Consider the following 229,693-nt stretch of genomic DNA (forward strand, 5'->3'; position numbering starts at 1 on the left):
CTTTTGCCGCGATGACGGCAGCATTAGCCTGCTGTGCGTCAGCCTGGGCGCTATCGTATTCCTGTTGGCTGATGTACTGAGTACCCAGCAGTTTCTGATAACGGCTGACCGTCAACTGGGCAATTTTTGCTGCAGCCTGCGCTTTGGCCAGATCGCCTTTTGCGCTTTCGTAGTTAGCCTGGTAGGTCGCGGGATCAATCTGATACAGAGAATCACCCGCTTTAACATCACCCCCTTCCGTAAAATTACGTTTCAGGATGATGCCACTCACCTGTGGACGCACTTCCGCAATGCGGTAAGCACTGGTACGGCCGGGTAATTCAGTTTTGATCTGGAGAGGTTCGGTTTTGAGCGTCACGACGCCAACTTCTGGCACCTGCTGAGCTCCTTGTTGAGCCTGTTTCTCGTCACATCCTGTAAGCGCTAAGCTGCCTGAGAGCATCAGAACGATCGCCAGAGGCGTTAACCCTCTGTTTTTGTTCATATGTAAACCTCGAGTTTCCGATTTCAAATTGATCAATGGATCACGCGTCCACAAACCCATTGCTGCGTTTATATTATCGTCGTGCTATGGTACATACATTCATAAATGTATGTAAATCTGACTCCTGTAAATTCACCTGCGCATGGCACGAAAAACCAAACAACAAGCACTTGCAACACGCCAACACATCCTTGATGTCGCTTTACGCTTGTTTTCGCAACAGGGGGTTTCATCTACCTCTCTGGCACAGATAGCTCAGGCGGCTGGGGTAACCCGGGGAGCGATTTACTGGCATTTCAAAAATAAGTCAGATTTATTTGGTGAAATTTGGGAGTTGTCAGAGTCCAGTATTGGGGATCTCGAGACTGAGTATCGGGCAAAATTCCCTGACGATCCACTCTCAGTTTTAAGAGAGATTCTGGTTTATATTCTTGAGGCGACAGTTATTGAAGAGCGACGCCGTCTTATGATGGAGATCATCTTCCATAAATGTGAATTCGTTGGGGAAATGGCGATCGTGCAACAGGCGCAGCGCAGCCTCTGCCTGGCCAGTTACGACCGTATTGAACAGACGCTGACTCACTGTATCAAAGCGAAAATGCTACCCGCCAATCTGCTGACCCGTCGCGCCGCTATTCTGATGCGCAGCTATATTTCCGGACTGATGGAAAACTGGCTCTTTGCGCCGCAGTCTTTTGATCTGCAACGTGAAGCCCGTGATTATGTCGCCATTCTGCTGGAAATGTACCAGCTCTGCCCTACGCTCCGCGCCCAGCCTGACCCCCTGCTGGCCTGACTCCCAGGAATTATCCAGGAGCCCACAGTTGACGCTATTTTGCTTTCAACTGGCGTGATATTCTTCACGCCGGTCAATTGGGTCATTCATCACACAAATTACACATTACTATGTCGCATTACACACGCAAACAGCATCCTGTTTTTGCCTTTATTCTGGTTTTCTTTCTCGCCTTTCTGGCTTCGCCGGTTGCATTTGCGCGTGGTGATAACACCAGCGACATGCCAACCCGCGCCGATGTCCAGAGTCAGCTCGATGCCCTGAGCAAACAAAAAGAGCTTACTCCGCAGGATAAGCTGGTGCAGAAGGATCTGACGGAAACTCTGGAAACCATCGATAAGATCGAGCGGGTCAAGGCCGAAACCACACAATTACGTCAGAAGGTGGCGCAGGCGCCAGAAGCGATGCGCAAGGCGACAGAGAGCCTGAACGCGCTGGGCGATATCGATAATGATGACGAAACCCGCAAGACGCTGGCGACCCTGTCATTGCGCCAGCTGGAACTGCGCGTGTCGCAGCTGCTGGACGACTTACAAACTGCCCAGAGCGATCTCGCCACCTACAACAGCCAGCTGGTCTCCCTGCAAACTCAGCCGGAGCGCGTGCAGAATGCGATGTATACCGCGTCTCAGGAGCTGCAGCAGATCCGCAATCGCCTGAATGGCACCTCCGCGGGAGAGGCTGCGTTACGCCCCACCCAGCAGACGCTACTCCTGACGCAGCAGCTTTTGCTGAATGCCCAGATCGAGCAGCAGCGTAAGAGCCTGGAAGGCAACACCGTGCTGCAGGATACCCTGCAAAAACAGCGCGACTATGTCACCGCCAACATCAACCGTCTGGAGCACCAGTTGCAGCTGCTGCAGGAGGCGGTGAACAGCAAACGGCTGACCCTGACCGAGAAAACTGCCCAGGAAGCTGTCAACCCGGACGAAACCGCCCGTATCCAGGAAAATCCGCTGGTGAAGCAGGAGCTGGATATCAACCATCAGCTCAGCCAGCGTTTGATCAAAGCGACCGAAAACGGCAACTCGCTGGTTCAGCAGAATATCAAAGTGAAAAACTGGCTGGATCGCGCCCTGCAGTCGGAACGCAATATTAAAGAGCAGATTGCCGTCCTGAAAGGCAGCCTGCTGCTGTCGCGTATTCTTTATCAGCAACAGCAGACCTTGCCTTCCGCCGATGAGCTGGAAGACATGACCAACCGCATTGCGGATCTGCGTCTGGAGCAGTTTGAGGTCAACCAGCAGCGCGACGCCCTGTTCCAGAGCGATGCCTTCGTCGCCAAACTGGAAGAAGGGCACAGCAGCGACGTCAATGACGAAGTTCATGATGCCCTGCTGCAGGTGGTGGATATGCGCCGCGAGCTGCTGGATCAGATGAACAAACAGCTGGGCAATCAGCTGATGATGGCCATTAACCTGCAGATCAACCAGCAGCAGCTGGTGAGCGTCTCTAAAAGCCTGCAGGAGATCCTCACCCAGCAAATCTTCTGGGTAAACAGCAACAAACCGATGGACTGGGACTGGATCAAATCCTTCCCGGGCATGCTTAAAGATCAGATTAAGGCGATGAAAATCACCGTTAACTGGGAAAAAGCAGGCCCTGCGGTGGCCTTTGCTTTCCTGGCGGGCCTGCCGCTATTACTGATTGCCGGTTTAATTCGCTGGCGTCTCGGCTGGCTGAAAAAATACCAGGCGAAGCTGGCACAGGAGGTGGGGCAGCTGCGTAATGACAGCCAGCTTCACACCCCGAAAGCGATTCTTATCGATCTGATCCGCGCTCTGCCGGTCTGTCTGCTGATCCTCGCCGCCGGACTGATCCTGCTGACCATGCAGCTCAATATCAGCGATCTGCTGTGGGCCTTCAGCAAAAAGCTGGCCCTCTTCTGGCTGGTCTTTGGCCTGTGCTGGAAGGTGCTGGAGAAAGACGGCGTGGCGGTGAGTCACTTTAATATGCCTGCGCAGCTGACCAGCCACTGGCGCCGCCAGATTGTGCGCGTCAGCCTGGCGCTGTTGCCGCTGCACTTCTGGTCCGTGGTGGCGGAACTCTCTCCGCTGCATCTGATGGATGATGTGCTGGGGCAGTTCGTTATCCTGCTTAACCTGCTGCTGATCAGCGTGCTGATGTGGCCGATGTGCCGTGACAGCTGGCGCGACAAAGAGTCGCACACAATCCGTCTGGTGACGGTCACCGTGCTCTCTATTATTCCCGTCGCGCTGATGGTGCTGACGGCAACCGGCTACTTCTATACCACCCTGCGTCTGTCAGGGCGCTGGATTGAAACCGTCTATCTGGTGATCTTCTGGAACTTGCTCTACCAGACCGTGCTGCGCGGGCTGAGCGTTGCAGCTCGTCGTATTGCCTATCGCCGTGCCCTGGCGCGTCGACAGAATATGGTGAAAGAGGGGGCCGAAGGCGCCGAACCGCAGGAAGAGCCGACCATCGCTCTGGAGCAGGTAAACCAGCAGACGCTGCGCATCACCATGCTGGTGATGATTGCCCTGTTCGGCGTGATGTTCTGGGCGATCTGGTCTGATTTAATCACCGTCTTTGCTTATCTCGACAGCATTACGCTGTGGCACTACAACGGCACCGAAGCGGGTGCGGCGGTGGTGAAAAACGTCACCATGGGCAGCCTGCTGTTTGCGCTGGTCTCATCGGTGGTGGCCTGGGCCTTGATCCGCAACTTGCCAGGCCTGCTGGAAGTGCTGGTGCTCTCACGCCTGAACATGCGCCAGGGTGCCTCCTACGCCATTACCACCATCCTGAACTACGTGATTCTGGTGGCGGGTGCCATGACGGTCTTCGGGTCGCTCGGGGTGTCGTGGGATAAACTGCAGTGGCTGGCGGCGGCGCTGTCGGTCGGTCTTGGTTTTGGTCTGCAGGAGATCTTCGGTAACTTCGTCTCGGGTCTGATCATCCTGTTCGAACGTCCGGTACGTATCGGCGATACCGTCACCATCGGCACCTTCTCGGGTACCGTCAGCAAGATCCGTATTCGTGCCACCACCATCACCGACTTCGATCGCAAAGAGGTGATCATCCCGAACAAAGCGTTCGTGACCGAGCGACTGATCAACTGGTCGCTCTCGGACACCATCACCCGCGTGGTGATCCGCCTTGGCGTGGCCTACGGCTCCGATCTGGACGCGGTGAAAAAAGTACTGCTGAAAGCGGCGATGGATCATCCGAAAGTGATGCACGATCCGGAGCCATCAGTATTCTTCACCACCTTCGGACCAAGCACTCTGGATCATGAACTGCGTCTGTACGTACGTGAACTGCGTGACCGCAGCTACACCGTAGATGAGCTGAACCGCACCATCGAACGCCTGTGCCGCGAGAACAATATCAATATTGCGTTCAACCAGCTTGAAGTTCATCTGCGCAATGAGAAGGGCGACGAGCATACTGAAGTGAAACGTGACATTAAGGGTGACGTTCCGACTCCAGCGTAACGTTACCCCTCACCCTAACCCTCTCCCCAAAGGGGCGAGGGAATGGTTTGCTCCCTCTCCCTTTCAGGGAGAGGGCAGGGGTGAGGGTCTTTTTCCTTCAAAATCCCGCTTCACAATTTCCAGTGCTTTCAGCACCGTGTCGATCGGCAATTCATGATTCTCCAGCAACATAATCAGGTCGACGGCCAGCTTGACTTCATCGGGGGCGTTTTCCAGTGACACACACTACTCCTGTTAACGGGTCAGACGCGCGATAACGCGTTCAATATCATCCAGTGCCTTGCGGCAGCGTTCAAGCCGCCCCTCCAGCGCGGTAATTTCGCGCATCAGCATCTGCTGCTCTTCCAGCGTTTCGGCCTGGTTCAGCCGGGACTCGCGTTCATTTTTCATCTCGCATAGCCGACGTTCAAACTCCTGGTGCTCCAGGCGCTTGCGCTGCCATTTTGTGGTGCCCGCAGAGGCACCGTCCCAGAGGCGCAGCGGCCAGGCGGCTATCTCCCGGTGCAGGGCGGCGATCTGTTCCGCCAGATGAGCGGCCAGCCAGGCGACCTGCTCAGCCTGCGCGTTATCTACGGCGTGACGCAGCTCGTCCAGATGGTGCTGGGCTTCATCGAGATAATCTTTCATCAGGGTGCTGCGGGTGCGGAACAGCTGCCGGTCAAAACGCGGCTTCAAGGTGGCGTGCTGCATCAGGGGGGCGGCCTGCTCGCGCAGGGTCGTCAGTTGATTTTGCAACGTCTGTAAAAGCAAGGCTGTTTTCAATCCGCACTCCAGTGGTACAGTAGCCGTTCAGTTTGATAACGATTCGCATTATGCAGCGTACTATTCTAATCATCATTGGCTGGCTTGCGGTAGTGCTCGGCACGCTGGGCGTTGTTTTACCTCTTTTACCCACCACGCCCTTTATATTGCTGGCGGCGTGGTGCTTTGCCCGTTCTTCGCCGCGTTTTCACCACTGGCTGCTCTACCGCTCCTGGTTTGGCGGCTACCTGCGCCACTGGCAACAGCACCGTGCCATGCCGCCCGGCGCTAAGCCACGGGCCGTTGCGGTGATCCTCGTGACCTTCGCCTTTTCATTATGGATGGTAAAAATGATGTGGGTGCGGATCCTGCTGCTGGCAATCCTCACCTGCCTGCTGATTTTCATGTGGCGGATCCCCGTCGTTGATGAAAAGCAACAAAAGCAATAATCATGAGTATGGCTGTTGCAATTCTTGCGCGCAGCCAGTAAATTCGACCGTTTTCGAGCACGGGCAGAGCTGGTCAAAGGTTAAACAATTGTTACTTTGACCGACCATTCATCCGCTCCGTGAGTAACACCGTTTTCATCAGGCATCTATTTATGACCGCAACTGCGCAGCAGCTTGAATTTCTTAAAAACAGCATCAAAAGCATCCAGGATTATCCGAAGCCTGGCATTCTTTTCCGTGATGTCACCAGCTTGCTGGAAGACCCGAAAGCGTATGCTCTCAGCATTGAACTGCTGGTTGAGCGTTATAAAAACGCCGGGATCACCAAAGTTGTAGGCACCGAAGCCCGTGGCTTCCTGTTCGGCGCGCCGGTTGCGCTGGCAATGGGCGTGGGTTTTGTGCCGGTACGTAAACCGCGCAAACTGCCTCGCGAAACCATCGCCGAGAGCTACGAGCTGGAATACGGCACCGACCAGCTTGAGATCCACGTTGATGCGATCAAGCCTGGCGATAAAGTGCTGGTGGTTGACGATCTGCTGGCAACCGGCGGCACCATTGAAGCCACCGTGAAGCTGATCCGTCGTCTGGGTGGTGAAGTGACCGATGCGGCCTTCATCATCAACCTGTTCGATCTGGGCGGCGAACAGCGCCTCGAAAAACAGGGCATCACCAGCTACAGCCTCGTGCCTTTCCCGGGACATTAATCCTCCCGCCCGCAACCTCGCCCAACGGGTGAGGTTGTGTTAGCATTACCCCCCTGAATATCCACCTTCCAGCGTTGCAGAGCCTGCCCATGAGTTATCAGGTGTTAGCCCGAAAATGGCGACCCCAAACCTTTGCTGACGTTGTCGGCCAGGAACATGTGCTGACCGCCCTGGCGAACAGCTTATCGCTAGGACGTATCCATCACGCCTGGCTTTTTTCCGGCACCCGTGGCGTCGGTAAAACCTCTATTGCCCGTTTGCTGGCGAAAGGCCTTAACTGCGAAAGCGGGATCACCGCCACGCCGTGCGGCGTCTGCGATAACTGCCGTGAAATCGAGCAGGGGCGCTTTGTCGATCTGATTGAGATCGATGCCGCCTCGCGCACCAAAGTCGAAGATACCCGCGATCTGCTGGATAACGTCCAGTACGCTCCGGCGCGTGGCCGCTTCAAGGTCTATCTGATCGATGAAGTGCACATGCTCTCGCGCCACAGCTTTAACGCCCTGCTGAAAACGCTGGAAGAGCCGCCCGCACACGTTAAGTTCCTGCTGGCGACCACCGATCCGCAAAAGCTGCCGGTCACTATCTTATCCCGCTGCCTGCAGTTCCACCTGAAGGCGCTGGACGTTACGCAGATCCGCGATCGGCTCGAATACATTCTCAACGAAGAGCAGGTTGCCCATGAGCCGCGTGCGCTGCAGCTGCTGGCGCGTGCTGCCGATGGCAGCCTGCGCGATGCCCTCAGCCTCACCGATCAGGCGATTGCCAGCGGGGAAGGTAAGCTGACGACCCAGGCGGTGAGCACCATGCTCGGCACGCTGGATGACGATCAGGCCTTGTCGCTGATTGAAGCGGTGGTCGAGGCCAACGGCGAGCGGGTGATGGAGCTGGTGAACGCCTCTGCGTCACGCGGCGTCGAGTGGGAAGCCCTGCTGGTTGAAATGCTCAGCCTGCTGCACCGCATTGCGATGGTGCAACTCTCCCCGGCGGCGCTGGGCCCGGATATGGCGGCCATTGAACAGCGGATGCGCGAGCTGGCGCGTACCATTCCGCCAACGGACGTACAGCTCTACTATCAAACCCTGTTAATTGGCCGTAAGGAACTGCCGTTCGCGCCCGACAGACGTATGGGGGTCGAGATGACCCTACTGCGCGCGCTAGCGTTCCATCCGCGCATGCCGCTGCCAGAACCTGAGGTGCAGCCGCAGTCGTTCGCTCCGGTGGCGCCGACGGCAGTGCTCACGCCGCCGCAGGTGCCCACGCAGCAGAGTGCGCCACCGCCGCGACAGGACGTGCCGCTGTCGGATGCCACCAGTTCGGTGCTTGCTGCCCGTAGCCAGCTACAGCGTGCTCAGGGAGCAACCAAACCAAAAAAGAGTGAACCGGCAGCGCCTGCAAGAGCGCGGCCGGTAAATAATGCCGCGCTTGAACGTCTGGCTTCGGTCACGGATCGCGTCCAGTCGCGTTCGGCAACGGTCACCTCTGAGCCAAAGGCTCCGGTTAAGCAAGAGGCGTATCGCTGGAAAGCGACCACCGTCACCGAAGAGGTGAAGGTGGAGGTTGCCACGCCGAAGGCGCTGAAAAAGGCGCTGGAGCACGAGAAAACGCCGGAGCTCTCCGCCAAACTCGCCGAGGAGTCGCTTGAGCGCGATCCCTGGGCGGCAGAGGTCAGCAAACTCAAGCTGCCGAAACTGGTGGAGCAGGTCGCGCTCAACGCCTGGCGCGAGCAGGATGGCAACCGCATCTGTCTGCATCTGCGTCCGGGCCAGCGTCATCTGAACTCGGCGAGCGCGCAGCAGGTGCTGACTGAGGCGCTCTCCACATTACAGGGTGCGCCGGTTGAATTGACCATCATTGAAGATGATAATCCGGCGGTGCGAACGCCGCTGGAGTGGCGTCAGGCCATTTATGAAGAGAAACTCGCGCAGGCGCGTGAGTCGATTATCGCGGATAATAACATTCAGACCCTGCAGCGTTACTTTGATGCAGACCTGGATGAAGAGAGTATTCGACCCATTTGATCGTGAGTCTGACTTACGGTTGTTATCTTTAACGTGAAAGAAGAGAGAAGCCTATGTTTGGTGGTAAAGGCGGTCTGGGTGGTCTGATGAAGCAGGCCCAGCAGATGCAGGAAAAAATGCAGAAGATGCAGGAAGAGATCGCGCAGATGGAAGTCACTGGCGAATCTGGCGCAGGTCTGGTCAAAGTGACTATCAACGGCGCACATAACTGCCGTCGCGTGGAGATCGACCCAAGCCTGCTCGAAGACGACAAAGATATGCTGGAAGATCTGGTCGCCGCTGCATTTAACGATGCTGCGCGCCGTATCGACGAAACTCAGAAAGAAAAAATGGCCTCTGTATCCTCCGGAATGCAGCTGCCACCGGGCTTTAAGATGCCGTTCTGATGCAAACCAGTCCGCTGCTTACGCAGTTAATGGAAGCGCTGCGCTGCCTGCCGGGCGTCGGCCCGAAGTCGGCGCAGCGTATGGCGTTTACCCTGCTGCAACGCGATCGCAGCGGCGGAATGCGCCTGGCGCAGGCTCTGACCCGCGCCATGTCGGAAATTGGTCACTGTGCCGATTGCCGCACCTTTACCGAGCAGGACGTGTGTAACATCTGCGCCAACCCGCGTCGTCAGGAAAACGGTCAGATTTGCGTGGTGGAGAGTCCTGCGGACATTTACGCCATCGAACAGACCGGGCAATTTTCTGGCCGCTACTTTGTGCTGATGGGCCACCTTTCACCGCTGGACGGTATTGGTCCGGATGATATCGGCCTGGACCGCCTGGAACAGCGCCTGAAATCGGAAACGATCTCTGAGGTGATCCTCGCCACCAACCCAACGGTGGAAGGGGAGGCGACAGCCAACTATATCGCCGAGCTGTGTGCGGAGTCGGGCGTCGACGCCAGCCGTATCGCCCACGGTGTCCCGGTTGGCGGTGAGCTGGAGATGGTGGACGGCACCACGCTGTCGCACTCTCTGGCAGGTCGTCACAAGATTATTTTCTGACCAAACGGAGGCTGCAGCCGTGGCCTCCGCTTGAAAACTTACCCGCTTATCCCCATCTCTCCCTCAACGCTTTTAAACCCCATTAAATGGCATTGTTGAGGTCGACTTAGTATGAAAGGACAAGAAACCCGTGGTTTCCAGTCAGAAGTAAAACAACTTCTGCACCTGATGATCCATTCTCTTTATTCAAATAAAGAAATTTTCCTGCGCGAGCTTATCTCTAACGCCTCTGATGCGGCAGACAAGCTGCGTTTTCGTGCGCTCTCGAAGCCAGAGCTGTATGAAGGTGACGGCGAACTGCGCGTGCGCGTCTCCTTTGATAAAGAGAACCGCACTCTGACTATCGCGGATAACGGCATCGGGATGACCCGCGATGAAGCCATCGACCATCTTGGCACCATCGCCAAATCCGGCACCAAAGCCTTCCTGCAGTCGATGGGCTCCGACCAGGCAAAAGACAGCCAGCTGATTGGCCAGTTCGGCGTGGGCTTCTATTCCGCCTTCATCGTGGCGGATAAAGTCACCGTGCGTACCCGTGCGGCAGGCGAAAGCGCTGAAAGCGGCGTGTTCTGGGAATCACACGGCGAAGGTGAATACACCGTTGCCGACATCACCAAAGCCGATCGCGGGACCGAAATCACCCTGCACCTGCGCGAAGGGGAAGATGATTTCCTCAACGACTGGCGCGTACGCTCCATCATCAGCAAATATTCCGACCATATCGCGCTGCCGGTAGAGATCGAAAAACAGGAAGAGCAGGACGGCGAAACCGTTATCTCCTGGGAGAAGATCAACAAGGCGCAGGCGCTGTGGACGCGCAACAAGTCTGAAATCAAAGACGAAGAGTACACCGAGTTCTACAAGCACATCGCCCACGACTTTACCGATCCGCTGACCTGGAGCCACAACCGCGTGGAAGGTAAGCAGGAGTACACCAGCCTGCTGTACATCCCGGCGCAGGCCCCGTGGGATATGTGGAACCGCGATCACAAGCACGGCCTGAAGCTGTACGTGCAGCGCGTGTTCATCATGGACGAAGCCGAGCAGTTCATGCCGAACTACCTGCGCTTTGTGCGTGGCCTGATTGACTCAAACGATCTGCCGCTGAACGTCTCCCGTGAGATCCTTCAGGACAGCACCGTGACCCGCAATCTGCGCACCGCGCTGAGCAAGCGTGCGCTGCAGATGCTGGACAAGCTGGCGAAAGACGACGCCGAAAAATACCAGACCTTCTGGAAACAGTTCGGCCTGGTGCTGAAAGAGGGCCCGGCGGAAGACACCTCCAACGTCGAAGCCATTGCTAAGCTGCTGCGCTTTGCCTCCACCCATACCGACTCTTCCGAGCAGACCGTGTCGCTGGAAGAGTACATCTCCCGCATGAAAGAAGGGCAGGAGAAGATCTACTACATCACCGCCGACAGCTATGCCGCGGCGAAGAGCAGCCCGCACCTGGAGCTGCTGCGTAAGAAAGGCATCGAAGTGCTGCTGCTTTCCGATCGCATCGATGAGTGGATGATGAACTACCTGACCGAGTTCAGCGGCAAAGCGTTCCAGTCCGTTGCCAAAGCCGATGAGTCTATCGACAAGCTGGCGGATGAGGTGGACGAAACCGCGAAAGAGGCGGAGAAGGCGCTGGAGCCGTTCGTTGAGCGCGTGAAAACCCATCTGGGCGATCGCGTGAAAGAGGTGCGTTTCACCCACCGTCTGACCGATACCCCGGCCATCGTCACCACCGAAGCCGACGAGATGAGCACTCAAATGGCGAAGCTGTTCGCCGCTGCGGGCCAGAGCGTACCGGAAGTGAAGTACATCTTTGAACTGAACCCGGATCACGCCCTGGTGAAACGTGCGGCCGAGACCCAGGACGAAGCGCGCTTCGCCGAGTGGGTTGAACTGCTGCTGGATCAGTCCCTGCTGGCCGAACGCGGCACGCTGGAAGATCCAAACCAGTTCATCAAGCGCGTGAATGCGTTGCTGCTGAGCTAATACAACTACCCCTCACCCCAGCCCTCTCCCCAAAGGGGAGAGGGTGTAATAGTTCCCTCTCCCCTCTGGGGAGAGGGTCAGGGTGAGGGGAGCCGTTACCGCACCCTCTAATAAATTCCCCTCATTAACCGTTTCAGCCGCCCCGCCTTCCTTGAGCGATACCCGTTCTGATGGTATTGTTTAGCGCTTTTTGAAAAATTGAATCGACTTTTGAGGGGATTTTCGCAATGCGTATTATTCTGCTTGGCGCTCCGGGCGCGGGTAAAGGAACTCAGGCTCAGTTCATCATGGAGAAATACGGTATTCCGCAAATCTCTACGGGTGACATGCTGCGTGCCGCTGTTAAATCTGGCTCCGAGCTGGGTAAACAGGCGAAAGACATTATGGACGCCGGCAAGCTGGTGACCGACGAGCTGGTTATCGCTCTGGTTAAAGAACGCATTTCCCAGGAAGACTGCCGTAACGGTTTCCTGCTGGACGGCTTCCCGCGCACCATTCCTCAGGCTGATGCTATGAAAGAAGCGGGCATCAACGTGGACTACGTGCTGGAGTTCGACGTACCTGACGAGCTGATCGTTGACCGTATCATCGGTCGTCGCGTACACGCCGCTTCCGGCCGCGTTTACCACGTTAAGTTCAACCCACCGCAGGTGGAAGGTAAAGACGACGTGACCGGCGAAGAGCTGACCACCCGTAAAGACGATCAGGAAGAGACCGTGCGTAAGCGCCTGGTGGAATACCATCAGATGACCGCGCCGCTGATCGGCTACTACACCAAAGAAGCGCAGGCGGGTAACACCAAATACGCGAAAGTTGACGGCACCAAAGCCGTTGCTGATGTTCGTGCAGAGCTGGAAAAGATCCTCGGCTAATCGCGCGTCTCTCACCCGGGTCCTCCGGGTGAGAAAATTTCTCATTTCGTCTATCGCAGCAATGGGTTCCGTTTACGCGCTTTTCAGATACACTTATCAGCCAGTTAAATGGTTATGAGGCGTGAATGAGTCAGGCGAAAACCGGCATCCTGCTTGCCAATCTAGGTACCCCCGAAGCCCCAACACCCGCAGCGGTCAGCCGTTATCTGCGCCAGTTTCTGAGCGATACACGCGTTGTGGATACCCCGCGCGTGCTGTGGTGGCCGCTACTGCGCGGCGTGATTTTACCGATCCGTTCTCCGCGCGTGTCAAAACTCTATCAGTCCGTCTGGATGGAGGAGGGCTCGCCGCTGATGGTCTACAGCCGTCGCCAGGAGAAAGCGCTGGCCGCCCGTCTGCCGGATATGCCGGTGGCGCTGGGCATGAGCTACGGTAAACCGTCCCTGAAAAGCGCCGTCGATGACCTGCTGGCGCAGGGCGTTGACCACATCAAAGTGCTGACGCTCTATCCGCAATACTCCTGCTCCACCGTGGCCGCGGTCTGGGATGAACTGGCCCGCATTCTGGCAACACGCCGCCGTATTCCAGGCGTAACCTTTATTCGCGACTACGCGGATAACGAGCTGTACATCAAGGCCCTCGCCAGCAGCGCCCGCGCGTCCTTTGAGAAACACGGCGAGCCGGATCTGCTGCTGCTCTCCTACCACGGTATTCCGCAGCGATTCGCCGACGAAGGGGATGATTACCCGCAACGCTGTCGCGACACCACCCGGGAGCTGGTTTCCGCCCTCGGCCTGCCGCCGGAGAAGGTGATGATGACCTTCCAGTCGCGCTTTGGCCGCGAGCCGTGGCTGACCCCCTATACCGATGAAACCCTCAAAATGCTGGGCGAGAAGGGAGTGAAGCATATTCAGGTGATGTCGCCGGGCTTTGCGGCGGACTGCCTGGAAACCCTGGAAGAGATCGCGGTGCAAAACCGTGAGTTTTTCCTCGAAGCGGGCGGCACAAAGTATGAGTATATTCCGGCGCTTAACGACGACCCGGAGCATATCGATATGATGGTCTCTCTGCTGACCAACAGCCGCTGATCGCACTCTGAGCCGGGTTTGTGCTACCATTCCCGGCCCATCCGTCACTCATAGCCCAGAACATGAAATTTCCCGGTAAACGTAAATCTAAACACTACTTTCCCGTTAACGCCCGCGATCCGCTGCTGCAGCAAATTCAGCCGGAAAATGAGACCAGTGCCGCCTGGGTGGTAGGCATCGATCAGACGCTGGTGGATATTGAAGCTAAAGTGGACGATGCGTTTGTCGCGCGTTACGGCCTGAGCGCCGGGCACTCTCTGGTTATTGAAGACGATGTGGCGGAAGCGCTGTATCAGGAGCTGGTGAGGGAGAACCTCATCACCCATCAGTTTGCCGGTGGCACCATCGGCAACACCATGCACAACTACTCCGTGCTGGCGGACGACCGCTCCGTCCTGCTGGGCGTGATGTGCAGCAATATCGAAATTGGCAGCTACGCCTACCGCTATCTCTGCAATACCTCCAGCCGTACCGATCTGAATTACCTGCAGGGCGTGGACGGGGCAATTGGCCGCTGTTTCACGCTGATCGGGGAATCCGGCGAACGTACCTTTGCCATCAGCCCGGGGCACATGAACAAACTACGCGCCGAGAGCATTCCGGAAGAGGTGATTGCCGGGGCATCAGCGCTGGTGCTGACCTCCTACCTGGTGCGCTGCAAGCCGGGCGAGCCGATGCCGGAAGCGACCATGAAGGCCGTGGAGTATGCGAAGAAATACAACGTACCGGTGGTTCTGACCCTGGGCACTAAATTTGTCATCGCCGACAACCCGGAGTGGTGGCAGGCGTTCCTGAAAGAGCACGTCTCGATTCTGGCGATGAACGAAGAAGAGGCCGAAGCCCTGACCGGGGAGAGCGATCCGCTGCTGGCCTCTGACAAGGCGCTGGACTGGGTCGACCTGGTGCTCTGCACCGCCGGACCGGTAGGCTTGTATATGGCCGGTTTCACCGAAGAAGAGGCGAAGCGTAAAACCCAGCATCCGCTGCTGCCGGGGGCGATTGCCGAGTTCAACCAGTTTGAGTTCAGCCGCGCCATGCGCCATAAAGACTGCGTCACTCCCCTGCGTATTTTCTCCCATATCGCCCCGTACATGGGCGGCCCGGAGAAGATCATGAACACCAACGGCGCAGGCGACGGCGCGCTGGCCGCCCTGCTGCACGATATCACCGCTAACGCCTTCCACCGCACCAACGTGCCGAACTCCAGCAAGCACAAGTTTAACTGGCTGACCTACTCGTCGCTGGCGCAGGTGTGTAAGTACGCGAACCGCGTGAGCTATCAGGTGCTGAACCAGCACTCACCGCGCTTAACGCGCGGCCTGCCGGAGCGGGAAGATAGCCTGGAAGAGTCATACTGGGATCGGTAAAAGAAAACCCCTCACCCTAACCCTCTCCCCATAGGGGAGAGGGAACTCAAACACCCTCTCCCCTATGGGGAGAGGGCCGGGGTGAGGGGCCCAGGCCGCACAAGTTTTACCCCGTCACCGTCGCTTCAACCGGCGGTTTCTCCAGCAGCGACAGCATGGTATTGGCAATCTCGCGTTCGCCCATCACCACCTGATTCGCGCCGCGCTCCATAATGTAATCCACTTCGTCGTCGTAATGCGCCCGGGCGATAATCTCCAGGTGCGGGTATTTTTCACGGGCGGAGACCACGATCTCACCGGCCTCGTAACCGTTAGGGATAGTCAACAGCAGCCAGCGGGCGCAATCCAGATGCGCCAGGTTCATGATCTCTTCGTTAGCCGCGTTCCCCAGTACCGCGCGGATCCCGCGCTCGCGCAGCTCATCCACGCGGGTGCGGGAGGTTTCAATCACCACCAGCGGAATGCCCTGGGCCATCAGCTTCTCGCCCAGCAGGCTCCCGACGCGGCCAAAACCGACCAGCAGGGCGTGGTTGCAGATATCCACCGGGATCTGCTTCTCTTCTTCGATCGCCTCTTCCAGGGTCTGCTCTTCGAGGGTTTCGGTTTTATCGAGGTATTTTTCCAGCAGCGCGAACAGCACCGGGTTCAGCATAATGGAGAGGATTGCCCCTGCCAGCACCAGGTTTTGCCCGGCCTGCGGCAGCAGATCCAGCGCCATGCCCAGTCCGGCGAGGATAAAGGCAAACTCACCAATCTGCGCAAGGCTGGCGGCGATGGTCAGCGCAGTACGCGGCGAGTGACCAAACATGCGCACTAGGAAGAAAGCCGCCACCGACTTACCAAAGATAATGATCGCCAGGGTGCCCAGCACCGCCAGCGGCTGCTCAATCAGCACCAGCGGATTGAACAGCATCCCGACCGAGACAAAGAACAGCACCGCAAAGGCATCGCGCAGGGGCAGGGTATCGTGGGCGGCACGGTGGCTCAGTTCCGATTCGTTCAGCACCATCCCGGCAAAGAAGGCGCCCAGCGCGAAGGAGACGTCGAACAGCTCCACGGCGCCGAAGGCAATCCCCAGCGCCAGCGCCAGTACCGCGAGGGTAAACAGCTCGCGCGAGCCGGTCGCCGCGCTGCGGGAGAGGATCCACGGCACCAGGCGGCGGCCCACCAGCATCATGATGGCGATAAAGGCCACCACTTTGCCGATGGTGATACTCATATCCAGCGCCAGGGAGGCGAACCCGACGTTCTCTTTTTCGAGCATTCCGGCGACAGCAGGCAGCAACACCAGGGTTAAGACCATCACCAGATCTTCAACAATCAGCCAGCCAATGGCGATCTGCCCCCGCTGGCTGTCAATCAGCTGTCTCTCTTCAAGCGCGCGCAGCAGCACCACGGTACTGGCGGTGGAAAGACACAGACCAAACACGATACCGGTCATCAGCGGCCAGCCCAGCATCGCTGAAAGCGCCATACCCAGCAACGTCGCCACGGCTATCTGGGCGATCGCGCCAGGAATGGCGATGGACTTTACCGCCATCAAATCCTTCAGGGAGAAATGCAAACCCACACCGAACATCAGCAGGATCACCCCAAGCTCCGCCAGCTCGGGGGCAAGTTTCGTATCAGCAACAAAACCAGGGGTAAACGGACCAGCTAACACGCCCGCCACTAAATAGCCCACCAGAGGGGAAATACGCAGTTTGTTGGCAATCATGCCGAGTATAAAAGCGAGTACAAGTCCACCAACAATGGTGGTGATAAGCGGTGTGGCGTGGTGCATTCCGTCTCCTTTCGTTGCTGTATGACTCCATTTTTGGTTCGTAAACCAAAAAGCCGTGTAATAGTTTATGACAAAATTAATGATTACGTTTATGAATAATTATTGAATTTTAATGAAAACAGCAATAAGGGTTAAACGGACGTACATCCGGACGATTTATCAGAGGTGTGGTGAAGAAAGGCTGATGGCAGAAGGGAAGGGCGCGGCCAAAGCTGTAGTTTGGCCGCAGATAAATCAGGATTTATGCCGGTTATCAGGCAGGAATATAGTCAACATCCCAAGAAGTGGCAGGAAAGCGCAGATTTTGTAGACCAGGAAGATGCTGGTATGGTCTGCAATCAGCCCTAATACCGCCGCGCCAAGCCCGCCCATCCCGAAGGCAAAACCAAAAAACAGCCCGGAAACCATGCCAATACGCCCCGGAAGCAGCTCCTGAGCGTACACCAGAATGGCAGAAAAGGCGGATGCGAGGATAAAACCAATGATCACGGTTAAAACGCCCGTCCACCACAGGGTTGCGTAGGGTAAAATAAGCGTGAAGGGCGCAACACCGAGGATAGAGCCCCAAATCACATATTTACGTCCGATTTTGTCCCCCAGCGGCCCACCAATAAAGGTCCCGGCTGCGACGGCAAACAGGAACGCGAACAGATGAAACTGGGCGTTTTGTACCGATAGTCCGAATTTTTCCATCAGATAAAAGGTGTAATAGCTGCTGATACTCGCCATATAGAAGTATTTGGAGAAAATCAGCATCAGCAGGATGCTGACGGCCAGAATCACCTTGTTGCGTGGCAGGGGATTTATCACCGGCGCTTTTGGTTTGCCTTTATTGACCCGGTGCTGAGCCGCATACCAGCGGCTGATTTGCGCCAGCACCACAATCGCTAACAGCGCGGCCAGCACAAACCAGGCCACGTTGCCTTTGCCGTACGGGGCGATAATCACCGCCGCCAGCAGCGGACCGAGGGAGCTGCCGAAGTTGCCGCCCACCTGGAACAGCGACTGTGCCAGACCGTGACGGCCACCGGAGGCCATTCGCGCCACGCGGGACGACTCCGGATGGAAGACCGACGAGCCGGTGCCCACCAGGGCGGCTGCCACCAGCACCCCTTCAAAGCTGCCCGCCATCGCCAGCAGGATCAGGCCGCTCAGGGTAAAGCACATGCCAATCGGCAGCGACCATGGCATCGGATATTTATCCGTCCAGTAGCCCACCACCGGTTGCAGCAGCGACGACGCCAGCTGGAAGGTGAGGGTGATCATGCCGATCTGCACGAAGGTGAGAGAGAACTCGGACTGCAGTAACGGGTAGATCGCCAGAATAAGCGACTGGATCATATCGTTAAGCAGATGCGAAAGACTGATTGCGCCGAGAATACCGAATGAGGTGCGGGCCTTAGCCGCCGACACCGGAGGAGTAGATTCGCTGATTGCCATAAATACCACGTCGATTGTTATTGGAAGTGCAGGGAGTAATTATTATCCGACTAACATACCTGTCCCTGACATTTGAGGAAAGTCGCAATTCTGAAAACATATTTGTCTATTCTGATGACTCATTGTAATTTTTGCGTTTGTCTAAGATCAGGGAGTGAAGAAATGAAGTTAATGAAGCGAGGCGTCGCGCTGGCAATAATAGCGGCGTGCGGTCTGCTCAGCCTGCCAGCCCAGGCCTGGGAAAAAGATAAAACCTATAACATCACCATCCTGCATACTAACGATCATCACGGCCACTTCTGGCGCAGCGAATACGGCGAATATGGCCTCTCGGCGCAGAAAACGCTGGTGGACGGGATCCGTAAAGAGGTGGCGGCAAAAGGCGGCAGCGTGCTGCTGCTCTCCGGCGGCGATATTAATACCGGCGTGCCGGAATCCGATCTACAGGACGCAGAACCCGACTTTCGCGGCATGAATCTGATTGGCTACGATGCGATGGCCGTCGGCAACCATGAGTTTGATAATCCCATCGAAGTATTACGCCAGCAGGAGAAGTGGGCCAAATTCCCGTTCCTCTCCGCCAATATTTACCAGAAAAGCACCGGCGAGCGCTTATTTAAGCCCTGGGCCATTTTTAAACGCCAGGATATTAAAATTGCGGTCGTGGGGCTGACCACCGACGACACGGCGAAAATCGGCAACCCGGAATATTTTACCGACATCGAATTCCGTAAACCGGCCGACGAAGCGAAGCTGGTGATCCAGGAGCTGCAGCAGAACGAAAAACCGGACGTGATTATCGCCACCACCCACATGGGCCACTACGATAACGGCGAGCACGGCTCGAACGCGCCGGGTGATGTTGAGATGGCGCGTAGCCTGCCGGCGGGCTCGCTGGCGATGATTGTGGGCGGTCACTCCCAGGATCCGGTCTGTATGGCGTCGGAAAATAAAAAGCAGGTGGACTACGTGCCTGGCACGCCGTGCGCGCCGGACAAGCAGAACGGGATCTGGATTGTGCAGGCCCACGAGTGGGGCAAATATGTGGGCCGCGCGGACTTTGAATTCCGCAACGGCGAGATGAAGCTGGTGCACTACCAGCTGATCCCGATCAACCTGAAGAAGAAGGTCACTTACGATAACGGCCAGAGCGAGCGCGTGCTCTATACGCCGGAAATCGCGGAAAACCCACAGATGCTCTCCCTGCTGACGCCGTTCCAGAATAAAGGTAAGGCGCAGCTGGACGTGAAGATTGGCACGCTCAACGGCCGACTGGAAGGCGATCGCAGCAAGGTGCGCTTCGTGCAGACCAACATGGGGCATCTGATCCTGGCCGCGCAGATGGCGCGCACCGGTGCCGATTTTGCGGTGATGAGCGGCGGCGGGATCCGCGACTCCATCGAAGGCGGGGACATCACCTATAAAGATGTGCTGAAGGTGCAGCCGTTCGGCAACGTGCTGGTGTATGTCGATATGAGCGGCAAAGAGGTGACAGACTATCTGACGGCGGTGGCGCAGATGAAACCGGACTCCGGAGCCTATCCACAGTTTGCCAACGTGAGCTTTGTGGCGAAGGGCGGGGTGCTGAGCGACCTGAAGATCAAGGGCGAACCGGTCGATCCGGCCAAAACCTACCGGATGGCGACGTTAAGCTTTAACGCCACCGGCGGCGATGGTTATCCGCATATCGATAATAAACCGGGCTATGTGAATACCGGCTTTATCGACGCCGAGGTGCTCAAGCAGTATATCCAGCAGAATTCACCGCTGGATGTGAATGCCTATGAACCGCAGGGTGAGGTGAGCTGGCATTAACCGCCGTAAGTGCCGGGTGGCGGCTTCAGGACCGTGCGGCCTGCTGCCCTCACCCCGTCCCTCTCCCACCGGGAGAGGGCGCAAACACTAAAAACGGTAACGGTTGTTACCGTTTTGCTTTTACCTCGAAGCGCCACCGGGCAATGCCTTAATCCCGGCGCGCAATATCCGCAAACTGCGCATCCAGCATTTTCGCCAGATCGCTCGCCGAAAGTTCAATGTCCAGCCCGCGCTTGCCGCCGGAAATGTAGATTGTGTCAAACCCCTGTGAGGGCGCATCAATCAGCGTCGGCAGGCGCTTCTTTTGCCCCAGCGGGCTGATCCCACCCACCAGGTACCCCGTGGTGCGTTGCGCAATCATCGGGTCCGCCATATCCACTTTTTTCGCGCCCAGCGCTTTGGCGACTTTCTTCAGATCCAGCTGGCTGGCAACCGGCGTCACCGCCACGGCGAGGTGTTTCATGTCGCCATTCACCGCGACCAGCAATGTTTTATAAACCTGATCCGCATTCAGACCCAGTTTACGCACCACTTCATCACCAAAATTGGTTTCAGCCGGATCGTGGTCGTAGCTGTGGATCCGAAACGCAATCTTGTTTTTTTCGAGTAATTTAACGGCGGGAGTCATAGCAATCCTTCTTAGCCCGGACAATAAACGCCTTAAGAATACGCCTCAAAAGAGGCTAAAAAATAGCACCATCTTGCGCATATAGTGTTGGCAGTGATGGTCACTTTGAGCGACAATCTTCTGAACCGGAGGTCTCCTCCGGCATAATAACAATGATGAAATTCCTCTTTGACGGGCCAATAGAAATATTGGCCACTTTTTTATCTCAGCAACGACGGCAAATTTCCCTCGCCGTACAGATGCAATGCCCCAACCGCCACCACATACCGTCCGGCAGGCAGCGCGTGCAGCTTTTCGCACCACGCCTGATTGCGCTCGTGCATCAGCACGTCATACAGCGATTCGCTGAACGTGGCCGGAAGCGCCAGCCGGTCAACGGCAGGGGGCGAATCCAGCCACCAGCTCACCATGGTTTGCAGCAGCCGGGCATTGGTGTGCCAGTGGGTTAGCGTATCTTCCAGCAGCAGCAAACCGTCGTTTGGCATCTGGCGCAGCAGCGCAATCTGGCTGGCGGCACCCTCCAGTTCGATAACCGGCAACTGCTGCTCGCGTGCGGCATTCAGCAATTGATAGTCGATGCCGTAATCGCCCCGTAATCCCAGCCGCTGCGCCTGGGTGGCCTGCAACACCATCGCGATCTGCCATAGCGGCTGGCTCTCGAGCATCGAGACAGATAAGCCAAGCTCGTCGGCAACCCGCTGCAGTTCAGCCAGTTGCGTAGCGCTGAGACGCTCCTCCAGCGGAGGTGGTATCGCAAGCCCGGCGAAAGGCGACTCGTCCCCGGAGATATCCGCTTCGACGATCAGCGCGTCGGCCTGACGCAGTCGGCTAATCAGCCCCTCGGGCAACGGAGACATATCTCGCGTCCCCATATGGATGCTGCCGACCAGATGCAGATGCTGTCCGCCGGGAAGGGTGATATCGAGTCCAGGCCAGCGATAGCGGCGGGGAAAAAGGGCGCGAAACGATGCTTTCAGACGTTGAAACAGACCCATACGCGCTCCCTGAATGAAAAATTCATGCTAGCGCGTGGGGCAGGGCGGTGCAAGACGTCCTTGTCCTGCAACCGCCTCAGGCTTTAGGTTTAAAGCGCAACAGGCGGTTAGCGTTGCTCACCACGGTAATAGAGGAGAGGGCCATGGCGGCACCCGCCACTACCGGGTTCAGCAGCGTGCCGGTCAGCGGCCATAAGATCCCGGCGGCGATGGGAATACCAAAGGCGTTATAGATAAAGGCCCCCAGCAGGTTTTGCTTCATGTTGCGCAACGTCGCTTTCGAGATGGCAAGCGCGTCGGCCACTCCGGTCAGGCTGTGGCGCATCAGGGTGATGGCTGCCGTTTCGATGGCGACATCGCTCCCGCCGCCCATGGCGATGCCCACATCCGCCTGCGCCAGCGCCGGGGCGTCGTTGATGCCGTCGCCAATCATCGCCACGCGGCGTCCCTGGCCCTGCAGTTTGATAATCGCATCCGCTTTGCCATCCGGCAGCACGCCGGCGATCACCTCATCAATGCCCGCTTCCCGGGCGATAGCCTGGGCGGTGGTGGCGTTATCGCCGGTGAGCATCACCAGACGATAGCCTTCCCGGTGCAGGCGTTGCAGCGCGGCCACGCTGTCAGCGCGTAATGGATCGCGAATGGCAAACAGCGCCGCGGCCTTTCCGTCTACCGCCAGCAGCACCGGGGTTGCCCCCTGTGAAGCCCAGGTTTGCAGCTGCTCGTCCAGCGCACGAGTATCAATGCCGTTTTCCGCGAGCAGCGCCTGGTTACCCAGCAGCAGGGTGCGATTATCCACCTCACCGCTGACCCCAAGCCCGCGCAGGGTGCGGAAGTTATTCATCTGCGGTAATGCGCTGCCCGCTTTCTCCAGAATCGCCGGGGCCAGCGGATGGCTGGAGCCCTGCTCCAGTGCGCCCGCCAGACTCAGGGCCTCGGCTTCGCTCATACCCCCCAGTGTATGGACGGCAACCACCTGGGGTTTACCCTCGGTGAGGGTCCCGGTTTTATCAAACACCAGGGTGTCTAAGGTGCTGGCGCGCTGCAGGGCGTCGGCATCACGTACCAGCACGCCCGATTCTGCGGCACGCCCGACGCCGGAGATAATCGACATCGGTGTCGCCAGTCCCAGGGCACAAGGACAGGCGATGATCAGCACCGTGGTGGCGATCACCAGGGTATAGACAATCTGCGGCGCGGGGCCGAAGAAGTACCAGATAGCGGCGCTGAACAGGGCGATACCCACCACCACCGGCACGAAGATGGCAGAGATTTTATCGGCCAGCTTGCCGATCTCCGGCTTGCTGCTCTGGGCCTGGCGCACCATACGAATAATGCGCGACAGCGTGGTGTGGCTGCCGACGGCACTGGCGCGGAACAGCACGCTGCCATCCTGCACGACGGTACCGGCATGAACGCTCTCCCCGTCGCTTTTCTGCTGCGGCACCGGCTCGCCGGTGAGCATCGCTTCGTCAAACCAGGCTTCGCCCTGGGTGATCTCCCCATCCACCGGCACGCGATCTCCGGTGGTCAGGCGCAGGATCATGCCTTCCTGAACCTCTGCCAGCGGCACGCTCTGTTCGCCGTTTTCGGTCACAACCCGGGCGGTAGGCGGCGTTAAGTCGAGCAATCTTTCCAGCGCTTTCGACGAGCGCTGACGGGCCCGGGCTTCCAGCATATGGCCCAGGTTAATCAGGCCGATAATCATCGCGCTGGCTTCATAATAAAGATGGCGCGCTTCCATCGGGAACCACTGCGGCCAGACGTTGACGCTCATTGAGTAGAGCCACGCCGCGCCGGTACCCAGCGCCACCAGCGTGTCCATGGTGGCGGTGCGGTTTTTCAGGCTCTTCCATGCGCTGGTATAGAAGTGGCCGCCTGCGAAGATCATCACCCCAAGGGTGAGCACGCCTATTGCCAGCCACAGCGTGCGGTTGTCGTCGGTGACCATCATGTTATCGCCGAGCATTCCCCAGCCCATCACCGGGATACCCACCAGCAGGGCGACAATCGCCTGCCAGCGAAAACGTTTCATGGTGGCGATGGCGGTCTCCTGCTGGCGCGCCCGGCGTTCGATGTCATCTTCAATCGCCTCGGCGCCATAGCCTGCTTTTTCAACCGCCTGCACTAAATCAGCGGCGGAGGCGCTGCCCATGATCAGCGCAGTGCGCTCCGCCAGATTGACCCGTGCCTGTGCCACACCCGGAACCGCCTGCAGGGCATCCTGAACGCGGGTGACGCAGCTGGCGCAGCTCATGCCATTGATCAACAGCTGCTGGCTGTCATCGCTATCGTGAGCTGCCGGAAGCTCAGAGGGGGCCGCTGTCAGTGCTTCCGACGGAGTTGTTGACGCTGTCAGCGGATCAGCCTTTGGGTGGCTTAACGCCGCACCGTAACCGGCCTGTTTGATGGTGTCGATCAGGGCATCGGCGCTTGCGCTGCCGGTGACAACCGCGTGCTCGATGGTCACATCTGCACTCTCAACGTCCGGGCGTTGCTCCAGACTCTCTTTAACGCGTTTGACACAGTGGCCGCAGGAGAGGCCATCCAGTGTCAGGTCGATGGTTTGAGACATAGGTAAACTCCTTCTAAATCTCCAGCCAGATATTGACCGGAGAGACACTTTCATCTAACTGTTATGAAGGTTAAACCTTCCATCAAGGGGAAGGTCAAGGGGGAAACGTGAATATCAGTGATGTTGCCAAAAAAACCGGCTTAACCAGCAAAGCGATTCGGTTTTACGAAGAGAAAGGGCTGGTGACGCCGCCGCTGCGCAGTGAGAACGGTTACCGGAGCTATACCCAGAAGCACCTCGATGAACTGACGCTGCTGCGCCAGGCGCGACAGGTGGGTTTCAATCTGGAGGAGTGCGGCGACCTGGTGAACCTGTTCAACGATCCTGCGCGCCATAGCGCCGACGTTAAAAGCCGGACGCTGGAGAAGGTGGCGGAGATTGAACGTCATATTGTGGAGCTACAGGCGATGCGCGATCAATTGCTGGCCCTGGCGGAGAGCTGCCCGGGGGATGACGGCGCCGACTGTCCGATCATTGATAATCTGTCCGGCTGCTGTCATCGCAAGGCGAAGGCCTAACCGCGGGCCGGGTTGAGCATAAATACCACCGTACCGCGATACCACGGGGATTGTTGCAGCTGCGCTTCGGCCTGCCGATCCCGCTGGCCGTTCTGGACCAGCCCGAGCTTGAATGGAATGCGCAGCCGGGCAAGCGCGGGCAGATAGGCCTGATAGTTGGCCACCGTATGGCGGCCCTGATAGCTCTGGATCACCAGCTCGTCCACTGCCAGCCCGTTCAGCGTGGCGACATCCCCGGTTTTTGCCCAGTCCAGCAGCCCGGTGACCCCCAGAGAAAATTCGGCCGGCAGCTGCTGGCGCAACGCCTGCAAAAAGCGGGCGTAGTCCGCCAGCTGGTGGGTGGCCGCATCAAAATCAACCTGCAAACCCACCACCTGATTACCGGCCGCCTGCCAGCGCTGCATCAGACGGACTATTCGCGGGAAGATCTCAGGCGGTACGTCGAGGGTGGTAAAGCGCACGGTCAGCCAGATTGAGGGAAAGGTCAGGCGGCTGACGGGCAGTCCGAGGCGCTGGAACACCACCTCGTTCGGGCGGGCCAGCACCTCTCCCTGATGCAGATAGACCGTTTGCGCCTCCTTCAGCGCATCGCTGGCCTTAACCCCCGTCCAGAGCCAGAAGGCCGGGTGTTCGTGCGCGGTAACGATCTCCTGCGCCTGCGCCTGTCCGGCCAGCAGCGCGGCTACCAGTAGTATTTGAGTTTTTGTGCCCACGGGCTGCCCGGATACTGCGTTTTTAACTGCGTGAACCAGCCTTTGCGCTGGGCTTTGTCCACCTCTGCTCCGCCACATTCGTTATAGCCGGACGGGGCATAGCACATGATGGCCCGATAGAGGGCGTAGCTTTTATCTTCATGCTCCGCCTTTGGCGAGGTGATGACCTGCTGATAGTAACCCTGCCTGTCGAACTGGCCGTAAGGTTCTTTGCGGTGGATCGCCGCGCTAAGCAGGCCGTTGCCTGCGCTGTCTTTCCACAGATCGACATGGGTAGTGGTTGTGCGGAAGAACTCGCCCAGACAGTTCAGGGCATGGGCATCATTGGCGTTCTTACTGAGAACCTGCACCGTGTTGTCCAGACTTCGACAGACGTAACCGGCTTCGGCGGTATCGCCGTTCCAGTCGAAAACGCTCAGGTTAACATCGTCAAACGCTTTGCCCACGACCGGAGGCGTGATGGCGCTGGCGAGCTTCCTGTCGGTTAACCAGTCGCTGAAGCGGTTTTCGGTTAAATCACGCACCAACAGCGTGTGCAGCGCAATGGTGCGCTCCTCGTTGTTCGGCCCCTGGCTGGCCTGCTGGCGTAACCACTCAGGCGAGGCCACCGCTTTCAGCACCTGTGAGCGAAGCCGCAGGTTGGTAACGGCGCTGTCCGGAGCAAAAATCGCCTCTGCATTGCCGCTATACACCAGCGTGGCCGCCAGCCTGGCCTGCACATACTGCTGCTGTTCGACATCCTGGCTCTGCTTTAGCAACTTCAGCCAGAAATCACCTGCCGCCGGCCACTGCTTTTGCGCCATCAGCGCGTCGCCGTACAGCACCTGCTCGCTGAAGGCGAGAATGTCGTGCGCCGGGAGTTTTTCCGCTGGCTTAACGGCCTGCAAAATGGCGGCATCATTGTCTGTTGCCCGCCACAGGTTCAACTGCAGATTACGCCACAGCGCCAGCTTGCCGCTTTTTTCAAACACCGGTTTGCTGCTGTCGAGCGCCTGCTGCGTCAGGGTCGGTTTCTCGTCGCTGTTCAGGCGAAGGGCACGCAACATTTCGGTATAGCTGACCAGCGGCGCGTCGGGGAATGCCTCCTGCACGGCGCTTACATAGAACTGCATGCCAAAGACATTATCGTATTCGATCACCAGCCCGCGCAGCGCCCCGGCGTCACTGGCCTGCTGGAACCGCTGCTCATACAGCCCCGCCAGCTGCGGCCAGGCCTGCAGATACCAGTTGATACGGCGCAGCATGCCGCGCGCGGAATCGGCATAACGCCCCTCCGGCCAGCGCTGAAGATAGACCTGAGCAGCTTTCTGCGCCTGTTCGGCGGCAGAGCGATCGATACGATCGAGAGTGAAATCGCCGTACTCCCCCGTGCTGTTCTGGCTGCTTTTGTTCAGCGCCGTACGCATCAGCATATAGTGCGCGGTTTCCGCCAGCCACGGGCGATTGCTGTCGATCAATGCGCTAAATGCGCGATCCGCCCCGGCGTAATCCCCGGCATAAAAAAGGGCTGCCCCTGACAGATAGGTTTTGTACTGCACGGCTGTCGATTGTGCCGGAAGAGTCTCCAGAGATGCCGCCAGCTGCTCGTCGGTCGCGCCGGAATAGAGCCCTGAACGCGCCCGGGCCAGGGCATGGCGCTGTTCGGCCGTGAGCGTTTCATCGGCCAGCAGGACGGCAAAAAACTGGCTCACGCTGTCGGCACTGTTCGAGACGAAGCGGTTTTCCAGCTCACCGTCGTTGCGGATCTCAACGGGGTCAAGCTGCAGAGCGGCGAGCTGTTTGCTGAGCGAACTCTCTTCAACCGGTGCTTCCCCTGAGGCGGTGGCAGGTGTCGTTGCGGCATCCCACTCCGGATGATAAGCAAAATAGAAGTCGCGGGAGCGGGTGATATCCGCAGGCGTGGCCTGCACGGGCAGGGCAAAGGATTTTGCTTCGCTCAGCAGGCGCAGCAGGTTGTCGCGGGAATCATTGCCGGGTGTCAGCACCGGGTCGCCTTTCAGCAGGCAATAGTCATCGCTCCATTTACAGTCTTCGATATCAAACGAGGCGTATGCCGGTACGGCACTTGCCAGTAATGCGCTAACGCTCATTACGAGCGTTGTCTTCCTGACCATTCTGTTAATCCTGTTCTTATCGGGAGAGGGCGCGGATGCGAAGGGTGATCCCCTCGACGGCCACCACTTCAACTTTTGTACCGGCGCTTAGGTCGGCATCGGCAATCACCGGCCATGAGCTGTCGCCGACGCGCATATGGCCGCGCCCGTTCACCAGGGCGGTATCCAGCGTAAACTGCATCCCCACCAGCTGTTGTCCACGCTGGTTGAGCCGGGCATCGGCGGGTTTCTGGGCGCGCACCTGGCGTGAGAGCCAGCGCCACCAGAGCCAGGCGGCAATCAGGGTGAGTACCGCGAAAAGCACCCCCTGCCAGGCCCAGTCGAAGGGTAAGATCCACACCAGCAGGCCGGTGATAACGGCCGCCACGCCGCTCCACAGCAGATAGCCGTTGCCGCCAAGCATCTCTGCCGCCAGCAGCAGGCCCCCGAGACTCAGCCAGAAGACGTGCGGATGTGCAGCAATTAACGCGATCATAATTTGCGCTCGTTGCCGCTGTTTTTAATCAGCTCCGCGATCCCGCCGATCGAGCCCATCAGGCTGCTGGCATCCAGCGGCATCATTACCACCTTGCTGTTATCCGCCGAGCCAATGGCTTGTAGCGCTTCAGTGTACTTCTGCGCCACAAAGTAGTTCACCGCCTGGATATCCCCGGCAGCGATGGCCTCCGAAACCATTTTGGTGGCGCGGGCTTCTGCTTCCGCCGAACGTTCACGGGCTTCGGCCTGCAGGAAGGCAGACTGGCGTTCGCCTTCGGCTTTAAGGATCTGCGACTGTTTTTCCCCTTCGGCTTTGAGGATCTCCGCCTGGCGCACCCCTTCGGCCTCCAGAATGTAGGCGCGCTTGGTTCGCTCGGCCTTCATCTGGGCATTCATCGAGGTGATCAACTCTGCTGGCGGGCGCACGTCACGGATCTCAATTCGCGTGACTTTAATGCCCCACGGGTTGGTGGCTTCGTCGACGATGTGCAGCAGGCGGGTATTGATGCTGTCGCGCTGGGAGAGCATTTCGTCCAGCTCCATCGAGCCCAGCACGGTTCGGATATTGGTCATCGTGAGGTTGATGATGGCTAACTCAAGGTTGCTCACCTCGTAGGCGGCTTTCGGGGCGTCAATCACCTGAATAAAGCACACCGCGTCGATGGTCACGTTGGCGTTATCCCGGGAGATGACCTCCTGCGACGGGATATCGAGCACCTGTTCCATCATATTGATCTTGCGGCCAATGCGGTCCATAAACGGCACGACCAGGCTTAACCCCGGCTGCAGCGTATTGGTATAACGACCAAAACGCTCAACCGTCCACTGGTAGCCCTGCGGCACGATTTTGACGCCAGCGGCGACGATCACCAGCGCCACGAAGATGAGAATAGGGATGACGATGAACATGTAAAACCTCCTGTTTTGTATTCCATGTTGCGATAACAATTGTTCGTTTGTTGCCCATTAGTATATCGGCAAACAGGGGGAAATTCGCCTTGAATCAACGAGCCGGGCAGGGTCCAGACATAAAAAAGCCCCGCTAAAAATAGCAGGGCGACGGGACTTTTAGTCGACAGCGGCAGGTCAGGCGTCGGGATGGGTGTAAGCGAAGTCAGAGATGTACTGCTCGCCCGCTTCGTTGATCGCCCGTGACAGTCCGGCATAGTATTTTTCCAGGCCAATCGCTTCAATCTGCTGCAGCTGTTCACGCACCGGGGCGCAGAACAGACCGGCATTACCGGCTTCGACGCGCTTATTGTTAGGCGGCAGATCGCCGGTGATCGCTTTGAACCAGGTGCGGATCCCCTGTTTGAGGTTATTTGGCGCTTTTGACAGGTTATCGATACCGGTCAGCACCTGCAGGGTCGGGAACTGATCCTCTGCCACGGCGCTTTTCAGGCGGTCAAAGAACTGGCTGAACAGCTCATAGGAGCCCAGTTCGATGATTTTCGGCTTCGTTGTTTTACCGTTTTTATTGCCGATTTTGCTCGCGGCAGGAGTCGTGGACGGCACGATACCTGTCTTATGCAAGTCTAATCCGAAGAGCAGATTGCAGTGGGCACGACGCTCTTTCAGCGGGTAAGACATCAGCACTTCAATAAACTTCGTCGCCATCACATCCGACAGCTTATGGTTGATCAGCCACTGCGAGCGGGAAAAGTCTGCCGGGGAGACAAACCATTCCGGAACCTCGTCGTAGCGCTTCGATTTACCTTTCCCATCAAATTCAATGAAGTGCGTGCCGTTGTCGAAAGCGAATTTGCAATTTTTAAAGCTGCCAATAGTGGTATTAACGATCAACGCTTTTTTCACGAAATCAACGACTTCAGGGCCAATAACAAAGCTGGTCTCTGCCGAGGAGTGGATGACTTGCATTAATGTTTCTACATTAGGAACACCCGGCTTAAGGGAGGTGAACTCATAAAAGATATGTGTCATGCCGCATACTTCCTATAGTTAAAAGCGAGCCATTTTTATCGCGAAAAAGTTTAACATCTCCCGCAAGATGAGGCTATTAGCACCGCGTGTGGGAGTTTTGCGCCGATCACAAATGGAAGATAAAGGTTACTACAGGCGGGCTATCCGTTCAGAAGCGTGGACATGCTAAAGACTATATTTTACATCGTTAAAGACTCATTAACTTTTTTTCAAAATAAAACATTAGAAAGACTTAATGAACGCTAGCGGCAGATATAAAAAAAGCCGCCATAACGGCGGCTCCAGTATTTTCTAAACGATCAGTACAGCAGAGCGTAAAGCTTACGGCGATAGGAGGAGGCCAGGGAGTCACCCGTGCCGAGTGCCGCCAGAATGTCCTGGAACGTTTTACGCGCCTGGCCGTCAGCCGCAGCCAGATCGGTTTTGAGATGGCTGAACAGCAGTTCCAGCGCTTCTTCGTTACGACCTACCTGATGCAGCTGCAGTGCAAGCTGGCTGGCCAGCGCCGCGTCGGCAGGGTTGTTGGCCACCTGCTGTTGCAGTTGCTGAATTTCCGGCGTATCCGCGGCTTTCTTCAGCAGTTCAATCTGCGCCATCAGCCCCTGGTAGCGGGTATCCTGATCCTGAAGTGGGATAGTTTTCAGCACCACTTCGGCGTCTTCAGAACGTTTTAAGACAATCAGCGTTTCCGCCAGCAGCAGGCCGGTTTCGCTGTTCTGACCGGAAAGCTGCCACGCCTCTTTCAGCAGCGGCAGGGCGTCGTCATGCTTGCCTTCGGCCATCAGTGCCGCCGCCTGCTGCGCTTTCAGCTCATCTTCGCGCGGCAGCACTTTATCCAGCAGGGCGCGGATCGCCTCTTCCGGCTGCGGGCCCTGGAAGCCATCCACCGGCTGACCGTTCTGGAACAGATAGACCGTTGGAATGGCGCGCAGGCCAAACTGCGAGGCAATCATCTGCTCGGCGTCGCAGTCGAGCTTCGCCAGAATAAACTGACCATTGTACTGGGCGGCCAGCTTCTCAAGGACCGGGGTCAGTTCCAGACAGTGCTGACTCCGCTCAGACCAGAAGTAGAACAGCACCGGTTTGGTCATCGACTGTTCAAGGGTCTGGTGCAGGTTTGCTTCGGTAATGTTGACAATATTCTGTACGGACATGCGGCATTCTCGATTATGAGTTTCTGTTTACATGGGGGCGTGACGCGTGGCTTCAACTCAGCCCTGTAAAATTTTGTCCATCATCCGGCCCGGCAGCAGGCGCTTCAGCAGGCCGACGGCGTGGGTCACCAGCGTGACCGGATAACGCATTTTGGGGTTTTTGCTCTCAAAAGCATGGCGCACTTTGGCGACCACCGCCTCCGGCCCCAGCGTAAAACGTGCGGCAATGCCGGGATTTTCCACCGGCTTGTCGGCCTGGGTTTGATTGACGTTGTCGGTAAAGCGGGTGCGGATAGGGCCCGGTTCAATCAGGCTCACCTTAATGCCGCTATGGCGCAGCTCCATGCGCAGCGCATCCGACCAGGCTTCCAGCGCATATTTGCTGGCGGCGTAAGCCCCACGACCGGGCGTGGAGATGAGCCCCATCACCGAGGAGGTCATCACAATCCGGCCCTCGCCGTGCGGCAACATGGCGGGCAGCAGGCGCATGGTAAGCTGATGGACGCCAAAAAAATTGGCCGAAAACTGCTGTTCAAGCTGCTGGCGCGTAATAGTCTGCAGCGGGCCGTAAACGCCAAATCCGGCGTTGTTGAACAGCCCATACAGGCGATTACCGGTCAGGGCGATCACTTCATCGGCGGCGCGTTCAATGCTTTCTGCACAATCCAGATCCAACAGCACGCCGGCAAAACCCATGTTGTTCATCCGTTCAACGTCTTCGGGTTTGCGGCAGGCGGCCAGCACCCAGAATCCCTGACGCTTCAGTTCAAGGGCGCTTTCAAAGCCAATTCCGCTGGAACATCCTGTTATTAAGACCGATTTTTGCATAACTTTACCTGTCAGGATCTCCGCTGAATTACGAGTCATGTTTAACTAAAGGAGCCAGCCGGGTTGCCATCCAGTCTGCGATAAACGGCTGGGCGTCCCGATTGGGGTGAATACCGTCGTCCTGCATCCACTGCGGTTTCAGGTAGACCTCTTCCATAAAAAAGGGCAGCAGCGGAACATCGAACTCTTTGGCGAGCTTCGGATATATCGCGCTGAAGGCTTCATTATACCGACGACCATAGTTAGCAGGCAGGCGAATTTGCATCAGTAACGGCTGGGCGTTGGCGGCGCGGATATCCTGCAAAATTTTGCGCAGGGTTTGCTCCGTCTGCTGCGGCTGGAAACCGCGCAGGCCGTCATTGCCGCCAAGCTCCACCAGCACCCAGCGCGGCTGATGCTGTTTCAACAGGGCAGGCAGACGGGAAAGTCCCTGCTGGGAGGTGTCGCCGCTGATGCTGCCGTTGACGACCGTCGTTTTGCTCTGCCATTTATCGTTCAGCAGCGCAGGCCAGGCGGCACTGGCCGCCATCCGGTAGCCAGCGCTCAGACTGTCACCCAGAATTAATAGCGTGTCCGCCGCCGCGGCGCGAAATGAGAACAGAATCAAAAACAGGAAGGGCAAATGCCAGCGGAAAACATTGTTGAAGTTCATCATCTTAAGAAGTCCGTGGGTCAGGGGGAGCACGAGCTTTCCATCCTTACCGGAGTTGAACTCATTGTCAAACGCGGGCAGAGCATCGCCCTGATTGGTGAATCGGGTTCGGGCAAATCCACGCTGCTGGCGATCCTCGCTGGTCTGGATGACGGCAGCAGCGGTGAGGTCAACCTGGTCGGCCAGCCCCTGCATGCGTGGGATGAAGAGGCGCGCGCCGCCCTGCGGGCAAAGCACATTGGTTTTGTTTTTCAGTCGTTTATGCTGATCCCGACCCTTAACGCGCTGGAGAACGTTGAGCTGCCGGGGCTGCTGCGCGGCGAGAATACCGCCCACAGCCGGGAGAGCGCCAGGGCGCTGCTGGAACAGCTGGGGCTGGGTAAACGCCTCGATCACCTTCCGGCGCAGCTCTCCGGCGGCGAGCAGCAGCGCGTGGCGCTGGCCCGTGCGTTCAATGGCCGCCCGGATGTGCTGTTTGCCGACGAACCCACCGGTAACCTCGATCGCCAGACCGGGGACAAAATTGCCGATCTGCTGTTCTCGCTTAACCGCGAGCACGGCACCACGCTGATCCTCGTCACCCACGATCCGCAACTGGCTGCCCGCTGCGATCGCCGCCTGCGCCTGGTGAATGGCGAACTGCAGGAGGAAGCATGATTACCCGCTGGTTCTGGCGCGAATGGCGCTCCCCCTCGCTGCTGATCGTCTGGCTGGCGTTAAGCCTGGCGGTGGCCTGCGTGCTGGCGCTCGGCAGCGTCAGCGATCGCATGGAAAAGGGACTCAGCCAGCAGAGCCGTGAGTTTATGGCCGGGGACCGCACGCTGCGCAGCTCCCGCGAGGTGCCCCAGGCGTGGCTTGAGGAGGCGAGAAAAGAGGGGCTGAAGGTCAGCGAGCAGTTGAGCTTCCAGACCATGACCTTTGCCGCCGATACGCCACAGCTGGCAAGCGTAAAGGCCGTCGATGATATTTACCCGATGTACGGCGAGCTACAAACCAACCCGCCGGGCCTCAAGCCCGCGCCGGGAACGGTGTTGCTGGCCTCGCGCCTGATGGCGCTGCTGAATCTGAAAACCGGCGACAGCATTGACGTCGGGGATGCCACACTGAAAATCGCCGGAGAGGTGATTCAGGAGCCGGATTCCGGCTTCAACCCCTTCCAGATGGCGCCGCGCCTGCTGATGAACACCGCAGATGTCGCCAAAACCGCGGCGGTACAGCCCGGGAGCCGCGTCACCTGGCGCATTAAGTTTGGCGGCACGCCCGCCCAGTTGAGCACCTATGAAAAGTGGCTGCTGCCGCAGCTGAAGGCGGAGCACCGCTGGTCCGGAATGGAGCAGGAGGATGGCGCGCTCGGCAAGTCGCTGGAGCGTTCCCAGCAGTTCCTGCTGCTGTCGGCGCTGTTAACGCTGCTGCTGGCGGTCGCGGCGGTGGCGGTGGCCATGGGCCACTACTGCCGCAGTCGCTACGACCTGGTGGCGATCCTCAAAACCCTCGGCGCGGGCAGGGCACAGCTGCGCAAACTGATTGTCGGCCAGTGGCTGATGGTGCTTACCCTTTCTGCTGTCACCGGCGGGGCGATGGGGCTGCTGTTCGAGAAGGTGCTGATGGTGCTGCTCAGGCCGGTGCTGCCCGCCGCGCTGCCGCCTGCCAGCCTGTGGCCGTGGCTGTGGGCGATTGGGGCCATGACCGTTATCTCCCTGCTGGTGGGGCTGCGCCCTTATCGCCTGCTGCTGGCGACGCAGCCGCTGCGCGTCCTGCGTCGCGACGTGGTGGCCAGCGTCTGGCCGCTGAAATATTACATTCCGGCGATTGTGGTGCTGGTGGTGGTGCTCCTCGCCTGGCTGATGGGCGGCAGCATGCTGCTGTGGGCGGTGCTGGCCGGGGCCGTGGTGCTGGCGCTGCTCTGCGGCGTGCTGGGCTGGATGCTGCTCAGCGTGCTTAAGGGGCTGACGGTAAAATCCCTGCCGGTGCGTCTGGCGGTGAATCGCCTGCTGCGCCAGCCGTGGTCAACCCTCAGCCAGCTGTCGGCCTTCTCGCTGTCGTTTATGCTGCTGGCTTTGCTGCTGGTGCTGCGCGGCGACCTGCTGGATCGCTGGCAACAGCAGCTCCCGCCCGAAAGCCCGAACTACTTCCTGATTAACATCGCCCCGGAGCAGGTGACGCCGCTGAAGACGTTCCTCTCGGAGCACCAGATTATCCCCGAGTCCTACTATCCCATCGTGCGGGCGCGTCTGACCCGGATTAACGGTCAGTCTACCGAGGGTAATAAAGATGAATCCCTTAACCGCGAGCTGAACCTGACCTGGCAGGATAAACGCCCGGATCATAACCCGATCACCGCCGGAACCTGGCCGCCAGGCGCGGGGGAAGTGTCGATGGAAGAGGGGCTGGCAAAACGCCTGAACGTCGCCCTGGGAGATACGGTGACCTTTACCGGCGATACCCAGGACTTCAGCGCTAAAGTCACCAGCCTGCGCAAGGTTGACTGGGAGAGCCTGCGGCCAAACTTCTTCTTCATCTTCCCTTCCGGGGCGCTGGACGGGCAGCCCCAGAGCTGGCTGACCAGCTTCCGCTGGGAGAACGGCAACGGCATGCTCACCCAGCTGAACCGCGAGTTCCCGACCATCAGCCTGCTGGATATCGGCGCGATCCTGAAACAGGTCGGGCAGGTGCTGGAGCAGGTAAGTCGGGCGCTGGAGGTGATGGTGGTTCTGGTGACGATCTGCGGCGTGCTGCTTTTGCTGGCGCAGGTGCAGGTCGGGATGCGTCAGCGCCATCAGGAGCTGGTGGTTTATCGCACCCTGGGCGCAGGTAAAAAACTGCTGCGCACCACGCTCTGGAGCGAGTTCGCCCTGCTGGGACTGGTGGCTGGCCTGGTGGCGGCCATCGGGGCCGAAACCGCGCTGGCGGTGCTGCAAACCCGGGTGTTCGACTTCCCGTGGGAGCCTGACTGGCGGCTGTGGGTGATCCTGCCGCTCAGCGGCGCGGTGATGCTCTCGCTGTGCGGCGGCTGGCTGGGGGCCCGGCTACTTAAGGGCAAAGCCCTGTTCCGCCAGTTCTCCGGTTAATCCCTTTTCGTAACCATCACGCACCGGTTTTTATATCGGTGCGTGATGTCTTAGCAGCATAAAAAGATAAAACACTGAGTGTTAGTGGCACAAATCATTAAAAACCGGACAACACGGACAGATAAATCCTGGTTAATATTCACCTGCTAAATAAATGGCAGTGTGTCTATCAAGGAAAAACAGTGACAATAAATAAAAAAGCGCTGGCAGTCGCTATTGGCGCTGCAGTGGCATTGACGTCTTTTGCATCCCAGGCTGAAATCACCGTTCTGAAACAAGATCCGCAGGCGGGCAACCCGCTGAGCCGCCTGAACTTTACCGTTGGCGGCAGTATTCGTCCCCAGTTCCAGAATATGACCGGCGACGACGGCAAAAACAGCTACAAGCGTAACGGCTTTGACGGCGGCACCCGCTTCCGTTTCGCGGCAGATTACTACCTGTTTGATGACATCAGTTGGGTGAGCTACTACGAGCTGGGTGTGAACATTCCGGCCCAGTTCAACTGGGATAACCACCATGCAGACGGCGCGCGTGATACCTCCCGTCGTATGCTCTACACCGGCCTGAAAAGCGATACCTGGGGTACCCTGACCTTCGGTCAGCAGAACAGCGTTTACTACGATGTGGTTGGTGCGAAAACCGATATCTGGGACTATGACATGATCGGCCAGGCGCCGGGTAACGGCATCAACGGCGACTACGACGGCTCTTACCGTTCACGCCAGATGCTGAAGTACAAGAAAACCCTCGGCGATGCGGACATCTACGCCTCTTACCTGTTCGAAGACAGCGAATACCTGCCGGGCAACGGCCTGCGCTACAAGCGTAAAGGCGGCGGTTCACTGGGTCTGGATTATCGCCTGACCACCGACCTGACCTGGGGCGCGGCGTGGAACTACACCCGTGCGGACATGCGTAATCCGGATAACGGCGACAGCAAAACCTGGGATCAGAATATCCTTGGTACCGCGCTGAGCTGGACCCCGGACAACTGGACCTTCTCCGCAGGCGGCGGCTGGTATCAGAACTTCATGACCAGCAAAAAAGTGTCGGTAAACGACTACTTTGCGGGTGACGCGTGGGGTATTGAGTACTTTGCGGGCTATAAATTCCCGATTGGTCAGTATGCGGTGAAATCCATCCAGCCTTACTTCATGGGCGACCGCATCGAGACCATGAATGGCCGCAACTACCAGCGCATCGACAACGGCGTGGGTATCAGCTTCCAGCTGGATTACGGTTTCCGCGTGGATTACGAGCACGTGTTCACCTCCAGCACCGACGATCTGGGCGATATGAACCTGGTGCGTTTGCGTTACGACTTCTAAAACTGACCCTCACCCTAACCCTCTCCCTGAAAGGGAGAGGGAACAGTCGGGCAGAATCTGTAGGCCGGATAAGCGTTAGCGCATCCGGCTTTTTTTCAGCGGCTCAGCCAATCCGCAACGTCTGCATACGTCCCGCGATAAACAATCTTTTCCGCTTTTTTCTCCAGCTGATAACGGTACATCGGGTCGTAATAGTCATTCAGCAGCGGCGCAAGCCAGCTGAAATGCGCTTCGGTGCTGCCGGTACGCTGCTGATCGTCCAGAGCGCTATCCAGCAGGGCGGTAAATTCGGCATAACGCTGCAACCCCAGACGGCGGCGGATGGCAAACAGTCCGTGGTGCAGATAGTCGCGATACTCCAGCCAGCCCGCTTCTTCTCCCCGCGCCTCGCGAAAGGCCTGCCACATCTGCGCGAAATACTCTTCCCGAAGGCGCTCAAGACGCACTTCAAACGGATCCTCGACCACCACAATCGGCGACTGCGTCATGCGATCGCGCAGGCATTCCGGCAGGTGGTTGGAGCCGATCATCCGGCCTTCGTCTTCCAGTACCCAGCGCGTGGCGTCTTTTTTTAACAGCTCAACCGCCAGATGGTTTTCAAAACTCGCCTGGGAGAGCTGCGGGGCCAGCGTGCGGCCAAAGGAGGAGCCGCGATGGTGCGCCAGCCCTTCGAGATCCACGCCCTGAGGATGCGCCTTCACCAGCAGCGTTTTACCGCTCCCGGTGCAGCCGCCAATCAGCACGCTGGGTTTTTGCGCCTGCTCGACGGTCGCCTGCATTGCCGCCTGACGTAGCGCTTTATAGCCGCCCCGGATCAGCGGGTAATCCACGCCTGCCTCTTTCAGCCAGGCCTGCACGATATGCGAGCGCTGCCCGCCCCGGGCGCAGCAGATGTAGCCCTGCGGTTGGGCAAGGCAGGCGGCGCGCCAGGCTTCCAGGCGTTGGTCTCGCGTCTCGCCGCTCACCAGACGGTGGCCGAGCGCGAGCGCGGCTTCCGGTCCCTGGCGCTTATAGCAGGTGCCCACGGCGGCGCGTTCGTCGTCGTTCATTAAAGGCAGGTTGATTGCCGCAGGCATGGTGCCCTGAGCAAATTCCACGGGCGCACGCACGTCAATCAATGGCGTGTCGGCGGTAAGAATGGCGCGGTAGTCCGTCCCATCGTTCATAAGGATCCCTCAAAACAGCGATGGGCAGGATTTTACGCCGGGGAAGGGGAAGGTCAACTCCCCGGCGGTGAGGCTTAGCTGAGTGCGGACTGCGCCCAGGCAATACCGCTGGCGTACTCTGGCGGCAGCAGCGGCACGATAGCGTCCAGCGCGGCGCTCAGGCGCGCGGTGTCGGTATCGTTCAGGTTCAGGTGGCCGACCTTACGACCCGGGCGCACCTCTTTGTCGTACCAGTGCAGGTGCACCAGCGGCAGGTTCAGCCAGTCGTAGTTCAGATCGGTGCCGATCAGGTTGATCATCACCGACGGGCTGTTCACCACCGGCTTCGGCAGCGGCAGCCCGGTGATGGCGCGCAGATGCAGCTCAAACTGGCTGATGGACGCCCCGTTTTGCGTCCAGTGACCGCTGTTGTGCACGCGCGGTGCCAGCTCGTTGATCAGCAGACCTTCCGGCGTGACGAAACACTCCATCGCCATTACACCCACGTAGCCCAGCTCCTGCATGATGGCAGAGAGCATGCTTTCAGCCTGCGCCTGCTGGGCTGCGTCCGCCTGCGGGAAGACTACGCTGGTGCGCAGAATACCGTCCTGATGCAGGTTGTGGGTCAGGGGATAGAAAACCGTGCTGCCGTCGTGGGCGCGGGCACCGACCAGCGACACTTCGCCGCTGAAATTGATGCCCTGCTCAACGATGCACTCGCCGTAGCACTCGTCCGGCAGCTGGTCGGTTTCACCGGCGCGCAGACGCCACTGGCCGCGGCCGTCGTAGCCGCCCACGCGACGCTTGACGATCGCCAGCTCGCCCAGCGTGTCAAACACGCCCGGCCACTGGCCTTTTTCGGTCAGCAGCTGCCACGGCGCGGTGGCGAGATGCAGATCGTCAAACAGCTGTTTTTGCGTCAGGCGGTCGGCGATGATCGGAAAGACGTCGCGGTTGACGAAGGCGTTGTGACGCGCCAGCTCGCGGGTTAAGGCGGTTTCAGGCCAGCGCTCAATCTCTGCGGTGATGACGCTTTGCTGAAACGGCACGGCTTCAGGTTCATCGTCCAGCCCAACCGGCCAGACGGTGATCCCCAACGGTTCACCGGCCTGACGCAGCATACGGCCTAACTGGCCGTTACCAAGGACGCAAACCTGCTTCATGCCGCACCTCGCGGGTCGGGATTGTCCAGCACCTCGTCGGTCTGGGCTTTACGCCAGTCCGCCAGGCGCTGATGGAGTGCTTTATCGTGGGTTGCGAGGATCTGTGCGGCCAGCAGGGCGGCGTTGGCAGCGCCCGCTTTACCGATGGCCAGCGTACCAACAGGAATGCCGCGCGGCATCTGCACGATGGAGTAGAGGCTGTCGACGCCGCTCAGGGCTGCGCTCTGAACCGGGACGCCGAGCACCGGCACCAGGGTTTTTGCAGCAATCATGCCGGGCAGATGCGCGGCACCGCCGGCACCGGCAATAATTACCTGATAGCCGTTCTCTTCTGCGCCTTCGGCGAAGCTGAACAGTTTATCGGGGGTGCGGTGCGCGGAGACCACTTCAACGTGGTGAGGAACGTTCAGGATGTCAAAGATTTCGGCGGCGAACTGCATGGTAGCCCAGTCGCTTTTGGACCCCATTACGATGGCGACACGCGCCGGATTATTGCTGGAAGACATGCGTCTTAAAACTCCTGTGGTGCACAACTCTCGGCTTTTGAGGCCACAGAGAATAGCACGATCTACAGGCAAGGAAAACGGTTGCGCGGCTAAAACTTCCGCCAAAGTCTGTCGCTTTATGCAATAAAAAAACCGCCAAAAGGCGGTCTTTTTACAGTCTGCTTTACGGCTTACAGCAGATTGCCTGCGGTCAGGTTCTCTTTGTCGAAAGCATGGTTCACATCAATATGATTCTGATGCACCGCCGTGTCGATATTCGAACCCGCTTCCGGGGCGGAGAAGTGGTGCTCTGCAGCCATCGCGCCAGAGGACAATGAAGCGGCCAGCAGCAGGGCGCTGACGATACTGATAGTTTTCATTCTCTTTTCCTTTTTCATCGTATTGTCGCTGTCGCTGGGCTCTTATCTGGCGGCACGGCAATCGGGCAAATTATTTAGTCAGTTCAGCGGTCATGTGCACGCGGTTGTCGAACTGGGCGCTGGTGATTTTGTAAGCAGCACCTTCTTTTGCGGCCTGAGCGGCAATTTTCGCTTCTGCACGGTCAAGGGTAGAGGCGGTAGCGCTCACGCTCTGGGCGAAAGAACCGAAAGAGATCAGAGAAAGAGCGGCAACTGCAACGAAAGTTTTGATGGATTTCATGGTCGTGTTCCTTAAGCTGTTTTGTTTGGGATAGGGCGTTGTTGCCCTGATGTGAATAATCATAGGCCGACCAGAGTGTGATTAAAATCAAAACAATTTGCGGAGAGAGTTCAAAAAATTTGAATAATTTCTGGGCAGGGATTTCAGAACGGGAAGGCGATAAGCTCCACACCTTCAGGCGTGACTTTGACCATCGAGCCTTCGGTGTGCCAGGCCCCTAACACCACGCGCTGAGCGGGTTCGCCGTTTACGGTAAGATGATGGACGTCCGGGCGATGGGTATGGCCGTGGATCAGCCACTGCACATGGTGCTTTTCCATCACGCTGACCACCGCCTGCGGGTTCACGTCCATGATGGTCATTGATTTGCTGCTGTTAGCGGCTTTGCTGCCGGCACGCATTTTTGCGGCGATACGGCTGCGGATAAACAGCGGCAGGGCGAGAAACAGCGTCTGGATCCAGGGGGTGTGCACTTTGGCGCGAAATGCCAGATAGCCGGTATCGTCGGTACAGAGCGTGTCGCCATGCATGATCAGGACTTTACGGCCATACAGGTCGAGGACGGTCTCTTCCGCCAGCAGGGTCATGCCGCAATCACGGGCGAAGCGCTTGCCCAGCAGAAAGTCGCGGTTGCCGTGGATAAAGAAGCAGGGGACGCCGGAGTCGACCAGCGCTTTAAGCGCACTCGCTATGTCGCGGTGCAGCGGGTTCGGATCGTCATCGCCAATCCAGGCTTCAAACAGATCGCCCAGGATGTAAAGCGCGTCGGCGTGGCGGGCTTCACCCTGTAAAAAACGCAGAAAACCGGCGGTAATCGCCGGTTCTTCTGTTTGCAGATGCAGATCTGCAATAAAGAGTGTCGCCACGAATTATTCGCTGACGGTCACGCTTGTGATCACAACGTCTTCTTTTGGAACGTCCTGGTGCATGCCGCTGCGGCCGGTAGAAACGCCTTTGATCTTGTCAACTACGTCCATACCCTCAACCACTTCAGCAAACACGCAGTAGCCCCAACCCTGCAGGCTTTCGCCGGAGAAGTTCAGGAAGTCATTGTCTGCTACGTTGATGAAGAACTGCGCGGTGGCAGAGTGTGGCGCCTGAGTACGGGCCATTGCCAGGGTACCGCGGGTGTTTTTCAGACCGTTGTTCGCTTCGTTTTTGATCGCCGCTTTGGTCTCTTTCTGGTTCATGCCAGGTTCAAAACCGCCGCCCTGGATCATAAAGCCGTTAATGACACGGTGGAAAATAGTGTTGTCGTAGAAACCTTCGCGGCAGTAGTCCAGGAAGTTTTTAACTGTTTCAGGCGCTTTGTCATCAAAGGTTTTGATTACGATATCGCCATGATTAGTGTGGAAAGTAACCATTTTTGCATCCTGTTCCGTTATAGTGGTGCTTCGACCCCGCCAGGGGCCACAATAAGCGCTTGTTATAGCATAACCGCAACGCGCGATCACCTTGCATTACTTGCTGCTTCCGGTTTGAATTACCATTAGAATATGCCGTTTTCACCCACACACGTCTCACATGGAATCTTCGATGTTAAAAATCTTCAACACACTGACGCGCCAAAAAGAGGAATTCAAACCTATTCATGCCGGGGAAGTCGGCATGTACGTGTGTGGTATTACCGTTTACGATCTCTGTCATATCGGCCATGGCCGTACCTTTGTCGCCTTCGACGTGGTTTCGCGCTACCTGCGTTTCCTCGGGTACAACCTTAAGTATGTACGCAATATCACCGATATTGACGACAAAATTATTAAGCGCGCTAACGAAAACGGCGAAAACTTCGTCGCCTTAGTCGATCGCATGATCGGCGAAATGCACAAGGATTTTGACGCGCTGAATATCCTGCGCCCGGACCTCGAGCCGCGCGCAACGCACCATATTCCGGAGATCATTGAGATCACCGAACAGCTTATTGCCAAAGGCCATGCCTACGTGGCGGACAACGGCGACGTGATGTTCGACGTGCCGACCGACCCGCACTACGGCCAGCTCTCCCGTCAGGATCTGGATCAGCTCCAGGCCGGGGCGCGCGTGGACGTGGTTGACGTGAAGCGCAACCCGATGGACTTCGTGCTGTGGAAGATGTCCAAAGAGGGCGAGCCAAGCTGGCCATCCCCGTGGGGCGCGGGCCGTCCGGGCTGGCACATTGAATGTTCTGCCATGAACTGCAAACAGCTGGGTAACCACTTTGATATTCACGGCGGCGGTTCTGACCTGATGTTCCCGCACCATGAAAACGAAATCGCCCAGTCCACCTGTGCGCATGACGGCGAATACGTGAACTACTGGATGCACTCCGGCATGGTGATGATTGACCGCGAAAAGATGTCTAAATCGCTGGGCAACTTCTTCACCGTGCGTGACGTGCTGAAGTATTACGATGCCGAAACCATCCGCTACTTCCTGATGTCCGGTCACTATCGCAGCCAGCTGAACTACAGCGAAGAGAACCTCAAGCAGGCGCGCTCTGCCCTGGAGCGTCTGTACACCGCCCTGCGCGGCACCGACACCTCCGTGCCAGCGGCCGGCGGCGAGGCGTTTGAAGCCCGCTTCATCGAAGCGATGAACGACGACTTCAACACCCCGGAAGCCTACTCTGCGCTGTTCGATATGGCCCGTGAAGTGAACCGCCTGAAAGGTGAAGATGCGCACGCCGCGAACGCGCTGGCTTCCCATATGCGTAAACTCTCTGGCGTGCTGGGCCTGCTGGAGCAGGAGCCAGAAGCGTTCCTGCAGAGCGGTGCGCAGTCGGATGACGGCGAAGTCGCGGAGATTGAAGCGTTAATCAAAGCGCGTCTGGAAGCGCGTCAGGCGAAAGACTGGGCCGCTGCCGATGCCGCGCGTAACCGTCTGACCGAGATGGGTATTATCCTGGAAGATGGCCCGCAGGGTACGACCTGGCGCCGTAAGTAAGTTTGTTACGCCCGGCGGCGCTTCGCTTGCCGGGCCTACAAGCCGGTTTTCTCCCTCTCCCTGTGGGAGAGGGCCGGGGTGAGGGCATCAGCGCGCACGCTTCCACCACAACATCCCCATCACAACCACCCCCGGCAGCCATACCCACAGCAGCTCCGAGATAATCACCTGATGCCCGTACGGCGTGGTATAGCGTGAGAGGGCAAAGGGCGCGACCTTAATCACCTGCCACGGCGCGAAGAAGCGTTCATCCGACCACGGCCACAGCCAGCCGACCCCTTTCCCGCCCGTCGTCACCGAATCCAGCAGGCTGTGCGACAGCAGCGACAGGGTTAAAAACAGCCAGCAGCGCATCAGCCCCGCCCGGAACCATCGTCGCCCGGCCAGCACGCAGAGTAACGGCACCACAAAGGCAAACAGCAGCGAGTGGGTAAACCCGCGATGACCAAAAATATTTCCGTAGGCGACGCCAAACTTAAATGAGAGCACGTCGGCATCCGGCAGCATGGCGAGAACGATCCCGGCGAACAGCAGGCGAGGGGGAATAACCCGGGTGCCCAGCCCCAGACCGAGGCAGATCGGTACGGCGGCGTGGGTAATGATGGTTGGCATAGTGATTATCCATGGCAAATCATGGAAATATAGCAGAGCGCCGCTGAACTCAGGTCCCGGAGGAAATCTGAATTATGCCGATTCCCGCGCGACAAGCTGTCCGGAGAGGGTAATGCGCTGGGTTTGCAGCTCAGGCTCTTTCAGCTGGCGGATCATCAGCCCCGCCGCCTGACGCCCGGTCTCTTCGCTGGCGGAGGAGACATAGGTAAACGACGGGGAGGTGAGATTAACGTGCAGCATATCCTCAAACCCCACCAGCGCTACCTGCTGGGTAAGAAAGACATCTTTCCCCACCGTGCGGCCAACGTGATGAATACCGGAGATAGAGCCGATCATCGCATCCGGGGAGTGGCAGAGCAGGGCGGTGATGGTGTTGTTTTTCTCCAGCAGCTGGCGGGTGGCGAAGCTCACCGCCTGGGTATCGTCGCTGCATGCGGGGGCGGATTCGTCGCGGAACACCAGCCCGTTCTGCGTCATCGCGCTGCGAAAGCCCAGCAGGCGCTGCTCGCGGATCAGATCTCCCTCCCTGCCGCCGATATAGGCGATATTGCGATGGCCGCGCTCAATCAGATAGCGGGTAGCCAGATGCGCCGCCTGGCGATTATCCCGCATCACCAGATTGCAGGTTTCGTTGAGCAGCGACTGCGACACCGCCACCAGCGGCAGCGGGCACTGGCGGATCAGCGCCGGCAGCGCGGCATGACGCGTATCGGAAGCCAGATAGATCACCCCGGCGACGCCCTGCTGTTTGAAGGAGAGCAGGCAGCGCTCGAGGTGCTCGCCGTCGTTCAGCGGCTGGCCGAGAAAGACCATATAGCCCTGCTTTTCCAGCTCCTGGACGATGCTGGCCATCACTTTTATGGAAAAGCTGTCGCTGAAATCGCGCAGGATCAGGCCGATAAGATTGGAGGTGTTGGCGCGAAGATTGGCGGCGGCCACGTTATGCACGTAGCCCAGGGCGGTGATGGCGGCGTGGACTTTTTCAATCGTCGCCTCTGAGATCTTTCCTTTCTGACGCAGAACCAGCGAGACGGTAGAAACCGAAACCCCTGCCTCTCTGGCGACATCTATGATGCTGACCTTCTTCACATCTTCTCCCTGAAATGCCTGATAAGACAACGCCTCCCGTAAGAGTACAGGAGACGTGTCGGTCAGGCAGCTTATTATTTACCGATCATGGTCGACATCGTCTGGGCGATAAACTGCGCCCGGGCGCCAAAGATAACCTGAATACCGGAGTCGCCGACAAAGACCACGCCGCGCGCGCCGAGGCCGTTCAGACCGTCCTTATCCACCATGTCACTTTTCGCCACTTCCAGACGCAGACGGGTGATGCAGGAGCCCACAGAGTCGATATTCTGCGCCCCGCCCAGCAGGCCGATGATCTCGGTGGCGATTTCGGTGTCGGTTTTATCATCCGCGTTGGCCGTCACGTCGGTGCGGCCCGGCGTTTTCACGTCGAAACGACGGATCACGAAGCGGAAGGTGAAGTAGTAAATCAGCGCCATCGGAATACCGATGATAATGGCGTTCAGGAAGTTGGTCTGATAGCCGTTAAACGACGGCAGGATCCCGAACGACAGGTAGTCGATAAAGCCAGCGGAGAAGGATTTGGCGATGTGCGCATGCAGCAGGTACATGGTCATATACGCCAGGCCCGCCATAATGGCGTTAAAGACATACAGGATTGGCGCCACGAAGATAAAGGTGAACTCGACCGGCTCGGTGATCCCCGTCAGGAAGCAGGTCAGCGCCGCAGAGAACAGGATACCGGCGGCAATCTTTTTGTTTTTGGTGTGCGCTTCGTGGTACATCGCCAGACAGGCCGCAGGCAGGGCAAACAGCATCAGCGGGAATTCGCCCTGCATGAACTTACCGGCGTTCTGATAGGTGTCGCTGCTGAAGGATTTCACCCCTTCTTCCAGCATCTTGAACCAGATGGTCTGGTCGCCGTGGATCACCTGGCCCGCCTGGGTGGTGTAATCCCCGAACGAGTACCAGAAGGAGGGATACCAGATGTGGTGCAGACCCAGCGGGATCAGCGCGCGTTCCACCAGACCGAAGATAAAGGTCGAGGCTGCCTGGTTATCGCCGTTCACAATCACCGACAGCGCGTCGATACCGGCCTGGATATGCTGCCAGACGTACGGCAGCAGCAGACCCATCACAAACGCCAGGAACGCCGTGGCAATGGCGACAAAACGCTTCCCGGAGAAGAAGCCGAGGAACTCCGGCAGCTGCATGGTGTGGAAGCGGTTATAACACCACGCGGCGAGGATCCCGCACAGCAGGCCGCCAAAGACGCCCATCTGCAGCGTCGGGATGCCCACCACCATGGCGTATTTCCCGCCCTGGGAGGCCATCTCCGGCGTGATGCCGAGCACGGTGCCGATGGTGATGTTGGTGACGAACACCGCCACCGCCGCCGACAGCGCCGCGATACCGGATTCAGATGCCAGACCGACGGCCGAGCCGATGGCAAACAGCATCGGCAGGTTATCAAAAATAACGCCGCCCGCGTTCATCATCAGCGGCAGATGGAATTTATCGCCGAAAGCCAGCAGCAGGCCCGCAGCGGGAAGCAGCGAGATCGGCAGCATTAACGCGCGACCAATCATCGACAGTTTTGACAACGATTTAACAAACCCTGACATCAGACCCATGCTGATTTCCCCCGAGTACGCTCTGTGAGCGCTATTATAGTGAGTAGAACGTTTTAGTAGAACGTTCTACTTATCGTGAGGAAAGCCTGAAATTCGCGCAACTTAATTTTCACATTTCAACAGATGAAATAGTGATTATTTGAAGTTGATCGATAATTAACCGCGATAGGGGTGGGGGAATGTTGAGGAAAATTGCCGGGTGGCGGCTGGCGCCTTACCCGGCCTACCGACTCATGTAGGCCCGGCAAGCGAAGCGCCGCCGGGCGTGCCAGGTCACTCAGGGGGTGACAGTAACGCTCTGACCTTCAAAACTCACGGTCTGCCCGGCAACGATTTTGCAGCGCTTACGGGTTTCTACCACGCCATCAACCTTGACCAGACCGTCGGCAATAACGATCTTGGCCTGGGCGCCGCTTTCGCTCCAGCCTTCGAGCTTCAGCAGATCGCACAGCTCAACGTGCGGATGTTTACCTAATGAAAATGTCGCCATCTTACGCTTCCTCTACGTCGTGATACTCAACGCATGCCTGCAAAGTATTCTGAATCAGTGTTGCTACGGTCATCGGGCCTACGCCGCCCGGAACCGGAGTGATATAAGAGGCGCGTGCGGCGGCATCTTCATACACCACGTCGCCGACCACTTTGCCGCTCTCGAGACGGTTAATCCCCACGTCCACGACAATTGCCCCTTCCTTAATCCACTCACCCGGAATAAAGCCCGGCTTACCGACCGCCACGATCAGCAGGTCGGCATTTTCGACGTGCTGGCGCAGATTCTTGGTAAAGCGGTGGGTAACGGTGGTGGTGCAGCCGGCGAGCAGCAGCTCCATGCTCATGGGGCGACCGACGATATTGGAGGCGCCAATGACCACGGCGTTCAGGCCGTAGGTGTCGATGTTATAACGCTCCAGCAGGGTGACGATGCCGCGCGGCGTACACGGACGCAGGCGAGGCGCACGCTGGCACAGGCGGCCCACGTTATACGGATGGAAACCGTCGACGTCTTTGTCTGGCGCGATACGTTCCAGTACCTTCACGTTGTCGATGCCCGCAGGCAGCGGCAGCTGAACCAGAATGCCGTCGATCTCTTTGTCGGCGTTCAGGGTATCAATCAGCTCAAGCAGCTCTGCTTCTGAGGTGGTTTCCGGCAGATCGTAAGAGCGGGAGAGGAAGCCCACCTCTTCGCACGCTTTACGTTTGCTGCCGACATAAATTTGTGAAGCCGGGTTGCTGCCGACCAGCACAACGGCCAGCCCGGGAGCGCGTTTTCCAGCGGCCCGACGTGCTGCCACTTTTTCCGCAACCTCAGAGCGCACCTGCTGCGCAATCGTTTTACCGTCAATAATCTTTGCTGCCATCAGAGAGAAGATTCCGTCTGTAAGGAGTGAAAGGGGGGATGAGCATATTTTGTCAGAAGCGCGCGCTGCTGTCAGTCACACTTTGCGGATTTTCCTGTTAAGCGGTCCTGTTGCGGGGCATGGGTATGAACTACAAGAGGATTGTACTAAAATGCATTGACTCAACCTGAGTTGACCGTATAATTCCACGCGCTTCACCACTGCGAAGTTTCTTCTTCTCCGTGCGCCCTTAGCTCAGTTGGATAGAGCAACGGCCTTCTAAGCCGTAGGTCAAAGGTTCGAATCCTTTAGGGCGTGCCATTCAAACACCGTTTTCTCCCCCAGACTTTTCACTTTTATTGATTCTGCGTCATGTGCTTTTTCACATCTCTGCGTTAAACTATCTCAAATATTGGATATTTTGAGATAGTTTAATCATGGCCATTAAACGTCCTCCCGGTCTGATACCTCTGGAATTTCTGACGGGAGCCGATATTGCTGCCCATCAGCAATATGCACGCACCACTGACGACAAAGGCCGGTATCTTCCCTTTGATGCATTCAGACACCGGGTATCCCAGCGCGAGAACGTGGCGCTTGCCTGGACCCTGACGCGTCGCGCCCGCGATGCCGCGCTGCAGCGAATCGATTACCGTAACCAGGCGGGTGATCAGGCCGGATTCGTGCTCACCTCCGCCCTCTTCGCCACCTGCGAAAGGGTAGATAAACAGGCCACCGGTCTGGCGCTGGATAGCCTGATAAACCGCCTGCGTGGCGCGGGAGCGGCGTTGATCCAGCTCCAGCTCGATGAACCGATCACCAGCTCGCAGCTGGAGGGGGCTAATACCACCACGCTGGTGGCCAGAAACATGCTGGGCTCCGGTCGTGCGCCGCGTACCGAAGGCGAGCATATGATCGTCGGTAATGCGCGGCTGATGGCAGCAATCCCTGAATGGTTGAATGAGCCCCTTACACCAGAGCTTATCCGCCGTATGCATGCGACAGGGATGGAGGGGATTAACGATGCGAAGTATCAGCCCGGCGAGTTCCGCACGACAAACGATGTTGTGATTGCCGATTACGACGGCAACGTGATCCATCAGCCGCCAGCGGCAGACCAACTCCCGGCCCGCCTGCAGGGCATTTGTGACTGGGTGAACAGCAGCACGGACTATGTACACCCTCTGGTGAAAGCCTGCGTCCTGCATTTCATGATCGCCCACGAGCATCCTTTCCGGGACGGAAACGGGCGCACCAGCCGGGCGCTGTTTTACTGGTTTATGCTGAAATCGGGTTACGAGGCGTTTAAATACATCTCGGTAAGCAGCCTGCTGCATGCCGCCCCGGTGAAATATGCCCAGAGTTACCAGTACACGGAAACGGACGGCATGGATCTGACCTATTTTCTGGAGTACCAGACCGGCATCGTCCGCCGCGCGCTGGACCGGCTTCTGCAGCATGTTGATGGCCTGGTCACCCGGGCGGCAAACATTGAGCGGTTCCTGTTCGAATCGCGGGCCTTATCGCGCCTGACGTCCCGCCAGATCACGCTGCTGAATATCATGCTGGCAACATCGACAACGGCCTATACCGCCGCAGACGTCAGCGAGGCGCTGGGGATATCCGATAATACCGCTCGTAAAGATTTACGCGCCCTGGTGCGTGAAGGGCTGGCTGAGGAAACCGCGGCAAACGATCAGAAAACGGTTTACAAAATCGCGCGAAACCTCGTTTAACCTTCGGTTCCATTCTGCGATATAGTAGGGGCATTCTCGTCTCCTTCTGACAGGTAACACCGGCAATGGCTCTGATCCCCAAAAACTACGCGCGGCTGGAAAGCGGCTACCGTGAAAAAGCCCTTAAAATTTATCCATGGGTATGCGGACGCTGCTCGCGGGAGTTTGTTTACTCAAACCTGCGCGAGCTGACGGTTCACCATATCGATCATGACCATACCAACAACCCGGAAGATGGCAGTAACTGGGAGCTGTTGTGTCTGTTCTGTCACGATCACGAGCATTCGAAGTACACCGAGGCCGACATCTACGGGACAACCGTGGTGGCGGGTGAAGATGCGCAAAAAGATGTAGGTGAAGCCACCTATAACCCCTTTGCCGATCTGAAATCGATGTTGAATAAGAAGAAGTAAATCAAGCCGGGCTGAAAACGGGTAAGTATGTTGAGGGAATGATGTCCGGTATTGCGCATTACTATGTACAGCAGCAGAGCGTGAACACCCAGCAGGTGGCGACGCTATCGGCTCAGGTCTCATCTTCCGGGGCGTCCCAGACCAGCGTCCCGGCCTCCTTTCAGCAGATGTCCAGTGCGTCGCAACCGATCGTAACGCAGCCTGCGATCCCGACGCTGCATGCCGCCGATACCCGCCAGACCGCCGTTGCCGCCACGCCAGCCTCGTTTGGCCAGCTGGATCAGTACGCCCGCATCCAGGGCTGGAGCGAAAATCAACTCGCGCTGATGAACCGCCTGTCGCAGTACAAAAAGGGTCGCTCTGGTCCGTCGTGGACGGCACCGGGCGGAAGCGTTCGCGGTATTCGCAATAACAACCCGGGTAATCTCGAAGCCAGCTGGGCATTCAGCTGGCAGGGTCAGAATGGCACCGACGGGCGCTTTGCCACCTTCGCCACGCCGGAGCACGGCATCCGCGCGCTGGGCGTTAACCTGCTCTCCTACCAGCGACGTGGTCTGGATACCATCAGTAAAATTATCTCGCGCTGGGCGCCCCCGCAGGATAACAACGATACCACCGCCTATATTCAGAATGTCAGCCAGGCCCTCGGCGTCTCGCCCACGACCCGCCTGGATGTGACCTCTCCGCCGGTCCTGCTTGCGCTAAGCAAGGCGATCATTCGTCAGGAAAATGGGAACGTGCCTTTTACGGATGAGGTCATCAACAGCGGTGTCTTCTCCGCGCTGGGGATGGCGGAGCTGTCCGGCGTTGAGCCTTCGGTGCTGAAAAGCGCGCCGGTTGAACAAGAACACGCCCCGTTTGTGCTGCAGGCCCGCCAAAATTAAACCGCCAGTTAACGCGGATTATCCGTATTTGTGAAGCAACACTCTGTTATAAAAGAAACTCCCCGGAAACGTGGCTTTTCCTGCGCTTGTTCACCATGCTGATTAAACCTCACGCTGTAGAGTGAGGCGATCGCTGCTCGTTTACTCATCACAAGGGATCAGGTTATGAAAAAGACGATTGCTGTTCTGCTGGGTACCGCCGTGTTGTTCACCTCCAGCGCTTTCGCTGCTGAATTGCTGTCGCGGGAAGACTTTAAAAAAGTCGAAACGCAGTACACGAAAATTGGCACGGTTTCGACCTCTAACAAGGTGTCGGTTTCAGATGCCAAAAAGGAGTTGACGGAAAAAGCGGATAAAAAAGGTGCAGACGTACTGGTACTGACGTCGGGGCACACGGAAAACAAAATCCACGGCACCGCGGATATCTACAAGAAAAAATAATTCTGACGCCACCCCGTAGCGGGGTGGCGCAGCGCACACCCCGTATCTGGCGACCGTCCATGCTTTACTGGCTGGCAGGGGCGATTTTTTTACTCTCCTGCGCCGTGCTCTTTCCTGAAATAAAACAGGCTGAACCGGTATTTGTTGGCTATCACCTGACAGGTACGATTGACGGCTGTGAGGTCTACCGATAAAAGCCAAAGAGCGTGGGCCTCGCTGTCGCAGCGCTTTCCATTAAACTGCAATAAAGGCAATGTGGCCTATATCACCCTCAATCATGCTCAGCTTGGAATATCGGTGATTATCTGCGATCGCGCGCCGGAAAAACGCGATGCGCGCTGCGATTCTATTTTTTACAGGCAGCCCTATTATGATAATGAATAACAAAGCAATGCGCTGGAGCATTATTTTTCTGCTGGCCGTTTCCCCGCTGTTTGTTGCCGGGTATCTGCATTATCAGCGCAATAATTTTAGCTGTGAGACGCATGTGATTATTGTTGAACAGGGTGCGGTAATCGATACGGTAATGAACTTTTCGTTTAATAATGGGGTCGGGAGTTAAGACGCATCAGGAGAGTATATCGAAGAGAATGCCCAGCCGGTGGCGATCAGTAATAAGGTAGGGTTCAGTTACTGGCGCGAAGGAGACGAAACGATCATGGTCTCTGACGAAACCAACGTGCTGCCGAAGAAAAAATTAAATTACCTTTCTTATGTCCCGGATTTCTTTCAGCACCGGGAGCGGGGAATAAGACTGAATATCCTGCCTGCCAATGCGGACAGCTATTACTTTATCTACAGTAATTCCCCCGTCATATATTGCACCAAAGGATAACACCCCGCCATTAAGGGGGTAATTTCTCACCCTTTTTTTACTTTGTTGCCCATATTTACACTTGATCATATAAAGATAATGAGTATAGTTCTCATTCTCTTTAGTGTTTGTGGGCGCGTATGGACTTTCCCGCAGCAACAGTGAATGCATTTTTCACACGGAACACTGAGCGTTACGGGAGACGCTGCTCTGGCCTGACGGCCTGAATCCACAAACCTAATCGCAAAACATAAGCGACGCAGGCGTCCTCCTCACATTTTGCACGGTAAAGGATGTTCCTGATGACCAAAAAATTGTCCGCCCTGGCGCTGCTCGTGGCCGTCTCACTCAGCGGCTGCGCTGCACAACACACCGCAACAACCGCACCCGCTGCTGAAGCCCCGAAACCTGCTGCCCCTGCCCAGACCAACGTCGTAAAACGCGATCTGGCTGACGGCCTGTACGAAATGGTCCTGAGCCCGAAAGGGGACGCGCTGTACGTTGCCAGCTCGGAAGGTTTTAAAGATGTGCAGGGCGGGGTGGTGTATAAGCTCGATCCGGCGACCCTTAAAACCATTGGTCGCAGCCATACCGATCTGAAAAACTTCGCCCTCACTATCTCCCCGGACGGTAAAACCCTCTATGCCACCAACTCGCTGGACGGCGGGATCAGCGCCATCAGCACCGAAGACGGCAAAATCAAAAAGCGCCTGCTGTTTACCGAGCGCAACAAAGAGGGCTACCCGTACGGCGCGCGTCAGGTTCTGCTGCATAACGACGTCCTGTACATCGGCGGCGTAGCCGATCCGGCGGTGATTTGGGTAGTGGATGCCAAAACCCTGACGCTGAAAAAAACCATCAAAAACGCGGGGCAGTGGGTCACCGGCCTGATGTGGTCTGAACAAACCCAGCGTATCTATGTGGCAAACGGCGGCGGTGAAATTCTGATTGTTAATCCTGAGCGCAACCGCATCGAAAAACGCTGGAAGCCGCTCGGGGATAAACCGGCCCTGCTGCTGAACCTGGCGGAAGATCCGGCCACCGGTCGCCTGTTCGTCACCGACAACTCAAAAGCCAAAACCACGCTGGTGCTGGATATCCACACAGGGGCACTCATTAAACAGCTCGATGTGGGCGATTCGCTGGCGGTGAAGTTCAACGCTAAGCGCAACGAGCTTTACATCACCCAGCGCGAAAGCGGCAAGCTGCTGAGCCTGGATGCCACGACCTATGCCGTGAAGCAGAGCTGGGATCTGCCGCCGAATCCGAACAGCCTGCTGCTGTCGGCGGACGGTCAGACGTTGTACGTCACCGTGAAACAGGCGTTCAACAAAGATCACTCCACCAACGGGCCGGACAGCGTTGTCCGTATCGCCCTGAAATAGACGTTTTTTATAACAATTAAGGCCCGGCAACGGGCCATTTTGCGCGAACTTTGAACGAGTTAATCATGAACAACACCGGAAAAATGAACAAAACGCTGCTGGCCCTCGCCATCGGCGCCATCGCCCATTCCGCCGTCGCGGCGGAGAGCAAAAAAGAAGAGACCATCGTGGTGCAGTCCGCTGCCAGCGACTTCAAACCCGGCGGCGACCAGCTGGTACCGGCCTTCCTGGACGGCCAGGTGGCAAACGGCGGACGCATGGGGATGCTCGGTCAGCAAAATGCGATGGACGTACCGTTTAATATCATCAGCTACACCTCGAAGCTGGTGGAAGATCAGCAGGCCCGCACCATTGCTGACGTGGTCGCAAACGATGCGGGCGTGCAGTCCGTGCAGGGCTACGGCAACAGCGCGGAGAGCTATCGCATTCGCGGCCTGAAGTTCGACGGGGACGACATGACCTTCGGCGGACTCTCCGGCGTGCTGCCGCGCCAGGTGGTGGACGCCCAGATGGTAGATCGCATTGAGATCTTCAAAGGCGCCAACTCCCTGATGAACGGCGCAGCCAGCTCCGGCGTGGGCGGGATGATCAACCTTGAGCCGAAACATGCGGGCGCTACGCCGCAGGCGAAAGTGGGCGTCGACTACACCTCCGATTCGCAGATTGGCACCACCCTGGATGCCGGTCGTCGCTTCGGCGATAACGACCAGTTTGGCGCCCGCGTCAACGTGGTTCACCGTGAAGGCGAGGCCCCGGTAGCCAACGATCGCCGCCGCACCACGCTGCTCTCCACCGGCCTGGACTATGCGGGCGACAAGTTCCGCAGCTCCGTGGACCTGGGTTATCAGATGAAAACCTTCCACGGCTCAGAAACCGGGGTCAACATCTCCGGCGTTGATTTCGTGCCCGAGCCGCCGAAAAACGATCGTAACTACTCGCAGAAATGGGCCTACAGCAACATCGAAAACGAATTCGGCATGTGGCGCAGCGAGTACGACATCACCGACAACTGGACGGCTTACACCGGTCTGGGTGCCCAGCACGCCCATGAAGAGGGGCTTTACAGCGGTGCGAAGCTGGTGGACAAGAGCGGCAAAGCCACCGCGTCGCGTCTCGATACCAACCGCATCAGCGACAGCGTGAGCGGCATGGCGGGCATCCGCGGTAACTTCGATACCGGTTTTGTGTCGCACAAGGTGAACGTCGGCTACTCAGCGATGAGCAAAAACGAGAAAATCGCCTGGAAGATGTCGGCCGCGAAGGATAACCCGGTCACCAACATCTATCACAACACCGGCGTGGACGCGCCGCCAAGCACTAACTTAAACGGCTCCGGCGGTAACTACAGCGATCCGCTGACCAGCGGCCGCACCCGCACTCAGGGCTGGCTGCTGAGCGACACCCTCGGGGTGCTGGATGACACCCTGCTGTTCACCGTTGGGGCCCGTCATCAGAAGGTGGTGATCCGCGGCTATAACAAAATCACCGGTCACGAAAACGAGGCGGACAGCTTCGACGGCAGCCGCTGGATGCCGACCTATGGCGTGGTCTACAAACCGTGGGAAACGGTGTCCCTGTACGCCAACCACACCGAGGCGCTGCAGCCGGGTAAAACCGCGCCAAACACCGCCACCAACTACGGCCAGAGCACCGGGATCGTCCACTCTAAGCAGAACGAAGTGGGCGTGAAGGCCGATTTCGGTCGCGTTGGCGGCTCGCTGGCGCTGTTTGAGATCAAAATGCCGTCCGCCATTCTCGACAGCCAGACCAAACACTACGGTCTGGATGCCGAGCAGCGTAACCGCGGCGTGGAGCTGAACGTCTTTGGCGAGCCGGTGCTGGGCCTGCGTCTGAACGCCAGCGCCACCTGGCTGCAGGCGGAGCTGACCAAAACCAACAACGGCGTTAACCAGGGCAATGACGCCATTGGCGTCCCGAGCTTCTACGGCGTGCTGGGGGCAGAGTATGACATCAAGCCTGTCGACGGCCTGACCGCCACAGCCCGCGTAAACCACTCCGGCTCGCAGTATGCGGATCTCGCCAACAGCAAGAAGCTGGACAGCTACACCACCCTGGATCTGGGCATGCGTTACCGCTTCGCGGTCAACAATGACCAGAACCAGATGACCGTTCGCGCCGGGATCGAAAACATCACCGACGAAAACTACTGGTCAAGCGTGGACGACGGCGGCACCTACCTGTTCCAGGGGGAGCCGCGCACCTTTAAGGTCTCTGTCGGCTACGAGTTCTGAGTTCGACCCTTGTTATCGGGGCAGGGATGCCCCCCTTCTGACTGTTATAAAAATGTAATCAATTGTACTTATAGTGTTCCCACTTTATCGTTTCTTAGCCTGAAGAAAGGAAGCCATTGTGGGTAAACCTCTTAAGTCCGTATTCAAAAAAGAACATCGCGACGATGTCAGCAATTCCAGCGCTAACCCGGTCTTTTCCAGCGTGCTCTCCCGCCGCCGTTTCCTGCAGATGGGCGCCATTGCCGGTGCCGCCGCCTCTTTCCCGTTCCTGCTTAAGTCTGAAAATGCCCTGGCCGCGGTTTCCCGGCCTTCAGCCCTGAGCAAGGCGGTCGCGCTCGGCTTTACCAGCATTCCGGTGTCGACTGACGATACGGTCAGGGTGCCCGAGGGCTACGTCGCGCGTCCTTTCTACCGCTGGGGCGATGCCACCGGCATTAAGGGCGCAATGCCGGGCTTCAAATTTGACGCCAGCAACACCACCGACGAACAGGCAGCGCAGGCGGGCATGCACCATGACGGCATGGCGTGGTTTAGCCTGCCGCAGGGGGAAGAGAACCCCGGCCACGGCCTGCTGGCGATGAACCATGAGTACATCGACAACGGCATGCTCTTTACCGACGGCACCGCCAACTGGAGCCTGGATAAAGCGCGTAAAGGCCAGAACGCCATGGGCGTGTCGGTTATCGAGGTGAAAAAGAACGGCAGCGACTGGGAAGTGGTGCGTCCTTCCGGCTTTGCCCGCCGCATCACGGTCAACACACCGATGCAGCTCACCGGCCCGGCGCGTCAGCAGGACTTAATGAAAACCGCCGCCGATCCGCAGGGCGAGAGGGTGCTCGGCACCATGCAAAACTGCGCCAACGGCCACACGCCGTGGGGCACCTACCTGACCTGCGAAGAGAACTGGTCGGATATTTTCGTCAAGAAAGGCGAACGTAACGCGCTGGAGAAGCGCTACGGCATCAGCGACAGCGATGAGTCCTACCGCTGGAGCGAAGTGGACGACAGGTTCAGCGTCGATAAAACCCCTAACGAGCCGAACCGCTTTGGCTGGGTAGTGGAAATCGATCCCTACAACCCGGACTCCACGCCGCGCAAACACACCGCGCTGGGGCGCTTCAAGCATGAAGGTGCCGCCGTCACCCTGGCCGCCGACAAGCGCGTGGTCACCTACATGGGCGACGACCAGAAGTTTGAGTACATCTACAAATTTGTCTCCGACAACAGATACAATCCGGCCGATCGCGCCGCCAATATGCAGCTGCTGACCGCTGGTACGCTCTACGTTGCCCGATTCAACGACGACGGCTCCGGCGAGTGGCTGCCGCTGGTCTTCGGCCAGAACGGGCTGGACAAGAGCAAAGGCTTCGAAAGCCAGGGCGATCTGCTGATCAAAACCCGCCTGGCGGCCGATGCGGTGGGGGCCACCAAAATGGACAGGCCGGAGTGGATTGCGGTCGATCCGCACGCCAGCGGCAGCGTTTACTGCACCCTGACCAACAACAGCGATCGCGGCAAAGAGGGCAAAGCGCCGGTGGACGCGGCCAACCCGCGAGCCAGTAATGCCTTCGGCCACATCATGCACTGGCACGAAGAGGGCGAAGATCCGGCGGCGTTACGCTTCAAATGGGACATCCTGGTGCTGGCCGGGCGCACGGACACCGCGGATGAGAAGGCGAAGGGCAGCATGAAGGGGGCCGAATTTGGCAGCCCGGACGGCCTGTCGTTCGACCATCAGGGCGTGCTGTGGATCCAGACCGACGTCTCCTCCAGCACCATTAATAAGAAAGCCTACGAGGGAATGGGCAATAACCAGATGGTGGCGACCATTCCGGGCACCAACGAGTACCGCCGCTTCCTGACGGGCCCGCGCGGGTGCGAAATCACCGGCATCGCGTTCACGCCGGACAACCGCACGCTGTTTATCAACATTCAGCATCCGGGCGAGGGTGGGGACGACATTACCGACCCGGCAAACCCGCGCGCCGTCTCCAACTGGCCGGACAATAACCCGAACGGACGCCCCCGCGCCTCGACGGTGGTCATCACCAGAGCGGACGGCGGCATTATCGGGTCGTGATCCGCTCGCACCGGGCAGCGACCGCTGCCCGGCGTTTAACTTGCTCCCGTCTGTCTGAAGTGTTAAAAGGTGCCCCTTCCATAAAAAGAGACAGGGCCAGGCCGTGAGAAACGCCTCATCCGCTTCAGATAAAAGTGTTGCTGAAGCCGCGTCGGAACAGACACCGACGCTCCACCGTGGTTTACAGAACCGCCATATTCAACTTATCGCCCTCGGCGGCGCAATTGGTACCGGGCTGTTCCTCGGTATCGGCCCCGCCATTCAGATGGCCGGTCCCGCCGTGCTGCTGGGTTATGCCATTGCGGGCATTATTGCCTTTCTGATCATGCGCCAGCTCGGTGAGATGGTGGTTGAAGAGCCGGTATCCGGCTCCTTCGCCCATTTCGCCTACAAATACTGGGGCCCGTTTGCCGGGTTCCTCTCCGGCTGGAACTACTGGGTGATGTTCGTGCTGGTGGGGATGGCGGAGCTGACCGCCGCAGGGATCTACATGCAGTACTGGTTGCCGGACGTACCGACCTGGGTCTGGGCGGCGGTGTTCTTCATCATCATCAACGCCGTTAACCTGGTGAACGTGCGCCTGTACGGTGAGACGGAGTTCTGGTTTGCCCTGATCAAGGTGCTGGCGATCATCGGCATGATCGGCTTTGGCCTGTGGATGCTCTTCACCGACCACGGCGGCGAGCGGGCGACCATCGACAACCTGTGGCAGCACGGCGGCTTCCTCGCTACCGGCTGGAAAGGGCTGGTGCTCTCCCTGGCGGTGATCATGTTCTCCTTCGGCGGGCTGGAGCTTATTGGCATTACCGCCGCCGAAGCCCGGGATCCGCATAAAAGCATCCCGAAAGCGGTCAACCAGGTGGTGTACCGTATCCTGCTGTTCTATATCGGTTCGCTGGTGGTTCTGCTGGCGCTCTATCCGTGGGTGGAAGTGAAATCTGACAGCAGCCCGTTTGTGATGATTTTCCACGATCTGAACAGCAACCTGGTGGCCTCGGCGCTGAACTTCGTCATTCTGGTGGCGTCGCTGTCGGTCTATAACAGCGGCGTCTACTCCAACAGCCGGATGCTGTTTGGCCTCTCCGTGCAGGGCAACGCACCGAAGTTCCTGACCCGCGTCAGCCGTCGCGGCGTGCCGGTGAACTCGCTCCTGCTCTCCGGGGGCATTACCTCGCTGGTGGTGCTGATCAACTACCTGCTGCCGCACGAAGCCTTTGGCCTGCTGATGGCGCTGGTGGTAGCAACGTTGCTGCTGAACTGGATCATGATCTGCCTGGCACACCTGCGTTTTCGCGCCGCGATGCGCCGCAAAGGGCGCGAAACACAGTTCAAAGCGCTGCTCTACCCGGCGGGTAACTACCTCTGTATCGCTTTCCTGGCGATGATCCTGGTGCTGATGTGCACCATGGACGGCATGCGCACCTCGGCAATTCTGCTTCCGGTGTGGATTCTGTTCCTGTTTGCGGCGTTTAAGCTGTCGCGCAAGAAGTAGTCGGCTATTGCCCGGTGGCGCTGCGCTTACCGGGCATAAATGCGAGCACAATGCCGCACATTGTTCAAAAATGAAACGCGACCCGCTTTCCTGTTGGAAGGATCACATCAATGCTCACTTCACCGCCCAAAGCCGTGACATAGCGCTTAAGGGTGGAGAGGCGCGGATCGTTATCCGGTTGCTCAATCTTCGCAACGGTAGGCTGTTTAACCCCCATCGCGGCGGCAAGCTCCGTTTGCGAAATATTGAGCTCTTCGCGAAGTTGATTCAGCGCGACAATAATTCGCAGTTCCTCAACCTTTGCGCCTATCCGCTCCTGACTCTCTTCACTCTGCTGGGCCATGAGTTCTTTTAACGTTGCCATTTGGCCTCCTGATTTGCCAGATATTTGCTGAATTCAGCGTCAGCTATGGCGATCATCTGTTTGTAGAATCGCTTTTCAACTTTATAGCCTTTTGGCTATAGGGAATACAGCTTAAAGATTAGAATTACAACCGCCCGGCGGCGCTGCGCTTGCACGGGCCTACGGTTTGTGCGGTTTGATGCCCGGTGGCGCTCTAAATATTCGCACGGACGATCCCCTCGCCCCTTTGGGGAGAGGGTTAGGGTGAGGGGAAGCGCCACCCGGCATCTCCCCGCACCCAACTTCACCTTTATCGTGACCCCCCTCCCACTTCTTGATCGATCCCCAGGATCTTTATTTTGTAATCGATTACTTTTCATTTGATACGTTTTGTAATCGATTACTTTTTAAGGGTGGGGCTGATCATGGTGTCAACAACTGAAAGTAGTGGAAAGGTGATAGGGCAGCACCGGATGCTGGTGCCGCGCCTGTCGCTGATGATGTTCCTGCAGTTCTTTATCTGGGGGAGCTGGTCGGTCACCCTCGGTCTGGTGATGACCCAGCACAACATGTCATTGCTGATTGGCGATGCGTTCTCTGCCGGGCCAATCGCCTCTATTTTATCGCCATTTGTGCTCGGCATGCTGGTGGACCGCTTCTTCGCCTCGCAAAAGGTGATGGCGGTGATGCATCTGGCCGGGGCAGCGATCCTCTGGTTTGTGCCGGGTGCGCTGATTGCGGAAAACGGCGCGCTGCTGATCGGCCTGCTGTTTGGCTACACCCTCTGCTACATGCCGACCCTGGCGCTGACCAACAACATCGCCTTCCACAGCCTGGCGAACGTCGATAAAACCTTCCCGGTGGTGCGCGTGTTCGGCACCATCGGCTGGATTGTGGCGGGGATTTTTATCGGCGTGACCGGCGTCGCCGCAAGCGTCACCATCTTCCACGTCGCAGCGGCCAGCTCCGTCATGCTGGCGCTCTATAGCCTGACGCTGCCGCATACGCCAGCGCCCGCCAAAGGCATGCCGGTGAAGATGCGCGATCTCTTCTGCGCCGACGCCTTCGCCCTGCTGAAAACCCGTCACTTCTTTATCTTCTGCCTGTGCGCGATGCTGATCTCCGTCCCGCTGGGCACCTACTACGCTTACACCGCGTCCTATCTGGCGGATGCCGGGATCGCGGATGTCAGTACCGCCATGTCCTTCGGCCAGATGTCCGAAATCTTCTTTATGCTGGTGATCCCGCTGCTGTTCCGCCGCCTGGGCGTGAAATACATGCTGCTGATCGGCATGCTGGCGTGGTTTGTCCGTTACGCGATGTTTGCCCTCGGCGTGAGTGAAGAGGGGCGCATTCTGCTCTATCTCGGCATCCTGCTGCACGGCGTGTGCTATGACTTCTTCTTTGTGGTGGGCTTTATCTACACCGACCGCGTCGCGGGCGATAAGGTAAAAGGCCAGGCGCAGAGCATGATCGTGATGTTCACCTACGGCATCGGCATGCTGCTGGGCTCACAGATTTCCGGCGCGCTGTACAACCGCCTGGTGGCGGGGCAGACCGTACCTCAGGCCTGGGTCACCTTCTGGTGGATCCCGGCGGTGGCGGCTGCGGTCATCGCGCTTGTTTTCCTCGTCTCGTTCAAATATGACGACGACAAGGCGTAATTACTGGAGGTGGTATGAGGACGATTAAAGGTCCGGGCATTTTTCTGTCGCAGTTTATCGGCGGGCAACCGCCGTTTAACACCCTCGACGGGCTGGCAGGCTGGGCGGCGGAAAAGGGCTATAAAGCGCTGCAAATTCCCTGCAACCATAAAGCGATTTTTGACGTGGAGCAGGCGGCGGAAAGCCAGACCTACTGCGATGAGATAAGCGGCAGGCTGGCGGAGAAGGGGCTGGTCATCAGCGAGCTCTCCACCCATCTTGAAGGGCAGTTGATCGCCGTCAATCCGGCCTACGACGACGCCTTTGATAACTTCGCCCCGCAGGCGGTGCGCGGCAACGCGGCCGCCCGCCAGGCATGGGCTACCGATATCGTGAAAAAGGCGGCGCTGGCCTCGGCCCGCCTCGGGCTCACCGCCCACGCCACCTTCTCCGGATCGCTGGCCTGGCCGTTTATGTACCCCTGGCCGCCGCATAACGAGGCGCGTTTCGAGGAGGCGTTCAGCGAACTGGCCCGCCGCTGGCGGCCGGTTCTGGATGCCTTCGACGAGCAGGGGGTGAACGTCTGCTATGAGATCCACCCCGGGGAAGATCTGCACGACGGCGTCACCTTCGAACGTTTCCTGGCGCTGGTGGACAACCACCCGCGCTGCAACATCCTCTACGATCCGAGCCACCTGCTGCTGCAGCAGATCGATTATCTGAGCTATATCGATCACTACCACACTCGCATCAAAGCGTTTCACGTGAAGGATGCCGAGTACCGCCCCAACGGGCGCAGCGGAGTCTATGGCGGGTATCAGAGCTGGATCAACCGCGCCGGACGCTTCCGCTCGCCGGGTGACGGGCAGATCGACTTCAAGGGCATCTTCAGCAAGCTGACCCAGTACGACTACGACGGCTGGGCAGTGCTGGAGTGGGAGTGCTGCCTGAAGGATGGCGACACCGGGGCGCGGGAAGGGCGCGAGTTTATCTCCCGCCACATTATTCCGGTCTCCGATCGGGCGTTTGACGATTTCGCCGCAGGAGAACTTCATGATTAACGTCGGCATTATCGGCAGCGGCTTTATCGGCCCGGCGCACATCGAAGCCCTGCGCCGTCTGGGGTTTGTACAGGTCGTCGCCCTGTGCGACGGCTCGCTGGAACAGGCGCAAGAGAAGGCCCGGGCGCTCAATATTCCCCACGCTTACGGCAGCGTGGATGCACTGCTGGCCCACCCGGATCTTCACGTGGTGCATAACTGCACCCCGAACCATCTGCATGCGGCGATCAACTGCCAGATCCTGCGAGCCGGGAAGCATCTCTTCTCTGAAAAGCCGCTGTGCATGACCCCGGACGAGGCGCGGGAGCTGGTGGCGCTGGCGGAGCAGGCGGGCGTGGTACACGGCGTAAGCTTTGTTTATCGCCAGTTTGCGATGGTTCGCCAGGCGGCGAGCATGGTAGCGGCGGGCAGCCTCGGACGGCTGTTTGCCGCCCACGGCAGCTATCTTCAGGACTGGATGCTGCTGGAAACCGACTACAACTGGCGGGTCGACGCCGCGCTCGGAGGGGCATCGCGGGCGGTGGCCGATATCGGCTCCCACTGGTGCGACACTATCCAGTTTATAACCGGGCGGCGCATCGTCGAGGTGATGGCCGATCTCTCGGTCGTCTGGCCGACCCGCAAGGCCAACGTGGCCGGGAATCAGACTTTCAGCCAGGCGGGCGAGGCGGTGTATGAGGACAAACCGGTCACCACCGAGGATTTCGGCTCGGTGCTGTTCCGCTTTGAGGATGGCAGCAAGGGCAGCTTTAACGTCTCGCAGGTGAGCGCCGGACGTAAAAACCGCCTCAGCCTTGAGGTGAACGGCAGCGACTGTTCCCTGGCCTGGGATCAGGAGGTGCCGCAGCAGCTGTGGGTGGGCCATCGGGCGCAGGCCAATCAGACGCTGACGGACGATCCGGGCCTGATGAACCAGGATGTGGCATACAGCGCCCACTTCCCCGGCGGACACATTGAAGGCTGGCCGGACGCCTTCAAAAACATGATGGCGCAGTTCTATCGCGCGGTGCAGGCGGGCAGGATGCCGGAGAAGCCGGTTTTTGCCACCTTCCATGACGGGGCGAACGTGATGTACATCATTGATGCCATTGTGAAAAGCCATCAGCAGCAGCGCTGGGTCGCCGTCGCGCAGTAACACCTTGCCCGGTGCGCCGGGCAACGCATTTATGGTAGCCTGCTGCTAACGCAAACTGCAGGATCACTCGTCGCTATGTCAATTCAGAAAATCGCCCAACTGGCGGGCGTCTCGGTGGCGACGGTATCGCGCGTGCTGAATAACAGCGATACCGTCAAAGCCAAAAACCGCGATCGCGTCTTGCAGGCGATTAAAGAGGCTAACTATCAGCCCAATCTTCTGGCCCGTCAGCTGCGAACGTCGCGCAGCTATATGGTGCTGGTGATGGTCTCCAACATTGCCAACCCGTTCTGCGCCGAAGTGGTGAAGGGCATTGAGGAGCAGGCGGAGAAAAACGGCTACCGCATCCTGCTGTGTAATTCCGGCTCCGACATTGAACGCTCCCGCTCGGGGCTCAGCCTGCTCACCGGCAAAATGGTCGACGGCATTATCACCATGGACGCCTTCTCCCGGCTCACCGAACTGGCGGCGCTGATTGGCGATGCCCCCTGGGTGCAGTGCGCCGAATACGCCGACGCGGGCGCGGTCTCCTGCGTCGGGATTAACGACGTCGATGCTTCCCAGCATGTGGTCAGCCACCTGGCGGACGGCGGGCGTCAGCGGATCGCGCTGATCAACCATGACCTGAGCTACAAATATGCCCGTCTGCGCGAGCGGGGGTATAAAAGCGTGCTGCACCTGCGCGACCTGTCATATCAGGCGGTGGAGTATGCCAGCGATCTGAGCGCCGCCGCAGGCAAAGCGGCGATGCGCAAACTGCTGGCCGCCGAACCGCGCCCGGATGCGGTCTTTGCCGTCTCCGATACCCTGGCCGCGGGCGCGCTGCGCGCGATTGAAGAGGCGGGGCTGCGCGTGCCGCAGGATATTGCCGTAGCCGGGTTCGACGGCACGGAACTCTCCGGGATGGTTTCGCCGCCGCTCAGCACCATCGAGCAGCCGTCGCGGGATATCGGGCGCAAGGCGGTCGATCTGCTGCTGAATAAAATCGACAACCCCGACGCCCCTGCCGAGCGGGTAATGATGAACTGGCGCTTTATTTCCCGCGCCAGCACCTGATTATTTCGCCAGCGCGCCTGCCAGGGAGCGAATATCGTTCCCGGTTGGCGACTGGTGAATACGCAGGCCGAATTCATCGATCACCGCAAAAATATGATCGAAGATATCGGCCTGAATCTCCTCATATTCCGCCCAGATCACCGTGTTGGTAAAGGCATATATTTCTATCGGCAGACCGTTGGCGTCTGGCGCTAACTGGCGCACCATTAAGGTCATATCCTTGCGGATATTCGGATGGTTGCGCAGATATTCATTCAGGTAAGCGCGGAAGGTGCCAATATTGGTCATCTTACGCAGGTTCAGCACCGATTCCCCTTCACCATTTTGCTGATTCCACAGCGTAATTTCCTCATGGCGTGTGACCATATAAGGTTTAAGCAGCTTCGCCTGAATCAGCTGCCGCTGCTCTTGTTCGTCGAGAAAATGAACGCTGGTGGTGTCGATATTCAGGCTGCGCTTGATGCGCCGTCCGCCGGAGGCCGACATCCCGCTCCAGTTAATAAAGGCATCGGAGACCAGCGCCCAGGTGGGAATGGTGGTGATGGTATTATCAAAATTGCGCACCTTTACGGTGGTCAGGCCGATATCGGTTACCGTGCCGTTAGCACCGTATTTCGGCATCTCCAGCCAGTCGCCGAGCTTGAGCATATCGTTTGCCGACAGCTGGATACCGGCGACCAGCCCCAGAACCGGGTCTTTGAATACCAGCATTAACACCGCCGCCATCGCACCCAGGCCGCTAATCAGAATGGCAGGGGACTGACCAATCAGCAGGGAGATAATCAGGATGCCAACCAGAATGGCGCTCACCAGCTTAATGCCCTGGAAAATCCCTTTCAGCGGCAGCTGCGAGGCGGTGGCCATCTTTTGTGACAGATTGAAAACGACGTCCAGCAGCGAGAAAAAGGTGAGCAGGGCATACACCATCGTCCACAGTTTCGCGCAGGTGGTTAATAATTCCGCCGCGTCGCTGCCGCTTTGCAGCCACAGCTTCGCCTGGATGTTGACGATTATCCCCTGCAGGGTAAAGGCCAGACGGTAAAATAATTTATTCTGGGTAATGATCTGTAGCCATAAATGGCTGCTGGCGCGGGCGCGTTTTTCAAATGCCCGCAAAACGACTTTATGTAATATAAAATGAATAATGAGTGCAGTCAGAAAGATAAGTCCAAAAATAATCACCAGGCTGGTGGTGTGATTAATTTCAATACCTGACTCTTCGACCAGGGAAATAAACTCCTGCATAACGTCTCCTGTATTAAAGCAGCCGCCATAATGGCGACTGCGGAACCGTTTTGCAAATTCGCGAGGCTTATTTAGCGGCCTGACAGGCCTTCACCACCGGCAGGCTCAGGCGATGGCGCAGCCGCAGGGTGGCCAGCGCCAGGACGATCATCATCCCCGTTTCCACCCCCAGGAAGACGTTGATCGCCCGGGCGTAATCCCCGTGATGGCTGTGCAGGGCGTGGAGCAAAATCGCGCCAAATATTGCCGGACCAAGGCCGAGCGCCGCCTGCTGCAGGGTGCTGAGGATCGCGCTGGCGGCCCCGGCGTCGTCGGGCTGAATATCGCGCATCCCGATACGGTAGAAGCTGTTCACAATCAACGCCTGGCCGTAGCCCACCAGCCCGGTGGCCGGGGCCAGGGTCAGGGTGGTGTTGTCCATTCCCCAGACGCGGAAGGTGGCGATCAGCGCCAGCAGGCCGGTTATCTGGATTGCCAGCCCGGTCAGCAAAATCGTGCTGGTGCTGTAGCGGGCAATCAGACGCGGAGCGAACCATGCCGAGACGAAATAGGTCACGCCGAGGGCAATAAAACTGTTCCCGGACTGCCACGGGGCCATTCCCAGCCCGGTTTGCATGGTCAGCGCCATGCAGAACATAAACCCGGACCAGACGCTGAAAAAGAGCATCGCAATCAGCACCCCGAAACGGATGCTGCCGAGCTGCATTAAGCGCGGCGGGATCAGCGGGTGGGCACCCTCCCGCTCTTTTTTACGCGCGTTCAGCGCCATTAACCAGGCCAGCGGGATAATGGCGAGCAGCATTACCTGCAGCGGCCACGACCAGTGCCACTGCGGCCCCAGCGCCATCGGGAACAGCAGGCAGCAGAGGATCGCCGCCAGCAGCGCGGTGCCCTGCCAGTCAATGCGCGACGGGGTATCGCGACGGGTCTCCGGCACAAAGCGGCGGCTCAGGGCCAGCACCAGCAGACAGATCGGCACGTTGATAAAGAAGGCGTTGCGCCAGCCCAGCCCGGCGATATCCGCTGATACTAGCCAGCCGCCGCCCATCTGCCCGACGATAAAGGCAATCCCGCCGATACCGCCAAACAGGCTGATGGCTTTGGCATGGGCGGTGCCTTTCAGGGTGACGTGAAGGGTGGCAAGAATTTGCGGCACGATCAGCGCTGCCCCGGCCCCCTGCACGATGCGCGCGGCCAGCAGTTGCTCGATGTTGCCCGCCATTCCGCACAGCAGCGAGGCCAGACCAAAGCTCGCAACGCCCCACATAAACAGACGACGGCGACCGAGGTTATCCCCCAGCTTGCTGCCGAGCGCCAGGCAGACGGCGAAGGCCACGCCGTAAAGGGCCACAATCAGCTCCAGCTCGGTGGCGGTGGCATGCAGCGAATGGGTGATGGAATCCAGCGCCACGTTGGTGATTGAGGTATCAATCAGCGGCAGCATCTGGCCGGTTAACAGCAATATCAGGCCTGCACGGCCCGGTGAAACAACTGACGTATTCATGGTGACTCCATTGCGTCAAACAGCGGATGGCCGTAGCATCAACGATCTGATAAACGGGTACCAGTTCTTGCTTATACTGGTACTGGCACTACCATGCAGGGGGCAATATGGCGCTGATGTCTGAACCTGTCACCTCACTTCAGGATGACACCCGTAAACAGCTGGGCGCATTTTTACGCGCGCGGCGTGAAAGTCTCGATCCCCAGCGCCTCGGCCTGCCGCGCAGCGGCCGACGCCGTACCCCAGGCCTACGCAGGGAGGAGGTGGCCCTGCTGGCGGATGTCGGCGTCACCTGGTACACCTGGCTGGAGCAGGGCAGGGACGTGAACCCGTCCAGCGCGGTGATGGCTGCGGTGGCGAAAGCGCTGCAGTGTACCCCAACCGAATCCCGCCACCTGTTCCTGCTGGCCGGATTGCCGCCGGGCGAAGCGCCGCAGGGGGCGGTCTGCTGCGAAGGCATCAGCGAAGGCACCCGCCGTCTGCTGGATACCCTGATGCCAAAACCTGCCAGCATCCAGAAGCCGAATTTCGATATCGTGGCGTGGAACGACAGCTTCTGCCATCTGATGGGCGTCGACTTTAACGACATCCCGCCGGAAGACCGCAACTGTATCTATCTCTATCTCACGCATCCGGCGTGGCGCGCCCGGCTTGGCAGACGTGACGACGTGCTGGCGATTTTTGTCTCCTATTTTCGCGCGGCGATGGCCGAGCACCGGGGCGATCCCCAGTGGGAGGCGAAACTGGCGCGCTTCTTTGCCGTCTCGGAAGAGTTCAAAACCCTGTGGCACCAGCGCTACGACGTGCGCGGCGTAGAAAACCAGCTGAAGCTGTTCACCCATCCTGAGCTCGGGGATTTTACTCTCCAGCAGATGTACTGGTACTCCGCCCCGCGCAACGGCTCGCGGCTGCTGGTCTATCTGCCGGTGGATGAGGCGGGGGAAAGGGTGATGGCGTGGCTGGCTGCACAAAAATAATTTCTGCGAGGCGCTTTCAGGGAATGGAAGTGACTCCGGTATCGCCCGGATAAAGCGTATAAGGTGAATCACGAAAGGCCAAATTAGCCTTTAATGCAAATTGCCTTATATGCTAATATCTTCAGGGATGAAAAATTGTGTACAGACTCATCGTTCATGAGGCAGTCAGAGAAGAGATCCTCTCTTTGCCTGCCGGAGTACAGGCGAAACTGATTCGTCAGCTTGATAAATTGCGCAGTAACCCAACGGCTCTACGGGAGCCTGACAGCAAACCCTTACCCCATGGCCTGTTTGAAATCAGAACCCTTGGGCTGATCCATAGTCGTGGGATCTATGTCTATCAGCGGGAAAAAACAATTTATCTGTTGCGCGTATTTATTAAGAAGACGCAGAAAACGCCCTCTGCTGAAATCCGTCTGGCACTAAAACGACAACAGGAGATGTTGGATGAGCAAGAAGATTATTGACTGGGATGTGCTAAGAGCAGAGCTGCTAAGTGATGTAGACGTGCAGGCAGCCTTTGACGCCGAGGAACGTAAAGAGCGCCTGCGTGAGATGCTGGCACAGTGGCGGCAACATGCCGGGCTTACGCGCGCGCAGGTAGCGGAGCGGATGGGGGTCAGCGCGCCAACCGTTTCCCGAATGGAAGCCAATATTACCCGGGCGAGTCTGGATACCTTAACGCGTTATGCGCTGGTGTGTGGCGTGAAACATCCGCAGATTACGCTTTATTAAACTACGGCGGTGAATGAAATGGATTTTGCTGATTTCAGCCAGAAGTTAGGTCTTGTCTCCCGAAACGTAGAACATACCGAAGCCTTTCTTGCGCGCGGTACGGCGGACTTTCATCTGCCGGGATTTGTCTTGCCTGTGGGTTATCGCCTCTTAAAATCCCTTTCAAGCGATGAATATCGCATTGTGACCACGGACGAAGGCAAGCCCTACACGGCCTATGCTGTTAAGCTGCAGTTTCATAAAGAGATTACTTTTCCTCACGGGGCGGCGACACAGGTCATGGTCTGGCGTACCCCGCGTACCGTACACCAGCGCGTCGTTAGCGGCTTTCCGCAACTCTTTTTCCAGTGGCTGTTAAGCGAGTACGACATTGTTGTTTCAGATAGCGAGCAAACCGGTGACGGCCAGCGGTTTTGGCTGCGGATGATCGACTGGGCGTTTACCATGAATTATCAGATCAGTGTGGCAGACGGAACGGTTGGGGAAGAGTGGGCCTTAACGCCAGTCAGCTCTTACGCTGAGCTGGAGGCACGCTGGATAGCGTTCGCCTGGGGATGCGATCGCGACGTGCGTCCGCATCGCCGGTTAGTCATCACTAAAACGTAATGGGCCGCTGTGAGCGGCCCATTTGCTTTTAGCACTCAGTCACAACCGTGCTCAGCGGCAGACGTGATTTCGGCAGCGTGGCGTTGAAATCTTCCACGCTGTGATGCCCCACCGGCACCACCACCAGGCTGGTGAAGCCTTTCTCTTTCAGGCCGAACTCCTCGTCGAGGATCGCGGCATCGAAGCCTTCAATCGGCACCGCATCCAGGCCCATCGCGCCGACGCCCAGCAGGAAGTTGCCGACGTTCAGGTAAACCTGTTTTGCCATCCACTGGTGGTCATCTTTCAGCTCGACACGGTGCAGATCGGCAAAGAAGGTGCGGCCCTTGTGGTTAGCGGCTTTCGCTTCCGGGGTGGCGAAGCGGCCATCGGCCTCTTCCTGATCCACCACGCGCGTCAGCCAGGCGTCGTCCATCGCGGTTTTGGCGCAGAACACCACCACGTGAGAAGCATCCAGCATTTTGCGCTCGTTGAACACAAAGCCACCGGCTGCGGATTTCGCCACGCGGGCTTTACCTTCCTCGGTGCTGGCGACGATAAAGTGCCACGGCTGCGAGTTGGTGCTGGACGGGCTGTACTGCAGCAGGGTTTTAATCTGTTCCGCCTGGTCGGCAGTCAGTTTTTTGCTCGGGTCAAAGGCCTTTGTTGAGTGACGCTTTAAGGCAACAGAGATGATATCCATTACGACTCCTGGGGTTCAGTTCAAAAGGGAAAAGGGTACAAGAGGAAAGGGGCAAAGATAAGGGCATTCCGGGCCTTTAAACGCCCGGACGCAGCCGTTTCTGATCTTTTTTCGGCAGCTTATCCACCACCAGATGCCATGAATCATTCACCAGATCGGCCACCAGTTCCGGGGTGATATCGTCCACCCCATACACCGAGATCCAGTGCTTTTTATTCAGGTGATATCCGGGCTCGATCCCCCGGTAGATCTGCTGGTTAAGCAGCGATTTTTGCGGATCGGACTTCAGGCTGACGTGCAGACGCCCGTGCGCCACGCCCATCAGCATAAAAATTTTCCCGCCGACTTTAAACACGTCGTACTCCGGGCCAAACGGCCAGCAGTGCTCGGTAAAGGGCAGATCCAGCGCCGCCTGCTTTGCGCAGGCCGCGAGCGTCTTATTGTCCATCTGAATCCTCTTCGGCCAGCGCGCGCCACATGGCTTCAAAACCCAGCGCCTTAAATTCGGCGGCGCGAGCCGGTTCGCGGGTGGCGAAGGCCATGGTGGTCTCCGCCAGGGATAAAAACAGGGCGTCGCCAAACAGACGGAACTCTTCCGACATAAACACCGTGCGAATCGAGCGACGACACAGCTCGTGCAGCTCCGGGAACATCTCGTGCACCGCCTGTTCGGTTTCAGCGTTGATCTTCTCGCTCACCCCAAGCTGGCGGATGGCGCCGTGGGCCACCGGGTTGCGAATACCCCAGTCAACGTAGCTGTTCCAGATATTGCGGGTATGCTCTTTCGGCTGGGTGAGGGCCCTGTCCATATTCGCCAGCATGGTCTGGCACAGATCCTGTTTCAGATGCAGATAGAGGGCGTTAAGCAGATCGTCTTTGGTAGCGAAATAGCGAAACAGGGTGCCTTCAGCCACCCCCGCGCTGCGGGCGATTAACGCGGTAGAAGCCGCAATGCCCGACTGGGCAAAGGCGCTGGTTGCCGCGTCCAGCAACGCCAGTTTTTTATCTTCACTTTTCGGACGAGCCACTACATTTCCTCCAGGTAACGTGCAAAAACCCCGATTGAATCATGCCCTTTGTGGGGCTGCAACGCGGAATGTCAAAGATCTTAAAACGTCTTGACGACTTTCGCATCACTTCTATAATGAGTGCTTACTCACTCATAATCAAGTTTTGCCCGCGCAGGCCATCGGATGGGGCGCGAATTCGGGTCGGGATATGAAAAAGCGTTTTATTGTTAGCCTGGTGGTAGTGATGATTATTGCATCCGCGGCAACCTTGCCGTTCGTACTGAATGCCGGATTCGGCCAGCCGCCGCAGGGCGAGCAACTGAGTGAGTTTGCCGCCTCGCCGCAGTATCGCGACGGCCAGTTCCATAACACCCTGCCGACCCCCGGATTTACCGGCAACAAGAACATGCTGGCGGCGTGGTGGGATTTTCTGGTGACGAAGCGCGAGAACGCGCGCCCTGCAGCGCCGCTGCCGCTGGTGAAAACCGATCTGGCGCAGCTGCCGCTGGATCAGGAGACCCTGGTCTGGCTCGGCCACTCCTCGTGGTATCTGCAGCTGGCGGGTAAACGCATTCTGATCGACCCGGTGTTCAGCAACTACGCCGCGCCGTTCTCCTTCCTTAACAAAGCCTTTGCCGGGGAGTACCCGTGGCGTGCTGAAGAGATGCCTGAGATCGATCTGCTGATCATTTCGCACGATCACTACGATCATCTTGACTACGCCACCATCAAAGCGCTGATACCGAAAGTGAAGCGGGTGGTCACGCCGCTGGGAGTGGGATCGCATCTGCGCTACTGGGGCATGGATCCGTCGATCATTGAGGAGCGGGACTGGGATCAATCGGTGCGCATCAGCGATGATCTGACCGTTCACGTCCTGCCGGCGCGTCACTTCTCCGGGCGCGGGCTGAAGCGCAACCAGACCCTGTGGGGCAGCTTTATGTTCGTTACCCCGCAGAAAAAGGTGTTCTACAGCGGTGACTCCGGCTACGGCCCGCACTTTAGCGCCATCGGCGAGCAGTTCGGCAACGTCGATCTGGCGATCATGGAGAACGGCCAGTACGACCAGGACTGGAAGTACATCCACATGCACCCTGCCGAAACGGCGCAGGCGGCTGCGGATCTGAATGCCAGCGCGGTGGTACCGGGTCACTCAGGGCGCTTTGTGCTGGCAAAACACACCTGGAACGACCCGCTGATCCAGCTTACGCAGGCCAGCAAGGATAAAAACTATCGCCTGCTGACCCCTGAGCTCGGGGAGCCGGTCAGGGTGGATGATGCCTCGCAACAATTTCGTGCGTGGTGGGAATAATGTTAAATCGAAGAGCAGAGGGGGAGAGCAGCATGACTATTTCCGCTCAGGTTATCGACACTATCGTCGACTGGATTGACGACAATCTTCATCAGCCGTTGCGCATTGAGGATATTGCCCGGCATGCGGGCTACTCCAAATGGCACCTGCAGCGGCTGTTTATGCAGTACAAAGGGGAAAGCCTGGGGCGTTATATTCGTGAACGCAAGCTGCGGCTGGCGGCGCGGGATCTGCGTGAATCGGATGAAAAGGTGTACGACATCTGCCTGCGCTACGGCTTTGACTCCCAGCAGACTTTTACCCGCGTCTTCACCCGCACCTTCAACCAGCCGCCCGGGGCGTATCGCAAGGATAATCACAGCCGGGCGCATTGAACGCATCGAACCCGGATTTAGTTTGCCCGGTGGCGCTGCGCTTACCGGGCCTGGAAGTGGAAACGTAGGCCGGGTAAGGCGTAGCCGCCACCCGGCATTTTTTGCCAGGCACATTACCAGCGGTAATTCACCGTCGCCGTCATCGTACGGCCAATGCCGTAAAAGCACGCCGTATCGCTTGCGCAGGAGGCAACGTACTTCGTATCCGCCAGGTTGTTGACGTTGAACTGCACGCTGGCCCCTTTCAGGCTGCTGTTCATCTCGCCCAGATCGTAGCTCAGCATGGCGTCATACAGATCCACCGACGGCACTTTGAAGGTGTTCTTCGCATCGCCGTAGCTGGTGCCGATATAGCGCATGCCCACACCTGCGGTCAGGCTCTTCAGCGCGCCGCCGGGCAGGGTGTAGCTGGCGAACGCGGAGGCCATATGCGCCGGGATGCGCGCAGGCGTTTTGCCTTCCGTTCCCGCCACCGTTGTGCTCTCGGTTTTCGCATCCGTGTAAGTGTAAGAGCCAATCAGGTTGATGTTGTCCAGCAGCGTGGAGTGGATCTCCGCCTCAACGCCTTTCGAACGCACTTTGCCCGCGTTTTCGAACCAGCCTTCGGCGCTGTTGTAGGTCGCCACGTTATCCTGGGTTAAATCGTACAGCGCCAGGGTCATCAGGGTGGTACCGACCGGCTGATACTTCAGGCCGATTTCGGTCTGCTCGCCGGTGGTAGGTTTAAACGGCCCGACGCCCGGTGCCCGGTTGGTTTGCAGGTTCGGTTCAAACGAGGTGCTGTAGCTGATGTACGGCGACAGACCAACGTCGAAGGCGTACAGCAGGCCGGTACGCCAGGTAAATTTACTGTCGTTCTGCTGGGTGAAGCTGCTATCGGTGAAGTCGTTGGTGCGCACTTCGCTCCAGTCGTAACGCCCGGAGAGCAGCCACTCCCAGTTATGCCAGCTCATCTGATCCTGCAGATACAGCCCCATCTGATCGAGATTTTGCTGCTCGTCGCTGGCGGTCCGGAAGCTGCTTTCATCCACCTTCACGCCGTAAACCGGATTTTGCCAGTCGAGGTCGTACTGTGAACCGCTCCCACGTTCCAGCAGCTGTTTATCTTTGCTGGTCTTGTAGTCGAATCCGCCGAGCAGGGTGTGGCTGACGGCACCGGTGTTCGCCAGATACTCCAGCTGATTATCCAGGCCAAATTCATCCGTGGTACGTTCTTCATGCTGGGCGCGGCGGGTCAGTACCGAGCTGTTGGCGGCGCTGGTGGCGTAGACCAGATAACGATACTTCTGTTTGATGGTGGCGTAACGCGCGTTCTGGCGGAAGGTGAGGTTATCGGCGAACTGATGCTCCAGCTCGTAGCCGATCATCGTCTGCTCACGCCAGGATTGATCGTAATCCGGATCGCTGACGTTAAAGTCGCGCGGGATGTATTTGCCGTCGACGCTCTTTACCGTGCCGTACGCGGGCAGGAAGTTGCGGTATCCCGCATCGGGATCTTTCTGGTAGCTGGTCAACAGCGTAAAGCGGGTCTGATCGTTGGGATACCAGGTGATCGCCGGCGCAATCGCCATGCGCGTCTCTTTATAATCCTCCACCTGATTATGCTGGGTGCGGGCGATGCCGTTAACGCGATAGAGCACCCGGCCGTCATCGCTGAGCTTGCCGCCGAAATCAAACGCGCCTTCCGCGAGGTCGTTATTGCCGGTGCGGAACTGAACGTTGTGAATGGATTCAGAGGTTGGGCGCTTGCTGGTCATGCTGATCAACCCGCCCGGATTGACCTGGCCAAACAGGACCGAGGCCGGACCGCGCACCAGCTCCACACGCTCCAGCAACCAGGGGTCAACCGTTCCCGTCTGTGACGAGGCGGTGGCGCCGAAACTTAACCCGTCGAGGAATTTCGGCACATAGCTAAAGCCACGCACAAACACTTCATCGTTACGGTTTGACGATCCGCGGTATTCGGTAAACACCCCCGCCGAGTAGCGCAGCGCCTGGGATACGGAGGTCACATCCTGCATGTTCATCTGATCGCGAGTGATCACCGAGACCGACTGCGGCGTCCTCACGATCTCCGCGCTGGTCTTGGTGGCGGAAAGGGTTTTGGTGGCCACGATGCCCTTCACCGGGGCGGTAGGTTCTTCACTCGTTCCTTGCGTCACCGTAATGGTTTCTTCTCCGTTTTCTGCCTGAGCCGCCACGCTAACCGTGGCCAGACTCAGGAGCCATGCCTGCATTATCTTATTATTTTTAAACATTTTTATTTAACATCCTTGGTTGCTATCGCCATATAAACACCGATCAATTCGCCCAAATGATATTGCAAACTATTACCATTTGCATTAGCGTTGTTAACAAATTTTGGGGGGGACACGCGGTTATGAAAAGGGCATGGAGTGGTTTGTTATTAGGGATCGGGGCGCTGCCCGCCGTGGCGGCGACGTGCGAACCCTCGTCCCTGCAAGGGGAGGTTCAGGGAAAGTTTGATGCCAGCGGTGAAGTCTGTTTTAGCCTGCCAGAGTTGGGTGAAAATTATGTTTCGGCCACGCTGAACGGCGTAACCGATGCCCGCCTGCTGGACGGCCAGAACCGCCGTATCCGCACCCTGGTTGAAAATGGCCCTGCCGACGGGGAACACACCCTGCTGTTTGCCCTGCCGGTGAAGCAGAACAGCTCCCTGGTGCTGCATGGCGAAGCCGGCAAGCCCTGGCGTTTTCAGTGGCGGATGAAAGAGACTTCTGCCTTACCGCGCGTACAAATGCTAATGCCTGAAAGCCCGACGCTGCAGGCGCTGGCTAAAACGGTTGCTGCCGGGGGAAGTACCGATGCGTTCTGGCAGGCGCAAATTCGGCAGGGAACGCCGATGGTGGAGCCGGTTGACGCGCGCCACAAGCGCGTCACCTTCCTGTGGCGCGGCGCGCGCGGCAACGTCTTTATTCTCGGTTCTCCGGCGGGCGATCACGATCCGCTGTTCCGCCTCGGTAACAGTGACGTCTGGTTCCGCAGCTACGTCGTGCCCGCCGACACGGTGATGCAGTACAAGCTCGCCCCGGATGTACCGACAATTGACGGCTCTCCCCGCGAACAGCGCCGGGCGATCCTCGTCAGCGCCCAGGCCGATCCGCTAAACCCGAACAGCTTTGGTGAACAGAAAACGGATCGCTGGAACCGCTACTCCCTGCTCGATCTCAGCCCGGCGCGCTACTGCTCCGTTCAGGCCACGTCCAGGCCGCTGACGCAGGGCTCGCTGAGCCGCCAGACGCTGACCAGCACTATTCTGGGTAATTCCCGGGAAGTAATGATCTACAAACCGCGTGGGCCGCAGCCTGCACGCTGGACGTTAATCCTCTTTGACGGCCAGATCTATCAGGACGAGTACCATTTCGCCAACGTGCTGGATGGCCTGATTGCCCGTCACCATCTCCCGCCGGTCAACCTTGTGTTTGTCGACAGTCTCGATCACGCCCGACGCAGTAAAGAGCTGCCGCCGAATGCGGATTTTGCCGACTTTATGGCGCACGAACTGCTGCCGCGGTTGCGCGGGCAGGGGGTCGCCATGCAGCGGCAGAAAACCGTGCTGGCGGGGTCAAGCTATGGCGGGATCGCCTCTTCATGGGTGGCGCTGCGCTATCCGCGTCTCTTTGGCAATGTGCTGAGCCTGTCCGGCTCCTACTGGTGGGCCCCGAAAGGGGAAGCGCCAGGCTGGCTGACGCGTCAGTACCAGCAGTCACCGCAGTATCCGGTGCGCTTCTGGCTACAGGCCGGGAAGTTCGAAACCACCGGGCCGGGGGGAGGGATCTATCGCACGACCCAGGATTTTGAACAGGTTTTGCGGCAGAAAGGCTACCGCGTCAGCTTCCATCCGTGGTCCAGCGGCCACGACTACGCGGCCTGGTGTGAAGCCCTGATCCACGGCATGCGCGATTTAACCGGCTTACGCCGCCCGTGAAAACCAGCGGCGCCAGATAAAACGCAGAACAAAGAATTCAATGGCGCCGAGGACTAAAAACCACAGGCAGAAGAGGATGGTGTAAAGCTGGTTGAGATCCATCAGATGGAAGGTGCCCATCAGCTTTTGCGCCAGCACCAGCCCCAGGGAGGGTGCTGGCAGCAGCAGAACGGAGAGAAAGGCCATCAGTAAGATGCCGCCAGCCGTTAACAGCGATTCTAACGGGTGTTTCATAATAATGTTAATCGTCAGTTAAAAATAACATTGTCACGGATAGGGCTTCGTAAAGCAATATCAACCGTCAGAGAGGAGGATGATAAATAATCCTCCGCTAATCCGCTGAATTATCCCTGCCAGAAAAGAATTAATTCAATTAATCTCCGCTAATGTAAATTACTGTCACCCTCCGGCTAATAGTTTTACAAAGGTATAGGTGCTGTATCCAATTAACGTCGCAATAACAACTGCTGCGATTATATATAACGCCAGTCGACGCCCGCGATAAATTCCAAACATGCTGACCTCCGTTTAGTTTAGGTTTAGAAATAATTTGTAAAAATCGCTGTATTGAAATGAAACGTTATCTGTTTAATGCCGTCGATAGCAATAATAGTGCGTTAAATTAATTTCCGTGACAACCCATTATTGTCGATTGATTTATAAAAGCAGAAATGGAATTCAGGCTTTTGCTCACCGCAAACTGAAGGAGCTGATATATGACCAAAATGCACCACACCCAGACGCCGCCCACGCCAGGCACCACGCCGAACCTGGCCTACCAGCAGACCCATGACCAGACGCTTGCCGCGCAGCAGAGTACCGCCGCGGGTCTGAGCCGTGCTGAGGCGCAGGCGCGCCTGCAGCAGCATGGCCATAATGCCCTGCCGGAGAAAAAATCCCGACCGGCGTGGCTGCGTTTTCTGGCCCATTTTAATGACGTCTTAATTTATGTCCTGCTGGCCGCCGCGGCGTTAACCGCAATTATGGGCCACTGGGTCGATACCCTGGTTATTCTGGGTGTGGCGGTCATTAATGCGTTAATTGGTCATATTCAGGAAAGTAACGCCGAAAAATCCCTGAAGAGTATCCGTAATATGCTCGCCAGCGAGGCGCGGGTTATTCGTGACGGAAATCATGAAACAATACCCACAACTGAAATAGTCCCCGGGGATATTATTGTCCTGCGTGCCGGAGATCGTATTCCGGCGGATATGCGTTTAATTGAGGCGCATAATTTACGCGTTGAAGAAGCGATCCTGACGGGCGAATCGACGGTCGTGGATAAACACACCCAGCCGCTGAACGGCGAATTACCGCTCGGCGATCGCACCAATCTGGTGTTTTCCGGTACGACGGTGAGCGCAGGCGGCGGCGTCGGGGTGGTGATTGCCACCGGCCAGGAGACCGAACTGGGCCACATTAACCAGATGATGGCCGGGATCGAAAAACACCGCACGCCGCTGTTGGTGCAGATGGACAAGCTCGGCAAGGCCATTTTCGGGCTGATCATGGCGATGATGGCCGCGCTGTTCGTCTTCAGCCTGTTGCTGCGCGACATGCCGCTCGGCGAGCTGCTGCTGTCGTTGATCAGCCTGGCGGTGGCGGCGGTGCCGGAAGGTCTGCCGGCCATTATTTCCATTATCCTGTCGCTGGGCGTGCAGGCAATGGCCCGCAAGCGCGCCATCATCCGTAAACTGCCCACCGTTGAAACCCTGGGGGCGATGACCGTGGTGTGCTCGGACAAAACCGGCACCCTGACCATGAACGAGATGACCGTTAAGGCGATCATCACCGCCGACAGCTGCTACCGCGTGGAGGGCGACAGCTACGCCCCGGAAGGCAATATCTGTCTGGAGGGCAGCGATGAGCCGGTGCAGATCCAGCCGGGTACCGTGCTGGAGCAGTACCTGCGCACCGTCGACCTCTGTAACGACAGCCAGATGATTCAGGACGAGCGCGGCCTGTGGGGCATCACCGGTGGGCCAACCGAAGGGGCGCTGAAGGTGCTGGCCGCCAAGGCTAAGCTCGCGCCGGTCATGACCACGCTCATCAACAAGATCCCGTTCGACTCCCAGTACAAGTACATGAGCACTCACTACCAGATTGGTAGCGAGGAGCAGATTTTGATTACCGGCGCGCCGGACGTGATTTTCGCCCTCTGCACGCAGCAGCAGACCCGCAGCGGTGCCGAAGCCTTTAACCGCAGCTACTGGGAAGCCGAGATGGAGCGCTATGCGCGTCAGGGGCTGCGCATGGTGGCCGCGGCGTTCAAACCGGCAAACGGTGAGCAGACGTTAACCCACGACGACCTCAGCCACGGCCTGATCTTCCTCGGCATCGCCGGGATGATGGATCCGCCGCGTCCGGAGGCCATCGACGCCATTCACGCCTGCCAGCAGGCGGGGATCCGCGTGAAGATGATCACCGGGGATCATCCGCAGACGGCGATGAGCATTGGTCAGATGCTGGGGATCAGCAACAGCGCCCAGGCGGTGACCGGCTATCAGCTGGAGCACATGGACGATGCCGAGCTGGCAAAAGCGGCGGTGGAGTATGACATTTTCGCCCGCACCAGCCCCGAGCATAAGCTGCGTCTGGTGAAAGCCCTGCAGGAGAAAGGCGAGATCGTCGGCATGACCGGTGACGGTGTGAACGACGCGCCGGCGCTGCGCCAGGCGGACGTTGGGATCGCGATGGGCATCAAGGGCACCGAAGTGACCAAAGAGGCCGCCGACATGGTGCTGACGGACGACAACTTCGCCACCATCGCCAGCGCGGTGAAAGAGGGGCGTCGCGTCTACGACAACCTGAAGAAGACCATTCTGTTTATCATGCCGACCAACCTCGCGCAGGGTCTGCTGATTGTGATTGCCCTGCTGGCGGGGAACATTATTCCCCTGACGCCGGTGCTGATTCTGTGGATGAACATGGCGACCTCCGCCACGCTCTCCTTCGGTCTGGCTTTTGAAGCCGCCGAGCGCAACATCATGAAGCGCCCGCCGCGTCAGACCGGGCAGCACGTGATGGACGCTTATGCTGTCTGGCGCGTGGCCTTCGTTGGCACCCTGATCGCCGTTGCCGCCTTTGCCCTGGAAGCCTGGCTGGCTCCGCGCGGCCACAGCGCCGAGTTCATCCGCACGGTGCTGTTGCAGATGCTGGTCTGCGCCCAGTGGGTCTACATGATTAACTGCCGCAACACCGAAGGCTTCTCCCTGAACCGCGGCTTGCTTGCGAACAAAGGGATCTGGCTTGTAACGGGCGTACTGCTTCTGCTGCAGCTGGCGATTATCTACCTGCCGTTTATGCAGATGCTGTTCGGCACCGAAGCCCTGCCGCTGCGCTACTGGGGTGTGACCCTGGGGATGGCGGGCGCGATGTTCTTCATCGTCGAAATTGAGAAGCGACTGACCCGCAGGTTCCGCAAGGCTGCATGACAAAACCTTAAAACCTTACCCCTCACCCTAACCCTCTCCCCACAGGGGAGAGGGAATAGTCGGTGTTCTCCCTCGCCCCTATGGGGAGAGGGCCGGGGTGAGGGGACAAACACCGAGGCATTCTCTATGAAACTGACTTTCCTGCGCGCCGCCCTGGCCAGCGCGCTCCTCGTCTGCACCCTTAATTCCGCCTTCGCCGCCGCCATTCCCGTGCGCGTCGCCACCGTGGAGCAAACCGCCCACGCCGCGGAGCGTCAAATCCCGGGCCGCATCGAAGCCATTCACACCGTTGAGCTGCGGGCCCGCACGGAAGGCGTCATCACCCGGACCCACTTTCGCGACGGGCAGTATGTGAAAAAAGGCGACGTGCTGTTTGAGCTGGACGATGCCGAGCCGCGTGCCGCCGTGCGCCTGGCCCAGGCCGAGGTGAAAAGCGCCGAAGCCACGCTGCGTCAGGCGCAGCAGCAGCTCTCCCGCTTCGAGAGCCTGGGCAACAACAACGCCATCAGCCGCCATGACGTGGACAACGCCCGCATGCAGCGCGACGTGGCCAGCGCCGCGCTGGAGCAGGCGCGAGCCCGGCTCGAGGCCCGCAACCTGACCCTGACCTACACCCGCATCATCTCCCCCATCGACGGCCGCGTGGGGCACAGCCCGTTCCACGTGGGTAGTCTGGTGAATCCTGCCAGCGGCGTGCTGGCGGAAGTCGTACAGCTCGACCCGATCCGCATCGCCTTCGCGCTGGAAGAGGGGGCGTTTGCCACCAAAGCCGGGCAGCATGCGGATATCCACGCCATGAAGCAGGCCTGGCAGGCGCTGATCGACAGCAACGGCCAGCGCGTAAGCGGGGAACTGACCTCGGTGGATAACCGTATCGACCCGCGCACCGCCAGCGTGATGCTGCGTGCCGAGTTCGCCAACCCTCGCCATCAGCTGCTGCCCGGCGGTAACGTGAATGTGTTTCTGCGCCCGGCAAGCGTTCAACCGGTGCTGACCCTGCCTGCTGCGGCTGTCCAGCAAAACGGCGAGGGGTTCTTCGCCTGGGTGGTTAACGCCGACGGCAAAGCCGAAAAACGCATGCTGAACATCGCCGGGCAGATCGGCCAGCAGTTCCAGATTGCTTCCGGCGTGCAGGCCGGTGAGCGAGCTATCGCTGACGGCGCGCAGCGCGTGTCGTCGGGCGCTACCGTCCAGATACTGAATTAAGGAGCCATCATGCTGACGTTTTTCATCAAACGCCCGCGCTTCGCGATGGTCATTGCGCTGGTTGTTGCCCTGCTGGGGGCTATCGCCCTGAAGATCATTCCCGTGGAGCAGTATCCGCAGATCACACCTCCGGTGGTGAATGTGTCAGCCTCATGGCCCGGCGCCAGCTCGGCCGACGTGGCGGAGGCCATCGCCACGCCGCTGGAGACCCAGCTTAACGGCGTGGATCACATGCTGTACATGGAGTCCACCAGCTCTGACGAAGGCAGCTACAGCCTGAACATCACTTTTGCGGCGGGCACCGATCCGGATCTCGCCGCCATCGACGTGCAGAACCGCGTGGCCCAGGCCGTGGCGCAGCTGCCCACCGAGGCCCAGCAAAACGGCGTGCAGGTGCGCAAGCGCGCCACCAATCTGATGATGGGGGTAAGTCTTTACTCACCCAACAACAGCCACACGCCGCTGTTCGTCAGCAACTACGCCAGCACCCAGGTGCGCGAGGCGCTGGCCCGTTTACCGGGCGTCGGGCAGGTACAGATGTTCGGCGCGCGAGACTACAGCATGCGCATCTGGCTGCGACCGGATCGGATGAACGCCCTGAACGTCACCACCGACGACGTGGCCCAGGCGCTGCGCGAGCAGAACGTGCAGGGCGCGGCGGGGCAGGTAGGAACGCCGCCGGTGTTTAACGGCCAGCAGCAGACCCTGACCATCAACGGGCTGGGGCGCTTAAATCAGGCCGACGACTTTGCCGGGATCGTCATTCGCGCGGGCGAGATGGGCCAGCTGGTGCGCCTGAAGGATGTCGCCACCATCGAACTCGGTTCGCGCAGCTACAGCTCCGGTGCTCAGCTTAACGGTCATGACTCGGCGTATCTGGGGATCTACCCGACGCCGTCCGCTAACGCCCTGCGGGTGGCCGACGCGGTTCGTGCCGAGCTGGAGCGTCTTTCGACGCGCTTCCCGGACGATCTGACGTATGAGGTGAAGTTTGACACCACCACCTTTGTTGCGGCGACCATCAAGGAGATTGGCGTCTCGCTGGCGCTGACCCTGCTGGCGGTTGTGGTGGTGGTCTCCCTGTTCCTGCAGAGCTGGCGCGCCACGCTGATTGTCGCTCTCGCTATTCCGGTGTCGCTGGTGGGCACCTTTGCGGTGCTCTATACCCTGGGGTATTCCGCCAACACCCTGAGCCTGTTTGCCATCATTCTGGCCCTGACCATGGTGGTGGATGACGCCATCGTGGTGGTGGAGAGCGTCGAAACCCTGATGGCGGAAGGGCAGAGCCGTACGGCGGCCACCGCCCAGGCGCTGCGCCAGATTGCCGGGCCGGTGATCGCCACCACCCTGGTGCTGCTGGCGGTATTTGTGCCGGTGGCGCTGCTGCCGGGGATCGTCGGCGAGCTGTACCGCCAGTTCGCGGTGACGCTCTCGACGGCGGTTACCCTCTCAAGCCTGGTGGCGCTGACCCTGACGCCTGCCCTGTGCGCCATGCTGCTGCGCCCGCGTCCTGCGCGCCCGGCGGCAATTTATCGCGGCTTCAACCGCGGACTGGACGCCACCCGCAACGGTTACTCCCGCATCGTCAGCCTGTTTAACCTGCGCCCGTGGCTGGCGCTGCTGGCCACCAGCTGCGCGGCGGCGGTGGTGGTGTTCAGCTTTATCTCCATGCCAAAAGGCTTCCTGCCCCAGGAGGATCAGGGCTACTTCTTCGCCAGCGTCCAGCTGCCGGAAGCGGCCTCGCTGGAGCGCACCGAAGCGGTGATGAAAACCGCCCGGGAGCTGATCGCTAAAAATCCGGCCGTTGAAGACGTGATTCAGGTCTCCGGATTTAACATTCTCAACGGCACCAGCGCCTCCAACGGCGGCTTTATCTCCGTGATGCTGAAAGACTGGAGCGAGCGCCCCGCGCTGGATGAGGTGATGGGTACGTTGCAGCGCCAGCTGCTGGCCCTGCCGGAAGCCACCATCATGACCTTCGCGCCGCCGACGCTGCCGGGGCTGGGAAACGCCTCCGGCTTCGACCTGCGCATTCAGGCCCAGGCGGGGCAAAGTCCGGCGGAGCTGGAGCGCGTGACGCGCGATGTGTTAATGAAAGCCAACCAGCATCCGCAGCTGAACCGGGTGTTCACCACCTGGAGCAGCAACGTGCCGCAGCTGACCCTCACCGTCGATCGCGAGCGGGCCGCGCGTCTCGACGTGCCGGTGTCGCGCATCTTCAGCAGCCTGCAGACCGCCTTTGGCGGCACCCGCGCCGGGGATTTCAGCGTCAACAACCGTGTCTACCACGTGGTGATGCAAAATGAGATGCAGTGGCGCGAGCGGGCAGAGCAGATCGGCGAGCTGTTCGTGCGCAGCAATAACGGCGAGCGGGTGCGCCTGAGCAACCTGGTCACCATTACGCCGACCGTCGGCGCGCCGTTCCTGCAGCAGTACAACCAGTTCCCGTCCGTCTCCGTGAGCGGCTCGGCGGCAGCCGGGGTCAGCAGCAGTACGGCGATGGCGGCGATGGGGCAGCTGCTGGCGGAGCACCTGCCCGCCGGGTATGACTACGCCTGGAGCGGGATGTCATATCAGGAGCAGCAGACCGGGAATCAGGCGATCTGGATTGTGCTGGCGGCGGTAGTGATGGCGTGGCTGTTCCTCGTCGCCCAGTATGAGAGCTGGACGCTCCCGGCAAGCGTCATGCTCTCGGTGCTGTTCGCCATCGGCGGGGCGCTGGTGTGGCTGTGGGTTGCCGGGTACGCCAACGACGTCTACGTGCAGATTGGCCTGGTGTTGCTGATCGCCCTCGCCGCCAAAAACGCGATCCTGATCGTCGAGTTTGCCCGCGCGCGGCGCAATGAGGGGATGGCGATTGTTGATGCGGCGCGCGAAGGGGCCACGCGCCGTTTCCGGGCGGTGATGATGACCGCGGTGTCGTTCATTATCGGCGTACTACCGATGATGCTGGCGACCGGGGCGGGTGCCCAGAGCCGTCGCATCATCGGCACCACGGTGTTCAGCGGTATGCTGGTAGCTACCCTGGCGGGGATTGTCTTTATCCCGGCGCTGTTTGTGCTGTTCCAGCGCCTGCGCGAGTGGGGGCATCGCCTTACGGACTCGTCGCCCACAGATCGCAGTGCTTCTGCACCAGAGAGATAAGTGAGCCGCCGTCTGCGATAAAGTCCCGCATCAGGTCTGCCTCGCTCTTGCCCTGCTTTAACCGCAGGGCAATTTCCTGGATCGTGCTGCTGGCGCCCACTTTTTCCGCCGACGGCGCGACGCGCTCCAGCAGCCAGGCGAGATCCTCCGCAATGGTTTTTTGCTCCCCGGTGTGGACGTCCGTCAGGATCCCCTCCAGCCCGTAGCGGCAGGCCTGAAAACGGTTAAAGCGATAGAGCAGAAAATCCCGCTCCTGATGCTTATAAGGCCGTGTGGTCAGCAGCCAGTGGGAGGTGGCCTGGATCAGCCCGGCGATATTAATGGCATGGGCGAGGGTGAGCGGGGTATCCATCACCCGCACCTCCACGGTGCCGAAATGGGGGCTCGGACGAATGTCCCAGTGCAAGTCTTTAATGCTGTCAATCATGCTGGTGTGGCTCAGGCGACGGAACAGTCCTTCGAACTCCTGCCAGCTGTTGACCCACGGCATCAGGCCGTTATCCGGGAACCCGGAGAAGATGTTGAGCCTTGATGACGAGAACTTCGTGTCGGTGCCCTGCATATAGGGCGAGGTGGCCGCCAGGGCGATAAAGTGCGGCACAAAGCGCGACAGCCCGTGCAGCAGGTAGATGGCGTCATCCCCGGTGCGACAGCCGACGTGCACGTGCTGGCCAAACACCGTCGCCTGCAAAATCAGATAGCCGAAGCGCTCAAGCGTGGCGTTATAGCGCTCATCCTCGCACACCTCCTGACGCTGCCACTTCTGAAACGGATGCGTACCGCCGCCGCAAATCTGGATATGCTGCTCCGCCGCGGCCCGCAGAATGCTCTGCTGCATCGCGGAGAACTGCGCCGCCGCCTGGTCGATGTTCTGGCACACGCCGGTGGCGATTTCGAGCATGCTTTCGGTGATATCGTGCTTCACTTCCCCGCCTTTGATGTCGTCTTTGACGGCGGCGATAAGCGCGGAGGAGTCCTGACTCAGATCGTAGCCCGGCGGATTAACCACCTGCAGTTCCAGTTCGATGCCAAGGGTGAAGGGTTCAGAGGAATGAAAGTCGGGTAAAGGCATGGCGCACTCCGTTGTCTGTTATACGTTGAGTATAGACAACGGGTGAGGAACGCCTTCAGTCGCCGACAAACGCACTGACCGGCAAATCAAAACGCTTCGCCAGCGCCCGCATATGTTCCAGCGTTAATGTGCGTTGTCCGTTGAGGATCCGGCTGACCAGCGATTTCTTGCCAATCTCATTCTCCAGGTCGCTCTGCGTCAAATGATGCTGATCCATCAGCGTTCGTAGCAGCGCAACGCCGGAAGGCGTACTGGCAATACGGGCGTTAAACTCAGCAAACTCTGGCGATTCATTCTCGTATTTATCGATCTTAGCGGTCAGCATATCGATGAGCGGGCTGTCGGGCTGGTGCTCGATCAGGTACTCCATCAGCGACAGCGCATCCTCATAGTCTTTACGCGACGGACGTGCTCCCAGAAAAGGCAGGACGTTTGCCAGATCGTTGGCTGCTTTAATGGCCTGTGCATAATTCATTCTTTGGTTCTCCGGTAGAGGTCCGTCAGCTTGTCATACTCTGCATGCGTGCTGATATGTTTGATAAAAATTATATGCAGTTGAAAGTGAGTTGACAATATGGAAACCCAAAGGCCTTTAATTGAATGCTCCACAAAGTAAAAGTGTTCGTAGAAAGTGGTTATTTTTAGATTTACGTGACGCATTCCGGAAATCCCTCACTACACCGCCCTCTACCAGCCCGTGATCCTGTGCCACGTCCGTTGCTGGCCATCCCTCATCAGCACCTGATAAACGCTATGCATTGCCGCTGTTGCACAGGCGTGATTAGGCAGGATGCGCAGACGCGTGCCAACAGGGAAATCTTCCGTGGTCAGGGAGGCACCAGCAGGCAGGGCGATGATGCCGTGCTCCTGATTGGTGATGCTCAGACAAACGCCGTCATAAGGTTGCCCCGCCATATTGCAGACCAGCCCGTAGCCGTAGTCTGTCGCCTGTGAGGCCGTACCCCGGTCGCGGGACATCGCCATCCAGCCGGCATCAATAAACACCCAGTTTTTGTCCCGGTTGTGGCCTGTCACCGTGGTGACGACCGAAAGCGCAATGTCGTCAATTTCGCAGACTCCCACGTTTTTCATCACCAGATCAAAGGTGGTGAAGACCCCGGCTCTCACTTCCGTTATGCCTGCAAGCTCTGTCGAGAAATGCGCGGTCGGGGTGGCGCCGACGCTCAGCACGGGGCAGGGGATACCCAGCTCACGGACCCGACGCCCGGCGAGACGAATGGCATCACACTCGTTCTGCGCGGCCTGACGGATCGCCTCCTCGGTGCGACAGCTGTAGGACTCGCCCGCATGGGTCATTAGCCCGGTCAGCACCGCGCCGTTGCCATGAACGGCTCTCGCCAGGGCAACCAGTGCCTCGCTGTCCGGCGGCAATCCGCCCCGGTGCCCGTCACAGTCCACCTCAATAAATACCGAAAATACCACCTCATGCTGCCGGGCGTAGTCTGCCAGGGCAAGCGCCTGCTCCGGGGTGTCCAGCAGCAGATGCAGGTTCACGCCCCGCTTAATCAGTTTCGCCGCCCGCGCCAGCTTATGGGGCACAATCCCGACGGCATACAGGATGTTGGTGTAGCCGGCATCGGCAAACCCTTCCGCTTCGGCAAGCGTTGAAACCGTTGCCGGCGAGTCCGGATGTTTTAACAGATAGCGTGCGGCTTCGGGCGAGCGCAGGGTCTTCAGATGCGGCCGGACCTGGCTTCCCAGCCCCTCTACATGCGTATAGAGCCGGGTGATGTTGCGCACATATCGGCTCTCATCAATCAGAAGGTAAGGCGTTTCAGGGGCGTTCAGCCAGCGTGGGGTCGTCATGGTGGGGATCTCCTGGAAAATGTCTGGCCAGTTTTACATCTCATGATTTATGTTTAAATAAACAAAACCGTAATCCCTGATTAGGTCTGGACTTAATGATTAACAGCGACGATCTGCGTTTCTTCCATGCGATCGCAACCCATAAAACCCTTGCCGCCGCCGCGCGCGCCCTGAATATTTCCCCTTCTTCGGTGACCCAACGTTTGCAGGGCATTGAGTCGCGGCTGGGCGTCAAGCTGATCCAGCGTCCCTCGCGCGTGGTCAGCCTGACCGACGAGGGCTCCCTGGTGCTCGCCCGCGCCCGGCGGGTGATTGCCGAGCTCAGTGAGCTGCAGTCGATCATTGATAACCGCCTGCAGCAGGTGACGGGCAAACTGCGCGTGCTGGCGCCGCTCGGGTTTGGTAATGAGTACGTGGCACCTGTTCTGGCGCAATACGCCTTACAGCACCCGGGGCTTGAGGTGGAGCTGACGCTGTCCGACGTGCCGGAGTGGTCGTCCATGCACCGGTGGGATGTCATTGTGTATATTGGCGAGCTGCGCGACTCTTCCCTTCGCTGCATCAAACTTGCCGCTAACCGGCGTCTGGTGTGCGCCTCGCCGGAATATCTGGCCAAACAGGGGGAACCGACTTCACCGGCGGCCTTAAAACAGCACAGCTGCATTGCCCTGCGGGAGAATGATGAGGACGTCACGCTCTGGCGTTTTAGCCGCGACGGGACGGAGATGCCGGTGCGGATCCATCCCCGGCTGGCCAGTAACCAGGGCAGCGTGGTTAAACAGTGGGCGATGGCGGGGTGCGGGATCATGGTGCGCTCGGAATGGGATATTGCCCCGCAGCTCAACGCGGGTACGCTGGTGAGAATTCTGGCGGATTACTCGCTGCCCGATGCCGATATCGTGGCGCTGAGCAGTGACGACACGGCGCATCGCTCCCCCCGGGCTGAAAACTTTATCAGATTGCTGCAAGCGTCCCTGGCCTCTCGCCCCTGGGAAGGCAAAACGCCGTGAGAATGCTATTATCAGGCAGCAACCGACACCCTGAGGAACAGATATGAGCAACGACGTACCGATTAAATATTATGACATCGTGGATGAGTACACGACGGAAGCGGCAACGCCGGTGAGCGAAGCAGAACGTGATTCTCTGGCGCTCTATTTCCAGCTGCTGATCACCCGTCTGATGAATAACGAAGAGATCAGCGAAGAAGCCCAGACCGAGATGGCGGTGGAAGCAGGCATCAGCACCCAGCGCATTGATGATATTGCCAATTTCCTCAACCAGTGGGGCAATGAGTAGTTCCTGCGTTAAAGACGTGGTTTGCGCAGGCGTTGTGCTTTACACTGCGCGCGGCAAAAATTGAGTGTGTAACGATTAATTAGGCGGTAACGGCGATGGCGATGAACGGAACAATCACAACCTGGTTTGCAGATAAGGGCTTTGGTTTTATCAAAGATGAAAACGGCGATAACCGCTATTTTCATGTGATTAAGGTCGCCAATCCCGATCTGATTAAGAAAGATGCCGCGGTGACGTTTGAACCCACCACCAACAACAAGGGTTTGTCGGCGTATGCGGTGAAGGTGATCCCGGAGAGCAAGTACATCTTCCTCGACGGCGAGCGCCATAAAATCACCTCCATCAAGACTTACCTGGTCTACAGCGAAGAAGAGCCCGCTGAAACCCGGATTGATAAAGAGAACGGCGTGCTGTCGGTGAAGAGCCTGATGGGCAATATCGCGCCGAAATCAACGGCAAAAGCAGGCGAGATGCGCACGGTGAGAAAACTGGCCATCACCACCTTCCAGGGCAAAACCTATATCTTCTCGGAAGATGAGATTGACCTGGACGCGACGGTGAAAATGCTTAAGAACCTGAAGTAATTTGCATTGCTCTGCCGGGTGGCGCTGGCGCTTACCCGGCCTACAAAACGTTTACCTTGTAGGTCCGTGACCTGCTCCCTCCGATTGTCCCCGGGACGCTCCTGGAATTAAATAGCGTTCTTTCCCCCGCCTGCATTACTGTTATCAACTCTATCCTGTATTGTGGTTTAACAAATTACTAACAAACAAAAAGGGGTAATGGCGTGCCGGAAATCAATATCTGGGGGCAGACGGTAAACGATCCTGTTCCCGGCTGGCAGGGGGCCAGCATATTAGAGCGTGGGGTGCTGGAGGGGCGTTTTTGTCGCCTTGAACCGCTGGATGCCCGGGTGCATGCGGTTGATCTGTTCGAGGCGTACGACCTGGGCGACGACAGCGACTGGACCTGGCTTGCCAGCAATCAGCCTGCCAGCGTTAAGGAGACCGCTCTGTGGGTACAGGGCAAAGTGCAGGATATCGGGCTGGTGCCTTTTGCGGTGATCGACCGCCAGAGCGAGCGTGCTGTCGGGCTGGTCTGCTATATGGCCATTGAACAACAGCTGGGCTCGGTGGAGATAGGGCATGTCACCTGGTCGCGCAAGATGAAAAACAGCCCGCTCGGCACCGAGGCAGTCTGGCTGCTGCTGAAATATGGCTTTGAGCGGGGCTACCGTCGGCTGGAGTGGAAGTGCGACTCGATGAACATCGCCTCGCGCCGGGCCGCTGAGCGGCTGGGCTTTACCTGGGAAGGGCGGCTGCGCCAGAAGCTGGTGCGCAAAGGGCGTAACCGCGACAGCGATATGCTGTCCATTATCGACAGCGAGTGGCCGGAACGTGACGCGGCCCTGCGCGGCTGGCTGGCCGCAGAGAACTTTGATAGCGAAGGGCGGCAAATTAAGCGCCTTGAGGCATTTCGCGCCAGACCGGAAACGGCATGATAATGCGTGTACCGCAGGGGTGCCCCTGCGGTGTTAATTCATACTCGTACGACCTTGCTTTGCTGACTGCTTTCATTTGACTAATGTCAAACTTTTATTACTTATTTAATTGTCTTGAAGATGTTTCTCGATAGCTGTTTTTAAAAAATTGTTACAATCTGCATTAATCTTGCAATAGTCTGTTTTACATAAAATTGCGTGATGGCTCACAGAATATAAAAGAGATTAGCGGTACCGGATGCTACCTTTCCTCATTCATCCAGACTTCGCCAGGGCATGTAATGCTCTGGTGTGGCTGAGAATTTCAGCAGGCGCTTAAATCATCCTCTTGTGTCTAACATTGAAGTCTTACTTATGAAGACTAATTGTAAACATGGTTTTTATGTTGATGCTATTTATCATCAGACATAATTATCACTTTCATCTGAAGAGCATCTGCCTGTGAAGTCTTCCTGATTTAACATTTATTCTACAAAATGCTTCCCTGATTCAGAATGTTGACATGTTTAAGCCAGACTTTCATATTTCATTGCGTGAAATAACTGCATGCTTAAGTGGGAGGACGTGTGGAAAAAATCAGAAGCTATCCATCGAAGCGCAGACAGCGGGGAGAAAGTAAAAATGCCCGCTTAACGATGCTGAGCGCCCGCATCGATGATGAACTTTGTGAGTACGTGCAGGCCACCGCTTACGAAACGCGAAAAAGCAAACAGGACATCATTGCTGAAGCCTTAATGCTTCACCGACAGCACCGTCAGGTTAACCCCGGAGGCTGAATACCGCTTCAGATAACAGAAGGGTTTGAGACAATGATGTTATTCCGCGCGTGGCGTTTGCTGGTCTGGATTACGATCGTCACATTGCTGTTAACGATAGTCGCCACCACAGGATCGATTTTGACGCTGGGACTGGTTCAGATCTTCTGCCCTGGTTCGCTGGCAACGTACATAAGATCGCTGATTCACGACTTACAGTTTGTGCTGCTGGCGATGCTGCATTCGGCCCCCGTGATGATATCGGTTTAACGTGTAGCGACTCAGCATCTAAACGTTTTCTGAAAGAGTAATTAACCTGGCTAAATAACCAGTAAAAAGGCGGTTTTTTCACCATTGCGGGAGTAGTATTGCGACGGGTGCCTGATGCTTTCTGAGCTCAGGCAGGTCTGGAGATGCAGAAAGCAAAAGCCCCGGAGATGTTTCCATCAACCGGGGCTACCACTCCAAACCCAAACATTTGGATGGTAGCCTCTTCTTAGCAAGGAGGCAATGACATGCTTAACAAGTACGCCTTTGCGGCGATCCTGGTACTGGGCTTAACTGTGCTGGGCGTCACATTTCTGGTTCATGAGCAGTTGTGCGAACTGAGCTTTAAGGAAGGTGGCAGAGAACTGAAAGCTGTTCTCGCTTGCGAAGTGAAGAAGTAGCGGTATGCGGGGAGTAATCCCCGCCTATCCAGATGTCGGTTTGGTGCAGGCACCCGTTTATTTGCCCCGTCTGGTTTATCGCCAGGCGGGGCATTTTTATATCTGCAGAGTGAGAGTACTCATCTAAAGAGACATTTTTTGCAGCGATCTAAACGTATTCTGAAAGAGTAATTCAACTGGCTAAATAACCAGTGAAAGGCGGTTTTTTCACCATTGCGGGAGTAGTATTGCGACGGGTGCCTGATGCTTTCTGAGCTCAGGCAGGTGCGGAGATGCAGAAAGCAAAAGCCCCGGAGATGTTTCCATCAACCGGGGCTACCTACCCAAACCTCAACAATTTGGATGGTAGCCTCTTCTTAGCAAGGAGGCAATGACATGCTTAACAAGTACGCCTTTGCGGCGATCCTGGTACTGGGCTTAACTGTGCTGGGAGTCACATTTCTGGTTCATGAGCAGCTATGCGAACTGAGCTTTAAGGAAGGTGGCAGAGAACTGAAAGCTGTTCTCGCTTGCGAAGCGAAGAAGTAGCGGTATGCGGGGAGCATTCCCCGCCTATCCAGTTGTCGGTTTGGTACAGGCACCCGTTTATTTGCCCCGTCTGGTTTATTGCCAGGCGGGGCATTTTTACGCCCGTACTCGCTTAACCGTCTCCTGCCAGGCTTGCCAGCGGGTCTGCAATCGGACGTGGCGCGCCATGTCCGGCATAAACGTCACATGCTCCGGCAGATACTGGCGCAGCTGCGCGGTGGTCAGGTGAAACAGCGCTTTACGCGCCAGCAGTGCCGCGCCCATCGCCGAGAGTTCCGCCACGTCGCTGCGCATCACCGGGCAGCCGAGAAGGTCCGCCTGGTACTGCATCAGCCAGTCGTTTTTCGTCGGCCCGCCGTCGACCATCAGCGCGTTCAGGGTGAAGCCAGGATGGACGCGCATCGCCTCAACGACATCAGCAATCTGATAGGCAATCGACTCCAGCGCCGCGCGGATCAGGTGCGCGCGTTTCACGCCGCGGCTCAGGCCGTGGATCATCCCCCGGGCATTCTCGTCCCACCAGGGGGCGCCAAGGCCGGTCAGCGCGGGTACAAAATAGACCCCGAGCGTCGAGTCCACCGAGCGGGGGAGGGTGTTGAGCTCATGGGCCAGCTCCGCCTGCGACAGCTCGCTTAGGCCGGTGCTGTCCGCCATCCACGCCACCGCGTCGCCGGTGTGGGGAATATTGCCCTCCAGCCCGTAGACCAGCGAATCGCCGTCATGCCATGCCACGGTGGTGGCCAGGGCGCTGACGTCGCTGCGGGCGGAATCCACCGGCGCCATCACCGACGAGCCGGTGCCGTAGGTCGCTTTCACGCACCCTTCCGCGCCCAGACCGTGGGCAAACAGCGCGGCGTGGGAGTCGCCGATCATCGCCATCACCGGCAGTCCATCAGGAATGGACGGGCAGCCGCGTGTGTAACCAAACAGGCCGCTGGAGGGTTTGATGTCCGGCAGCGCCGTGCGCGGAATGCCAAACAGCGCCAGCATCTGTGGGTCCCAGTCGGCGCTGTGCAGGCTCATCAGCTGGGTACGGGCGGCGTTGGCGTAGTCGCAGCTGAAGGCGTCCCCCTGCGTCAACTGCCACAGCAGCCAGCTGTCCACGGTGCCGAGGCAGATCTCGCCCCGGGCGGCGCGCCGTGCGCCGTCGGGGGTGTTATCCAGCAGCCAGCGCATTTTAGAGGCCGAAAACAGCGGCGCGATGGGCAGACCCGTTGCCGCCTTGATCTGCGGGCCGTGGCCCTGTTCACGCAGCTGATGGCAAAAGGCCGCAGTACGGGAACACTGCCAGCTCAGCGCCGGGGCGATAGGGTTACCGGTCGCCCGATCCCAGCCCACCACGGTTTCACGCTGGTTGCTGATTGCCAGCGCGGCAACCCGTTCCACCCCGACGGTAGCAATGGCGCGGGCTACCACTTCCAGCGAGGCCTCCACCAGCAGTTCGGCGGATTGTTCCACCCAGCCTTCGTGCGGGGTCTGGATCGCCAGCGCCCGGGAGAAACTCGCCACCACATGCCCGTTCCCATCCAGTGCCACCGCTTTGGCATTGGTGGTACCCTCATCGAGCGCGATGATGATGTCCTTGTTCACCGACATAGCGGCCTCCTGCCTTAGCGATGAAGATAGGTTGAGACGCCGAGGTAGCGGGTGAACGCCTCGTGCAGGATCTCCGCGCTGGCGGAGTGGTTCATCGCCACGTGATGCTCAAAGCCGTTGCGGCAGATCCAGTTCAGCAGGTTCTCCAGATGCGGCACCTGGATCACCGCCCGGCAGCCCACCGTATCCAGCGGATCGTCCACCGACTGGCCCTGGCCCACGTAAGCTTTGATTTCTCCGGTCAGATCGTCGGTGCTCAGGCGGAAGTAGGTCAGCGGCCCGCTTTTCAGGCGGCCATGCACCGCGCCGCAGGTGTTCTCTTTCCCGACCGTAGTGCCGATGATGTCGGCAGTGCCCATGTGCGGCGATTCGAGGCTGGAGGCGGCGAAGTTACCGCAGTGGAACAGGACGCATTTGTCGCGATCGTCGCCGAAGTTGTTGTTCCAGTCGGCAATCGAGGCCGGATTCATGTTGCTGCTGGCGAGGGCGAACATGGAGAGCGCGCCCATCACGTCCACTTCACAGGCGCTCGGCATCAGCTGGCCGGACATGACGCTCATGATCGAGCAGACGTTGATGCCGAGGTTCTCCTGCAGGGAGGTCCAGCACTGGATCGCCGTGGTGTCGATGTCGTTAGCGACCACCCACTCGCTGATCACCACAAACAGCTTCGCCATGGTCACCAGCTTCTCCGGTGGAATGCGGCTGGCGTCGGCGTTGTCGATCAGGATCCGGCGTTTTTCATCCACGCGGATGTCGTCATCGCGCAGGGTTTTGATCCGGGTAAAGACTTCAGACAGGTCGAGGGTTTCCACGGCAATGCCCAGGCGTTCCAGCAGTTTTTCGCTGTAGCGCACGGTGTTAAAGCCCGCCGGACGGGCACCAATCGCCCCGACACGCACGCCGCGCATGCTGCTCACCACGCGGCAGACCTGTTCGAAACGCCTCAGATCCTGCTCAAATACCTCACCGTTGAGGGCGCAGACGTGCTGGGTGGTGAGGGTAAAGGGAATGCCGTACTGACGCAGGTTATTGCACAGGGAGATCTTGCCGCAGAAGCTGTCCCGGCGGGTCGCCAGCCCCATTTTATCGAGGTTGTCCTCTTCGGCCTGCACCAGCACCGGCACGTTCAGGCCGGAGAGGCGCAGGGTTTCGGCGATGGCCTTTTCATCGCCAAAGTTAGGCAGCAGCACCACCACGCCGTGAATGCTGTCGCGATGGGCACGAAACAGTTCGGCGCAGGCTTTGGCGTCCTGACGGGTTTCCACCCCGCCGAGCTCGGTCTGGCTGGGATCGAGCATGATGGTGTTGATACCGAGACGGCCAAACAGGGCGATGGCCTGCTCGCGTGCTTCCGCCACCAGATAGCTTGGGAAAAATCCGCGGTTGCCGATGACTACGCCCATCGTCAGTTGTTGAGGAATTCGGGACATTGCTTTTCTCTCCAGTAAGATGTTGTTGTTATTTTCAGCAAACCTGTCGCGTCAGCATTTCCCGGGCGTACTTCACCACCCCAGCGACATCGATCTCATGCCGTGCCCGCGTTGACGCTCTGTCGGCGGCAATCGCGTATTGTCCATCCGGGATCCCCAGACGTTTCAGCGGTACAGCGCAGCCCGCTTCGGCCAGCACTTCGGCCACCAGGCTGCCGACGCCGCCGTTGACGTTATGCTCCTCGACGCTTACCACCGCCTTGCAGGGGGCGAGGGTGGCCAGCAGCTGTTGGGTATCACAGGGACGAATAGATGGAACGCTGATAACAGTGGCGTCAATACCCTCTTCCGCGAGTTGTGCGGCAGCTTCCACAATTTCATGCACCGTCGATCCCATCGCCACCAGCGCCACGTCATGACCGGTGCGCAGAACGTCGATTTTGCCTGGCGCAAAACGGTAGCTGTCGTCATGCAGTTCCGGCAGGGCTTTGCCGTCGAGGCGGATATAGACCGGGCCGACGTGGTCGAGGGCGTAGTCGATGATCTGGCGGCACTCGTTTGGGCTCGACGGGGCGTAAATTTCGATATTGCCGAAGCCGCGCATAATGGCGATATCGTCGATGCTGTGGTGGGTACTGGCGAGGGGGCCGTAGCTGGCCCCGGCGTTCAGGCCGAACAGCTTCACGTTGGTATTGTTGTAGCAGATGTCGACTTTGATCTGCTCGTTAGCGCGGGAAATCAAAAACGGCGCCGCGTTGCAGGTGACGGCAATCTTGCCGCCGATTGCCAGACCGGCCGCTGCGCCAACCAGCGTCTGCTCGGCGATGCCGACGTTCACCAGACGCCCCGGAAAACGCTGAATAAACGGGGAGATTTTTGCCGTGGAGGTCGAGTCCGCCACCACCGGCACCAGGTCCACGCCGCGTTCAACGGCATCAATAAAGGCATCAACCATCACCGTGGCGAGGTGTTCGCTATTACTCATCTTTCAGTTCCTCCAGCGCCAGTTCAACTTCTTCCCCTTTCGGCACCCGGTGGTGCCATTCAGGCCGTCCCTGAATAAATGAAATTCCCGCCCCCTTGGTGGTATGGGCGATCACCACGTGCGGTTTGCCGTTGGGCTTCAGCCCCTCCAGGGTGGCGACCACGTCGGCCATGTCGTTGCCGTCGCAGGCGGTCACTTCCAGACCGAAGGCTTTCCACTTCTCATCCAGCGGATCGGTGTTGAGGATCTCTTTGGTGGAGCCCGCCAGCTGGAGGTTATTTTTGTCGTTGATAATAAAGAGGTTATCCAGCTGGTAGTGGGAGGCCACCAGCGCGGCTTCCCAGTTGCTGCCTTCCGCCAGCTCGCCGTCGCCGGTCACCACAAACACCCGGCGCTTGCTGTTGTTGCGTTTTGCCGCCAGGGCGATCCCCACCGCCACCGGCAGGCCATGACCCAGCGCGCCGGTGTTCAGCTCAATACCCGGGGTTTTATGTTTCACCGGATGGCCGGGCAGGTGAGAGTCGGCATGCTGATAGGTGGATAACCACTCGACGGGAATAAACCCGGCTTCGGCCAGCACGCAGTAGTAACCGCCCACCGCGTGGCCTTTCGACTGGATGTAGATATCGCGTTCATCGCTCTCCTGAAGTGCCGGGGAGCAGTTCAGAATGCGGAAGTAGAGGGCGGTGAGCAGTTCGACCTGCGACAGATCGGCCCCGGTATGGCCGCCCGCCGGGCTTTCGGCATTCAGCACGATGATCCGGCGACGAATCGAGCGTGCCCGGGTTTCGAGCTCCGCGATGGAGAGCGAAAACGGATTCATAACATACCTCCTGAATTTATAATCTGTTGTGAATAATTATTCCAGCCAGGTAAAAGACCGCTCTGCCAGGAATGATCTTTGCAGGTTTCATTCTCTAAAACAGCAGGTTTTTGCCCCTCATGAATATATATTCAATGCTGATTTATTATTCATAAGATGTAAGATATGCCCAGTCAGAGGGTTTGTCTACGGTTTGAGCGGGCAAATTTCGAAGAAAGGAGAAAAGGATCACATTTGCCTGGCGGATCGGGCGGGTGCTTGCTTGTTAAATATTCAGTGATGAATAAAAATAACGACAGCCGATTAAGGGGAACGTTATGTCGAAACAGGATGAACAGCGATTGCTGGTGAAGATCGCCACACTTTACTACAGCGAGAATAAAAAGCAGTCCGAGATTGCCTCCCTGCTGCACCTCTCGCAGTCCTTCGTGTCGCGGGCGCTGACGCGCTGCCAGAAAGAGGGGCTGGTAAAAATTACCGTCGTTCAGCCGACCAATATTTTTGTCTCGCTGGAAAAGGCGCTGGAAGAGCAGTACGGCATCCGCCAGGCCATCGTGGTGGACGTGGGGGAGGACCCGACTAACACCCAGATCAAACACGCCATCGGCAGTGCGGCGGCGCACTACGTTGAAACCCGCCTGCGTCCCGAAGACCTGGTGGGGATCTCCTCCTGGAGTAGCACCATCCGCTGCATGGTGGATGAGATGCACCCGCAGAATATCCGCGCGGCAGGGGTGATCCAGCTGCTGGGCGGCGTGGGTCCGAACGGCAACGTGCAGGCGACGATCCTCACCCAGCAGCTGGCGGCGCACCTTGGCTGCCCGGCCGGGCTGCTGCCGTCCCAGAGCATCGAACACTCCGTTGAAGAGCGCGCCCGGCTGGTGAGCAGCCCGGACGTGGCGGCGGTGGTGGGAAAATTCGCCGAAGTGGACGTGGCGATTGTCGGCATCGGCGAACTGGAGCCGTCACAGCTGCTGAAAAACTCCGGCAACTACTACACCGAAGAGATGCTCAAACTGCTGGCCGAACGCGGGGCGGTGGGGGATATCTGCCTGCACTACTACGACGCCAACGGCGAGCCGGTGCTGAGCGCGGAAGAAGATCCGGTGATTGGTATGGAGCTGGCGCAGATCCGCGCCTGCCCGCAGGTGATTGCCCTGGCCGGTGGGGAAGAAAAACGCAACGCCATCCGCGGGGCGCTGAAAGGGAAGTATATAGATGTGTTGATCACCGATTACCCGACGGCGCGGAGTTTGTTGAAAGCATAGAAAAATGCCCGGCGGCGCTGCGCTTGCACGGGCCTACAGGGTTTTCCAGGCCGGGTAAGGCGAAGCCGCCACCCCGCACAAATCCCGCAACCATGCCCGGATTGCAGATTTTGTAGGCCGGGTAAGGCGAAGCCGCCACCCGGTACAAATCCCGCACCCATGCCCGGATTGCAGCTTTTGTAGGCCGGGTAAGGCGAAGCCGCCACCCGGCACAAAGACCGCACCCATGCCCGGATTGCTTTTACCTCCCTTCCATCACCGCCTTTTGCGCTACCACGGCTGCTTTCTGCTGCATCCGGTTTTGCATCTGGTCGATGATCACCGCCACGATAATCACTATCCCTTTGATCACCATCTGCCAGAATTCGCTGACGCCCATCATCACCAGGCCGTCGGCCAGAAAGCCGATAACAAAGGCCCCGATCAGCGTGCCGAGAATGGTGCCGCGGCCCCCGGCAAGCGACGTGCCGCCCAGCACCACCGCGGCGATGGCGTTCATCTCAAACGCGGTGCCGTTCGCTGGGTGGCTGGCCAGCAGCTGCGCGGAGACCACAATCCCGGCGATGGCGGCGCAGAAACCGGACAGGGTATAGACCAGTACTTTCACCTGCTTGACCCGCACCCCGGAGAGTTCTGCCGCACGCTCGTTATCACCGATGGCGTACACGTGGCGGCCAAACGGCAGGCGGCGGGCGATATAAGCGATCACCAGCGCCAGGACGATCATCATCCAGATGGCCCACGGAATGCCGAGCAGCGTTCCGGCGCCAATCTCATCGAAACCGGTATTCCCCAGCTGCGGGTTGCCGGAGAGCCCCGGGAAGGTCTGGCCATCGGAGGTCAGCATCGCCGCCCCGCGCAGCACGTACATGGTGCCAAGGGTGCAGATAAAGGGCGCGACGTTGTAGCGGGTGATGATCCAGCCGTTCATCGCCCCTATCAGGGCGCCAATTAGTAGCACAACGGGCACAATCACCCACACGCTCGGGAAGATGGCGATGCCAAACATCGGCAGCACAATCCCTTTGGTGATCATCCACCCAGCGATCATCCCGCACAACCCGAGGGTTGCGCCAATGGACAGGTCGATCCCGGCGGTGATGATCACGAAGGTGATCCCCAGCGCCAGGAAGGCGTTGATGGCGATATGCTTAATCATGATCACCAGGCTGCCGGCGGAGAGAAAGCCCGGCACGGTCATGGTGAAGAAGCCGACAATCAGGAACAGCGCAATGAAGGTGCGCATTTTCAGCAGCAGCAGGAGGAGTTTTTCCCGGGAAGGCGCGGCCCCTTTTTGCGGCGTCAGCGCGACAGACTGTGTTGTTTTCATCTTAGAACCCCTGAGCACTTGCGGTTACCAGTGCCGATTCTTCGGCCCGATCGCGAACAATATCGGCGGTGAGTTTGCCGCCGGACATCACCAGAATGCGGTCAGATACCGCCATAATCTCTTTCAAATCCGAGGTGGAAAAGACCACCGCAATGCCCTGCTGCGAGAGCTGCACCATCATGCGGAACACGTCGGCTTTGGCCCCCACGTCGATGCCGCGCGTCGGCTCGTCGAGGAACAGCACTTTCGGGTTGGTCAGCAGCGAGCGGCCAATCACCACCTTCTGCTGGTTCCCGCCGCTGAGCGCCTGGATCTCCACCTCCGGGGTCGAGACCTTAATCGACAGGTTGCCGATGGTGCTGGCCACCACCTCCTGCTCGGCCTTTTGCGCGATGGCAAAGCCGCGCTGCAGCCGACGCCACAGGCTGGCGATGGTCAGGTTGCTGGCGACCGACGAGCCGGGGAAAATCCCGGTGCGCTTGCGGTCTTCCGGCACCAGGCTCATCCCCATGCGGATGCGCTCGGCGGTAGTCAGCCGCTGGGGCACCGGTTTACTGTCGAGCCACAGCTTGCCGAGATAGTTGCGTTCGGTGCCGAGCATGCACTCGAACAGCTCGGTGCGCCCGGCCCCCATCAGGCCGTAGATCCCGACGATCTCCCCGGCGTTCACCTGGAAACTCACGTCATTCACCACCGTATTCCCGGCGGCGTTCACGCAGGTAATGTGCTCCGCCTCCAGCACCGGCGCGCCAAAGGTGCGGCCCGGCTCGAGGAAGTTGCTCACCGGATCGCTGCCCAGCATCTCGCGCACGATCCAGGGCACGTCGATCTCCTGCACCTTCGCCTCGGCCTGGAACTTGCCGTCGCGCAGAATGGTGATCACATCCCCTATCGCCATCAGCTCTTCCAGCCGGTGGGAGATATAGATGATGGTGACCCCCTGGCGGGTCAGCTCGCGGATCACCCGAAACAGGATCTCCACCTCGGTTTTGCTGAGCGCCGAGGTGGGCTCGTCGAGGATCAGGATGTCGGCATCCTCTGCCAGCGCCTTGGCGATCTCAATCAGCTGCTGCTGTCCGACCTTCAGGTTGCCCACCAGCTCGCGCGGAGAGATAGGCTGATCGAGGCGTTTTAGCAGCTCTGCGGTGCGGGACTCCTGCTCTGCCTCGTTGATCGGCATGACCCCTTTTTGCAGCTCGCGGCCAAGAAAAACGTTCTCCGCCACGTTGAGGTTTTCAAACAGGTTCAGCTCCTGGTGCACCATGCCAATCCCGTGGCGGGCGGCATCCCGGGTGCTGGCGAACGTCACCTGTTTGCCGTTGAGCCACATCTCGCCGAGGCTCGGCTGCTGGACGCCGGCGAGGATCTTCATCAGCGTCGATTTCCCGGCCCCGTTCTCGCCGATAATCACGTTTACTTTGCCGCGCCAGACGCGGTAATCGACCTTATCCAGCGCCACGGTGCCGGGAAACAGCATCGAGATCCCGTGGGTGCTGAGGATAATGTCATCTGCCGGACTCTCGCTCATCACGGCGTCTCCTGTTTCAGTTCCAGCGCCGTCGCATCAACCGCTTTGCCCGCGTTCAGAGTGGCGGCGAACAGGACGGTGGCATCTTTGCCGCTCCAGCTGTCGTCGATTTTCGGCAGATGCTTCACCGCCTCGCGGTTCAGGGCGCGGGAGAGCTGGGCATACTGCACCTGGTTGGTAAATTCATCGAAGCGGAACCCGGCGGCGTCACGGATGGCGTTGCCGCGCATCACCGGCCCGCTCTGGATCTCCACCGGCTGGCCGTTCACCGTCATCACCAGCTTCTGCTCGCGTTCGTTGCTGGCATCCACGCGCTCCACCTTGCCGGTCAGGCGCACGAAGACGCTCTGTGGTTTGGCCGCAGGGGCGTTCAGCTGGGTGGAGAGGGCGCTGGCGTCCAGGGAATGATTCCTGGCGACGTCGAGGATCCGCGGCTGCCAGGTTTGTTGCGCGATCTGCTGTGGGGTCTTGTTGTCAAAGCTCGCTTTGGCATTGGGATCGGCAGGCATAATCGGCTTGCCGAACTCATCCAGATCCACCACGGTGCAGGCCGTCAGCAACAGGGCGGCAGCGCCTGTCAGCGCGGCGCCCCATTGTGTTAAACGCATACTGCCTCCGCTTATTTGCTGAGGTTAAACAGGTTCAGCTTGCTGGCGTTGGACTCGTCGATCAGCACGCAGTCCATCAGCTGCTTCTCGTCTTTTTGCGCTTTGCCGTTTTTCAGGTAGTAGTCGGCCTGCTCAACGGCCATCTGGGCCTGCTGCCAGCCCGGCTGCAGCACCGTGGCTTTGATGTTGCCTTTTTTCAGGATCGAGTCGCGGGTGTAGTCGCTGCCGTCAAAGCCGACCACAATCACGTTGTTCTTCCCGGCGGCCTTCAGCGCAGCTTCGGCCCCCAGCGCCATGGTGTCGTTACCGGAGATCACGCCCACGATATCCGGGTTGGTCTGCAGGATGGCTTCCATACGGGTGAAGGCTTCGGTCTGGCTCCAGTTGGCGGTCTGCTGCGCCACCATCTTCATGTCCGGGTAGTCGTCGATCACATCGTGGTAGCCCTGGGAGCGCACGCCCGCGTTGGTGTCCGACGGACGGCCCAGCAGCTCAACGTATTTACCTTTGCCGTCCAGCAGCTTGACGAACTTCTCTGCACCAAGCTGCGCCCCCTGATAGTTGTTCGAGACAATCTGCGCCACCGCCACGCCGGTTTTGTTGATTTCACGATCGATCAGGAAGGCAGGGACGCCTGCCGCTTTGGCCTTCTCCAGCGGACCGACGGTGGCATCTGCCCCGGCGTTGTCCAGAATGATCGCTTTCGCCTTACGGGCGATGGCGGTCTCAATCAGCTGGTTTTGTTTGTTCACGTCATCGTCGTGCGAGGCGACCAGCGTGGTGTAACCCAGCTCTTTCGCCTTCGCCGCCGCGCCGTCGGCTTCAGCCTTGAAGAACGGGTTGTCGTGTGAGGGGGTAATAATCGCAATGAGTCCGTTATCGGCGGCAAACAGGGAGCCGGAAGCGGCGATCATTGAGGCCAGTAAAGCGGATTTTACAAAGGTCTTGTTCATTCTTTTTCTCCACATTGAATATTTATTCAATAATGATTTATTATTCAATGTAACGATAAGTCTGCCTGATTAAACTGTCTACGGTTCAGGCCGCTAATTTGTTTAAAAGGAGAAAAGGATCACGATCCTGAGCAATTATTCATCACAGATCAGGGTGACAACCGTGGCGTCCGAACGCTGCCAGTGCGCGGTAAATGCCTGATTTTGTGCAAAGGGGGGAAGGGGTCGGGTGAGCGTTAAGGTCAGGGTGTCGGCGTTCATGGCCGTGACGCGGGCGGACTCAAACCCCATCCAGGCCTGCACCTGAGGGAAGAGCGCTTTGAACAGACTCTCTTTGGCGCTGAACGCCAGGGTAAAGGCCAGGGAGAAGGGAAGACCGCACCCGGCCAGCACCCGGGCTTCCTGAATATCAATCACCCCGTCCTGAATCTCGCGGGCTTCGCTTTCATCGATAATCGCCTCGCAATCAACCCCGGTAAGGCCACTCTCGCGGCAGATCGCCACAGCCTGGGTGCCGCTGTGGGAGAGGCTACCGCTGATCCCCGCAGGCCACAGGGGTTCCCCGCTGCTGCCGATGGCGGGAATAGCCTGGCGGTTCAGGGCATGGAAGGCGGCGATGCGCCCGGCCAGATGGTCGGCTTTGCGCTTGCGCCCGGCGTCAGCGAGCTGGTGGTGGTGCGGGAGCCAGAGCAGATCGGCGTCGCTGAAGGTGGCCGGATCGAAGGTAATACGGTGAAGGGTCTGCCCGGCGAGAAGAAATGTGGAGTGGTGAGTGTGCATGTTCTTCTCGCCGTGGACAAAAGGAGAGGTATTTTAGCCTGGTGTGACTCAGGAGAGGACGTTTTTGTCGATCCCCAGGCGTTTCATCCGCGACAGCAGGGTGGTGCGCTTGAGTCCCAGACGCTGGGCTGCGCCGCGTGGCCCGGCGATCACCCCGTTGGTCTCTTTCAGCACCCGCAAGATGTGCTGATACTCCTCTTCCCCTTCGCGGATATTGCTGACGGGCGCTTCCGGCGCGGCACTGTCGGCGCGCTGGAAATCGATATCCGGCATCGAAAGCTGCAGGACGTTACCGCGCGTCAGCAGTACCGCCCGCTCAATGACGTTCTCCAGTTCGCGCACGTTGCCGGGCCACTCCATCCGGCTGAGCTGGCGCAGGGTGTCCGCCGGAATGCTGTCGATGTTGCGTCCCAGCCGATGGGCGATCTTGAAGGTGAAGGATTTCACCAGCAGGGGAATATCTTCCGGGCGCTCGCGCAGCGGCGGGAGGTAGATCGGGAAGACGTTCAGACGGTAATAGAGATCGCTGCGGAACTCGCGGTCGGCCACCATCTTCGTCAGGTCGCGGTTGGTGGCGGCAATCAGGCGCACGTCGGTGTGGATGATGCGGTTGCTGCCGAGGCGCTCAAACTCCTGCTCCTGCAGCACCCGCAGCAGTTTGGGCTGGAGTTCGATGGGCATATCGCCCACTTCGTCGAGGAACAGGGTGCTTTTGTCCGCCAGCTCAAAGCGGCCGATGCGCTGGGCGCTGGCGCCGGTAAAGGCCCCGCGCTCGTGACCAAACAGATCGCTCTCCAGCAGGCCGGCAGGCATCGCCGCACAGTTCATCTTCACCATCCGCCTGTCGCTGCGCCCGCTCAGGTTGTGGATGGCGCGGGCGATCAGCTCCTTGCCGGTGCCGGTCTCGCCGAGGATCAGAACGGTGCTGTTGCTCTGGGCCACCATCTCCACCTGCTTCATCACCGTCATCATGGCGCTGCTGCGGCCGATGATTTCGCCGAAGTCGGTGGCGACGTTGTTGATCTGCTCGGTCAGGGCCAGGTTCTCATCGATCAGCCGCTCCTTGAGGTGGCTGATTTCCCGGTAGGAGAGGGCGTTATCCACGGCGATGGCGACACGTTCGGCGATCTGGTTCAGCAGCTTCAGGTTGGTGGGGGTGAACACCTGAGCCTTGCACTGGGCCAGCTTCAGGGTGCCGAGCACGCGGTCGCGGAACATCAGCGGGAACAGGCACAGGGTCTGATCCTGCTCGCCCCACATATCAAACAGCATGCGTTCGTAGGGGGCATGCTGATCCCGGTGGTGCAGGTTAAGCATCAGCATCTGCTTGTTACGCATCACTTTTTCAGACAGCGTACCCTTCTCATCCACCTCGCTCTGGTCGTGCAGGGGGGCATCTTTGTCCAGATAGTGGGTGGAGTAGACGATGAGCTTCCCTTTGCGGTCGCTGCGCAGCACCATGCTGATGGAATCAATGCCGAAGTTGCGCTGAATTTCGCGGGAAACTTCCATCACCAGCTCATCAAGGTCGAGCTTTGACAGCACGGCGTTGGTGATGGCGACCAGCAGGCGAAAATCGTTACGCTCCCGCCACAGCAGATCGTAGCTGTCGCTGTTGCTCAGCCGGGCCTGGATCTGCTCGACGGCCAGCCCGGCCGCCTGGGTCAGGGTCTGCAGGCGGGAAAAATCAGTATCCGTCCAGGGCACATCCCGGGCGCGCAGAAACTCGCAGCCGCCCAGAATGCGGCCGTCGGCGGCAATCGGCGTCAGGCAGTAGTGGGCGAACGAGGGATAGCGGTCGAGGGCGGCCAGCTGCGGCCAGGTCTCCTGGAAGGTCGCCGCCGTGCAGTGCAGCACGTCCGGGCGCGAAAGCATGCGGCGGAAAGGGCCGTTCGCCAGCATCGGCTCATCTTCATAGCGGATATCGCAACCCTGGTCGTCGGTGCAGTAGAGATAAACCCGGCGCGACTCCGACTGCCAGAGCAGAATGTGGACGCTATCGGCGAGGTTTATCTGCCGGACGTGCTGGGTCAGCGCCTGCGCCAGGGCGCAAAGATCGGTCTGTTGCAGCAGGGTACGGGTAATATCGAACAGTCCTTGATCGATGGGATCGTTCGTGGGTGTATACGACATGCGTTATATCCAGAGTATCCAGAAAAATGAGCGGCTTATGCGCCGCCCGAATCAGCAAATACGCGGCAGTGGCTCGCTGTGGGGCAAATTCAGCGTCCGTTTTACGCCGTACAGCCCGGTGAGTCGTACCCCTTTGTGCTCAACCACCTCGCCGATAATGGCGGCGTGCATTCCCAGAGGATGTGACCGCAGCAGCGCCAGCACCCGTTCGGCGGCCTGGCGTTCCACCACGATAGCCAGCTTGCCTTCGTTGGCGAAGTTGAGCGGGTCAAGGCCCAGCAGCTCGCACGCGCCGCGCACGGCGGGCCTCACCGGCAGGCTGCCTTCCTGTATTTCAATCCCGCAGCCGCTGCTGGCGGCAAATTCGTGGGCCACGGCATTCACCCCGCCGCGGGTGGCATCGCGCAGGGCTTTGATGCCGGGCTCGCCGCGCAGGGCCTGAATCAGCGGGGTCAGCACCGCGCAGTCGCTCTGCAGATCCCCTTCCAGCCCCAGGCCTTCGCGCAGATTCAGGATCGTGGCGCCATGATCGCCCAGGGTGCCGCTGACCAGCAACACATCACCGGCGTGAATCTGACGCATCCCCCAGTTTAACCCCTCGGGAACGGAACCGATACCTGCGGTATTAATAAACACCTTATCCGCCGCGCCGCGCGGGACGACTTTGGTATCGCCGGTGACGATGGTGATGCCCGCCGCAGCCGCAGCATTAGCCATGCTGGTGACGATGCGCTCCAGAGTCGCCATCTCCAGCCCCTCTTCGAGGATAAACCCGCAGGAGAGCCAGCGCGGAATGGCTCCGCTTACCGCCACGTCGTTGGCGGTGCCGCAGACCGCCAGCTTGCCGATATCGCCGCCGGGGAAGAACAGCGGGTCAATCACGTAGCTGTCGGTGGAGAAGGCCAGCCGGTCGCCGTGAGCGGTCAGTTCGTGCAGCGGAATGCGGGCCTGATCTTCCTGCTCGTCAAGCAGCGGGTTGCTGAAGGCGCGCATAAAAAGCTCGCCGATCAGCTGCTGCATCGCCTGTCCGCCGCTGCCGTGGGCGAGGGTTATCTGTTTCAACTTTCACACTCCTGAGAACGGTACTGATACCAGGCGCTGCACGCCCCTTCCGATGAGACCATCAGCGCGCCAAAGGCACTTTGCGGTGTACATTTCCCGCCAAACAGCGGGCACTGCGCCGGTTTGCAGCGTCCGGTCAGCACCTCGCCGCAGCGCGCTTCGGGGTCATCACACACCGCCTGCGCCTGGGGGCTGAAGTGACGCTCGGCGTCGAACTGGCGATACGCGTCGGTAAGATGCACGCCGGAGTGGGAGATCACCCCCAGCCCGCGCCATTCGCTGTCGCCCTCCACGCCAAACACCTCGGCGATGGCGGCCTGGGCCACGGCGTTGCCCGCTTCCGGCACGATGCGGCGGTACTGATTTTCCACCTGGCTTATGCCAGCGATCTTCTGCTCCACCAGCATCAACACCCCCTGGAGCAGATCCACCGGCTCAAAACCTGCCACCGCCAGCGGGCGCTGATGATCGGCGGAGATAAAATCGTAGGCGTGAGTGCCAATCACCATGCTGACGTGCCCGGGGGCCAGGAAGGCGTCGATGCCGTTTTCCGGCTGCTCCAGCAGACTTTTCAGGACCGGGATCAGCGTGATGTGCTGGCAGAAAAAGAAGAAGTTATCCACGTTCGCCGCTTTTGCCTGCCGCAGGGTCAGGGCGGTGGCGGGCATGGTGGTTTCAAACCCCAGCCCGAAGAACACCACTTTGCGATCCGGGTTCTGCCGGGCCAGCTTCAGGGCGTCGGCGGGGGAGTAGATGATCCGCACGTCCGCCCCGCGCATCCGGGCATCCAGCAGCGAGCCGTTTTTTCCCGGAACCCGCATCGCGTCGCCGAAGGTGCAGAAGATCACCTCCGGGTGGCTGGCGATTTCGATGCAGGTGTCGATCCGCCCCATCGGCAGGACGCAGACCGGACAGCCGGGGCCGTGAATAAACTCAATGTTGTCGGGCAGGAGCTGGTCCAGCCCGAACTTAAAGATGGCGTGGGTGTGCCCGCCGCACACCTCCATAATGCGCAGCGGACGCGCGGCGGTGTAGGTTAAAAGTTCAGCCCGGGCTTTCAGGGCCGCGATGAGCTGCATTACCTTTTGCGGGTCGCGGTATTCATCAACAAAGCGCATCAGCGTGACTCCTCGCCAAACAGCAGCGACCCGACGTCCGGCTCCACTTCGAACATATTTTGCAGGGCGGCGAGGGTATCCAGCGCCTCCGCTTCGTCAATCACGCTCATGGCAAAGCCGACGTGGACCAGCACCCACTGCCCGAGACGGCTGTGGCCGTTTTCGTCACAATCGCCCACCAGGGTCAGATCCACGTCGCGCAGCACGCCGCAGACCTCGACGCTGGCCTGCATTCCGTCATGAATGGCGCTGATTTTTCCAGGAACGCCTATGCACATCGTTGCGCCTCCAGCCAGGCAAGCCAGGCGTCCATCCCGTCGCCGCGGGTGGCGGAGACGAGCAAAATCTCAATCTCCGGGTTCACTTCCCGGGCGGCGGCGAGGCATTTTTCCACGTCAAAGCTAAGGTACGGCAGCAGGTCGACCTTGTTGAGCAGCATGATGGACGCGGCGGCAAACATATGCGGGTACTTGAGCGGCTTGTCCTCGCCCTCGGTGACGGAGAGCACCGCCACCTTATGACGCTCGCCGAGATCGAAGCTGGCCGGGCAGACCAGATTGCCGACGTTTTCAATAAACATGATGCCGCCATCCGCGAGCGGCAGACGCGCCATCGCGTCCCCGATCATCTGCGCGTCGAGGTGACAGCCCTTGCCGGTGTTCACCTGAATGGCGGGCGTGCCGGTGGCGCGGATCCGCTCGGCGTCGTTAACGGTCTGCTGATCGCCTTCGATCACCGCGCAGGGCACCTGCTGCTGTAAGCGCTTTAAGGTCTCGGTCAGCAGGGTGGTTTTACCGGAGCCGGGGCTGGAGACCAGATTGAGCGCCAGCTGGTTGCGGGCGCTGAACAGGGTGCGGTTGCGCCGGGCAATAGCACTGTTTTTGCCGAGCACGTCCATCTCGATGTCGACCATTTTACGCTGGCTGAGGCCGGGCGCATGGGTGCCCGCTTCGCCGTGGCCGTAATGCAGCTGGCCTGCAAGCGGCTCGGCAGGGGCAAAAGCCTGAGCGTCCACGCGGGTGATGCGCAGCGCCGGGCGATTGGCCGGCGCAAAGGGGGCGCTGCGAAAAGCGGAGTGAGGATTATGCTCGTCGCCTTCAATATAGAGGTTGCCCTGATCGCAACCGCAGGTGGTACACATGGTTTACTCCTGTTCAATTTCCAGACGCGTGATATGCAGCCCGTCGTCGGCGACGATATTCAGGTTTGCTCCGCCGCACTGCGGGCAGAGGCGTACGCGGTGGGTCACCAGCTCGACGTACGCTTTGCAGTCCTGACACCAGCATTCCGCCTGCTGCTCTTCGAGATGCAGGGCGCAGCCTTCGGCGACCGTCTCCCGGCATACCAGCTCAAAACAAAACTGCAGGGCGCTGCTCTCCACGCAGGAGAACGCCCCGACGCGCAGCCAGACGCCCGTCACGCGTTTGGCCTGATGCTGATGCGCCTGTTTTTCGATCAATTCCAGCGCCTGCTGGCAGAGGGTGATTTCGTGCATTGTGCTGTTCCCGGTGAAGTCTGGCCGGATAAAGCAATATTGATGCCATGTTTACGCGACGCGTGGCGAGAGGAGACAGGGCGCGCGGTCAAAGATGACGAAATGACATGTCATTTTTTGTGATCGCTGCGGCTTTAAAATTTATTTTCATTGAAAATCAATCAATTAAAAAATGGCACGAAACGTGCTTAGGGAAGCCAACTCTTTACACATTACGCATCAGGTACGTCACATGACACTTTCCGAATTAAGTGAGAAAGCCAATATCATCGCCGGACAACAGCGGGTCCTTCGCTCCCACTGGAACCACTACGGCAATTCATTGATTCAGGCCATCACGCTCTCTAAAGCCAGCCTGCACCTCACCGTGGGCTGTAACACCGACAACGGGCTTGGCTTCTGGCTGTTCGACCACTTCCTTATCCGCGTGACGCCCGAGCAGGCGTTCAACGGCCACATCTTCAATTACACCGTCGAAGTGCGCGACAACCCGGAGTGCGTGCTGATTGGCCGCGCCCGCCTGAGCGACGACGGCATGCTGGACGACGCGATCAACATCGACCAGCGCGAAGCGGTTCTGGACCATTTCCTGAATAAAATCAGCGGGATTTACGCCGCGCTTTATCAGGCAACGCAACGCGGCGAATCCCTGACCCTCGCCGTACTGGCGCAGCACCACGCTGCGGTCTGAGCCGGGTGTCGACAGGTGTCGAAAATGACACTTCCGCCCGTTTTTCGTCAAAAATGACTATCACCAGAGGAAACCAGGTGAATCGTTTTGTAATTGCTGATCCCTCGCTCTGTATCGGCTGCCACACCTGTGAGGCTGCCTGTTCAGAAAACCATCGCCTGCATGGCCTGCAAAGCCAGCCGCGGCTGAAAGTGATGCGTAACAGTAAAGACTCCGCGCCGCAGCTATGTCATCACTGCGAAGATGCCCCCTGCGCCCAGGTCTGCCCGGTCAACGCCATTACCCGCGCCGACGGCGCTATCCAGCTGAATGAAAGCCTGTGCGTCAGCTGCAAGCTGTGCGGCATCGCCTGTCCGTTTGGCGCCATTGAGTTTGCCGGCAGCCGCCCGCTGGCGATCCCCGCCAACAGCAACACCTCGAAAGCGCCGATGGCCCCACCGGCCCCGGCCCGCGTCAGCCCGTTCCTTGACTGGGTACCGGGCGTGCGCGCCATCGCGGTGAAGTGCGACCTGTGCAGCTTCGACCCGGAAGGCCCGGCGTGCGTGCGCACCTGTCCGACCAAATCCCTGCGTCTGGTGAATAACCAGGACATCGCCCGCGCCAGCAAGCGCAAACGCGAGCTGACGATGAATACGGATCTGGGCGATTTGTCGTTGTTCCAGTCGCAACAAGGAGAGCGCTGATGAATGCCTTTTCGTTAATTGACCTGTCGCTGGTGTGGTATCTGACAAGCGCCGTGCTGGCGCTTGTCTTCAGCGCCAACCGCACCCTCAGCAGCGCCGTTACCGGCTTCGGCGGGGCGATCGCCAGCGCCATGGCGGTGATGGCGGGGGCGATTTCGCTGCTCGCCGCGCCGCAGCTTGCGGTGCAACAGGGGCAGATTCCCTGGCTGCACATCGGCATGCAGATGAGCGGGATCCGCGCGGTCTGGCTTATCGCCATCGGCCTGCCGGCGTTTCTCATCAGCCTCTATACCGTCGCCTGGCACCGTCCTGCGCAGTCCAGAAGCACCGGCCTGCTGACCAACCTGCTGATGGCCACCGGCGTCGCCGCGATTATGGTCGATAACCTCGGCTGGCTGGTGGTGATGGCGGAAATCATGGCCCTGTGCGGCGCGTTTCTTACCGGCTGCGCCAAATCTGGCAAGCTGTGGTTTGTGCTGGGGCGTCTGGGCACGCTGCTGCTGGCCTTCGCCTGCTGGCAGGCGTGGCGTTTCTACGGCACCCTGGATTTTGCGGCGATGGGGGCGATGGCCTCCGGACAGGCACCGGGGGCCAGCATCTGGCTCCCGGGTCTGGCGGGCTTTGGCCTGCTGGCGGGCGTCATTCCGCTGCACGGCTGGGCACCCCAGGCGCATGCTAACGCCAGCGCCCCGGCTGCCGCGCTCTTCTCCACGGTGGTGATGAAGGTGGGCCTCTACGGCATGCTGACCGTCGCCCTGAGTGGGGCGCTGCCGCCGCTGTGGCTCGGCGTGCTGCTGCTGGTGATGGGCATGATCACCGCTTTTGTCGGCGGCCTGTACGCCCTGATGGAGCACAACATCCAGCGCCTGCTGGCGTACCACACCCTGGAGAACATCGGCATTATCCTGCTCGGCCTGGGCGCGGGCGTCACCGGCATTGCGCTGCGCAGTCCGCTGCTGGTGGCGCTGGGCTTTACCGGCGGGCTCTACCACCTGGTGAACCACGGCCTGTTTAAAACCACGCTGTTCCTCGGCGCGGGCGCGGTGTGGTATCGCACCGGCCATCGCGATATTGAGAAGCTGGGCGGCATCGGCAAAAAAATGCCGCTGATTTCGCTCTCAATGCTGGTGGGGCTGATGGCGATGGCGGCGCTGCCGCCGCTGAACGGCTTTGCCGGGGAGTGGGTGATCTACCAGTCCTTCTTCAACCTCGGCGGTCACGAGGCCTTTGTCGCTCGCCTGCTGGGACCATTGCTGGCAACGGGACTGGCGATCACCGGCGCGCTGGCGGTGATGTGTATGGCGAAAGTCTACGGCGTCACCTTCCTCGGCGCACCGCGCACTCCTGAAGCGGAAAACGCCTCCTGCGCACCGGGGATGATGACCTTCAGCACCCTGCTGGCAGCGCTCTGCTGCGTGGCGGGCGGCGTGGCTGCCCCCTGGCTGCTGCCGGTGATTAGCCGCCTGTTCCCGGTGAACGGCGGGGCGGTGAACACCGTTTCCCAGCCGATGATCACCCTCCTGCTGCTGGCGGGGCTGCTGCTGCCGTTTATCGTGCTGGTGGTCTTCAAAGGCAATCGCCTGCCGAACCGCTCCCGCGGCTTCGCCTGGGTGTGTGGGTACGATCACGAGCAGTCGATGGTGATCACCGCCCACGGCTTTGCCATGCCGGTTAAAGAGTCCTTCGCGCCGGTGCTGAAGCTGCGCAAATGGCTCAATCCGGTTCGCTTTATCCCCGGCTGGCAGTGCGACTGCACCGCCGTGCTATTCCACCGTATCGCCCTGATTGAGCTGGCGGTGCTGGTGGTGGTTGTCATCTCCCGAGGAGCCTGAACATGACTTTGATATACGCACTGATTCAGGCGCTGGTGCTGTTTGCCCTCGCGCCGCTGCTGGCTGGCATCACCCGCGTGGCGCGTGCCCGGATGCATACCCGCCGCGGGCCGGACGTCTTCCAGGAGTACCGGGATCTCATCAAGCTGCTGGGCCGCCAGAGCGTGGCGCCTGCCGCCGCGGGCTGGGTGTTCCGCCTGATGCCCTTTGTGATGGTAGGCGTGATGTTTGCCATCGCCTCGGCGCTGCCGGTGATCACCCTGGCCTCGCCGCTGCCTGCGCTGGGCGATCTCATTACCCTGATCTACCTCTTCGCCATTGCGCGTTTCTTCTTTGCCATCGCCGGGCTGGATACCGGCAGCCCGTTCACCGGGATCGGTGCCAGCCGCGAAGCGATGCTCGGGGTGCTGGTGGAGCCGATCCTGCTGCTCGGCCTGTGGGTCGCCGCTCAGGTGGCGGGCACCACCCACATCAGCGCGGTAACGCAGACCATCTACCACTGGCCCGCGGCGCACAGCGTGACGCTGGTACTTGCGATGTGCGCCTGCGCGTTCGCCACCTTTATCGAGATGGGCAAGCTGCCGTTTGACCTCGCCGAAGCGGAGCAGGAGTTGCAGGAAGGGCCGCTGTCGGAGTACAGCGGCGCGGGCTTTGCCCTTCTTAAGTGGGGCATCAGCCTGAAACAGCTGGTGGTGCTGCAGATGTTCGTCGGGGTGTTTATCCCCTGGGGACAGATGACGCAGTTCTCCATCGGCAGCCTGGTGCTGGCGGTGATTATCGCCGTGGTCAAGCTGGTGGCGGGCGTGCTGGCGATCGCCCTGTTTGAAAACAGCATGGCGCGCCTGCGCTTTAACGCCACCTCACGGATTACCTGGACCGGTTTCGGTCTGGCATTTTTAGCTTTCGTCTCCTTGCTGGCGGCGTGATTTTAGAGAATAACCATGTCTGAAGAAAAAGTTGGTCAACACTATCTCGCCGCACTGCATCAGGCCTTCCCTGGCGTGGTGCTGGATGAAGCCTGGCAGACCAAAGACCAGATCACCGTCACGGTGAAAATTAACTACCTGCCGGAAGTGGTGGAGTTCCTCTATTACCAGCAGGGCGGCTGGCTGTCGGTGCTGTTTGGTAACGACGAACGCCAGCTCTGCGGCAGCTACGCCGTCTACTACGTGCTGTCGATGGAGCAGGGCACCCGCTGCTGGCTCACCGTGCGCGTGGAAGTGGACGCCGATAAGCCGGAGTTCCCGTCCGTCACCCCGCGCGTGCCTGCCGCCGTCTGGGGCGAGCGCGAAGTGCGCGATATGTACGGCCTGATCCCGGTCGGGCTGCCGGACGAGCGCCGCCTGGTGCTGCCGGACGACTGGCCGGACGAACTCTATCCGCTGCGTAAAGACAGCATGGATTACCGTCAGCGCCCGGCGCCGACCACCGACAAAGAGACCTACGAGTTCATCAACGAACTCGGGGATAAGAAAAATAACGTGGTGCCGATTGGCCCGCTGCACGTTACCTCCGATGAGCCGGGCCACTTCCGCCTGTTCGTCGACGGCGAGAACATCATCGACGCCGACTACCGCCTGTTCTACGTCCATCGCGGCATGGAGAAGCTCGCCGAAACGCGGATGGGCTACAACGAAGTGACCTTCCTCTCCGACCGCGTCTGCGGCATCTGCGGCTTCGCCCACAGCACGGCGTACACGACCTCTGTCGAGAACGCGATGGGGATCGTGGTGCCGGAGCGCGCCCAGATGATCCGCGCCATCCTGCTGGAGGTGGAGCGTCTGCACTCGCACCTGCTCAACCTCGGCCTGGCCTGCCACTTTGTCGGGTTTGACTCCGGCTTTATGCAGTTCTTCCGCGTGCGCGAGACCTCCATGAAGATGGCGGAGATCCTCACCGGGGCGCGTAAAACCTACGGCCTGAACCTGATCGGCGGCATCCGTCGCGACCTGCTGAAAGAGGATATGATCGCCACCCGCCTGCTGGCCCAGCAGATGCGCCGCGAGGTGCAGGATCTGGTGGATATCCTGATGAGCACGCCGAACATCGAACAGCGCACCCTGGGCATCGGCCGCCTCGACCCGCAGATCGCCCGCGACTTCAGTAACGTCGGCCCGATGGTGCGCGCCAGCGGCCACGCCCGCGACACCCGCGCCGATCACCCGTTTGTCGGTTACGGCCTGCTGCCAATGGAAGTTCACAGCGAGCAGGGCTGCGACGTCATCTCCCGCCTGAAGGTGCGTATCAACGAGGTCTTTACCGCCCTGAACATGATCGACTTCGGCCTCGACAACCTGCCGGGCGGCGCGCTGATGGTGGAGGGCTTTACCTACATCCCGAACCGCTTTGCGCTGGGCTTCAGCGAAGCGCCGCGCGGGGATGATATCCACTGGAGCATGACCGGCGACAACCAGAAGCTCTGGCGCTGGCGCTGCCGGGCGGCCACCTACGCTAACTGGCCGACCCTGCGCTACATGCTGCGCGGCAACACCGTCTCCGACGCGCCGCTGATTATCGGCAGCCTCGACCCGTGCTACTCCTGCACCGACCGCATGACGGTGGTGGACGTGCGCAAGAAGAAAAGCAAGGTGGTTCCGTACAAGGAACTGGAACGCTACAGCATTGAACGCAAGAACTCGCCGCTGAAATAAGGACTTGCCATGTTTACCTTTATCAAAAAAGTGATCAAAACCGGCACGGTCACGGAGTCGTATCCCCTGGCGCCGATTGCGGTGGATAAAAATCTGCGCGGCAAGCCGGAGCACGACCCGCAGCAGTGTATCGGCTGCGCGGCCTGCGTGAACGCCTGCCCGTCCAACGCCCTGACGGTGGAGACGGACCTACAGTTCGGCCAGCTGACCTGGCAGTTCAACCTTGGGCGCTGCATCTTCTGCGGACGCTGCGAAGAGGTCTGCCCGACCACCGCCATTAAGCTCTCTCAGGAGTACGAGCTGGCGGTGTGGAGCAAAGCGGATTTCCTGCAGCAGTCGCGCTTTGACATCTGTAACTGCCGGGTCTGCAAACGCCCCTATGCGGTACAGAAAGAGATTGATTACGCGATTGCCCTGCTGCGCCACAACGGCGATAAGCGCGCCGAATCGCATCGCGAGAGTTTTGAAACCTGCCCGGACTGCAAGCGCCTGCAGGGGCTGACCCCGGCGGACAAGATCCAGCTGACCCGGGAAATGGAGGAAGCGACACGATGAGCGAACTGTTAGGGCCACGTAACGAGCAGGGGATGCCGGTCCCGGTGACGGTGGACGAGTCCATCGCCAGCATGAAGGCCTCGCTGCTGAAAAAAATCAAACGCTCCGCCTACGTCTACCGCGTGGACTGCGGCGGCTGCAACGGCTGCGAGATTGAGATCTTCGCCACCCTGTCGCCGATTTTCGACACCGAACGCTTCGGCATCAAGGTGGTGCCATCCCCGCGCCACGCCGACATTCTGCTGTTCACCGGGGCGGTGACCCGCGCGATGCGCTCCCCGGCGCTGCGGGCGTGGGAGTCCGCGCCCGATCCGAAGATCTGCATCTCCTACGGGGCCTGCGGCAACTCCGGCGGCATCTTCCACGACCTGTACTGCGTCTGGGGCGGCACCGACAAAATCGTCCCGGTGGATGTTTACATCCCGGGCTGCCCGCCGTCGCCAGCCGCCACCCTGTACGGCTTTGCCATGGCGCTGGGGCTGCTGGAGCAAAAAATCCATGCCCGCGAACCGGGGGCACTGGACAACCAGCCCGCCGAGATCCTGCATCCTGAGATGGTGCAGCCCCTGCGGGTACGCATCGACCGCGCCGCGCGACGTCTGGCGGGCTACCGCTATGGCCGCCAGATCGCCGACGACTTTATGCGTCATCTGATCGAGGGCGACGCGAGCGTGGCCCGCTGGCTGGCGAACGAGAACGATCCGCGCCTGAACGAGATCGTCGCCAACCTCATTGAGGTGGTCGGGCAGGAGCGTGTGTGATGAGTGAGATGGTGGTATTCAGCCAGCTCAGCCGCAAGTTCATTGACCAGAATGACGACACTCCCGCCGATGCCCAGCAGGTGATCTACTACGGGCTGGCCATCGGCCACCATCTGGGGGTGATTGACTGCCTGGAGGCAGCGCTCACCTGCCCGTGGGAGGCCTATCTGGACTGGATCGCCACCCTGGAAGCGGGGAGCGAGGCGCGGCGCAAAATGGAGGGCGTGCCGCGCTACGGGGAGATCGTCATCGACGCGAACCATATCGTGATGCTGGCCAGCGCCTTTGACGCCGCAATCGCGCGCCAGACGGCGCAGCAGCAGGAATGGAGCCGGGCAATGCTCGTTATGCTCCAGGCCATTCACCAGGAAAACGCCATCTACCTGATGGTGAGGAGGCAACGTGACTGATGTTTTACTCTGCGTCGGCAACAGCATGATGGGCGACGACGGTGCCGGTCCGCTGCTGGCCGAGATGTGCCGGGAAGCGCCGCGCGGCGACTGGGTGGTGTTCGATGGCGGCAGCGCCCCGGAGAACGACATCGTGGCGATCCGCGAGCAGCGCCCGGCGCGGTTGTTGATTGTGGATGCCACCGACATGGGGCTCAACCCCGGCGAGATCCGCCGCATCGACCCGGACGACATCGCCGAGATGTTTATGATGACCACCCACAACATGCCGCTGAACTACCTGGTGGATCAGCTGCGCGAAGATGTGGGGGAGGTGGTATTTTTGGGGATTCAACCGGATATCGTTGGGTTTTATTATCCGATGACGGAGGCGATTAAAGCTGCGGTTGAGAGGGTTTATGAAAGTTTGTTAGACCGGGATGGGGTGTGGGGGTTTGGGGAGTTGTAAAGGAGCTATTCTGTACGGATCTAACAACTGAATAGCTGATATTTGCCGAAATCCACAGCGGGAAACCAACAGACCACGTTTAATTCGGAAGCCGCGTAAGCGGCTTTTTTATACATGCCGTATAATTCCTGCGCTATTTCTGTATAATCCACACTAAAAATATGGATTTACAACAAGGAGATGTGGAAATGGCTATTCCTGGCAACATGTGGCTTTACGACGATGGCGGCGCTCTAATTAAAGGTGGCTGCGATGTTCAACACCGTGACTACAGCATTGAATTCAAGGGTTTTCACCATAACTTATCCATACCAACCGATAATTTTACCGGTAAACCAACAGGCCCGCGCCAGCATTCGGTAATGCTGATCACCAAAGAGTTCGATCCCTCCTCCCCATACTTGTATAAAGCAGTAGCCACCGGCCAGCGCTTAGTTAAATGCGAACTGAAATTCTATAAAATTAATGATGCAGGTCAGGAAGCGGAATACTTCAATATTCTTCTTGAGGGCGTTCGTATTGTTTCAGTTACCCCTACAATGGCTTCTCCGGAAGATCGGAATAACAATCACCTTGAATCGGTGGAGCTTCGCTACGAAAAAATCACATGGAAGCATAACGATAGGAATATTATTTTCACCGATGCATGGAACGAGCGCCAGACGGCTTAACGAGGTGAGTGGATGGATACCACAGAAGAAAGAAACGGAACGTACTTTTATCACGGTCAATCTAACCTGACGGCTGGAGAACTATTTGATGTGATATTCCTCGAGCAATTTTGTGATGAATTGGGGCTAGGCGTTTCGGCAGGTGCTGCTATCCTTGCTGGTCAACCATGGCTGGAAACAAGAACGAAGCCAGGAACGGCTATCAAAGGAACGAGTGTTGTCTCTAAGTATGCGCGAATGCTGCTTAAGGACACAAAAGTACCCTTTGGCTTGAGAGTTAAAACACCCGTCGGTATAAGTATGAGGAAGACTACCAGCCTCGCCGCTGTCATTGCTCGTTATGTTCCGTGGATTGGCTGGGTTGGTCTGGTCAATTCATTGTACCAAGTCTCACGTAAGACTCAGGCAAAATACAACCTGATTGCTCGCCCTAAAGACCGTATTCAGTTCACATCTTTTTGACGCAAAAATATGACGATCGCTAATCAGGTACTTGAATTATTCAACGAAGAGATCTCGAAGGAACTCGACAATAACGGCAAAGAGGTCATGCTTGTACTGGATTCTGATTTATTTGACGTGCCAGGAGATGATCTACACCACGTCTTAAATAAGTACGAACAGATATTCAAAGTGGATCTGTCAAATGTGAAGTGGAGTTACTATTTCCCCTGGCAGAATATTCCTCGGCTAAAACGATGGTTTGGTAAAGTAAAACAGAAAGACGTTGAGGCAACCCGCTTACCACTTACTGTTCGTATGTTCGCTGAATCCGCCGAAGCGGGTAAATGGTTATTTGATTAAGCTACGCCAGCAGGACCTGGATGTTTAATTGATACCGCCCAGTTCTGCTAGCTGTTCGAAATCCGAACAGCATGATGGGCGACGACGACGTCGAGATGTTTATGATGACCACTCACAATATTCCGCTGAACACCCTGGTGGATCAGCTGCGCAGGGATGTGTGGGAGGTGGTGTTTTTGGGGAGTTGTAGCGCGTAACCACTAAGGTGCCTCTCTGGAAATGCCCGGTGGCGGCTAGCGCCTTACCGGGCCTACTTTTTGATAGAGCGGGTTTTGTAGGCCGTGCAAGGCGTCAGCCGCCGCCCGGCGGAAGCAAGCACAATGTTTAAACCAGATTGCTGACAGCGTGTACCTCTCTACCGGGCCTGTGCCTGTGTTTTTTATTTGTTCTGATTTTCATGAAGTGGTAAACCGAAATTAATTTTGACGGGTATATGAGAATGGGAGTTAAGGCATGAGGTTGCGTGAAAGTGCAGGGAAGATATTTATGCTCGCAGCTGTGGTCAGCCTGGCGGCAGGTTGTGCGCCGTTACAGCCTTCTGGCTGCCATAAAACCACCGCGATGGGTAGTTGCAGTTCTGGCCGCTGGGACGATCAGGATGAGTGGGGTGCGCAGGCGCGGGGGATTAAGGCGGCGATAGAAGAGAAAATCGCTGAGCCAGAACGCTGGAAGGGCAAGAAATGCAGGCTGCATATGGAGTTTGCGCAAGATGGTAGGGCGTTGAAGGTATCTACTAGCGATGGCGATAAAGGGTATTGTGAGGCGGTGAGAATTGCTGCCCAAAAAGCGAAGTTCCCGGCGTTTAGTAATCCGGAGGTTTATCGGGATTTTGATAAGGTTGGGTTTGATATGCGGGGGTAGGGGGCAGACTGCTGGGGGATGTCCGCTTCGTGCCAGGAGCGGACGTTGCAAAAAATCACTTTATAACAGAATATTCAATGTTTATAAGGTCGAACCATAGACGAAAAGGGAAGACAGCGTTATAAAGTGTGCTTCAGTCATGTAGCTATAGGTTATACAGTGAGTCGTCACAAAAATAGAGTATATGTTGCAAAAAGTGGGCCCAGATAACAGTCCTCGAAACCGGTAGTAAAACGGCATTGTTAAACTAATTTTAGCTTTCTGAGGCGTGATCGCAGTTAAAAAAGTAATGTGGGGCTTTATTCTTTCCGAGCTAGACAAAGAAGGGAAGGCTAAAATTTGAGATGAGCCATAGTTGAGTCTTGCTGTTACTCTTTCTAATTAATATAGAAACAAGGTGAATACAATGATTGATGAATTAGATGATTTGATTATTGAAAGTAATAAAGAACAAGTTGAAAGCGCTGGTAACGATATAGACGTCGGTGAGCTTGTTGTTTATTCCAGAGACTGGACGGTTCAGACAATTCTTCATCAGATTGAGGAAGGGAATATTGATTTGAACCCTGACTTTCAACGAAGAAATGTATGGGATAACGATAAAAGATCAAAACTTATAGAGTCATTACTTGTGGGGTACCCGGTACCCGAAGTAGTTTTGGCTGAAGTTATAGGCGAAAAGAAAAAATACATGGTCATAGATGGAAAACAGAGGCTTCTAGCTATAAATGGCTTCATCGAACCTAGTTTTAATACATGGGATGGTAATGCTAAGTTAAGAAATCTAACAATTAAAAAATCAATTGAAGGGTTGAAGTTTTCTGAATTTTCTAAAGACGACGCTAGACTCTTACTTAATGCTGATCTACGCTGCACTATACTTTCAGGTTATAAGGATTATAGCGTCCTATATGATATATTTTATAGGCTAAATACTGGATCTTCACCATTGTCTATGCAGGAACTGAGGAACTCAATTTACAAGGGTGATTTTAGTAATTTCATTACAAGGCATACAGATAACGATTTGCATCTGCATAAGATAATGAAGCTTAAATCATCTGATAAAAGATATAGAGATGTTGAAATTTTACTGAAGTTTTTAGCATTAAATCTAAATCCAGAAAAATATAATGGTTCTCTTAGGGTCTACTTAGATAACTTCACTAAATTCATGAATGATAATTTCGCATCCAAAGAAATTGGTGTATGTAACTACCTTAATCTTTTTAATGAATCATGTAAGGTGCTTGTCGACCTTTTTGATGGCGAAGAAACAAAAGTAGGTAGAAAGTGGCTTCCTATTGAGGAAAGATGGGAATCAAGATTTAACCGTACATTTTTTGAGGTTTTAGTTAACTATATTGCTAGTACAATACAGAACTACAACGCAGATGATTTAATTGAAAAGAAATATGAATTTATTGATTCTATCAAATCTCTTTTTGATAATGCTGAATTTGTTGTGGCAATTGAGTCAACCACAACAGGTAAAGAGCAGCATGTAAGAAGATTTAGGTTGGCTTATGAAAGATTAAATTCTTCATTGGGATTGAGTAATGAGATCCCATCAACCTTAAGGTGAAAAAATGGAGATCACCTTATTAGATGATATGTATTACACTCTGCATACGGCAAATGATGCCTTGTATGAGCGTTTTCTTAAAAAACACATGAACGGTACTGGTAGTGTTGAAGAATTTAAATTGGACACAAGAAGTTATTGTGTTCTATTACATGCGGCTCTAGAAAATTTTGTTGAGGATGTCAGTTTTTTTGTCGCTAAATATGCTTTCTTCCTGCTTAAGGAACATGGGGAAATAACTATACCACTGATGTTTTTATTAAATGGGACAAAAATTTATGATGACAGATTTGTTACGAAGGGCGATGTCGATGACAGCGATGATGATAGTTATCATATAAAAAAACATGTTGTTGAGTTTATTGTTGATTGTGAAGTGAAGACTATTATGAAATGGAGAGATGTCATCACTTCCAATCATGGAATAAAAACAAAGCATTTAAATTCTGTTCTTCAGTCTGTAGGTATTCATTGTGACGTTGAAGATGCGAATTTTTCGTCGTGGAAAAATTTCTCTTCGTACAGGGGATCTTTTGCTCATTTAAGTGAGCCGTATTTGTCTGATGATTCTAGTTCTTCAGCTATAAAAGAATTATCCCCTGAATATGCTTTTAAGTATGGTAATGAGTGCGTTGATTATAGTGTAACTATTATCGAAGAAGCGAAGCGAATACTTTCTGGTAAACAATATGTTAAGAGTATTGTTGATGAATTAATTCAGGCTCGAACAGAGAAAGCTAAAAAACTGGCAGAAGAAAATGTTAGGAAAAAAGCTGTTCAGGAGAGAGAAACTCTCGAAAGTGAAGAAAAGAAAAAGCTTAAAGATATTAAGGACAAGGAGAAAAAAGAAAGGAATATATATTTAACAAATCAGTTGGATGTTTTGTTAATGCATATAGATTCAAATCCTGAAAAGTATGGTGAATTGCATCTTGCGCTCTTTCCTCAGAGAGGAGACTAGAGAAGACAGTATCAGATAACAGTCCTTATTATTGAGGGCTGTTTTTATAAGGCGGAAAATAATTCTGTATACCTGCCACTGCATGAAAGGTGATCGCTCAGGCGGTCACTGAACTCGCCAATAAAACAGTTCATCGACAGTTCTGGATCGGCATACTCTATTTTTTTCGTAGCATCTCTGACTGCCAGATAAATCATTTTTCGCACCGAGTCGTCAGTCGGGAACACCTTACTAACCTGCACCCTGTTGATCCATACAGAATGCTGTTAGCAATGTCCGCTTCTCGCTCTCAAAAGACATTCGTTGTTTCTCATATGCAACAATCGATGTTATTAGCTTATAAAAATTGAAGACCATCCCCATAACGCTAACTTTGTCTTCAAACAAACTAAGGGGCCTGCCACAGCCCCTTATCACATCCTAAAATCAAATCGAGTTCACCGCATTCACCCGCACTCAATGCACGCTGATAAACGGCTCCTTCACATACTCATCCAACAACCAGACCAGATCATGCAGCAGCCCCGCCAGTTCTTTCTCTACGCTTCCGGGCAACGTTCCACCCAAAATTGCCTGCACCAAAGCTAGCGCATAATCCACCTGGGGAGCGGTATCCTGCCAGCAGTCCGGCATACAGGAGGTGAATGTTTCCCCCTGAATCAAGTGCGCGAGAATGTGTGGCGGGAGATCCGCATCGCAAAGTTCACGCAACTGGCGCAGGGCGTGCAGCAGACGTTCGCAGAGCGCAGTGCGGGATGAACTGTCGTCGGTTTCAATCAGTATGCTCACCAGCGCAGCGCAGTGATCGGCGACCTCAAAGATATCCGATTCAGCTGTAAGGGGCAGGGGGATGAGTTGATCAATAACGCTTTCGTTAGATTGCGGGTAAGTCAGGGTAAGGATAGTAGTCATAATGACATCCTCTATATGCTATTTAAATTAGCCACCCTATGAGTTCCTACGCTCGGGGAGGCAGCGCTGACGGAGGTAGGAATACCGCGCATATAGAAAACGGCCAGCCTCTCGGCTGCTCCGCCAGCGCCACCGTGATTGTAACGGGATAAACGCTGCCACGACATAGTGAATGTCGATATATGCTCGGGTTCCTACGCCCGGTTGCAGATGTGCCGCAACGCAGTCACTTTACGAGCCTGTTTACGGGAATAAAAGCGTTAACCCTGAATTACAAAGGGTTACTTTGAGGTTTGCGAGGCGCCTTCCAGAAAGGCCATGCCGGGGCGCTTCGCTTGCCCGGCCTGGGATGCTACCGGCAATGTGCGAGAGGCCGCTTTAAAGTCTTCCGGCTGCGTTTTCATCTCCGCAACCGGAAAGCAGAATGCGTGAATGATTAAAATGCTATCGCGACGTCTAATTGACCTGTAACACCGTCGCTGTGAGTATCTGCTGAGAGATAATCCACGCGCGTCGCGACCTTGATGTTACGGTATTCCCCGCTCAGACGCAGACCCGCTTTGTACAGATTTTTGCTGCCGAACGAAGAGGTTTGATCAACACCAATTCCATAAAGCGTCCCGTGACTGCTCGCGTTATCGTCATTCAGCATACGTTCATAGCCCACATTGATGCCCGGCGTTAGCGCCCAGCTTCCCACCTGTTGCGATAACAGGGCTATGCCCAGATCGGCGGTTGCGCTGGTTTGTGTTTCATTAACGCCTGCCATATCCAGCGCCAGTTCACTGCCTTTCTCCTGAAATCCATCAATCGAAAGGTGAGTGATCTGCACTCCCAGCGCGGGATCGAGCGTCAGTGAGGATGCCGTTGTGAGCCAACCCACTGAGGCGCGACCGCTGTAGTACTGACCACTGCTGTCCCCCTGAGCCGTCCCTAAGCCACCCCCCAGATGTCGCTCGCTCTCATAATCGATGTATCCCGCACTCCCTTGTATACCCGCCCACGGACCGCTATTGAGTGAACGGAAACCATAGCGAGCACCGAGCGTTGCCGAGGTGGTATGCGTTTTCACCTCCCCTCCTGCCGCAGAAACAGAGCCATGGCTGTAACCGATGGCACCGTTAGCGGTTGCGGAGTCATTAAAGCGGTGCGTGACGCCAACAAGCGCTCCGTTGGTATGCTCATTACTTGAACTTGCGCCGTCGTGGCTGTCTGTTCCAAGGTAACTTGTCAGCCCTTGCAGCCAGACCTGAGACTGCTCCGTTTGAAGGTTGCGGCCCGTAATCTGTGGCGCAATGGCATCGTACTGCCGCGATGGCTGGCGCAGCAGATAGCTTTCGGCATCAGCATGAACCTGGCCGCCAATTTGTTTTTCCACGCCGCCTAAGGATCTGTGATCGATGGCATTCTGGAGATAATAGTTGTATGCGGTGTAGTGTCCGGAGAGTGCCGAATCCTGCAGAGCATTTAGCGCGCTGGCCCCGGCCCCCGCATTGCCAGACAGATTTTCCTGACCGGGCAGCGTCATATAGCGCACCATCTTGCCTCTGAGCACATAAATTGTGGCCTGGTCGAGACCCAGCCCGTCTTTGAGATAACTGTCCATTGAACCATAGCTGGCGACGACCTGATCCAGGCCTGCCTGTAACCAGTTTGCCCGCACACCCATCAGTGCGCCGTACGTCTCTTTCATCGAGGCCGGGAGCATGGCGACGGTGGCATTAAGGCGTGCCGCTGTGTAATCGTTGGTGGCGAGATAGTTCGCCATAATATCGTCCTGACTGACGCCCGCTATTGATTGCAACACCGCACTAATCCACCCCGTGCGATCCTTGCCAGCCGTGCAATGATAGAGCGCAGCCTCATCCGCGTTAGCCAGCTCCCGAAAGACTTCGCCGAGTCCCTGACGGGCATAATCGCTGGTGACAAAGTTACGCTCTCCGTCTTCCATCATTGCGTCCACATCGCCGACGGTCATCTTACTGAGATCAATCACGAACGTGCCGTTATTCCCGATGAGATCGATGTTCACATATCGACTGCCATCAGGCAGCGTATCGGCCTGCGCGGCCACTTCCGACGGGGATCGCACATCAATCACCGTGGAAATCGCCAGGCTGTTGAGCGTGGCAAGATCGTCGCCCTGCGGCGTCAGAGCATTGGAGCGATAGAACACGCCGGAGCGCATCTCACCGTTATAGGTGGTGGTGTAGGCCGTATCGATTCCGGCGACATCACGGAAATTATCGATCCCGGCGAGACGGGGCGTGGTGAGGACAGTTTCAGCCTGAGCGGTAGTGCAGAGCAGGCAAATCAGGACAGCCAGAGGACGTGCGGACGATTTCAAAGCAATACTCCTTGCAATTAAATGTTAACAAGGCGCGGAGTATATTGAGGAAATGTTGCGTTAATGTTGCAAAATAAATCATCTTATTGATTGTGAAGGGTGACGAGTGATGCGCCTTCCAGAAAGGCCATGCCGGGGGCGCTTCGCTTGCCCGGCCTACGATGCTTGCTGCGCCTTCGGCTGCCACAGCGAACGCGCCAGAAATGTCATCATCATAAGTACAGATCAGGAATGGTTGTTAAATCAGCCAATCTTCCAGAACGGGCGACTGCAGATTTTTTTAACATTCCAGTATTTGACCTGGTTGTTGCCATATTTATTGACGACTTCATCGGAGTTTACGGCCGCGTCAGGAACAAAGTCTGCAGGGACCTGAACAGCCTTGTTTCCTGAGACGATATAGTAATACTTTCCAGCTTCGGGAATGATTGAGGAGTGAGTGCTTTGAATAAATCGTCCGGAACTTTCGAGTTGCGACACAGAGTACAGGACATCCGGTTTTACCTTACTTACCACTATGTTCCCTTTAGCCTGAAAAACATTTGAGTCAAGTTCATAGCGATCGGACATATCGTAGCAATTATCTTTGCTGTTGAGGGTATAAGACCCCAGATAGATGGTCCCTACATTAGAGATTATTGTGCAGGCACCAGCACAAGCCTAATAACAAAACTAAAAAATGCAGTTCTGTTGGCCTGTGCTGGCGCGCCTTAGCCTTCCCCTTATCCGATCAGCACAAAATCATGCATATCGACGGTGTTAGCCTTTACGTTCTCCAGCGTAATGATATTGCCATTAGCAGGGTTGCCGAGGGTAATCAGGGTGCTGTTACCCGCTCCCCCGGCAATACTGACGCTGCTGGCAAAATTCGCCGCGCTAATGCCCAACGCACTCAGATCGAGATAGTCCTGTCCGCCGCTGGGATTGCTGTCGAAGCCGCCGGTAATACGGTCTCGCCCGAAGCCTGCGCTAAAGACGAAGGTGTCATTTCCTGCCCCCCCGTTCAGGGTATCGTCACCCTGGCCGCCCTCGAGCCTGTCGTTACCCGCTCCGCCTGTCAGCTTATCGTTACCCGCTCCGCCCTGAAGGTTATCGGCGCCGTCACCCCCATCCAGGGCGTCATTTCCCGCGCCGCCGTTCAGCTGGTCGTTTCCTCCCATCCCATACAGCGAGTCATTGCCGCTGCCACCGGTGATGGTATTGGCAGTGGCATTCCCTTTGCCGGTGAAAGCGCCTGTCCCGGTGAACGCCAGGGTTTCAACGCTGGTGGTCAGGGTGTAATTGTTGAGGGTGGTCTGGACAACATCATTGGTCCCGCTATTGAGATCTTCCTTAACGACATCCTTGGCGTTATCAACCAGATAAATATCGTCTCCGGCACCGCCTGCCATGGTATCGGCACCTGCGCCACCCTCGAGCCTGTCGTTGCCCGCTCCGCCTGTCAGCTTATCGTTACCGGTCCCGCCCTGAAGGATGTCGGCACCGTCACCTCCATCAAGGGTGTCATTACCGCTGCCGCCGTTGAGGCTATCGTTGCCGGCTCCCCCGTTGAGCGTGTCGTTACCGGCCCCACCGTTCAGCACGTCGTGACCGATCCCGCCATTGAGGATGTCATTGCCGTTCCCGCCGTTGAGGACGAGGTTGTTGTTGGCAACAACCGGCGGTTTACCGAGCTGGCTGGTCCCGAAGATGTCCTCGGGAAGATTGGTCAGGCCGGTGTTGCGTGCCACGATGGCGGCAAAGCCCTGCTCCTCGAGGACGTCGTAGAAGTCCAGATGCTCCACGCGGTCGATATAGTAGAGCCGGTCACCTTCCTGAATGCGGTCAAGTTGCTCGTGGATGATGACCCAGAAGGTCTGGCCCACCACGCCGCCATTGATGTGCTTCTCGGCGAGTCCGCCCACGAACAGATCCACCCTGTCGATGCCCTTGACGGTGTTGCCGTTAACAAACTGATAGCCAGGGTTGGCCGCCAGGAAACCGGCAATCTGCGAATCCTCCAGCACGAGGTCCGGATAGGCCTGTTTGAACTGCGCAATGACGGTGTCGCTGAGGTTGTTCCGGGCCTGGAAGTCCTCCCATGAACTGTATGGCGTGAGATCGCCGGCAAAGCTGACCGCCTCCTTCACGTAGGGATCGCGGGAGGCAAGCAGGTCGGCGCGGATCTGGTTCATCGAACCCAGACCAACGTCCCACTCGCGGGCGACGTCGAAGGCGAACACGTCAGCACTCATGCGCACCAGGTCGTTTCGCACAGCGTCGACGATATTGACGTCGACCTCCTCCGCCGCCTGGACAACACCTCCGGCGATGATCCCGGCGGCACCCAGTTGCTCATAGCCTGGTTTTGGAGAGTAGGGCAGTTGCGATGCAGGGAATTTGAACGCGCTGGTGTCGTTGGTCGGGTTGAGGAAGGCGTCGAACAGCGGCATCTCCGTGGCATTGCCCTGCGCGTCGAGCACCGTCAGCGTCTGGCCGATCAGCGAATGACCGAACCGGTAAGCGGCCACCGCGAACTCGTGCGAGACGCGTGCATCCGTTTCCGGATTGTACTCGACGAAGCCGTGATCGCCTTCGCCTCTCATGCCGCCCAGCAGCTTGTCGGCAAAATCGGTGTAAATAACGCGCTGATATTCCGCCTCGTTGATGATCTTGGCCGCCTGGAACAGCTCTTCCGCGGTTCCCACAAATCCGGCCTCGAGCAGTCCGTTGACGTGGAAGTTGTGGTTCCGCGCCCAGATGTTGTGCACCGCAGTGAGAGCAATGTTCTCGTTCGCCCGTCCGTCACCCGCTACGTAGTGGTCGAGCAGGTTGATAAAGGGGTTGGTGTCGAGCAGCAGCGCAAAGCCGCTTCCCATGAAATTAGCCGTCATGGCAGGAAGCATCGACTGGTTGATCGCGCCATTGCTGTCGACCAGCCCGGCGTAGTACTCCCGGAAGGTGGCGTTGTGATCCCCCGGCAGCGAGGTGTCGGAGAACAGCGTGTTGTTGTTCCAGTGATGCAGGATCAGTTCTCTCAGCGTGGGCAACAGCTTGAAGTTCGGATTAGAAGGGTCAAGTCCGCCCTCCAGCAGCTTGCCCGTAAACCCGCCCAGCCCGTCGCCTTCGCGCAGGAACTGGCCGACGAGCTCGTTCGAGCCGTAAGTCTGGTTCTGGTCAGCGAATGGCGAGGTCTTATTGAGATGCTGCGGGATGCCGTTGGCATCAATGCTGTCAACGGTGCCGCGCGTCAGGTCGGCGGGATTGGGCACCGAGCCCGGCGCGCCAATCTGGATGGTTCCGTTCCCGCCCTTGGCGAGGAAATCGAGACCGTGATCGAAGTACTGACCGAAGGCTGTGAACAGGCTGTTCACGTTGGCGGCGTTGCCGGAAAGCTCTGCTTCCTGGGTGCCAAGGGCATCGCTGATGGCACGCGGATCCAGCCCGGCGAACAGGGGGTTGATGTCGCGGTTGTGCGTCGTCTCGTTGTAAGCGCCGTAGTGCGCGTCGGTGAGTCGTATAAACGGCTGATCGGCTGAACCATAGTCAAGGTGAGTACGGTTATTGCCGGTGCCTTCGAGATCGCGGATCCCGAGAGCATCGTTGTCTTCACCGCCTTCACGCCCGTTGACGAGCTCCTTCAGGCTGGCGACATCGCTGGCAGTGAGCGGGAAGGCACCGTCGCCGGCTACATCGTCTTCGCCGCCGCCCCCGGCATCATCGTCGTCCGCCGAGGATTTCTGGCTCGCCAGGATGACGGGGTCGGCCGCTTTTTTCACTTCAACCGTGGATAAGAGGGTGGCGGTCTGGTCAGGGATAATCTTTGACGGCGGCGACGCTGTCCCGGTGTATTCCGCTTTATAGGAGGGAGCAAACAGGCGCTGGAAGCTGTGATCTGTCGTATCAGGCTTGTCCTGTCGTGTGACCAGATTACTGAATCCAACATCAGGGGGGCTCGTACTGACTGGCACCTGGTTGAGTATATTGGCGTTGGCTCCGTCGAAATACGCTTGAGTTATCGCGTTTTGCTGGAGGAGATATTTAAGGTCATGCTTTTTGACATTGTTCATGTTCATTACTCTCAATAATGATTATGACAAGGCATGGAAATGCGCAGCCCGCATTACACGCCTGGATTTGCTAAATAACATATGCACTTAGCTTCTCTTGTTATATCGCGACGCGTCCCTGGCTAAATTAATAAAGTCAAAAAGCAACAGCCTTCAATAACTATCCAGCGATCCAATAACAGATGTGAACTTTTCCAGGAAGATATTTGAGGAAACCCCCGATAATAATTGATTATTAATTTGGCCAGGTTAAAAACAATAAGATAAAAGTTTAAAGACAGTTCTGATAAATAATACGTTACTATCACCGCTTCGCTGTTATGGCGAAACGAACGTATATCCTGGGTAATTATAATAATCGTAAGCGTGCTTATTTATTCGCGAAAATAAGTGAGTGAATAGCGTTGTATTATCACAGGATGGTCATTCACTACCCCAACGTCACTCCTGTCATCGTCACTTCTGACGACGACACCTCGCCATCAAACAAAATCCCTTTAAATTCAACAAACTAAATTCTGGCGCGATTTATGCATACCTTCCCGCGCTTATAATCATTGCCGGAGTTAAAGGATGAATCGCTTTATCATTGCCGATGCCAGCAAATGCATCGGCTGTCGTACCTGTGAGGTGGCCTGCGTTGTTTCCCACCACGACACCCAGGACTGCGCGTCGCTGACCCCGCAGAACTTCCTGCCGCGCATTCACGTCATCAAAGGCGTCAACGTCTCCACCGCCACCATGTGCCGCCAGTGCGAAGACGCCCCCTGTGCCACCGTCTGCCCGAACGGGGCGATCACCCGCGATAACAATTTTGTGCACGTCCACCAGGAGCGCTGCATCGGCTGCAAAACCTGCGTGGTCGCCTGTCCTTACGGCGCGATGGAAGTGGTGCTGCGTCCGGTTGTGCGCAGTATCGGCAGCGGGCTGAACGTGATGTCGGAAAAAGCCGAAGCCAACAAATGCGATCTCTGCCATCACCAGCCGGACGGCCCGGCGTGCGTGCAGGCCTGTCCGACCAACGCCATTGTCTGCATCGACAGAAAAAAACTTGAGCAGCTGAGCCTGGAGAAACGCCGTCGGGCGGCTCTGGACAATGTCTCTTCCATGATGCTGTAAGCATTGCTTTCTTTTCACTTTTAGCAGGTCTGTTACTGATGAAAAAAATCACCAGCGTTTGCCCTTACTGCGGTGCGGGCTGCAAATTAAAACTCGTCGTTGAGAACAATAAAATCGTCCGTGCCGAAGCGGCAGAGGGCGTCACTAACCAGAATCAGCTGTGCCTGAAGGGCTATTACGGCTGGGACTTCCTCAACGACACCCGCATCCTGACGCCGCGCCTGACGCAGCCGATGATCCGCTACCAGAAGGGCGGCAAGTTTGAGCCGGTCTCCTGGGATGAGGCGATTCGCTACACCGCCCGGCGTCTCGGCGAGATCAAGGCGAAGTACGGCCCGCGCGCCATCATGACCACCGGCTCGTCGCGCGGAACGGGGAACGAAACCAACTACGTGATGCAGAAGTTTGCCCGCGGGGTGCTCAACACCAACAACGTCGACTGCTGCGCCCGGGTATGCCACGGGCCGAGCGTTGCCGGGCTGCAGGAGACGCTCGGCAACGGGGCGATGAGCAACTCCATCAGCGATATCGAACACTCAAAATGCCTGCTGATCTTCGGCTACAACTGCGCCGACTCGCACCCCATCGTCGCCCGCCGGGTGATCAAAGCCAAACAGAACGGCGCGAAGGTGATCGTCTGCGATCCGCGCAAAATCGAGACAGCGCGCATCGCCGATCGCCATCTGCAGATCAACAACGGCTGCAACATGGCGCTGGTCAACGCCTTCATCTATACGCTGCTGGAGGAGAACCTCTACAACAGCGACTACGTGGCGCGCTACACCGACGGGCTGGAAACGCTGCGTAAAACGGTGCGCGACTACGCTCCGGAAAATGTCGAAAGCATCACCGGCGTCAGTGCCCGGCAAATCCGCGATGCGATGCGCATTTACGCCGCCGCGCCGTCCGCCACCGTGATGTGGGGGATGGGCGTCACCCAGTTTGGTCAGGCGGTGGACGTGGTGAAGGGGCTCTCGACCCTGGCGCTGCTCACCGGCAACCTCGGGCGCGAACACGTGGGCGTTGGCCCGGTGCGCGGCCAGAATAACGTCCAGGGGGCGTGCGACATGGGGGTGATCCCCAACCAGTTCCCCGGCTATCAGGACGTGACCGACCCGCAGGTGCGCGAGAAGTTTGCCCGGGCATGGGGCGTCGATCCTGCGCGGATGGATGATCAGGTGGGCGTGCGCATCACCGAAGTGCCGCACCTCGCGCTGGAAGGGAAGGTGAAAGCCTATTACATCATGGGGGAAGATCCGCTCCAGACCGAGGCGGACCTGGGCCTGGTGCGCAAAGGCTTTGCCGCCCTCGATTTTGTGGTGGTGCAGGACATCTTCATGACCAAAACCGCCGAGGCGGCGGACGTGCTGCTCCCCGCCACCTCCTGGGGCGAACACGGCGGAGTCTTTACCTGCGCCGACCGCGGCTTCCAGCGCTTCGAAAAAGCCGTCGAGCCAAAGTACGACGTCAAGCGCGACTGGGAGATCGTCAGCCTGATCGCGACAGAGATGGGCTACCCGATGCACTATCGCGACAACCAGCAGATCTGGGACGAGATGCGCGAGCTATGCCCGCTGTTCTACGGCGTGACGTACGAAAAAATGGGCGACATGGGGCACGTCCAGTGGCCTTGTCCGACGCTCGACCATCCGGGCACGCCGTGGCTCTACGAGGGCAACCGCTTCGACACGCCGAACGGTAAAGGCCAGCTGTTTGCCGCCCCGTGGCGCAAACCTGCGGAAATGCCGGACGCCGACTATCCGCTGGTGCTCTGCACCGTGCGCGAGGTGGGGCACTACTCCTGCCGTTCCATGACCGGCAACTGCGCCGCGCTGCAGGCCCTGGCGGATGAGCCGGGCTTTGTGCAGATGAACCCGCAGGATGCGGCAAAACTGGGTATTCAGGATCGCCAGCTGGTGTGGGTCAGCTCCCGTCGCGGGAAGGTGATCAGCCGGGCGGACGTCAACGAGCGCATCAATCAGGGCGCGGTCTACATGACCTATCAGTGGTGGATTGGGGCCTGTAACGAGCTGACCCAGGACAACCTTGATCCCATTTCGAAAACGCCGGAAACCAAATACTGCGCGGTCAAAATCGACGCCATCGCCGATCAGCCCTGGGCGGAAAATTACGCCCAGACCACCTATCACGACATGAAAACACGCCTGCGTGAGGCGGTAGAGAGTTAATCAATGAGTACAAACGGCACGCTGGTGCGCATTCGCGGCAAAGTCCAGGGGGTGGGATTCCGTCCCTGGGTCTGGCAGGTGGCGCAGCAGCTGGGGCTTAAGGGCGACGTCTGCAACGATGGGGCAGGGGTGGAGGTGCGCCTCGTCGGTGAGGCGCAGGCTTTTATCCGCCAGCTTGCCGCCGGATGTCCGCCGCTGGCGCGCATCGACGACATCAGCCAGCAGCCCTGGCGCTGGGCGCAGCGCCCGGTGGACTTCACCATTCGTGCCAGCGCCCACGGCCAGATGACCACCCAGGTGGTGCCGGATGCCGCCACCTGCCCGGCGTGTCTGGCCGAGATGAACGATCCGCACGAGCGCCGCTACCGCTACCCGTTTATCAACTGCACCCACTGCGGGCCGCGCTTCACCATTATCCGGGCGATGCCCTACGACCGCCCGGCCACCACCATGGCGGCGTTTGCGCTCTGTCCGGCCTGCGAGGCGGAGTACCGCAACCCCGCCGACCGGCGCTTTCACGCCCAGCCGGTGGCCTGTCCGGACTGCGGGCCGCAGATTAGCTGGGTGAGCGGTGCGGCGCGTGAGGAGCGGGAGCCCGCCCTGCAGGCCGCTGTGTCAATGCTGAAACAGGGCGGGATCGTGGCTATAAAAGGGCTGGGTGGCTTCCATCTGGCCTGTGATGCGCAAAACCCTGCGGCGGTAAATACCCTTCGCGAGCGTAAGCGCCGCCCGACTAAGCCGCTGGCGGTGATGATCCCCGAGCGTCTGGCGGTGTGGCTGCCTGCTGACGTGCAGGCGCTGCTGCGCTCCCCGGCCGCGCCGGTGGTGCTGGTGGCTAAACACACGCTGTTTTGCGAGGCCATCGCCCCCGGCCTTAACGAGGTGGGGGTGATGCTGGCCGCCAACCCGCTCCAGCATTTATTGATGCAGGATCTCGATCGCCCCCTGGTGATGACCTCGGGCAACCTCAACGGCTGTCCGCCAGCGTTGACCAACGACAAAGCCCTGCGTGATCTCGCCGGGATCGCCGACGGCTGGCTGCTGCACAACCGCGATATCGTTCAGCGCATGGACGACTCGGTGATGCGCGCCAGCGGCGAAATGCTGCGCCGCGCCAGGGGCTTTGTGCCGGATGCGCTGCCGCTGCCGCCCGGTTTTGAGCATGCGCCTTCGCTGCTCTGTCTCGGGGCGGATCGCAAAAATACCTTCTGCCTGGTGCGCGGCGGGCAGGCGGTGCTGAGCCAGCATCTGGGGGATCTGCATGATGACGACGCACAGGCCCAGTGGCAGCAGGCCCTGACCGCCATTCAGGACATCTGGCAGTTTACCCCCGAGCGGGTGGTGACCGATGCCCATCCCGGGTATCGCTCCACGCAACTTGGTCAACAGATGCCCTGTCCGCAGCATCGCGTGCTGCATCACCACGCCCACGCCGCGGCCTGCATGGCGGAGCACGGCTGGCCGCGCGACGGCGGAGATGTGATTGCCCTGGTACTGGACGGCATCGGCCAGGGCGAAAACGGCGCGCTGTGGGGCGGGGAGTGCCTGCGGGTGAACTACCGCACCTGCGAAAAGCTGGGCGGACTGCCTGCGATGGCGCTGCCCGGGGGCGATCTGGCCGCGCGCCAGCCGTGGCGCAACCTGCTGGCCCAGTGGCAGGCGTTTGTGCCGGAGTGGCCGACCCTGCCGCAGGCCGCCCTGCTGGAGAATAAACCCTGGCAGCCGCTGGCCCGGGCCATCGAACGCGGGATCAACGCGCCGCTGGCCTCCTCTGCCGGGCGGTTGTTCGACGCCGTGGCTGCGGCGCTGAACTGCGCCCCGGAACAGATGAGTTATGAAGGGGAGGCTGCCTGTCGGCTGGAGGCGCTGGCCCTGAGCGCCGCGCCGCAGAGCCATCCGGTTACGATGCCGGTGCGCGACGGCGAGCTGGATATGGCCACCTTCTGGCGGCAGTGGCTGAGCTGGCAGGCGTCTGACGCTGAGCGGGCGTGGGCCTTTCACGATGCGCTGGCTAGAGGGCTGGCGACGCTTGCGGGCGAACATGCCCGGCAGCGTCAGCTCTCCACCATTGTGTGCAGCGGGGGCGTGCTGCACAACCGCCTGCTGCGGGAACGTCTGCAGTTCTGGCTGAGCGATTTTACCGTGCTGTTTCCCGGGCGGCTTCCCGCCGGTGACGGGGCGGTGGCATTTGGGCAGGCAGTGATTGCCGCCGCGATTTTTTCTTGAATCTGGATCTGACTATGTACATGAAATATTTCAATAACCATCCGAAAGCCATGGCGCTGATGCTGGCGTTAATCGCAACCAACATTCTGGCCTGGGCGCTGGCCTTTTACCTCTTTCACGCCACGCCGTCGCTGCTGGCGGCCAGCCTGCTCGCCTGGTGCTACGGGCTGCGTCACGCGGTGGACGCCGACCACATCGCCGCCATTGATAACGTCACCCGCAAGATGATGCAGCAGGGCAAACGCCCCTGCGGCGTGGGGGCCTGGTTCTCGCTCGGGCACTCGACGATTGTGGTGCTGGCCTCCATTGCCATCGCCGCCACCGCCACGGCGTTCAGCCGCAATATGGCGTGGTTCCACGAAACCGGCGGCACCATCGGGACGGCGGTCTCCGCCTTCTTCCTGCTGGCGATGGCGCTGGTGAACCTGGTGATCCTGCGCGACGTCTGGGGCAGCTTTAACAAAATGAAGCGCGGCGAAAGCGTGCCGGATGCGGTGTCGTTTGCGCAGGGCGGGGTGATGAACTGGCTGTTCCGCTCGGCGTTCCGCCTGGTCACCCGCAGCTGGCACATGTATCTGGTGGGCTTCCTGTTCGGCCTCGGGTTTGATACTGCCACCGAGATCGGCGTGCTGGGGATCTCCGCGGCGGGTGCCTCCAGCGGCATGTCGGTGTGGGCGATTATGGTCTTCCCGCTGCTGTTCACCAGCGGCATGGCGATGATCGACACCCTCGACAACCTGATTATGGTGGGCGCGTACGGCTGGGCCTTCAACAAGCCGCAGCGCAAGCTCTACTACAACATGACCATCACCGGCACCTCGGTGGTGGTGGCGCTGTTTATCGGCGGGCTGGAAGCGCTGGGTCTGCTGGCGGATAAGCTGGGCCTGGAGGGCGGCCTGTGGAACGGCGTCGCGGCGCTGAATGACAACCTCGGCAACGCCGGGTTTATCGTGGTCGGGCTGTTTGTCGCCTGCTGGCTCATCTCCCTGATTAACTACCGCTTCAAAGGCTACGACGCCCTGGTCGTCCGCTAACGTCATCCCTGTCCGTTCGTCATGACACTTTTGACGAACGGACCTCTTTCCTTCATTTATCCATCTGTTTTTCAATGACTTAATTTAATGTTTCAGGCTGGCATAGTTAATGCATAGCGCTGGGGACATATTACCAACGGAGTAACACCGATGAAGAAAGTCGTCACGGTTTGCCCCTATTGCGCATCGGGTTGCAAAATCAACCTGGTGGTCAATAACGGCAAAGTCGTCAAGGCTGAGGCAGCACAGGGTAAAACCAACCAGGGCGATCTCTGCCTGAAGGGGTATTACGGCTGGGATTTTATCAACGACACCAAAATCCTCACCCCGCGCCTGAAATCGCCAATGATCCGTCGCGAGCGCGGCGGCAAGCTGGAAGCCGTCTCCTGGGACGAAGCGCTGGACTACGTTGCCGGCAAGCTCAGCGCCATTAAGGCCGAGCACGGCCCGGACGCGATCATGACCACCGGGTCATCGCGCGGCACCGGGAATGAAACCAACTACATCATGCAAAAATTTGCCCGCGCGGCAGTCGGCACCAATAACGTCGACTGCTGCGCGCGCGTCTGACACGGCCCATCGGTTGCAGGTCTGCACCAGTCGGTCGGTAACGGCGCAATGAGTAACTCTATTGTCGGTATTGAGAATGCCGATATGGTCTTTATTTTTGGCTACAACCCGGCGGATTCGCACCCTATCGTGGCGAATCGCGTGATCAAAGCCAAACGCAACGGGGCGAAGATTATCGTCTGCGATCCGCGCAAAATTGAAACTGCGCGCATTGCGGATATGCATCTGGCCCTGAAAAACGGCTCCAACATTGCGCTGCTTAACGCGATGGGGCACGTGATTATTGAAGAACAGCTGTACGACCGCGCGTTTGTGGCGGCACGTACCGAGGGCTTCGAGGAGTATCGCAAGATCGTCGAAGGCTATACGCCGGAGTCCGTTGAGGCGGTCACCGGGGTCAGCGCGGCGGAGATCCGCCAGGCGGCGCGGATGTACGCCGCGGCAGAAAACGCGGCGATCCTCTGGGGAATGGGCGTGACCCAGTTCTATCAGGGGGTGGAAACCGTGCGCTCGCTCACCAGCCTGGCGCTGCTGACCGGCAACCTCGGCAAGCCGTCCGCGGGGGTTAACCCGGTGCGCGGCCAGAACAACGTGCAGGGCGCGTGCGACATGGGTGCGCTGCCGGATACCTATCCGGGCTATCAGTACATCAATAAACCGGAAAACCGGGCCAAGTTTGCCAAAGCCTGGGGCGTTGACTCGCTGCCTGCCCATACCGGGTATCGCATCAGCGAGCTGCCTCACCGGGTGGCCCACGGCGAAGTGCGCGCCGCGTACATCATGGGGGAAGATCCGCTCCAGACGGACGCCGAGCTCTCTGCGGTGCGTAAGGCGTTTGAGGGACTGGAACTGGTCATCGTGCAGGACATCTTTATGACCAAGACCGCTGCCGCCGCCGATGTGATCCTGCCGTCCACCTCCTGGGGTGAGCACGAAGGGGTCTACACCGCCGCCGACCGGGGATTCCAGCGCTTCTTTAAAGCGGTCGAGCCGAAGTGGGATCTGAAAACGGACTGGCAGATCATCAGCGAAATCGCCACGCGGATGGGCTACCCGATGCACTACAGCAATACCCAGGAGATCTGGGACGAGCTGCGTCATCTGTGTCCGGATTTCTACGGTGCCACCTACGAGAAGATGGGCGAGCTGGGTTATATCCAGTGGCCGTGCCGTGACGAGTCCGAGGCCGATCAGGGGACCGATTACCTGTTCGAAAAAGAGTTCTCCACCCCGAACGGGCTGGGGCAGCTCTATACCTGCGACTGGGTCGCGCCGATCGACAAGCTGACGGAAGAGTATCCGCTGGTGCTCTCGACCGTACGTGAAGTGGGGCACTACTCCTGCCGCTCGATGACCGGTAACTGTGCCGCGCTGGCAGCGCTGGCCGACGAGCCGGGCTATGCGCAGATCAACACTGCCGACGCGAAGCGTCTCGGCATTGAAGATGAGGCGCTGGTGTGGGTCACCTCGCGTAAAGGGAAGGTCATCACCCGCGCGCAGGTGAGCGATCGACCGAACAAAGGTGCGGTGTATATGACCTACCAGTGGTGGATTGGTGCCTGTAACGAGCTGGTGACGGAGAACCTGAGCCCGATTACCAAAACGCCGGAGTATAAGTATTGCGCCGTGCGCGTGGAGCCGATCGCCGACCAGCAGGCTGCGGAGCAGTATGTGATTGATGAGTATCATAAGCTGAAGACGCAGCTCAGGGAGATGGCGGTTGGGTAACCGGATGGTTTTGAGGTTTGTTGTTTTGTAGGCCCGTGCAAGCGGAGCGTCGCCGGGCGGGGTTTATTCCCTCTCCCCTTTGGGGAGAGGGTCAGGGTGAGGGGAACACATCGCACCGCAACAACAACGCCGGGTGGCGGCTACGCCTTACCGACCTACAGTCTGATGCTGGTTTTGTAGGCCCGTGCAAGCGTAGCGCCGCCGGGCGGGTTTATTCCCTCTCCCCTCTGGGGAGAGGGTTAGGGTGAGGGGAACATGCGGATGCTGTGGTGGTTCCGTTCACCTTACGTTCGCTGCTTCTCTGTAAACCACGTCAACCGTGAACGTGTTAAGGGGGTCGCCACCCCCTTAACAATCCCGGCTCCCGGCAAAGAAAATCGCCGCTTCGCGGTGCCCTCAGCTTATTCCCTCCGGCTATCGGGTCGGGCGTGATCCTACGTCCCTGTAGGTCACGCCCTCTCGGCGCATCCCTGCGCCTCGCCCCGGCCTGCGGTCAACGCCTCAGCGATTTTCAGCCGGACTCTGGTGTCGCTGTAAGTCTTTTATTCTTTTCACTTTCTTCATCGCTGGCTTTTGGGCTTGGGGTTTTGTAGGCCCGTGCAAGCGCAGCGCCGCCGGGCGGGGTTTATTCCCTCTCCCCTTTGGGGAGAGGGTTAGGGTGAGGGGAACACATCGCACTACAGCAACAACGCCGGGTGGCGGCTACGCCTTACCCGGCCTACAGATGGATGCTGGTTTTGTAGGCCCGTGCAAGCGGAGCGCCGCCGGGCAATGCACGGAGCCGCGTGGAGGGAGAGGGGAACACATCGCACCGCAACAACATCGCCGGGTGGCGGCTACGCCTTACCCGGCCTACAGATGGATGCTGGTTTTGTAGGCCCGTGCAAGCGGAGCGCCGTGGAGGTGAGGGGAATACATCGCACCGCAACAACATCGCCGGGTGGCGGCTTCGCCTTACCCGGCCTACAGATGGATGTTGGTTTTGTAGGCCCGTGCAAGCGCAGCGCCGCCGGGCGGGGTTTATTCCCTCTCCCCTTTGGGGAGAGGGTTAGGGTGAGGGGAATACATCGCTCCGTAACAACATCGCCGGGTGGCGGCTTCGCCTTACCCGGCCTACAGATGGATGCTGGTTTTGTAGGCCCGTGCAAGCGGAGCGCCGCCGGGCAATGTACGGAGCGGCGTGTAGGGTGAGGGGAATACATCGCACTACAGCAACAACGCCGGGTGGCGGCTACGCCTTACCCGGCCTACAGACGGATGCTGGTTTTGTAGGCCCGTGCAAGCGGAGCGCCGTGGAGGGTGAGGGGAATACATCGCACCGCAACAACAACGCCGGGTGGCGGCTTCGCCTTACCCGGCCTACAGAAGGATGTTGGTTTTGTAGGCCCGTGCAAGCGCAGCGCCGCCGGGCGGGGTTTATCCCCTCTCCCCAAAGGGAAGAGGGGATAAACCGGGCACGGTGCGATAACAAAGAAAAAGGCAACCTAAGTTGCCTTTTCACGCTCATCAGAACCGCGTATTCACACTCATAAACCAGGTCCGCCCCGGCTCATAATAGGTATACGCCCCAGCACCATACATATACGCCCCCGTCGTGGTATTCCCGGTCGTCTGGGCATTACCCGCACGCCACTGGCGTTTGTCGAAGACGTTATCCACGCCGCCGGTCAGGCTAACGTATTTGGTCACGTCCCAGGTCGCGCTCAGGCCGACGATGCTGTACGGGCTCACTTCATCCGTCTCAGACCCGACCGCCGGCTCACCTTTGTAGTTGTATTTCTTCGGCTGCTGCTTGCCGTACCAGGTGAAGGTGGACTGCAGCGACACATCCTGCTGTACCTGCCAGCTCAGGGTTGAGTTCAGCGTGTACTCCGGGATGATCGACAGACGATCGCCGGTCTCCTTGTTCTTGCTTTGCAGCATGTAGGTGATGTTGTTGGTCCAGTTGATGGCGTCGCTGACCGGCACGTTCAGGGTGCCTTCCAGACCTTCTACCACCGCCTTCGGCACGTTTTCCCACTGATAAATATCGGTTTTCGTCTTACCGGCAGAGGTCTGCCCAATCGGCGCGTAGCCCGCTTCAATCTTGTCGCGGTAGTCGTTGCGGAACCAGGTCACGCCCGCCAGCCAGCCGTCGCGTTTCCACTCCAGGCCGATCTCTTTGTTGATGCTGGTTTCGGCTTTCAGATCCTCGTTACCCAGCATGTAACAGCCCACGCCGTCGGCGCTCGCATAGCAACCCTGGCCCTTGCTGTAGAGCAGGTAGTTCGGGTTGGTCTGGTACAGGCTCGGCACTTTATAGGCCCGGGCGATACCCATCTTCAGGGTGAAATCATCCCCCAGCCCCTGAGAAAGGTTCAGGGACGGGCTCCAGTTGTTGCCAACGATGGAGTGATGATCGAAGCGCAGTGCCGGGGTCAGCATGGTGCTGTCGGTCAGCTCCATGTTGTTTTCCGCGAACAGGGAGAAGATTTCCGCATCGGAGTACGGGCTGCGGTTGTCGGTCATCCCCGGGATCGCACCGCCCTGCAGGGCCTGGCCGTTGGAGGACATATCCTTCATCCGCTGCTGATCCCACTCGGTGCCCAGGGTCAGGTTCTGGTTGACGATAAAGTCGATCGGCAGATTGATTTCGCTGTGCAGCATCACGTCGGACAGATCGGTGTCGGTGAACTTATCGCTGTTAAACAGCCCCTCCAGTCCGCCAGCCAGCCCTTCGCCCAGGCGGGAGTTGCGGGTGTGTTCGTACTGCGCCCAGTTGTTGGTGGTGATACCGTTATCCCAGCCGCCGGTCCAGGTCAGAGCGAAGTTCTGGCGATAGATACGGTTGGTCTCTTTGCCGTAATTTTTCTTCACCAGCCCGTTGCTGCTGTTGTCGTTGTTGGTGTTCTGGGTATCACCGGCATAGAGGTTGTTCTGACGGCTGTAGCCTGCCTCAAATTGCAGGGCCTGCATCGGGGCGAATTCCCAGCGCAGCACGCCGTTAACGTCTTTATTCTCAACGCCTTCGCGTCCGGCTGGCAGCGTGTCGGCATAAGCGCCGGTACGCTCAGACTCATGACCCTGGTTGATATCCCAGGCGTCGGCCTGGGTTTTATCCAGGTTGCCGTACAGACGGAAGCTGAACGCGTCGCCCAGCGGACCGCTGAGGCTGAAGTTAGTGCGTTTGGTGGAACCCTCTTCGTTATGCTCAGGGGCATTCAGGTAGGTGTTCCAGGAGCCATGCCACTCGTTGCTCACCTTTTTAGTGATGATGTTCACCACGCCGCCCGCCGCGCCGTTACCGTAACGCGCCGCAGCCGGACCGCGGATCACTTCAATGCGCTCGATCATCTCTGGCGGCACCCAGCCGGTATCGCCGCGGGTGTCACGCTCGCCGCGCCAGCCCAGACGGATCGAGTTACGGCTGGTCACCGGCTTACCGTCGATCAGGATCAGGGTGTTTTCCGGGCCCATGCCGCGAATATCAATCTGGCGATTGTTGCCGCGCTGGCCGCTGGTGGAGTTGCCGGTGAGGTTGACGCCCGGCATGGTACGGATGATCTCGGACACGTCGCGCGCCGACGGATTTTTACGGATCTCATCGGCGGTGATGGTGGACACGCCAGGCGCCTGCAGGTTCTGCTCGGCGGCAGTGATCACCATCGTATCTTCGTGCCCGGCGGTTTCGGCTGCCATCGCAGGCAGTGCCACACCATAAATCCCCAGATTGACCAGTAAGGCCAGTGAGTGAAGCTTGTTATTCATTGTATATCCTGCTTTTCGATGCCGCGTTCCCCATGGCTCCGTTCCCGAATGGGTGAGGAGGCGGCAGGATGTCGCCCGCAGTCTGCGAAAACCTCTCGATCCTGAGTCAGTACGCAGCGCATGGCATGGTTATTTAATGTTCGCGCTTCCCACAGCGCGCCCATACGCTATTGCAAATGAAAATAGTTATCAATAATATTATCGATATTGTTTATCTTTAATCAAAAAAACAGAACAGTTCATGGGGTTAAATCGGTGACGACGCTGGAGACGGGAAGTGATGCCTGGTGGCAGTCGAAACAGGGGCCCGAAGGGGTGCGGGAAGGGGACCATTATCGGGTGACGTTTTACTGGCGCGACCCGAACGGCACGGAACAGACCTCGCCGCTGAAAAGGGTGTGGCTCTACATCACTGGCGTGACCGATCACCACCACAACGCCCGCCCGCAGACGCTGGTGCGCATCAGTGGCACCGACGTCTGGCAATGGCAGGGCGAGTTCAGCCCCAACTGGCGCGGCAGCTACTGTTTTATCCCCTCTGAACATGATGACGACTTTGCTGATGCGGTGTTTGCCACCGACCCGCCGGACCGCATGGCCCTGCGCGAAGGCTGGCGCAAACTGCTGCCAAAGGCCATCGCCGATCCACGCAACCGGCAGCACTGGCGCGGCGGACGCGGCCACCCGGTCTCGGCGCTCGAAATGCCCGAAGCACCGCTCCAGCCCGGCTGGGATCGCCCCGATACGCCGTATCAACCTGCTCAGTGCATTACCTGGCAGAGCGCAAAACTCGGCAACACCCGCCGGGTGTGGATCTTCACCACCGGCGAACAGACCCCGCACAAACGCCCGCTGGCGGTGCTGCTCGACGGCCAGTTCTGGGCCGAGAGCATGCCGGTGTGGCCTGCGCTCACGGCGCTCACCCTTGATGGCCAGCTGCCGCCTGCGGTCTACGTACTTATTGACGTCATCGATACCGCCCATCGCACCCGCGAACTGCCCTGTAATCCCGATTTCTGGTTCGCCGTTCAGGATGAGCTCCTGCCGCAGGTGCAGGCGCTGGCCCCGTTCAGCGAGCGGGCCGATCGCACCGTTGTCGCCGGGCAGAGCTTCGGCGGCCTCTCCGCCCTGTATGCCGGGCTGCACTGGCCGGCGCGCTTTGGCTGCGTGCTCAGCCAGTCGGGATCCTTCTGGTGGCCGCATCGCGGTGGTCAGCAGGACGGGGTGATTATCGAACAACTTAAAAACCAACAACTTTCAGCGCAGGGACTGCGCATTGTCCTTGAGGCGGGGCGACGTGAACCGCTGATTTTTCGCGCCTGTGAGGCGCTTTATGCCGGGCTACAGCAGACACAGCAGCCGGTTTTCTGGCGTCCGGTGGACGGCGGCCATGATGCACTTTGCTGGCGGGGAGGGCTGACGCAGGGGCTGATGACTCTCTGGCAGCCGCTTATTCAATAACGGAGTCTGGTATGGAATTCAGTAACCCCTTCGACGATCCGCAGGGTCTGTTCACTATTGTGCAAAACGCCCAACAGCAGTACAGCCTGTGGCCGCAGCAGTGCGCCTTGCCCGACGGCTGGCGCGTGGCCTGTGAGCCGCAGTCGCAGGAAGCCTGTCAGCAGTGGCTTGCCGCGCACTGGCAAACCCTGATCCCGGCCCATTTTGCACAGGTGAAATCATGAGCGCACAACATCCTCTCGTGGCCGCCCAGCCGGGGATCTGGATGGCGGAACAGCTTTCCGACCTGCCCAACGCCTGGAGCGTGGCCCACTACGTCGAACTGACCGGCCCGGTTGATGCCCCCCTGCTGGCGAAAGCGGTGGTGGCCGGGATGATGCAGGCCGACACCCTGCGCACCCGCTTTAGCGAAGATAACGGCGAGATTGGGCAATGGGTGGACGACAGCCTCATCCTGCCGGAACCGCACATTCTCGACCTGCGCGCCGACGGCGATCCGCACGCGGCAGCCCTGGCGGTTATGCACGCCGATCTCAACCAGAACCTGCGCGTCGACAGCGGTCAGCCCCTGGCCTTCCATCTGCTGCTTCAGGTGGCGGACAACCGCTGGTACTGGTATCAGCGCTATCACCATTTAGTGGTGGATGGCTTCAGCTTCCCGGCGATTACCCGCCAGATCGCCGCCATTTATCGTGCCTGGCTGAAAGGCGATGCTACGCCGGATTCACCCTTCACGCCCTTTGCGGAGGTGGTGGAGGAGTACCAGCGCTATCGCGACAGCGAGGCTTATGCGCGCGACGGCGCGTTCTGGGCGGAGCAGCGCAAACAGCTCCCGCCGCCGGTCTCGCTCTCCAGCGCGCCGCTGCCGGGGCGCGCCGCCACGACCGACATTCTACGCCTGAAGCTGACCGCCGATCGTCACGCCTTCAGCCAGCTGGCAAACGCCAGCCAGAGCCAGCGCACCGACCTTGCGCTCGCGCTGGTGGCCCTGTGGCTCGCCCGCCTGACCGGGCGCATGAACTACGCCGCCGGGTTTATCTTTATGCGCCGGATGGGCTCCGCGGCGCTCACCGCCACCGGCCCGGTGCTGAACGTGCTGCCGCTGGCGGTGAACATCAACCCGCTGGAGACGCTGCCGGAGCTGGCCCAGCGCCTGGCCGGACAGATGAAAAAGATGCGTCGCCATCAGCGTTACGACGCCGAGCAGATCGTCCGCGACAGCGGGCGTGCCGCCAGCGACGAGGCGCTGTTCGGCCCGGTGTTTAACGTCAAGGTCTTCGACTATCAGCTGGATATAGACGGCGTACAGGCGGTGACGCACACCCTCGCCACCGGTCCGGTGAACGACCTGGAGATGGCGCTGTTCCCGGACGAGCAGGGCGGGCTGAGCATTGAGATCCTCGCCAACAAGCAGCGTTACGATGAGGCCACCCTGGTGCGCCACATCGAGCGCCTGCATGGCCTGCTGGCGCAGTTTGCCGCCAACAGCGATCTGCGCTGCGGCGAGGCCGAAACCGTATCAGACGACGAATACCGCCTGCTGCAGAACATCAACCAGACGGCGGTTCCGCTGCCGCTCACTACCCTAAGCACGCTGGTGGCGGAGCAGGCGGCGAAAACCCCGGACGCCCCGGCGCTGGCCGATGCGCACGTTGAACTCTCTTACCGCCAGATGCGCGAGCAGGTGGTGGCCCTGGCAAACCAGCTCCGGGAGCGTGGCGTGAAGCCCGGCGACAGCGTGGCGGTGGCACTGCCGCGCTCGGTATTCCTCACCCTGGCCCTGCACGCCATCGTCGAAGCGGGGGCCGCGTGGCTGCCGCTGGATACCGGTTATCCCGACGATCGCCTGCAGATGATGCTCGAGGACGCGAAGCCGTCATTGCTGATCACCACCGACGACCAGCGCCCGCGCTTTGACCATCTGTCAGTAACGATTTTTAGTTACAACACACTATTACCTGCTGCGGACTCTGAACCTCTGCACCTGAGCAGGCCGGAACAGACCGCCTATATCATCTTCACCTCCGGCTCGACAGGGCGGCCGAAAGGGGTGATGGTCGGCCAGACCGCCATCGTCAACCGCCTGCTGTGGATGCAAAACCACTACCCGTTAACCGCCGAAGACGTGGTGGCGCAAAAAACGCCGTGCAGTTTTGACGTCTCGGTATGGGAGTTCTGGTGGCCGTTTATCGCCGGGGCGAAGCTGGTGATGGCCGAGCCGGAGGCGCACCGCGATCCGCTGGCGATGCAGGATTTCTTCGCCAGATACGGCGTCACCACCACCCACTTTGTGCCGTCGATGCTGGCGGCTTTTGTCGCCTCGCTGACCCCGGAAAACGTCGCCTGCTGCGCCAGACTGAAACAGGTGTTCTGCAGCGGCGAAGCCCTGCCGACCGAACTGTGCCGGGAGTGGGAGCAGCTTACCCATGCCCCGCTGCATAACCTGTATGGCCCGACCGAAGCGGCGGTGGACGTTAGCTGGTATCCGGCGTATGGCCCGGAACTGGCGGCGGTTACGGGCAACAGCGTGCCGATTGGCTTCCCGGTGTGGAACACCGGCCTGCGTATTCTGGATGCGATGATGCGCCCGGTGCCGTTCGGCGTGGCGGGAGACCTCTACCTCACTGGCATCCAGCTGGCGCAGGGCTATCTGGGCCGTCCGGATCTGACCGCCAGCCGCTTTATCGCCGATCCCTTTGTCCCTGGCGAGCGCATGTACCGCACCGGGGACGTCGCCCGCTGGCTTGACAACGGTGCGGTGGAATATTTAGGCCGCAGCGACGATCAGCTCAAAATTCGCGGCCAGCGCATTGAGCTCGGAGAAATCGACCGGGCGATGCTGACCCTGCCGGACGTGGCCCAGGCGGTGACTCACGCCTGCGTCATCAACCAGGCGGCGGCTACCGGCGGCGATGCCCGTCAGCTGGTGGGCTATGTGGTCTCGGAGTCGGGCCTGCCGCTGGATCGCGATGCGCTGCTGGCGGCCCTGAAAACCCAGCTGCCGCCGCACATGGTGCCGGTGGTGATTTTGCAGCTGAGCGCATTGCCGCTCAGCGCCAACGGCAAGCTGGATCGCAAGGCGCTGCCGCTGCCGGAACTGACGGTTAAAGCCCAGGGGCGTGCCCCGGAAACCGATGCCGAATGGACCATTGCCGCCGCGTTCTCGGCCCTGCTGGGGTGTGAGATCAACGACATCGAGGCGGATTTCTTTGCACTCGGCGGCCACTCGCTGCTGGCGATGCGTCTTGCTGCCACCCTCAGCCGCCACTTTGCCCGTCAGGTAACGCCCGGCCAGGTGATGGTGGCCTCGACGGTGGGCAAGCTGAGCGCTCTGCTGAGCTCAGAGATGAGTGACGAGCAGGCGCAGCGTCTGGGCTACGAGACCATCTTGCCCCTGCGTGAAAGCCACGGCCCGACGCTGTTCTGCTTCCATCCGGCCTCCGGTTTTGCCTGGCAGTTCAGCGTGCTGGCCCGCTACCTGAGCCCGCGCTGGTCGATCACGGGTATCCAGTCGCCGCGACCGGGGCCGATGCAGCACTGCGCGACCCTGGACGAGGTGATCGAGCAACATCTGGCGACGCTCCGCGCGCAACAGCCGCACGGGCCATACTATCTGTTCGGCTATTCGCTGGGCGGCACGCTGGCGCAGGGCATCGCCGCGCGTCTGCGGGCACAGGGAGAGGCCGTGGCGTTCCTCGGCCTGCTCGATACCTGGCCGCCGGAGACGCAAAACTGGTCCGAGAAAGAGGCTAACGGTCTGGATCCGGAAGTATTAGCGGAGATCGAGCGTGAGCGGCAGGCGTTTCTCGCCGCCCAGCAGGGTCAGGCGTCCGGGGAGCTGTTCAGCGCCATCGAGGGTAACTACGGCGATGCGGTACGTCTGCTGACCACGGCGCACAGTTCATCGTTTGACGGCAAAGCGACGCTGTTCGTCGCCGAACGCACGCGAACCATGGATCCGCATAAAGCCTGGGCAACCTGGGTGGAAGAGCTTGAGGTGTATGCTCAGGACTGCGCCCACGTGGATATCATCTCCCCGCAGGCATTTGAGCAGATAGGGCCGGTGCTGAAGGAGATTCTGGGGTAGTTTCCCCTCACCCTAACCCTCTCCCCATAGGGGAGAGGGGATCGCACGGAGCCGTCTTTTCACCCTCGCTCCTTTGGGGAAGGAGCGCACGGAGCCGTCTTTTCACCCTCGCCCCTTTGGGGAAGGAGCGCACGGAGCCGTCTTTTCACCCTCGCCCCTTTGGGGAGAGGGCCGGGGTGAGGGGATCAGACCGCACGTTTCCCCAGCGGCACCACCAGCGGGGTACCCGCCACCGGATCGTCAATAATCATGCAGCGCATGCCGTAGATCCGCTCGATCAGCTCGGGGGTAACAATCTCTTTCGGCGCACCTTCCGCCACAATCTTGCCGTCGCGCAGGGCGATCAGATGCGTAGCATAGCGGCAGGCCTGGTTCAGGTCATGCAGCACTGCCGCCAGGGTAAAGCCCTGCGTGCGGTTCAGATCGCTCAGCAGTTCCAGCAGGTCAATCTGATGGCTGATATCCAGCCAGGTGGTCGGCTCATCCAGCAGCATGATCGACGTCTCCTGGGCCAGCACCATCGCAATCCACGCCCGCTGACGCTGTCCGCCGGAGAGGGTGTCGACACTTTGCGCCGCCAGGTCGGTAATACCGGTCGCCTGCATCGCTTTGGTGACCGCCGCCTCATCCTCTTTACGCCAGCGGGTAAAAAGCGGCTGATGCGGATAGCGCCCGCGCGCCACCAGCTCCTGCACGGTGATATCCCCCGGGGTGGTGGCGTTTTGCGCCAGCAGCCCGATCCGGCGCGCCACCTCTTTGCTGGCAAAGCGCTGGATCTGCTCCCCGTCGAGAAACACGTTGCCGTGCAGCGGCGTCATCAGACGGCTCAGGGTGCGTAACAGCGTCGATTTTCCACAGCCGTTGGGGCCGATAATGGCGGTGAAGTGGCCATCGGGGATCGCCACCTGCAAATTCTCAGCCACGGTTTTTTTACCGTAGCCGAGGGTCAGATTTTCGCCGCGCAAGCGGGTTGCAGTCTCTGTCATTTCTTGCGGGACTCCTGAACAAGCAAGACGATAAGGTAGATCCCGCCAAGACTGACGGTCACAACGCCCACCGGAAGTTGATACGGCATAAACAGCTGCTGGGCGCAGAGATCCGCCGCCAGCAGCAGCAGCGACCCGCACAGCGCCGACTGGGTTAACCCCCAGCGGGCGGTGCCGCTCAGACGGCGGGCGATGTGCGGTGCGACAAGGGCAATAAAGGAGATCGGCCCGGCGATAGCGGTGGCCGCAGCCGTTAACACCACCGCCACCAGCATCAGCATCAGACGCGAACGCTCGACGCTGACCCCCAGCGCACAGGCGCTGTCGTCGCCCATCTCCAGCAGGCGCATGCGCTTCACCAGCAGCAGGGCGCAGATAAACATCAGCACGATCAGCGGGGCGGCGGGCAGAGTTTTGGCCCACGTCAGGCCGTTGAGCGACCCGGCGAACCACAGCCCGGCCGAGAGCGAGGTCTCCAGCGAGGCCTGCAGCAACAGCCAGGTGTTAAACGCCATCAGCATGGCGCGCATGCCGATACCGATGATGATCAGGCGGAAAGTTTCGATCCCGTCGCGCCAGGCCAGCGCCCAGACGACAAGCGAGGTCAGAATGCCGCCCGCCATCGCCGCCAGGGTAATGGCCGTCAGATGCTGACCAAACAGCACCATCGCCACCAGCACGCCGCTCCAGGCCCCGGTGTTAAAGCCCATCACGTCCGGACTGCCGAGGGGGTTGCGCATCAGCGACTGGAAAATCGCGCCGCTGATCCCAAGCGCCGCGCCCACCAGCAGCGCCATCGTCACTCGCGGCAGTCGCCATTCGTTGACCAGCATGGTGATATTGCGCGGGGCACTGCCGGTCAGGGCATCGAGCACCTGAGTGAAATCAAGTATCACCGCGCCACTCTTAAGGCTCAATATCGCCACGCCGAGGCTGACCAGCACCAGCAGCAGGCAGCTGAAAACTAAACGTCGGGACGGGGCCATCACAGGGCACCTCCGCGCTGGCGGCGAACCAGGAAGATCAGCACCGGCGCGCCGATAAAGGCGCTGACCACCGAGACGCGCAGCTCACCGGGCACCAGCAGACGCCCGAGAATATCGGCAAACAGCAGCAGGGCAGGGGTGGCGAGCAGCGTGACCGGCAGGGACCAGCGGTGATCGGCCCCCACCAGCCAGCGCGCCATGTGGGGCATCATCAGTCCGATAAAGGCGATGGGACCCACCACCGCCGTGGCGCTCCCGCACAATACGGTGATGGTCAGCAACCCCAGCAGCTGGGTGCGCGCCACGCGACTGCCCAGGGCGGTGGCCGTGTCGCTGCCGAGGCTCAGGCTGTTCAGCGCCCGGCTTAACAGCAGCGCCACGGCGGCGGCAATCAGCACCGGCACGCTTACCACCTGCAGGGTTTGCAGGGTGCGGATATCCAGCGACCCCGCCTGCCAGAAGCGCAGCTGGTCGTAAACGTCCGGATTAAGCAGGGCGATGCCGTTGGAGAGGCCGTCCAGCACCGCGCCCAGCGCCACGCCCGCGAGCGTCAGGCGCACCGGGCTGAGCTGGCCCCCGCCCTGGCTGCCGGTAAAGGCTACCAGCAGGGAGGCGGCAAAGGCGCCGCACAGGGCCATCACCAGCTGTTCGCCGGGGGAGGAAAAACCAAACAGCGCCGCGCCCAGTACGATGGCGAAGCTCGCCCCGGCGTTGACGCCGAGAATGCCGGGATCGGCCAGCGGATTGCGGGTCAGGGTTTGCATTAACGCCCCGGCGAGACCGAGGGCGGCACCGGCCAGCAGCCCGGCGAGGGTACGCGGCAGGCGTGCATCCCGCACGATAGTGCAGTCGGCGCTTTGACAGGTGGCGGAGAAGGCATCGACCACCACCGAAAACGGCAGCGGTTTGGCACCCACCAACAGACTGAGGGCGATCGCCAGCGTGAGCAGTAACAGTAAGCCGGGCACGGCAACGGCGCGTGACGCGGAAAGGGAGTACGACATAGCAACATCCATGATTTGATAATGATAGTAATTATCGTTATCTATCTTATTTAGCTATGTTAGCATGTGCGGCCATGGAATTGGTACAAAAGAAACCATTAAGGCTTTGTAATGACCCGACAATCCTGGCTGCTCAATCTGAGCCTGCTGAAGACCCATCCGGCGTTTCGTGCTGTTTTTATTGCCCGTTTTATCTCCATTTTATCCCTTGGCCTGCTCGGCGTGGCCGTACCGGTCCAAATCCAGATGATGACCCACTCCAGCTGGCTGGTGGGGCTCTCCGTCACCCTGACCGGCGGGGCGATGTTTATCGGCCTGATGGTGGGCGGGGTGCTGGCGGATCGCTACGAGCGTAAGAAGCTGATCCTGCTGGCCCGCGGCACCTGCGGGGTGGGATTTGTCGGCCTGTGTCTGAACGCCATGCTGCCGGAACCGTCGTTGATCGCCATTTACGCCCTCGGCCTGTGGGACGGCTTTTTTGCCTCCCTTGGGGTAACGGCGCTGCTGGCGGCGACGCCTACGCTGGTGGGGCGCGAGAATCTGATGCAGGCGGGGGCGATTACGATGCTCACCGTGCGTCTGGGATCGGTGATCTCGCCGATGGTCGGCGGGCTGCTGCTCGGCACCGGGAATGTGGCCTGGAACTACGGTCTGGCGGCGGCGGGCACCTTTATTACCACCTTAACCCTGCTGCGTCTGCCTTTACTGCCGCCTCCGCCGCAGCCGCGTGAACATCCGCTGAAATCCCTGCTGGCGGCGATCCGTTTTCTGTTCAGCAATCCGCTGATCGGCGGCATCGCCCTGATGGGCGGCCTGCTGACGATGGCGAGCGCGGTGCGGGTGCTCTATCCGGCGCTGGCGCTGGAGTGGCAGATGAGCGTGTCGCAGATCGGTCTGCTGTATGCCGCCATCCCACTGGGCGCGGCCTTTGGTGCGCTTACCAGCGGCAATCTGGCGCAGAGCGCGCGTCCGGGGCTGATTATGCTGCTGGCGACCCTGGCCTCGTTTATCGCCATTGGCTTCTTTAGCCTGATGCCGGTCTGGGCGCTGGGCGTGGTCTGTCTGGCGCTGTTCGGCTGGCTGAGCGCGGTCAGTTCGCTGTTGCAGTACACCCTGATCCAGACCCAGACCCCGGAAGCGATGCTCGGGCGCATCAACGGCCTGTGGACGGCGCAGAACGTCACCGGCGATGCCATTGGTGCGGCGATCCTGGGTGGCCTGGGGGCGATAATGACCCCGGTGGCCTCGGCGAGCAGCAGCGGATTTGTGCTGGCGTTAGTGGGAGTGATGTTGCTGGTGGTGCTGGCGGAGTTGCGCCGGTTCCGGCAGGAGCCAATGGTTATTGAAAAGGTGTCATAGCCCGATTTTGTAGGCCGGATAAGGCGAAGCCGCCATCCGGCAAAAGCGCCCGGCGGCGCTTCGCTTGCCGGGCCTACGGGTTGGGAGCCCTTTATTTGAAAAGCGTCTCTAAACGTTCTAACACCCGCGTCGCACTGAAATAATCCAGACGGAAAGTCTCTGTGCCCAGCGCCCAGACGCGCTTGTTTTGCACCGCTGGCAGATGGGCCAGCAGCGGGTTGGCGTAAATCGCATCCACGTCCTTTTGGTCGCCGGCAAACAGGAACAGCCCTTCGCCGTTCAGCCCGGCGGCCAGGTTTTCCCCCCCTAACTGCACGATGTCGTGGCGCTTGCCCTGGCTCTGGGACGGGTTCAGCCCGGCGGGCAGGGTGGCAAGGGAGAAGCCCAGCTGTTGCAGCAGCTTGCCCTGCGCCGATTCGGCGGTCCACAGGTTGGCACTGTGGGCGGCGGCGGTGTAGACGATGGCGTTGACCGGCTGCGGCGGCAGCTTCATCTGCTGCTTCACTCGGGCGAGCTGCTTATCGAACTCGGCAATTCGGGTTGCAGCCTGCTTCTCCTGGCCGGTAATGGTGCCGAGCTGGGTCAGCAGCGCCTGCCAGCTTTTGTCGTCGTAATTGATGATAAGCGTCGGGGCGATGGCGGAGAGCTGATCGTACAGCGCGACGGCAGAATCGCCCCCGGTGGCGCTGATCAGGATCAGATCCGGCATCTGGGCGGCAACGGCTTCTGCGCTCGGCTCGCCGATATAGAGCCGCGCCAGCTTACGCTGTTTCGCGATATCGCCCCACTGGCGCAAAAAGCCCCGATCGTCCGCGACGCGGTTGTTTGGCGTGGTAGCACCGCTGGCGACCACCGGGGCGTCAATCGCCAGCAGGGAGCCGGTAAGGGTCACGCTGGTGGAGACAATGCGCGTCGGTTTGCTCTCCAGAGTGTGCGTTCCACGGCTGTCAGTGACCTGACGCGGCCAGTCGGCGGCGACGGCTGAGGTTAATCCTGAAAGTAAAAGGCTGATTAAAAGCAGGGTGTTACGGCATGCGGCGGGCAGTTTCACTAAGGGGCATCCTGTTTTTGTTGAAGTTAATGCTTCTCATTTTCATGAATGAGGCGCAGGGATGCAAGCGATAGTCGCACAAGTTGCGCGCTCTGCGGTTGACACCATCGCGCTCTGGGATTAGGTTAGCCAGCGAAAATATAAATGATAATAATTCTTACTGCTTTTATCATTTCAGGAGGATGATATGGATACGTCACTGGCTGAGGATGTTCAGCACACCGCGACCCGGCTGCAAAAAGACAGCTTCTTTTTTATGTCGCCTTATCGCAGTTTCACCACGTCTGGCTGTTTTGCCCGCTTCACTACCCCTGCCGTCAACGGCGACGATCCGGCGAGCGCGTTTCAGCAGCAGCTGGCGCAGGCCTTTGCCGATGCCAAAGCCGCCGGGATTGCTAACCCGGTGATGGTCGGGGCCATCCCGTTCGATACTCGTCAGCCGTCGTCGCTGTTTATCCCCCAGCAGTGGCAAAATTTTGCCCGCCCGGCGCGCCAGCAGTCTGCCCGCTATGCCGCCCGGTCGACGCCGCTGACGGTGAAATCCCGCACCGAGATCCCGGCGCAGTTAGCCTTTGAGGATATGGTGGCCCGCGCTGCCGCCCTGACCGCCACCCCGCGCGTCAACAAAGTGGTGCTTTCCCGGCTTATCGACATTGCGACGGCGGAGAACATCGACAGCAGCGCGCTGCTGGAAAAACTGATCGCCCAGAACCCGGCCAGCTTTAACTTCCACGTCCCGCTGGAGGACGGCGGGGTGCTGCTGGGGGCGAGCCCGGAGCTGCTGCTGCGTAAAGAGGGAGCGCACTTTAGCTCTCTGCCGCTGGCCGGTTCCGCGCGTCGTCAGCCGGATGACATTCTCGATCGCGAGGCGGGCAACAAGCTGCTGGCCTCGGAAAAAGATCGCCACGAACACGACCTGGTCACCCAGGCGATGAAAGCGGTGCTGGCTCCGCGCAGCCATCAACTGACCATGCCGGCGTCTCCGCAGCTGGTCACCACGCCGACCCTGTGGCACCTGGCTACCCCGGTGGAAGGCGAGGCGCGCGAGCACGAAAACGCCCTGACCCTGGCCTGCCTGCTGCACCCGACCCCGGCCCTGAGCGGCTTCCCGCACCAGGCGGCGAAAGAGTTGATTGCCGAGCTGGAGCCGTTCGACCGCGAGCTGTTCGGCGGCATCGTCGGCTGGTGCGACAGCGAAGGCAACGGCGAGTGGGTGGTCACCATCCGCTGTGCGCGCATTCAGGCCAACAGCGTGCGCCTGTTTGCCGGTGCCGGGATTGTTCCGGCCTCTTCGCCGGTGGCCGAATGGCGCGAAACCGGCGTGAAACTGACCACCATGCTCAACGTTTTTGGCTTGCACTAAGGATTAAACATGACCCTTCCCTTTACCCGCTGGCCCGATGATTTTGCCCGCCGCTATCGTGAAAAAGGTTACTGGCAGGATCTGCCCCTGACGGACATTCTGACCCGTCACGGCGACAGCGAGGCGCTGGCGCTTATCGACGGCGAACGCTGTATCACCTATCGCCAGTTCCGGCACGCCGTCAATAACCTCGCGTCTGCGCTGCAGGCAAAAGGGATCAAGCGTGGCGAAACCGCGCTGGTGCAGCTGGGCAACGTCGCCGAGTTCTACATCACCTTTTTCGCGCTGTTGCAGGTGGGCGTGGCCCCGGTAAATGCGCTGTTCAGCCATCATCGCAGCGAGCTGAATGCCTACGCTTTGCAGATCAAACCTGCGCTGCTGATTGCCGACCGCGAACATGCGCTCTTTGCCGGCGACGATTTCCTGAACACCTTTGTCGATCAGCACCGCTCCGTGCGCCTGGTGTGGCTGCGCGGTGATGAGGGGGAACACGCCCTGGAGGCGGCCATTGACCGCCCGGCGGAGAACTTTATCGCCACCCCGACCCCGGCGGACGAAGTGGCTTTCTTCCAGCTTTCCGGCGGCAGCACCGGCACGCCGAAGCTGATCCCGCGCACCCACAACGACTACTACTACAGCATCCGTCGCAGCAACGAGATCTGCGGTATCACCGCTCAAACCCGCTACCTGAACGCGCTGCCTGCGGCGCACAACTTCGCCATGAGCTCCCCGGGCACTCTCGGGATCTTTATGGCCGGGGGCTGCGTGGTGTTGGCTCACGATCCGAGCGCCACGCTCTGCTTCGGGCTTATCGAAAAGCATCAGGTTAACGTCACCTCGCTGGTGCCGCCTGCGGTCAGCCTGTGGCTGCAGGCCATCAGCGAAGGGGCGGGTAACGCACAGCTGGCGTCGCTGGAGCTATTGCAGGTTGGCGGGGCGCGGCTTTCCGCAACGCTTGCGACCCGCATTCCGGCCGAGATTGGCTGCCAGCTCCAGCAGGTGTTTGGCATGGCCGAAGGGCTGGTGAACTACACCGCGCTGGACGATTCGCCGGAGCGCATCATCAATACCCAGGGCCGCCCGATGTGTCCGGATGATGAAGTGTGGGTGGCCGATGAGCACGGCAATCCGCTGCCGCGCGGCGAGGTGGGGCGTCTGATGACCCGCGGGCCGTACACCTTCCGCGGCTATTTCAACAGCCCGGAACACAACGCCAGCGCCTTCGATGAGAACGGCTTTTACTGCTCCGGGGATCTGATCGCCATTGACGAGCAGGGCTACATCACCGTCCAGGGGCGCGAGAAAGATCAGATCAACCGTGGCGGGGAGAAGATTGCCGCCGAAGAGGTGGAAAACCTGCTGTTGCGCCACGAATCGGTGATCCACGCCGCGCTGGTCAGCATGGAGGACAGCCTGCTGGGCGAGAAGAGCTGCGCATATCTGGTGGTGAAAAAGCCCCTGCGTGCGGTCGAGGTGCGCCGCTTCCTGCGCGAGCAGGGCGTGGCTGAATTCAAGCTGCCGGATCGCGTGGAGTGCCTGGAGGCACTGCCCCTGACGCCGGTAGGCAAAGTCGATAAAAAACAATTACGCCTGTGGCTGGCCGAACGGGCGCAGGGCTGAGGAGCAAGACGATGGCAATTCCAAAATTAACCGGTTACGCGCTGCCAGGCGCGGCAGATCTGCCGACCAATAAAGTGAGCTGGACGCTGGAGCCTTCCCGCGCGGCGTTGCTGATCCACGATATGCAGGAGTATTTCCTCAACTTCTGGGGCGATAACTGCCCGATGATGGCGCAGGTGGTGGCGAACATCGCCCGCCTGCGCGACTACTGCAAGCAGCAGGGCATTCCGGTTTACTACACCGCCCAGCCGAAAGAGCAGAGTGATGAAGATCGCGCCCTGCTGAACGACATGTGGGGGCCGGGCCTGACCCGCTCGCCGGAGCAGCAGCGCATTGTCGCACAACTGACGCCGGATGAGGCCGATACCGTGCTGGTGAAGTGGCGCTACAGCGCGTTTCACCGCTCGCCGCTGGAGCAGATGCTGAAAGAGACCGGGCGTGACCAGCTGATTATCACCGGCGTGTACGCCCACATCGGCTGTATGACCACCGCCACCGACGCCTTTATGCGCGACATTCAGCCGTTCTTTGTTGCCGACGCGCTGGCGGATTTCACCCGCGACGAGCACCTGATGTCGCTCAAGTACGTGGCCGGTCGTTCCGGGCGCGTGGTGACCACCGACGAGCTGCTGCCGTCCATTCCTGCCTCGAAAGACGCACTGCGGGAACTGATCCTGCCGCTGCTGGATGAGTCCGACGAGCCGATGGATGACGAAAACCTGATCGACTACGGTCTGGATTCGGTTCGCATGATGGCCCTGGCGGCGCGCTGGCGCAAAGTGCATGGCGATATCGACTTCGTGATGCTGGCGAAAAACCCGACCCTGGATGCCTGGTGGGCGCTGCTCTCCCGCGAGGTGAAATGATGCTGGATTTCACGGGTAAAACCGTCTGGGTGACCGGGGCCGGAAAAGGCATCGGTTACGCCACCGCCCTTGCGTTTGCCGAGGCAGGGGCAAGGGTGACGGGCTTTGACGTCGCCTTCCCGCAGGCGCGTTATCCGTTTGCCACCGAAGTGCTGAACGTGGCTGACGCTGTTCAGGTAAACGAGGTCTGCGGGCGCGTGCTGGCGACGGTTGATCGCCTGGACGTGCTGGTTAACGCCGCCGGTATTTTACGCATGGGGGCAACGGACCAGCTGTCGCAGGACGACTGGCAGGAGACGTTTGCGGTCAACGTGGGTGGGGCGTTTAACCTGTTCCAGCAGACGATGGGCCAGTTCCGTCGTCAGCAGGGCGGGGCGATTGTCACCGTGGCATCCGACGCGGCGCACACCCCGCGCATCGGCATGAGTGCTTACGGCGCCTCGAAAGCGGCGCTGAAGAGCCTGGCCCTGACCGTTGGCCTTGAGCTGGCGGGCAGCGGCGTGCGCTGCAATCTGGTCTCGCCGGGCTCCACCGATACCGACATGCAGCGCACCCTGTGGGTAAGCGACGACGCCGAGCAGCAGCGCATTCGCGGCTTTGGCGAGCAGTTCAAGCTGGGGATCCCGCTGGGCAAAATTGCCCGTCCGCAGGAGATCGCCAGCACCGTGCTGTTCCTCGCCTCCGACCATGCCAGCCACATTACGCTGCAGGATATTGTGGTGGACGGCGGCTCCACGCTGGGGGCCTAGATGATCTGGAAACGTCATTTATCGCTGGAGGAGCTGAACGCCTCCAGTCAGAACACCCTGGTGGCGCATCTGGGGATCGTCTACACCCGTATCGGTGACGACACCCTGGAAGCAGACATGCCGGTGGATGCCCGCACCCATCAGCCGTTTGGTTTATTGCACGGCGGCGCGTCGGCGGCGCTGGCGGAGACCCTGGGGTCGATGGCTGGTTTTCTGATGACCCGCGACGGGCAGAGCGTGGTGGGAACGGAGCTCAACGCCACCCACCACCGGGCGGTATCGCAGGGGAGAGTGCGCGGAGTGTGTCACCCGTTGCACCTCGGGCGCACCAGCCAGAGCTGGGAGATCGTGGTATTTGACGAGCAGGGACGGCGCTGCTGTACCTGCCGGTTGAGTACGATGGTGTTGGGGTAGGTTCGGGGCTTTTTGCCGGGTGGCGCTGCGCTTACCCGGCCTACGGTTCGGGGATGTTGTTGCCGGGTGGTGCTGCGCTTACCCGGCCTACGGTTCGGGGATGTTGTTGCCGGGTGGTGCTGCGCTTACCCGGCCTACGGTTCGGGATGTTGTTGCCGGGTGGCGCTGCGCTTACCCGGCCTACGGTTCGGGGTGTTGTTGCCGGGTGGCGCTGCGCTTACCCGGCCTACGGTTCGGGGATGTTGTTGCCGGGTGGTGCTGCGCTTACCCGGCCTACGGTTCGGGATGTTGTTGCCGGGTGGTGCTGCGCTTACCCGGCCTACGGTTCGGGGTGTTGTTGCCGGGTGGTGCTGCGCTTACCCGGCCTACGGTTCGTGGGTGTTGTAGGCCCGGTAAGGCGAAGCCGCCACCGGGCACACAGCCGCACGATCGTTACAACATGGACACCACCCGCTTCAACAACCTGATCCGCGGCGCGATCGAGGCAATCTCCAGCCACTCCGCCGGGCTGTGGAATCCGGCACCGATCGGGCCAAAGCCGTCTAACGTCGGGATGCCCAGCGCGGCGGTATGGTTGGCATCGCTGCCGCCGCCCACCGCCTGCCAGGTTATGGCGATCCCTTCTTCGCGTCCGGCGTTTTCAACCTTCTGCATTAATGCCCGGGTGTCGTCGCTGGTGGCCATCGCCGGTTTGTGATTTACACGGGTGAGGGTGGTGGTGACTCCGTCAAGGAAGCCTTTCGCGCATAACCCCTCCAGCGCCTGATGCACCCGGTCATACTCGTCGTTTTCCCAGAAACGCACGTCCAGCTCGGCACTCGCGCTGTCTGCCACCACGTTGCCCGCGCTGCCACCCTGAATCACCCCGACGTTAAGGGTCGTGCCGCGATCCCAGTCGGTTAACCCGTTAATGGCAATAATCGCATTAGCCAGCGCCGTTATCGCCGAGCGGCCTTTCTCCGGGTCGTTACCCGCGTGCGCCGCCACGCCGCTGAAGTGCAGCTGGTAGCCCGCCATCCCTTTGCGGGCTTTCACCAGCGAGCCGTCGGCGCGCGCCGCTTCACACACCAGCACGCAGCGGGACCGTTTTGCCAGCTCGCCGATCCATTCGTGGGAGTGCACCGAGCCGGTCTCTTCGTCCGGGTTCATCGCCACGGCAATGGACAGCCGCGCTTTGTCAGCCGCGTCCAGCCCGCGCATCGCCCACAGAATATTCAGCAGGCCGCTTTTCATGTCGGAGACGCCGGGGCCGTACAGCCGTGTTTCATCCTGACTCAGCGGACGCGCTGCCGCCGTGCCCGGCGCAAACACCGTATCAAGATGGCCGACCAGCAGCACGTCAAACTGCGCCGCCTGCGGCTGGTTGGTGACAAATACGCCAGGGCCTACCTGGTTGCCGAGATCCACCTGCTCAGCATGCCAGCCTTCGGCCTGCCACAGGCGCTGCATAATGCCCGCCACCGTCGCGACGCCGTCGAGGGTTCTGGTGCCGCAGTCGACGTTGACCAGGGTTTTCAGCTCTTCAATGTAATGTTCAAGGTTCATGCGAGGTCCTTTTTCAGAGAATAATGCGCATCAGCAGCATGGCTAAGAAGGCGTTGATGACGGAGATGCCGATCATCAGCGGAATACGGGTGGCGCGGGTGCCAATCACCCCCAGAATGCGGCCGAGGTACTGCACCTGAGAGCCCATCAGGTAGATGGCCGGGGCGAGGATCGCCAGATGCTCGCCGGTGAGAATGCCTTTATCAAACAGGCCGATGGCGACCCCGATCCCGCCGCCCATCGACATCCAGCCGCCAATCAGCACCGCGGCGGCCTCGCCCGGCAGGCCGAACAGCCCCATCAGCGGGGCGAAAACCATCCCCAGTCCTTTTAACGCCCCGGTGATCTCCAGGGCTTTGATAATGATGAAAGCCATCACCACGTTCGGCAGGGTGCTGCTGGTGGCGATGCTCCAGCCCTTGCGGGCGCCTTCGACGAAGACGTCGGTAATAACAGGATTTGATTGTGGGGCGCTCATCAGGCTTCTCCTTGTGCCGGGGCAGAGGCGGGGGCTTTATTCTGGAATCTGACTATCAGGCGCATCATGTTGGCGCCGACGATTTTCATGATGAACATCACCCCGATACAGGCTCCGATGGAGGTCGGCACTGCCGCCGTACCGTCGATGGCCACCAGGGTGAAGAGGATCGCGCCGGACGAGAAGAAGTTGGTGATCATCGCCCCGGCGGAGAACTGGAACATGGCGAAAACGTCTTTTTCGTTCTCGGTGATCTGCCCCTCGTCGGCGAGGTTGCGGGTCAGCGATGCGCCCACGTCGGTGCTTTGCAGGCTGCCGATCATCGCCAGACCGGTGGTGCCCGGGATCCCCAGCAGCGGGCGCAGTAGCGGGGTCAGCAATTTACGCGCGGCACGCAGGGCACCGTAGTGCTCCAGGACGTTGATCATGCCGAGCGCAAACATCACCGCCGGGATAAGCCCGAGGGCAAACAGAAAACCATCCATCGCGCCGCTGCCGCCGGTGCCGCGAAAGGCACTGGTGGCGGTGGTTAAGGTGCCATCATCAAGACTCGCTTTACTCACCACCTTGCCAAACGCGCCGTTGAGGGTGGTGAAATCAAACACGCCGTACCACTCTTTACCGCCCAACAGGCCGGAGAAAAAAACGGCGGCAAACGCCAGAGCAAAATAGGCGCCGGGACCAACCTTGTACTCCTCAGGGTGTGAACTCTTCATTTCCTTTTCCTTGTTTATGTGAGGTCTCGCCTGGCTATTCTGGTGAGAAAGACCACAAAAAAACTGATGTAAATCATCCTGTAATTGCGGATAAGGGGAAATTTGCGCGAAGTGTGAAGTGGGTATTAAGCGAGACGGCGGGCGTACAGGGTGAAAGTGATCGGCTTAACACTGTTATGTAAATGACTGGTTGGATGTCTGTTTTTACGTGTAGTTGAGTTGTTAAATCTTAAGCGAGTGTTATAGATACAAAATGTAACATCTCACTTCTGCGATGATGGAAACCATATCATGAATAACTCAGGGAAATACTTCATATGGGCAGGGCTCTCCGTGGTGGGAGCCTTTGCGTTGGGCTATATCGCCCTCAACCGCGGTGAACAGATTAATGCGCTGTGGATAGTCGTCGCAGCGGTCTGTATCTATCTAATTGCCTATCGTTTTTACGGCAAGTTTATTGCCCGCAACGTGCTGTCGGTTGACCCGACGCGCATGACCCCTGCGGTGCGCCACAACGACGGGCTGGACTATGTGCCAACCGATAAAAAAGTGCTGTTCGGTCACCATTTTGCCGCGATTGCCGGAGCCGGGCCGCTGGTCGGGCCGGTGCTTGCCGCGCAGATGGGCTATCTGCCGGGGATGATCTGGATCCTCGCCGGGGTGGTGCTGGCCGGAGCCGTGCAGGACTTTATGGTGCTGTTCGTCTCCACCCGCCGCGACGGGCGTTCGCTCGGCGAGCTGGTGAAAGAGGAGATGGGCCCGACCGCCGGGGTGATTGCCCTGATCGCGACCTTTATGATCATGGTGATCATCCTCGCCGTACTGGCGATGATCGTGGTGAAAGCCCTGACCCACAGCCCGTGGGGAACTTATACCGTCGCCTTTACCATTCCGCTGGCGATCTTTATGGGCATCTACATTCGCTATCTGCGCCCGGGGCGCATCGGTGAAGTGTCGGTGATTGGCCTGTTCTTCCTGGTGTTCGCCATTATCTCCGGCGGCTGGGTGGCCGAGAGCCCGACCTGGGCGCCGTACTTTGACTTTACCGGCGTTCAGCTGACCTGGATGCTGGTGGGCTACGGCTTTGTGGCGGCGGTACTGCCGGTGTGGCTGCTGCTGGCCCCGCGCGACTACCTCTCCACCTTCCTGAAAATCGGCACCATTGTCGGGCTGGCGATTGGCATTCTGATCATGCGCCCGACCCTGACCATGCCTGCGGTGACCAAATTCATTGACGGCACCGGCCCGGTCTGGACCGGCAACATGTTCCCGTTCCTGTTTATCACTATTGCCTGTGGCGCGGTTTCTGGCTTCCACGCGCTGATCGCCTCCGGCACCACGCCGAAGATGCTGGCCAATGAAAATCAGGCCTGCTTTATCGGCTACGGCGGCATGCTGATGGAGTCCTTCGTGGCCATTATGGCGCTGGTCTCGGCCTGCATTATCGATCCGGGCGTCTACTTCGCGATGAACAGCCCGATTGCGGTACTGGCGCCTGCCGGTACGGCGGACGTGGTGGCGTCTGCGGCACAGGTGGTCAGCGGCTGGGGCTTTGCCATTACGCCGGAGACTCTGACCCACATTGCTAACGAAGTGGGCGAGCAGTCGATTATCTCTCGTGCGGGCGGTGCGCCGACCCTGGCGGTAGGGATGGCCTACATTCTGCACGGCGCGCTGGGCGGCCTGATGGACGTGTCGTTCTGGTATCACTTTGCGATCCTGTTCGAAGCGCTGTTTATCCTGACGGCGGTGGATGCGGGGACGCGTGCGGCGCGCTTTATGCTGCAGGATCTGCTGGGGGTAATCTCCCCGGGCCTGAAACGTACCGAATCGCTACCGGCTAACCTGCTGGCGACGGCGCTCTGCGTGCTGGCGTGGGGCTACTTCCTGCATCAGGGGGTAGTCGATCCGCTGGGCGGCATCAACACCCTGTGGCCGCTGTTCGGTATCGCGAACCAGATGCTGGCCGGTATGGCGCTGATGCTCTGCGCGGTAGTGTTGTTCAAGATGAAACGTCAGCGTTATGCCTGGGTGGCCCTGGTGCCAACAGCCTGGCTGCTGATCTGTACCCTGACCGCCGGCTGGCAGAAAGCCTTCAGCCCGGATGCGAAAGTGGGCTTCCTGGCTATCGCCAACAAGTTCCAGGCGATGATCGACAGCGGCAAGATCCCGGCGCAGTACACCGAATCGCAGCTGTCCCAGCTGGTGTTTAACAACCGTCTGGATGCCGGGCTGACCATCTTCTTTATGGTGGTGGTTGTGGTGCTGGCGCTGTATTCTCTGAAGACCGCGATGGCCGCCCTGAAACAGGACAAGCCAACGGCGAAAGAGACGCCGTACGAGCCGATGCCAGCCAACTATGAAGAGATTGTGACCCAGGCGAAAGGGGCGCATTAACCCGTGTGCCGGGTGGCGCTAGCGCTTACCCGGCCTACATTTTCTGTGAGATAAAAGAAATGTTCGACACCCTATCCAAAGCCGGTAAATATTTAGGTCAGGCAGCAAAGATGATGATCGGCGTGCCGGACTACGACAACTACGTCGAGCATATGCGCGTCAATCACCCTGACCAGACGCCAATGAGTTACGAAGAATTTTTCCGCGATCGCCAGGATGCGCGCTACGGCGGCAAAGGCGGGGCGAAGTGCTGTTAACCCTCTTTCGGTAAATACAGACTGATCTGTTCCTGCTTACAGCCATAAATGGCCGCCAGCTTTTCACGGGTGCGTTTTTGCGGGCGGGAGTCAACGGCTTCCAGCTGTGACACGGCGGACTGGCTGATGCCGAGTTTGTCGGCGACCTCCTGCTGGGATAAGCCGCGATGAATGCGCCAGGCCGCCTGCAGGCTGACATCCTGCCAGGTCATGATGCTGCACACCTCTCCGGGTAATTCAACGTCATCGTATATATCGTGCTCAATCTCTATATCTTCCAGATCGTCGTCTGTTTCGTCGTCGATTTCTGCCATCTGGAAACACATCCAAAGATATTCGTCATAAGGGATCACGGCGTACTGCGCGTTCCCTTCATCGTCCTTAATGATCTGAACAGCCATAGGGCACATCCTCCTCGTGCAGGTAGGTCGTTGTTGTTCTGCGTTTGACGGCTAAAACAATACATTCTTGATGGTGATTATCCTGAAGGCTAATGAAGATTCGATAATCACCTACTCGCAGACGGAAACGGTTCTCAGAAGCCGATATTTTCTTGATATCGGGTTGGGGAGCCGAGCGGTCATTCAGTTGGGCAAGTTTTGCTTCTATTCGCTGCCGATACCGGCTGTCGATTTTAGCGAGTGCCTTCTTTGCAGTCCGTGACCAAAAAATCACCATCCGTACCTCCACTGTACGCCCACACAAAATATAAGGAAATAATAAGACTATTAGATAAATTCCGAATTACTTATGGGCTACTGTAGGGCGGTGGGCAGGGCGAAAAAAGGGGCAGATAACGGTTCGTCGAGGCGGGTCGAAAACGCCTCTGCCAGAGAACAGAGGCTTACATCAGAACTGCGAGCGGGCATCAGGCGTTCAGCCCGCCGTCCACGTCCAGGCCGGTACCGGAGATCTGCCCGGCGGCGGGGCTGGCGAGAAAGGTTACCGCAGCGGCGACATCATCCGGCTGACCGTAGTGGCCGAGCGCAATAAGCTGACGCTGGGAGGCGGCCTGCTCGCCGTCTTCCGGGTTCATGTCACTGTTGGTCGGGCCGGGGTGGACCAGGTTAACGGTGATCCCGCGCGGGCCGAGGTCGCGCGCCAGCCCTCGGGTCAGCGAGTTGAGCGCCGATTTGGTCATGGAGTAGACGGCAATACCCGGCTGGGCCACGCGGTTAGCCAGACAGCTGCCAATGTTGATGATCCGCCCGCCGTCGGACATATGGACCAGCGCCTCCTGAATGGCGATCACCACCCCGCGAATGTTGACGTTGATAAGGGCATCAATATCCGCCAAGGTCATGGATTCCAGCGGGCCGCCGCGGGCGATCCCGGCGTTGTTCACCAGAATATCCAGCCCGCCAAGGCTGCGCGCCGCCTGGGTGACGGCGTCCTGAATCGCCTCTGCGCTGGCGCTGTCCGCCTGGATCGCCTCGGCGTGCCGCCCCAGCGACCGGATTTCATCCGCGACGGCCTGGGCTTTATCGGCGGATTTTTCATAGGTGATAACCACATCGGCACCCGCCCGGGCCAGCGACAGCGCAATGGCACGGCCTAACCCACGGCTGGCACCGGTAACCAGCGCCTTCTTACCTGTTAAATCGATCTGCATGATGACCTCAACTCAAGAGTGATGAGAACCATCATTAGGTATAGAGGGCGTTTGCGCGACGTCAATGCGCCGGGTGGCTGAGGTTTTCGACTTTTTCAAACGCCGCGCGCAGAACCTCAGGCGTCAGGGCAATCGGCAGGGCGTGGATCGACTCCACCGGGCGCAGGGTATGGGCGATCACCCGGTCAAGCTCCTCGCGGTTGTGGATGTCTATCTCCAGCTCGCGCAGGGTGGTGGGCAGGTTAAAGCGCTGGTACGCCGCCGCCAGTTCGCGCAGCACGTCGTCCTGACCAAGCAGGGCGCTCTGCACCAGAATCCCGTACGCCACCTTGGTGCCGTGGAGGAATGGCGCGGTCTGCGGGAGTACCGTTAAGCCGTTATGCACCGCATGCGCCGCCGCCACGCGGGTAAAGCGCTCGCCGAGCCCGCCGACCATCCCGCCGCCCGCGATGATGGCGTCCACCACGTCATGAAATTCCCGGGTCACTTCGCGGCGCACCTGATCTGCCAGCGCCTGCTCGCTGTGTTCGAGCAGCACGTCGCGGATCGCCAGCGCCCCGTTAATGCCAAGTCTTACCGTCAGCGGCAGGTGTTCGGGCTCAGGTGCCAGCACCACCGCTTCATACCATTTCGCCAGGGTATCGCCGATCCCGGCCAGCAGATACTCCGCCGGGGCGTTGAGGACGATCTCGGGTTCGACCAGCACCAGGTAGTTGGCATCGTTAAAGATCTCAAAATGCAGCGCCTGCCCGGCATCGTTGTACCACACCGACAGCGGGGTCCATGCCGCGCAGGTGGCGGCGATGGTCGGAATAGCCACCAGCGGCAGACCCAGACGACGGGCCACCGCTTTGGCGGTATCCAGCAGCGCGCCGCCGCCGACGCCAATCACCACGCTGCGGTCATCCCCCGCGGCCTGCGCCAGGTCATTCACATCGCGCTCGCTGCAGTGGCCTTTAAACAGCAGCTGCTTTGCCCCCGGGGCGTTAAAGCTCTCCGGCAGGAACGGGCGGGCACCGGCAATGGCGCGTTCACCGTAGATCCACACCGCCCGGGAGAGTTGCACCGGGGTGAAAAAATCGTCCAGCCGGGCCAGGGCGCCGCGGTGGGAGTAGTAGTTTGCCGGGCCGGGAACGACGCGGATGTCAGTGTTGCTCATGATGTTGTCCTTTTTGCGAAGCGCTAACCTGATGTTATGTCTGGACATCCGGATGGCTAATACTTTTTTGCTTTATCTTATGCTTTTTCCGTCGTTGCCAGCCAGACAAGGCTGTGAAAAATTCTATAAATCAAACGATTAATTACAGGATAGCAGCGGATGACAACCAGTCGCCTCGAGATGCGTGGCATCAGCCTGGCTTTTTCTGGCTTTCAGGCGTTGTCGCGCGTTGATTTCACGTTGACGGGCGGATCGGTGCACGCGCTCACGGGCGCGAACGGCGCCGGGAAGTCCACGCTGATGGCGGTGTTGTGCGGTACGCACGGGCGCTACGAGGGCGAGATCAGCATTAACAATCAGCCCGTCGCCATTCGCGAGCCGGTGGATGCCAAACTGCTGGGCATCCATCTGGTGCAGCAGGAGGTGGACGTGGCGCTGATCCCCGGCCTCAGCATTGCCGAAAACATCATGCTCGACCATCTGGCGCAGCCGGGGCACCGCTTCCGCTGGGGCACGATGCGCGAGCAGGCCCGCCAGGCGCTGGCGCAGCTGGACGTTACCCTCGACGTGCGGCGCTCCATCGACAGCTGCACCCTGGCGGAAAAACAGCAGATTTTGCTGGCGCGGGCGCTCTCCCATCACTGCCGCTTTTTAATTCTGGATGAACCTACCGCGCCGCTGGACGCCCACGAAAGCGAGCGGCTGTTCGCCGTGGTGCGCCGACTGCAGCAGCAGGGGATCGGGGTGGTGTTTATCTCCCACCGCATTCACGAGCTGAAGGCGATCTGCGACACCTTAACGGTGCTGCGCGACGGCAAGCTGATTGAGTCCGGCCCGATGGCGGAGCTCAGCGGGGAAGCGATTGTCGAAAAGATGCTCGGCCATGAGCTGAGCGATATCTACCCGCCAGCGCGACCGCCGCACAGCCAGGAGACGCTGCTCCGCGTAGAGGGGCTGCACGACGAAGGGCTGCTGAAGGATATCTCCCTGCACCTGCGCAAGGGCGAGATTCTGGGGATCGCCGGGCTGGCGGGAGCCGGGAAAACCGAGCTCTGCAAGGCGCTGTTTGGTGCCAGCAAAAGCCAGGTGGCGAAGGGCGAGCTGAACCATCAGGCGTGGAAGCCGCGCGATCCGGCGGATTCCGTCCTGCGCGGGTTGGCGCTGGTGCCGGAAGAGCGGCGCAAAGAGGGCATTTTTATCGATGAGCCGGTGAGCATGAACCTGGCAGTGTCAGCGGATAACACCTTTTCGCGCTGGAGCCTGTTTGGTCATCGCCAGGCGTGGCGCTGGGCGGAAGAGGTGATTGCCCGGGTAGGCGTGCGTGCCCGCGGGCCGGGGCAGGTGCTGCGCCGTCTGTCGGGGGGCAACCAGCAAAAGGTGGCGATCGGCAAATGGCTGCGCGGCAACGCTCAGGTGCTGATCTTTGACGAGCCCACCAAAGGGGTGGACGTGAAGGCCAAAACCGATCTGTTCCAGCTCATTGACGGCCTGGCGCGGGAAGGCAAAGGGGTGATTTACGCCTCGGGGGAGTTTGCCGAACTGGTGGGCCTGTGCGACCGCATCTGCGTGTTGTGGGACGGGCGCATCGTGGCGGAAGTCGAGGGGGCAAACGCCCGCGAAGAGACATTACTTTATTATTCAACCGGAGGAACGGCGTCGTGAGCAAGGCCCTTTCAGTGACGGCGGCGGCGTCTGGCCGTCAGCAAATTTTCGATTTTCTCTACAAATGGGGCATGTTGCTGACGGTGGTCGCGCTGGTGGCCATTTTCGGCGTGGCGTCAGAGAACTTCCTCGATCCCAACAACATCATCAACATTCTGCGCTCCATCGCCATCGTGACGGTGATTGCCGTCGGGGTCTCCATCTCCCTGACCATCGGCGGGTTCGACCTCTCCGTGGGCTCGACGGCGTCGCTGGCGAATGCGCTGGTGATCTCGCTCTTTGTCTGGCACGGGTTTGGTACCACCGAATCCATTCTGATCACCCTCGCGCTCTGTACCCTGGTGGGGCTGTTTAACGCCTTTTTGATCGTCATCCTGCGCATTCCCGACATGCTTGCGACCCTTGCCAGCCTGTTTGTGATCCAGGGCGTGGCGATGACCTACAGCTACGGCGGGTCGATCACCGAAAATATGGTGCTGCCGAGCGGCGATATGGCGGAAGGGACCATTCCGGCGGCGTTTGGCGCGCTGGGCCAGGTGCCGACCATCGTCATCATCATGCTGGCGGTGACGCTGCTGGCGCAGCTGGGGCTGTCGCTGACCACTCATGGCCGCCGGATGTACGCCATTGGCGGCAACCCGGAAGCGGCGCGTCTGTCCGGCATTCGCACCACCCGTTACAAAGTGGCGGCCTACGTGATTGCCTCGCTGCTGGCGGGCCTGGGCGGCATTCTGCTGGCCTCGCGCATTGGCTCCTCGCAGGTGAACGCGGGCGGGGGCTACCTGATGGATGCGGTGGCGGCGGCGTGGATCGGCTTTTCGCTGGCGGGTTCCGGCAAACCGAATGCGCTGGGGACCCTGGTGGGGGCGGTGATCCTCGGCGTGCTCTCGAACGGGCTGGTGATGCTCTCGGTGCCCTATTACGCGATGGACATTATAAAAGGGCTGGTGCTTGCAGTGGCACTGGCGATTACGTACGTACAAAAACGCTAACAACACAACGGGATAACAGAATGAAAAAAGTTGCACTCTCTTTGCTGACGCTGGGATTACTGAGTTCACTGCCGGGCTATGCGGCAACGCCTGCGCCGGTTCCGGCGGCCATTGCTAACCACGACGGGCAGATCCGCATCGCGGTTATCCGTAACCTCGGCTCTGACGACAACACCACCCAGTTTGTGGCCGGTGCGATCCAGGAAGGTAAAAAGCTCGGCTTTAAGGTCAGCACCTTTTTAAGCAACGGCGACGATGCCAAATTCCAGGACTTCGTTAACCAGGCGATCAGCCAGAAATATGACGGAATTATTCTCTCCCAGGGCCGCGATCCGTACTCCACCGCGCTGGTGAAAAAGGCGGTGGATGCCGGGATCAAGGTGGCGGTGTTTGATACCGCGGTAAACGGTGAGATCCCGGGCGTGACCGTTACCCAGCAGGATGACGCCTCCCTGACCAACCTCTCGTTCGGCCAGCTGGTGAAAGATTTCAACGGCAAGGCCAATATCATCAAGCTGTGGGTCGCTGGCTTCCCGCCGATGGAGCGCCGTCAGACCGCCTATCAGGAGCTGCTGAAGCAGAACCCGGGCATCAAAGAGCTGGAGTCCATCGGCGCGGTCTCCTCCGACGTGCAGGGTGACACCGCTAACAAGGTGGGCGCGGTGCTGGCGAAATACCCGAAAGGCAAGATCGACGCCATCTGGGGTACCTGGGATGCCTTCAGCCAGGGCGCGTATAAGGCGCTGAAAGAGAACGGCCGCACTGAGATCAAACTCTACAGCATCGACATCTCTAACCAGGATCTGCAGCTGATGCGCGAAGCGGGCAGCCCGTGGGTAGTGAGCGTGGCGGTGGATCCGAAGCTGATTGGCGCCACTAACGTGCGTCTGATCGCCAACAAAATTGCCGGGGAAGCGACGCCTGCGACCTATGACTTTAAAGCCGCGGCCATTCCGCAGGCGCTGCTGTCGGCCCAGCCGGGTGCGGTGAACGTGGCGTCTCTGGGCAAGATCATTCCTGGCTGGGGCCAGACCGAAGACTTTATCGCCCCGTGGTTCGCAACGCTGGAAGCGAAGGCAAAATAAACTTTGCCGGGTGGCGGCTGCGCCTTACCCGGCCTACATTTCGCACCTGTAGGCCCGGTAAGCGCAGCGCCACCGGGCGAAAGGACTCAAATATGTCTTCATTACCTCAACCCGAATACAGCCGTAATATGCGCTTAATCGGCCACAGTGATCAGGGCGGACGCCCGGACGGCGTGCAGCTGATGGTGCATCGCGGCTTCGCGTATATTGGCCATATGGTGTCCCAGGGCTTTTCCATTGTGGACGTCCGTGACCCGAAAAACCCGAAGGCGGCAGGCTTTGTTCCCGCGCCGCCCGGCACCTGGAACGTGCATCTCCAGGCCCACGACGATCTGCTGCTGGTGATCAACGCCCGGGATCTGTTTGCCGATGCCCGCTTTGCGGATGAAAAGGTCTACTACACCCGCCAGGTGGGAGAGACGGTCAGCGATGTGCAGGACAAAGGCTGGAGCGCCGGGCTGCGCGTCTTTGATATCTCCACCCCGGATAAGCCGCGGGAGATAGGTTTTCTGTCGCTGAGTGGTATTGGAATCCACCGCATCTGGTACGTGGGCGGACGCTGGGCCTACGTCTCGGCGCTGATCGACGGCTTTACCGACTATATCTTCCTGACCATCGATCTGGCGGATCCGCGCAAGCCGCAGGTTGCCGGGCGCTGGTGGCTGCCGGGAATGAACCAGGCGGCAGGGGAAACCCCGGACTGGCCGGAAGGCAAACGCTACGCGCTGCACCACGCCATTATCGCGGGCGATACCGCCTACGGCAGCTGGCGCGACGGCGGTCTGACGCTGCTGGATGTGAAAGATCGCAGTCAGCCGAAGCTGATCAGCCATCGCAACTGGAGCCCGCCGTTTGGCGGCGGTACCCATACCGCGCTGCCGCTGCCGGATCGCGACTTGTTAGTGGTGCTGGACGAAGCGGTGCTCGACAATCAGGAGGACGGCGAGAAGCTGATCTGGCTGTTTGATATTCGTGAGCCGTCGAACCCAATCAGCATCGCCACCTTCCCGCAGCCAGAGGAGCGGGATTATGTGGCGAAAGGGGCGCACTTCGGGCCGCACAATCTGCATGAAAACCGGCCCGGGAGCTTTGTCAGCTCGACGCTGATTTTCGCCACATATCAGAATGCCGGGGTGCGTGCCTACGACATTTCGAATCCGTATCGCCCGGTGGAAACCGGGGCGCTGGTGCCCGCCGCGCCGGAGAAGATGATGGATACGCGGCCCAACCGTCCGCAGGTGATCCAGTCCTGTGACGTGTTTGTCGATGCGCAGGGGATTATTTACAGCACGGATTACAACGGCGGGTTGTCGGTGATTGAGTATTTAGGGTGAAGGAAAATCGTAGGCCCGGTAAGCGTTAGCGCCACCGGGCAAACAGACCGCACCTAACTGTACTGACGCACCCGCGCCAGCAGATCGTCCACGCTGTCGATGCGATCGGCAATCACAATCAGGGCCTTGCCCAGGGTAATGGCGTGGCGCAGGCATTCGTGGCGCATCTCGTCATCACGGATGGTGTCGATATCGGCCACGTGCGACAGGCCCACGCTGCGGCGGATCAGTTCGGTGCCGCAGAAGCCAATGGCGTCATGCCAGACCTTTTTCAGAAACGCGCTGGCATAGCCCGGCACGCTGAGCGCCGCATCGCGGGATTTTTCTGCGGCCAGAGCCTGGAAACGTTCTGCGAAGGTGGTCCACAGCTGCTGAATATCAATCAGACGCTGTTCACGTCCGGCGGCCGCGTCGCGGATGCCCAGATGCCCCGGCAGGCCGCAGAAGTTCAGCAGCAGGTTGCCGATGGCCGTGCCGATATCAAAACCCATCGGGCCGAAATAACCAAACTCCGCATCAATGGCCTTCAGGCTGCCGTCGGCGACAAAAATCGAGCCGCTGTGGATGTCGCCATGCAGCAGCGCTTCGGCCTGGGAGAAGAAGCGGTGCTTCAGGGCGGCCACGGCAATTTTCAGCTGATCGTCGTTGCGCAGGGCGGCGACGTCGCTTTCCAGCGCCGCCGGGTAGTTATTACGCTCGTGGATCTGGTACGGATCGTTGAAGAACAGATCTTCGGTGATCTCGCACATTTCCGGGTTGATGAACTGCGCCACCTGCGCTTTTTTGGCGTGCGGGTGCAGGTAGAAATCGCTGGTGTGGAACAGGGTGTGGGCGAGATATTCACCCAGCTGGCGCGCCGCCTGCGGGTAGTAAACGTTGTTGATAAGCTCGCCGCGCCAGATCTTATGACTGGAAAGATCTTCCATCACCATCACCGCCAGCTCCGGGTCGAAGTGGTGGATTTTCACCGTATGCTGCGGGCTGTGCTGATAGTGTTCCACCAGGGTTTGCGCTTCGAGACGGGCGCGGTCCAGCGTCAGCGGCCAGGATTCGCCCACGCAGCGCACGTAGGGCAGGGCCTGCTTAACGATGATGCGGCTGACGCCCTGGTTATCGAAAATTTTAAACACCAGATTGAGGTTACCGTCGCCTACCTCCTGCGCCTCCACCAGCGAGGAGGGATCATCGAGGCCTCCAAACTGTTGGGCATACGCCACGGCGTCCTGAGCGGTAAAGGTATGGTATTGCGACATTGCCTGTTCCTCATCTGTTCCGGTAATAAAGACATTTAGACGTCTATACATCTGAATTTTATCCTGACACAATGTGCTACAACAACGCAACAGAGAATTAACGACATGCAGAGATTACAGACGACCAGCCTGCGGGTGACGGAAAATCAGCTATTTATTCTCGACCAACAGGCGCTTCCGCAGGAGAAACGCTGGCTGGATGCGACAACGGTAGAGGCGCTGGTGGGGCATATTCACGCCCTGCGCGTGCGGGGCGCGCCGCTGATTGGGCTGTCTGCCAGCCTGTTGTTGGCCCTGCTGGCGGAGAACGGCCAAAGCCGGGATGAACTGGCGGCGGCGCTGGAGACCCTGCGCGCCTCGCGTCCGACGGCGGTGAACCTGATGAACAATCTCGACCGCATGAAGCAGGCGCTGTGGCAGGAGGATTTTGTCCCGGCGCTGGTGGCGGAGGCGCTTCGCCTGATCGACGAAGATAAGCAGCTCTGTGACGCCATCGCCCGCGCGGGCAGCGAGCTGGTGAAGCCGGGCAGCCGTCTGCTGACCCACTGCAACACCGGCGGGCTGGCGACCGCGGGCGTGGGCACGGCGCTGGGGGTGATTGCCCTTGCGCATCAGCAGGGCAACGTCAGCAACGTCTGGGTGGATGAAACCCGTCCGCTGCTGCAGGGCGGCAGGCTGACGGCCTGGGAGCTCGGCGAGCTGGGCGTGCCGTACAGGCTAATCACCGATTCGATGGCGGCCAGCCTGATGGCCAAAGGACTGGTGGATGCGGTGTGGGTGGGTGCAGATCGCATTGCCGCCAACGGCGATGTGGCGAATAAAATCGGCACCTATTCCCTGGCGGTGCTGGCGAAATTCCACGGCATTCCGTTCTATGTTGCTGCTCCGCAAACGACGCTCGATCCGAACTGCCCGAACGGGGAGGCGATCCCTATTGAACAGCGTGATGCCCGGGAAGTGACCGGCGTGGCGGGGAGCTTCGGGGCGGTGCAGTGGGCACCGGTTGATGCAGAGGTGTATAACCCGGCGTTTGACGTTACGCCTGCGGCGCTGATCAGCGGCTGGGTGCTGGATAGCGGAGTGGTGTGGCCTGAGGATGTGGCGGGCGGGGTGTTTGGGGCATAGTGCGGTCTGAGTAATGCCGGGTGGCGGCTTCGCCTTACCCGGCCTACAAAACCTGGTTTTGTAGGCCCGTGCAAGGGCAGCGCCGCCGGGCATGGCACGGCGCTAGGGCAACCTTGGATACGCATCCGCAATGGCGTCGCCCGTAAACTGCGCCACCCAGCCTTCGGGGTTATCGAAGATGCGAATGGCGGTAAAGTTCGGCTCGGAACCCATATCAAACCAGTGCGGCGTCCCGGCGGGAACGGAGATCAGGTCGTTTTTCTCGCATAAAACCTGATAAACCTGGTCGTCAATGTGCAGGCAGAACAGCCCGGCACCTTCCACAAAGAAACGCACTTCATCTTCGCCGTGGGTGTGTTCATTAAGAAACTTCGCACGCAGGGCCTCTTTTTGCGGGTTATCCGCACGCAGGCTGATCACGTCCCAGCTCTGATAGCCCTTTTCCGCCACCAGCTTGTCGATGGCGTGCTGGTAAGCATTAATCACCGCCTCTGGCGCCGGATCGCGGCCTAAGTCACGGTCGGCTTCCCAGCGCTCAAAGCGGACGCCACGGGCGTTAAGCTGTTGTGCGATGGCGTTGGCATCAGTGCTGTGCCACTGCGGCTGTCTGGCTTCTTTGTCGGAAAAAATGGTCAATGCGCTCATGAAGGGATCTGCTCCGGATTGATGTCGTCAAATTGATGCACCTGATGATGGTGGCTGGCACCGTCATCATCGCCGCGAATCAGCTGCAGGGTACGAAAGCCGGCCTGTTCAGCGGCGTCCAGCTCCTGGTGAATATCCGACAGGAACAGGATCTGCGAGGGCGCGACGTTAATCTGGGCCGCAATGTTCTGATAAGACTGCACCTCGCGCTTGGCACCCACGTGGGTATCAAAGTAGCCGCTGAACAGATGAGTAATATCACCTTCGTCGCTGTAGCCAAATAACAGTTTCTGCGCCGCCACGGAGCCGGAGGAATAAACATAGAGATCAATACCCTGCGCTTTCCATTTTTCAAGGGAAGGCAGAACGTCCGGATAGAGATGGCCGGTGAAGTCGCCGTTGAGGTAGCCCTCCTGCCAGATGATCCCCTGCAGCGCTTTCAGCGCCGTGGATTTGCGATCTTCGTCCATAAACGCAAACAGGGTGTCAATCAGTTCGCGGGTGCTGGCCTGCGGCGCGGCAATCTCTTCACGCAGGTTGTCCAGAATGGTGTTGACCGGCTCGGCATACTGCTGCGCATTAACAAACGCGGCCAGCCGCTCGCGCGCGTAGGGGAACAGGACATTATGGACAAAACGAATATCGCTGGTGGTGCCTTCAATATCCGTCACAATCGCGCGAATCATACTCTCTCCAGTTGTCGTAAACGCATCTCGCACTCGAACAGGAATTCGAGGCCTTCAAGATGACGCCGGGCTTCTGCCACGTCGCGTCCCCAGCAGGTTAAGCCATGACCGCGCAGAAGAAAACCATAATTCAGCGGGCGCTCCCGGGCGTAATGGGCGATACGCGACGCCAGCGCGTCGATATTCTGGTCGTTATCAAAGAGGGCTACCGGGACGGTATCCAGATGCGTGGTCTGTCCGCTGAGCGATTTTTGCATCTCAAAGCCGCTAATGTGTAGTTCAGGCCCTGTGACCAGTCGTGACAGTACCGTCGCGTTGACCGTGTGAACGTGCAGTACCGCGTTTGCGTCCGGGAAGAGGCGATAGACCAGCGTATGCAGACCGGTTTCGGCGGAGGGTTTTCGCCCGGAGGGGGCGCGGTTGGTGGCAATTTCAACCTGCAGGAAATCAGCGGTCCTCAGGCTGCCTTTGTCTTTACCGGATTCGCTGAGCCAGCACCAGGTATCGTCCTGGCGTACGGACATATTGCCGCCGGTGGCGGGGGCCCAGCCTTTTGCGCCGATCCAGTGGCAGGCTTCGACCAGGGCGGTGAGTTGCAGGTTGTCTGTCATCTTCCTTCTTACCTCTTCGGCCAGGAATATCATTATGGTTTAGACGTCTAAGTGTCTTGATTGCCAAATACTAGCATCGTGTTATAGTGGCAGCAACATTTGTGTTACATACAGGCCCGTCGAAATGAGTAATAACCCACTGATTCCACAAAGCAAACTCCCCGGTCTCGGCACCACCATCTTTACGCAGATGAGCGCTCTGGCGCAGCAGTTTAACGCCATCAATCTGTCGCAAGGTTTTCCCGATTTCGATGGGCCAGAGTATCTCCAGCAACGGCTGGCTTACCATGTGGCCAACGGCGCAAACCAATATGCGCCGATGACCGGCGTGCAGCCTCTGCGTGAGGCGATTGCCGACAAAACTGCGGAGCTGTATGGCTACAAGCCGGATGCCAACAGCGACATCACCGTCACCGCTGGCGCAACCGAAGCCCTGTACGCCGCCATTACGGCGCTGGTGCGGGCGGGCGATGAGGTGATCTGCTTTGAACCCAGCTACGACAGCTATGCCCCGGCGATTGAGCTGTCGGGTGGCGTGGTCAAGCGCGTGGCGCTGCAGCCGCCGCATTTCCGCCCGGACTGGCAGGCCTTTACAGCGCTGCTTGGCGAGAAAACCCGGCTGGTGATCCTCAACACCCCGCATAACCCGTCGGCGACCGTCTGGCAGCAGGCGGATTTTGCCGCCCTCTGGCAGGCCATTGCGGAGCGTGAAATTTATGTCCTGAGCGATGAAGTGTATGAGCACATCTGCTTTGCCGACGCGGGGCATGCCAGCGTGCTGGCCCATCCGCAGCTGCGGGAGCGGGCCGTTGCTGTGTCATCGTTTGGCAAAACCTTCCACATGACCGGCTGGAAAGTGGGGTACTGCGTGGCGCCTGCGGCCATCAGCGCCGAGCTGCGCAAGGTGCATCAGTTCCTGACGTTCGCCGTCAACACCCCGGCCCAGCTGGCCATTGCTGATATGCTGCGTCATCAGCCGGAGCACTACCGTGAACTACCGGACTTCTATCGTGCCCGCCGGGATCGCTTTATCGACGCACTGAGCGACAGTCGTCTGGAGATCCTGCCCTGTGAAGGCACCTACTTCCTGCTGGCGGACTACAGCGCGATTTCCGATCTGGACGACGTCAGTTTTTGCCAGTGGTTAACCAAAGAGGTGGGGGTAGCGGCGATCCCGTTGTCGGTGTTCTGTGCCGATCCGTTCCCGCATAAGCTGATTCGCCTCTGCTTTGCCAAACAGGAAGCCACGCTGCTGGCGGCGGCGGAGCGGTTAAACGCGCTTTAAAAACAGGATGGGAGGCTGAACATTCAGGTTGTTATTTACTTCATCCGGAATGTTCAGCAATTATTTAATTTATTACCGACTTTATAAACTGGGCAAAGATATCGCTATTAAGCGCCGTTTTGTTATAGAGCATGTATAAATTTGCGGTAGGTAATTCAATCTGCGTATCAAATTTACGAATGTTCATCGAATGACGGTATTGCTCGAAGGTACTCTCCGGCAATACGCCAATCAAATTTGACGAACTGATGATCGATAATAAGGAGACAAAGGAGTCGCTGCGAAACGCGATGTTTCTGTGTGGCATGGCTCTGTCGGTATGCGCCTGAAATTCTTTCACCCCCGGTTTATCGCTAATCAACTGGGTAAATTTCTCATTTTGCATCTCCTCAATCGTCGCAAAGGCGCCAATGCGCGGATGATCTTTACTACACACATAGGTAAATTTCATCGTCTTGAAATGGGTGCAAACAACCGAGTGATTCTCGACGGGAGTAAAGTTAAATATCAGGTCAGCTTTTCTGTAGGCCAGTAAATCTTCTGCACTTTCCCCGGATAGCAGCACATCCTGAAGTTCTACGGTGTAGTTGTACTCTTCCATCAGGGAAAGCACCGGATTCAGTATGTTGTGCGGCGTCAGGATCTGCGGGCAAAAGATATGGATCTGCTTTTTCAGCCCGGGCGTGTTCATCATGTGAATGGTCTGCTCTATCTGGTTGAGATTTTGTTCCAGATGCAAATGCAGATTGATGCCAACCGTCGTCGGGGTAATGCCTTTTCCTGAGCGAATGAACAGCGGATCGTTTATCTGATTACGCAGTCGTTGTAACGACTGGCTGACGGCAGAAGGGGTGATAAAAAGCGTTTCTGCGGCCTTGCTGATACTCAGGTGCTGATAAATGCACTCAAATATAACCAACAGATTAAGGTCGAATTTTTTAAGATCGTAGAGATTAGCCATGTTTCATCCTGAGTAGACTTTTTGTTACTGCGGTTATATACACAATGATTATAGAAGTTAGTTAGCCATTCACCATCCATTTGATCGGATAACTTAACTGAATTTAAATTCAGGCTTAATATATCATGGCTGTAGATTAATAAAATAAAGGCTACGCATTTATTGGAATAAATTTATCTGCGAAACGCTGGCGGAAGTATTGAATTTCTCCCGCCAGCCTGGTATTAACGCGATCCCATCATAGTATTCAATTGTTCTTTATCGGAAAGTCCGACCACCTGCTGTAATTCCTGCTGAGCGTTCATGTAACAGACTGCCGGGGCGAACGTCTTAAATCTTTATAAAACAACGGCAAAGCCATGATTAGATAAAACCTATCGCAGCCATAGATATTACAACGTCTTTGCCAATTGCCCTTTAGTAGGGTGAGTGGTGTAATCCACTTCGCTGCTACGACCTTGCTAAAGGTAATGTAGAGCGCAACACATCGCCAGCTTTGGCTGGCACCGAAGAGCCCCTGGGTTAGTCGGGTATCAGGGCCGCCGTCAGGCGGCCTTTTTACTTTGGTTCATCAGGGTTTCGTAAAACGTTGTTAGGTATTGCTGATTGATTTGATACGGCAAACGCATTAGCCGGTTTGCTTAAAGTTGGTTACCTTAGCTCTCAACGAAAACACGGAGGAAGTACAGATGTCTTTAATCAACACCAAAATTAAACCTTTCAAAAACCAGGCGTTCAAAAACGGTGATTTCGTAGAAATCACTGAGAAAGACACCGAAGGCCGCTGGAGCGTGTTCTTCTTCTATCCAGCAGACTTCACTTTCGTTTGCCCGACCGAACTGGGTGACGTTGCAGATCACTACGAAGAACTGCAGAAGCTGGGCGTGGACGTTTACTCTGTCTCTACCGACACCCACTTCACCCACAAAGCATGGCACAGCAGCTCAGAAACCATCGCGAAAATTAAATACGCGATGATCGGTGACCCGACTGGCGCCCTGACCCGTAACTTTGAAAACATGCGTGAAGACGAAGGTCTGGCCGATCGTGGCACCTTTATCGTTGACCCGCAGGGCATCATCCAGGCCATCGAAGTTACCGCTGAAGGTATTGGCCGTGACGCATCCGACCTGCTGCGCAAAATCAAAGCGGCTCAGTACGTTGCTTCTCACCCAGGCGAAGTATGCCCGGCGAAATGGAAAGAAGGCGACGCGACTCTGGCTCCATCCCTGGACCTGGTTGGCAAGATCTAAATCTGTAAAGCCCGGCGGCGCTGCGCTTGCACGGGCCTACCGATTCGCTTTTAACGGGTGCGTCGCACCCGTTATTCCCTCAACACCATGATGCAAGTTGCATTCAGGCAGCCCGGATAAGGCCGCTTGCATGATGATGTTTTTTAAGCAGGAGATGAATAATGCTCGACACAAATATGAAAACCCAGCTCAAAGCCTACCTTGAGAAGCTGACCAAACCTGTTGAGCTGATTGCCACGCTGGATGACAGCGCTAAATCGGCAGAAATCAAGGAACTGCTGGCGGAAATCGCCGACCTGTCTGAAAAGGTGACTTTCAAGGAAGATAACGGTCTTGCCGTGCGCAAACCTTCTTTCCTGATCGCTAACCCAGGCTCCACTCAGGGTCCGCGCTTTGCCGGTTCCCCGCTGGGCCACGAATTTACCTCACTGGTGCTGGCACTGCTGTGGACCGGTGGCCATCCGTCCAAAGAGACGCAGGACATGCTTGCGCAGATCCGCGACCTGGACGGGGATTTTGAGTTCGAAACCTACTACTCGCTCTCATGCCATAACTGCCCGGACGTGGTGCAGGCGCTGAACCTGATGGCGGTACTGAACCCGCGCATCAAACACACCGCTATCGACGGCGGCGTGTTCCAGAACGAAATCACCGATCGCAACGTGATGGGCGTTCCGGCGGTCTTTGTGAACGGTAAAGAGTTTGGTCAGGGTCGTATGACGCTGGCAGAAATCGTCGCCAAAGTGGATACCGGCGCAGAAAAACGTGCCGCAGAAGAGCTGAACAAGCGTGATGCCTATGACGTGCTGATCGTCGGTTCTGGTCCTGCGGGGGCGGCGGCTGCGGTTTACTCCGCCCGTAAAGGTATTCGCACCGGTCTGATGGGCGAGCGCTTTGGCGGTCAGGTACTGGATACGGTGGACATTGAAAACTATATTTCCGTACCGAAAACTGAAGGCCAGAAACTGGCTGGCGCCCTGAAAGCGCACGTCAGCGAATATGAAGTGGATGTGATCGACAGCCAGAGCGCCAGCAAACTGGTGCCTGCGGCGCAGGAAGGCGGCTTCCATCAGGTTGAAACCGCGTCTGGCGCAGTGCTGAAAGCGCGCAGCGTGATCATTGCCACCGGCGCCAAATGGCGCAACATGAACGTCCCTGGTGAAGATCAGTATCGCACCAAAGGGGTGACCTACTGCCCGCACTGCGACGGCCCGCTGTTTAAAGGCAAGCGCGTGGCGGTCATCGGTGGGGGCAACTCGGGTGTGGAAGCGGCTATCGACCTCGCCGGTATCGTTGAGCACGTCACGCTGCTGGAGTTTGCGCCGGAGATGAAGGCCGATCGGGTCCTGCAGGATAAAGTACGCAGCCTGAAGAACGTCGATATCATCCTGAACGCGCAGACGACCGAAGTGAAAGGCGACGGCAGCAAAGTGACCGGGCTTGAGTACCGCGACCGCGTGAGCGGCGATGTGCACAGTGTGCCACTGGCCGGGATCTTCGTACAGATTGGTCTGCTGCCAAACACCACCTGGCTGGAAGGCGCGATTGAGCGCAACCGCATGGGCGAGATCATCATTGATGCCAAATGTGAAACCAGCGTGAAGGGCGTATTTGCGGCGGGCGACTGCACCACCGTGCCGTACAAACAGATTATCATCGCTACCGGCGAAGGGGCGAAAGCGTCACTGAGCGCCTTTGATCATCTGATTCGTACCAAAACAGCATAAGAACGTAAGACAACACCTGCAATGTGAAGAGGCTACCCTGGGGTAGCCTCTTTTTTTTATCTCACCACCAGCACCGGAATGAAGGCGTGGCGGATGACGTTAGAGGCGTTCGAGCCCAGCAGATGGGTGGAGATGGACGGGTTACGTGACCCGATCACCACGATATCGGCTTTCAGCTCGCTGGCCACCTCGTTGACCACGTCGCGCACGTTACCAAAACAGACATGGGTGCGGATCCGTGAGGGATCGATGCTGAAATGGCTGACCATGGTCTGCAGCTGGGTCTTCGCTTCCTGCTCGATATGCTCTTCGAAGCGGCGCATATCGGCGGCGAAGCGATGCAACCCGAAGGTGGCAGAGCCCGGTAATACATGCAGTAAGTGAATAATGCCATCCTGCTGCGCGAGGAATTCAGCGTGGCGAATCGCCTTGTCGCTCAACTCCATCTCAAAAACATCCACCGGCATAATAATCGTCTGGTACATACCCGTTTCTCCCTGTTATTTACGCTTAATCCATTCAAACACAAAATATAAATAGATTCTGATACCTCGGTGACACTTTTTAATATCGCTTCGTTTGCTGGCGTTTTGCCGCATCGCTTCCTTGCCAGGATTATTCCCAAAGCCGTCCATTTCCCCTGTATATCCCCGGCGATAGCTACCCTTTGAAGGTAAACCCGTATTTTTTCTCTGAAACCGGAGGTCAAATGAAAGCATTGACGTACCACGGTCCACACAGCGTTAAAGTTGAAACGGTACCCGATCCGGCCATCGAACAGGCTGATGATATCATTCTGCGCATCACCGCAACCGCGATCTGCGGTTCTGACCTGCACCTCTATCGCGGGAAGATACCGAAGGTAAAACATGGCGATATCTTCGGGCATGAATTTATGGGCGAAGTGGTGGAGACCGGACGAGAGGTCAAAAACCTGAGCAAGGGCGACCGGGTGGTGATCCCCTTTGTTATTGCCTGCGGCGACTGTTTCTTCTGCCGCATGCAGCAGTATGCCGCCTGTGAAAGCACTAACACCGGGCAGGGCGCGGCCCTGAATAAAAAGCAGATCCCGGCCCCGGCGGCGCTGTTTGGCTACAGCCATCTGTATGGCGGGGTGCCCGGCGGCCAGGCGGAGTATGTCCGCGTGCCAAAAGGCAACGTTGGCCCCTTTAAAGTGCCGCCGGTGCTTTCAGACGATAAAGCGCTGTTCCTCTCCGATATCCTGCCTACCGCCTGGCAGGCGGCCAAAAATGCCCAGATCACCCGGGGCAGCAGCGTGGCGGTATTTGGTGCCGGGCCGGTGGGGCTGTTGACCCTTGCCTGCGCGCGCTACCTGGGCGCCGAGCAGCTGTTTATTGTCGATCACCACGATTACCGGCTGCGTTTCGCCGAGATGCGTTACGGCGCTATCCCCATCAACTTTGATCGCGACGAAGACCCCGCCGAGAAAATCATCGAGCAGACCGCCGGAAATCGCGGCGTGGACGCGGTGATCGACGCGGTAGGCTTTGAGGCGAAAGGGAGCACCACGGAAACGGTATTAACCAATCTCAAGCTCGAGGGCAGCAGCGGCAAGGCCCTGCGGCAGTGTATCGCGGCGGTGCGGCGCGGTGGGATTGTCAGCGTGCCGGGCGTCTATGCCGGCTTTATTCACGGTTTTCTGTTTGGCGATGCCTTCGACAAAGGGCTCACCTTCAAGATGGGGCAAACCAACGTTCACGCCTGGCTTGGCGAGCTGTTGCCGTTAATTGAGAAAGGGCTGCTGAAACCCGAAGAGATCGTTACCCACTATATGCCGTTTGAAGAGGCGGCTCGCGGCTACGAGATCTTTGAAAAACGTCAGGAGGATTGCCGGAAAATCATTCTGGTGCCCGGTGCGCAAAGCGCGGAAGCGGCAAAAGATCGGGTTACAGGACTGGTTAACCCTGTGCCTGGGGACACGCTTTTGTAATGAAAGAGAACGGAAAGAGGATGCCCGGGCATCCTCTGGGTAAAGCGCTTAAACGCTTATTCAGATGGGATTAGCGCAGGTATTCGCCCGCCGCTTCAGGCTGCCAGAGCAGTTCCAGCACCTCCAGATGCGTGGCGGTACCGCCCGGCAGCTCCCAGTGGATGGTATCGCCGGTACGCAGTCCAATCAACGCGGCACCCACCGGCGCCAGCACCGACAGCTGCGTGCTGCTGTCGGTCATCTGCGCCGGGTAAACCAGCGTGCGGGTGCGCACTTCGCCATTGGTCAGATCGCGAAACTTCACCTTGCTGTTCATGGTCACCACGTCGGACGGCATGTCCTGCGGAGCGCACATCTGGGCGCGATCCAGTTCTGCGTTCAGGGCATCCGCGATGGGCAGCGATGCAAAGGCCGGTTGCTCCAGCAGGCGGTCGATACGTTCAGCATCGAGTTCGTTAATGATAATTGTGGGTCTGGACATTATTTACTCCATGTCGTTAATGCTGCGACAGCCGCAGAAGAGATGCCAAAAGAAAACCCTCGCCATCCGGTAGCGAGGGTTTAACTACCCCTGATAATACTGAGTCTGCGCCCGGGTTTGAAGTGATGGTTGTCACATTCATGGCGTGGATGTAGTCCGGGGGCATCAGCTGGGTCGATAGTATGAAATTCAAGCGAAAAAAGTGATCCTTCTGAAATTTGGATTATCCTTCTAATGCGCAGGTTATGTAGCGTGACACACCCATAACAGCAGAACAACGAAGACTGTAGCACCTAATTCAGTCTTACTTTTCTACGGATTGCGTTACGCTGATCCTCTTGGGGCAGGGGGATGAGCGAAGCGTAATCCGTGCCTGCCGGTGTGAATCATGAACCCAACCAGAGAGCGCTATGTATTTCTACCAACCTTCCCAGGGACACGGCCTGCCGCACGATCCTTTAAACGCCATTGTTGGCCCACGTCCGATTGGCTGGATTGCGTCGTGCGATCCTGAAGGACGCCCCAATCTGGCGCCTTACAGCTTCTTCAACTGTTTTAACTACCACCCGCCAATCATTGGCTTTGCCAGCTCGGGCTGGAAAGACAGCGTGCGCAATATTGTCGAGACCAAAGAGTTCGTCTGGAATCTCACCACTCGCGATCTGGCCAGCGCCATGAATGAGACCTCGGCCAGCCTGCCGCACGGCGAGGATGAGTTTCTGCGTGCCGGGCTGACCAAGGCCGAAAGCCGGCTGGTGAAGGTGCCGCGCGTTGCCGAAAGTCCGGTCAACTTTGAGTGCCGCCTGTCGCAGTGCATCCAGCTTACTGCCGCCAGCGGCGCGCCGGTCGATACCTGGCTGGTGCTGGGGGAAGTGGTGGGGATCCACATTGACGAAAGCCTGCTGCATGAGGGGATCTATCAGACGGCGAAAGCGCAGCCGGTGCTGCGCGCCGGTGGCCCGACGGCGTACTTCGCCATTAGCGAGGATCAACGCTTTGACCTGGTCCGCCCGGACGCGCGAAAAGGGTAAGGCCTCAGTAGCCGATTTTGTCGATCACAAACTGTTTCCCGCAGTTGCCCGGATGCGGCTGCGGGGCAAATGAGGCTGTGGCCAGCGGGGCGTTGATGCTGGCCGCGGTGAGCGACATCTGCATCTCCGTGAGATACGCCGGGTTGCCGCTGCAGCTGAGCTTAACGGCTTTGACCGTGGCGGGCCCCCAGCTTCTTGCGACCGCGGCATCGAAGGCGCTGCGGGTGACGGTTTTGCCGTAGTTCTCTGCGAGGAACTGCCCCAGCGGGCTGGCTTTCACTTCCTGGTTCATGCGCACCATGGTGCCGAAATAGGCGTCCGGATCGAAGCCGAAGCAGACCCCGTGTTTGGCATATTCGTAACGCTCAAGGCAGGAGTTACCGCCTGCACCGGGCATCACCTCGTTCAGCTTAGCGGCCCCGGTCAACGACAGGCCGGTCTCTGCGGCGTCGCATTTACGGCTGGCTTTTGCCTCCGGCATATTCGGGATGGGGCGGGTTGCGCAGCCATAGCGCATCCAGCGACGATCGTCGACGCCGCGGGCCGCGATAGACTTCGGCAGGCCCGGCCACAGGCCATGCACGGTGAGGATGGTCGTTTTGTCGTCACGCTCTTTTTGCAGGCGACACTCGTCCGGCGCTGCGCGGTTGCGGTCATGCAGGCTCTGGCAAAAACCAGACTGCCATGAGAGCGCCAGCACGTAGCGATCGAAATCTGCATATTGCGTCGCCTGAAGCGGGGCTGCCAGGGCTGGCAAAGCGCACAGCGCGACTGCGGTTGCGCTGACAGGCAAAACGAAATCCTTTCTGAACATGTCAATTCCTGATGGTTGTAAGCAAAATATTGCTGGGAGTTATTAAAGCACAAAAAGCGCCCGCAGGCGCTTTATGCTGTGGGATGGCTTAACCCACGGCGGTGCCAGGCACCAGCACTTCAGTGGCAATAATGACGATGACCAGCCCAACCAGCACCGGAACAGAGGTGCGTTTCACCACTTCGAACGGCGAGATTTTTGCCATCCCGGCCACGGCGACTACCACGCCGGACACCGGGGAGATGGTACGGCCCAGGTTGGAGGCCTGCAGCATTGGGATGGTGAGATAGGCCGGGTTGATGCCGGACGAGTGCGCCAGCTTCGGGATCATCTCCACAAAGGCATAGAACGGCGCGTTACCGGAGCCGGTGGTCATCGCCGCCAGCATGGTCAGCACCACCAGCACCATCATCAGGATAATGCTCGCCGAACCGAAGGAGGTGGCAATCGAGATCAGGCTCTGGATAAAGCCGATGGTGCTCAGTCCCTGGGCAAAGACCCCGGCCGCAACCAGCAGCATGACCACGCCGGCGAAGGCGTCCGCCATGCCGCGATAGGCCACTTCCAGGCCGCTAAAGACCTTCTGGGTATTGAAGCCGCGCACAAATTCCAGCACCGCGGCAATCAGCATGCAGAGCACCAGGATGGTGATGATATGCAGCTCCGGGCCCCATTTGCCGTCGAAAATCAGCACCCCGATAATCGGCGTGAACGGCAGAATGGCATAGAAGGAAGGGGCGGTAGTGGTGATTTCGCTGACGTCGAGACGCTCGTGAGAGATGTTCTCTTTTTTATCGAGGTAGCGCTGCCAGAAGAAGTGCGCAATCGCCATGCCGATAATGGCGGCAATCGAGATCGGCAGGGTGGTTTTAAAGGCGAAATCGATCAGCGGCATCTCGGCGGCTTTGGCGGCCAGCACCACGTCACCGGAGGTAGGCGAGAGAATAATCGCCGCCGGAGAGGCACAAATAGCCGCTGCCGCACCGCGGCTGATCCCCACGTTAACCATCACCGGGAACAGGGTCGCCATCAGCAGTACGCCCAGGCCGGTTGCCGACGAGACGGCCAGCGACATCAGACAGGCCACGAAATAGGCGGCAATCATCAGCAGGTAAGGGGAGTTGATGTAGCTCAGCGGCTTCGAGGCCAGCTTGACCACCATATCGTTGGCGCCAATGTGGGTCATATAGGCGGCAAACCCGCAGAGCATCATGATCATCATCCCCAGATCGCCACCGCGGCTCATCAGCAGGATTTTGATGTACTCAATAATGTCGGTCGCCGTGTAGCCGGTGCTGGTGGCGCTGGACGGAAGCACCTTGTGTCCCATCAGGGCGCTGACAATAAGCAGCGCAAGACCGCCGACAAACAGCACCCCGGTAGCGGAGTAACCTTTGATAATGTAGCGTGCGACGCCGACAATGACTATCACCCCGATCAGGAGCTCGATAAACGTTAGCATGGATCCCTCTGTTTCCCGCCGCCCCAGAGCGAAAGGATAAATAAACAATGAAAATAAGGTGACAAAATGTGCCGAAATAATGGCCCGGCCTCGCTGACTAAAATCAATAAATCTACTACTAAAGGGGCGTTCCTCCCGATTTTGCTGCTGCTGCGCGATTTATCTGCGCTGGTTGGTCCTGTTGTGGGGCCTTTGTCGCTCGGTGCGAATGACCAGGGGGCAGGCAGGGTATTGCGTTGCTGAAAATAGTGCTACTGAGATAATAAAGATTATATTTGTGTTGGTTTAGCTGAGGTTTAAAATGTCCTGGATAAACGTGTCATGACGACGAGTTAATGTTTTGTTTTCCGCCGCATAAATTGTGAATTTATCGTGCTCAGAATGCATGGCATAGTTCAGCATTATTATGCTGCTGTATTTAATAAAATGATGATTCATTGAAGAAACCGATTTGCACCTCCATGTCCATCTGCGCTAGTGCACAGCCGCCTCGATGCGCTAAGGCAGTGGTGGCGGGCCACCGGCAGTGGTGTTAGCTGTACTTTGCTGTATAAGTTGTTGCATCAACATAATATTTCTTAATCAGCGCTTAATTACTCCTTAAGCGTGTGTTGTATTACCAGGAGTATTCTTATCCATTCGAGTTAATAATTAAGATTTACGCCAATGCTGTCAGGTTTTCATTCATCTATTCTGTGCAAGAACACGCAGTGAATATGAGAATGGTAATTTTATTGTGAAATTTTTTAATAAGCCTGTCCTTATTTTTTCTTTTATTTTTGCTCAGTTACCTTTTTCTACTGCGGCAACGGCTAAAGACGTACCTCCTCTCAGAGCCTGGGTCAAAACTATCCACAACGATATGGTTGAAACCTGGGAAGAACCCCAGCATTACGATCTTTATGTACCCGCCATCACCTGGCATGCCCGCTTTGCTTACGACAAAGAGAAGACCGATCGCTACAACGAGCGTCCGTGGGGGGCTGGCTTCGGTCAGTCACGCTGGGATGAAAAAGGGAACTGGCACGGCCTTTACGCGATGGCGTTCAAAGACTCATACAATAAATGGGAGCCCATTGCAGGCTACGGCTGGGAGAAAACCTGGCGTCCGCTGGCCGATGACAACTTCCATGTGGGACTTGGCTTTACCGCCGCAGTGACGGCGCGCGATAACTGGAATTACATCCCCATTCCGCTTGCCCTGCCGCTGGCCTCCATAGGGTATGGTCCGGCGACCTTCCAGATGACCTACATCCCCGGAACCTATAACAACGGTAACGTTTACTTCGCCTGGATGCGGTTCCAGTTTTAACTGAAAAAACTTTACGTACTGGCGATTTAATAGCCAGTTGTTGAATCGTAAAGGATAAAAATTGGGGCGCAAAATTTAACGCGACTTTTGTCACTTTTCTTCAAAAAGGCGCTGGACAAAACCGCTCACAATTGTTGTACTGATACCCGACACAGCATTTGTGTCCAATTTTCATGTAAAGGTAATTTTGATGTCTAAGATTAAAGGTAACGTTAAGTGGTTTAATGAGTCCAAAGGATTCGGTTTCATTACTCCGGAAGATGGCAGCAAAGACGTGTTCGTACACTTCTCTGCAATCCAGAGCAATGGTTTCAAAACTCTGGCTGAAGGTCAGCGCGTTGAGTTTGAAATCACTAACGGTGCCAAAGGCCCTTCTGCTGCTAACGTAATCGCTCTGTAATTCAGACGAGACAGCCAGAATTTCAAAACCCGCTCATTGAGCGGGTTTTTTTCGTTTTGTCTTAGCTGAACAAGTACAGTCTCAAAAAGCTGGCAACGATCGCCAGGCTCAGCAATACCATCCCCGCGCTTGTTATTTTCTCTTTCATGGCGACACCCCTCAGTGTATGTGGTGACAGGGTGCCTGAGAAAAATTAAGCCAACATTAAGGCCTGGGTATTTAATGCGCGTTAACCGCAGAAATTAACCAGAATGCGAGCGCGGTCATCATTAGCGAGCCCAGCAGGTTGACGGCGATGTTCAGCAGCGCCCATGCCGCCCGCCCATCCTGTAACAGAAACACCACTTCTGCTGAAAATGTCGAGAAGGTGGTCAGCCCGCCGCAGAAGCCGGTGGTAATCAATACTTTCCAGACCGGATCGATGTGAGTCATTCTGTTGAACCACGCCAGCCCCAGGCCAATAATAAATGCGCCCAGGAGATTGGCTGTCAGCGTGCCGAACGGGATCTGCTGATGAAGCGGATTAAAGCGCATGCTCAATAGCCAGCGCGCTACGCTTCCTGTGCCCCCACCGATAAAAACGGCTAAAAGTAGTTGAAACACGAACAATACCTGCTGTTTGATGTGTAAGGGCTATGAGTGTAACGCCGTTTAATGCAGGGGGAAAATATGTACGTTGCGGTTGGACAATTTGCAGTAACAGCGGACTGGCAAAAAAATGCCGGAACCTGCGTTTCACTGATGGCTCAGGCGGCAGAGCAGGGGGCATCATTGCTGGTGCTGCCGGAAGCGCTGCTGGCGAGGGACGACAACGATCCTGACCTCTCCGTAAAGTCAGCCCAGCAGCTTGACGGAGGTTTTCTGACGCTGCTGCTGGCCGAGAGCGCGCGTAATAACCTGACCACGGTGCTGACCGTGCATGTCCCTTCTACTGCGGGCAGAGCGATTAATACTCTTGTTGCCCTGCGCGGCGGCAGGATCGTAGAGCAGTACGCCAAACTTCATCTTTATGATGCGTTCAGTATTCAGGAGTCCAGACTGGTTGATGCTGGCTCGGTTGTACCGCCGCTGATTGAAATCGACGGCATCCATCTTGGATTAATGACCTGCTACGATCTGCGCTTTCCGGAGATGGCGTTGAACCTGGCGCTGGCGGGGGCAGAAGTGCTGGTCCTGCCTGCGGCCTGGGTCAGAGGGCCGCTCAAGGAGCACCACTGGTCTACGCTGCTGGCAGCCCGCGCGCTGGACACCACCTGCTATGTGATAGCGGCAGGGGAGTGCGGCAATAAGAATATCGGCCAGAGCCGCATAATCGATCCTCTTGGCGTAACGATAGCGGCAGCCGCCGAGGGTTCTGCGCTGCTGCTGGCAGAGATTAGCCGGGAACGTATCATCCAGGCGCGCCAGCAGTTGCCGGTCCTGCGCAACCGACGCTTCGCGCCGCCGCAATTATTGTGAGTTTTTTAAACAACGCTTGATTCACCTTGTTACAGATTGCTATTGTGTGCGGGCGTCAAATGACCGTTAATAAGGTCGGGTTTTTAAGGCGCGCAATGCAGCCTGTTTACGTCAAGAAGGTATCTATGGGTGAAATTAGTATTACCAAACTGCTGGTGGTAGCCGCACTGGTTGTCCTGCTGTTTGGTACCAAAAAATTACGTACGCTGGGCGGAGACCTGGGTGCTGCCATCAAAGGCTTTAAAAAGGCGATGAATGACGATGACGCAACGGCGAAGAAACCTGCCGACGCGGATATCGCAGCCGAGAAACTCTCTCACAAAGAGTAACGGCAATTGCCATATGGCTTTTGAAAGAAAAAAACCGGCCTGTAAGCCGGTTTTTTTATGGGTGAACTGTAAACTTTTGTGACGGGTTTACTTCACTTCTTCGCCTTTCGCCTGCATATCGGCATGGTAAGAGGAACGCACGAACGGACCGCAGGCAGCATGGGTAAAGCCCATCGCCATCGCTTCGGCTTTCATCTCGTCAAACTCTTCAGGGCTTACGTAACGCTGCACCGGCAGGTGATGACGGCTTGGCTGCAGATACTGGCCCAGGGTCAGCATGGTGACGCCGTGGCGGCGCAGGTCGCGCATCACTTCAACAATCTCTTCGTTAGTCTCACCGAGACCGACCATCAGACCTGATTTAGTCGGGATATCCGGATGGGCTTCTTTAAAGCGCTCCAGCAGCTTCAGCGACCAGTTGTAATCTGCGCCCGGGCGAACCTGACGATAGAGGCGTGGTACGTTTTCCAGGTTGTGGTTAAACACGTCTGGCGGATTGGCGTTGAGGATCTCAAGCGCACGGTCCATACGGCCACGGAAGTCAGGAACCAGCGTCTCAATCTTAATGGACGGGCTCTTTTCACGAATGGCATTAATACAGTCAGCAAAGTGCTGAGCACCGCCGTCGCGCAGATCGTCGCGGTCAACGGAGGTAATAACCACATAGCGTAATGCCATGTCGGCGATAGTCTGGGCCAGTTTCTGCGGTTCATTGGCATCCGGGGCGACAGGACGACCATGGGCAACGTCACAGAACGGGCAACGGCGGGTACAGATGGCGCCGAGGATCATGAAGGTCGCGGTACCGTGGTTAAAGCACTCGGCAAGGTTCGGGCAGGAGGCCTCTTCACACACGGAGTGGAGGCCGTTTTTGCGCATCGCCGCTTTGATTCCCTGAATACGCGAAGAGTCCGCCGGAAGTTTAATTTTCATCCATGCCGGTTTTCTTAACAGCGCTTCGCGCTCCGTAGCCACGTTTTTAACCGGGATTAGGGCCATTTTATCGGCATCACGGTATTTAACACCGCGTTCCATCACAATGGGTTTACTCATAGCGTGCGTCTTCCAGTTGCGAAAATCGAAGGAAAGCGTTTCAATTCAAGGGAATGTTGTATTTATCAACTATTTTTGAACGAACGACAGGCAGTATATCATTGATACGGACGATAAAGCAGCCTGCCCGGTCGCCAAATTGTAAAATAGTTGTTGTTTAGTGCTTTTTGCGTGGTTCAGCGCAACTTTACGTGGGATGGCCCCGATTAAAAGGCCTGGCGGATAACGTTTATCAGATTTTCCAGCACCGGGTCGCGCATGCTCAGCTTATTGTAATACAGCGAGATTTCGACGGACTCGGCATTCAGCGGGGCGAAGGGGATCTGTTCCACCGGCCAGCAGTGACGCACCATATTAAACAGGCGCTCCGGGATGATACCCAGCAGATCGCTACTGCCAACCAGGGCGGCAATGGTAAAAATATTGTAACTGCTGAAATTCACCAGACGTTCCGGGAAAATATCCTGAACGCGCTGTCGCAGTCCGTTGAGGTTTTGCCCCTCCATCAGCAGCAGCGTTTGCTCGTAGCGCTGCAGATTTTCAACCGTAACTTCCTCCTGCAGCGCCGGATGCCCTTTGCGACAGATCAGAAGTAGCTTATCTGCAAACAGCACGTGGCGGCTTAAGGCCCGGGCATTCAGGGTGTTGCTGTCCACGATCAGATCGGTCTGAAACTGGCTGAGCTGCGCTTCGGGGTCATTAACCGAGATATTGCGTAACATCAGCTGTGGCGCATGCGTCTTCACGGCCTGGTAGATCAGGGGCATCACCAGCGCGCCTATGGCTGGCGTTGTGCCAATGGTGATGATTCGCTGCTTGTCGTAGCTGCCGGTTAAATCCAGCGCCCCGAGGATGGATTCAAGCCCCTGACTGATATATTCATGCAGATGCGTGGCATAGGCGGTAGGCGTCACGCCCTGGCCTTTACGGATAAACAGCGGGTCGGGAAAAATGGTGCGCAATTTCTGGATAGACTGACTAATTGCTGAGGGAGTGAGATTCAGAATTTTCGCAGCATTAACGATCCCTTTGTGTACATATACGGCCTCAAAAATCGTCAATAAATTAAGATCTATATTACGTAAAGTCCGAAAAATTTGTGGCTTTGCATCACTGCCTGGATCGCTCAAGCGCTTTTCTGGAAGAATATTATTATCCACGCTGTCCCTCCGTATGTATTCACAATATAAATAATAGTTGAATTTAAATAATGTGCTTATTGTTATGCTTAAACAGTTTCAAGGAATTAAGAATGTTAAGTAAACTCATGGGGTTGTCTGGTTTTTGCGCAGGCATAATCGCACCGACCGGGTGGCCCTGTCGATGCAGAAAGCAGGCGATCGCGTATACGCAGTTAGGTTGCGGGTGTTTTGAAAATATAGAATCTGTGAATTAATGTAAAGGATAAATGCAGTGGAATAAGAGTGGCTCATAAAATAAATGAGCCAAATGCGGAAAGTCATTAAGCAGGGATATATTTATGCGGCGGATTGTTTAGCAGCGCTAAAAAAGAGTTAACTAAATGTGGTTGTACGATTTCGGGCGTAATGTTCTCTACCCACTGGCGCATTTGCGCCATTTCCATCCCGGCATAACCGCAAGGATTGATGCGCTGGAAAGGCGAAAGATCCATATTAATATTGAGGGCAAGACCGTGAAAAGAACACCCTTTACGAATTCGCAGACCGAGAGAACATATTTTCATTTCGCCGACATACACGCCCGGGGCGTCTGCGCGCGGGTGCGCTTCAATATCAAATTCAGCCAGCGTATTGACCACCGTCTGTTCAAGTAGCGTCACCAGTTCACGCACGCCGAGCTTCCTGCGCTTCAGGTTGAGCAGAACATACATCACCTGTTGACCCGGCCCATGATAGGTAATCTGCCCGCCACGATCGCTCTGGACAACCGGAATATCGCCAGGCATCAACAGATGCTCGGCTTTGCCCGCCTGACCCTGGGTAAATACGGGGGGGTGCTCTACCAGCCAGATCTCATCCGGCGTGTTCTCGTCGCGTGTGTCAGTAAATTCATGCATAGCCTGGGAGACAGGCTCATAGGGCTGCAGCCCAAGCTGGCGAACGAGAAGGGTGTCCTGATACAAAACGATCTCTCCGAACGAAGGAAAAAACTGTAGCGGGGAGTATATCACAGAGGTGAAACAGGTTACCCGGCGATGCGGGTAACCGAAAGGCGTTACAGCACCATGCGAACGATATCGATGTTGCCGAGCTCTTCATACAGGGTCTCGACTTGTTCAATATGCGTGGCAGTGATGGTGATCGAAACGGAATGGTAGTTGCCTTTGCTGCTGGGTTTCACCGTCGGAGAGTAGTCACCTGGCGCATGGCGCTGTACTACCTCAACCACCTGATCAACCAGCTCAGGCAACGCCTGTCCCATTACTTTGTAAGTAAAAGGAGTAGGGAATTCAAGCAGTTCATTAAGTTTGGTTTTCATGGGAGCTCCGGCAGTACGTCAAAAAAATAATAACTCCCACGTCGGGTGGGAGTTATCAGGTTACATAGTATATGGGGACAGAAATCACACTTTCAAGTGTTCAATTCTTAACCAAACCAGTGATGGAACATCAATTTAATGTAATCAATGATTTTGCCGAAGAAATTGCCTTCAGGGATTTCATCCAGCACCACGAGAGGGCGCTGATCGATGGTTTTACCATCGAGCTGGAAGTTGATGGTACCGACAACCTGGTTTTTCTGCAGCGGGGCGTGCAGCTCGCTGGAGTTCAGCACATAGCTGGCCTTCAGGTCTTTCATACGGCCACGGGGAATGGTCAGGTAGAGATCTTTATCCACGCCCAGTGAGGCACGGTCGTTATCACCGAACCAGACCGGTTCAGAGGCGAACTCTTTACCTGCTTTCAGCGGGTTCACGGTTTCGAAGAAGCGGAAGCCCCAGGTCAGCAGTTTCTTGCTTTCGGTTTCACGCCCTTTGAAGGTACGGCCGCCCATTACCGCAGAGATCAGACGCATCTGGCCCTCTGTCGCTGAGGCCACCAGGTTGTAACCCGCTTTATCGGTGTGACCGGTTTTGATGCCGTCAACGTTCAGGCTGTTATCCCACAGCAGGCCGTTGCGGTTGGTCTGACGGATACCGTTAAAGGTGAACTCTTTCTCTTTGTAGATGGTGTATTCGTTCGGCACGTCACGGATCAGCGCCTGGCCAATCAGCGCCATATCGCGCGCAGAGCTGTACTGACCGTCCGCATCCAGGCCGTGAACGGTCTGGAAGTGGCTATTTTTCAGACCCAGCGCGCTCACGTAGCTGTTCATCAGACCAACGAAAGCGTCCTGGCTGCCGGCGGCAAAATCGGCCATTGCCACGCAGGCATCGTTACCGGACTGCAGGTTGATACCACGGATCAACTGAGAGACGGGAACCTGCATGCCCGGTTTCAGGAACATCAGGGATGAGCCTTTGAATACCGGGTTGCCGGTGGCCCACGCGTCGTTGCCGATGGTGACCAGGTCGGTCTCTTTGAATTTACCTGCTTTCATCGCCTGGCCGATGACATAGCTGGTCATCATTTTGGTCAGGCTGGCCGGGTCGCGACGTGCGTCAGCGTTCTGTTCAGCCAACACTTTGCCGGAGTTGTAGTCGATCAGGATGTAGGATTCCGCGTCGATCTGCGGAACGCCCGGGATCATGGTCTTGATATTCAGGTCATCGGCGTGAGCAACAGAGAGCGTGGCTGCGCAAAGCGCCGTAGTGAGCGCCATGCGCTGCATAAAACGAGCGGAGAAAGTGGTCTTCATGGTCAGAACAACGACATCCGTGATGGAATTAAAAAAAGTGCCTTACTATAGCAAATGCTATACAGGCAGGCATCCGACTTTCAGCATGAGAGTGTGAATCAGCATTACAAATACTGACAATTCGGATACCGCTGATTAATCATTTCGCAACAGCGATAAACGACTGTAACTGCGCTTCATTCTGCAGGCGTTGCTGTAACGCAGCGGCCTCAGATTTGCTGGCAAACGGGCCAAGCTGGATACGCCAGACCGCGCCATTTTGCTCAACGCGACCCGGAACGCCAAACTGCTGGCCGAGACGCTGCTGATACTGCTGAGCACGCGCCCGATCGCTAACTGCGCCAACCTGAACGACATAGCCACCGGCCTGAGCAGGGGCGGAAACAGGGGCCGCAACCGGAGCCTGAACTGGGGCAGAGACAGGCGCCGTGACCGGCGCCGTCTGGTTCACAGGGGCGGTGACAACCGGCTGTGGCGCTGGCGGTTCACTGCCTTCCAGCACGCCAGAGGCGAGGGTCGTCGGTGCACCGAGGAAGCCGCTGCTGCTGACCGGCGCGCCCATGCTGTCTTCGCTTTTCAGCGTGTCGTTGCTGATGGGGCGCACGTCACCCTCTGCAGGCATCGGTTCGGATGCGGACGACGCGCTACCCATACCGCCGCTCAGGTCGGGACGCGCGGGCAGGGCATAAGTCTGTTTAGCCACAGTGGTACAGGCCATACCCGGGCCGGACAGAGAGCCGTCCTGGGCGACAATAATCGGGTCGATCCGGACTTTGGTGTTATTTGAGGTGTTCAGACGGTCAGCCGCTGCGCGTGACAGCGAAATAACGCGGTCGTTGCCGTAAGGGCCACGGTCGTTGATACGCACCACAATCATCCGGCCATTCGCCAGGTTAGTAATACGCGCGTAGCTCGGAATGGGGAGGGTGGGATGCGCAGCCGTCAGCTGCATCGGATCGAAGGCTTCACCGGATGCGGTCAGGTTGCTTCCCGGCTCGGCATCATAAATCGCCGCCAGGCCTGCCTGACTGAATCGGGACAGATCCTGAACGATTTTGTAGCTTTTACCGTCACGTTCGTAATCCTGATTCGCGGTAGCGCTCAGTGGTTCAAAACGCGGATCGGCTCCGCTGATCTCAACCACCGGTCCATTACATACGGCTGGCTGCGGCGGTGCGACGGTCGCTTGCTGCTGACCATCGTCACTTGTACAGGCTGCCAGTAAACTCACTGCGATGCAGATCCCAGACCACTGCTTACGCATTGCGTGCCCCTTATACGCTTTTTGACAACATTTTTCTGTGTGTGTGGATCGACATGACGATCCCGAACCCGGCCATCAGTACAATCAGGGCCGAGCCTCCGTAACTCACCAGGGGAAGCGGTACGCCAACCACCGGCAGAATACCGCTCACCATACCAATATTTACGAAAACATAAACGAATAAAATCAACATCAAGCCACCGGCCATGACGCGACCAAAGGTGGTTTGCGCGCGGGCTGCGATCCATAATCCACGCATGATTAGCAGCAGATAGAGCGCCAGCAGAATCAAAATGCCCACCAGGCCCAACTCTTCGGCCAGAACCGCGAAGATAAAGTCGGTATGACGTTCCGGCAGGAACTCAAGCTGTGACTGAGTACCGTGCAGCCAGCCCTTACCGCGCAGGCCGCCAGAGCCGATCGCAATCTTCGACTGTATAATATGATAGCCTGCTCCGAGCGGGTCGCTCTCCGGATCAAGCAGCATCATCACGCGCTGACGCTGATAATCGTGCATCAGGAAGAACCACAGAATCGGGATAAAGGCCGCGACCAGCACCACCGCAATCCCGATAAGCCGCCAGCTCAGCCCGGAGAGGAACAGCACGAACAGGCCGGAAAGGGCGATAAGAATCGAGGTGCCGAGGTCCGGCTGGGCTGCAACCAGCAACGTAGGCAGGAAGATCAGCACCAGCGCAATCGCAGTATTTTTCAACGACGGTGGACAAACATCACGGTTGATGAAGCGCGCCACCATTAACGGGACGGCGATTTTCGCAATCTCGGAGGGCTGAAAACGCACGATACCCAGGTCGAGCCAGCGCTGCGCGCCTTTCGAGATGGCACCAAAGGCATCTACCGCTACCAGCAGAATAATACAGAAAATGTAGAGATAGGGCGCCCAGCCTTCATAGACGCGCGGCGGGATCTGCGCCATCACCACCATGATCACCAGACCCATGGTGATCTGGCCGATCTTACGTTCGGTCATCCCGAGATCCTGACCGCTGGCACTCCAGATAACCAGAGCGCTGTAAACCAGCAGCGCCAGCAGGATCAGCAGCATGGCCGGGTCGATGTGGATCTTGTCCCACAGCGATTTTTTATTCGGATTATCGGTCACGATTATTGGTCCTCCGCGCCAGCGGCAGCCGGGCTCTCGCTCGGCAATTCAGTGTTGTTGTCACCCAGCATAATGTGGTCAAGGATCTGGCGCATAATGGTACCGACCGCCGGGCCGGCACCGCCGTTTTCCAGAATAATCGACACCGCAACCTGCGGGTTATCATAAGGAGCAAACGCAATCATCAGCTTGTGGTCACGCAGACGTTCAGCAATTTTGTGTGCGTTATAGGTTTCGTTCGCCTTCAGGCCGAAGACCTGCGCGGTACCGGATTTTGCCGCGATTTTATACGGAGCCCCGGCAAAGTACTTGTGCGCCGTACCGTTCGCGCGGTTGGCAACGCCGTACATCCCGTCTTTGGCAATTTCCCAGTAGCCGGAGTGGATATCACCCACCGGCGGCTCATGCGGCTGCGACCATGGCACTTTTTTGCCGTCTTCAACGGTGCTCATCAGCAGGTGCGGCACTTTCACCACCCCGTCATTGATAAGGATCATCAGCGCTTTGTTCATCTGAATCGGGGTCGCGGTCCAGTAGCCCTGGCCTATCCCCACCGGAATGGTGTCACCCTGATACCAGGGCTTTTTAAAGCGTTTCAGCTTCCATTCGCGGGTTGGCATGTTGCCGGAGCGCTCTTCCGACAGGTCGATCCCGGTGTAATGGCCATAGCCAAATTTGCCCATCCACTCGGACAGACGGTCGATACCCATGTCGTAGGCGACCTGGTAGAAGAAGGTATCCGCCGATTCTTCCAGCGATTTGGTGACGTTCAGGTGGCCGTGGCCCCACTTTTTCCAGTCGCGGTAGCGTTTTTCGGAACCCGGCAACTGCCACCAGCCCGGGTCGAAGAGGCCGGTATTGCGGGTGATCACCCCTGCGCTCAGGGCGGAGACCGCCACGTACGGTTTCACCGTTGACGCAGGCGGATAGACACCCTGCGTCGCGCGGTTGACCAGCGGCGTGTTCGGATCGTTGAGCAGGCCAGAGTAGTCTTTACTGGAGATACCATCGACGAACAGGTTCGGGTCATAGCTTGGGGTCGACACCAGCGACAGAATGCTGCCGCTGCGCGGGTCGCTCACAATGACCGCCGCACGGCTGCCCGCCAGCAGGGTTTCGATATACTGCTGGAGTTTGAGATCCAGGGTCAGATAGATGTCATGCCCGGCCTGGGGCGGCACCTCTTTCAACTGGCGGATCACACGGCCGCGGTTGTTGACCTCAACTTCTTCGTAACCGGTCTGGCCGTGGAGCAGGTCTTCGTAATAGCGTTCAATACCCAGCTTGCCGATATCGTGCGTTGCCGCGTAGTTGGCGAGCTTGCCGTCTTTATCCAGCCTGTCGACGTCTTTATCGTTAATTTTCGAGACATAGCCGATGACGTGCGTCAGCGCGGAACCGTACGGGTAGAAGCGACGCTTATAGCCCTTAACTTCCACGCCGGGAAAGCGGTACTGGTTTACGGCGAAACGGGCAACCTGCACTTCGGTGAGGTTGGTTTTTACCGGGATCGACGTAAAGCGATGCGAGCGCGAACGCTCTTTTTTGAAGGCGGCGATATCGTCATCGTTCAGATCCACCACGCTGCGCAGCGCATCAAGCGTCTGCTGCACGTTATCGACCTTCTCAGGCATCATTTCAATCTGATAGATCGTGCGGTTCAGCGCCAGCGGCGTACCGTTACGGTCATAGATAATGCCGCGACTGGGGGCGATGGGGACGAGTTTGATGCGGTTTTCGTTGGAGCGGGTCTGGTAATCGGTAAAACGGACAATCTGCAGATTATAGAGGTTGGCGATCAGCACGCCCGTCAGCAGCAAAATCCCCAAAAAGGCGACCAGCGCCCGGCGCACAAACAGCGCGGACTCAGCCGTATAGTCGCGAAAAGAATTCTGTAGTTTCATCCGCTGCTTAATCTACCCAAGACTTAATCATTACTCACGGTGATAAGGGTGGTTGGTCGTGATGCTCCACGCGCGATAGAGGCTTTCAGCAACCAGAACCCGGACCAGCGGGTGGGGAAGCGTCAACGCGGAGAGAGACCAACTTTGTTCTGCTGCCGCTTTGCAGGCGGGGGATAATCCCTCCGGACCGCCAATTAACAGGCTGACGTCGCGACCGTCCTGCTTCCAGCGCTCCAGTTCGTGCGCCAGCTGCGGCGTATCCCAGGGTTTACCCGGAATATCGAGAGTGACGATGCGGTTTTTGCCTGCGGCAGCCAGCATCAGTTCACCCTCTTTATCGAGAATACGCTTGATATCCGCATTTTTGCCGCGTTTGCCAGCGGGGATCTCCACCAGCTCAAACGGCATGTCTTTTGGAAAACGACGCAGATATTCAGTAAACCCCGTTTGTACCCAGTCGGGCATTTTTGTACCGACGGCTACCAGTTGCAGCTTCACGCATTAACCCCAGAGTTTTTCCAGCTCATACAGGCGACGGCTCTCTTCCTGCATGACGTGGACAATCACATCGCCAAGGTCAACGACGACCCAGTCAGCGGTGGCTTCGCCTTCAACGCCGAGCGGCAGCATGCCGGCAGCGCGAGATTCCTGAACCACATGGTCAGCGATGGAAGCAACATGGCGAGTGGAGGTGCCGGTGCAGATAATCATGCAATCGGTGATGCTTGATTTGCCCTGAACGTCGATGGCAATGATGTCCTGACCTTTCAGATCATCAATTTTGTCGATAACAAAATCCTGGAGTGCTTTACCCTGCAAGTTTTCCCCCTGGGAGAGTGAGATTGAATAACTGTAAATTCGTAGCCAGACAGTATACCTGAACTGGCTGCAGTGTCGGGACAAATGTCACCGGACGGGCATGCGAAGGCGGGTATCATCCCACCCTATGCCGGAGATTGCATCGCCATTTTTGTAAAACAGTTTTTGTAAAACCGTGCTGGCGGGAAGTCTGGCTGCGGAGGATATCAGCCTGGACGGGGGTGTCAATGGCGAGAGCGCGAATGGCACGCTTTTTCTCCCGCACGCCAGTCAGTTGCTGCTTTTCTGATACAGGCCCTGCTGCTGAATGTAACTTAACACCGGCAGCGGTAACATCTCATCACAGGGGAGTCCCTGCTGCAGACGCTGGCGGATAAGCGTCGCTGAGATATCAAACCAGGGGGTTTCCGCAAGGTAAATTTTGCCGGCCGGCAGATTGTGCAGATCCTCAACCTGATACGTCAGATGCTGCTCCAGCCACAGCTGGTGCTGCTCCTCTTTCATCGTCAGGGGATAGCCCGGACGACGGCAGACGATTAAGTGGCTGTTATCGAGGATCGTCTGATACTGATACCAGGTGGGGAAATTGAGCAGCGAGTCCTGACCGATAATAAACGCCAGCGGTTTTTCCGGCCCTTGTTCGCTGCGCCAGGCCTGTAAAGTCTGCGCGGTATACGAAGGGCTGTCCCGGCGCAGCTCTCGCTCATCAAGAACAAACAGCGGCTTATCGGCAATAGCCAGCGCCAGCATCTCTTTGCGCTGGGCGGGAGTGGCTTCTGGCTGCGGGCGATGCGGCGGCACGTTGTTGGGCATTATCGTGACGCGCTGCAGGCCAATCTGGTTGGCGAGGATCTCGACCGGTTTCAGATGCCCGTAGTGGACCGGGTCAAAGGTGCCGCCATAGAGTGCCTGTAAAGATTGCATCTCAACCTTCAATAAAGATATCGGCCAGCGCTTTGTGGCACAGCAGCAGGGAGAGGCTTTCCAGCTCAGACCAGATCGACTGACCGTAATCCTGCTTCAGGGTCAGCTCGGTGCGCGTCAGAAGCTGAACGGCCTGGCGCAGCTGTTCCGGGCTCAGTCGGTTCAAGGCTTCAGTTGTCATGCCGCGGCGATTCTGCCAGACCCGGTGCTTATCAAACAGCGCGCGCAGGGGCGTATGCGCGGACTGACGTTTCAGCGTAACCAGCAGCAGCAGTTCGCGCTGCAGGGTGCGCAACAGAATAACCGGCTCGCTGCCTTCGAGACGCAGCTGCTGCAGGATATGCAGAGCGCGTTTGCTCTTTGCGGACAGCAGGGCATCGACCCAGTGGAAAGGGGTGAAGTGCGCCGCGTCGTTAACCGCCTGCTCAACGCGCGGTAAGGTCAGTTTGCCATCCGGCCAGAGCAATGACAGACGTTCCAGCGCCTGGGCAAGGGCCAGCAAATTGCCTTCGTAACAGTAACAGAGTAGCTGGTTCGCGGCGTCATCCAGCTGCAGATTCAGCTGTTTTGCCCGGGCCGCCACCCATTTGGGCAGATGTGCCTGCTCCGGGGTCTGGCAGGATACCTGCACCGAATGGTTTGCCAGAGCGGTAAACCAGGCGGCATTCTCCTGCGCCTTAGTTAGCTTGTTGCCACGAACAATCAGCAGCAGATCGCTGTGCAGCAGACTAACCAACGTGGCAAGCTGTTCGTTGATGGCCGCGTTAGGGCCATTTTCCGGGAGCTGAATAAGCAGGGTTTGCCGGGCAGCAAACAGGCTCATCGCCTGGCAGAGCGAGAAAATCTCCTGCCAGTCGGTGCTGTTATCCAGAGTGAAACTGTGGTGCTCCTCAAAGCCCTGGCTGGCCGCAATCTGACGAACGGCGTCCTGGCTCTCCTGAAGCAAAAGTGGGTCGTTTCCGAGCAGTAGATACGCCGCGCGCAGCCCTTCATTGAGCTGCGCGCGGAGTTGTTCAGGGTACAACCTGAGCATTACTGACCCAGCGTCGTGGAGACGCGAGATGAGGATGCCGCAGGTGTAGCCTTCTGGGCGTTCTCTTTTTCAGCGGAATGGACGCTCGGCAGCTTACGGATCAGCTGCTCCGCTGCCTTGTCATACATTTCGTTCACGATAATGGTCTGCTCAGCGTCTTTCGCAAGGGCTGTCTGCGGGTTATCGAAGAACGAACGGTAGACCTTGGTGCTGATTGGGTAAATATCGCTACCCGGGATCAGAACCGCAGCGTGCACTTCCATCACCATCTGGTATTCCGCAGTACGACCATCCTGGAAGATGGAGGCGGTGTCCTGGCTCAGGGTAGAGCTTAAGACGCGGAACGACGGGATATCCTGGCGCAGCGTACTTTTCTCGATCAGATCAACGCCGTTAAGGCGCAGCTGGTTACGAATGGCACGGCTAAGCGGACCATTTGGATCCCCCGAATCGAAAATCATCGTTTTCATCTGTTCCGGCACCTGTGTGGTGTTGCGCAGGTGCCAGCCACATCCGGCGGTGACCAGCACCGCCAGCGATAACAGTAATGTTGCCAGTTGTCGCACGCTTCCTCCCGCGCTTAGCCAACGACCAGGTTCAGCAGTTTACCAGGTACGTAGATCACTTTACGTACGGTAACGCCATCAAGATACTTCGCCACCAGATGCTCCTGGCCGGCACGTTCGCGTACCTGCTCTTCGGTTGCATCAACCGGAACAGTGATTTTACCGCGGACTTTACCGTTTACCTGCACAACGACCAGGGTGGTGTTTTCAACCATTGCGGATTCATCCGCCACCGGCCACGGTGCATTGTCGATATCGCCTTCGCCGTTCAGCTCCTGCCACAGGGTAAAGCTGGCGTGTGGGGTGAACGGGTTCAGCATACGTACGACCGCCAGCAGCGCTTCACGCATGATGGCGCGATCCTGCTCGCCGTCCTGCGGGGCTTTCGCCAGCTTGTTCATCAATTCCATAATAGCCGCAATTGCGGTATTGAAGGTCTGACGGCGACCAATATCATCGGTCACTTTGGCAATCGTTTTATGAACATCGCGACGCAGCGCCTGCTGATCTTCAGTCAGTGCAGCGGTATCCAGCGCCGGGGCGTCACCCTGAGAGGTGTGCTCGTAAACCAGTTTCCAGACACGTTTCAGGAAGCGGTTAGCCCCTTCAACGCCGGACTCCTGCCACTCAAGGGTCATATCTGCCGGAGAGGCAAACATCATGAACAGACGCACGGTGTCGGCACCGTAGCGCTCAACCATCACCTGCGGGTCAATGCCGTTGTTTTTGGACTTCGACATTTTGCTCATGCCGGTGTAAACCAGCTCGTGGCCCGCGGCGTCTTTCGCCTTAACGATACGGCCTTTCTCGTCGCGCTCAACGATGGCATCAACCGGGGAGACCCAGTTACGCTCGCCGTTCGCGCCCACGTAGTAGAAGGCGTCTGCCAGCACCATGCCCTGACACAGCAGCTGTTTTGCTGGCTCGTCAGAGTTCACCATGCCTGCGTCGCGCATCAGCTTGTGGAAGAAGCGGAAGTAGAGCAGGTGCATGATGGCGTGTTCGATACCACCGATGTAGATATCCACCGGCAGCCAGTAGTTTGCTGCTTTGGAATCCAGCATGCCTTCCTGATACTGCGGGCAGGTGTAGCGCGCGTAGTACCAGGAAGACTCCATAAAGGTGTCGAAGGTGTCGGTCTCACGCAGCGCAGGCATACCGTTAACGGTGGTTTTCGCCCACTCAGGATCGGCTTTGATCGGGCTGGAGATGCCATCCATAACCACATCTTCCGGCAGGATCACCGGCAGTTGATCTTCTGGCGTTGGCATCACGGTACCGTCTTCCAGGGTAACCATCGGAATCGGTGCGCCCCAGTAACGCTGACGGGAAACACCCCAGTCGCGCAGACGGTAGTTAACTTTACGCTCGCCGACGCCCAGCGCAGCCAGCTTGTCAGCAATGGCGTTGAAGCCTTCTTCGAAGCTCAGGCCGCTAAATTCGCCGGAGTTAAACAGGGTGCCTTTTTCAGTCAATGCCTGTTCGGACAGGTCCGGCTCTGAGCCATCCGCTGCCAGGATAACCGGCTTGATCGCCAGGTTGTATTTAGTGGCAAATTCGTAATCGCGCTGATCGTGACCCGGAACGGCCATAACTGCGCCGGTACCGTACTCCATCAGAACGAAGTTGGCGGCCCAGACCGGGATCGCTTCGCCAGTCAGCGGGTGCGTCGCGTAGAAACCGGTGGCAACGCCTTTTTTCTCCATCGTTGCCATGTCGGCTTCGGCCACTTTGGTGTTGCGGCATTCGTCGATGAAGGCTGCCAGTTCCGGATTGTTCTCTGCCGCTTTCTGCGCCAGAGGGTGACCTGCGGCAACGGCCAGGTAGGTCGCACCCATGAAGGTGTCCGGACGGGTAGTGTAGACGGTCAGAGTCTGATCGTAGTTCTCAACGTTGAAGGTGATCTCCACGCCTTCAGAGCGGCCGATCCAGTTGCGCTGCATGGTCTTAACGGTATCTGGCCAGTGGTCCAGATTATCCAGATCGTTCAGCAGTTCGTCGGCGTAAGCGGTGATTTTGATAAACCACTGTGGGATCTCTTTACGTTCAACCTTGGTGTCGCAGCGCCAGCAGCAGCCGTCGATGACCTGTTCGTTAGCGAGAACGGTCTGATCGTTCGGGCACCAGTTAACGGCAGAGGTTTTCTTGTACACCAGGCCTTTTTTATACAGCTCGGTGAAGAACTTCTGCTCCCAGCGGTAGTATTCAGGGGTGCAGGTTGCCAGCTCGCGGCTCCAGTCATAGCCAAAGCCCAGCATCTTGAGCTGGTTTTTCATGTAGGCGATGTTGTCGTAGGTCCATGGCGCTGGCGCAGTGTTGTTTTTTACCGCTGCACCTTCTGCAGGCAGACCAAACGCATCCCAGCCGATTGGCTGCAGGACGTTTTTGCCCAGCATGCGCTGATAACGGGCGATCACATCACCGATGGTGTAGTTACGCACGTGGCCCATGTGTAGTCGGCCAGAAGGATAGGGAAGCATCGACAGGCAGTAATACTTCTCTTTGCTCTCGTCTTCGGTGACTTCAAAAGTGCGCTTCTCGTCCCAGTGTTGCTGGACTTTCGATTCTATCTCTTCCGGGCGGTATTGCTCTTGCATGGCAGCCAGTGGTCCTGTGTTCAATACAGCTACAAACGTAGCCAATGGATGTGGTAATTCAGATCCGCATAGCATAGCCCAAACGCCCGCGTCAAAACAGCCTTTACCACTAAAAGCGACTTGCAGGTATTTACGCAGAGTGTGGATGACCTGACAAAGCGGGGCGCAAATAAGGTCTATCATTAGAGAGGTTTACTTACCCGGGAGGCAAAATGATGAACAAGGTTGCTCAATTTTACCGTGAACTGGTCGCCACATTGACAGAACGTCTGCGGAACGGTGAGCGTGATATAGATGCGCTCGTCGAGCATGCACGCGTTAAGGTGATGCAGACGGGTGAGTTAACGCGCACCGAAGTGGAAGAGGTGACACGCGCGGTTCGCCGCGATCTGGAGGAGTTTGCCCGTAGCTATGGCGAGAGCCAGGATGAGGCCAACGACAGCGTATTTATGCGGGTGATCAAAGAGAGCCTGTGGCAGGAGCTGGCGGACATCACCGATAAAACCCAACTGGAGTGGCGCGAGGTATTCCAGGATCTCAACCATCACGGGGTGTATCACAGCGGTGAGGTTGTCGGGCTGGGGAATCTGGTGTGTGAGAAGTGCCATTTTCATCTGGCCATCTATACCCCAGAGATGCTGCCGCTCTGTCCAAAATGTGGCCACGACCAGTTCCAGCGTCGGCCATTTGAACCTTGAATCCGTAGTAAAAAGTTATCTTCTTTACAGTAAATCGGTGCGCAAAACTTGCGCACCGTTGTTAAAGTACTGCTTATCTGGCAGTGATTTCTGTCGCTTTAAAGTTCTGATTGCCGCCCATGTTTGATGCATATTTATGGGAAGAATCCAGAATCAGTTTGTTAGCGGTCAATGCACCAACGCCGCAGGTTTTTAAATTCAGGAAACCACATTTATAACCACCGTTCTCAACTTTTTTGGCAGTCAAGTTCAGCGTATTCTGAGCCGTAATATGGCCGCGGTTAATAATGTTGCCTTTATTTTGCGTACTCAGGGTGAGATCGCCCCAGGAGCGAATCAGCGCTTCGTTATACAGATCGCCGGAGGTAATGACGCTAACCCCAGTACCCTCGATATGACCGTAGTTATCAGTTTTATTATTCTGAATCATGACCGTAGTATACGTACCTCCCATATAACCGGAGTTGTTCAACCAGTTGCTTGCCGTAGTCAGACTTTTGCTCGCCTTGATTTGGCTATTAGCGTGTTGGGTGATGGTGCCGTTAGTCTGAATGAGAATATCGCCACCGGACATTGAGCCTGAATTAATGATTTCACCTGAGGAGAGTTGGTTGTCTTTGGTCGACGTAATTTGCAAAGTTTCAGTGCCATAAATATAACGGTCTGAAGTGAAACTGTTTCCGCCGAAGGTGAACGCGGTATTGGCACCGTACATTGATCCACCTTTTTGAGTAATATTACCCGCTGCGGAGATGGTCAGTCTATTTCCAGAATGAATATATGCTGCACCAATATTTTCCAGATTGCCGTTGGTGGCAATTACAAGCTCGTTAACTGCTTTAATGGTACCTTTGTTAGAGAGATCACTGGCTGCTGAAACGGCCATTTGGTTACCGCTGAAAATCGTGCCGGTATTAACCAGATTATTGGCGCTATTCAGTACGGCAATATTGGCGCTTGAAATATTACCTGTGTTTTTTATTTCTCCCGCAGACATTATCTGGGTCACCATACCATTGTTGGTAATAGAACGTTCGTTTACCAGCATACCATTGCTGGCCATAGACAGAACGCCCTTCGCAACAATTGCGCCAGTATTGCGTACACCAAAGCCGAGATTATTGCCCACCATGGTAATATTGTCGGCTTTAACACCTCCCATCGCACTGACGTCAATGCTGTATTCAGGGAAGAGCATCTGTTTCAGGGTGGCTGTTTTTCCGGCGGAGGTGATCTGACCAGTGCTATTATTCAGGGTGAAGTTACCGGCGCTTATCATGGCATTTTTAACATTAACCTGGCCGTTGAGGCTGATAACGTCAGCCAGCAGAGCGGCATAGTTTTCTGCAGCGTTCATGCCATTACCATCAATGCTAATTTTGCCGCCAGTGACGGTGTAGCTGCCGATAGCCCCGGCGTCGGTCATGTTGACTTTACCGGTTGTCATAACCACTTTATTGGCGTTGACAAAGCTACAGCCGGAGCAGGAGATGCCGTTCGGGTTAGCAATGACGACATCGGCTCTCTGACCATTGACCTCGATAAAACCGTTCAGGGCGCTGGATTTATTAGAAGTTACTTCGTTAAGAATGACGGAAGCGCTTCCGTTCGCCAGATTATTGTTCCTGGCAATATTACCCAACGTGCCATGAACAACATCGCTCGCGCTATTGTTCAGAATGGCACCTTTATCACTCACGTTAAATTCACGGTACATATTATGCGAAACACCGGCAGCATTAGGTGCTTCGATATCAATGACTTTTGCGCCAGATAAATGGTTATAGCTGAAAGGATCGGCATTTACGCCAGTTGCTGAAAGTGCTGCCGCCAGGGCGACATAGCTGATTTTAAATTTAAACATGTGATTATTCCTTTAATGAAAATATTTCCGAAAATTACTGCTAAATAAACGAGTGATTCTTTATGTTGTCTAGTACCTCCATTGCAATGAAAAACCCATATTAAGCGCATCAGTATGATAACTCTCGGGTTTCACAAGTGGTGTGCCGATAAAAAGGTCGTATTGAGTCGCCAGTTTTTCCCCACGCAAACCCACTACCGCGCCGGATAATACTTTTCCGGATTGATACCGATCGCTGCCGATAATTTTTCCTGCATCAAGACCGACATAAAATTGCTGGTCGGGTGTTGGGATGTTCCAGATAAAATCATTGCGCAGATACCATCCCTGGTTACTGGATAGCGTGCTTTCACCATCAAACCCTCTTACTGACCAGCGGTTGCCAATATTAAATAAATTATCGCTGGATAAGGTATCAGGGCTAATTTGCAGACTAAAATGCGGAGCCCAGGCGAACTTTTCTCCGGTATTGTCAAACTTCATTAATGCTTTAATGTCGGCACGAACGACGCGTGCCTGTTTATTATATAAACCCGCCTTTTCTTCAGGCGTTGGCGTTGAGCTCAGCCAGCCTAACCGATGCTGCATCGTTATTCCGGCATCGACGATCTTTTTGTTGAAATAGTGCTGGTGGCGTACACCCAGTTCCCAGGCGGGATTTTGCTTACGCATTACCATCAATTCCTCACCGCCAAAATAGTAACGGGAACGGCTTTTAGACACTCGTGCGCTCAGCGAGGTTTTTTGGTCCCGGGTATGAGAGATCAGTCGTTCCAGCGTGGCGCTGTAATAACGGTTCTTGCTTTCATAATCTACCGTTGAGTAATTCCCCCTGAACTGTTGCAGGTAGGTGCTGTGAGACGCATAAACGCTAAGATTCCAGTAGCCGAAGGGAACAGAGTAATAGAGGCTGCTGTTATGGTTGCCGTCATTTTTCTGCTGATATTCCACATCGCCGCCTGCAGCGAGATAAAGGATATCGTCAAGGGTAGTCAAATCATAAAGGTACAGCGCAGCACCGCCCTGATAGCGTCCACTGGCGCGGCTTCCCGCATCATCCAGCCAGGCGCCGAGTTGCCACATTTTATCCAGCTTGCGGGTAATGACGATGTCGGTTTCGCCGTACTGCTTCCCGGGCTGTAATTTCATATGAGCCGATGTGCCAGGGAGGCGCTGGAGATTCGCCATACCCATTTCTAAGTCTTTCAGATTTAATATGTTATCTGAAGAGGTGGGCATTGTGTTCCACAGACGGGTTTCGTCATTTTCGGTTTTCGCATCATATGCTATTTCTCCTACCCGGCCATAAACCAACGTCAGGATTAGAATGCCATTCGCCATATCCTGAGAAGGGATATCAATCAGTGAAGTAATGTACCCACGCGCGATAAGTTCATTTTGTAACGCGTGCGCCAGTAGTTGAATGCCATTTATGCCAAGGCATCGTGATTTCGCCTGGGCGGTCAATTTGCCGAGCATTCTGCGGGTGAGGGCTGCGTCATCTGATTCGATGACCACGTCATTAATATATTTGCAGACGGACTCTTCAGGAAACTTAAGCATTTTCTCACCGGTATAAATGCTGCCGGGTGTATATTCCTGCTCCATCGGTTTTAACGCCGTCTGGCGTGCTTTGTCCTGTTCCGATTGTGTGGTGGCTGGATGACTATTACTGGCGTAGACATGTTTACCCCCCCCGGCATAAATAAACAGGCCAGTAATAAGCATAACGCAAGTTTTTCGCATAAAAGAAATCCATTTCATTTGAAGTTGATTTAATGACTTAATCATTCAGAGTTCCATCCCTGAATTAACGCCGTTTTTATAGTCGAGGTTATCGGAATAATAATAGAAATAAAGTGAATTATATTTTGAGGAGTACTTAATTCCGATTTACTTACTGAAAATTTACTGGGGTGACACCTTTATAAAAAGATGAGGGATAATAGCGAAAGCGCTAGCGCGGTGCTACGTGTCTTTTTCTTAATTCTTTATGAATTGATAGCTGAAATTATGATCTTAATAGATGTGCTGAATGATTCATCTCTGCGCTCTGATCCTGGGACAAGAGCGCAGGTTTTTGAATTAATTGTAGAATGCAAGTCGCTGCGCCAGCAGATCAACAAAGGCGGCACGGTTTATATCTGTTAACACCGTGGCGTTAGGGGAGTTACCGGTTAAAAAGTAATAATCCACGACGGTCATACCCTGGGTATATTTCCCCTGCGTCTCGACGCCAACCCAGCGCTCGATAGCGGTGAACATATCGGGTTTAAGTAGCCAGGCGATGGTACAGGGATCGTGCAATGGCGCCCCGTGAAAACCCCATTTTTCCGCTTTATGGTAAGCCATAAAGAAGTCCAGCAGCTCCGCCACTGTGGTCGCCACCGGGTTACCAATACGGCGAAAACGCTCGATATCCTCCGCCATAATTTGCGCCTTGTGCGTCACATCCAGCCCGGCCATTACTACCGGGATGCCGGACTGAAAAACGATTTCGGCGGCTTCGGGGTCGACATAAATGTTGAATTCCGCCGCGGGCGTCCAGTTGCCTAGCCCCATCGCGCCGCCCATGATCACAATCCGGGCGATTTTTGTGTGCAGTTCAGGGTGAGCGTTCAACAGCAGAGCGACGTTAGTCTGCGGGCCGGTTGCCACCAGCGTCACCGGTTCAGGGCTTTCACGCAGTACCTTTGCCATCAGTTCCACAGCCGTGCAATCCTGCGGGGCAAAATCGGGCTCAGGCAGGGCAGGGCCATCAAGACCGCTTTCACCGTGCACGTTGTCGGCAATAATCAAATTGCGCATCAGAGGCTTAGTGGCCCCACCAGCCACCGGAATATCGCTGCGTTTTAAAAGCGTCAGCATTCGCAGCACGTTGCGCAGGGTTTTGTCCGGAGTCTGGTTTCCGGCAGAAGAGGTCACCGCCTTGAGTTCCAGTTCCGGTGAGGCGAGGGCGAGGGCGAGAGCGATCGCGTCATCATGACCCGGGTCGCAATCGAGGATAATAGGTAGTGCCATTGAATTCTCCATTTCTCAGTGTTGTTTTGTGACAAGGCTAACGCTGAAGAGAGGAGCAGACGAGGCAAACAGGTGAAAAGCGTGAAGCGGTGCGCAATCTGAGCGATTGCGCACCAGAGGGATTAATGCAGAATTTTGGCGAGGAAGTCTTTAGCGCGTTCGGACTGCGGATTGGCAAAGAAATCTTCCTTGGCCGAGTCCTCGACGATTTTACCTTCATCCATAAAGATGACGCGGTTCGCCACTTTACGGGCAAAGCCCATTTCGTGGGTCACCACCATCATGGTCATCCCTTCATTGGCCAGCTCAACCATGACGTCCAGCACCTCGTTGATCATCTCAGGATCGAGTGCCGACGTGGGTTCATCAAACAGCATGGCCACCGGATCCATGCACAGCGCGCGGGCAATCGCCACGCGCTGCTGCTGGCCGCCGGAGAGCTGCGCCGGGAACTTATCGGCATGTGCAGAAAGCCCTACGCGCTCAAGCAGTTTCAGGCCTTTCTCGCGTGCTGCTGCTTTGTCGCGCTTGAGGACTTTTACCTGGGCCAGGGTCAGGTTCTCAATGATCGACAGATGCGGGAACAGTTCAAAGTGCTGGAACACCATCCCGACGTTGGAGCGCAGCTTCGCCAGGTTGGTTTTCTTGTCATTCACTTTGGTGCCGTTGACGGTGATCTCGCCCTGCTGCACTGGCTCAAGGCCGTTCACGGTTTTGATCAGCGTGGATTTACCGGAGCCGGACGGCCCGCAAACCACCACCACCTCGCCCTTTTTCACTTCCGTGGAGCAGTCGGTCAGCACCTGAAAGTGCCCATACCATTTAGAAACATTTTTCAGGGAAATCATTACACTGTCCTTTTCTTCAGCCAGCTGACCAACAGCGACGCGCTTAAACTAATTGCAAAATAGACCGCACCTGCGAACAGGATCATCTCAACCTGAGTACCATCGCGCTCGCCGATGGTGGAGGCGGTACGGAAGAAGTCTGCCAGGCTCAGTACATACACCAGCGAGGTGTCCTGGAACAATACGATGCCCTGGGTCAGCAGCAGCGGAACCATGGCGCGGAACGCCTGCGGCAGAATGATGAGCTTCATCGACTGCCAGTGGGTCATGCCTAACGCCAGCGCGGCGCTGGACTGCCCGCGGGAGATACTCTGGATCCCGGCACGGATAATCTCCGAGTAGTACGCCGCCTCAAACATGGAGAAGGCCACCATCGCCGAGATCAGGCGGATGTCAGATTTCGGCGACAGGCCAAGCACGTCCTGCAGCAGACCGGGTACGATGAGATAGAACCACAGCAGCACCATCACCAGCGGGATGGAACGAAACACGTTGACGTAGGCCGTTGCAAACCAGGCGACAGGCTTAAAGCTCGACAGGCGCATCACCGCCAGCAGCGTACCCCAGACAATCCCGACCACCACCGCCGTCAGGGTGATCTTCAGGGTGATAATCAGCCCATCAACCAGGTAGGGCAGGGAAGGAACAATAGAACTCCAGTCAAACTCGTACATTATTTGCCCCCCAGGTTGCCCGGCAGGCGAACTTTACGTTCGACCAGGTTCATCACCAGCATAATCACAGCGTTAATCAGCACGTACGCCAGGGTAATGGCGGTAAAGGATTCCCACGCGTGGGCGGAATAGTCGAGCAGTTTACCCGCCTGTGCGGCCATATCCACCAGACCGATCGTGGAGGCGATGGCCGAGTTTTTCACCAGGTTCATCATCTCCGAGGTCATCGGCGGCACAATCACGCGATAGGCATTCGGCAGCAGAACATAGCGGTAAGCCTGCGGCAGGGTCAGACCCATCGCCAGTGCGGCATTTTTTTGTCCGCGTGGCAGCGACTGGATCGCCGCACGTACTTGCTCACAAACACGGGCAGCGGTAAACAGGCCGAGGCAGAGCATCGAGGAGACAAAGAACTGAACGTTCGGATCCAGTTCAGATTTGAACCACATGCCGATATCTTCCGGCAACAGTTCAGGAATGACCAGATACCAGGTAAAGAACTGCACGATTAACGGAACGTTACGGAACAGTTCGACGTAGAGGGTTCCCAGCGAAGAGAGAAAACGGTTAGGGACGGTACGTAAAATACCGAACAACGAGCCGACGAGAAACGCAATAATCCAGGCGGTGATCGACAGTGCGACCGTGACCTGAAAACCGCTCCACAGCCAGCCAAGATAGGTGGTGTTGCCGAACGGGGCTTGCTGCAGGAAAATGCCCCAGTTCCAGTCAATTGACATAGTAAACTCCAGAAAAAAAAGGGTAGCAGCGCTACCCTCGAAGATTGGTGAGAAGCTTTAATGTTCGCGCTGAGTGGGGAACGACCACTCAACGTTTAGTCTGTCCGCGCTTCCCGACAATCGAGAGGGCAGGAGATCCCGCCCCTTAGTGGTTCTAATTAGTTAAGTGCCTTGTCATTCGGTTCTTTAAACAGCGCTTTCATGTCGTCAGACAGTTCAAAGTTCATGTTCAGATTCTTTGGTGGGATTGGGTTCTTGAACCACTTATCGAACCATTTTTCCGCGTCGCCAGAGGTCTGAACCTGAGCGATGGTGTCATCGACCAGTTTCTTAAATTCCGCATCGTCTTTACGCATCATGCAGCCGTAGGCCTCTTTGGACTGCGCGGTGCCCACGATCTCCCAGTTGTCTGGTTTCTTCGCTTTAGCACGTTCACCGGCCAGCAGGGCGTCATCCATCATAAAGGCGACAGCGCGACCGCTTTCCAGGGTACGGAAAGAGTCACCGTGGTCTTTGGCGCTGATGATACGCATGTCCATTTTCTTCTCTTCATTCAGCTTGTGCAGCAGAACTTCAGAGGTGGTACCGGAGGTCACAACCACCGCTTTGCCTTTCAGGTCGGCAAAGTCTTTAATCTCGCCGCCTTTTTTGGTCAGCAGACGGGTACCCACCACGAAGATCGTGTCGGAGAAGGCAGCCTGTTTTTGACGCTCAAGGTTGTTGGTGGTGGAGCCACACTCAAAATCGAAGGTGCCGTTTTGCAGCAGCGGGATACGGTTTTGTGAAGTGATTGGGATCAGCTTCACTTCCAGATTCGGTTTGTTCAGCTTTTTCTTCACCGCGTCAACGATCGCGTTGGAGTAATCCTGTGAGTAGCCCACGACTTTTTGCGTGTTGTCGTAGTATGAGAACGGAACAGATGACTCACGGTGGCCGACCACAATCACGCCGTTTTTAGCGATTTTTTCCAGGGTGCCGCCTGCTGCCGGCGCAGCATCTTCAGCGTGAACCACGCCTGCGGACAATCCCATCACCAGCATTGCTGTGGCCAGTTTACGTAATTGCATATCCAACTCCTTTTTTATCAGCGCCAGAGACGCATTGATATTCGGTGTGATGTTGTTATAGCTCGCGCGATACGAGTGCAGTGTTATACATGTTTGTTAACATTTAGTTTGGCTTAATGTAAAGATTTTGCTGCGTTATTGTTTATTTTTGCGAAGCGCGCCGCACCATTCAGAGGCATAAATCTTTCGTTGCACCGTTTCGGTGCTACCGGTGAGCTATGCTGGTGCGACAAGGTTTCACATTAAGCCAAATCGCGTTTACGTGAATAAATAAAGCAACAGGCGTGCCAGAAATGAAAATCAGAAGGAATTGCCCGGCGGCGCGTTGCTTGCCAGGCCTACGAACGTAGGCCGGGTAAGGCGAAGCCGCCACCCGGCAAAAGAGGGGAAAAAGCTACTTACGACGCTGGCGCAAACTCATCAGCAAAGCGCCGAAACCGAACAGGGCGGTGAGGATCCACAGCGGCCAGTTGCCGGTGCGGGCGTACGGCGTCAGCCCCGTGGCGGGCGTGACTTTTGCTGTCAGTACGTCGCGGGTGAACTGCGGGAGCATGGCCTGAATTTCGCCCTGCGGGCCAATCACGGCAGTGATACCGTTGTTGGTGCTGCGCAGCAGAGGACGCGCCAGCTCCAGAGAGCGCATCCGCGCCATCTGGAAGTGCTGCCATGGACCAATCGACTTACCGAACCAGGCATCGTTAGAGATAGTCAGCAGGTAGTCGGTGTTCGGGCGGAAATTATCCCGCACCTGTTCACCCAGGATGATCTCGTAGCAGATGGCGGCGGTCAGCAGAAATCCGTGCGCGCTCAGCTGAGGCTGAACGTAAGAACCCCGGCTAAAGGAGGACATCGGCAGATCGAAGAACGGTGCCAGCGGACGCAGAATCGACTCCAGCGGCACAAACTCACCAAAAGGTACCAGGTGATTCTTGTTGTAGCGGTTAGTCGACTCGTAGCTGTACGGGTTGTCTTTCCCAAGCGTAATGATGGTGTTGTAGGTGTCGTAACGGTTTTGCTTGTTCAGACGCGCGTCAACGATACCGGTGATCAGGGTGGAGTTTCGCGCCCGCAGCAGATCGTCCATCATGGCAAGAAAACGCTGCTGGTTAATCTCCAGATCCGGAATTGCCGACTCCGGCCAGATAATCAGCTGGGATTTGCCCATCTCTTTCTGGGTGGCATCCAGATAAATTTTCAGGGTGTTGATCAGCTGGCCTTCATCCCATTTCAGCGACTGAGGGATATCGCCCTGAACCATCGACACCTGGGTTGCGCGTTCCGGTTCAAGAGTGAACCACTGGATATAACGCAGCGGGAAAGGCAGGGCAAAGAGCACCAGAGCCATCACCAGCGGTCGCCAGTTGCGCTGCACCAGCGCCAGCACCAGCAGGCCACTCACCACCATCAGCAGGAAGTTGATCGCCTCGACGCCCATCACCGGCGCCAGTCCTTTCAGCGGGCCGTCTATCTGGCTGTAGCCAAACTGCAGCCACGGAAACCCGGTCAGCACCCAGCCGCGCAGGAACTCGGTTACCTGCCAGACCACCGGGGCGGCAATGGCCACACGCAGCCAGCTGGTTTTCGGCCACAGGCGCGAGAGGATCCCGGCGAACAGACCGGTGTACAGCGAGAGGTACGCCGCCAGCAGCACCACGAGGAAGACGTTCACCGGGCCTGGCATGCCGCCAAACTGGGCAATGCTGACGTAAACCCAGTTAATACCGGCGCCAAACAGGCCCAGACCCCAGAAATAGCCAATCGCCGCCGCCTGAACAGGGCGTCGGTTAAGCGTCAGCCCCTGAAGTCCCATCAGGGAGAGCAGGGCAGCAGGCCAGAAGTCGTAAGGGGAAAAAGCCAGCGTACCGCTGGCTCCGAGGATTAGCGCCAGCAGCAAACGCGTGCGCTGGCGTTCAAACAGTGGGGCAAATGCCATTTAAATCAATCATCCAGTGTGGGTTGCGGAGCATCGTCCGGCATTCTTACATGAACCTGAATAATACGTCGACTGTCGGCCATCGCCACCTTGAACTGGTAACCGTCTATTTCCACGGTCTCGCCACGCGCCGGCAGGTGACCAAACGCCTGCATTACCAGCCCGCCGATGGTATCCACCTCTTCATCGCTGAAGTGGGTCCCGAAGGTGTCATTGAAATCTTCGATTGGGGCGAGCGCACGCACGGTCCAGGTGTGGCGGCTCAGCTGACGGAAGTCGATATCCTCTTCTTCGTCATACTCGTCTTCGATTTCACCCACGATCAGTTCAAGAATATCTTCGATGGTGACCAGGCCCGAAACACCGCCAAATTCATCGATAACAATCGCCATATGGTAGCGCTGGGAGCGGAACTCTTTCAGCATGCGGTCAACACGCTTGCTCTCCGGAACAACCACCGCCGGGCGTAACACTTTTTCCATGCTGAAGGCTTCGGAATCGCTGAGCATAAACGGCAGCAGATCTTTAGCCATCAAAATCCCTTCGATGTGATCTTTGTCTTCGCTGATCACCGGGAAACGCGAGTGAGCGGATTCGATGATGACATCGAGGCACTCGTCCAGGGTCTGGTTGCGTTTCAGGGTAATCATCTGGGAACGCGGGATCATGATATCGCGAACGCGCTGGTCGGCGATGTCCATTACCCCTTCGAGCATCTCGCGCGTATCCTCATCGATAAGCTCGTTTTGCCCGGAGTCACGGATGAGCTCCAGAAGGTCGTCACGGTTTTTAGGTTCCCCGTGGAACAGCTGGCTCAGAAGGAGGGAGAAAAATCCTTTTTTGCTGTTTGGTGTGTCGCTACTGTGTGAATTGTCGTCGCTCATGGCGTTTGTTAAGGGTTCTCATGTTGGTCTATTGATTGCCGCCGCGGACTTTTGTCATACGCAACGGCACATTATGCCAGCAGGGCGCAAGCGCGCCCTACAGACTACTCTTTCTCGGCAATGTACGGATCCTCATAGCCCAGAGCAAGCATTATCTCTGTCTCGAGGGATTCCATCTCTTCTGCTTCGTCATCTTCAATGTGGTCGTAACCCAGCAGATGCAGGCTGCCGTGCACTACCATATGCGCCCAGTGGGCCTCGAGCGGCTTCTGCTGCTCCTGCGCTTCCTGCTCCACCACCTGACGACAGATGATCAAATCACCCAGCAGCGGCAGTTCAATGCCCGGCGGCGCTTCGAACGGGAAAGAGAGGACGTTAGTCGGCTTATCTTTACCGCGGTAGGTCAGGTTCAGCTCGTGGCTTTCTGCTTCATCCACCAGGCGAATCGTCACTTCCGACTCTTCCTGAAACTGGGGGATGACGGCATTCAGCCACGCCTGGAACTGGCTCTCTTCCGGCAGGCCGGAAGACTCTTCACATGCCAGTTGTAAATCGAGGATCACCTGACTCATTTCTGCTCTTGCTCCTGGGCTTCGCGTTTGCGTTCCGCTGCCTGTTCTGCTTTACGTTTTTGATCTGCTGCTTCCCACGCTTCATACGCCGTGACGATACGGGCTACCACCGGGTGGCGCACCACGTCTTCGCTGTGGAAGAAGTTAAAGCTGATTTCGTCCACTTCGCTCAGCACTTCGATGGCATGGCGCAGACCGGATTTGGTGCTGCGCGGCAGGTCGATCTGGGTGATGTCGCCGGTGATCACCGCTTTGGAGTTAAAGCCAATACGGGTCAGGAACATCTTCATCTGTTCGATGGTGGTGTTCTGGCTCTCATCCAGAATGATGAACGCATCGTTCAATGTGCGCCCGCGCATGTAGGCCAGCGGGGCTACTTCGATGACGTTACGTTCGATCAGTTTTTCGACCTTCTCGAAGCCAAGCATTTCGAACAGCGCATCGTACAGCGGACGCAGATACGGGTCGACTTTCTGGCTCAGATCGCCGGGTAAAAAGCCGAGCTTTTCGCCCGCTTCCACCGCAGGGCGGGTAAGCAGAATACGGCGGATCTCCTGGCGCTCCAGGGCATCCACGGCGGCCGCTACCGCAAGGTAGGTCTTACCCGTACCTGCCGGGCCGACGCCGAAGGTGATGTCGTGGTCGAGAATATTGGCGATGTACTGCGCCTGGTTTGGCGTGCGGGGCTTAATTACCCCACGCTTGGTTTTGATATGGATGGCTTTGCCATAGTCCGGAACGCTCTCAGCGCTCTGCTCCAGCACGCGCGCTTCTTTGATCGCCAGATGGATCTGTTCCGGCTCAATATCCTGAATTTCGCCGCGCATTGGCGCGGTATCGACGTACAGGGTATTGAGGATATCCGCAGCTGCATTAACGCAGATGGCACGGCCGGTGAGTTTGAAATGGTTATCGCGACGGTTAATCTCGATACCCAGACGTCGCTCCAGTTGTTTGATGTTGTCATCAAACGGCCCGCACAGGCTCAGCAGGCGAGCGTTGTCTGCTGGCTCAAGGGTAATTTCACGCGTATCTATATTCAAACCGTTCCTCTTAATGTCTCGGGTGTCATAAGGCAGTGGGTCTGTCTTATGAAATTATTCACGCCACAGGTTAAAGGCGCAAGCATTGCGAAGGATATGGGGGAGAACAGGGGGAAATGCAAGGCCTGCCAGAAACGGCAGGCCTCGGAGATTATGGCTGATAAACGCCGACACCCAGATCGCTTTCTTTACGGGTACGGGCAATGACCGACTCTGGCGATTCAACGACCCGCAGGCCCATTTCATCTTCGGTACGCACCAGTTTTCCACGCAGGGAGTTGGTCAGCACTTCAAGGATCTCGATATCAACAAACTTACCTACCAGATCCGGCGTGCCTTCGAAGTTCACCACGCGGTTGTTCTCCGTACGGCCAGAGAGCTGCATGATGCTCTTACGTGAAGTGCCTTCTACCAGCACGCGCTGAACGGTGCCGAGCATCCGACGGCTCCAGGCGTTCGCCTGCTGGTTGATGCGATCCTGCAGAATATAGAGACGCTGCTTTTTCACCTCATCCGGCACGTCGTCAACCATATCGGCGGCAGGCGTGCCTGGACGGGCAGAGAAGATGAAGCTGTAGCTCACGTCGAAGTTCACATCACCAATGACCTTCATGGTGCGCTCAAAATCCTCGTCCGTTTCACCCGGGAAGCCAACGATAAAGTCAGAGCTGATCTGGATATCCGGGCGCGCTTCACGCAGCTTGCGGATAATCGCTTTATATTCCAGCGCGGTGTGGGTGCGGCCCATCAGGTTCAGCACGCGGTCAGAACCACACTGGATAGGCAGATGCAGGAAGCTCACCAGCTCTGGCGTATCGCGGTAAACATCGATGATGTCATCGGTGAATTCGATCGGGTGGCTGGTGGTGAAGCGGATGCGGTCGATACCGTCGATAGCCGCGACCAGACGCAGCAGTTCAGCAAAGGTGCCGGTGCTGCCGTCATAGTTCTCCCCGCGCCAGGCGTTAACGTTCTGCCCGAGGAGGTTAACTTCGCGCACGCCCTGGGCCGCCAGCTGGGCGATCTCAAACAGGATGTCGTCGCATGGACGGCTGACTTCTTCGCCGCGGGTATAAGGCACCACGCAGTACGTACAGTACTTATTGCAGCCTTCCATGATTGAGACGAAGGCGGTCGGGCCATCCGCGCGCGGTTCCGGCAGACGGTCGAATTTTTCGATTTCCGGGAAGCTGACGTCGATGATCGCCTTGCGCTGGCCGGTCCCGCGTACGGAGTTGATCATCTCCGGCAGACGGTGCAGGGTTTGCGGGCCAAAAATTATGTCGACGTAGTGGGCGCGCTGACGAATCAGCTTGCCTTCCTGGGAGGCGACACAGCCGCCGACGCCGATGATCACTTCGGGTCTTTTCTGTTTGATCAGCTTCCAGCGGCCTAGCTGGTGAAAGACTTTCTCCTGCGCCTTCTCACGGATCGAGCAGGTGTTCAGCAGCAACACGTCTGCCTCTTCCGCCACGTCGGTGAGTTGATACCCATGGGTGGCATCCAGCAGATCGGCCATCTTTGATGAATCATATTCGTTCATCTGACAGCCCCAGGTTTTAATATGGAGTTTTTTTGTCATCGACTTGCTCGTGCTCAGGATTGCAGGGCGCGTATTGTAATGCTTTGGTGCGGTTGTGACCAGTATGAAGCTTGTCAGCCTCAAGACCAAAAAAATCCGGTAAACTTAGGGGATTATCAAATAAGGACAAATGACCATGACAATCCAACAAGCCGGGATCGCCGTTGTCGGCGGCGGTATGGTCGGCGGCGCGCTGGCGCTGGGGCTGGCGCAACAGGGGTTCGACGTAACGGTGATCGAACAGGCGATGCCGCCCGCTTTTGACGCTTCACAGCATCCGGATGTGCGCATCTCTGCGATCAGCGCTGCGTCGGTTGATCTGCTTCGCGGGCTGGGGGTCTGGGACGCGGTGCTGGCCATGCGCGCCCATCCGTATCGCCGCCTGGAGACCTGGGAGTGGGAAAATGCCCATGTGGTATTTGACGCCACGGAGCTTAAGCTCCCGCTGCTGGGCTACATGGTAGAAAATACGGTTCTGCAACAGGCGCTCTGGCAGGCACTGGAGGCGCATCCGCAGGTTACGCTGCGCGTCCCGGCGTCGGTGAAAAATCTTCACCGCCACAACGACCAGCATCTGGTTGAGCTGGATAACGGCGAGCAGCTGGCGGTGAAGCTGCTGATTGGTGCCGACGGCGCGAACTCCCGTGTACGCGAACTGGCGGGGATCGGTATTCATGCCTGGCAGTATCAACAGTCCTGCATGCTGATTACCGTCGCCTGCGAGAACGATCCCGGTGACAGTACCTGGCAGCACTTTACGCCGAACGGCCCGCACGCCTTTTTGCCCCTGTTCGATCGCTGGGCATCCCTGGTGTGGTATGACACCCCGGCACGCATTCGCCAGCTGCAGGGGTTCACGATGGAACAGCTGCAGCGCGAAATCGCCCACCATTTCCCGGCGCGTCTGGGCAAGGTGACGCCGGTGGCCGCAGGGGCGTTCCCGCTGACGCGTCGTCATGCGCTGAAATATGCCCGCGAAGGGCTGGCGCTGGTCGGGGATGCGGCGCATACCATTCATCCGCTGGCGGGGCAGGGGGTTAACCTGGGCTATCGTGACGTAGAGGCCTTGCTGGACGTACTCAGCAACGCCCGCAGCCATGGCGAAGCCTGGGCCAGCCATCAGGTGCTCAAGCGTTATCAGACCCGACGAATGGCGGATAACTTCATTATGCAATCAGGGATGGATCTGTTTTACGCCGGATTCAGCAACGACCTTGGGCCGCTGCGTATCCTGCGGAACATCGGGTTGATAGCGGCACAGCGGGCGGGTGCCCTGAAGCGTCAGGCGCTGAAGTACGCCTTAGGGCTTTAACACTCTTCCAGGCCGGGTAAGGCGAAGCCGCCACCCGGCATTTAAATGCAGGAACGCAGAAAAGCAAAAAGCTCGCCGAAGCGAGCTTTTTTTGTGTGGCTGGGGTGCAGGGATTCGAACCCCGGAATGCTGGTATCAGAAACCAGAGCCTTACCGCTTGGCGACACCCCAATTGCGTTAAACAATACATCATTTAACGACTTTGTAAAATGGCTGGGGTACGAGGATTCGAACCTCGGAATGCTGGTATCAGAAACCAGAGCCTTACCGCTTGGCGATACCCCAACAATTTTTTTGGTTTTACCGACCGGAATCGATACAACCTTATATGGTGGCTACGACGGGATTCGAACCTGTGACCCCATCATTATGAGTGATGTGCTCTAACCAACTGAGCTACGTAGCCAGACTGCTTTCTTCGATGGCTGGGGTACCTGGATTCGAACCAGGGAATGCCGGTATCAAAAACCGGTGCCTTACCGCTTGGCGATACCCCAATAACCGCGGAGAACCGCAAAATCGAAGAAATATGGCTGGGGTACCTGGATTCGAACCAGGGAATGCCGGTATCAAAAACCGGTGCCTTACCGCTTGGCGATACCCCATCCGTGCAACGCTTACCTGGGAATGGTGCGGGAGGCGAGACTTGAACTCGCACACCTTGCGGCGCCAGAACCTAAATCTGGTGCGTCTACCAATTTCGCCACTCCCGCAAAAAAGATGGTGGCTACGACGGGATTCGAACCTGTGACCCCATCATTATGAGTGATGTGCTCTAACCAACTGAGCTACGTAGCCATCTTTTTTTCGCGTTACCTTATCGGCGTTGCGGGGCGCATTATGCGTATAGACCCTTGCAGCGTCAACACCTTTTTCAACGAAAATCTCTGGAATGTGACTGTTTGGTTAGGTTGCGAACAGCATGGCCGATTATTCGGCAATTTTTGGTTATTAATCGTTTTTGTCCAGCGAAACGCGAGGCAAAAAAAGAGGCCCCGAAGGGCCTCATGGCGATCTGATGAATTACTTATAGGCGGACTGATGCACACCCACGGCACGCCCTGACGGATCGTTCATGGTTTTGAATGCTTCATCCCACTCAATGGCTTTCGCAGAGGAGCAGGCGACGGAAGGGCCGCCAGGAACACACTCTGCTGCGCTTGGCAGCGGGAACAGCTCTTCGAAGATCTCACGGTACAGATAGGCTTCTTTCGAACCCGGCGTGTTGTACGGGAAGCGGAAGCTGGCGGTTTCCAGTTGCTGATCGGAAATCTGCTTAGCGGCCACCTCTTTCAGGGTGTCGATCCAGCTGTAACCTACGCCGTCAGAGAACTGCTCTTTCTGACGCCATGCCACGCTTGCCGGCAGGTAAGATTCGAAGCATTCACGCAGAACGTGTTTCTCCATCTTGCCGTTGCCGCACATTTTGTCCTGCGGGTTGATACGCATGGCCACGTCGAGGAATTTTTTATCCAGGAAAGGCACGCGCGCTTCAACGCCCCAGGCAGACATCGCTTTGTTAGCACGGGCGCAGTCAAACATGTGCAGCGCCTGCAGTTTACGCACGGTCTCTTCGTGCAGCTCTTTGGCATCCGGCGCTTTGTGGAAGTACAGGTAGCCGCCAAAGACCTCATCTGAACCTTCGCCGGAGAGCACCATCTTGATGCCCATCGCTTTGATTTTACGTGACATCAGATACATCGGCGTGGAGGCGCGGATGGTGGTCACATCATAGGTTTCAATGTGATAAATAACGTCGCGGATCGCATCCAGCCCTTCCTGCACGGTGAAGTGAATTTCATGGTGCACGGTGCCGAGATGGTTTGCCACTTCCTGCGCGGCTTTCAGGTCCGGTGAACCTTCCAGGCCGACGGCGAAGGAGTGCAGCTGCGGCCACCAGGCTTCGGAGCGCTCCTGATCTTCCACGCGACGAGCAGCGTATTTTTTGGTGATCGCCGAGATAACGGACGAATCCAGACCGCCGGAGAGCAGCACGCCGTATGGCACGTCTGACATCAGATGGCTTTTTACTGAATCTTCCAGCGCCTGGCGCAGTTCGTTTTTATCGGTGACATTGTCTTTAACGGCATCGTAGTCGAACCAGTCGCGCTGATAGTACTGGCGAATTTCGCCATCCTGGCTCCACAGGTAGCTGCCCGCCGGGAACTCTTTAATGGTGCGGCAAACCGGCACCAGGGCTTTCATTTCAGAGGCGACATAGAAGTTGCCGTGCTCATCGTGGCCCATATACAGCGGGATAATCCCGATATGGTCACGACCAATCAGATACGCATCTTTTTCGCTGTCATACAGAGCGAAGGCAAACATGCCCTGTAGATCGTCCAGGAATTCCGGGCCTTTCTCCTGGTACATCGCCAGGATCACTTCGCAGTCTGAACCGGTCTGGAAGGTATAGCGATCGCCGTATTCCGCACGCAGCGCCTGATGGTTGTAGATTTCACCGTTGACCGCCAGCGCGTGGGTTTTTTTCTCGTTATATAACGGCTGGGCACCGGCGTTGACGTCCACAATCGACAGACGCTCATGCGCCAGAATCGCTTTGTCGCTGGCGTAAACACCGGACCAGTCCGGGCCGCGATGGCGCATCAGACGGGACAGTTCCAGTGCTTTTTTACGCAGTTCGACTGCGTCAGTTTTGATATCCAGTACGCCGAAAATTGAACACATAACCTTCTCCATTAACCCTGTTGCAGTGTGATGTTGCTTGCTTATGAAAATGCCGCAAAAGGGGAGGGGCGGCAAGCGTTTTGCCGGGTAAAAAACAAAAAGTGCAATGTCGATTGTCGAATGTTGAAAAAAGCGTACGTATTGAGCTGGTTTATTGATGATTATTCAGTGCCTGGCGTTTTCTATTAGATGGAGGGCTGTTTTAGTGGCGGTAAAATGAAAAAACCACGTCCGGGGACGTGGTTTCGGGTTACAGAACATCAATTTCCGCGACCGAGGGATAAATCCAGCTCGGCCTGAACGGCATTGAATCGATGTCGTCCAGAGTGGATACCCCCGACAACACCAGAATGGTTTCCAGTCCGGCCTGAAAGCCCGCCAGAATATCGGTACGCAGGTTGTCACCCACGATCACCGTATCTTCCGAGTGGGCCTGCATCTTGTTGAGTGCTGCACGGATGATCCACGGGCTGGGCTTGCCGACATAAAAAGGCAGGCGACCGGTCATCTTCTCGATGCCGGCGCAGAGCGCCCCGCAGGCCGGATAAAAGCCACGACCGTGGGTATCCGGGTTGGTGGCGATAAAGCGCGCACCGTTGGCGACAAAGAAGGCCGCCTTGTGCATCATCTCCCAGTTATAGGAGCGCGTTTCGCCAACGATAACGAAGTCAGGATTGACGTCGGTGATGGTGAAGCCCGCTTTATAGAGCTCATGGATCAGTGCGCCTTCGCCGACCACATAGGCCTTTTTGCCTTCCTGACGCTTCAGGAAATCTGCGGTGGCCATTGCGGAGGTATAAAACACGCTGTCGGGGACATTGATACCGGCGGTGGCAAAACGGTTCGCCAGATCCTGTCCTGTCTGCGACGGGAAGTTGGTGAGCAGAACCAGCGGCATGCCTTTTTCCATGATGCCGTTAAGAAATTCCGCTGCGCCCGGTACGGCAACGTTGTCGTGCATCAGCACGCCGTCGATATCACAAATAACATTCTTAATAGTCATGAACTTCCCGACATCCAAAAAAGAAGGCGACACTATAAAACGCTGTCAGCTTTCCAGCAAACGCTGCAAAAGGATACCGTTAAGCATGGCGCGTTTTACCAGCGCAAAGGCGCCAATCGCGGAGCGGTCGTTCAGCGCAGAGCGAACGACAGGCAGATTCTGGCGAAACGCCTTCAGCGCCTGAGTATTGATGCACCCTTCGATAGCGGGCAGCAGCACTTTTTCGGCTTCGGTAATTTCACCGGCGATCACCACTTTTTGTGGGTTAAACAGGTTGATCGCGATAGCAATGGTTTTGCCCAGATGGCGGCCAACCTGTTCGATCACTTCACAGGCCAGTGCATCACCTTTATTGGCAGCCCGGCAGATGGCGTTGATTTTGCAGTCATCGAGCGTGACCCGGCTCTGATAACCCTGTTCCAGCAGGTGGCGGACGCGATGTTCAATGGCGGCGTTAGCAGCGACGGTTTCCAGACAGCCAAAGTTGCCGCAGTGGCAGCGCTCACCCAGCGGATCAACCTGAATGTGGCCAATCTCGCCCACGTTACCGTTACGGCCGATAAAGATGCGCCCGTTGGAGATGATACCGGCACCCGTACCCCGGTGAACGCGCACCAGAATTGAGTCTTCACAATCCTGGCTCGCACCAAAGTAGTGCTCCGCCAGGGCCAGACTGCGGATATCGTGGCCGACAAAGCAGGTGACGGCGAAGCGCTTTTCCAGGGCGTCGATCAGCGCCCAGTTCTCCACCTGAATATGCGGCATATAGCGGATCACCCCGCTCTCGGGGTCGACGAGCCCGGGCAGGATCACAGAAATGGCGATCAGCTCGCGGATTTTGCGCTGGCAGGATTCGATGAACTGCTCGATGGCGTTGAGCAGGGCATGTTCAAGGGTCTCCTGGGTGCGTTCCGGCAGCGCGTAGTGCTCTTCAGCAACGGCCTTGCTGCTCAGATCGTACAGGGTCAGAGTGGCGTCATGACGCCCAAGGCGTACGCCAATGGCGTGGAAATTGCGGGTTTCGGTAACGATGGAGATAGCGCGACGGCCCCCGGTGGAGGCCTGCTGATCCACTTCTTTGATCAACCCGCGCTCAATGAGCTGACGGGTAATTTTGGTCACGCTGGCGGGGGCAAGCTGGCTCTGTTCTGCAATCTGGATCCGAGAGATGGGTCCGTGCTGGTCGATCAGTCGATATACCGCCGCACTGTTTAGCTGCTTTACCAGATCAACGTTGCCAATTTGAGCTTGTCCGCCAGGTGTCATACTTTTGTTTACTCTGTAACGACCTCGTTACCATTAACGATGGTCTTGATGATTTTATAATCCTGTGTGAATGCGGTGAGGTTAGCGACCATTCCCGGGGCAATACTGCCCAGCTGTTTGTCTACGCCAATCGCGCGTGCCGGATAGAGCGTCGCCATACGCAGCACTTCATCAAGGGCAATGCTGCAGTGTTCAACCAGATTACGCACGCCTTCGATCATGGTCAGAGCCGAACCGCTTAACGTTCCGTTCTCATCCACACAGAGTCCATTCCGGTAGTATATTGTTTTACCAGCAAAAATGAACTGTTCAATATTTGCCCCTGCCGGTGCCGTTGCGTCGGTCACCAGGCACAGCTTGTCGTCTTTCAGACGTTTGGCGTTACGCACGTTGGCGTAATCGACGTGTAAACCGTCGGCAATGATGCCGCAGTAGACGTCTGGCTCATCGAAGATCGCCCCGGCCAGACCCGGCTCACGCCCGGTAATATACGGCATGGCGTTATAAAGATGCGTTGCGAAGGTGATACCCGCGCGGAAGCCCACTTTGGCCTCTTTCAGCGTGGCGTTGGAGTGGCCGGCAGAGACCACAATGCCCGCGCCCGCCAGCTTGCGGATCACTTCCGGGTCGACCATTTCTGGCGCCAGGGTCACTTTGGTGATCACATCCGCATTCGCGCACAGGAAATCAACCAGCTCGTTGTCAGGTTGACGGACGAAATCCGGATTATGGGTGCCTTTCTTAACGATATTCAGCCACGGACCTTCAAGGTGCAGGCCCAGCGCCTGGTGCGGGTATTTCGCCAGGTATTCACGCATGACGCGAACGCCTTGCTTCATCAGGTCGTCGCTGGTGGTGATCAGCGTTGGCAGGTAGCTGGTGCAGCCCGATCTTTCATTGGCGCGCTGCATAATTTCCAGCGTTTCAACCGTTACGGCGTCTGCGGTATCGTTGAACTGCACGCCGCCGCAGCCGTTAAGCTGTACGTCGATAAAACCGGGGGAGATGATTGCTCCATTGAGCGAGCGTTGTTCAATGTCCGCTGGCAGTTCGGCCAGTGGGCAGACACGTTCAATCAGGCCATTTGCGATCACAATCGCATGGTCATCCAGAATTTCATGGCCGGTATAAATCCGACCGTGGGTTAAAGCGTACATAACGACCCCCGGTTTAAAAATAGCATCCCGTCTCTGCAGGCAGAGACGGCGTCACATTACAGACCTTTAATGTTTTCTGCTTCTAATTCGTTGAAATATTTTAACGTCTTGACTTTCAGTTCCATGGTGGACGGCTCATCACACACCACAACCGCTTTCGGATGCAGCTGCAGGCAGCTGATGGTCCACATGTGGTTGACGTTGCCTTCTACTGCCGCCTGAAGCGCCTGCGCTTTTACGCTGCCCAGCACCAGAATCATCACTTCTTCCGCGTCCAGCAGGGTACCCACGCCAACGGTCAGCGCGTATTTTGGCACCTGGTTAACGTCGCCATCAAAGAAACGGGAGTTTGCCACACGGGTGTCATGGGTCAGTGTTTTGATGCGGGTACGGGAGGCCAGGGAAGAGGCTGGCTCGTTAAACGCGATGTGGCCATCGTTGCCCACGCCACCCATGAACAGATGGATTTTGCCGTAAGCACGGATTTTTTCTTCATAATGACGGCATTCAGCGTCGATATCCGGTGCATTACCATCCAGCAGGTTAATATTTCCCGGTTTAATATCAATGTGATCAAAGAAATTACGGTGCATGAAGCTATGGTAGCTTTCCGGATGATCTTTTGGCAGGCCAACGTACTCGTCCATGTTGAAGGTAACAACATGTTCGAAGCTAATCTGGCCCGCTTTATGCATCTCAACCAGGGCTTTATAGGCGGTAAGAGGTGTGCCACCGGTAGGCAGACCGAGTACAAAAGGACGATCGGCTGTAGGTTTGAACGCGTTAATACGGTTTACGATATGGCGAGCAGCCCATTTGCCGACTTGTTCTGCGGTTGCCAGGGGGATCAGTCTCATTATTCACCTCTGAAGTTTAGTAAGAGTTGGCGGATTGCTTGTCGGGGCATGATCTAAGCCTAACCTGGTTCACACCGAGAGGGGGCAATTCGTCTTGATTTTTCGTATCATAAAATAAGTTTTCGCTGTTTGCCAGTCCAGGGGAGGGGGATAAACAATATTTGGTGACAAAACTCACAAAAAGTACGCGTTTAATTTGCGATACGAATTAATTTTCCACACACTCTCAAAGCCAGTGAATCATCAACTGTATTTACAAGTTAGTGACACAATAAAAACACAGCTGAGAATACACCGTTAACGGGGTCTCATAGGGGGAACAAATTGAGCATTTTAGGTTACTTACAAAAGGTAGGCCGCGCCTTGATGGTGCCGGTCGCCACGCTGCCAGCGGCAGCGATTCTGATGGGTGTCGGTTACTGGATTGACCCGGTGGGTTGGGGTGGGGACAACGCGTTAGCGGCGTTCTTCATCAAGTCTGGTTCCGCCATTATCGATAACATGTCCGTACTGTTTGCCATTGGTGTGGCTTATGGTATGTCCAAAGATAAAGACGGTGCTGCGGCACTGACCGGTTTTGTGGGCTTCCTTGTGCTGACCACGCTCTGTTCCCCGGCTGCGGTTTCAATGATCCAGAAGATCCCTGCGGACCAGGTTCCTGCAGCGTTCGGTAAGATCAGCAACCAGTTCGTGGGTATCCTGGTGGGTATCATCTCCGCTGAACTCTACAACCGCTTCAGCGGCGTTGAGCTGCCAAAAGCGCTCTCCTTCTTCAGCGGTCGTCGTCTGGTGCCGATCCTGACCTCCTTCGTGATGATCGTTGTGGCCTTCATTCTGATGTACATCTGGCCGGTGATCTTCGACGGTCTGGTGAACTTCGGTGAGCACATCCAGAAACTGGGTTCTGTCGGTGCGGGCGTGTATGCGTTCTTCAACCGTCTGCTGATCCCGGTCGGTCTGCACCACGCACTGA

At 57.8% G+C, this 229,693-nt stretch carries 209 protein-coding genes, 8 tRNA genes, 1 pseudogene and 1 other annotated feature (2 of these 219 cut by a window edge); of the genes and pseudogenes, 100 read left to right on the forward strand and 118 right to left on the reverse strand.

Annotated elements, in window-relative coordinates; all coding sequences use genetic code 11:
* A protein-coding gene (acrA, locus tag ACOYA6_RS01035; protein ID WP_039032406.1) for a multidrug efflux RND transporter periplasmic adaptor subunit AcrA crosses the window boundary here: on the reverse strand, positions 1-484 show its 5' end (the start). 710 nt of this gene lie to the left of the window's left edge; 484 of the gene's 1,194 nt are visible here — the first part of the coding sequence; the start codon lies at positions 482-484; its stop codon lies off the left edge, out of view.
* A gap of 142 nt (positions 485-626) precedes the next feature.
* Between acrA and acrR the strand changes: the two genes are divergently transcribed.
* Together acrR and mscK are read left to right on the forward strand one after the other, a co-directional pair.
* Positions 627-1,280, forward strand: a complete 654-nt coding sequence (gene acrR / locus ACOYA6_RS01040) for a multidrug efflux transporter transcriptional repressor AcrR (RefSeq protein WP_422653863.1) — start codon at positions 627-629, stop codon at positions 1,278-1,280.
* A 110-nt stretch (positions 1,281-1,390) separates the two neighbouring features.
* Positions 1,391-4,738, forward strand: a complete 3,348-nt coding sequence (mscK, locus tag ACOYA6_RS01045; RefSeq protein WP_422653864.1) for a mechanosensitive channel MscK — start codon at positions 1,391-1,393, stop codon at positions 4,736-4,738.
* Positions 4,739-4,801: 63 nt separating this feature from the next.
* Here the strand turns inward: mscK and rsmS are convergent, their stop codons facing one another.
* Both rsmS and priC read right to left on the reverse strand, forming a co-directional pair.
* Entirely contained in the window at positions 4,802-4,960 is a 159-nt protein-coding gene (gene rsmS, locus ACOYA6_RS01050) for a pleiotropic regulatory protein RsmS (protein ID WP_138369710.1), read from the reverse strand.
* Positions 4,961-4,972: 12 nt separating this feature from the next.
* Positions 4,973-5,500, reverse strand: coding sequence for a primosomal replication protein N'' (gene priC / locus ACOYA6_RS01055; RefSeq protein WP_039032409.1), 528 nt, complete (start codon positions 5,498-5,500; stop codon positions 4,973-4,975).
* Positions 5,501-5,550: 50 nt separating this feature from the next.
* Between priC and ACOYA6_RS01060 the strand changes: the two genes are divergently transcribed.
* From ACOYA6_RS01060 to ACOYA6_RS01100, 9 genes are all read left to right on the forward strand, one after another.
* Positions 5,551-5,928, forward strand: a complete 378-nt coding sequence (locus tag ACOYA6_RS01060) for a DUF454 family protein (protein WP_039032410.1) — start codon at positions 5,551-5,553, stop codon at positions 5,926-5,928.
* Between the two features lie 152 nt (positions 5,929-6,080).
* Positions 6,081-6,632: an adenine phosphoribosyltransferase gene (gene apt, locus ACOYA6_RS01065; RefSeq protein ID WP_010428187.1), complete on the forward strand. Its 552-nt coding sequence runs from the start codon at positions 6,081-6,083 to the stop codon at positions 6,630-6,632.
* 89 nt (positions 6,633-6,721) lie between these two features.
* On the forward strand, positions 6,722-8,653 hold the full coding sequence (dnaX, locus tag ACOYA6_RS01070) for a DNA polymerase III subunit gamma/tau (protein ID WP_039032411.1): 1,932 nt from the start codon (positions 6,722-6,724) through the stop codon (positions 8,651-8,653).
* Positions 7,983-8,047, forward strand: a sequence feature (DnaX frameshifting element). Its footprint overlaps the gene before it by 65 nt.
* A gap of 53 nt (positions 8,654-8,706) precedes the next feature.
* On the forward strand, positions 8,707-9,039 hold the full coding sequence (locus tag ACOYA6_RS01075) for a YbaB/EbfC family nucleoid-associated protein (RefSeq protein WP_032616874.1): 333 nt from the start codon (positions 8,707-8,709) through the stop codon (positions 9,037-9,039).
* The gene (gene recR, locus ACOYA6_RS01080; protein ID WP_039032412.1) at positions 9,039-9,644 is read left to right on the forward strand and encodes a recombination mediator RecR; all 606 of its coding nucleotides are present in this window, start codon (positions 9,039-9,041) and stop codon (positions 9,642-9,644) included. Before ACOYA6_RS01075 ends, recR begins: the two co-directional genes overlap by 1 nt.
* Before the next feature lie 111 nt (positions 9,645-9,755).
* Positions 9,756-11,630 (forward strand): molecular chaperone HtpG, encoded by a 1,875-nt coding sequence (gene htpG / locus ACOYA6_RS01085; RefSeq protein ID WP_223074679.1) that lies wholly within the window; start codon positions 9,756-9,758, stop codon positions 11,628-11,630.
* A 227-nt stretch (positions 11,631-11,857) separates the two neighbouring features.
* Entirely contained in the window at positions 11,858-12,502 is a 645-nt protein-coding gene (gene adk / locus ACOYA6_RS01090; RefSeq protein ID WP_039032414.1) for an adenylate kinase, read from the forward strand.
* Between the two features lie 125 nt (positions 12,503-12,627).
* Entirely contained in the window at positions 12,628-13,590 is a 963-nt protein-coding gene (hemH, locus tag ACOYA6_RS01095) for a ferrochelatase (RefSeq protein ID WP_223074680.1), read from the forward strand.
* Between the two features lie 62 nt (positions 13,591-13,652).
* Positions 13,653-14,957 (forward strand): inosine/guanosine kinase, encoded by a 1,305-nt coding sequence (locus ACOYA6_RS01100; RefSeq protein ID WP_039032416.1) that lies wholly within the window; start codon positions 13,653-13,655, stop codon positions 14,955-14,957.
* A 106-nt stretch (positions 14,958-15,063) separates the two neighbouring features.
* On the opposite strand, the gene ybaL is transcribed toward ACOYA6_RS01100, so the two are convergent.
* Together ybaL and ACOYA6_RS01110 are read right to left on the reverse strand one after the other, a co-directional pair.
* Positions 15,064-16,740, reverse strand: coding sequence for a YbaL family putative K(+) efflux transporter (gene ybaL, locus ACOYA6_RS01105; protein WP_039032417.1), 1,677 nt, complete (start codon positions 16,738-16,740; stop codon positions 15,064-15,066).
* Positions 16,741-16,974: 234 nt separating this feature from the next.
* Positions 16,975-18,180: an MFS transporter gene (locus ACOYA6_RS01110; protein WP_039032418.1), complete on the reverse strand. Its 1,206-nt coding sequence runs from the start codon at positions 18,178-18,180 to the stop codon at positions 16,975-16,977.
* Positions 18,181-18,342: 162 nt separating this feature from the next.
* Here ACOYA6_RS01110 and ushA point away from each other — a divergent pair, with 162 nt between their 5' ends.
* On the forward strand, positions 18,343-19,995 hold the full coding sequence (gene ushA, locus ACOYA6_RS01115; protein WP_422653865.1) for a bifunctional UDP-sugar hydrolase/5'-nucleotidase UshA: 1,653 nt from the start codon (positions 18,343-18,345) through the stop codon (positions 19,993-19,995).
* Between the two features lie 148 nt (positions 19,996-20,143).
* Here the strand turns inward: ushA and ybaK are convergent, their stop codons facing one another.
* The 3 genes from ybaK to copA all read right to left on the reverse strand — a co-directional run bounded on the left by ybaK (position 20,144) and on the right by copA (position 24,193).
* Positions 20,144-20,623, reverse strand: a complete 480-nt coding sequence (gene ybaK / locus ACOYA6_RS01120) for a Cys-tRNA(Pro)/Cys-tRNA(Cys) deacylase YbaK (protein WP_422653866.1) — start codon at positions 20,621-20,623, stop codon at positions 20,144-20,146.
* A 200-nt stretch (positions 20,624-20,823) separates the two neighbouring features.
* Positions 20,824-21,618, reverse strand: coding sequence for a TraB/GumN family protein (locus ACOYA6_RS01125; protein ID WP_422653867.1), 795 nt, complete (start codon positions 21,616-21,618; stop codon positions 20,824-20,826).
* Between the two features lie 76 nt (positions 21,619-21,694).
* Positions 21,695-24,193, reverse strand: a complete 2,499-nt coding sequence (gene copA / locus ACOYA6_RS01130; protein ID WP_422653868.1) for a copper-exporting P-type ATPase CopA — start codon at positions 24,191-24,193, stop codon at positions 21,695-21,697.
* A 107-nt stretch (positions 24,194-24,300) separates the two neighbouring features.
* On the opposite strand from copA, the gene cueR reads away from it, so the two are divergent.
* Positions 24,301-24,711 (forward strand): Cu(I)-responsive transcriptional regulator, encoded by a 411-nt coding sequence (cueR, locus tag ACOYA6_RS01135; RefSeq protein WP_039032423.1) that lies wholly within the window; start codon positions 24,301-24,303, stop codon positions 24,709-24,711.
* Here the strand turns inward: cueR and ACOYA6_RS01140 are convergent.
* The 8 genes from ACOYA6_RS01140 to tesA form a co-directional block, all read right to left on the reverse strand.
* Entirely contained in the window at positions 24,708-25,424 is a 717-nt protein-coding gene (locus tag ACOYA6_RS01140) for a DUF3142 domain-containing protein (protein ID WP_422653869.1), read from the reverse strand. The genes cueR and ACOYA6_RS01140 overlap by 4 nt on opposite strands.
* Complete coding sequence (locus ACOYA6_RS01145) at positions 25,394-27,538, reverse strand: PA5441 family protein (RefSeq protein ID WP_422653870.1); 2,145 nt, start codon at positions 27,536-27,538, stop codon at positions 25,394-25,396. The genes ACOYA6_RS01140 and ACOYA6_RS01145 overlap by 31 nt, the downstream gene beginning before the upstream one ends.
* Positions 27,539-27,554: 16 nt before the next feature.
* Positions 27,555-28,013: an NfeD family protein gene (locus ACOYA6_RS01150; protein WP_422653871.1), complete on the reverse strand. Its 459-nt coding sequence runs from the start codon at positions 28,011-28,013 to the stop codon at positions 27,555-27,557.
* Positions 28,010-28,924 (reverse strand): SPFH domain-containing protein, encoded by a 915-nt coding sequence (locus ACOYA6_RS01155; RefSeq protein ID WP_039032427.1) that lies wholly within the window; start codon positions 28,922-28,924, stop codon positions 28,010-28,012. The genes ACOYA6_RS01150 and ACOYA6_RS01155 overlap by 4 nt, the downstream gene beginning before the upstream one ends.
* A 177-nt stretch (positions 28,925-29,101) precedes the next feature.
* Positions 29,102-29,956 carry a hypothetical protein gene (locus ACOYA6_RS01160; protein ID WP_039032428.1) on the reverse strand — a complete coding sequence of 285 codons (855 nt, stop codon included), beginning with the start codon at positions 29,954-29,956 and terminating at the stop codon, positions 29,102-29,104.
* Positions 29,957-30,255: 299 nt separating this feature from the next.
* Complete coding sequence (locus ACOYA6_RS01165; RefSeq protein ID WP_039032592.1) at positions 30,256-31,110, reverse strand: co-chaperone YbbN; 855 nt, start codon at positions 31,108-31,110, stop codon at positions 30,256-30,258.
* A 57-nt stretch (positions 31,111-31,167) separates the two neighbouring features.
* A complete protein-coding gene (locus tag ACOYA6_RS01170; protein ID WP_138369695.1) occupies positions 31,168-31,977 on the reverse strand; it encodes an SDR family oxidoreductase in 810 nt (269 codons plus the stop codon).
* A complete protein-coding gene (tesA, locus tag ACOYA6_RS01175) occupies positions 31,967-32,590 on the reverse strand; it encodes a multifunctional acyl-CoA thioesterase I/protease I/lysophospholipase L1 (protein WP_039032597.1) in 624 nt (207 codons plus the stop codon). Before tesA ends, ACOYA6_RS01170 begins: the two co-directional genes overlap by 11 nt.
* On the opposite strand from tesA, the gene ybbA reads away from it, so the two are divergent.
* The 3 genes from ybbA (at position 32,561) to ACOYA6_RS01190 (ending at position 36,986) form a co-directional block, all read left to right on the forward strand.
* Positions 32,561-33,247: a putative ABC transporter ATP-binding protein YbbA gene (gene ybbA, locus ACOYA6_RS01180; protein WP_422653872.1), complete on the forward strand. Its 687-nt coding sequence runs from the start codon at positions 32,561-32,563 to the stop codon at positions 33,245-33,247. The two genes, tesA and ybbA, sit on opposite strands and share 30 nt — an antisense overlap.
* Positions 33,244-35,658 (forward strand): putative ABC transporter permease subunit YbbP, encoded by a 2,415-nt coding sequence (gene ybbP, locus ACOYA6_RS01185; RefSeq protein ID WP_223074689.1) that lies wholly within the window; start codon positions 33,244-33,246, stop codon positions 35,656-35,658. Before ybbA ends, ybbP begins: the two co-directional genes overlap by 4 nt.
* 182 nt (positions 35,659-35,840) lie before the next feature.
* Positions 35,841-36,986 (forward strand): porin, encoded by a 1,146-nt coding sequence (locus ACOYA6_RS01190; RefSeq protein ID WP_039032589.1) that lies wholly within the window; start codon positions 35,841-35,843, stop codon positions 36,984-36,986.
* A 95-nt stretch (positions 36,987-37,081) separates the two neighbouring features.
* Here ACOYA6_RS01190 and mnmH read toward each other — a convergent pair whose 3' ends face one another.
* The 7 genes from mnmH to ppiB form a co-directional block, all read right to left on the reverse strand.
* A complete protein-coding gene (gene mnmH / locus ACOYA6_RS01195) occupies positions 37,082-38,152 on the reverse strand; it encodes a tRNA 2-selenouridine(34) synthase MnmH (protein ID WP_422653873.1) in 1,071 nt (356 codons plus the stop codon).
* Between the two features lie 74 nt (positions 38,153-38,226).
* Positions 38,227-39,294, reverse strand: a complete 1,068-nt coding sequence (purK, locus tag ACOYA6_RS01200) for a 5-(carboxyamino)imidazole ribonucleotide synthase (RefSeq protein ID WP_039032587.1) — start codon at positions 39,292-39,294, stop codon at positions 38,227-38,229.
* The gene (gene purE, locus ACOYA6_RS01205) at positions 39,291-39,800 is read right to left on the reverse strand and encodes a 5-(carboxyamino)imidazole ribonucleotide mutase (protein WP_039032586.1); all 510 of its coding nucleotides are present in this window, start codon (positions 39,798-39,800) and stop codon (positions 39,291-39,293) included. Before purE ends, purK begins: the two co-directional genes overlap by 4 nt.
* Before the next feature lie 170 nt (positions 39,801-39,970).
* Complete coding sequence (locus ACOYA6_RS01210; protein ID WP_139564468.1) at positions 39,971-40,159, reverse strand: hypothetical protein; 189 nt, start codon at positions 40,157-40,159, stop codon at positions 39,971-39,973.
* Between the two features lie 70 nt (positions 40,160-40,229).
* A complete protein-coding gene (locus ACOYA6_RS01215; RefSeq protein ID WP_039032584.1) occupies positions 40,230-40,439 on the reverse strand; it encodes a YdgH/BhsA/McbA-like domain containing protein in 210 nt (69 codons plus the stop codon).
* 143 nt (positions 40,440-40,582) lie between these two features.
* On the reverse strand, positions 40,583-41,305 hold the full coding sequence (gene lpxH / locus ACOYA6_RS01220; RefSeq protein ID WP_422653874.1) for a UDP-2,3-diacylglucosamine diphosphatase: 723 nt from the start codon (positions 41,303-41,305) through the stop codon (positions 40,583-40,585).
* Between the two features lie 3 nt (positions 41,306-41,308).
* Positions 41,309-41,803, reverse strand: coding sequence for a peptidylprolyl isomerase B (gene ppiB / locus ACOYA6_RS01225; RefSeq protein WP_039032582.1), 495 nt, complete (start codon positions 41,801-41,803; stop codon positions 41,309-41,311).
* Positions 41,804-41,975: 172 nt separating this feature from the next.
* Between ppiB and cysS the strand changes: the two genes are divergently transcribed.
* Positions 41,976-43,361 carry a cysteine--tRNA ligase gene (gene cysS, locus ACOYA6_RS01230; RefSeq protein ID WP_422653875.1) on the forward strand — a complete coding sequence of 462 codons (1,386 nt, stop codon included), beginning with the start codon at positions 41,976-41,978 and terminating at the stop codon, positions 43,359-43,361.
* Positions 43,362-43,448: 87 nt separating this feature from the next.
* Here cysS and ACOYA6_RS01235 read toward each other — a convergent pair whose 3' ends face one another.
* The 5 genes from ACOYA6_RS01235 to folD form a co-directional block, all read right to left on the reverse strand.
* Positions 43,449-43,973, reverse strand: a complete 525-nt coding sequence (locus tag ACOYA6_RS01235) for a metal-dependent hydrolase (RefSeq protein ID WP_138369689.1) — start codon at positions 43,971-43,973, stop codon at positions 43,449-43,451.
* A 72-nt stretch (positions 43,974-44,045) separates the two neighbouring features.
* Positions 44,046-45,062: a Mal regulon transcriptional regulator MalI gene (gene malI, locus ACOYA6_RS01240; RefSeq protein ID WP_039032579.1), complete on the reverse strand. Its 1,017-nt coding sequence runs from the start codon at positions 45,060-45,062 to the stop codon at positions 44,046-44,048.
* Positions 45,063-45,136: 74 nt separating this feature from the next.
* On the reverse strand, positions 45,137-46,636 hold the full coding sequence (locus tag ACOYA6_RS01245) for a PTS transporter subunit EIIC (protein WP_039032578.1): 1,500 nt from the start codon (positions 46,634-46,636) through the stop codon (positions 45,137-45,139).
* Between the two features lie 277 nt (positions 46,637-46,913).
* A complete protein-coding gene (gene ybcJ / locus ACOYA6_RS01250) occupies positions 46,914-47,126 on the reverse strand; it encodes a ribosome-associated protein YbcJ (RefSeq protein ID WP_422653876.1) in 213 nt (70 codons plus the stop codon).
* Position 47,127: 1 nt separating this feature from the next.
* Positions 47,128-47,994 carry a bifunctional methylenetetrahydrofolate dehydrogenase/methenyltetrahydrofolate cyclohydrolase FolD gene (folD, locus tag ACOYA6_RS01255; RefSeq protein WP_039032577.1) on the reverse strand — a complete coding sequence of 289 codons (867 nt, stop codon included), beginning with the start codon at positions 47,992-47,994 and terminating at the stop codon, positions 47,128-47,130.
* Between the two features lie 223 nt (positions 47,995-48,217).
* Here folD and ACOYA6_RS01260 point away from each other — a divergent pair.
* The 11 genes from ACOYA6_RS01260 (at position 48,218) to pheP (ending at position 59,470) form a co-directional block, all read left to right on the forward strand.
* Positions 48,218-48,294 (forward strand) — tRNA-Arg (locus ACOYA6_RS01260).
* A gap of 116 nt (positions 48,295-48,410) precedes the next feature.
* Positions 48,411-49,709 carry a Fic family protein gene (locus ACOYA6_RS01265; RefSeq protein WP_139564472.1) on the forward strand — a complete coding sequence of 433 codons (1,299 nt, stop codon included), beginning with the start codon at positions 48,411-48,413 and terminating at the stop codon, positions 49,707-49,709.
* Between the two features lie 65 nt (positions 49,710-49,774).
* Positions 49,775-50,122 (forward strand): HNH nuclease YajD, encoded by a 348-nt coding sequence (gene yajD, locus ACOYA6_RS01270; RefSeq protein WP_039032575.1) that lies wholly within the window; start codon positions 49,775-49,777, stop codon positions 50,120-50,122.
* Positions 50,123-50,160: 38 nt separating this feature from the next.
* Positions 50,161-51,006, forward strand: coding sequence for a hypothetical protein (locus ACOYA6_RS01275; RefSeq protein WP_156126929.1), 846 nt, complete (start codon positions 50,161-50,163; stop codon positions 51,004-51,006).
* Between the two features lie 165 nt (positions 51,007-51,171).
* Positions 51,172-51,447, forward strand: a complete 276-nt coding sequence (gene yahO, locus ACOYA6_RS01280; protein ID WP_422653877.1) for a DUF1471 family periplasmic protein YahO — start codon at positions 51,172-51,174, stop codon at positions 51,445-51,447.
* 59 nt (positions 51,448-51,506) lie between these two features.
* Complete coding sequence (locus ACOYA6_RS01285) at positions 51,507-51,641, forward strand: hypothetical protein (protein ID WP_255296437.1); 135 nt, start codon at positions 51,507-51,509, stop codon at positions 51,639-51,641.
* 137 nt (positions 51,642-51,778) lie between these two features.
* The gene (locus ACOYA6_RS01290) at positions 51,779-52,009 is read left to right on the forward strand and encodes a hypothetical protein (RefSeq protein ID WP_422653878.1); all 231 of its coding nucleotides are present in this window, start codon (positions 51,779-51,781) and stop codon (positions 52,007-52,009) included.
* Between the two features lie 554 nt (positions 52,010-52,563).
* The gene (locus ACOYA6_RS01295) at positions 52,564-53,646 is read left to right on the forward strand and encodes a YncE family protein (protein ID WP_422653879.1); all 1,083 of its coding nucleotides are present in this window, start codon (positions 52,564-52,566) and stop codon (positions 53,644-53,646) included.
* A 65-nt stretch (positions 53,647-53,711) separates the two neighbouring features.
* Positions 53,712-55,898, forward strand: a complete 2,187-nt coding sequence (locus ACOYA6_RS01300; protein WP_422653880.1) for a TonB-dependent receptor — start codon at positions 53,712-53,714, stop codon at positions 55,896-55,898.
* Positions 55,899-56,016: 118 nt separating this feature from the next.
* Positions 56,017-57,978, forward strand: coding sequence for a PhoX family protein (locus ACOYA6_RS01305; RefSeq protein WP_422653881.1), 1,962 nt, complete (start codon positions 56,017-56,019; stop codon positions 57,976-57,978).
* 103 nt (positions 57,979-58,081) lie between these two features.
* The gene (gene pheP / locus ACOYA6_RS01310) at positions 58,082-59,470 is read left to right on the forward strand and encodes a phenylalanine transporter (RefSeq protein ID WP_039032570.1); all 1,389 of its coding nucleotides are present in this window, start codon (positions 58,082-58,084) and stop codon (positions 59,468-59,470) included.
* A gap of 64 nt (positions 59,471-59,534) precedes the next feature.
* Here pheP and ACOYA6_RS01315 read toward each other — a convergent pair whose 3' ends face one another.
* Complete coding sequence (locus tag ACOYA6_RS01315; protein WP_422653882.1) at positions 59,535-59,834, reverse strand: helix-turn-helix domain-containing protein; 300 nt, start codon at positions 59,832-59,834, stop codon at positions 59,535-59,537.
* A 404-nt stretch (positions 59,835-60,238) separates the two neighbouring features.
* Between ACOYA6_RS01315 and ACOYA6_RS01320 the strand changes: the two genes are divergently transcribed.
* The 4 genes from ACOYA6_RS01320 to ACOYA6_RS01335 all read left to right on the forward strand — a co-directional run bounded on the left by ACOYA6_RS01320 (position 60,239) and on the right by ACOYA6_RS01335 (position 64,708).
* Positions 60,239-61,477, forward strand: a complete 1,239-nt coding sequence (locus tag ACOYA6_RS01320) for an MFS transporter (protein WP_422653883.1) — start codon at positions 60,239-60,241, stop codon at positions 61,475-61,477.
* 14 nt (positions 61,478-61,491) lie between these two features.
* A complete protein-coding gene (locus ACOYA6_RS01325) occupies positions 61,492-62,517 on the forward strand; it encodes a sugar phosphate isomerase/epimerase family protein (RefSeq protein WP_422653884.1) in 1,026 nt (341 codons plus the stop codon).
* Positions 62,510-63,652, forward strand: a complete 1,143-nt coding sequence (locus ACOYA6_RS01330; RefSeq protein WP_422653885.1) for a Gfo/Idh/MocA family protein — start codon at positions 62,510-62,512, stop codon at positions 63,650-63,652. Before ACOYA6_RS01325 ends, ACOYA6_RS01330 begins: the two co-directional genes overlap by 8 nt.
* Positions 63,653-63,727: 75 nt before the next feature.
* Positions 63,728-64,708, forward strand: a complete 981-nt coding sequence (locus ACOYA6_RS01335; RefSeq protein WP_138369673.1) for a LacI family DNA-binding transcriptional regulator — start codon at positions 63,728-63,730, stop codon at positions 64,706-64,708.
* Here ACOYA6_RS01335 and ACOYA6_RS01340 read toward each other — a convergent pair whose 3' ends face one another.
* Complete coding sequence (locus ACOYA6_RS01340; RefSeq protein ID WP_039031570.1) at positions 64,709-65,953, reverse strand: mechanosensitive ion channel family protein; 1,245 nt, start codon at positions 65,951-65,953, stop codon at positions 64,709-64,711. It abuts the gene before it with no gap.
* Positions 65,954-66,020: 67 nt separating this feature from the next.
* The gene (locus ACOYA6_RS01345) at positions 66,021-67,457 is read right to left on the reverse strand and encodes an MFS transporter (RefSeq protein ID WP_422653886.1); all 1,437 of its coding nucleotides are present in this window, start codon (positions 67,455-67,457) and stop codon (positions 66,021-66,023) included.
* A gap of 107 nt (positions 67,458-67,564) precedes the next feature.
* On the opposite strand from ACOYA6_RS01345, the gene ACOYA6_RS01350 reads away from it, so the two are divergent.
* From ACOYA6_RS01350 to ACOYA6_RS01365, 4 genes are all read left to right on the forward strand, one after another.
* Positions 67,565-68,434 (forward strand): helix-turn-helix transcriptional regulator, encoded by an 870-nt coding sequence (locus ACOYA6_RS01350; protein ID WP_138369671.1) that lies wholly within the window; start codon positions 67,565-67,567, stop codon positions 68,432-68,434.
* Positions 68,435-68,571: 137 nt separating this feature from the next.
* Complete coding sequence (locus tag ACOYA6_RS01355; protein WP_422653887.1) at positions 68,572-68,901, forward strand: type II toxin-antitoxin system RelE/ParE family toxin; 330 nt, start codon at positions 68,572-68,574, stop codon at positions 68,899-68,901.
* Positions 68,882-69,169: a helix-turn-helix domain-containing protein gene (locus ACOYA6_RS01360; RefSeq protein WP_422653888.1), complete on the forward strand. Its 288-nt coding sequence runs from the start codon at positions 68,882-68,884 to the stop codon at positions 69,167-69,169. Before ACOYA6_RS01355 ends, ACOYA6_RS01360 begins: the two co-directional genes overlap by 20 nt.
* An 18-nt stretch (positions 69,170-69,187) precedes the next feature.
* Positions 69,188-69,775, forward strand: a complete 588-nt coding sequence (locus ACOYA6_RS01365) for a hypothetical protein (RefSeq protein ID WP_422653889.1) — start codon at positions 69,188-69,190, stop codon at positions 69,773-69,775.
* A gap of 28 nt (positions 69,776-69,803) precedes the next feature.
* Here ACOYA6_RS01365 and nfsB read toward each other — a convergent pair whose 3' ends face one another.
* The 3 genes from nfsB to ACOYA6_RS01380 form a co-directional block, all read right to left on the reverse strand.
* Positions 69,804-70,457, reverse strand: a complete 654-nt coding sequence (gene nfsB, locus ACOYA6_RS01370) for an oxygen-insensitive NAD(P)H nitroreductase (RefSeq protein ID WP_039031574.1) — start codon at positions 70,455-70,457, stop codon at positions 69,804-69,806.
* Between the two features lie 76 nt (positions 70,458-70,533).
* The gene (locus tag ACOYA6_RS01375; protein ID WP_422653890.1) at positions 70,534-70,905 is read right to left on the reverse strand and encodes an MmcQ/YjbR family DNA-binding protein; all 372 of its coding nucleotides are present in this window, start codon (positions 70,903-70,905) and stop codon (positions 70,534-70,536) included.
* Positions 70,895-71,485 carry a TetR/AcrR family transcriptional regulator gene (locus tag ACOYA6_RS01380; RefSeq protein WP_039031576.1) on the reverse strand — a complete coding sequence of 197 codons (591 nt, stop codon included), beginning with the start codon at positions 71,483-71,485 and terminating at the stop codon, positions 70,895-70,897. Before ACOYA6_RS01380 ends, ACOYA6_RS01375 begins: the two co-directional genes overlap by 11 nt.
* Positions 71,486-71,675: 190 nt before the next feature.
* On the opposite strand from ACOYA6_RS01380, the gene ACOYA6_RS01385 reads away from it, so the two are divergent.
* Together ACOYA6_RS01385 and ACOYA6_RS01390 are read left to right on the forward strand one after the other, a co-directional pair.
* The gene (locus ACOYA6_RS01385; RefSeq protein WP_422653891.1) at positions 71,676-72,779 is read left to right on the forward strand and encodes an MBL fold metallo-hydrolase; all 1,104 of its coding nucleotides are present in this window, start codon (positions 71,676-71,678) and stop codon (positions 72,777-72,779) included.
* A gap of 32 nt (positions 72,780-72,811) precedes the next feature.
* Entirely contained in the window at positions 72,812-73,153 is a 342-nt protein-coding gene (locus tag ACOYA6_RS01390; RefSeq protein ID WP_039031578.1) for a RamA family antibiotic efflux transcriptional regulator, read from the forward strand.
* 113 nt (positions 73,154-73,266) lie between these two features.
* Here the strand turns inward: ACOYA6_RS01390 and ACOYA6_RS01395 are convergent, their stop codons facing one another.
* A complete protein-coding gene (locus ACOYA6_RS01395; RefSeq protein ID WP_422653892.1) occupies positions 73,267-75,411 on the reverse strand; it encodes a TonB-dependent siderophore receptor in 2,145 nt (714 codons plus the stop codon).
* A 122-nt stretch (positions 75,412-75,533) separates the two neighbouring features.
* On the opposite strand from ACOYA6_RS01395, the gene ACOYA6_RS01400 reads away from it, so the two are divergent.
* Positions 75,534-77,102 carry an alpha/beta hydrolase-fold protein gene (locus ACOYA6_RS01400; protein WP_422653893.1) on the forward strand — a complete coding sequence of 523 codons (1,569 nt, stop codon included), beginning with the start codon at positions 75,534-75,536 and terminating at the stop codon, positions 77,100-77,102.
* Here the strand turns inward: ACOYA6_RS01400 and ACOYA6_RS01405 are convergent.
* Positions 77,088-77,336 (reverse strand): DUF1158 domain-containing protein, encoded by a 249-nt coding sequence (locus tag ACOYA6_RS01405; RefSeq protein ID WP_039031581.1) that lies wholly within the window; start codon positions 77,334-77,336, stop codon positions 77,088-77,090. The genes ACOYA6_RS01400 and ACOYA6_RS01405 overlap by 15 nt on opposite strands.
* A 491-nt stretch (positions 77,337-77,827) precedes the next feature.
* Here ACOYA6_RS01405 and ACOYA6_RS01410 point away from each other — a divergent pair, with 491 nt between their 5' ends.
* The 3 genes from ACOYA6_RS01410 to ACOYA6_RS01420 all read left to right on the forward strand — a co-directional run bounded on the left by ACOYA6_RS01410 (position 77,828) and on the right by ACOYA6_RS01420 (position 84,886).
* On the forward strand, positions 77,828-80,536 hold the full coding sequence (locus tag ACOYA6_RS01410) for a cation-transporting P-type ATPase (protein WP_422654494.1): 2,709 nt from the start codon (positions 77,828-77,830) through the stop codon (positions 80,534-80,536).
* 126 nt (positions 80,537-80,662) lie between these two features.
* Positions 80,663-81,742, forward strand: a complete 1,080-nt coding sequence (locus ACOYA6_RS01415; protein WP_422653894.1) for an efflux RND transporter periplasmic adaptor subunit — start codon at positions 80,663-80,665, stop codon at positions 81,740-81,742.
* Positions 81,743-81,751: 9 nt separating this feature from the next.
* Positions 81,752-84,886, forward strand: a complete 3,135-nt coding sequence (locus ACOYA6_RS01420; protein WP_422653895.1) for an efflux RND transporter permease subunit — start codon at positions 81,752-81,754, stop codon at positions 84,884-84,886.
* Here the strand turns inward: ACOYA6_RS01420 and ACOYA6_RS01425 are convergent.
* From ACOYA6_RS01425 to ACOYA6_RS01435, 3 genes are all read right to left on the reverse strand, one after another.
* Positions 84,837-85,958, reverse strand: a complete 1,122-nt coding sequence (locus tag ACOYA6_RS01425) for a YbdK family carboxylate-amine ligase (RefSeq protein ID WP_422653896.1) — start codon at positions 85,956-85,958, stop codon at positions 84,837-84,839. The two genes, ACOYA6_RS01420 and ACOYA6_RS01425, sit on opposite strands and share 50 nt — an antisense overlap.
* Positions 85,959-86,013: 55 nt before the next feature.
* Positions 86,014-86,433, reverse strand: coding sequence for a helix-turn-helix domain-containing protein (locus ACOYA6_RS01430; protein ID WP_039031586.1), 420 nt, complete (start codon positions 86,431-86,433; stop codon positions 86,014-86,016).
* A 212-nt stretch (positions 86,434-86,645) separates the two neighbouring features.
* A complete protein-coding gene (locus ACOYA6_RS01435; protein WP_138369663.1) occupies positions 86,646-87,785 on the reverse strand; it encodes a DSD1 family PLP-dependent enzyme in 1,140 nt (379 codons plus the stop codon).
* 95 nt (positions 87,786-87,880) lie between these two features.
* Here ACOYA6_RS01435 and ACOYA6_RS01440 point away from each other — a divergent pair, with 95 nt between their 5' ends.
* The 8 genes from ACOYA6_RS01440 to ACOYA6_RS01475 all read left to right on the forward strand — a co-directional run bounded on the left by ACOYA6_RS01440 (position 87,881) and on the right by ACOYA6_RS01475 (position 92,536).
* Positions 87,881-88,795: a LysR family transcriptional regulator gene (locus ACOYA6_RS01440; protein ID WP_422653897.1), complete on the forward strand. Its 915-nt coding sequence runs from the start codon at positions 87,881-87,883 to the stop codon at positions 88,793-88,795.
* Between the two features lie 43 nt (positions 88,796-88,838).
* A complete protein-coding gene (locus ACOYA6_RS01445) occupies positions 88,839-89,084 on the forward strand; it encodes a YmjA family protein (RefSeq protein ID WP_039031590.1) in 246 nt (81 codons plus the stop codon).
* 95 nt (positions 89,085-89,179) lie between these two features.
* A complete protein-coding gene (locus ACOYA6_RS01450) occupies positions 89,180-89,668 on the forward strand; it encodes a cold-shock protein (RefSeq protein WP_039031591.1) in 489 nt (162 codons plus the stop codon).
* 203 nt (positions 89,669-89,871) lie between these two features.
* Positions 89,872-90,585 carry a GNAT family N-acetyltransferase gene (locus ACOYA6_RS01455; protein WP_422653898.1) on the forward strand — a complete coding sequence of 238 codons (714 nt, stop codon included), beginning with the start codon at positions 89,872-89,874 and terminating at the stop codon, positions 90,583-90,585.
* Between the two features lie 566 nt (positions 90,586-91,151).
* Positions 91,152-91,361 (forward strand): hypothetical protein, encoded by a 210-nt coding sequence (locus ACOYA6_RS01460; RefSeq protein ID WP_138369660.1) that lies wholly within the window; start codon positions 91,152-91,154, stop codon positions 91,359-91,361.
* Between the two features lie 33 nt (positions 91,362-91,394).
* Positions 91,395-91,610: a hypothetical protein gene (locus ACOYA6_RS01465; RefSeq protein WP_039031593.1), complete on the forward strand. Its 216-nt coding sequence runs from the start codon at positions 91,395-91,397 to the stop codon at positions 91,608-91,610.
* A 245-nt stretch (positions 91,611-91,855) separates the two neighbouring features.
* Positions 91,856-92,008 (forward strand): Hok/Gef family protein, encoded by a 153-nt coding sequence (locus tag ACOYA6_RS01470; protein WP_139564492.1) that lies wholly within the window; start codon positions 91,856-91,858, stop codon positions 92,006-92,008.
* A 375-nt stretch (positions 92,009-92,383) separates the two neighbouring features.
* A complete protein-coding gene (locus ACOYA6_RS01475; RefSeq protein WP_039032710.1) occupies positions 92,384-92,536 on the forward strand; it encodes a Hok/Gef family protein in 153 nt (50 codons plus the stop codon).
* A gap of 96 nt (positions 92,537-92,632) precedes the next feature.
* Here the strand turns inward: ACOYA6_RS01475 and ACOYA6_RS01480 are convergent, their stop codons facing one another.
* Genes ACOYA6_RS01480 through ACOYA6_RS01495 form a run of 4 tightly spaced genes read right to left on the reverse strand, consistent with a single transcriptional unit; the run spans position 92,633 to position 97,373 of the window.
* The gene (locus ACOYA6_RS01480; RefSeq protein ID WP_422653899.1) at positions 92,633-94,132 is read right to left on the reverse strand and encodes an FGGY family carbohydrate kinase; all 1,500 of its coding nucleotides are present in this window, start codon (positions 94,130-94,132) and stop codon (positions 92,633-92,635) included.
* Positions 94,133-94,146: 14 nt separating this feature from the next.
* Positions 94,147-95,565: an L-fucose/L-arabinose isomerase family protein gene (locus tag ACOYA6_RS01485; protein ID WP_039031450.1), complete on the reverse strand. Its 1,419-nt coding sequence runs from the start codon at positions 95,563-95,565 to the stop codon at positions 94,147-94,149.
* 34 nt (positions 95,566-95,599) lie between these two features.
* On the reverse strand, positions 95,600-96,550 hold the full coding sequence (locus ACOYA6_RS01490; RefSeq protein ID WP_422653900.1) for a transketolase family protein: 951 nt from the start codon (positions 96,548-96,550) through the stop codon (positions 95,600-95,602).
* Complete coding sequence (locus tag ACOYA6_RS01495; RefSeq protein ID WP_039031448.1) at positions 96,543-97,373, reverse strand: transketolase; 831 nt, start codon at positions 97,371-97,373, stop codon at positions 96,543-96,545. Before ACOYA6_RS01495 ends, ACOYA6_RS01490 begins: the two co-directional genes overlap by 8 nt.
* 317 nt (positions 97,374-97,690) lie before the next feature.
* Between ACOYA6_RS01495 and ACOYA6_RS01500 the strand changes: the two genes are divergently transcribed.
* Entirely contained in the window at positions 97,691-98,641 is a 951-nt protein-coding gene (locus ACOYA6_RS01500; RefSeq protein WP_422653901.1) for a sugar-binding transcriptional regulator, read from the forward strand.
* Between the two features lie 241 nt (positions 98,642-98,882).
* Here the strand turns inward: ACOYA6_RS01500 and ACOYA6_RS01505 are convergent, their stop codons facing one another.
* The 11 genes from ACOYA6_RS01505 to hypA form a co-directional block, all read right to left on the reverse strand.
* Positions 98,883-99,971 carry an ABC transporter permease gene (locus tag ACOYA6_RS01505; protein WP_223074719.1) on the reverse strand — a complete coding sequence of 363 codons (1,089 nt, stop codon included), beginning with the start codon at positions 99,969-99,971 and terminating at the stop codon, positions 98,883-98,885.
* A gap of 1 nt (position 99,972) precedes the next feature.
* Positions 99,973-101,499, reverse strand: a complete 1,527-nt coding sequence (locus ACOYA6_RS01510; protein WP_176556502.1) for a sugar ABC transporter ATP-binding protein — start codon at positions 101,497-101,499, stop codon at positions 99,973-99,975.
* Complete coding sequence (locus ACOYA6_RS01515; RefSeq protein ID WP_422653902.1) at positions 101,499-102,107, reverse strand: DUF2291 family protein; 609 nt, start codon at positions 102,105-102,107, stop codon at positions 101,499-101,501. Before ACOYA6_RS01515 ends, ACOYA6_RS01510 begins: the two co-directional genes overlap by 1 nt.
* An 11-nt stretch (positions 102,108-102,118) precedes the next feature.
* Positions 102,119-103,060, reverse strand: coding sequence for a D-ribose ABC transporter substrate-binding protein (locus tag ACOYA6_RS01520; protein ID WP_039031444.1), 942 nt, complete (start codon positions 103,058-103,060; stop codon positions 102,119-102,121).
* Positions 103,061-103,195: 135 nt separating this feature from the next.
* Positions 103,196-103,840: an enterobactin synthase subunit EntD gene (gene entD, locus ACOYA6_RS01525; RefSeq protein ID WP_422653903.1), complete on the reverse strand. Its 645-nt coding sequence runs from the start codon at positions 103,838-103,840 to the stop codon at positions 103,196-103,198.
* A 48-nt stretch (positions 103,841-103,888) separates the two neighbouring features.
* Positions 103,889-105,973, reverse strand: a complete 2,085-nt coding sequence (gene flhA / locus ACOYA6_RS01530; RefSeq protein ID WP_422653904.1) for a formate hydrogenlyase transcriptional activator FlhA — start codon at positions 105,971-105,973, stop codon at positions 103,889-103,891.
* A gap of 51 nt (positions 105,974-106,024) precedes the next feature.
* Positions 106,025-107,035: a hydrogenase expression/formation protein HypE gene (gene hypE / locus ACOYA6_RS01535; RefSeq protein ID WP_422653905.1), complete on the reverse strand. Its 1,011-nt coding sequence runs from the start codon at positions 107,033-107,035 to the stop codon at positions 106,025-106,027.
* On the reverse strand, positions 107,032-108,153 hold the full coding sequence (gene hypD, locus ACOYA6_RS01540; RefSeq protein ID WP_422653906.1) for a hydrogenase formation protein HypD: 1,122 nt from the start codon (positions 108,151-108,153) through the stop codon (positions 107,032-107,034). Before hypD ends, hypE begins: the two co-directional genes overlap by 4 nt.
* Positions 108,153-108,431, reverse strand: coding sequence for a HypC/HybG/HupF family hydrogenase formation chaperone (locus ACOYA6_RS01545; protein WP_039031439.1), 279 nt, complete (start codon positions 108,429-108,431; stop codon positions 108,153-108,155). Before ACOYA6_RS01545 ends, hypD begins: the two co-directional genes overlap by 1 nt.
* Positions 108,422-109,294 (reverse strand): hydrogenase nickel incorporation protein HypB, encoded by an 873-nt coding sequence (gene hypB, locus ACOYA6_RS01550; protein WP_039031438.1) that lies wholly within the window; start codon positions 109,292-109,294, stop codon positions 108,422-108,424. Before hypB ends, ACOYA6_RS01545 begins: the two co-directional genes overlap by 10 nt.
* Positions 109,295-109,297: 3 nt before the next feature.
* Positions 109,298-109,648 (reverse strand): hydrogenase maturation nickel metallochaperone HypA, encoded by a 351-nt coding sequence (hypA, locus tag ACOYA6_RS01555; protein ID WP_039031437.1) that lies wholly within the window; start codon positions 109,646-109,648, stop codon positions 109,298-109,300.
* 232 nt (positions 109,649-109,880) lie between these two features.
* Here hypA and ACOYA6_RS01560 point away from each other — a divergent pair, with 232 nt between their 5' ends.
* From ACOYA6_RS01560 to ACOYA6_RS01635, 16 genes and pseudogenes are all read left to right on the forward strand, one after another.
* The gene (locus ACOYA6_RS01560) at positions 109,881-110,339 is read left to right on the forward strand and encodes a transcriptional regulator (RefSeq protein WP_422653907.1); all 459 of its coding nucleotides are present in this window, start codon (positions 109,881-109,883) and stop codon (positions 110,337-110,339) included.
* A gap of 77 nt (positions 110,340-110,416) precedes the next feature.
* The gene (locus ACOYA6_RS01565; protein WP_039031435.1) at positions 110,417-111,022 is read left to right on the forward strand and encodes a 4Fe-4S dicluster domain-containing protein; all 606 of its coding nucleotides are present in this window, start codon (positions 110,417-110,419) and stop codon (positions 111,020-111,022) included.
* A complete protein-coding gene (gene hycC, locus ACOYA6_RS01570; protein WP_422653908.1) occupies positions 111,022-112,854 on the forward strand; it encodes a formate hydrogenlyase subunit 3 in 1,833 nt (610 codons plus the stop codon). The genes ACOYA6_RS01565 and hycC overlap by 1 nt, the downstream gene beginning before the upstream one ends.
* Positions 112,855-112,856: 2 nt before the next feature.
* Positions 112,857-113,780: a respiratory chain complex I subunit 1 family protein gene (locus tag ACOYA6_RS01575; RefSeq protein WP_422653909.1), complete on the forward strand. Its 924-nt coding sequence runs from the start codon at positions 112,857-112,859 to the stop codon at positions 113,778-113,780.
* A gap of 15 nt (positions 113,781-113,795) precedes the next feature.
* Positions 113,796-115,505: a formate hydrogenlyase subunit HycE gene (gene hycE / locus ACOYA6_RS01580; RefSeq protein WP_138369641.1), complete on the forward strand. Its 1,710-nt coding sequence runs from the start codon at positions 113,796-113,798 to the stop codon at positions 115,503-115,505.
* Positions 115,506-115,514: 9 nt separating this feature from the next.
* Entirely contained in the window at positions 115,515-116,060 is a 546-nt protein-coding gene (locus ACOYA6_RS01585; RefSeq protein WP_139564506.1) for a formate hydrogenlyase complex iron-sulfur subunit, read from the forward strand.
* Complete coding sequence (locus ACOYA6_RS01590) at positions 116,057-116,821, forward strand: NADH-quinone oxidoreductase subunit B family protein (RefSeq protein ID WP_039031430.1); 765 nt, start codon at positions 116,057-116,059, stop codon at positions 116,819-116,821. The genes ACOYA6_RS01585 and ACOYA6_RS01590 overlap by 4 nt, the downstream gene beginning before the upstream one ends.
* Positions 116,821-117,231 carry a formate hydrogenlyase maturation HycH family protein gene (locus ACOYA6_RS01595; RefSeq protein ID WP_422653910.1) on the forward strand — a complete coding sequence of 137 codons (411 nt, stop codon included), beginning with the start codon at positions 116,821-116,823 and terminating at the stop codon, positions 117,229-117,231. Before ACOYA6_RS01590 ends, ACOYA6_RS01595 begins: the two co-directional genes overlap by 1 nt.
* On the forward strand, positions 117,224-117,679 hold the full coding sequence (gene hycI / locus ACOYA6_RS01600; RefSeq protein WP_422653911.1) for a hydrogenase maturation peptidase HycI: 456 nt from the start codon (positions 117,224-117,226) through the stop codon (positions 117,677-117,679). The genes ACOYA6_RS01595 and hycI (ACOYA6_RS01600) overlap by 8 nt, the downstream gene beginning before the upstream one ends.
* Positions 117,680-117,867: 188 nt before the next feature.
* Positions 117,868-118,350: an Hcp family type VI secretion system effector gene (locus ACOYA6_RS01605; protein WP_422653912.1), complete on the forward strand. Its 483-nt coding sequence runs from the start codon at positions 117,868-117,870 to the stop codon at positions 118,348-118,350.
* Positions 118,351-118,362: 12 nt separating this feature from the next.
* A complete protein-coding gene (locus tag ACOYA6_RS01610) occupies positions 118,363-118,812 on the forward strand; it encodes an STM2901 family protein (RefSeq protein WP_139564510.1) in 450 nt (149 codons plus the stop codon).
* A 9-nt stretch (positions 118,813-118,821) separates the two neighbouring features.
* Positions 118,822-119,154, forward strand: coding sequence for a DUF1493 family protein (locus tag ACOYA6_RS01615; protein WP_422653913.1), 333 nt, complete (start codon positions 118,822-118,824; stop codon positions 119,152-119,154).
* Positions 119,155-119,234: 80 nt separating this feature from the next.
* Positions 119,235-119,336 (forward strand): annotated as a pseudogene (gene hycI / locus ACOYA6_RS01620) (hydrogenase maturation peptidase HycI); the annotation flags it as partial.
* A 271-nt stretch (positions 119,337-119,607) separates the two neighbouring features.
* Positions 119,608-120,015, forward strand: coding sequence for a cell envelope integrity TolA C-terminal domain-containing protein (locus tag ACOYA6_RS01625; RefSeq protein WP_422653914.1), 408 nt, complete (start codon positions 119,608-119,610; stop codon positions 120,013-120,015).
* Positions 120,016-120,421: 406 nt separating this feature from the next.
* Entirely contained in the window at positions 120,422-121,600 is a 1,179-nt protein-coding gene (locus tag ACOYA6_RS01630) for a GmrSD restriction endonuclease domain-containing protein (RefSeq protein WP_422653915.1), read from the forward strand.
* A 4-nt stretch (positions 121,601-121,604) separates the two neighbouring features.
* The gene (locus ACOYA6_RS01635) at positions 121,605-122,561 is read left to right on the forward strand and encodes a HEPN domain-containing protein (protein ID WP_422653916.1); all 957 of its coding nucleotides are present in this window, start codon (positions 121,605-121,607) and stop codon (positions 122,559-122,561) included.
* A 456-nt stretch (positions 122,562-123,017) separates the two neighbouring features.
* Here the strand turns inward: ACOYA6_RS01635 and ACOYA6_RS01640 are convergent, their stop codons facing one another.
* The 4 genes from ACOYA6_RS01640 to ACOYA6_RS01655 form a co-directional block, all read right to left on the reverse strand.
* Positions 123,018-123,473, reverse strand: a complete 456-nt coding sequence (locus tag ACOYA6_RS01640) for a hypothetical protein (protein WP_422653917.1) — start codon at positions 123,471-123,473, stop codon at positions 123,018-123,020.
* A gap of 436 nt (positions 123,474-123,909) precedes the next feature.
* Positions 123,910-125,820: a tyrosine-protein phosphatase gene (locus tag ACOYA6_RS01645; protein WP_422653918.1), complete on the reverse strand. Its 1,911-nt coding sequence runs from the start codon at positions 125,818-125,820 to the stop codon at positions 123,910-123,912.
* Positions 125,821-126,063: 243 nt separating this feature from the next.
* Positions 126,064-126,390 carry a hypothetical protein gene (locus ACOYA6_RS01650; protein ID WP_205735738.1) on the reverse strand — a complete coding sequence of 109 codons (327 nt, stop codon included), beginning with the start codon at positions 126,388-126,390 and terminating at the stop codon, positions 126,064-126,066.
* 152 nt (positions 126,391-126,542) lie between these two features.
* Positions 126,543-129,770 (reverse strand): peroxidase family protein, encoded by a 3,228-nt coding sequence (locus tag ACOYA6_RS01655; RefSeq protein ID WP_422653919.1) that lies wholly within the window; start codon positions 129,768-129,770, stop codon positions 126,543-126,545.
* Between the two features lie 672 nt (positions 129,771-130,442).
* Here ACOYA6_RS01655 and hydN point away from each other — a divergent pair.
* From hydN to fdhF (ACOYA6_RS01680), 5 genes are all read left to right on the forward strand, one after another.
* Positions 130,443-130,988, forward strand: a complete 546-nt coding sequence (gene hydN / locus ACOYA6_RS01660) for an electron transport protein HydN (protein WP_139564519.1) — start codon at positions 130,443-130,445, stop codon at positions 130,986-130,988.
* A gap of 38 nt (positions 130,989-131,026) precedes the next feature.
* Positions 131,027-133,177, forward strand: a complete 2,151-nt coding sequence (gene fdhF, locus ACOYA6_RS01665) for a formate dehydrogenase subunit alpha (protein WP_422653920.1) — start codon at positions 131,027-131,029, stop codon at positions 133,175-133,177.
* A gap of 3 nt (positions 133,178-133,180) precedes the next feature.
* Positions 133,181-135,403: a carbamoyltransferase HypF gene (hypF, locus tag ACOYA6_RS01670; RefSeq protein WP_422653921.1), complete on the forward strand. Its 2,223-nt coding sequence runs from the start codon at positions 133,181-133,183 to the stop codon at positions 135,401-135,403.
* A 20-nt stretch (positions 135,404-135,423) separates the two neighbouring features.
* Positions 135,424-136,437: a HoxN/HupN/NixA family nickel/cobalt transporter gene (locus ACOYA6_RS01675; protein WP_422654495.1), complete on the forward strand. Its 1,014-nt coding sequence runs from the start codon at positions 135,424-135,426 to the stop codon at positions 136,435-136,437.
* A 150-nt stretch (positions 136,438-136,587) separates the two neighbouring features.
* Positions 136,588-138,735, forward strand: coding sequence for a formate dehydrogenase subunit alpha (gene fdhF, locus ACOYA6_RS01680; RefSeq protein ID WP_422653922.1), 2,148 nt, complete (start codon positions 136,588-136,590; stop codon positions 138,733-138,735).
* A gap of 1,506 nt (positions 138,736-140,241) precedes the next feature.
* On the opposite strand, the gene ACOYA6_RS01685 is transcribed toward fdhF (ACOYA6_RS01680), so the two are convergent.
* Positions 140,242-142,482 (reverse strand): TonB-dependent siderophore receptor, encoded by a 2,241-nt coding sequence (locus ACOYA6_RS01685; protein ID WP_422653923.1) that lies wholly within the window; start codon positions 142,480-142,482, stop codon positions 140,242-140,244.
* Between the two features lie 255 nt (positions 142,483-142,737).
* Here ACOYA6_RS01685 and fes point away from each other — a divergent pair, with 255 nt between their 5' ends.
* The 3 genes from fes to entF are packed head-to-tail and all read left to right on the forward strand — an operon-like array spanning position 142,738 to position 148,030.
* Positions 142,738-143,943: an enterochelin esterase gene (gene fes, locus ACOYA6_RS01690; RefSeq protein WP_039031413.1), complete on the forward strand. Its 1,206-nt coding sequence runs from the start codon at positions 142,738-142,740 to the stop codon at positions 143,941-143,943.
* A gap of 11 nt (positions 143,944-143,954) precedes the next feature.
* Complete coding sequence (locus tag ACOYA6_RS01695; RefSeq protein ID WP_039031412.1) at positions 143,955-144,167, forward strand: MbtH family protein; 213 nt, start codon at positions 143,955-143,957, stop codon at positions 144,165-144,167.
* Positions 144,164-148,030 carry an enterobactin non-ribosomal peptide synthetase EntF gene (gene entF / locus ACOYA6_RS01700; protein WP_422653924.1) on the forward strand — a complete coding sequence of 1,289 codons (3,867 nt, stop codon included), beginning with the start codon at positions 144,164-144,166 and terminating at the stop codon, positions 148,028-148,030. The genes ACOYA6_RS01695 and entF overlap by 4 nt, the downstream gene beginning before the upstream one ends.
* Before the next feature lie 185 nt (positions 148,031-148,215).
* On the opposite strand, the gene fepC is transcribed toward entF, so the two are convergent.
* From fepC to fepD, 3 genes are read right to left on the reverse strand one after another with little or no spacing between them, the layout of a single operon-like run.
* Positions 148,216-149,016: an iron-enterobactin ABC transporter ATP-binding protein gene (gene fepC / locus ACOYA6_RS01705; protein ID WP_422653925.1), complete on the reverse strand. Its 801-nt coding sequence runs from the start codon at positions 149,014-149,016 to the stop codon at positions 148,216-148,218.
* Entirely contained in the window at positions 149,013-150,002 is a 990-nt protein-coding gene (fepG, locus tag ACOYA6_RS01710; RefSeq protein WP_422653926.1) for an iron-enterobactin ABC transporter permease, read from the reverse strand. The genes fepC and fepG overlap by 4 nt, the downstream gene beginning before the upstream one ends.
* Positions 150,002-151,006, reverse strand: coding sequence for a Fe(3+)-siderophore ABC transporter permease (fepD, locus tag ACOYA6_RS01715; protein WP_138369623.1), 1,005 nt, complete (start codon positions 151,004-151,006; stop codon positions 150,002-150,004). The genes fepG and fepD overlap by 1 nt, the downstream gene beginning before the upstream one ends.
* 111 nt (positions 151,007-151,117) lie before the next feature.
* Here fepD and entS point away from each other — a divergent pair, with 111 nt between their 5' ends.
* The gene (gene entS, locus ACOYA6_RS01720; protein WP_422653927.1) at positions 151,118-152,365 is read left to right on the forward strand and encodes an enterobactin transporter EntS; all 1,248 of its coding nucleotides are present in this window, start codon (positions 151,118-151,120) and stop codon (positions 152,363-152,365) included.
* 91 nt (positions 152,366-152,456) lie between these two features.
* Here entS and fepB read toward each other — a convergent pair whose 3' ends face one another.
* Entirely contained in the window at positions 152,457-153,416 is a 960-nt protein-coding gene (gene fepB / locus ACOYA6_RS01725) for a Fe2+-enterobactin ABC transporter substrate-binding protein (protein WP_138369621.1), read from the reverse strand.
* A 187-nt stretch (positions 153,417-153,603) separates the two neighbouring features.
* On the opposite strand from fepB, the gene entC reads away from it, so the two are divergent.
* From entC to entH, 5 genes are read left to right on the forward strand one after another with little or no spacing between them, the layout of a single operon-like run.
* The gene (entC, locus tag ACOYA6_RS01730; RefSeq protein ID WP_039031405.1) at positions 153,604-154,779 is read left to right on the forward strand and encodes an isochorismate synthase EntC; all 1,176 of its coding nucleotides are present in this window, start codon (positions 153,604-153,606) and stop codon (positions 154,777-154,779) included.
* A 9-nt stretch (positions 154,780-154,788) separates the two neighbouring features.
* Positions 154,789-156,399: a (2,3-dihydroxybenzoyl)adenylate synthase EntE gene (entE, locus tag ACOYA6_RS01735; protein WP_422653928.1), complete on the forward strand. Its 1,611-nt coding sequence runs from the start codon at positions 154,789-154,791 to the stop codon at positions 156,397-156,399.
* Positions 156,400-156,410: 11 nt separating this feature from the next.
* Positions 156,411-157,265 carry an isochorismatase gene (locus ACOYA6_RS01740; RefSeq protein WP_039031403.1) on the forward strand — a complete coding sequence of 285 codons (855 nt, stop codon included), beginning with the start codon at positions 156,411-156,413 and terminating at the stop codon, positions 157,263-157,265.
* A 2-nt stretch (positions 157,266-157,267) separates the two neighbouring features.
* Entirely contained in the window at positions 157,268-158,014 is a 747-nt protein-coding gene (gene entA, locus ACOYA6_RS01745) for a 2,3-dihydro-2,3-dihydroxybenzoate dehydrogenase EntA (protein ID WP_422654496.1), read from the forward strand.
* A complete protein-coding gene (gene entH / locus ACOYA6_RS01750; protein ID WP_422653929.1) occupies positions 158,015-158,428 on the forward strand; it encodes a proofreading thioesterase EntH in 414 nt (137 codons plus the stop codon).
* Positions 158,429-158,860: 432 nt separating this feature from the next.
* Here entH and ACOYA6_RS01755 read toward each other — a convergent pair whose 3' ends face one another.
* Genes ACOYA6_RS01755 through ACOYA6_RS01765 form a run of 3 tightly spaced genes read right to left on the reverse strand, consistent with a single transcriptional unit; the run spans position 158,861 to position 161,167 of the window.
* A complete protein-coding gene (locus ACOYA6_RS01755) occupies positions 158,861-159,973 on the reverse strand; it encodes a M20 family metallopeptidase (protein ID WP_422653930.1) in 1,113 nt (370 codons plus the stop codon).
* A gap of 13 nt (positions 159,974-159,986) precedes the next feature.
* The gene (locus ACOYA6_RS01760) at positions 159,987-160,451 is read right to left on the reverse strand and encodes a YjiG family protein (RefSeq protein ID WP_039031399.1); all 465 of its coding nucleotides are present in this window, start codon (positions 160,449-160,451) and stop codon (positions 159,987-159,989) included.
* On the reverse strand, positions 160,451-161,167 hold the full coding sequence (locus ACOYA6_RS01765; RefSeq protein ID WP_039031398.1) for a nucleoside recognition domain-containing protein: 717 nt from the start codon (positions 161,165-161,167) through the stop codon (positions 160,451-160,453). Before ACOYA6_RS01765 ends, ACOYA6_RS01760 begins: the two co-directional genes overlap by 1 nt.
* Positions 161,168-161,458: 291 nt before the next feature.
* Between ACOYA6_RS01765 and cstA the strand changes: the two genes are divergently transcribed.
* Together cstA and ACOYA6_RS01775 are read left to right on the forward strand one after the other, a co-directional pair.
* Positions 161,459-163,564 (forward strand): pyruvate/proton symporter CstA, encoded by a 2,106-nt coding sequence (gene cstA, locus ACOYA6_RS01770; protein WP_422653931.1) that lies wholly within the window; start codon positions 161,459-161,461, stop codon positions 163,562-163,564.
* 59 nt (positions 163,565-163,623) lie between these two features.
* Positions 163,624-163,821, forward strand: coding sequence for a YbdD/YjiX family protein (locus tag ACOYA6_RS01775; protein ID WP_139564535.1), 198 nt, complete (start codon positions 163,624-163,626; stop codon positions 163,819-163,821).
* Here the strand turns inward: ACOYA6_RS01775 and ACOYA6_RS01780 are convergent.
* The 4 genes from ACOYA6_RS01780 to ACOYA6_RS01795 form a co-directional block, all read right to left on the reverse strand.
* Entirely contained in the window at positions 163,818-164,222 is a 405-nt protein-coding gene (locus ACOYA6_RS01780) for a helix-turn-helix domain-containing protein (RefSeq protein WP_223074903.1), read from the reverse strand. The genes ACOYA6_RS01775 and ACOYA6_RS01780 overlap by 4 nt on opposite strands.
* Positions 164,203-164,499 (reverse strand): type II toxin-antitoxin system RelE family toxin, encoded by a 297-nt coding sequence (locus ACOYA6_RS01785; protein ID WP_223074902.1) that lies wholly within the window; start codon positions 164,497-164,499, stop codon positions 164,203-164,205. Before ACOYA6_RS01785 ends, ACOYA6_RS01780 begins: the two co-directional genes overlap by 20 nt.
* A gap of 190 nt (positions 164,500-164,689) precedes the next feature.
* Complete coding sequence (locus tag ACOYA6_RS01790) at positions 164,690-165,433, reverse strand: SDR family NAD(P)-dependent oxidoreductase (protein ID WP_039031393.1); 744 nt, start codon at positions 165,431-165,433, stop codon at positions 164,690-164,692.
* A gap of 61 nt (positions 165,434-165,494) precedes the next feature.
* On the reverse strand, positions 165,495-166,592 hold the full coding sequence (locus tag ACOYA6_RS01795; protein WP_422653932.1) for an oxidoreductase: 1,098 nt from the start codon (positions 166,590-166,592) through the stop codon (positions 165,495-165,497).
* A 159-nt stretch (positions 166,593-166,751) separates the two neighbouring features.
* Between ACOYA6_RS01795 and ACOYA6_RS01800 the strand changes: the two genes are divergently transcribed.
* From ACOYA6_RS01800 to ACOYA6_RS01815, 4 genes are all read left to right on the forward strand, one after another.
* Entirely contained in the window at positions 166,752-168,254 is a 1,503-nt protein-coding gene (locus ACOYA6_RS01800) for a sugar ABC transporter ATP-binding protein (RefSeq protein WP_223074899.1), read from the forward strand.
* The gene (locus ACOYA6_RS01805) at positions 168,251-169,246 is read left to right on the forward strand and encodes an ABC transporter permease (RefSeq protein ID WP_039031390.1); all 996 of its coding nucleotides are present in this window, start codon (positions 168,251-168,253) and stop codon (positions 169,244-169,246) included. Before ACOYA6_RS01800 ends, ACOYA6_RS01805 begins: the two co-directional genes overlap by 4 nt.
* A 20-nt stretch (positions 169,247-169,266) precedes the next feature.
* A complete protein-coding gene (locus ACOYA6_RS01810; protein ID WP_039031389.1) occupies positions 169,267-170,331 on the forward strand; it encodes a sugar ABC transporter substrate-binding protein in 1,065 nt (354 codons plus the stop codon).
* Positions 170,332-170,423: 92 nt separating this feature from the next.
* Complete coding sequence (locus ACOYA6_RS01815; RefSeq protein WP_422653933.1) at positions 170,424-171,665, forward strand: LVIVD repeat-containing protein; 1,242 nt, start codon at positions 170,424-170,426, stop codon at positions 171,663-171,665.
* Between the two features lie 53 nt (positions 171,666-171,718).
* On the opposite strand, the gene mtnK is transcribed toward ACOYA6_RS01815, so the two are convergent.
* A complete protein-coding gene (gene mtnK, locus ACOYA6_RS01820) occupies positions 171,719-172,918 on the reverse strand; it encodes an S-methyl-5-thioribose kinase (protein ID WP_422653934.1) in 1,200 nt (399 codons plus the stop codon).
* 105 nt (positions 172,919-173,023) lie between these two features.
* Here mtnK and mtnA point away from each other — a divergent pair, with 105 nt between their 5' ends.
* Positions 173,024-174,043 (forward strand): S-methyl-5-thioribose-1-phosphate isomerase, encoded by a 1,020-nt coding sequence (mtnA, locus tag ACOYA6_RS01825; protein WP_422653935.1) that lies wholly within the window; start codon positions 173,024-173,026, stop codon positions 174,041-174,043.
* Between the two features lie 102 nt (positions 174,044-174,145).
* On the opposite strand, the gene ACOYA6_RS01830 is transcribed toward mtnA, so the two are convergent.
* From ACOYA6_RS01830 to ACOYA6_RS01840, 3 genes are read right to left on the reverse strand one after another with little or no spacing between them, the layout of a single operon-like run.
* Positions 174,146-174,688 (reverse strand): 1,2-dihydroxy-3-keto-5-methylthiopentene dioxygenase, encoded by a 543-nt coding sequence (locus ACOYA6_RS01830; RefSeq protein WP_422653936.1) that lies wholly within the window; start codon positions 174,686-174,688, stop codon positions 174,146-174,148.
* A complete protein-coding gene (gene mtnC / locus ACOYA6_RS01835) occupies positions 174,685-175,374 on the reverse strand; it encodes an acireductone synthase (protein ID WP_039031384.1) in 690 nt (229 codons plus the stop codon). The genes ACOYA6_RS01830 and mtnC overlap by 4 nt, the downstream gene beginning before the upstream one ends.
* Positions 175,371-175,985 carry a methylthioribulose 1-phosphate dehydratase gene (locus ACOYA6_RS01840; protein ID WP_422653937.1) on the reverse strand — a complete coding sequence of 205 codons (615 nt, stop codon included), beginning with the start codon at positions 175,983-175,985 and terminating at the stop codon, positions 175,371-175,373. Before ACOYA6_RS01840 ends, mtnC begins: the two co-directional genes overlap by 4 nt.
* Positions 175,986-176,109: 124 nt before the next feature.
* Between ACOYA6_RS01840 and ACOYA6_RS01845 the strand changes: the two genes are divergently transcribed.
* Complete coding sequence (locus tag ACOYA6_RS01845; protein WP_422653938.1) at positions 176,110-177,270, forward strand: pyridoxal phosphate-dependent aminotransferase; 1,161 nt, start codon at positions 176,110-176,112, stop codon at positions 177,268-177,270.
* Positions 177,271-177,334: 64 nt separating this feature from the next.
* On the opposite strand, the gene citR is transcribed toward ACOYA6_RS01845, so the two are convergent.
* Positions 177,335-178,231 (reverse strand): DNA-binding transcriptional repressor CitR, encoded by an 897-nt coding sequence (gene citR / locus ACOYA6_RS01850; protein ID WP_223074895.1) that lies wholly within the window; start codon positions 178,229-178,231, stop codon positions 177,335-177,337.
* Positions 178,232-178,920: 689 nt separating this feature from the next.
* Between citR and ahpC the strand changes: the two genes are divergently transcribed.
* Positions 178,921-179,484 (forward strand): alkyl hydroperoxide reductase subunit C, encoded by a 564-nt coding sequence (ahpC, locus tag ACOYA6_RS01855; RefSeq protein ID WP_032617008.1) that lies wholly within the window; start codon positions 178,921-178,923, stop codon positions 179,482-179,484.
* A 161-nt stretch (positions 179,485-179,645) separates the two neighbouring features.
* Positions 179,646-181,211, forward strand: coding sequence for an alkyl hydroperoxide reductase subunit F (gene ahpF, locus ACOYA6_RS01860; protein ID WP_422653939.1), 1,566 nt, complete (start codon positions 179,646-179,648; stop codon positions 181,209-181,211).
* A 56-nt stretch (positions 181,212-181,267) separates the two neighbouring features.
* Here the strand turns inward: ahpF and uspG are convergent, their stop codons facing one another.
* A complete protein-coding gene (uspG, locus tag ACOYA6_RS01865) occupies positions 181,268-181,696 on the reverse strand; it encodes a universal stress protein UspG (protein ID WP_422653940.1) in 429 nt (142 codons plus the stop codon).
* A gap of 224 nt (positions 181,697-181,920) precedes the next feature.
* Here uspG and ACOYA6_RS01870 point away from each other — a divergent pair, with 224 nt between their 5' ends.
* Positions 181,921-183,162: a zinc-dependent alcohol dehydrogenase gene (locus ACOYA6_RS01870; protein ID WP_039031378.1), complete on the forward strand. Its 1,242-nt coding sequence runs from the start codon at positions 181,921-181,923 to the stop codon at positions 183,160-183,162.
* A gap of 70 nt (positions 183,163-183,232) precedes the next feature.
* Here ACOYA6_RS01870 and rnk read toward each other — a convergent pair whose 3' ends face one another.
* Positions 183,233-183,643 carry a nucleoside diphosphate kinase regulator gene (gene rnk / locus ACOYA6_RS01875; protein WP_039031377.1) on the reverse strand — a complete coding sequence of 137 codons (411 nt, stop codon included), beginning with the start codon at positions 183,641-183,643 and terminating at the stop codon, positions 183,233-183,235.
* A 410-nt stretch (positions 183,644-184,053) separates the two neighbouring features.
* Between rnk and ACOYA6_RS01880 the strand changes: the two genes are divergently transcribed.
* Positions 184,054-184,674, forward strand: a complete 621-nt coding sequence (locus ACOYA6_RS01880) for a flavin reductase family protein (protein WP_039031376.1) — start codon at positions 184,054-184,056, stop codon at positions 184,672-184,674.
* A 4-nt stretch (positions 184,675-184,678) separates the two neighbouring features.
* Here ACOYA6_RS01880 and rna read toward each other — a convergent pair whose 3' ends face one another.
* Positions 184,679-185,488, reverse strand: coding sequence for a ribonuclease I (gene rna, locus ACOYA6_RS01885; protein ID WP_138369605.1), 810 nt, complete (start codon positions 185,486-185,488; stop codon positions 184,679-184,681).
* Between the two features lie 88 nt (positions 185,489-185,576).
* A complete protein-coding gene (gene dcuC / locus ACOYA6_RS01890; protein ID WP_039031374.1) occupies positions 185,577-186,950 on the reverse strand; it encodes an anaerobic C4-dicarboxylate transporter DcuC in 1,374 nt (457 codons plus the stop codon).
* Between the two features lie 736 nt (positions 186,951-187,686).
* On the opposite strand from dcuC, the gene pagP reads away from it, so the two are divergent.
* The gene (pagP, locus tag ACOYA6_RS01895; protein WP_251929718.1) at positions 187,687-188,262 is read left to right on the forward strand and encodes a lipid IV(A) palmitoyltransferase PagP; all 576 of its coding nucleotides are present in this window, start codon (positions 187,687-187,689) and stop codon (positions 188,260-188,262) included.
* A gap of 190 nt (positions 188,263-188,452) precedes the next feature.
* The gene (cspE, locus tag ACOYA6_RS01900) at positions 188,453-188,662 is read left to right on the forward strand and encodes a transcription antiterminator/RNA stability regulator CspE (RefSeq protein ID WP_002439184.1); all 210 of its coding nucleotides are present in this window, start codon (positions 188,453-188,455) and stop codon (positions 188,660-188,662) included.
* A gap of 219 nt (positions 188,663-188,881) precedes the next feature.
* Here the strand turns inward: cspE and crcB are convergent, their stop codons facing one another.
* A complete protein-coding gene (gene crcB, locus ACOYA6_RS01905; RefSeq protein ID WP_039031372.1) occupies positions 188,882-189,265 on the reverse strand; it encodes a fluoride efflux transporter CrcB in 384 nt (127 codons plus the stop codon).
* Between the two features lie 66 nt (positions 189,266-189,331).
* Between crcB and ACOYA6_RS01910 the strand changes: the two genes are divergently transcribed.
* Together ACOYA6_RS01910 and tatE are read left to right on the forward strand one after the other, a co-directional pair.
* A complete protein-coding gene (locus ACOYA6_RS01910) occupies positions 189,332-190,120 on the forward strand; it encodes a deaminated glutathione amidase (RefSeq protein WP_422653941.1) in 789 nt (262 codons plus the stop codon).
* A 125-nt stretch (positions 190,121-190,245) separates the two neighbouring features.
* Complete coding sequence (tatE, locus tag ACOYA6_RS01915; RefSeq protein ID WP_223074890.1) at positions 190,246-190,449, forward strand: twin-arginine translocase subunit TatE; 204 nt, start codon at positions 190,246-190,248, stop codon at positions 190,447-190,449.
* Positions 190,450-190,536: 87 nt separating this feature from the next.
* Here tatE and lipA read toward each other — a convergent pair whose 3' ends face one another.
* From lipA to leuS, 14 genes are all read right to left on the reverse strand, one after another.
* The gene (lipA, locus tag ACOYA6_RS01920) at positions 190,537-191,502 is read right to left on the reverse strand and encodes a lipoyl synthase (protein WP_138369603.1); all 966 of its coding nucleotides are present in this window, start codon (positions 191,500-191,502) and stop codon (positions 190,537-190,539) included.
* A 206-nt stretch (positions 191,503-191,708) separates the two neighbouring features.
* Positions 191,709-192,662 (reverse strand): YbeF family transcriptional regulator, encoded by a 954-nt coding sequence (locus ACOYA6_RS01925; RefSeq protein ID WP_422653942.1) that lies wholly within the window; start codon positions 192,660-192,662, stop codon positions 191,709-191,711.
* 302 nt (positions 192,663-192,964) lie between these two features.
* Complete coding sequence (gene lipB / locus ACOYA6_RS01930) at positions 192,965-193,606, reverse strand: lipoyl(octanoyl) transferase LipB (protein WP_039031367.1); 642 nt, start codon at positions 193,604-193,606, stop codon at positions 192,965-192,967.
* 92 nt (positions 193,607-193,698) lie between these two features.
* Positions 193,699-193,962: a DUF493 family protein YbeD gene (gene ybeD, locus ACOYA6_RS01935; RefSeq protein WP_003022706.1), complete on the reverse strand. Its 264-nt coding sequence runs from the start codon at positions 193,960-193,962 to the stop codon at positions 193,699-193,701.
* Positions 193,963-194,069: 107 nt separating this feature from the next.
* On the reverse strand, positions 194,070-195,281 hold the full coding sequence (gene dacA, locus ACOYA6_RS01940) for a D-alanyl-D-alanine carboxypeptidase DacA (protein ID WP_039031366.1): 1,212 nt from the start codon (positions 195,279-195,281) through the stop codon (positions 194,070-194,072).
* Positions 195,282-195,420: 139 nt separating this feature from the next.
* Entirely contained in the window at positions 195,421-196,545 is a 1,125-nt protein-coding gene (gene rlpA, locus ACOYA6_RS01945; protein ID WP_341932757.1) for an endolytic peptidoglycan transglycosylase RlpA, read from the reverse strand.
* A gap of 10 nt (positions 196,546-196,555) precedes the next feature.
* Positions 196,556-197,668 (reverse strand): peptidoglycan glycosyltransferase MrdB, encoded by a 1,113-nt coding sequence (gene mrdB, locus ACOYA6_RS01950; RefSeq protein WP_039031364.1) that lies wholly within the window; start codon positions 197,666-197,668, stop codon positions 196,556-196,558.
* A gap of 2 nt (positions 197,669-197,670) precedes the next feature.
* Positions 197,671-199,572 carry a peptidoglycan DD-transpeptidase MrdA gene (gene mrdA, locus ACOYA6_RS01955; RefSeq protein WP_039031363.1) on the reverse strand — a complete coding sequence of 634 codons (1,902 nt, stop codon included), beginning with the start codon at positions 199,570-199,572 and terminating at the stop codon, positions 197,671-197,673.
* A gap of 30 nt (positions 199,573-199,602) precedes the next feature.
* On the reverse strand, positions 199,603-200,070 hold the full coding sequence (gene rlmH / locus ACOYA6_RS01960) for a 23S rRNA (pseudouridine(1915)-N(3))-methyltransferase RlmH (RefSeq protein ID WP_003858701.1): 468 nt from the start codon (positions 200,068-200,070) through the stop codon (positions 199,603-199,605).
* A 3-nt stretch (positions 200,071-200,073) separates the two neighbouring features.
* A complete protein-coding gene (gene rsfS, locus ACOYA6_RS01965) occupies positions 200,074-200,391 on the reverse strand; it encodes a ribosome silencing factor (protein WP_032617029.1) in 318 nt (105 codons plus the stop codon).
* Between the two features lie 270 nt (positions 200,392-200,661).
* Positions 200,662-201,315, reverse strand: a complete 654-nt coding sequence (gene nadD / locus ACOYA6_RS01970; RefSeq protein WP_422653943.1) for a nicotinate-nucleotide adenylyltransferase — start codon at positions 201,313-201,315, stop codon at positions 200,662-200,664.
* Position 201,316: 1 nt separating this feature from the next.
* Positions 201,317-202,348, reverse strand: a complete 1,032-nt coding sequence (holA, locus tag ACOYA6_RS01975; protein WP_139564549.1) for a DNA polymerase III subunit delta — start codon at positions 202,346-202,348, stop codon at positions 201,317-201,319.
* Positions 202,348-202,914, reverse strand: a complete 567-nt coding sequence (gene lptE, locus ACOYA6_RS01980; protein WP_039031360.1) for an LPS assembly lipoprotein LptE — start codon at positions 202,912-202,914, stop codon at positions 202,348-202,350. Before lptE ends, holA begins: the two co-directional genes overlap by 1 nt.
* Positions 202,915-202,928: 14 nt before the next feature.
* Positions 202,929-205,511, reverse strand: a complete 2,583-nt coding sequence (gene leuS / locus ACOYA6_RS01985; protein ID WP_138369601.1) for a leucine--tRNA ligase — start codon at positions 205,509-205,511, stop codon at positions 202,929-202,931.
* A gap of 215 nt (positions 205,512-205,726) precedes the next feature.
* Here leuS and ACOYA6_RS01990 point away from each other — a divergent pair, with 215 nt between their 5' ends.
* Positions 205,727-206,209 (forward strand): zinc ribbon-containing protein, encoded by a 483-nt coding sequence (locus tag ACOYA6_RS01990; protein ID WP_039031453.1) that lies wholly within the window; start codon positions 205,727-205,729, stop codon positions 206,207-206,209.
* Positions 206,210-206,282: 73 nt separating this feature from the next.
* Here the strand turns inward: ACOYA6_RS01990 and ACOYA6_RS01995 are convergent, their stop codons facing one another.
* From ACOYA6_RS01995 to miaB, 12 genes are all read right to left on the reverse strand, one after another.
* Complete coding sequence (locus tag ACOYA6_RS01995) at positions 206,283-208,073, reverse strand: two-partner secretion domain-containing protein (protein WP_422653944.1); 1,791 nt, start codon at positions 208,071-208,073, stop codon at positions 206,283-206,285.
* 69 nt (positions 208,074-208,142) lie between these two features.
* Positions 208,143-209,801: a ShlB/FhaC/HecB family hemolysin secretion/activation protein gene (locus ACOYA6_RS02000; RefSeq protein ID WP_138369724.1), complete on the reverse strand. Its 1,659-nt coding sequence runs from the start codon at positions 209,799-209,801 to the stop codon at positions 208,143-208,145.
* A gap of 357 nt (positions 209,802-210,158) precedes the next feature.
* The gene (rihA, locus tag ACOYA6_RS02005) at positions 210,159-211,094 is read right to left on the reverse strand and encodes a pyrimidine-specific ribonucleoside hydrolase RihA (RefSeq protein WP_422653945.1); all 936 of its coding nucleotides are present in this window, start codon (positions 211,092-211,094) and stop codon (positions 210,159-210,161) included.
* A 122-nt stretch (positions 211,095-211,216) separates the two neighbouring features.
* Positions 211,217-211,942 carry an amino acid ABC transporter ATP-binding protein gene (locus tag ACOYA6_RS02010; protein WP_138369598.1) on the reverse strand — a complete coding sequence of 242 codons (726 nt, stop codon included), beginning with the start codon at positions 211,940-211,942 and terminating at the stop codon, positions 211,217-211,219.
* Complete coding sequence (gltK, locus tag ACOYA6_RS02015; RefSeq protein ID WP_422653946.1) at positions 211,942-212,616, reverse strand: glutamate/aspartate ABC transporter permease GltK; 675 nt, start codon at positions 212,614-212,616, stop codon at positions 211,942-211,944. The genes ACOYA6_RS02010 and gltK overlap by 1 nt, the downstream gene beginning before the upstream one ends.
* Entirely contained in the window at positions 212,616-213,356 is a 741-nt protein-coding gene (gene gltJ / locus ACOYA6_RS02020) for a glutamate/aspartate ABC transporter permease GltJ (RefSeq protein WP_039031354.1), read from the reverse strand. The genes gltK and gltJ overlap by 1 nt, the downstream gene beginning before the upstream one ends.
* Positions 213,357-213,514: 158 nt before the next feature.
* Positions 213,515-214,423, reverse strand: a complete 909-nt coding sequence (locus tag ACOYA6_RS02025; protein ID WP_039031353.1) for an amino acid ABC transporter substrate-binding protein — start codon at positions 214,421-214,423, stop codon at positions 213,515-213,517.
* 394 nt (positions 214,424-214,817) lie between these two features.
* Positions 214,818-216,356, reverse strand: coding sequence for an apolipoprotein N-acyltransferase (gene lnt / locus ACOYA6_RS02030; protein WP_039031352.1), 1,539 nt, complete (start codon positions 216,354-216,356; stop codon positions 214,818-214,820).
* A 5-nt stretch (positions 216,357-216,361) separates the two neighbouring features.
* The gene (gene corC, locus ACOYA6_RS02035; protein ID WP_039031351.1) at positions 216,362-217,240 is read right to left on the reverse strand and encodes a CNNM family magnesium/cobalt transport protein CorC; all 879 of its coding nucleotides are present in this window, start codon (positions 217,238-217,240) and stop codon (positions 216,362-216,364) included.
* A gap of 104 nt (positions 217,241-217,344) precedes the next feature.
* Complete coding sequence (gene ybeY / locus ACOYA6_RS02040) at positions 217,345-217,812, reverse strand: rRNA maturation RNase YbeY (protein WP_039031350.1); 468 nt, start codon at positions 217,810-217,812, stop codon at positions 217,345-217,347.
* Positions 217,809-218,855 (reverse strand): PhoH family protein, encoded by a 1,047-nt coding sequence (locus ACOYA6_RS02045; RefSeq protein WP_422653947.1) that lies wholly within the window; start codon positions 218,853-218,855, stop codon positions 217,809-217,811. The genes ybeY and ACOYA6_RS02045 overlap by 4 nt, the downstream gene beginning before the upstream one ends.
* 151 nt (positions 218,856-219,006) lie before the next feature.
* On the reverse strand, positions 219,007-220,437 hold the full coding sequence (miaB, locus tag ACOYA6_RS02050) for a tRNA (N6-isopentenyl adenosine(37)-C2)-methylthiotransferase MiaB (RefSeq protein ID WP_039031348.1): 1,431 nt from the start codon (positions 220,435-220,437) through the stop codon (positions 219,007-219,009).
* Between the two features lie 136 nt (positions 220,438-220,573).
* Between miaB and ubiF the strand changes: the two genes are divergently transcribed.
* Positions 220,574-221,749: a 3-demethoxyubiquinol 3-hydroxylase gene (gene ubiF, locus ACOYA6_RS02055; RefSeq protein ID WP_138369593.1), complete on the forward strand. Its 1,176-nt coding sequence runs from the start codon at positions 220,574-220,576 to the stop codon at positions 221,747-221,749.
* A 96-nt stretch (positions 221,750-221,845) separates the two neighbouring features.
* On the opposite strand, the gene ACOYA6_RS02060 is transcribed toward ubiF, so the two are convergent.
* From ACOYA6_RS02060 to nagB, 12 genes are all read right to left on the reverse strand, one after another.
* Positions 221,846-221,920 (reverse strand) — tRNA-Gln (locus ACOYA6_RS02060).
* A gap of 39 nt (positions 221,921-221,959) precedes the next feature.
* Positions 221,960-222,034 (reverse strand) — tRNA-Gln (locus tag ACOYA6_RS02065).
* A gap of 44 nt (positions 222,035-222,078) precedes the next feature.
* Positions 222,079-222,155, reverse strand: a tRNA-Met gene (locus ACOYA6_RS02070).
* Between the two features lie 16 nt (positions 222,156-222,171).
* Positions 222,172-222,246, reverse strand: a tRNA-Gln gene (locus ACOYA6_RS02075).
* A 33-nt stretch (positions 222,247-222,279) separates the two neighbouring features.
* A tRNA-Gln gene (locus tag ACOYA6_RS02080) sits at positions 222,280-222,354 on the reverse strand.
* A gap of 23 nt (positions 222,355-222,377) precedes the next feature.
* Positions 222,378-222,462 (reverse strand) — tRNA-Leu (locus ACOYA6_RS02085).
* 8 nt (positions 222,463-222,470) lie between these two features.
* Positions 222,471-222,547: transfer RNA gene (locus ACOYA6_RS02090), tRNA-Met, on the reverse strand.
* 225 nt (positions 222,548-222,772) lie between these two features.
* The gene (asnB, locus tag ACOYA6_RS02095; RefSeq protein ID WP_138369592.1) at positions 222,773-224,437 is read right to left on the reverse strand and encodes an asparagine synthase B; all 1,665 of its coding nucleotides are present in this window, start codon (positions 224,435-224,437) and stop codon (positions 222,773-222,775) included.
* A gap of 250 nt (positions 224,438-224,687) precedes the next feature.
* Positions 224,688-225,440, reverse strand: coding sequence for a ribonucleotide monophosphatase NagD (gene nagD / locus ACOYA6_RS02100; RefSeq protein ID WP_039031345.1), 753 nt, complete (start codon positions 225,438-225,440; stop codon positions 224,688-224,690).
* Between the two features lie 45 nt (positions 225,441-225,485).
* Positions 225,486-226,706 carry a DNA-binding transcriptional regulator NagC gene (gene nagC, locus ACOYA6_RS02105; protein WP_039031344.1) on the reverse strand — a complete coding sequence of 407 codons (1,221 nt, stop codon included), beginning with the start codon at positions 226,704-226,706 and terminating at the stop codon, positions 225,486-225,488.
* 8 nt (positions 226,707-226,714) lie between these two features.
* Complete coding sequence (gene nagA / locus ACOYA6_RS02110) at positions 226,715-227,863, reverse strand: N-acetylglucosamine-6-phosphate deacetylase (RefSeq protein WP_422653948.1); 1,149 nt, start codon at positions 227,861-227,863, stop codon at positions 226,715-226,717.
* Positions 227,864-227,919: 56 nt separating this feature from the next.
* Complete coding sequence (gene nagB, locus ACOYA6_RS02115) at positions 227,920-228,720, reverse strand: glucosamine-6-phosphate deaminase (RefSeq protein WP_422653949.1); 801 nt, start codon at positions 228,718-228,720, stop codon at positions 227,920-227,922.
* A gap of 324 nt (positions 228,721-229,044) precedes the next feature.
* On the opposite strand from nagB, the gene nagE reads away from it, so the two are divergent.
* Positions 229,045-229,693 carry the start of an N-acetylglucosamine-specific PTS transporter subunit IIBC gene (gene nagE / locus ACOYA6_RS02120; protein ID WP_422653950.1) on the forward strand. It continues 1,373 nt past the right edge of the window, so 649 of the gene's 2,022 nt are visible here — the first part of the coding sequence; the start codon lies at positions 229,045-229,047; its stop codon lies off the right edge, out of view.

It is taken from the genome of Leclercia barmai (assembly GCF_049312895.1).
Classification (GTDB): Bacteria; Pseudomonadota; Gammaproteobacteria; order Enterobacterales; family Enterobacteriaceae; genus Enterobacter; species Enterobacter barmai.

Coding starts and splice junctions, on each gene's coding strand:
- ACOYA6_RS01615 (WP_422653913.1), top strand. CDS start 118,822: ATGACGATCGCTAATCAGGTACTTGAATTATTCAACGAAGAGATCTCG.
- entD (WP_422653903.1), bottom strand. CDS start 103,840: ATGCACACTCACCACTCCACATTTCTTCTCGCCGGGCAGACCCTTCAC.
- miaB (WP_039031348.1), bottom strand. CDS start 220,437: ATGACAAAAAAACTCCATATTAAAACCTGGGGCTGTCAGATGAACGAA.
- ACOYA6_RS01740 (WP_039031403.1), top strand. CDS start 156,411: ATGGCAATTCCAAAATTAACCGGTTACGCGCTGCCAGGCGCGGCAGAT.
- mtnA (WP_422653935.1), top strand. CDS start 173,024: ATGCAGAGATTACAGACGACCAGCCTGCGGGTGACGGAAAATCAGCTA.
- lnt (WP_039031352.1), bottom strand. CDS start 216,356: ATGGCATTTGCCCCACTGTTTGAACGCCAGCGCACGCGTTTGCTGCTG.
- ACOYA6_RS01695 (WP_039031412.1), top strand. CDS start 143,955: ATGGAATTCAGTAACCCCTTCGACGATCCGCAGGGTCTGTTCACTATT.
- ACOYA6_RS01475 (WP_039032710.1), top strand. CDS start 92,384: ATGCTTAACAAGTACGCCTTTGCGGCGATCCTGGTACTGGGCTTAACT.
- yahO (WP_422653877.1), top strand. CDS start 51,172: ATGAAAAAGACGATTGCTGTTCTGCTGGGTACCGCCGTGTTGTTCACC.
- ACOYA6_RS01340 (WP_039031570.1), bottom strand. CDS start 65,953: ATGCAGGAGTTTATTTCCCTGGTCGAAGAGTCAGGTATTGAAATTAAT.
- ACOYA6_RS01610 (WP_139564510.1), top strand. CDS start 118,363: ATGGATACCACAGAAGAAAGAAACGGAACGTACTTTTATCACGGTCAA.
- tatE (WP_223074890.1), top strand. CDS start 190,246: ATGGGTGAAATTAGTATTACCAAACTGCTGGTGGTAGCCGCACTGGTT.
- ybeY (WP_039031350.1), bottom strand. CDS start 217,812: ATGAGTCAGGTGATCCTCGATTTACAACTGGCATGTGAAGAGTCTTCC.
- ACOYA6_RS01110 (WP_039032418.1), bottom strand. CDS start 18,180: ATGGCAATCAGCGAATCTACTCCTCCGGTGTCGGCGGCTAAGGCCCGC.
- mtnK (WP_422653934.1), bottom strand. CDS start 172,918: ATGTCGCAATACCATACCTTTACCGCTCAGGACGCCGTGGCGTATGCC.
- ACOYA6_RS01760 (WP_039031399.1), bottom strand. CDS start 160,451: ATGAGCGCCCCACAATCAAATCCTGTTATTACCGACGTCTTCGTCGAA.
- ACOYA6_RS01170 (WP_138369695.1), bottom strand. CDS start 31,977: ATGACTCGTAATTCAGCGGAGATCCTGACAGGTAAAGTTATGCAAAAA.
- ACOYA6_RS01870 (WP_039031378.1), top strand. CDS start 181,921: ATGAAAGCATTGACGTACCACGGTCCACACAGCGTTAAAGTTGAAACG.
- ACOYA6_RS01320 (WP_422653883.1), top strand. CDS start 60,239: ATGGTGTCAACAACTGAAAGTAGTGGAAAGGTGATAGGGCAGCACCGG.
- yajD (WP_039032575.1), top strand. CDS start 49,775: ATGGCTCTGATCCCCAAAAACTACGCGCGGCTGGAAAGCGGCTACCGT.
- ACOYA6_RS01405 (WP_039031581.1), bottom strand. CDS start 77,336: ATGAAACACCCGTTAGAATCGCTGTTAACGGCTGGCGGCATCTTACTG.
- entH (WP_422653929.1), top strand. CDS start 158,015: ATGATCTGGAAACGTCATTTATCGCTGGAGGAGCTGAACGCCTCCAGT.
- ACOYA6_RS01845 (WP_422653938.1), top strand. CDS start 176,110: ATGAGTAATAACCCACTGATTCCACAAAGCAAACTCCCCGGTCTCGGC.
- copA (WP_422653868.1), bottom strand. CDS start 24,193: ATGTCTCAAACCATCGACCTGACACTGGATGGCCTCTCCTGCGGCCAC.
- ACOYA6_RS01390 (WP_039031578.1), top strand. CDS start 72,812: ATGACTATTTCCGCTCAGGTTATCGACACTATCGTCGACTGGATTGAC.
- ACOYA6_RS01575 (WP_422653909.1), top strand. CDS start 112,857: ATGACTTTGATATACGCACTGATTCAGGCGCTGGTGCTGTTTGCCCTC.
- ACOYA6_RS01125 (WP_422653867.1), bottom strand. CDS start 21,618: ATGGGTCTGTTTCAACGTCTGAAAGCATCGTTTCGCGCCCTTTTTCCC.
- flhA (WP_422653904.1), bottom strand. CDS start 105,973: ATGTCGTATACACCCACGAACGATCCCATCGATCAAGGACTGTTCGAT.
- hypA (WP_039031437.1), bottom strand. CDS start 109,648: ATGCACGAAATCACCCTCTGCCAGCAGGCGCTGGAATTGATCGAAAAA.
- apt (WP_010428187.1), top strand. CDS start 6,081: ATGACCGCAACTGCGCAGCAGCTTGAATTTCTTAAAAACAGCATCAAA.
- hemH (WP_223074680.1), top strand. CDS start 12,628: ATGAGTCAGGCGAAAACCGGCATCCTGCTTGCCAATCTAGGTACCCCC.
- ACOYA6_RS01450 (WP_039031591.1), top strand. CDS start 89,180: ATGGCGATGAACGGAACAATCACAACCTGGTTTGCAGATAAGGGCTTT.
- holA (WP_139564549.1), bottom strand. CDS start 202,348: ATGCTCAGGTTGTACCCTGAACAACTCCGCGCGCAGCTCAATGAAGGG.
- ACOYA6_RS01420 (WP_422653895.1), top strand. CDS start 81,752: ATGCTGACGTTTTTCATCAAACGCCCGCGCTTCGCGATGGTCATTGCG.
- gltJ (WP_039031354.1), bottom strand. CDS start 213,356: ATGTCAATTGACTGGAACTGGGGCATTTTCCTGCAGCAAGCCCCGTTC.
- fepC (WP_422653925.1), bottom strand. CDS start 149,016: ATGACAGAGACTGCAACCCGCTTGCGCGGCGAAAATCTGACCCTCGGC.
- ACOYA6_RS01330 (WP_422653885.1), top strand. CDS start 62,510: ATGATTAACGTCGGCATTATCGGCAGCGGCTTTATCGGCCCGGCGCAC.
- ACOYA6_RS01395 (WP_422653892.1), bottom strand. CDS start 75,411: ATGTTTAAAAATAATAAGATAATGCAGGCATGGCTCCTGAGTCTGGCC.
- ACOYA6_RS01350 (WP_138369671.1), top strand. CDS start 67,565: ATGGCGCTGATGTCTGAACCTGTCACCTCACTTCAGGATGACACCCGT.
- ACOYA6_RS01440 (WP_422653897.1), top strand. CDS start 87,881: ATGATTAACAGCGACGATCTGCGTTTCTTCCATGCGATCGCAACCCAT.
- ACOYA6_RS01630 (WP_422653915.1), top strand. CDS start 120,422: ATGATTGATGAATTAGATGATTTGATTATTGAAAGTAATAAAGAACAA.
- ACOYA6_RS01840 (WP_422653937.1), bottom strand. CDS start 175,985: ATGACAGACAACCTGCAACTCACCGCCCTGGTCGAAGCCTGCCACTGG.
- ACOYA6_RS01445 (WP_039031590.1), top strand. CDS start 88,839: ATGAGCAACGACGTACCGATTAAATATTATGACATCGTGGATGAGTAC.
- ushA (WP_422653865.1), top strand. CDS start 18,343: ATGAAGTTAATGAAGCGAGGCGTCGCGCTGGCAATAATAGCGGCGTGC.
- nadD (WP_422653943.1), bottom strand. CDS start 201,315: ATGCAATCTTTACAGGCACTCTATGGCGGCACCTTTGACCCGGTCCAC.
- cstA (WP_422653931.1), top strand. CDS start 161,459: ATGAATAACTCAGGGAAATACTTCATATGGGCAGGGCTCTCCGTGGTG.
- rna (WP_138369605.1), bottom strand. CDS start 185,488: ATGTTCAGAAAGGATTTCGTTTTGCCTGTCAGCGCAACCGCAGTCGCG.
- ybbA (WP_422653872.1), top strand. CDS start 32,561: ATGCCAGCGGAAAACATTGTTGAAGTTCATCATCTTAAGAAGTCCGTG.
- ACOYA6_RS01315 (WP_422653882.1), bottom strand. CDS start 59,834: ATGGCAACGTTAAAAGAACTCATGGCCCAGCAGAGTGAAGAGAGTCAG.
- mtnC (WP_039031384.1), bottom strand. CDS start 175,374: ATGATTCGCGCGATTGTGACGGATATTGAAGGCACCACCAGCGATATT.
- ACOYA6_RS01425 (WP_422653896.1), bottom strand. CDS start 85,958: ATGCCTTTACCCGACTTTCATTCCTCTGAACCCTTCACCCTTGGCATC.
- hycE (WP_138369641.1), top strand. CDS start 113,796: ATGTCTGAAGAAAAAGTTGGTCAACACTATCTCGCCGCACTGCATCAG.
- cysS (WP_422653875.1), top strand. CDS start 41,976: ATGTTAAAAATCTTCAACACACTGACGCGCCAAAAAGAGGAATTCAAA.
- ACOYA6_RS01910 (WP_422653941.1), top strand. CDS start 189,332: ATGTACGTTGCGGTTGGACAATTTGCAGTAACAGCGGACTGGCAAAAA.
- ACOYA6_RS01810 (WP_039031389.1), top strand. CDS start 169,267: ATGAAAAAAGTTGCACTCTCTTTGCTGACGCTGGGATTACTGAGTTCA.
- ahpF (WP_422653939.1), top strand. CDS start 179,646: ATGCTCGACACAAATATGAAAACCCAGCTCAAAGCCTACCTTGAGAAG.
- acrR (WP_422653863.1), top strand. CDS start 627: ATGGCACGAAAAACCAAACAACAAGCACTTGCAACACGCCAACACATC.
- ACOYA6_RS01465 (WP_039031593.1), top strand. CDS start 91,395: ATGATGTTATTCCGCGCGTGGCGTTTGCTGGTCTGGATTACGATCGTC.
- ybeD (WP_003022706.1), bottom strand. CDS start 193,962: ATGAAAACCAAACTTAATGAACTGCTTGAATTCCCTACTCCTTTTACT.
- ACOYA6_RS01290 (WP_422653878.1), top strand. CDS start 51,779: ATGCGCGCTGCGATTCTATTTTTTACAGGCAGCCCTATTATGATAATG.
- uspG (WP_422653940.1), bottom strand. CDS start 181,696: ATGTACCAGACGATTATTATGCCGGTGGATGTTTTTGAGATGGAGTTG.
- nagA (WP_422653948.1), bottom strand. CDS start 227,863: ATGTACGCTTTAACCCACGGTCGGATTTATACCGGCCATGAAATTCTG.
- recR (WP_039032412.1), top strand. CDS start 9,039: ATGCAAACCAGTCCGCTGCTTACGCAGTTAATGGAAGCGCTGCGCTGC.
- dcuC (WP_039031374.1), bottom strand. CDS start 186,950: ATGCTAACGTTTATCGAGCTCCTGATCGGGGTGATAGTCATTGTCGGC.
- htpG (WP_223074679.1), top strand. CDS start 9,756: ATGAAAGGACAAGAAACCCGTGGTTTCCAGTCAGAAGTAAAACAACTT.
- ACOYA6_RS01795 (WP_422653932.1), bottom strand. CDS start 166,592: ATGAGCAACACTGACATCCGCGTCGTTCCCGGCCCGGCAAACTACTAC.
- ACOYA6_RS01650 (WP_205735738.1), bottom strand. CDS start 126,390: ATGTCCGATCGCTATGAACTTGACTCAAATGTTTTTCAGGCTAAAGGG.
- leuS (WP_138369601.1), bottom strand. CDS start 205,511: ATGCAAGAGCAATACCGCCCGGAAGAGATAGAATCGAAAGTCCAGCAA.
- nagD (WP_039031345.1), bottom strand. CDS start 225,440: ATGACTATTAAGAATGTTATTTGTGATATCGACGGCGTGCTGATGCAC.
- entE (WP_422653928.1), top strand. CDS start 154,789: ATGACCCTTCCCTTTACCCGCTGGCCCGATGATTTTGCCCGCCGCTAT.
- ACOYA6_RS01345 (WP_422653886.1), bottom strand. CDS start 67,457: ATGAATACGTCAGTTGTTTCACCGGGCCGTGCAGGCCTGATATTGCTG.
- asnB (WP_138369592.1), bottom strand. CDS start 224,437: ATGTGTTCAATTTTCGGCGTACTGGATATCAAAACTGACGCAGTCGAA.
- ACOYA6_RS01775 (WP_139564535.1), top strand. CDS start 163,624: ATGTTCGACACCCTATCCAAAGCCGGTAAATATTTAGGTCAGGCAGCA.
- ACOYA6_RS01470 (WP_139564492.1), top strand. CDS start 91,856: ATGCTTAACAAGTACGCCTTTGCGGCGATCCTGGTACTGGGCTTAACT.
- ACOYA6_RS01100 (WP_039032416.1), top strand. CDS start 13,653: ATGAAATTTCCCGGTAAACGTAAATCTAAACACTACTTTCCCGTTAAC.
- ACOYA6_RS01150 (WP_422653871.1), bottom strand. CDS start 28,013: ATGATCGCGTTAATTGCTGCACATCCGCACGTCTTCTGGCTGAGTCTC.
- ACOYA6_RS01780 (WP_223074903.1), bottom strand. CDS start 164,222: ATGGCTGTTCAGATCATTAAGGACGATGAAGGGAACGCGCAGTACGCC.
- fepD (WP_138369623.1), bottom strand. CDS start 151,006: ATGTCGTACTCCCTTTCCGCGTCACGCGCCGTTGCCGTGCCCGGCTTA.
- ACOYA6_RS01410 (WP_422654494.1), top strand. CDS start 77,828: ATGCACCACACCCAGACGCCGCCCACGCCAGGCACCACGCCGAACCTG.
- ACOYA6_RS01435 (WP_138369663.1), bottom strand. CDS start 87,785: ATGACGACCCCACGCTGGCTGAACGCCCCTGAAACGCCTTACCTTCTG.
- ACOYA6_RS01505 (WP_223074719.1), bottom strand. CDS start 99,971: ATGAAAACAACACAGTCTGTCGCGCTGACGCCGCAAAAAGGGGCCGCG.
- ppiB (WP_039032582.1), bottom strand. CDS start 41,803: ATGGTTACTTTCCACACTAATCATGGCGATATCGTAATCAAAACCTTT.
- ACOYA6_RS01635 (WP_422653916.1), top strand. CDS start 121,605: ATGGAGATCACCTTATTAGATGATATGTATTACACTCTGCATACGGCA.
- ACOYA6_RS01495 (WP_039031448.1), bottom strand. CDS start 97,373: ATGAATCCGTTTTCGCTCTCCATCGCGGAGCTCGAAACCCGGGCACGC.
- ACOYA6_RS01785 (WP_223074902.1), bottom strand. CDS start 164,499: ATGGTGATTTTTTGGTCACGGACTGCAAAGAAGGCACTCGCTAAAATC.
- ACOYA6_RS01510 (WP_176556502.1), bottom strand. CDS start 101,499: ATGAGCGAGAGTCCGGCAGATGACATTATCCTCAGCACCCACGGGATC.
- ACOYA6_RS01990 (WP_039031453.1), top strand. CDS start 205,727: ATGAACAAGGTTGCTCAATTTTACCGTGAACTGGTCGCCACATTGACA.
- hypB (WP_039031438.1), bottom strand. CDS start 109,294: ATGTGTACCACCTGCGGTTGCGATCAGGGCAACCTCTATATTGAAGGC.
- ACOYA6_RS01060 (WP_039032410.1), top strand. CDS start 5,551: ATGCAGCGTACTATTCTAATCATCATTGGCTGGCTTGCGGTAGTGCTC.
- mrdA (WP_039031363.1), bottom strand. CDS start 199,572: ATGAAACTACAGAATTCTTTTCGCGACTATACGGCTGAGTCCGCGCTG.
- ACOYA6_RS01215 (WP_039032584.1), bottom strand. CDS start 40,439: ATGAAATCCATCAAAACTTTCGTTGCAGTTGCCGCTCTTTCTCTGATC.
- ybaK (WP_422653866.1), bottom strand. CDS start 20,623: ATGACTCCCGCCGTTAAATTACTCGAAAAAAACAAGATTGCGTTTCGG.
- nfsB (WP_039031574.1), bottom strand. CDS start 70,457: ATGGATATCATCTCTGTTGCCTTAAAGCGTCACTCAACAAAGGCCTTT.
- hypF (WP_422653921.1), top strand. CDS start 133,181: ATGAGTACAAACGGCACGCTGGTGCGCATTCGCGGCAAAGTCCAGGGG.
- ACOYA6_RS01430 (WP_039031586.1), bottom strand. CDS start 86,433: ATGAATTATGCACAGGCCATTAAAGCAGCCAACGATCTGGCAAACGTC.
- citR (WP_223074895.1), bottom strand. CDS start 178,231: ATGGCTAATCTCTACGATCTTAAAAAATTCGACCTTAATCTGTTGGTT.
- ubiF (WP_138369593.1), top strand. CDS start 220,574: ATGACAATCCAACAAGCCGGGATCGCCGTTGTCGGCGGCGGTATGGTC.
- gltK (WP_422653946.1), bottom strand. CDS start 212,616: ATGTACGAGTTTGACTGGAGTTCTATTGTTCCTTCCCTGCCCTACCTG.
- entS (WP_422653927.1), top strand. CDS start 151,118: ATGACCCGACAATCCTGGCTGCTCAATCTGAGCCTGCTGAAGACCCAT.
- ACOYA6_RS01995 (WP_422653944.1), bottom strand. CDS start 208,073: ATGTTTAAATTTAAAATCAGCTATGTCGCCCTGGCGGCAGCACTTTCA.
- ACOYA6_RS01595 (WP_422653910.1), top strand. CDS start 116,821: ATGAGTGAGATGGTGGTATTCAGCCAGCTCAGCCGCAAGTTCATTGAC.
- ACOYA6_RS01640 (WP_422653917.1), bottom strand. CDS start 123,473: ATGACTACTATCCTTACCCTGACTTACCCGCAATCTAACGAAAGCGTT.
- ACOYA6_RS01590 (WP_039031430.1), top strand. CDS start 116,057: ATGAGCGAACTGTTAGGGCCACGTAACGAGCAGGGGATGCCGGTCCCG.
- ACOYA6_RS01485 (WP_039031450.1), bottom strand. CDS start 95,565: ATGTCCCGAATTCCTCAACAACTGACGATGGGCGTAGTCATCGGCAAC.
- ACOYA6_RS01160 (WP_039032428.1), bottom strand. CDS start 29,956: ATGACACATATCTTTTATGAGTTCACCTCCCTTAAGCCGGGTGTTCCT.
- ACOYA6_RS01155 (WP_039032427.1), bottom strand. CDS start 28,924: ATGTTCATCGTCATCCCTATTCTCATCTTCGTGGCGCTGGTGATCGTC.
- ACOYA6_RS01295 (WP_422653879.1), top strand. CDS start 52,564: ATGACCAAAAAATTGTCCGCCCTGGCGCTGCTCGTGGCCGTCTCACTC.
- nagC (WP_039031344.1), bottom strand. CDS start 226,706: ATGACACCTGGCGGACAAGCTCAAATTGGCAACGTTGATCTGGTAAAG.
- ACOYA6_RS01520 (WP_039031444.1), bottom strand. CDS start 103,060: ATGAACAAGACCTTTGTAAAATCCGCTTTACTGGCCTCAATGATCGCC.
- rihA (WP_422653945.1), bottom strand. CDS start 211,094: ATGGCACTACCTATTATCCTCGATTGCGACCCGGGTCATGATGACGCG.
- ACOYA6_RS01765 (WP_039031398.1), bottom strand. CDS start 161,167: ATGAAGAGTTCACACCCTGAGGAGTACAAGGTTGGTCCCGGCGCCTAT.
- ACOYA6_RS01275 (WP_156126929.1), top strand. CDS start 50,161: ATGATGTCCGGTATTGCGCATTACTATGTACAGCAGCAGAGCGTGAAC.
- ACOYA6_RS01790 (WP_039031393.1), bottom strand. CDS start 165,433: ATGCAGATCGATTTAACAGGTAAGAAGGCGCTGGTTACCGGTGCCAGC.
- ACOYA6_RS01880 (WP_039031376.1), top strand. CDS start 184,054: ATGTATTTCTACCAACCTTCCCAGGGACACGGCCTGCCGCACGATCCT.
- ACOYA6_RS01075 (WP_032616874.1), top strand. CDS start 8,707: ATGTTTGGTGGTAAAGGCGGTCTGGGTGGTCTGATGAAGCAGGCCCAG.
- ACOYA6_RS01245 (WP_039032578.1), bottom strand. CDS start 46,636: ATGGGTCTGATGTCAGGGTTTGTTAAATCGTTGTCAAAACTGTCGATG.
- ACOYA6_RS01480 (WP_422653899.1), bottom strand. CDS start 94,132: ATGTCGGTGAACAAGGACATCATCATCGCGCTCGATGAGGGTACCACC.
- ACOYA6_RS01515 (WP_422653902.1), bottom strand. CDS start 102,107: ATGCGTTTAACACAATGGGGCGCCGCGCTGACAGGCGCTGCCGCCCTG.
- ACOYA6_RS01400 (WP_422653893.1), top strand. CDS start 75,534: ATGAAAAGGGCATGGAGTGGTTTGTTATTAGGGATCGGGGCGCTGCCC.
- ACOYA6_RS01685 (WP_422653923.1), bottom strand. CDS start 142,482: ATGAATAACAAGCTTCACTCACTGGCCTTACTGGTCAATCTGGGGATT.
- nagB (WP_422653949.1), bottom strand. CDS start 228,720: ATGAGACTGATCCCCCTGGCAACCGCAGAACAAGTCGGCAAATGGGCT.
- folD (WP_039032577.1), bottom strand. CDS start 47,994: ATGGCAGCAAAGATTATTGACGGTAAAACGATTGCGCAGCAGGTGCGC.
- mnmH (WP_422653873.1), bottom strand. CDS start 38,152: ATGAACGATGGGACGGACTACCGCGCCATTCTTACCGCCGACACGCCA.
- ACOYA6_RS01415 (WP_422653894.1), top strand. CDS start 80,663: ATGAAACTGACTTTCCTGCGCGCCGCCCTGGCCAGCGCGCTCCTCGTC.
- ACOYA6_RS01335 (WP_138369673.1), top strand. CDS start 63,728: ATGTCAATTCAGAAAATCGCCCAACTGGCGGGCGTCTCGGTGGCGACG.
- ACOYA6_RS01815 (WP_422653933.1), top strand. CDS start 170,424: ATGTCTTCATTACCTCAACCCGAATACAGCCGTAATATGCGCTTAATC.
- ACOYA6_RS01830 (WP_422653936.1), bottom strand. CDS start 174,688: ATGAGCGCATTGACCATTTTTTCCGACAAAGAAGCCAGACAGCCGCAG.
- ACOYA6_RS01585 (WP_139564506.1), top strand. CDS start 115,515: ATGTTTACCTTTATCAAAAAAGTGATCAAAACCGGCACGGTCACGGAG.
- dacA (WP_039031366.1), bottom strand. CDS start 195,281: ATGAAGACCACTTTCTCCGCTCGTTTTATGCAGCGCATGGCGCTCACT.
- ACOYA6_RS01300 (WP_422653880.1), top strand. CDS start 53,712: ATGAACAACACCGGAAAAATGAACAAAACGCTGCTGGCCCTCGCCATC.
- ACOYA6_RS01545 (WP_039031439.1), bottom strand. CDS start 108,431: ATGTGCATAGGCGTTCCTGGAAAAATCAGCGCCATTCATGACGGAATG.
- mscK (WP_422653864.1), top strand. CDS start 1,391: ATGTCGCATTACACACGCAAACAGCATCCTGTTTTTGCCTTTATTCTG.
- ybaL (WP_039032417.1), bottom strand. CDS start 16,740: ATGCACCACGCCACACCGCTTATCACCACCATTGTTGGTGGACTTGTA.
- ACOYA6_RS01365 (WP_422653889.1), top strand. CDS start 69,188: ATGGATTTTGCTGATTTCAGCCAGAAGTTAGGTCTTGTCTCCCGAAAC.
- adk (WP_039032414.1), top strand. CDS start 11,858: ATGCGTATTATTCTGCTTGGCGCTCCGGGCGCGGGTAAAGGAACTCAG.
- ahpC (WP_032617008.1), top strand. CDS start 178,921: ATGTCTTTAATCAACACCAAAATTAAACCTTTCAAAAACCAGGCGTTC.
- ACOYA6_RS01325 (WP_422653884.1), top strand. CDS start 61,492: ATGAGGACGATTAAAGGTCCGGGCATTTTTCTGTCGCAGTTTATCGGC.
- tesA (WP_039032597.1), bottom strand. CDS start 32,590: ATGAACTTCAACAATGTTTTCCGCTGGCATTTGCCCTTCCTGTTTTTG.
- corC (WP_039031351.1), bottom strand. CDS start 217,240: ATGAGCGACGACAATTCACACAGTAGCGACACACCAAACAGCAAAAAA.
- rlpA (WP_341932757.1), bottom strand. CDS start 196,545: ATGCGTAAGCAGTGGTCTGGGATCTGCATCGCAGTGAGTTTACTGGCA.
- ACOYA6_RS01800 (WP_223074899.1), top strand. CDS start 166,752: ATGACAACCAGTCGCCTCGAGATGCGTGGCATCAGCCTGGCTTTTTCT.
- fepG (WP_422653926.1), bottom strand. CDS start 150,002: ATGGCCCCGTCCCGACGTTTAGTTTTCAGCTGCCTGCTGCTGGTGCTG.
- rnk (WP_039031377.1), bottom strand. CDS start 183,643: ATGTCCAGACCCACAATTATCATTAACGAACTCGATGCTGAACGTATC.
- ACOYA6_RS01265 (WP_139564472.1), top strand. CDS start 48,411: ATGGCCATTAAACGTCCTCCCGGTCTGATACCTCTGGAATTTCTGACG.
- cspE (WP_002439184.1), top strand. CDS start 188,453: ATGTCTAAGATTAAAGGTAACGTTAAGTGGTTTAATGAGTCCAAAGGA.
- fdhF (WP_422653920.1), top strand. CDS start 131,027: ATGAAAAAAATCACCAGCGTTTGCCCTTACTGCGGTGCGGGCTGCAAA.
- ACOYA6_RS01145 (WP_422653870.1), bottom strand. CDS start 27,538: ATGGTCAGGAAGACAACGCTCGTAATGAGCGTTAGCGCATTACTGGCA.
- ACOYA6_RS02025 (WP_039031353.1), bottom strand. CDS start 214,423: ATGCAATTACGTAAACTGGCCACAGCAATGCTGGTGATGGGATTGTCC.
- ACOYA6_RS01375 (WP_422653890.1), bottom strand. CDS start 70,905: ATGGACAATAAGACGCTCGCGGCCTGCGCAAAGCAGGCGGCGCTGGAT.
- ACOYA6_RS01560 (WP_422653907.1), top strand. CDS start 109,881: ATGACACTTTCCGAATTAAGTGAGAAAGCCAATATCATCGCCGGACAA.
- ACOYA6_RS01605 (WP_422653912.1), top strand. CDS start 117,868: ATGGCTATTCCTGGCAACATGTGGCTTTACGACGATGGCGGCGCTCTA.
- lipA (WP_138369603.1), bottom strand. CDS start 191,502: ATGAGTAAACCCATTGTGATGGAACGCGGTGTTAAATACCGTGATGCC.
- ACOYA6_RS01625 (WP_422653914.1), top strand. CDS start 119,608: ATGAGGTTGCGTGAAAGTGCAGGGAAGATATTTATGCTCGCAGCTGTG.
- ACOYA6_RS02000 (WP_138369724.1), bottom strand. CDS start 209,801: ATGCTTATTACTGGCCTGTTTATTTATGCCGGGGGGGGTAAACATGTC.
- ACOYA6_RS01235 (WP_138369689.1), bottom strand. CDS start 43,973: ATGCCAACCATCATTACCCACGCCGCCGTACCGATCTGCCTCGGTCTG.
- purK (WP_039032587.1), bottom strand. CDS start 39,294: ATGAAGCAGGTTTGCGTCCTTGGTAACGGCCAGTTAGGCCGTATGCTG.
- entC (WP_039031405.1), top strand. CDS start 153,604: ATGGATACGTCACTGGCTGAGGATGTTCAGCACACCGCGACCCGGCTG.
- entF (WP_422653924.1), top strand. CDS start 144,164: ATGAGCGCACAACATCCTCTCGTGGCCGCCCAGCCGGGGATCTGGATG.
- ACOYA6_RS01385 (WP_422653891.1), top strand. CDS start 71,676: ATGAAAAAGCGTTTTATTGTTAGCCTGGTGGTAGTGATGATTATTGCA.
- ACOYA6_RS01285 (WP_255296437.1), top strand. CDS start 51,507: ATGCTTTACTGGCTGGCAGGGGCGATTTTTTTACTCTCCTGCGCCGTG.
- ACOYA6_RS01360 (WP_422653888.1), top strand. CDS start 68,882: ATGAGCAAGAAGATTATTGACTGGGATGTGCTAAGAGCAGAGCTGCTA.
- hydN (WP_139564519.1), top strand. CDS start 130,443: ATGAATCGCTTTATCATTGCCGATGCCAGCAAATGCATCGGCTGTCGT.
- ACOYA6_RS01675 (WP_422654495.1), top strand. CDS start 135,424: ATGAAATATTTCAATAACCATCCGAAAGCCATGGCGCTGATGCTGGCG.
- hycC (WP_422653908.1), top strand. CDS start 111,022: ATGAATGCCTTTTCGTTAATTGACCTGTCGCTGGTGTGGTATCTGACA.
- ACOYA6_RS02010 (WP_138369598.1), bottom strand. CDS start 211,942: ATGATTTCCCTGAAAAATGTTTCTAAATGGTATGGGCACTTTCAGGTG.
- ybcJ (WP_422653876.1), bottom strand. CDS start 47,126: ATGGCGACATTTTCATTAGGTAAACATCCGCACGTTGAGCTGTGCGAT.
- ACOYA6_RS01500 (WP_422653901.1), top strand. CDS start 97,691: ATGTCGAAACAGGATGAACAGCGATTGCTGGTGAAGATCGCCACACTT.
- ACOYA6_RS01490 (WP_422653900.1), bottom strand. CDS start 96,550: ATGAGTAATAGCGAACACCTCGCCACGGTGATGGTTGATGCCTTTATT.
- ACOYA6_RS01165 (WP_039032592.1), bottom strand. CDS start 31,110: ATGTCCGTACAGAATATTGTCAACATTACCGAAGCAAACCTGCACCAG.
- ACOYA6_RS01210 (WP_139564468.1), bottom strand. CDS start 40,159: ATGAAAACTATCAGTATCGTCAGCGCCCTGCTGCTGGCCGCTTCATTG.
- ACOYA6_RS01755 (WP_422653930.1), bottom strand. CDS start 159,973: ATGAACCTTGAACATTACATTGAAGAGCTGAAAACCCTGGTCAACGTC.
- purE (WP_039032586.1), bottom strand. CDS start 39,800: ATGTCTTCCAGCAATAATCCGGCGCGTGTCGCCATCGTAATGGGGTCC.
- hypD (WP_422653906.1), bottom strand. CDS start 108,153: ATGCGCTTTGTTGATGAATACCGCGACCCGCAAAAGGTAATGCAGCTC.
- dnaX (WP_039032411.1), top strand. CDS start 6,722: ATGAGTTATCAGGTGTTAGCCCGAAAATGGCGACCCCAAACCTTTGCT.
- ybbP (WP_223074689.1), top strand. CDS start 33,244: ATGATTACCCGCTGGTTCTGGCGCGAATGGCGCTCCCCCTCGCTGCTG.